Below are 227833 nucleotides of genomic sequence, written 5' to 3'. Positions count from 1 at the left end.
GCGCCGATCGGCCGGCGGCGGATCACCGGCACGGCGGCCATGATGCGCAGCTGCGTGCAGATCTGCCCGGCGACCGCCTCGTAGCCGTCATTGGTGGTGGCCACCGGCTTCTCGACCACCGACAGCGCGCCGGCCCTCAGCGCGTTCATCGAGATCTTGAGCGAGGAATCCTCGACCGAATCGGCGATCACCACGATCGGTGTCGGCCGGCTCGCCATGATCCGCCGCGTCGTCTCCAGCCCGTCGATACCGGGCAGGCGGATGTCCATGGAGATCACGTCGGGCCGTACGGTCTCGATCGCCGCCAGCGCCGCCTCGCCGGACTCGACCGCACCGGCCAGTTCCAGCCGCGGATCGCGGGCGATGATGTGGGTGAGGAGGATCCGCACCACGAGCGAATCCTCGACAACCAGCACGCGAACGCGCGGATTCTCAGTTCCTCCGTTCACAGCAGTTGACCGATGGTATCAAGGAGTTCGCGCTGATCGAATTTCTGCTTGGTGAGGTAGGCGTCGGCCCCGAGTTCCAACCCCCTCGCCACGTCCTCCTCGTCGCCGCGCGACGTCATCAGCACGATGGGCAGCCGCGCGAAATCCTCTTCGGCCCGCAGTGCCTCGACGAGACCGAAGCCGGTCAGGCGCGGCATCTCCACGTCGGCGACCACGAGGTCGACCGGTTCGATGCGCGCCCGAAGGCGATCGAGCGCCTCCTGCCCGTCGACGCAGACGATCACGCGGTAGCCCGCCGCTTCCAAGATGCTCTTCTCCAGGGTGCGGGTCGTGATCGAGTCGTCCACGACAAGAATCGTCGAACGTCGCTTTTCCGGGATCGTTCCGCTGCCGTCCTCCCCTGTTTTGGACTGGGGCCGAGCGGCGCGCGGACCGGCGCGTCCCAGGCGGTCGATGAGTCCGTCGGGATCGAGGACGAGGGCGGGCGTATCGGTGCCGAGGATCACCGTTCCGGTGACGAGGGCGGGATCGCTGCCGATCGGCGGGGCCGGCAGGACGAGCAGCGTGCGCACTTCCTCCAGATGGTCGACGGCGAGCAGGCAGCGCCCGCGCGTCCCGCGCAGACGCACGGTTGGGATCGTCGCCCCCTCGGCCCGGCCGGATCCGAGGCCGAGCAGGTCGCCGAGCTCGGCGACGGGCAGCGTCACCGCCTCGCCGCCTTCCGCCACCTGGGCAACCGGGCGGCCCGCGACCGTGGACAGAGATTTCGGGTCCAGCCGCGTGAGCGCCTCCGCCGCGCCGCTCGGCAAGGCGAAGCGGTTGCCGCCGGCCGTGACGATCAGCACCGGCCGCCGCGCCGCGGAGAGCGGCAGGGTGAAGATCAGCGAGGTGCCGTGCGGCTGACGGCGGGCGAGCTGCACCTGTCCGTGCAGGGAGCGAGCGACCTCGGCCGCCACCGACAGGCCCATGCCCCGGCCGGACAGCGCATCGACCGCTTCGGCGGTGGAGAAGCCCGGCTCGAAAGGAAGAGCGAGCAGCGCCTCGGCATCCAGGCTCTCGCCCGGCGCGATCAGCCCGCGCCCGCGGCCCGTCGCCTCGATCGCCGCCAGGTCCGGTCCCCGCCCGTCGTCGTGAATGCCGAGGACGAGCCGGCCGCCTTGGGCCTCGACGGTGAGCATGATCGAGAGGGAGGTCGGCTTGCCCTGTCGCTGGCGGGCCTCCGGGCTCTCGGCGCCGTGGCTGAGCGCGTTGCGCAGGGCGTGCAGCACCGGATCCTTGAGCGCCTGCAGCATCGCCCGGTCCACCGGCACGTCGAGCCCGCGGGTGGTGACGTCCACCTCCTGACCGTCGGCGCGCGCCATGTCGCGCACGGCGCGGGCAAGGCCGCCGAATACGGTCTCGGCGGGAACCAGCGCGAGGCGCTCGGTCTCCTCCCGCAGGCGCCGTGCGGCCGTCTCGACGGACAGGACGACGGCCTTGTGCCCCTGCGCGAGGTCGGCGGCTTCGCGGGACAGAGCCGCCAGACCGGTTTCGATTTCGGCGAGCGCCTGTCGCAGGGTGGCCGTCTCCGATGCGGCCGCTCCGACGGACGATGAATCCGTCACGCGGCGAGCGGTCTCGGTACGCCGCCGCAGCGCGGTCGCGTTCGCCGACAGCCGCGCGATGCGCTCGGCGACGCTCCCCTGCCCCGGCAGGACTGCCCAGAGTCCGTGGCTCGCCCGCGACAGCGATTCCACGGCCGAGGCGGGGATGCGCAGGACGGCCTGCGCCGGCTCGCTGGATGGCTCGGTCGTCGCCGGTGCGGCGGGCGGTGAGGCCGGAGCGGTCGCGGCGGCGGGGGCCGCGTCCGGCGAGGGTTCGGCCGGTGCCGAGACCGGCGGCGCGTCGGGATCGAGGCAGGCGTTCAGCGCCGCCAGCGCATCCTCGGGCATGCGGGCCTGCCCGCTCGCGCTCGCGGCCACGAAGGCCTCGATCCGGTCGAGGGCGAGATGGGTGGCGGCCCGCGCAGCGCGGTCGAGCGGGCGCTGCCCGGCGCTGATGCGCTCGAACAGGGTTTCGAGCTGGTGCGAGACCGCCTCCACCGGCGGCAGGTCCACGGCGCGGGCGGCGCCCTTCAGGCTATGGGCCCGGCGGAACACGTCGTGCCAATCGACCGGACCCTCCGCGGCAAGCGCGGCGCGGATCGCGTCGAGATGCTCGCGGTGCTCGATCTCGAAGGCGGCGAGGAGCTGCTGGCGGATGTCCATGCGGCGGGATGCTGATCCGAACCGCTAGAGCCGGTAGCGCTCGGCCAGCGCCATCAGTCCCTGCGCCAGTTCCGTGAGATTGGCCGAGGCGGTCTCGACTTCGCGGGTGCCGGCGGCGGTCTGCTGGCTCGCCTGCCGGATGTTCTGCAGCGCGCCCATCACCTGCTCGATGCCGAGCTGCTGCTGGTTGGTCGAGGCCACGATCTGCTGGAAGGTCTGCACGCCTTCCTCCACCCGCGCGGCCATCTCCTCGATGGTGCGAACGGTCGAGTCCGTGCGGTTCTTCCCGGCGGCGGCGCGCTTGACCGCCTCCTCGGTCAGCATCACCGAGGCGTTGATGCCGCGCTGGATCTCCCCGAGGATGCCGCGCACCTGCGCGGTCGCCCCCTTCGCCTGATCGGCGAGCAGCTTCATCTCGGAGGCGACGATGGCGAAGCTGCGCCCGCTCTCCCCCGCCGCGGCCGCCTCGATGGCGGCGTTGAGCGCGAGGAGGTGGGTGCGCTCTGAGATGTCGTTGACGGTGACGATGATCTCGCCGATCGCCTGGGTCTTCTCCGAGAGCGCGACGATGTTGCCGGCGACCGCCTCGCCCTGCTCGCGGATCGATTCCATCGCCTTGGCGGTGTCGGTGGCGGCGCGCAGTCCCGAGCGCGCGGTCTGCGCGGCGGCCTGGGCGGTGGCGATGACCTCCGTCGCCCGCTTCGAGATCTGAGCGCCCGAATGGGTAATCTCGTCGACGGTCGCGGCGGTCTCCTGAACGGCGGCGAACTGCTCCTCGACGCTCGCGGCCTGCTCCTGGGCCGAGGCGCGAATTTCGGCGGCGGCGGCGTTCAGGTCGGCGGTGGCGGCGCGGTTGGTGCGGGCGAGGTCGGACAGGCCGGCCACCATCCGGTTCAGCGTGTCGCCGAGCCGCCCGATCTCGTCGTTGCCGGTACGGTTCAGCCGTCCGGTCAGGTCGCCGTCGCCGATCTGCGCGACGAAGCGCATCACGTCCTCAAGGGGTCGCACCACCGCGCGGCTGATCAGCACCGTCACCAGGATGGAGAGCAGGATTGAGGCCGCCACGGTGATCGCAACGGAGAGGATGCTGTTGCGGTAGATCTCGCCGACGCTGCGCTGACCTGCGCCGATAACTCCGTCGAGGGCCGTGCGGGCATTGGCGATGCTGCGCAAAAGCCCGTCGTGGAGCCGGTTGACCTCGTCGTTCTTGCCCTCGACTGATGCGATGTCGCGCGCATCGACCGCGCGCAATTGCTGGTCGCTCGCGTTGCGGACCTGGCGGAAGGCTTCCGCGGTCTCGGACATGACGGCGCCGAGGCGGCCCCAGGCCGCGACGCGCTCCGCCGAGAGCGCTCCGCCTTGGTAATCCTTCACCTCTCCGGCGATGGTGTTGAGAAGCCGGTCCAACTCCGACACGTTCTGGCGCCAGCTTCCCAGAAAGTCGTCCGACCGGGCCGATGGCGACGTCGTGTTGCCCTGCGTCAGCAGGGCGATCACCGCGTTGCGCCGGACGAGCCCCATGTTGCGGGCGACGTTGCCGAGATCGTCGAGTTGGCGCAGCACGCCGACGTCGCGGGTCACGATCAGGTCGGTCATGTCGCGCACGCTGCCGATCTGGCGCAGGGCGTAGGCGCCCAGAGCCGCCACGATCAGGCTGGCCGCCACGAAGCCGAGGAGGATGCGTTTTCCGATCGAGAGCGACACGGGCGACATGGCTCCGGCAGGCGGTGCGGGGAGGGTTCGAGACCTGGACCGTCAGGTCGAGAAGCGGGCGAGCAGGGCCGGCAGATCGACGAGGGAGAAACCCTCGTGGATGTCGCCCGTCCTGTCCGAGCCGGGCGGTGCATAGCCCGAAAGCGGGCCGCGTCCCAGACTTTCCGGTTGGTTCATCGGTTGCGCCAGCGCCACGTCGATCCGGGCGATGCCGATCACGCGGTCGACCGAGAGGGCGATCGGCGGCTCCTGCGCGCGCAGGCGCACCACGTGGCCCCCATCCTCTTCGCCGGCGCGGTCAAGCCCGAGGCAGGCCGCGAGGTCGAGCACGCTAACGATTGCGCCCGCGACGGCCGTGATCCCCTTGAGTGCCGGCGGCGCGCCGGGCAGGCCGGTGCAGGGCCGCTCGGGCGCGACACCCGCCACCGCCGCGAGCGGCAGGCCGTACCGCTCCCGCCCGCAGGCGCAGACGAGATAGGCCACGGTCTCGACCGTCTTCTCCTGCTCCGCCCCGCGCGCGGCCAGCGCGACGGCGCGCGCGTCGAGCAGCGCGGCATGGCGCGCCTTCGGGTCAGCTCCGGCGGTCAGACCGATCTTCATGCGTCGCTGACCTTCAGACCGGCCAGGACGCGGCGTGCGCTCTCGGCCAAGCGTGCGGCGCTCACTCCGTCTCCCTCCGGCAGGATCGTCTCGGGCCGCAGTCCTTGCGCGAGGCGGAGCGCGTTGTCGAGGGCACGGGAGGCCTCGCCGCGGCGCCCGCCGCGGGAGAGCAGCAGACCGAGCTGGAAATGGGCCATGATGAAGCCGCGGTCGAGAAACAACGCACCCCGCAGAGCCCGCTCGGCCTCCCGCTCCCGCCCGAGATCGAGCGCGAGAAGTCCCTCGTAGTAGCGCAGAGCCGGATCGGTGGCGTAGCCGTCGATCTCCTCGTGCAGCCGGCGCCAGGCCCGCGCCGTCTCGCCGGCATCGGCCAGCACGCGGATCTCGGCCAGGAGATCGCCCGGCGAGAGCGGGTGATCGGTCGCGGGTGACGCGGGGAACGGAACCGGCTCCGGCGGGATGGCCGGCCGAGGATCCGGTATCGGCGCGGGCCATGGCACCGGAGGCGCGTCCGTCACCAAGTCGGGCGGCGGAGCGAGTGGGATCGGCGCCGCATCGAGTATCGCGGGGACGAGAACGGGCGGCGGCTCGATCGTCGGCGTATCGATCGGGCGATAGGCGACCGTTCCCGGCAGGGCGATCGGCTGCAGCCATTGGGAGAAGGTCGGGTTGGGCTCGGCATGGCCGATCAGGAGCCAGCCCCGCGGGTTGAGCCGCTCGCCCAGCGCCCGCACGATGCGGTTGACGTGATCGGGACTGAAATAGATCAGGACGTTGCGGCAGAGGATGAGATCGAAGCTCGCCGGCGCCCGATCACTGCCGTCGATCAGGCTCAGCAGGTTCTGTCGCTCGAAGCGCACCATGCGGCGAAAGGCGGGCCGCAGGGCGTAGCCGCCATGCGGCAGACCCGGCCGCGCCGGCGTGCGGCGAAACCAGCGGGCGCGCTCCTCCGTGTCCAGGGTGCGCAGGGCCCACGGTCCGAATTCCGCTTCGCGGGCGGTGGCAAGTGCCGCCGCGCTCAGATCGGTGCCGAGGATCGTCACGGTCCAGTCGGCGAGCGCCTCGCCGAGCAAATCATGGACGAGGATGGCGATCGAGTAGGGTTCCGCCCCCGTCGAGCAACCGGCGCTCCAGATCCGCAGGCGGCGCGTCTCGCGGCGCGCCTCGATCAGTTCAGGCAGGATCGTCCCGCGCAGGGCGGCGAACTGCTCCGCATAGCGAAAGAAGAAGGTCTCGCCGATGGTGATCTCGGCCTCGAGCGCGGCCCATTCCTCCCGGCCGGCGGCGCCGTCGAGCAGGCTCAGATAGGCGGCGCAATCCGACAGGCCGCGGATGCGCATGCGCTTGCGCAGACGGTCGTAGAGCAGGTCGTCCTTGTCTTCGTAGTAGTTGTGCCCCGTGCGGGCGATGATCCGCGCTTTCAGGGCGGGAAAGTCCGGATCGACCGTCGTTCCCGCAGCGCGTCGCGCCCGCTCCTTGGGGGCCGTCACGACGGGGGCCTCAGACGGGATGCGCCCCATCGGGCTCGAACCGGGCGAGGCGCGTCGTCGCCTGCCGGGTCAGCGCATCGAGCCGGGTCCGCTCCTCCAGGGTGAGGATCCGGTCGAGCGAGAGGAGATGCACGAGTCGATCCGCCCAAGCGAACTCACCGACCACGCAGCCGTTCAGGCTGCGGGCAGCTTCCACCGGACGCAGGGCATCCGTGTCGATCTGGATGAGATCGAGTGCCCGATCGACGAGGAAGGCGATGGCGCCCTGCCGTGCCAGCAGGACATGCCGGTAAGGATCGTCGCCGGCCGCCGAGCGCAGATCGAAGAGCGCCGCGAGATCGACGACGGGCAGCGGCTCGCCGGCCAGGTTCAGGAAGCCGGCGAGCGGACCGCCCGCGGCCGGCGGCGCGTGCAGGCGCGGCAACGGGAGGATCTCCCGAATCTCGCCCCGCGGCAGCGCGCAGATCGTGCCGGCAATATCCAGAAGAAGGGTGGGCAAACCCGCCATCGCATGTCCTCGGGGCGGCTCGCCGCCGGGAGCGGAGGGAAATCCGCTCGTCGTCTCGATCATGCGGTTGACGCTCGCCGAAGGCAAAGGTTTCACGACCGAACGATTTGCCCGGCCGTCGCGGCGGCGAGCGTCGAATCAGGCGACCTTCTGGCGCGAGCGCGACTTCGGCTCGGGCGCGGGAGCCTCGTCCTCGATACGCCCCCCCGGCCGGCCGAGGCCGATCGACTTCGCCAGGGCGGAGCGCTGCGCGGCGTAGTTCGGAGCGACCATCGGGTAGTCGTTCGGCAGGCCGTAGCGCTGACGATACGAGTAGGGGTCGAGGCCGTGGGTGCCGAGATGGCGCTTGAGCGTCTTGTAGGGCTTGCCGTCGATGAAGCTGATGATCGCGTCCGGGGTGACGGACTTGCGGATCTGCGCGGAGGACGGCTTCTCGATCACTTCCTCGGCGGGAGCGGCGGCGGCCTCGGGGCTGCTCAGGCCGGTCAGCGCGGCGTGAACGTTGATGATCAGGCCCGGAAGCTCGGACGCGGGCACTGAGTTGTTCGACACGTACGACGAGACGATGTCGCTCGCCAGCTCTACGAAGTCATTGAACGATTTTTGGTTTTCTTCTGTCATTCTGCCTGTCCGTTCCGGGGGCCCCCGGGCGCCAAGATCATACGCGATGCGCAACGATGCAAGAGAAGAATTGAAAAAACTACGTCAGGCTTGTGGGTATTGATGGGAGAGCACTCAAGTCCATCATTGCCGACAAAGCGTAGAAGGTTAAGTGGAGGACAAGCTCGGGTGGGCCAGAGGTGTATCTGAGCTAAACCTTTGCCCGGCCGTCTCGCGCGATTTGGAGGGAGTGGCCTCGCCTGGGTTGCGATCTAAGCGACGAGCAGACCTTGGAATTCTCGACCCTGATCGCCATCGGTGGCGATGCGCGGCCGCAGAGTTTGCGAGAAGGGTAGCCTCTGCCACGGTACGGGAGCGCCCCTCGTTCGCGGCTCTCTTTGCCCCTGTCTGTGCCCGAAGGTCCGTGATAGGTCTCGGCGTCGATGACGTCCGCCCGTCCCATAGCGCTTTGGCTGGTTGCAGCGATCGTGGCGATCGCCGCATCGCTCATTCCGTGCGGCGCCCAGGCGCATGGCGACCACCGGCCTGCGCCGCGCGCGCAGGCTGTGCCCGCCGCGGCACCCGACATCATGACCACCGGAGATCTCGTCGCGGCTGCGCGCTTCTCGATCTTCTTGACCGCCGTTCCGAAGGGCTCGGTGAGCGAGGCCGGTCCCGTCACGCGTGCCTCCCTAGACTGCTCGGCCGGCGGTGCGTGCGGACATCCCCCGTCGTCCTGCTGTGCGGCCGCACTCGTGCCTTCGCCGCTTCCGGGATTGCCCCCTTTGGCGGCGCGTGATCGCGCGCGTGCCGGCGATGCACCGCTCCTGTCGGGCATCGTGCCCGACACCCAGGTCGAACCTCCCCGACGCGGGGCCTGACCCGCCTCATCCGGTGCTGCGTGGCCGGCTGACGTCGCCTCGACGGCACGCGCCCAATCGACAGTCGGGTCGTTCCATGGCGGCGCTGGCAGCGCCCAAGCATCCGGACGTGCCATGCCTAAGCCGCGGCATCCAGCGGCGCCCTCGATGCGCGGATCGCGGCACGAAAGCCGCGGCCGCCCGACCGAGAGCATCAGACACTCATTCCATCATTCAGGGAGACGACCGTTGAACCGTGTCTTGCATTGCGCCGCCCTGGCGCTCGCCCTCCTCGCCGCGCCGGCGAGTGCGCAGCATTCCGGCAGCAACTCTCACGATCACGACCATCCGCCCGGCCCCAACGGCGGGCGCATCGAGGGTGCGGGCGCGTGGCACGCCGAACTCGTGACGCGGGCCGAGACCGTCTCGGTCTATCTGAGCGACGGCAACGGCAAGCCCGTGCCGGTCGACGGCTTCTCCGCGGTCGCGATCTTCAAATCCGGCGCCAAGACCGCGCGCATCGTCCTCAGCCCGGATGGCGGCCGGCTGACCGGCAAGGCCGAGACGGCTCTCGGGGAGCGGCCCACCGGCGCCGTCCGCATCTCCGCGCCCGGCGGCGTCGCCGCCAGTGCCCGCTTCGACTAATGCTCCGACTGATCCAAGGACGCACCCGATGATGAAAGCGTATCGCTCCGCCCTCCTTGCCGGCCTCCTCGTCGGCCTTCCGGCCGGTCCGGCCACGGCCGGCGACGGGCATCACCATCATCAGCACGGCGGGCCGGCGGCAAAAACCGAGCTGAACGACAGCCCTGCGACGCGGGCGTTTCGCGACGCCGACGCCCGCATGCATCGCGACATGGACATCCGCTACACCAACGATGTCGACGCCGATTTCGTGCGCGGGATGATCCCGCACCACCGCGGTGCGATCGCGATGGCGAAAATTGCCCTCGAACATTCGAAGGATCCTGAGATCCGCAAACTCGCCGAGGAGATCGTCAAAGCGCAGGATGCCGAGATTGCGCAGATGGACGCGATCCTGAAGCGCAAGCAAGACACGAAGGGCCGCTGAGGTCCGCGCGACGCCACGGGAGTCGGCCCAGCTCACCCCGCCGGGCCGACCGACCCTCGTCGCGCCGCCGCTTCGAAGCATCCTCCGGTCGAACCGGATGCCGGCTTGGCGAACATGCGCGCGTTGCCGCTGCGGCCAAGCCGATAAGACTTGGGCGCATCAGGTCGGATCCGGCTTCAGACTTTCTCGCGACAGATCCGCCCGGTCATCGTTCTGCTTTCGTCTGCGCCGCCGCCGCGGCAGATGCGTGCCGGACATCCCGGGCGGCCCGATCCGCCTCTGACACCGCCGAAGACGTTTCGCGCCTGCCGCCCGTTGCGCATCGTCGAGAGCGATCTTTGCCGGTGCCGCCCGGCCTCCTGGCGCCATCGACCGGAATAGTGCCGCGTTCGCTCGTTCTCTCACCTGCGGATCATCCAGCCATCTCTCGGCCGATCGCCGACGTGACCGCTGCCCACACCACATCCATCGGATCCCCTCGGGATGACGGATCTCGACTGCGCGCAAGCACCGCGCGGGCTCGTCGATGCCTTGTCCGCTCCGATCAGGCGGAACCCGTCGCATCCGGATCGATCCGCATCCGGCCATCACGGGTCACTTTGTCGATCGGCGGACGGATTAAATCCTGAAAGTTCTCATTCAAATTTCATCCTCATCTGAGGACTTTCTGAGCGATGTCGCGTGCTCCTGCGCACCAAGACGGCAGAAGCTCGGGATTAATTTTTTACAATAACTTGGTGATAAAACGCACTTTCAAAATATAAATCCCGGAATTACTCTCCTAATGCAGTCAGGTAACAAGAAAAAAACTTCGGTTCTCAGGGATTAAGAGAGGAATTCGACATGAAGCGCATGATGACTATCGGTATGCTGTCGGCGATGGCGCTTGCGTTGCCGATCTCGGCTCAGGCACAGGACGGTGGAAGCGGCAGCCGCCAGCAGGCCGGCGGCGGCTTCATGAGCAGCTACGTGGACGATCCCTACCACGACCCCCGCTCGCTCCACTCGCAGCGGATGGGCACCGGTCAGATCCTCGGCGCGCCGATGCTCAGTGAGAACGCGGGTGCCAAGGGCGGCGTGGCCCGCTCGGCCGTGCGTCGGGGTGCGGTCGAGCCGCACTGGGCCGCGGGCACCGCGCCGCGGCGCGCCCGGTAAGGGCCGGCTGCCTCGCGGCGTTTCACGCGCCGCAGGGCGGACCGCGGTCTTCCGCAAAGCCATGTCCGGTCGCCCGTTCGGGCCGACCGGGCTCTCCGGACGACATCGTACCGGCTCTCACGTCGCCGCAGATCTTGCCGCGGCGCGGGCGGCCTTGTGCCTGACGGAGGCGCCGGTCAGCCGGCGTCCCGTCTGGTGACCTTCGCGACTCGGCAGGCGGAGCCCCGCCTGTCATCCAGCCAGCACTCATGCGTCCCAACGCGGCTGCTCACGCGTGGTGACGGACAGCGAGGTTTGCCGTGGACGGCATTATTCAAGGTCTCTCGAACTTCCGCGGAACGATCTTCCCGGGCCAGCAGCAGATGTACCAGCAACTGGTGCGCGACGGTCAACAGCCGCAGGCGCTCATCATCGCCTGCGCCGATTCTCGTGTCTCGCCGGAGCATATCACGCAATCCGGTCCGGGCGATCTCTTCGTGTGCCGCAACGCCGGCAACATCGTCCCGCCCTTCTCGCAGCAGAACGGCGGCGTCTCCTCCGCCATCGAATATGCGGTCGTGGCGCTCGGCGTGCGCGACATCGTGATCTGCGGCCATTCCGATTGCGGGGCGATGAAGGGGCTGATGAACCCCGAGGCCCTGGGCAACATGCCCAACGTCGCGGCTTGGCTGCGCCACAGCCACGCGGCGAACCGGATCGTCTGCGAAGCCTATCCCGAGGGCATGGATCCGAAGGATCGACACCGCGCCCTCGCTCTCGAGAACGTGGTGGTCCAGCTCAACAATCTGCGCACGCATCCGAGCGTGGCGGCGGCGCTCGCCCGCGGCGGGCTGCGCCTGCACGGCTGGTTCTTCGAGATCGAGAGCGGGCAGGTGCTGGCCTATTGCGGCGACCGCGGCTGCTTCGTCCCGATCGACGAGGCCACGGACGTGCCGGTGGCTCAGGCTCCGGCCGCGCGGATCGCCACGCCGGAATTTGCCGGCCTCCACGCCGTCGCGGCCGAATAGGGACTTCCGCCATGCGCGCGTCCCTCTCCCGGCTGATGCCATCGACTCTCGGCCGGGACCTTCCGGCCTCCTTCGTCGTCTTCCTCGTGGCGATGCCCCTCTGCATGGGCATCGCCATGGCCTCCGGTGTGCCGGCCGAGCGCGGCCTCATCACCGGCATCATCGGCGGTATCGTGGTCGGCTTCCTCGCCGGCTCGCCGCTTCAGGTCAGCGGTCCGGCCGCAGGCCTCGCGGTCATCGTCTTCGAGTTCGTCCGCGAACACGGCATCGATGCCCTCGGACCCGTCCTCGTCGCTGCCGGTGCAATCCAGCTCCTGGCCGGTGCGCTGCGGATCGGCGGCTGGTTCCGGGCGATCTCGCCGGCGGTCGTGCACGGCATGCTCGCCGGCATCGGGATCCTGATCGTACTGGCGCAGCTCCATGTGCTGACGGACGCGCTGCCGAAAGCCAACGGCCTCGACAATCTCATCGCGATTCCGGCCGCGTTCTTCAACTTCGTCTCCAGTCCCGAGGGGAATCGCCCCGGCGCTGTCATCGTCGGACTCGCGACGATCGTGGCGATGCTGGGCTGGGAGAAGATCCGTCCGGCCAAGCTCAAGCTGCTCCCGGGTGCCCTGATGGGTGTTCTGGCGGGCACCTTCGTCGCCGTCGTCGGCAGCATGGACGTCAAGCGCGTCGAGGTGCCGGAGAACATCTTCTCCGCCGTCACCCTGCCGGGTTTGGGCGACTGGAGCCGCCTGGCCGAGCCGGCGATGATCCTGATGGCCGTCACGCTCGCGGTCATTGCCAGTGCGGAAAGCTTGCTCTCGGCGGCGGCGGTCGATCGGATGCATGACGGTCCTCGCACGCAGTACAACCGCGAGCTGGGCGCGCAGGGTGTCGGCAACATCCTCTGCGGCCTCGCCGGCGGCCTGCCGATGACCGGCGTGATCGTCCGCTCCTCGGCGAACGTTCAGGCGGGTGCGGTCACACGGGCCTCCACCATCCTGCACGGCAGCTGGATCCTCGCCTTCCTGCTGATGCTGCCGATGGTGCTGAAGATCGTGCCGACCGCCTCCCTCGCCGGCATCCTCGTGGTGACGGGTTGGCGCCTCGTGAGTCCGGCCCACGCCTTCCACCTGCACGAGCGCTACGGCCTGCCCACCGCCGCGATCTGGGCCGCGACCATGGTGATGGTCGTCGCCACCGATCTCCTGACCGGCGTCCTCACCGGTCTCGCGCTCAGCCTGCTCCAGGTGATCCCGCACTACCTGCGCGGCCCGCTCAAGATCGAGGGTGGCGCGGCGCAGACGGAGCGGGGTGGCGCGGTCCAGGCGGTGCCGGAACTTCGCCTCTCGGGCTCGGCGACCTTCCTCCAGCTGCCGCATCTCAACGAGGCGCTGGAGCGCACGCCGGAAGGCACCCCGGTCCGCCTCGCCGCGGATGGCCTGCGCCACGTCGACCACACCTGCCTGGAGATGATCCGGGAATGGGCGGCCCGGCGGGCGAAGACGGGGGCCCGCGTCGAGGTCATCGGCGGTGGCGCGAGCGGGCTGAACCACAGCCTCGCCATGGTCGCCCACGCTGCACCGAAAGACTGACCGCACCGAGGGCAAATCTGAAAAGGGCCGGCGCCGCAAATCGCGGTGCCGGCCCTTTTTCGTCGGTGGGGGCCGCCGCGTCGCGCGTCGGAGCCGATGCGAGGAGACGGCCCTAGCGCATCGTGCTGGATATCGGATCCAGCACGACGCACCAGGGATCTGTTTTTGCATCATCTTTTTCCGAAAGCCGCAAACCACCTTTCGGGATGATGCTTTAGGCCGCCGGCAGGTTCTGCGGACCGCCGATGCGCTGCGCCGCCTCGAACCGGTTGAGGAAGCGCGGCTCCTTCTCCGGTGCGATGCGGATCGTCAGCGCGATTGCGCCGCCGGTCTCGGCCTGCCGGTCGAGCACCTCGGCATTCTCGTAGAGCCAGTTCAAGGAGGCGCCGTCCTCCGGCGGAAGCGTGACGGCAAAGGTCGAGCGCGCCCGCGCCACCTGTGCCTCGATCCGCTCGGCCAGCGCCGGCAGCCCCTCCCCCGTCAGCGCCGAGACCAGGATGGGCGCCGCCCCGGCGCCGCGATGGGCGGCGCTGAGGTTGACCAGCCGGGTGCGCTCGCCCTCGTCGAGAAGGTCGGACTTGTTCCAGACCTCGATGATCCGCTCGGCATCCGGCTCGATCCCGAGTTCGCGCAGCACCCCTTCGACATCCTCGGCCTGGGCCTGGGTGTCACCGTGCGAGACGTCGCGCACGTGGAGCAGGATGTCGGCCTCGATCACGTCCTCGAGCGTCGCGCGGAAGGCGGCGATCAGCGATGTCGGGAGGTCGGAGATGAATCCGACCGTGTCCGACAGGATCACGGTCTCGCCGTGGGGCAGCTTGGTCGCCCGGGCCGTGGGATCGAGGGTCGCGAACAGCATGTCCTGCGCTCGCACCTCGGCCTTCGTCAGGGCGTTGAACAGGGTCGACTTGCCGGCATTGGTGTAGCCGACGAGCGCCACGATCGGATACGGCACCCGCGCGCGGCTCTTGCGGTGCAGGCCGCGGGTGCGGGTCACCGCGTCGAGGTCTCGCTCAATCCGGGTCATCCGCTCCTGGATCATCCGCCGGTCGGCCTCGATCTGAGTCTCGCCGGGGCCGCCGAGGAAGCCGAAGCCGCCGCGCTGCCGCTCAAGGTGGGTCCAGGAGCGCACGAGACGGGACTTCTGGTAGGCGAGATGGGCGTGCTCGACCTGAAGCGTGCCCTCGCGGGTCGAGGCGCGACGGCCGAAGATCTCGAGGATCAGGCCGGTCCGGTCGATGACCTTGGCGCCCCAGGCCTTCTCGAGGTTGCGTTGCTGCACCGGAGAAAGGGCGCAGTCCATCACAACGAGGCCGATCTCTTCCGCCTGGATGAGCCCGGCGACCTCTTCCACCCGGCCCTTGCCGAGATAGGTCGAGGGGCGCGGGCGCTGGATATGCACGGAGATCGCCCGGGCGACATCGAGATCGATGGCGACAGCCAATCCCACGGCCTCGTCGAGGCGCGCCTCGTCGGAGCGCACGGTCTCGGTCTGTCCGGGCGCGGAGCGCTGGGCGGCGCGCGTGAGATAGGGGCCGAGCACCAGCGTGCGGGTCGCGGCGGCAATCTCGCCCTCGGGGGCGGCCTTCGCCTGCAGGCGGGCTTCGCCGGGCGGAAGGAGTTCAGTCATGGCGTCTCCGTGTCATCGTTCTCTCATGTCGGAACGATGACGCCATTTTGCATCCGCCGACTCCCGCAAATGACGGAAATCGTCGGGAAGAGCACGGTGTCCGCGAAGCGGGGCAGGTCCGACGCGGGCGCGCCGGATGCGGTGGATCGCGCGGTCAGGCCTTCTCGGGGGCCGTCTCGTCCGGTTCGAACAGCTGCACCGGATGACCGGGCATGATCGTGGAGATCGCGTGCTTGTAAACGAGCTGCGAGTGCCCGTCCCGCCGGAGTAGGACGCAGAAGTTGTCGAACCAGGTCACAACACCTTGAAGCTTGACGCCATTGACGAGGAAGATCGTCAGCGGGATCTTGTTCTTGCGGACATGGTTCAGGAACGTATCCTGGAGGTTCTGAGCGCGCTCGCCCGCCATTTCTTGTTATCCTTATTTCGAGGCCGCAACCGCGGATCAGCAGGACCCCGTGCCTGGAGTCGCGGGCAGGCGACTCCCACATGCCGGGATCGCTCTGCCGCGCTCTTCCATTACAGGGCGAAGCTTGCCGCGATGCAAGAGGTACCCTGCCGGTCAAAGCGTCAATATCCACCTCTTGCAACCGTGCTCGCTGCCGATTCTCGTACGCGAATCGGCAGCATCGCGCCTTGCGGGCCGGTTACGGGCCGATGCCGAGAGACTTCAGTTTCCGGTGAAGGGCCGAGCGCTCCATGCCGATGAACTCGGCGGTGCGGGAGATGTTGCCGGAGAAGCGGGCGATCTGCGCGATGAGATATTCGCGCTCGAAGATCTCGCGCGCCTCGCGCAGCGCCAGGCTCATCAGCTTCTCGCCGCCGGCGCCGGTCGGCGTCGTCGGCACCAGCGCGCCGATCTCGGTCGGCAGCATCTCGGACGTCACCTCCTGCTCCGGATCGCTCTGGGTCAGGATCATCAGCCGCTCGACGTTGTTGCGCAGCTGCCGCACGTTGCCGGGCCAGTCGTGCGATTGCAGCACCGCCATGGCGTCCTCGGCGATGCGCCGCCGCGGCAGGCCGGTGGCCGCCGAGATCTGCTCCATGAAGAAGGTGATGAGTTCCGGCACGTCCTCGCGCCGCTCGGCGAGCGAGGGGATGCGGATCGGAACCACCGAGAGGCGGTGGAACAGATCCTCGCGGAAGCGCCCGGCGGCGATCTCCTCGGTGAGGTCACGGGAGGACGATGAGATGATGCGCACGTCCACGTGGACGCGGGCGGTGCCGCCGACGCGCTGGAAGTTCTGATCGACGAGGACGCGCAGGATCCGGCTCTGCGTTTCCTTGGGCATGTCGGCGACTTCGTCGATGTAGAGGGAGCCGCCATGGGCCTCCTCCAGGGCGCCGACGCGCCGCACCCGGCCCTCGCCACCCTCGACGCCGAACAGCTCGGCTTCCATCGTCTCCGGCGTGATCGTCGCCGCGTTGATGACGACGAAGGGCCCGCTCGCCCGCGAGGAGGCGGCGTGCAGGGTTCGCGCCGAGAGCTCCTTGCCGGCGCCAGGCGCGCCCGAAATCATCACCCGGGCATTGGTCGGCGCCACGCGCTCGATGGTCTGGCGCAGCTGGTTGACCGCCACGGACGCGCCGACGATGCGGCTCGCCTGTCCCGAACGCACCTTGAGGTCGCGCACCTCGCGCTTGAGGCGCGAGGCTTCGAGCGCCCGCTCGGCCACGAGGATCAGGCGGTCGGCCTTGAACGGCTTCTCGATGAAGTCGTAGGCGCCGGATTTGATCGCCGCCACCGCGGTCTCGATGTTGCCGTGGCCCGAGATCATCACCACCGGCAGGTCGGGGTGGCCCGCCTTGATCAGGTCGAGCACCTGCAGCCCGTCCAGGCGCGAGCCCTGGAGCCAGATGTCGAGGAAGACGAGGTGGGGCCGGCGCGATTCGATCGCCGCCAGCGCCTCGTCGGAGCCGGCGGCCGTGCGGGTTCGGTGCCCCTCGTCGTCCAGGATGCCCGCGACCAGATCGCGGATATCGGCCTCGTCGTCGACGATCAGGATGTCGGCGCTCATGGCTGCATCTCCGCGACGCGTCGCGCTTCCATGGCGCCCTCCGTATTCTTGTCCATCGTTGTCCCGTCACGCGCGCCCGGTGCCGCGGAGCGTGTCCGCTCCCCTCCGCCACCGGACTCGGAATTCTGTCCTTCGTCCCGCCCGACCTCCCGCGGCAGCCGCATGCGGACCTGTCCGCCGCGCCCCTCCGGGTTGTCGTTCAGCTCGATCCCCCCGCCATGCTCCTCCAGCACCTTGGAGACGATCGCCAGACCGAGGCCGGTCCCGCCCTCGCGGGTCGTCATATAGGGTTCGAGCAGGCGCTGGCGCCCCTCTGCCGGAAAGCCTTTTCCGTTGTCGGTGACTTCGATCACCACGAAGGCGTCCTCGACGATCAGCTTCAGCGCCACGCGGCCCTTGCCGCCGTCGGCCGTCAGCACGTCCTCGGGCACCGCCTGGACCGCCTCGACAGCGTTCTTGAGGATGTTGGTGAGCGCCTGGGAGAACAGCCGCACGTCGAAGGCGGCCACCACGCGGCCCTGCGCGTCGGCGCCGACGGTGTCGAACGGAAAGTCCAGATCGGGATGCGCCATGCGCAGCATGAACAGGTTCTGCCGGGCAATCTCGGCCAGATCCTGCTGCGTGATCGCGGGCTTCGGCATCCGGGCGAAGGAGGAGAACTCGTCTACCATCCGCTTGATCTCGTCCACCTGCCGCACGATCGTGGCGGTGCACTGCTCGAACACTTCCTTGTCGGCGGTGATCACTTTTCCGTATTTGCGACGAATGCGTTCGGCCGAGAGCTGAATCGGGGTCAGTGGGTTCTTGATCTCGTGGGCGATGCGGCGGGCGACATCGGCCCAGGCGGAGGTACGCTGCGCGGTGACGAGATCGGTGATGTCGTCGAGCGTCACCACGTAGCCGCGGGCCTCGCCCTGCGCCTGCTCGCTGGTCACCCGCACGGCGATGGTGCGCTCGCGCCCGCCGCGCACGAGCTGAATCTGCTGCTGGAGCGCGCGCTGGCGCCCCTCCGCCTCGGGGAACAGCGCGGCGATCTCCGGCACGACCGCCGTCAGAGGCTTGCCGACCAGTTCCCTTGCCGACAGGCCGAGCGTCCGTTCCGCGCCGGGATTGGCGATGGTGATGACGCCGTCGGCATCGACGCCGAGCACGCCCGGCGATACGCCCGAAAGCACGGCCTCGGTGAAGCGGCGGCGGCGGTCGATCAGGTCGTTGGCCGCCCGCAGCCCGTCGTGCTGGCGGCGCAGCTCCTGCGTCATCGTGTTGAAGCTCTCGCCGAGATGGGCGAGGTCGCCGTCGGACTTTCGCGCCGGAACGCGGGCGTAGAAGTTGCCGGCGGCGACCTCGTCGGCGGCGTTGATGAGCCGGCGAATCGGGGCGACGAAGCGGTTGGCGAAGTTCAGCCCGAACCACACCGCCGAGAGCAGGGTGATCAGCGCGATCAGGATGAAGACCGAGGCGAAGGCGATCTGCACGTAGCGGCGCAGTTCGTCGTAGGTCAGGTACTCGGCGGCCGCGGCGCGGGCGACGCCGGGGAAGTCGATGGCGAGCTGGCTCACCTCGCGCTGCACCAGCAGCACGGCGTTGTCGTAGGCCGGCATCCGCATCAGCGCGGCGAAGACCCGGCCCTCGTTCGGCAGCAGGCAGATCGGGTCGCTCGACTTCGCTGCATCCTCGAAGGCCGCGGCCGAGGGCAGGCGCGTCTGCTTGAGCACGTCGATGTTGGCGCGCGCCACCACCTCGTTCGGCCCACGCATGATCTTGACGATCGGCAGCCCGAGCGCCTGGGCCCGCGTTGTCATGAAGTTCTCGAACCACTCGCGGTTCACGTCAAAATTCGGCCGCGCGCGGGTCAGGTCGTCGGCGAAGATGCGGATCTCGCGGGCGAGCGACTGGCAGTGATTCTCCTGGTAGGCGTCCGCCACCTGCACCGATTTCAGCACCACGTCGCGAACCCGGTCGGTGAAACCCAGCGAGAGGCCGACATCGATCGTCACCGAGGCGACGATGGCGAGCAGGATCGTCGGCAGGATCGCGATCAGGCTGAACAGGCCGACGATGCGGGTGTGCAGCCGCGCCACGGAGGCGTGGGTGCGCCGGGCATGCAGGAAGACCCGCGCCTCCCAGGCGATGACCACCACGAGGGCGAGGACCAAGATTGCGTTGACCGAGAGGAGCGCGACGCCCGTGGTCGGCGTCCTCGTAATCTGGATGATGCCCGCCAGGATGAGGAAGGTGACGGAAGCCGAGATCAGCGCCGTGAGCACCACCGCCGCCCCGATCCAGCCGGGCCCCCGCGGCGGCGAGTCGAAACGGCGCGCGACCGCCTCCGCGCCGTCCTCCACGGACGGTGCATCGGACGGCGCGTTTTGAGAACGTCGCGACAGCAGCGGCATCGCTGATGCGGGGCCACAACAGTGTGGCGAAATTAATACGAATCAGCCACGCTTGGACCGCCGATCACGCCGCGAGACCGCCCCAGCGGCGCAGATCGCGGAACCGGCGCCCGTCGGAGAAGCGGACCGTGACGCTTTCCGAGAGTCGGCCCGCGGCATCGATCTTCAGGCTTTCCGGCCGCTCCAGCTCGTCGGCCCGCTCCAGGGCGGCGGCGACCGACATCGGCACCGGCTCGGCGCCCCCGAAGGCGCGCCACCACAGCACCGCCTTCTCGCGGGCATGGCCCGAATGTTCCAGGCAGACCTCGACCCGGCAACCACCGCCGCGCCAGCGCAGAGCGACTTCGAGCCGGTCCGGGCCGGATCCGCCGGGTCCGCGCTCGAGTCGCCATCCGGTGACTTCGCGCCAGGGCGCGATCGCTTCCGACAGGATCGGCAGCGCGTCCTCGGCGCTGGCGGCGTGGGGCGCGTCCTCGTCCTCCGCTTTGGGCTCGACCCAGCAGGCGTCGCAGGTGCTGGCATTCAGTGCGATCAGCGCGCCGCAGCCCGGGCAGGGTTTCGCCCGCACGATGCCGGGCGCCGCGGGGCCGAGGGCGACGCTGCGGGCGGTCACGGCATCGACGGGCCCGTGCATCCGCACCAGCCCGGCATAATCGAGCACGATCGCGTCCGCCTTGCCCGGTGCCCGGCGAAGGGCCCGTCCCACCTGCTGCACGTAGAGCCCGGCGGACTGGGTCGGGCGCAGCAGCGCAATGAGATCGACCTCCGGCACGTTGAAGCCGGTCGAGAGCACACCGACCGAGACGAGGCAGCGGATCCTCCCGGCGCGGAAATCCCGCACGATGCGGTCGCGCTCGCGCTTGCCCATCGTGCCGGTCACGGTCTCGCAGGTGATGCCTTCGGCCCGGATCGCGTCCCGCACGCAGGCCGCGTGGGCGAGCCCGGCACAGAAGGCAAGCCAGGCTCGCCGCTCGCGCCCGTAGGCCACCATCTCCTCGACCGCGGCGCGCGTGATCCACTCGCGATTGACCGCCGTCTCCAGGGCCGAGGGAATGTAGTCGCCGCCGCGCTTCGGAACGCCCGACACGTCCAGGCTGAGCGCGGTCGCCTTGCAGACGAGGGGCGCGAGGTAGCCCTGATGGATCATGTCGCCGACGAGCGATTCGTAGACGATCCGCTCGAACACCCGCCCCTCGCCCTCGTCGAGCCGGCCGGAATCGAGGCGGTAGGGCGTCGCGGTGAAGCCCGCGACCTTGAGATCCGGGTTGCCGGCCCGCGCCGCGGCGAGGAAGCGGCCGTAGCCGGTCTCGCTCGCGCGCGGCACGAGATGGGCCTCATCGATAACGATGAGGTCGATGGCGCCGAACAGATCGGCGCGGTCGCGCACCGATTGGATCGAGCAGAAGGCGACCTGCGCGTCGGCCTCGCGCCGCCCGATCCCGGCGGAGAAGATGCCGGCGGGCGCCTCCGGCCAGTAGGCGAGCATCTCGCCGTGGTTCTGCACCACGAGTTCGCGGACATGGGTGAGGACGCAGATCCGCGCCCCCGGCGCCCGCTCGAGCCATTCGCGGATGAGGGCGGCGATGACGAGCGCCTTGCCCGCGCCGGTCGGCAGCACGACGAGGCCGGGGCCGCCGCCCTGGTTCCAATGCCGGTCGAGCGCGCCGAGGGCGGCGCGCTGGTACTCGCGAAGGCGCAGCATGGCGCGCCTTTAGCTGAGTTGGCGACCCTGGAACAGAACCCGCCGCCGGTCGCGAAGCGAAGGAGCTGCGCCGCTTCGAGCGTCAGCACAATATGCCTATGGACAACCTAAGGTAAGGAATTCGGCGGTTTGATTTCATGTAGAGTGGTGTTCAGCTCGCTCCGGACTCATTCTTCGCCGAAATGTTGGAATCGTTTCCGGAGCGGCTGCAACAAGCTCTCGCGGCAAGAGGTATTCGCAAGCTATATGCCTTGGCAGACGAAATCGGCGTGAACAAAAGCGCTTTGACACGTTGGCGATCCGGTAAAAATATAAGTATCGATAACATCTGTCGATTGGCTGAGTGCCTTGACGTATCGGTCGACTGGCTTCTGCTTGGTCGTGGCTGTATGGACAGTCATAAGATTGTCAAGGGAAAATTGAGAGATGTGTTGGGGAGCCACTCTTTTGATCTTGGTGTAAATTTGGACCCGCAGTCACTTTTGCATCTCCGGTCATTCCTGAAAAGCTATCGCCAATGATCGTTCGCATGTGTTGCGGGAGGCGCAACTAATTATTTGCGGTTTACGCACGCATGCAACATTCGGCGTCTGCTCATATCTCAAGCATTCGGATAATCCAGAGTTGTCGATGCATGATCGACTTTCAGCCAGGAGACTCCAAATGTGCGGGAAAGCCAGCGGCAAATTGCTTATCGAATTTGATGAGGTGAAGGATTTTGAAATTTTCGGCCGTAATTATGCGCAGTGCTTCCTCCGGATGAAAGCAGTGGCTTCATTCGATAAGCCGCTTGTCAGCGGTCCCTTGGCGTATGATGTTAGTTTCCATTCGGAAGTTGGATGTTCGACATTTCTAAAGACATTGAAAATAGAAGTCGATAAACAAATCAGTAATAAAAAATCGGACGATTGGAATGCGTCATCATTTGGATCGGTAGCTGATATTCCACCGGTCATCACGCCGGAATACACGCTGAAGATTATCTCCTTTGTTCCCGATACGCTGGGATCGGCACTTAAACCGCTCGTCTTCGCGCCTTCTATCAAGCTCAGCGCGCCGCAGGCACTTCAGGCGACCGCCGTCGATTCGCAGTTGAACTACGCGGATCTGAATGTGCCGAAGGAAATGATCACGGCGAATGCATACGTGAATCTTTATGCTCAAGCTGCGGCGCGAGCCGTGCTCAAATCCAAGGGCGTGGATATCACCAAGACTGATTATCTGAGCACGAAGGATTGGTACGATCAGCTCACGACGCAGTTAATCGATCTTGGATTTGCTGCTAAAAGCGCAACGACCGGCGGCATAAGTCAAAATACCTACAGCGGATCGATCGATATTGGGCAAATCCTGAACTCTCTTCTGTCGGCCTATTTCGGACCTGCCGAAATGGCAGGATATGAGGCTCTCGCGCAACTGATGTCGAATGACTCGGACGATGACGGGACCAAGGACTTCCTGACATTCTGGTGGAGTGCGGCCTCATCGGACACCAAGCGGACCAACCTCGCTTTGGGTCCTCTCAAGGTTGATCAAGGCCAGGCGTCGGTGACGCTCGTTTATCTGAGTATGGACATCGCTTTCCAAGATTGGCGCTCGATGTTCGTCTCGTTTCATCACGAGGGTGTCAACATCGTCAGTTCCGCGATCACTCTGGATCTGGACATGAGTGTCTGGGAATCCGTGTCTCAGAACATCACCGATCAGATACAATCGCAGATCACGAAGCACATCGCGTCGACGACATTGAATTTCGGATGATGAGAGCATCGTCCGGAGAGCTGGCCACCGGCCTTCGGAAAAGACGATGCGAAACAAGAGCCGAGAGCATCCGCCCGGTCGTGTCGTGCCTTGACTGTCGGCTTGGCGGATGACGAGGCCGTTGCCATCGAGAGACGTGACCGATCGCGTAAGATCGGATCACGTCTCAGGAGCGCGATTGCGGCTGGCTCGACCCTGCAGCCAAACTGCATTCGATGATGGTCACCTCACCGCGAAGTGCGAAACACCTGGAGATCGAGATCCCGCACCTTCTTGCGCAGGGTGTTGCGGTTGACCCCCAAGAGCTCCGCGGCGCGAATCTGGTTGCCGCGGGTGGCGGCCAGCGCCGCGCCGATAAGCGGGCCTTCGATCTCCCGCAGGATGCGGTGATAGAGACCGGGCGGTGGAAGCGTGTCGCGATAACCCGAGAAATAGTCGGCGAGGTGCCGCTCGACCGCGCCGGACAGCGTCTCGCTGTCGGACGCCCCGTTCTTGCGGGCCGCGCCGCTGCCATTGACGGCGGCTGGCTGGGCCAGCGGCAGGGTGTCGAGCTCCGCCTCGATGACCGGGCCGGTGATGGTTTCCTGCGGGTACAGTGCGGCGAGGCGGCGAACGAGATTTTCCAATTCGCGCACATTGCCGGGCCAGCGGTAGCGCTTGAGCCGCTCCATGGCGTCGGCGTCGAGGGTCTTTCGTGTCAGCCCCTCGCGCTCGACCAGCACGAAGAAGTGTCGGATCAGGTCGGGCACATCCTCCGAGCGCTCGCGCAGGGCCGGCAGGCGCAGGGGCACCACGTTGAGCCGGAAGAACAGGTCTTCGCGGAAGATGCCCTGCTGGATCGAGACGCGCAGGTCCTTGTTGGTCGCGGCGATGATGCGCACGTTGGTCTTGATCGGCACGCGCCCGCCGACGGTGGTGTACTCGCCCTGCTGAAGCACGCGCAGCAGCCGGGTCTGCGCCTCCATCGGCATGTCGCCGATCTCGTCGAGGAACAGCGTGCCGCCCTCCGCCTGCTCGAAACGGCCGGCCGAGCGGGAGAGCGCGCCGGTGAAGGCGCCCTTCTCGTGGCCGAACAGCTCGGACTCGATCAGGTCGCGTGGAATCGCCGCCATGTTGACCGGCACGAACGGCCCGGTGCGGCGGCGGCCGTAATCGTGCAGCGCGCGGGCGACCAGCTCCTTGCCGGTGCCGGACTCGCCCGTGATCATCACGGTGAGGTCGGTCGGCATCAGCCGGGCGAGTGCCCGGTAGATTTCCTGCATCGCCGGCGAGCGGCCGACCAGGGGAATGTCCTCGTTCTCCGGCCCGGCGCCGGGCGCGGGCGCGCCCCGAGGACGGGAGAGCGCGCGGCCGACGATCGCCGTCAGCTCCTTCAGATCGAAGGGCTTGGGCAGGTACTCGTAGGCGCCGCGCTCCGAGGCGCGGATTGCGGTCATGAAGGTGTTCTGCGCGCTCATCACGATGATCGGCAGTTCCGGCCGCACCCGCTTGATGCGCGGCAGCAGGTCGAACACGTTCTCGTCCGGCATCACCACGTCGGTGATGACGAGATCGCCCTCGCCCTGGGCGACCCAGCGCCAGAGCGTCGAGCAGTTCGAGGTGGTGCGCACCTCGTAGCCGGCCCGGGACAAGGCCTGGTTCAGCACGGTGCGGATGGCGGCGTCGTCGTCCGCGACGATGATGTGGCCGTTGGGCATGGCTCTCGACTCAGCGCTCCGCAGCCGATTCACGCCCGTCGCGGGCGCTCGACATGGGCAGCAGGATTCGGAAGGCGGTGCGGCGGGGAACGGGATCGCATTCGACGATGCCCCCATGGTCGCCGACGATCTTGGCCACCAATGCAAGTCCGAGGCCGGATCCCTGCGCCTTGGTGGTGACGAAGGGGTCGAACAGGTCGGACAGCATGTCGGGCGGAATGCCCGGCCCGTTGTCGCGCACCGCCACCTCGATGGGCAGGCTGACGCGCTCGCGCGAGCCGGGGATCTGGAGGCGCAGGCCCGTGCGGAAGGCGGTGGAGAGGGTGATCTCGCCCTCGACCGTATCCGTACCGATCGCCTCGGCGGCGTTCTTCACGAGGTTGAGGATCACCTGAATCAACTGGTCCCGATTGCCGAGGACCGGCGGCAGGGAGGGATCGTAGTTCTCGATGAAGCGGATGTGGCGGGCAAAGCCCGACTGGGCCGAGCGCTTCACCTGATCGAGCACGCCGTGCACGTTGACGGGCCCGCGCTCCACCGGCCGCTCGTCGCCGAACAGCTCCATGCGCTCGACGATGCGCACGATCCGGTCCGACTCGTCGCAGATCAGGCGGGTGAGAAGGCGGTCCTCGTCGTCGCGCTCCTGTTCGAGCAGCTGCGCCGCGCCGCGGATGCCGGCGAGCGGGTTCTTGATCTCGTGGGCGAGCATGGCGCCGAGCGCGATCATCGAGCGCGCGGCACCGCGATGGGTGAGCTGCCGGTTCATCTTGTCGGCGATGGTGCGCTCCTGGAGCATCAGCACCACCGAATCGTCCTCGTCGCGCAGCGGCGTCGCGAAGACGTCGACGCTGCGCTCCTGGCCCGAACGGGGCTGCACCAGCTCGACGCGGTATTCCGAAACGCTGGAACGGCGGCGGCGCACTTCGGCGACGAGCGCGATGATCGGCGAGGAGAAGGGAATGATGTCGCGAAGCCGCCCGCGCAGCATCAACCGGGCGGAGGCGTCGAAGAACAATTCGGCGGCGTGGTTGACCCTGAGGATCCGCTCGTCCGGCCCGATGGTGAGCACCGGCAGCGGCAGCGAGTTCAGCACCGCCTCGGCCGGCGGCGGGGATCCGGGAGCGGGCTCTTCGGAGAAAGGCATCAGGCCGCCTCGCCGAGGGGCGTGGTCGCCCGCCCGGCCGGTTCGAGAAATGCGCGCCGCAGGAGGCGGAGTGCCTCCGCGGGATCGTGGGTGGTGACGAGGCGGCGCCGGTCGTCCGAGCTCAGTCCGCCGGCCTCGTCGGCGTAGGCCGCGAGATGCTTGCGGGCGTGGCGCACGCCCATCGCCGCTCCATAAAGGGCGATCAGCCCCTCGTAATGCTCGGCCGCGACCGCCGCGCGCTGCTCCGCCGTGAGCGGCAGAGCGGTACGGCCCGCGAGACCGGCGGCGATCTCGCCAACGAGCCAGGGGCGTCCGACCGCCGCACGCCCCACCATAACGCCCGCTGCACCCGATTGCGCGAGGCAGGCGCGGGCCTCGTCCAGGCTCGTCACGTCGCCGTTGGCGATGACGGGGATGCGGACCGCCTCGACCACAGACCGGATCGCCGACCAATCGGCCCGGCCTTTGTAGAATTGCTGGCGGGTGCGGCCATGAACCGTCACGCCGTTGAGCCCGATCGCCTCGGCGCGTCGGGCCAGCTCGGCGGCGTTGAGGCTGGCATGGTCCCAGCCGAGCCGCATCTTCACGGTGACCGGCCCGTCGACCGCGCCGCGCACTGCGGCCAGGAGACGCGCCGCGTGGTCGAGGTCGCGCATCAGCGCCGAGCCGGACTCGCCGCCGGTCACGGTCTTGGCGGGACAACCCATATTGATGTCGATGGCATCGGCGCCGTTCGCCACGGCGATGCGGGCCGCCTCCGCCATCGGTTCGGGCGCGCAGCCGGCGAGCTGCACCACGTGGGGGTTCACCCCCGCGCCCTCGGCCCGGACCTGCGATTCGGCATCGCCCTTCGCGAGCTCTGCCGCCGCGACCATCTCCGATACCACCGCGCTCGCGCCGAGGCGCTGCGCGATGCGCCGCATGTGGAGGTCGGTGACACCTGACAGGGGTGCCAGAAGGACCGGCGGGCTCTCCGCCTCCGGATCGTTCGCCCCGCGCAGTGCGCTCAAATAATGGTCACGTGTCATTGTGCACAAGGAATAGCCAAACGGCGGGCGGACGCAAGCGCTCGATGCGTTTGCCTTCGCGCTTCTTGACGCATAGAGACGCGGCGACCCGCATCCATCCCCAGAAGATTTCCATTCGAGGCCCCAGCATGTCCGACGAAGCCGCACCGTGGGGGCGTGGTCCTGGGGATGCCTTGGTGGCGGCGGTCGTCGTGGCGGCCGGCAAGGGCTTGCGCGTCGGCGGCGATCTGCCGAAGCAGTATCGCCGCGTCGGCGGCCGGGCCGTCCTGACGCGGACCCTGGCGGCGCTGGCGCAGTCTCCGCGCATCGCCCGCATCCAGCCGGTGATCGCGCCGGATGCGGAGGCGTTCTATCGCGAGTGCCTCGGCGAGCTCGAACCAGCCCATCGCCAGAAGCTCGCCGAGCCGGTGCCGGGCGGGGCCACGCGTCAGCAATCGGTGTCAGCCGGGCTCGAAGGACTCGCCCGCTCGGGCGCGCCGGATCTGGTGCTCGTCCACGATGCGGCGCGGCCGTTCGTGGACGAGGCACTGATCACCCGCGCGATTGCGGCGGGGAGCCAGCATGGGGCCTCGGTGCCGGGGATCGCGGTGTCCGACACGATCAAGCTCGTCGAGGAGATCGCGCCAGGGATCGGGCGCGTCCACGAGACGCCGGCCCGCGAGAATCTGCGGGCGGTCCAGACGCCGCAATGCTTCCAGTTCGGCCTGCTCCTCGACGCCCATCGCCGCGCGGTCGCCGAGGGCCGCGACGGCTTCACCGATGACGGTGCGCTTGCCGAATGGGCCGGATTGCCGGTCGTGGTGTTCGAGGGCGACGCGCGAAACCGTAAGATCACGCAGGCCGCGGACCTGATCGAGGCCGACCGGGCCTTCTCCGGCCGGGCTTTCTCTGACACCGCGGTCGCGATATCTGATGGCCCCATGACCACCTACGTGACCCGCCTCGGCACCGGCTTCGACGTTCACGCCTTCACGGAGGGCGACCATGTCTGGCTCGGCGGCGTGAAGATCCCCGCCGATCGGGGCGTGCTCGCCCATTCCGACGGCGACGTCGCCCTGCACGCGCTGACCGACGCGCTGCTCGGCGCCATCGCCGACGGCGATATCGGCACCCATTTCCCGCCCTCCGACGAGAAGTGGCGCGGCGCGGCCTCGGACCAGTTCCTGGCCCATGCCTGCGAGCTGGTGCGGGCCCGCGGCGGAAAGATCGACCATCTCGACGTGACGGTGCTGGCGGAAAGCCCGCGCATCGGCGCGCATCGCGAGGCGATCCGCCAGCGCATCGCCGAGGTTGCGGGCGTGCCGCTCTCGTCCGTCTCGATCAAGGCGACGACGACGGAGAAGCTCGGCTTCGTCGGCCGCGCGGAGGGTCTCGCCGCCCAGGCCGCCGCCACGGTGCGCCTGCCGGAGGTCTGCGCCGAGATCGAGACCGAAGCCGAGACCAACGAGCGCCGTTCGTGATCGGCGACGCCGCCCTGCTCGCCCGTGCCGAGGCGCTGGTGCGGGCCTATGCGGCGGTGGACCGAAAGATCGCGACGGCCGAGTCCTGCACCGGTGGGCTCGTGGCCGGCCTGCTGACGGCGGTACCCGGCTCCTCCGCGGTGGTGGAGCGCGGCTTCGTCACCTACTCCAACGAAGCGAAGGCCGAATCGATCGGCGTGCCGATGGATCTCATCGCGGCGCACGGCGCGGTAAGCGAGCCGGTGGCCCGCGCCATGGCGGAGGGGGCGCTCGAGGCGTCACGGGCCGATGTCGCGCTCTCGGTCACCGGCATTGCCGGGCCGGGGGGCGGCAGCGAGACGAAGCCCGTCGGTCTCGTGCATTTCGGGCTGGCCGTGAAGGGGGTGCCGACACGGCATGTCGAGCGCCGCTTCGGCGATCCCGGGCGGGCGGAGATCCGGCGTCTGTCGGTGGCGGAGGCGCTGAGTCTCCTGGAATCCATCGATCTGCGTCGCCCCGGCAGGCCGGCAGGCGAAACCGTCTGAGCCTGCTTCCCCCATCCGCGCCCTCATCCTGAGGTGCGCAGCGAAGCGGAGCCTCGAAGGATCGTCCAGGGATCGCGCGGGATCTGGAGGATCCTTCGAGGCCGCTTCGCGCCACCTCAGGATGAGGGTGCGGGGGAGACCACACGCAGTGGTGTCAGCCTAGCAGCCGGTCCAGCGTGATCGGCGTCCGGCGCACCCGGATCCCCGTCGCGTGATAGACCGCGTTGGCGATGGCGCCGGCCGTGCCGGTGATACCGATCTCGCCGACGCCCTTGATGCCGAGCGGGTTCACGTGCGGGTCGTGCTCCTCCACGAGGATCGCCTCGATCGAGGGCACGTCGGCGTTCACGGGCACGTGGTACTCGCCGAGATTGGCGTTCATCACGCGGCCCGAGCGGGGATCGACCACGGCGCTCTCGTGAAGCGCGAAGGAGACGCCCCAGATCATGCCGCCGTAATACTGGCTCGTGACGAGGCGCGGGTTGACCACTCGGCCGGCGGCGAACGCACCCACGAGGCGGGTGACGCGGATCTGGCCGAGATCGGGGTCGATGCTGACCTCGGCGAAGACGGCGCCGTGGGCGTGCATGGCGTAGGCTTCGCGGGACGCCGGATCGGCGGCGCCCTGCCCCTGCGCCGACACGGAGGCCCGGCCGGCCCGGTTCAGGACTTCGGAGAACGATTCGCTGCGCCCCTCATCGTCCCGGCGCACCAGACGGCCGCCGCGCGCGTAGACACCGGCATTGCCGGCCCCGAACAGGGGCGAGCGCTCGTCGCCGGTGGCGAGGTCCGCCAGCTGCGCCAGCACCACCGCGGCAGCGGAATGGATCGCCGAGCCGGCGGTCGCCGTATGCGCCGAGCCCCCGGCGATACCGGCATTCGGCAGGTCCGAGGTACCGCTCTGAAAGTCGAGACGGTCGAGATCGATCCCAAGCCCGTCGGCGGCGATCTGGGCCAGCGCGGTCCAGGCGCCCTGCCCCATATCGTGGGCGCCGAGCGCCACCGTGCCGGTGCCGTCGGCCCTGATCTCGGCCCGCGCCTCCGCCTGCATCATCAGGGCCGGAAACAGGGCCGTGCCCACGCCGTAGCCGATGAGACGCCCGGCGGCATCGCGCATCGAGCGGAGGCCCGGGAGGCGCTTGTCCCAGCCGAAGCGGGCTGCGCCCTGCGCGTAGCATTCGCGCAAGGCCTTGGACGAGAAGGGCCGGCCGGAGATCGGTTCCGCCTCGGCGTAATTCCGCAGACGAAATTCGAGCGGATCGAGGCCGCAGGCTTCCGCCATCTCATCGATGGCGCCCTCCAGCGCGACGCTGCCCGAGGCCTCACCTGGCGCGCGCATGAAGAGCGGCGTGCCGGTATCGACCCGCACGCCGGAATGTCGCGTCGAGACCGCGGGTGCGGCGTAGAGGTAGCGCGAGATGGCGCTCGACGGCTCGTAGAAGTCGTCGAAACGGCTCGTCGCGGTCAGCGTGTGATGGTCGAGGGCGGTCAGCGCTCCGGCGGCGTCGGCGCCGAGCCGCAGTGTCTGGCGGGTCTCGGCGCGGTGACCGACGGGGCCGAACATCTGTTCCCGGCGCAGCACCAGTTTCACCGGCCGGCCGACGAGCTTGGCCGCCATCACGCCGAGAACCTGCGGTCCGGACAGGAAGCCTTTGGAGCCGAAGCCGCCGCCGAGGAAGGGCGAGCGGACGAGGATGTTCTTCGGGTCGAGGCCGAACAGACTGGCGAGCCGCATCTTGGCCATGGCGAGCCCCTGGCTCGGCGTGTCGACGATCAGCCGGTCGCCCTGCCACTGCGCCACGACGGCGTGGGGTTCGAGCGCGTTGTGATACTGCGCCGCCGTTTCGTAGGTCGTCTCGACCCGGCGCTCGGCCTGTCCCAGCCCCGCCTCGACATCGCCGCGCGACGCGGTGGTCTTGTCGCCCGCGCCGACGCCCTCGGGCTCCTGCGGCTCGCCCGAATCGAGCCCGATGCGCGGTGGATCCACTTCGTAGCGCGGAGTTAGCAGTTCGGCGCCCTCGGTCGCGGCTTCCAGCGTCTCGGCAATCACCACGGCGATCGGCTGGTGCGCGTAGCGGACCCGGTCGTTCTGCAGGAGGTCGAGCCGGAACACGAAAGGGTTGTCCTTGGCGTCCGGATCCTGCGCGAGCCTCGGGGCGTTGGCGCCCGTCATCACCTCGACCACGCCCGGATGGGCCTTGGCCGCCGCGACATCGAGGCTGACCACCCGGCCGCGGGCGATGCGGCTCACCGCCATGACCGCGTGGAGCAGGCCCTCCGGCCGGTTGTCGGCGGCGTAGGTCGCTCCTCCGGTGACCTTGAGGAGGCCATCGCGGCGGGTGAGCGGCTGTCCGATGCTCGACCCGTGCCGGGCCTGCTCGTAGGCAATATCAGGCATAGAGCGCGTCTCCCGAGAAGGCGGAGGCTGGGAGCGCCGGCATGCGCTCCGGGGTGCCGGCAGCGGCCAGCGTCAGGGTCCGCACGATCAGGCGCCGGGCCAGCTCGATCTTGTAGGCGTTGTCGCCCGAGGGCTGCGCCGCGGCCAGGGCCGCGTCCGCCGCCTGCCCAAAGCTCCGCTCGGTCGGCTCCGCGCCGGCCAGCACTGCCTCGGCCGCACGGGCGCGCCAGGGTTTGAGGGCGACGCCGCCCAGTGCGAGCCGCGCCTCGCCGATCCGCCCGTCCTGGAGCCGCAGCGAAGCCGAGGCCGAGACCACGGCGAAGGCGTAGGAAGTGCGGTCGCGGACCTTGAGGTAGCGGGAATGGCCGGCAAAGCCCGCGGCCTCCGCGGGCAGGCGCAGGGCAACGATGAGGTCGCCCGGCTCGAGCACCGTTTCCCGGTCCGGCCTGTCCTCCGGCAGGCGGTGGAGAGCGTCGAGCGGCACCTCGCGGGCGCCCGACTTGCCCTCGACCTCGACGACGGCGTCGAGCGAGACCAGAGGCACGCAGAAGTCGGAGGGGTGGGTCGCGATGCAGTGCTCGCTCCAGCCGAGCACGGCGTGGAGCCGGGTCTCGCCGCCGCGCGCGTCGCAGCCGGCACCCGGATCGCGCTTGTTGCAGGCGCTGGCCGGGTCGTAGAAATATGGGCAGCGGGTCCGCTGCAGCAGGTTGCCGGCGACGGTCGCGGCATTGCGCAGCTGCGCCGACGCGCCGGACAGCAGCGCTTCGGCCACCGCCGGGTGCGACTTGGCGAAATCCGGCTCGTAGGCGAGGTCGCTGTTGCGCACCAGGGCGCCGATGCGGACCCCGCCGCCGGGGAGATGCTCGATCCGGTCGAGGCCCGGCAGATGCGTGACGTCCACGAGCCGTCCGGGGCGCGCGATGCTGCCCTTCATCAGGTCGAGCAGGTTGGTGCCGGCGGCGAGATAGGCCGCGCCCGGCTCGGCCGCCGCCGCGACGGCCTCCGCGACACTGCCCGCGCGGATATAGTCGAAGCGGTTCACGCGGCGTCTCCCTGGCTCGCCTGAGCCATGCGCGCCCGCGCCTCGAGGACGGCTTGGGTGATGCCGATATAGGCGCCGCACCGGCAGAGATTGCCGCTCATTCCCTCGCGAACCCGCTCGGGATCGTCGCCCGCATGCCCTTCTCGGATCAGCCCGACCGCGCTCATGATCTGGCCCGGCGTGCAGAAGCCACACTGGAACCCGTCATGCTCGATGAAGGCGGATTGGACCGGGTGGAGAACGTCGCCCCGCGCCAGGCCTTCGATGGTGAGGATGTCGGCGCCGTCGAGGCTGACGGCGAGGGCGAGGCAGGAATTGACCCGGCGCCCCTCCACCAGCACCGTGCAGGCACCGCACTGGCCCCGGTCGCAGCCCTTCTTCGAGCCCGTGAGACCGAGCCGTTCACGCAAGAGATCGAGAAGGGTGACGCGCGGATCGTCGAGTTCGATCGCGCGGGGCTCACCATTGACGGTCAGCGTCAGACGAAAAGTCATGCGGAGACGGCTCCCGGGCCCGCTTCCTGTCTGGAAGCGTTTCAATTAGCCCGGCCGTTTCCCGCGACCAGTGCGGTAAGACAAAACCGACTGTCGCATTTTCTCGCACGAAGGCGCTTCCTCGTGCACAATCACGGTGCAGCCACCGTCTTCGCCGATGGTGAACGCTGTACGAAGGGCGCGCTATACGGTCTCGCCCGGAGGGATGGCGCTCAAATGCAGCAGCGCCGCAATAAGCGGCTGTGCGCTCTCCACGACGGCCCGATCACGGGTCTCCAGCGTGAGGTCCGGTGCCTCCGGTACCTCGTAAGGATCGGATATACCTGTAAAATTTAGAATTTGGCCGGCGCGTGCGCGGCCGTAGAGCCCCTTCGGGTCGCGTGCCTCACACACGGCCAGCGGCGTGTCGATGAACACTTCGAGAAACGGGATATCGCCCGCGATCGCCCGAGCCGCCGCTCGCTCGGCACGAAACGGTGAGATCAGAGAAACGATCACCACAAGTCCGGCATCCGCCATCAGCCGAGCGGCCTCCCCGGCGCGCCGGATATTCTCGACCCGGTCCGCAGCCGTGAAGCCGAGATCTCGGCTGAGACCCTGACGCAGGTCGTCGCCGTCGAGCACCACGGTTTTGCGGCCGGCCTCCGTCAGCGCCCGATCGACCGCATCGGCGATGGTCGATTTTCCGGCGCCGGAGAGGCCGGTCAGCCAAGCGATCGCCGGGCGCTGTCCCATGCCCGACCAGCGTATCCTGCGGGGTTGCAGCGGCTGCCAGGTCAGGTCTGATCGCGAGCCCATGGCGCGTTTCATCGATTTGGAGCGGTTTCCTAGAATGCCGGCACTCGCCTTCGGCCGACGTGGTAACCGCCGCTGGGCCGGCTCGTTTTTCGCTATCGGCTTCCGGTTAGTATCCACTCGCCACGATCTACATAAATTGGGAATGAAACGAGCGATCAAAGATTGAGTTGTGCAGCAATGCCGACGTGAGGTTTTTGATTATGATTTCGGATGATTTATTGTGCTCCGGATGTCACGATCTGTATTGACGGATTGGGGGTCTAAATGACGACTTTTCGATCGATCAGCTGTCATGGGAGGAGAAGTTGCCTTCAATCGGTCTCTCAATTTTCGTTACATCCGGCAATGTCCGCCAACGAGATGATTGAGCGCATACCTGTTCCGCCGCAGTCGGTCGCTGTCGCGTTGCCGGCTCGAGCCGCGCTAAGATTGCGAATCGGGTCTGTGTCGAGTATTTGGTGTGCCGGTCGCGTTCGAACAGGGAGGCAGAGCATGATTGTCGGCACCGTCTCCCCTCGGGCAGGAATAGCTCTGTTTCCTGCCGGAAGCGCCTAGGCGCATTCCCTTGCCGCCCGGCCTCTTGGCCCTCGCGGTTCACGCACCGTCCCTAGTCTGATTTCGCCGCGCCGCGCCTCCGGGCGTCGGCCGCCGCTTCTCCCGGAGCCGACGCCTCGCCGTCGGGCGCTGCCATGTCCCTGTCTTCTCCCCGTCGCACGGACGTTGTCCGTCGCGTCCTCGGCTTCGTCGTCCGCGGCTGGCGCGAGCGCCTCGGCCTCGTCTCCGCCCTCGTGGCCGCGATCACGCTCGCGACATTGGCGGACGTGATGCTGCCGCTCTATGCCGGGCGCCTCGTCGATGCGCTCGCCGGTTCAGAGCGGCATGCCGCCCTCCAGGCCGCGCTTCCGGCGTTCGCCGTCATGACCGCGCTGAGTCTCGCCACGGTGCTGCTGCGCCACATCGCCTGGAGCCTCGTGGTGCCGCTGACGCTCGGAACGATGTCCGACATCGCGAGCCGCAGCTTCGCGCGGGTCCAGCGCTTCTCGACCGAATGGCACGCCAACACCTTCTCGGGCTCGACCGTGCGGAAGATCTCGCGGGGGATGTGGGCGCTCGACGGCCTCAACGACGTGCTCCTGCTGTCGCTCCTGCCCTCCGTCGTCGTGCTCGCTGGCACGACGGTGGTGCTCGGCCTGCACTGGCCCATCATGGGCGCGGTGATCGGGCTCGGCGCGCTCGCCTATGTCGGCACAGCGATCGTCCTCGCGACGCGGGTCATCGCCCCTGCGGCGACGCTTTCGAACGCCCTCGACACGCGGCTTGGCGGCGCGCTCAGCGACACGATCGGCAACAACGCGGTGGTGAAAGCCTTCGGCGCGGAGGCGCGGGAGGACGCGCGTCTCGCCCGCGTCCTGTCGAAGTGGCGGCGGCGCACCCGGCGCACCTGGATGATCGTGACCTGGAGCGGCACGGCTCAGCTCGGGTTGCTGCTCGCCTTCCGCACGGCGATCGTGGCCACGGCTCTGTGGTTGTGGTGGCAGGGCCAAGCCAGCCCCGGCGAAGTGGCCTACGTGCTCACGACCTACTTCGTCGTGCACGGCTATCTCCGCGACATCGGCGGCCACATCAACCACCTGCAGCGCTCGGTCAACGAGATGGAGGAACTCGTCGCGCTCGAATCCGAGCCCGTCGGCGTCGCCGATCGGCCGGGGGCGGTGCCGCTCGCGGTCGGCGGCGGTGCCATCCGCTTCGAGGATGTGCGCTTCCACTACGGCACGCACGGTACACCGCTCTACGATCGCCTGTCGGTGACGATTCCTGCGGGCCAGCGCGTCGGTCTCGTCGGCCGCTCGGGATCGGGCAAGACGACCTTCGTCAAGCTGATCCAGCGGCTCTACGACGTCGGCGGGGGGCGTGTGCTCATCGACGGGCAGGATGTGGCGGATGCGACCCAGGCGAGCCTGCGGGCACAGGTCGCCATCGTCCCTCAGGAACCGGTGCTGTTCCACCGCTCGCTCGCCGAGAACATCGCCTACGGCCGGCCCGGTGCCTCTGCCGAGGAGATCGAGCGGGCGGCCCGGCTCGCCAACGCCCACGACTTCATCGCGCGGCTTCCGAAGGGCTACGCCACGCCGGTGGGCGAACGCGGGGTGAAGCTCTCGGGCGGCGAGCGACAGCGGGTGGCGCTTGCCCGTGCCTTCCTCGCGGACGCACCGATCCTGATTCTCGACGAGGCCACCTCCAGCCTCGATTCGGAATCGGAGGCGCTGGTGCAGGAGGCGATGGAGCGGCTGATGCGCGGGCGCACCGCCATCGTGATCGCCCATCGCCTCTCGACGGTCCGCGCCCTCGACCGCATCCTCGTGTTCGAGCGTGGCCTTATCGTCGAGGACGGGCCGCACGCCGCCCTGATGCGGCGCCCGAAGGGGGCCTACCGCGCCCTGTTCGAGCGGCAATCGGTGCTGGCGGAGAGCGCGTGAGGATCCTGTTCGTCTGCGGCCGGGCCCGCGCCCGAAGTCCGACCGCGGAGCAGGTCTTCTCGCGCTGGTCCGGGCTCGAGACGGCGTCAGCGGGTGTCTCGGACGATGCGGATGAGCCGCTGGAGTCCGATCATGTTGCCTGGGCGGAGATCATCGTCGTGATGGAGCGCGCACATCGGCGCAAGCTGATGCGACGGTTCGGGCCGGCCCTGCGGCACGCCCGAATCGTCTGTCTCGACATACGCGACGATTACGGTTTCATGCAGCCGGAACTGGTGAGCCGGCTCGAGGCGCGGGCAAGCCGATTCCTGCCGTCAGGGTGTCAGCCCGATCAGGCCGCCCGCTCCAACGTCTGACCTCGCGAGAACACCGACCCGAATAGATCCTTGGGATCTTCCGTTTCGGGGACGAGATCGAGGCCCGGTCCGGAGCCGGCGATCTCCCACAAACAGCGGAGCGCCGAGAAATCCTCGAGTGCGAAGCCGACCGAGTCGAACAGGGTGATCTCGTCCCGGCTGACCCGGCCCGGCGCGTCTCCGCGCAGCACGCGCCACAGCTCGGTGACGGGATGATCCGTGGGCATCTGCTGAAGCTCGCCCTCGACGCGGGTTTGCGGCTCGTACTCCACGAACGTGCGGGCGCTGGCCACGATCTTCGGGTGCAACTCGGTCTTGCCGGGGCAGTCGCCGCCAATGGCGTTGAGGTGCTGACCGGGCTCGACGAGGCCGGGCGTGAGGATCGTGGCGCGGGCCTTGTCGGCCGTTGCCGTGGTGACGATGTCGGCGCCGGCCACCGCCTCGGCGATGGAGCCGGCGCAGATGAGGCGTAAGCCGCGGCCTTCGAGATTGGCCCGCGCCTTGGCGACCGCCGCCGGATCGATGTCGTAGAGCCGGATCTCGCCGATGCCGTGCGTCCGTTGGAAGGCGATGGCCTGAAACTCCGCCTGCGCGCCGGTGCCGATCAGCGCCATGGAGCGGCTGTCGGGGCGTGCGAGCACGGACGCCGCGAGGGCCGAGGTCGCCGCGGTGCGCAGGGCCGTCAGCACACTCATCTCGCAGATCAGCAGCGGATAGCCCGTCGCCACGTCGGCGAGCAGACCGAAGGCAACGACGGTCTGCTTGCCCAGACGGGTGTTGCCGGGATGGCCGTTAACGAACTTGAAGGCGTAGAGCTGCGCATCCGCGATCGGCATCAGCTCGATGACGCCGCCGGCCGAGTGGCTGGCAAGGCGCGGGGCGAGATCGAACTCCGGCCAGCGCAGGAAATCGGCGCGCAGACAGGCCATGATGCGGCGCAGGATCGGCTCCGGGCCCTCCCGACGCAGCAGATCCGCCATCTCGGCCGCACCGACGTAGCGTGTCATGTCCATCTCCCGCGATCGTCCCTGTCGCAAGCATGGCTGAGGGAAACGGACCATCGACAGAGGCATAAATGCTCGATCGGGACGGGGCAGCGCCCACTCTGCTATGCTCAGTTGCTCAGAGTGATGCGGCCATGCTCGACGCGACCGATCGCCAACTGCTCGCCCTCCTGCGGACCGATGCGCGGATGCCGGTGGCCAAGCTCGCCGCGGCGCTCGGTGTCACGCGAGCGACCGCGCGGGTGCGGCTCGACCGCATGGTGAAGGCCGGAATCATCACCGGCTTCACCGTCACCGTGCGGGATCTGGAGCCCGGGGGCGTGCGGGCGGTGACGCTGATCGAGGTCGATGGACGTCACGCCGAGAGCGTAATCCGCCGCCTGTCCGGCCTGCCGGAGATCCGGGCGCTCCATACCACCAACGGACGCTGGGACATCGTCGCCGAGATCGAGGTCCCCACGCTTGGCGATTTCGACGCTCTGCTGCGCATCATCCGCCAGTTCGAGGGAATCGCCAATTCCGAGACCAGCATCCTGCTTGCGGCTCGCAAGGGCGGATGAGTCAGGCGGGTGCGCCGTAGATCGCCGCGGCCCGGCCCTCGAACGCGTCGGTGAACTTGCGGAAGGCGCGGTCGAACATCGTCCCCATCAGGAGGCCGAGGGTGCGGCTCTTGAACTCGTAGGTGATGAAGAAGTCGACCTCGCAACCGCCGCCATCGATGTCGCGGAAGGACCAGCGGTTCTCGAGGTGCTTGAACGGCCCGTCGATGTACTCCGCGGTGATCTTGCGGTTGTCGCGGTCGAGACTCACGCGGGTGGTGAACCGTTCACGGATCGCCTTGTAGCCGACGCCCATCTCCGCGACCCGCACCTTCGTACCGTTCGGGCCCTCGGCGTCGCGCAGCACGCGCAGCGACTCGCAGAGCGGCAGAAACTCGGGATAGCGCTCGATATCGGCGACGAGATCGTACATCTGCGTCGCCGAGTGACGCACTTTCCTCGTGATGCGGAAGGAGGGCATTCGGGCTCAGGCGCTGACGGCGACGGGGGCGGGCCCGAGCTTGGCCAGACGGGCGGCCTTCAGGCGGGCGAAATCCTCGCCGGCGTGATGCGACGAGCGCGTGAGCGGCGTCGCCGAGACCAGCAGGAAGCCCTTGGCATAGGCCGTGGTCTCGTAGGCTTTGAACTCGTCCGGCGGCACGAAGCGCACGACCTCATGGTGCTTGCGGGTGGGCTGCAGATATTGGCCGATGGTGAGGAAGTCGACCTCCGCAGAGCGCAGATCGTCCATGAGCTGCAGGACTTCGTTCCGCTCCTCGCCGAGACCGACCATGATGCCGGATTTCGTGAAGATCGTCGGATCGAGTTCCTTGACCCGCTGCAGCAGGCGCACGGAGTGGAAGTAGCGGGCGCCGGGCCGCACGGTCACGTACTTGCCGGGCACGGTCTCGAGGTTGTGGTTGAACACGTCGGGCTTGGCCGCGACCACGACTTCGAGGGCGCCGGGCTTGCGCAGGAAGTCGGGCGTCAGGATCTCGACGGTGGTGCCGGAACTCGCCCTCCGGATCGCGGCGATGGTCCGCGAGAAATGCTCGGCGCCGCCATCCTTGAGGTCGTCGCGGTCCACCGAGGTGACGACGACGTGGTGGAGGCCGAGCTTGGCCACCGCGTCGGCGACCTTCTCCGGCTCGGCCGCGTCGAGCGCGTCCGGCAGGCCGGTGCGCACGTTGCAGAACGAGCAGGCCCGCGTGCAGGTGTCGCCCATGATCATGAAGGTGGCGTGCCGCTTCTCCCAGCACTCGCCGATATTGGGGCAGCCCGCCTCCTCGCAGACGGTCACCAGATTGTTGGCGCGAACGATGTCCTTGGTCTCGGCCCAGAGTTTCGAGCCCGGCGCCTTCACCCGGATCCAGTCCGGCTTGCGCTGGATGGCGGTGTCGGGCCGATGCGCCTTCTCGGGATGGCGCGGACGCGCGGGCACATCCAGCTTGGGCCGGGTGTCGTTGTTCAGTAGATCGAGGACGACGGCCATGGCGATGCGGGGGAGCCTCACGGGAGCCGGGCCGGTCCGCCCGGCCGCGTCCCTGACTTAAGGCCTCGCGCACTCTGCGCATAGGGCGGGGGCGACAACCCGCCCCGGCCGTAACCCTGCCCGGTGACAGTTTCTAGTGCTTGTCGCGTCCGGGGGCCGAGGCGTAGCGGGCCGGGCCGGGGATGCGCAGTTCGGGCGCCGTCGGCGCGGTGTACTCGGCGGTCAGCGTCGGCTGGACGCGGCCGGTGAGCGGCAGGCCGATCATGCCGGAATTCGCTGCGGCGACCTGGAGCGGCATCAGGCGGCCGGAAGCCATCTGCACAACGGCGCGGGGCTGCACCGCCGGCAGGTAACCCTCGCGATCGCTCTTCTCGTAGAAGACGTTGCCGCCGGCCGCGGCGACGTAGTGCATGTTGTTGTACGGGAACTTGTAGCCCGCGGTGTGGAAGTGCAGCGCCGGGCCAACGCCCTCGTGGCGCTTGCCAGCGAGCAGCGCGTCCGCGACCTTCTCAAGGCGCTGCCGGTCCTGCTCACGCACGGGTTTGGTCAGCACGCCGTTGGCGAACTGCCGCTTCTGGCCGACGACCTCGCAGATCCGGCCGGGATAGGCCGGCGCGTCGAGGCGGTTCATCACGACGGTCCCGACGGCGAGGAGCCCGTCATCGTCGCTGCGGATCGACTCGAAATACATCGCCCGGGCGAGGCATTCCTTGTCGGCGGCGGTCGGCGCCTGCACGACCTTGGCGTTCGTCGCGATCGAACCTGTCGTCAGCTCAGCCTGATGCGGAAGCAAGCCGCATCCCCCAAGACCCGAACCGGTCAGCGCTAGCCCAAAAAGGCAGAGAAGACGGAAGGTCCGGTCGGCTTGCATGCAGGCTCCTGAAGGCTGACGACGCTGGATGGCCAAGCTGGACCATTCCGCCCACAGGAGCAAAGAAACTGTTAAGCCTGGACGACGAATCCAGGGGGGTGTGTCCTTTGGCACACGCCCGACCTGCGCGATCCTGCGCCGCCGATTGAACAGAGTGGCGAGCTTGGGCGTTGATCGCGCTGGAGCGTCGTCATTGAAGGACCGGGCCATGGTGGAAGCGAGCGCGGAATCGCCGGTCGCCTTCGATGAGCGGATGCGCGAGGAGGCCGCTGTGGCGGGCCGCGCCGCGCTGGAGGCGTCCCTGCAGCGCTTCACTGTCGAGCAGCGCGACGCGTTCTGGAATGCGATTGGGCTCTACTATTCCACCCGCCGCCATCCCGGGGCGGACGAGGTTGCCGCGCAGGCCGCTGCGACACTCGCCTGACCCGCTTCGTCGAGGTTTCGATGCGTACCTCCGCCAAGATCGGCCTCGCCGCGCTCGCCGTCGTTCTGCTCGGTGGAGCGGCGTTCCTGCGTTTCGTCGTCTATCCGGAATCCGCCGCCCTCGACGTGGCGGCGAGCAGCGGCTCGAACCCGACCCTGCCGGCACCGAACCCGACGCTGATGCCCACCGTCAACATCGCCCGCGTGGCGGGCTGGAGCGAAGGCGCCAATCCGAAGGCGGCGCAGGGCTTGAGCGTCGCCCGCTTCGCCACCGGGCTCGACCATCCGCGCTGGCCCTACGTCCTGCCCAACGGCGACGTGCTCGTCGCCGAGAGCCAAGCGCCGAAATCCGGCGATCATTCCACCAGCATCACTGATTGGGTCGCCGACAAGGTGAAGAGCATGGCAGGGGCCGGCGGCGCCAGCGCCGACCGCATCGTGCTCCTGCGCGACCGGGACGGCGACGGCGTGGCCGAGGAACGCCACGTCTTCCTCAAGGGGCTGACCTCCCCCTTCGGGATGGCCCTCGTCGGCTCCGACCTCTACGTGGCGAATGCCGACGCGCTCGTCCGCATCCCCTATTCCGAGGGGCAGACCGAGATCACGGCAACCCCGGAAAAGGTCGTCGACCTGCCCTCCGGTATCAATCACCACTGGACCAAGAACGTCGTTGCGAGCCCGGACGGGAAGAAGCTCTTCATCACCGTCGGCTCGAACAGCAATGTCGGCGAGAACGGCCTCGATATCGAGAAGGGCCGTGCCGCGATCTGGGAATACACCCTCGCTACCAAGGCGATGCGCGAATACGCCACCGGCCTGCGCAACCCGAATGGCCTCGCCTTCGAGCCGGCGACGGGCGAGTTGTGGACCGCGGTGAACGAGCGCGACGAGATCGGCAGCGATCTGGTGCCCGACTACATCACCCGCGTGAAGGAAGGGGCCTTCTACGGCTGGCCCTGGAGCTACTGGGGTCAACACGTGGACGAACGGGTGCAGCCGCCGCAGCCGGAAAAGGTGAGATCGGCCATCGCGCCCGACTACGCCGTCGGCACGCACACGGCCTCCCTCGGTATCGCCTTCTCGATGAACTCGACTTTGCCGGAGGCCTGGAAGAGCGGTCTGTTCGTGGCCCAGCACGGCTCGTGGAACCGTCGCCCGAAGAGCGGCTACAAGGTGATCTACGTGCCGTTTCAGGCCGGCAAGCCCGTCGGCGCGCCCGTGGATGCGCTGACCAGCTTCCTCAACGCCGACGAGAAGGCGCAAGGACGGCCCGTCGGCGTGGCGATCGACAGAACCGGTGCGCTGCTGGTGACCGACGATGTCGGCAACACGGTCTGGCGGGTGACCGGCGCGACGGCGTCGAATTGATCCGACCGCGCCCCGTCAGGCGTCAGTACAGATCGCCGTAACCCACGCCGACGCCGTAGCCTTCGTCGAACACGTCCCGGGAGCGGCGGACGGGCGGGCCGTACGCCTCGTCCTCCCAGGCCCGGCCGCGGGACCGCACCGCCACCACACCCTCGTCGTTGCCACGCCGGGCGGAGCGGGTCCGCGTCGGCCTCTCGACGCCGGCCACCGGAGCGTCCCCGACGCTGCCGTCGATGACGACCCGGGTGTTGGCCATCTTCTGCTGCCTCACGAGGGCGAACAGCGTGGCGGCGTTGCGCTGCGAGAGGCGGACGCAGCCATGCGAGGCGGCGCGGCCGAGCCGGCGGGTGTGGGTCGTCCCGTGGATCGCGTGGCCGACCTGCGTGAAGAAGATCGCATGGGGCATCGGCGCATTGTCCCACTCGCGGGAGAAGTGACTCTTCTCCATGCGGAATGGCCGGTAGCTGCCGTTCGGCGTGTCATGGGCCGCGACCCCCGTCGAGACGGGCCAGTTGTAGCGGGTCGAGCCGTCGACCACGACACTCATGCGCTGAGCATCCTTATCGACGGCGATGACGAGATCAGCCCGGGCCGCGGGAGCCGCGGCCATCAGGGTGAGGCTCGCGAGAAATCTGAGGAGAGGCAGGCGCATGGCGATCGTCCCGACTTCGATGCCTGCAACATGCCCTCCTCGGGCCGCGCTTCAAGCGGTGCGTCTCAACGCCACGAAGGTGACGTCGTCTCCGGCGTTCATCGATCCCGCGACGCGCTGCGGACGAAGCCACGGGAAATGAGGCGGCTGTTCTCGCGGGCTCGGCGCTCGGCCTCCATCAGATCCGATAGCGCGTCGGTGATGGCGCAGCGCAGGGCGATCCCCGCATCGCCCTGCGTGCTGCTGAGATAGGCCTGGGCGATGTCTTCTACGGGGCAGGCAGCTGCCCTCTCCCGTCCCGAACCCGCGAAGCGGGCGTCGGTGCCGTGACTGCGCTCGACCGTCTGGGGCTTGGGCATGGTCTCTCTCCGACTCGGTGTGAGAACGAAGATAGAACATGCCGAAATGGTTAACGAGACCTTACGGAGACCGATCGAGGCTGTGGACATCCTCTCCCGCGATCGCAATCCATGTCGTCAGCGCATGCCGGAGCCGATGAGCGGGTCGAAATAAGCGTCGGTTGGCCGTCGGGAGAAGCCGGCGCCGCCGGAGATGCCGGCGCCCGCCGGCGCCCCGCCTCCGCCCGACCCGATACTGCCCGTCACGTCGTCCAGCGGCCGCCGTGCCGAGGTTGCGACCCCGCCGCCGCCGGACGCGAGGCCGGCGCCCCCGATTGCGGTGGATGCACCGCCGCTGCCGAGACTCAAGCCGCCGGCACTGGTGGCCATGCCCGGTCTCGACGCACCGAGGCCGGAAATCCCCGACCCACCGCCGAAGCTCAGGCCCCCGGGATTGGCGAGGGCCATGGTCGGGGTCGGTGCCGCGACCGTCGGGACCGTCGAGGTGGGGCCGAAGGGAAGGCCAGGCGCTGTGAAGCCGGAGGGCACCCCCGTACCGGCAGCGGTCTGCGCCGGGGCCGGGGCACCGCCGAGCCCGAGACTCAGGATGAAGAGGCCGAACCGAAGCGTCCCGATCGTCGCCATAGACACACCCTCCCGCGCGTCAGTCTTCTCGAGCACATCTGGCCAACGCCGCATCGGCGGCGCAGTTTCCGGCTGGCCGGAAAGGGATCGAAGCGCTTCCGAAGGGGTCGGCTGCCCGCAGAGGGGCGATCCATGATCACCTCCGGGCCTTCGCTCACGACGAGGGAAGAACGACGGTGACCAAGAGAGGTACGGCCATCAGAAGCATCAAACGGCCGAGAAAAAGCATCGACGCCTCGACGGCGCGAGACAATCGGACGGTTGGCCAGGTCACGTAAGGAATCTTGCGGTTACACTGGTCGCGACCCTGACTTTTCGATCGCTGGTTCCCGCCCATGCTCGTCCAGGAAGGCCAAAGCCGAACGCCAGGCATCGACCGGCGCCTTGCCGGGTCGTTCGCGGGGATCGCCGGTGCGCTGAACGCCGCCGGCTTCTGCGCCTTCGGGACGTTCTCCTCGAACATGACCGGCAACGTCTCGGCAGTGGCCGATCACCTCGGCCTCGGCGAGGTGGCGCGCGCACTGCCGATTCTGGCCCTCATCACCGCCTTCCTGGCGGGTGCCATGAGCGCCACGATGCTCATCAGCGCGGGCCGTCAGCACCGGCTCGGTGGCGTCTACGCCTACAGCGTGCTGACGGAGGCCCTGCTGCTCGTCAGTCTCGGCGTTCTCGGCCTCTCGCTGCCCGGGGTCTGGCAGGGGGCTGTTCTCGTGACGGGCCTCAGCTTCCTGCTCGGCCTGCAGAACGCGACGATCACGCAGATCACCGATGCCCGCGTGCGCACGACCCATGTGACCGGCATGGTGACGGATCTCGGGATCGGTCTGGCACGTCTGCTGTCGCGCGGTGGCGACGGGTCGAGCCCGGATCGGGAGAAGATGTATCTCTACGCAGTGACGGTGGCGGCCTTCCTGGCCGGCGGCATGATGGGGGTAATGGCGTGGCGCGTTCTCGGCAGCGCCCTTCTGTTCGTCGCCGCCGGATTGCTGGCTCTGTTGGCGCTCGCCGGTATTGCTTCAGCGCGTCGACTGAACGCGTCTTGAGTTCGTTCCAGGGCTGCCCCGCCGGGGGATCGATGTCCTCGACGGTGATGGCCAGCGGCGCTGGGGCCTAGGATTGCGCCAATCATGGAAGCGTCGTTCGACCGGCAGCGTCTACTCGTGCTCCTCACGGAAGACGACGTAGCTCAGCGGCCCGGCACAAAGGAACAGCAGCAGCAGCGTGACGTAGAGATGAACCTGCATCGCCGTCAGCGACGCGTAGATGCCCACGAGGCCGATGATGAGCAGGAGGACACGTAGGATCATGGATCGGCCGATCTTCGCAGCACGGGCGCTTGACGCCCGGTATACGCGAGGCCTTATCGGCGAAGATGCAACCAAAGCGTATTCAATCCGTACCGTTACCACCATCCACCGCTAAATTCGTACCGACCCGCGCGGGATGGGGCGAGGTCAGAGGCATTGCCGGAAAAACGAAGGGTGCGCCCGAGCGCGGCATCGAGCCCGCTCCGGCGCACCCTTCGAAGACATTCGGCCCTCGCCGATCCGTTCAGGTGTGGATCACCCGACCGTAGGCGTCGAGTACGCTCTCGTGCATCATCTCGGAGAGCGTCGGATGCGGGAAGACCGTGTGCATCAGCTCTTCCTCGGTCGTCTCGAGGGTCATCGCGACGACATAACCCTGGATCAGCTCGGTCACTTCGGCACCAATCATGTGGGCACCGAGCAGCTGGCCGGTCTTGGCATCGAAAATCGTCTTGATCAGACCATCCGGCTCACCCAGCGCGATCGCCTTGCCGTTGCCCGCGAAGGGGAAGCGGCCGACCTTGATCGAGAGACCGAGATCCTTGGCCTTCCCCTCGGTGATGCCGACACTGGCGATCTGCGGGTGGCAATAGGTGCAGCCCGGGATCTTGCCCTTGTCCATCGGGTGCGTGTGCAGGCCCTTGATGGTCTCGATGCAGATGACGCCCTCGTGCTCGGCCTTGTGGGCGAGCATCGGCGGACCGGCCACGTCGCCGATGGCGTAGATGCCCGGCACGTTGGTGCGACCGAGCCCGTCGGTGACGACGACGCCGCGCTCGATCTTCACCCCGAGCTTCTCGAGCCCGAGATTCTCGATATTGCCGACGACACCGACGGCCGAGATCAGCTTCTCGGCGGTGAGCTGCTGCGTCTTGCCCTTGTCGTCCTCCACCGTGGCGGTGACGGAGTTGGCGCCCTTTTCGACCTTCGTCACCTTGGCGCCGGTGAGAATCTTGATGCCCTGCTTCTCGAAGCGCTTGCGGGCGAGGCCGGCGATCTCCGCATCCTCGACGGGGAGGATCTGCGGCAGCAGCTCGATCACCGTCACCTCGGCGCCCATGGTCCGGTAGAACGAGGCGAACTCGATGCCGATGGCGCCGGAGCCCATCACCAGCAGGCTCTTGGGCATCGCCTCCGGCACCATGGCCTCGTAATATGTCCAGATCTGCTTCTTGTCGGGCTCGATGCCGGGCAGCACGCGGGGCCGCGCGCCGGTCGCGACGATGATGTGCTTGGCCGAATAGGTGCCGGCGCCCTTGGCGCCCTTCGGCGGCTCCGCCCGCTTGGTCTCCTTGACCGTCACCTTGCCGGGCTCGTTGCCCTTGGCGGCCGCATCGATCGAGGCCTCGCCCCAGATCACGTCGACCTTGTTCTTCTTCAGCAGCATGCCTACGCCGCCGTTGAGCCGGCCCGACACGCCGCGGGAGCGCTTCACGATCGCCGCCGCGTCGAAGCTGACCTCCTTGGCCGAGAGCCCGTAATCGGAGGCGTGCTGCATGTAGTGGTAGATCTCGGCCGAGCGCAGCAGCGCCTTGGTCGGGATGCAGCCCCAGTTCAGGCAGATGCCGCCGAGATGTTCACGATCGACCACGGCGGTCTTGAAGCCGAGCTGTGCAGCGCGGATCGCGGTCACGTAGCCGCCGGGCCCCGCGCCGATGATAAGGACGTCGTAGGTTTCGGACATCAAGGCCTCCTGCTCCCCTCCCTCTTCCGGGGCGGGGTCGAGAGTGGGGATGGCGCCGTTCGGGCCGCAGTCGCGGATGAGAGGATGGGGGCGGTCGGCACCGGACGGACGACGCTGGTGTGCTCCGTTGCGAACCGCCCGGCCCTCCAACACATCCCCGAGAGAACAGGTCGGAGGTTCGTGTCGGCTGACCTCAGACGAGCATTCCCATCGGGTTCTCGATCAGGCCCTTGAAGGCGGCGATCAGCTCGGCACCGAGCGCCCCATCGAGGACACGATGATCGCAGGAGAGCGTCGCGGTCATGGCCTGGATCACCGCCGGGGCACCGTCCTTGACGACGACCCGCTTCTCGCCGGCGCCGACCGCGAGGATTGTCGATTGCGGCGGGTTGATCACCGCCGTGAAGTGCTTGATGCCGAACATGCCGAGGTTCGAGACCGAGGTGACGCCGCCCTGGTACTCCTCCGGCTTCAGCTTCTTCGCCCGGGCGCGGCTCGCGAAATCCTTCATCTCGTTGGAGATGGCGGAGAGCGTCTTCTGGTCGGCCTTGCGGATCACCGGCGTGAACAGGCCGCCGTCAATCGCCACCGCGACGCCGACCTCGGCATGCTTGAAGCGCAGGATGCGGTCCTCGGCCCAGACGGCGTTGGCGGCGGGAACGCGGGTAAGGGCGAGACCCATCGCCTTGATAACGAAGTCGTTCACCGAGAGCTTGAACAGCGGCTTGCCGTCCTTGTCCTTGCCGGCCGAGCCGTTGAGCGTCTCGCGCAGCTTCATCAGCGCGTCGAGTTCGCAATCGACGGTGAGATAGAAGTGCGGGGCGACCTGCATCGCCTCGGTGAGACGCTTGGCGATGGTCTTGCGCATGCCGTCGAGGGGCACTTCCTCGAAGCTGCCCTTCTCGTAGAAGCCCTTGACCTGATCGAGGCTGAGACCGGCCGGGGCGCCGCCCGCCGGGGCCGCCTTCGGAGCGGGTTTCTCCGCCGCCGGAGCGGCGGCCTGGGTCTCGGGCTTGGCCGCGGCGCCGGCCTTGGCCGTGCCGCCCTCGATCGCCGCCTGCACGTCGCGCTGGATCACGCGGCCATGCGGACCCGAGCCCTTGACCGCGGAGAGTTCGACGCCCTCCTGCTTGGCGATGCGTCGGGCGAGCGGCGAGGCGAAGACGCGGCCGCCGGAACCCTGGCTGGTGGGCTGCGCGGCGCCGTTCGGCTTGGCGCCCTCGGGCGCCTGATCGACCCGGGCATAAGAGGCGTGGGCGCCGTCGGGCGCGGCGTTCTGGTCGGGGGTGCTCTTCGGCTCGACCGGGGCGGTCTTCGCTTCGGCGCCCCCCTTGGGCGCCTGCACGCTGCCCGGATCCTCGCCCTCCTCCGCAATCAGGGCGATCAGCTCGTTGACCGGCACATCGGCGGTGCCTTCGGCCACGAGGATCTTGGCGAGCACGCCCTCATCGACCGCCTCGACCTCCATGGTCGCCTTGTCGGTCTCGATCTCGGCGATCACGTCACCGGACTTGACGGCGTCGCCCTCCTTCTTGAGCCACTTGGCGAGGTTGCCCTTCTCCATGGTCGGGGAGAGCGCGGGCATCAGGACGTTGATCGGCATCGTGTCGTTCCCGAGCGGCCTTGAGAGGAAGGGTCAGTTGAGTGGGTTGTTGGGGGCGAGGCTCTCCGCCTCCCACCCGGCACGGATGCGCTCGAAGGCTTCCTCCTCCGAGATGTCCGCCTCCAGGGCGTAGGCGCGGGCGGCCTGCCGCGCGAGGTCGATGAGCAGGCGGCCCCAGGTGGCCGGGTCGTCGAAGGCCCGCCGGAGCGCCACGCTCACAGCTCCATCGACGATCGAGGCGCGCACGATCTCAATCCCGCCCTGTTCCAGAGCGTCGGGCGGGATCTCGAGTTCTTCGAATTTTTCCGACATTGACCTGTATTTACTTGTAGCAGACGCTTTTGACCGCCTCGACGACCTCCGCCACGCTCGGAAGAGCCAGCTTCTCGAGGTTGGCGGCGTAGGGCATCGGCACGTCCTTGCCGGTGACGCGCAGAACCGGAGCGTCGAGATAGTCGAAGGCATCGACCATCAGGCGGGCGACGATCTCGGCGCCGACGCCCGATTGCGGGAAGCCCTCTTCGACGCAGACGCAGCGGCCGGTCTTCTTGACCGATTCCACCACCGTGGCGCTGTCCATCGGACGGATCGTGCGCAGATCGATCACCTCAGCCTCGATGCCTTCTTCGGCGAGCGCCTGCGCCGCCTTGAGGGCGTAGGTCATGCCGATGGAGAAGGAGACGATGGTGACGTCCTTGCCGGGACGGTGGATGCGCGCCTTGCCGATCGGCAGCACGAGGTCGTCGATCTCCGGCACCGGGAAGGACTGGCCGTAGAGGATCTCGTTCTCGAGGAAGATCACCGGGTTGGGATCGCGGATCGCCGCCTTAAGCAGGCCCTTGGCGTCGGAGGCCGTGTAGGGCGCGATCACCTTGAGGCCCGGCACGTTGGAGTACCACGCGGCGTAGTCGTGGCTGTGCTGCGCGCCGACACGGGCGGCCGCGCCGTTGGGGCCGCGGAAGACGATCGGACAACCGAGCTGTCCGCCGGACATGTAGAGGGTCTTGGCCGCCGAGTTGATGATGTGGTCGATCGCCTGCATGGCGAAGTTGAACGTCATGAACTCGACGATCGGCTTCAGGCCCATGAAGGCCGCGCCGACGCCGATACCGGCGAAGCCGTGCTCGGTGATCGGCGTATCGACCACGCGCCGAGCCCCGAATTCCTGAAGCAGTCCCTGCGTGATCTTGTAGGCGCCCTGGTACTCGGCAACCTCCTCGCCCATCACGAGGACCTTCTCGTCCTTGCGCATCTCCTCGGCCATGGCGTCGCGCAGGGCCTCGCGCACGGTCATGGTCTTCATCGGGGAGTCGGCGGGGAACTCCTCCATCACCGGATCGGGCGCCTTGTTGGTGATGACGGCCGGTGCGGCCTGGGCCTTCGGCGCGTCATCCCCGGTCTTGGCGGACGCGGCCGAGGCGTCAGCCATGCCCTCGGCCTGCATGTCGGGGGTCGGGGCGGGCTCGCCGCCGGAGGCGCCGTTGGGCTTGCCCTTGCCGCCGCTCGCGGCCGCGGCCGAGACGTCCTCGCCCTCTTCGGCGATGATGGCGATCGGCGTGTTGACGGCGACGTTCTCGGTCCCGTCCGCGACGAGGATCTTGGCGAGGATGCCCTCGTCGATCGCCTCGACTTCCATGGTGGCCTTATCGGTCTCGATCTCGACCAGGACATCGCCCGCCTTGACCGGATCGCCCTCCTTCTTCAGCCATTTGGCGAGCTTTCCCTCCTCCATGGTCGGAGAGAGGGCGGGCATCAGGATGTCGGTCGCCATTTGCGCTGCTCTATCGATCCGGGTGCGTCGACGGTCGGGCGTGTTTTTGCGAAGGCCTCGCCAACCTCCGGCCCAACCGGCCGGAGGCGTGTCGGGGACACGTTCAGGCGCGGGCTTCGAGGAGGATGTCGGTCCAGAGCTCCGAGGGATCGGGCTCCGGATCGTGCGTCGCGAAGTCGGCGGATTCGTTGACGATCTCGCGGACCTTGGCGTCGATGCCCTTCAGGTCGGCCTCGGGTACGCCGTGCGCCTCGAGCAGGCGCTTGCGCACCATCTCGATCGGATCGTGTTCGTCGCGCATCTTCGAGACTTCGTCCTTCGACCGGTACTTGGCCGGATCGGACATCGAATGGCCGCGATAACGGTAGGTCTGCATCTCGAGGATGTAGGGGCCCTCGCCCGAGCGGGCGTGGTTGATCGCACGTGCCGCGGCCTCGCGGACCGTGCGCACGTCCATGCCGTCGACCTGCTCGCCGGGAATGCCGAAGGAGAGACCGCGCTTCGAGAAGTCCGTCTGCGCCGAGGCGCGGGCCACCGAGGTGCCCATGGCGTAGCGGTTGTTCTCGATCACGTAGACCACCGGCAGCTTCCACAGAGCCGCCATGTTGAAGCTCTCGTAGACCTGACCCTGGTTGGCCGCGCCGTCGCCCATATAGGTGAAGCTGACCTTGCCGTTCTTGAGGTAGGCGTCGGCGAAGGCGAGGCCGGTGCCGAGCGCGACCTGCGCACCGACGATGCCGTGGCCGCCGAAGAACTGCTTCTCGCGGCTGAACATGTGCATCGAGCCGCCCTTGCCGCGGGAATAGCCTCCGCGGCGCCCGGTCAGCTCGGCCATCACGCCCTTCGGATCCATGCCGCAGGCGAGCATGTGACCGTGATCGCGGTAGCCGGTGATGTTCTGGTCACCGTCCTCGCCGGCCATCTGCATGCCGACGACGACCGCTTCCTGGCCGATATAGAGATGGCAGAAGCCGCCGATCAGGCCCATGCCGTAGAGCTGTCCCGCCTTCTCCTCGAAGCGGCGGATCAACAGCATCTCGCGATAGGCGTGAAGATCTTCGTCCTTCGTGAACTGGGGAATATTCGGAGCCGGCTGATGTTGCGGCGCGTCCGTTCCCGCCGCAGGTTTCCCCGCCTCGCTGCCCGCAGCCATCGCGTCCTCCCAACATCACGCTCTGTTGGCAGGGGTTCTAGGGCAGCGATTTGCGGAAATCGAGGGGCGTGCTGACAGCCATCAAGTGCTGTTACCGCTACGATTGCAGCAAGGGTCTGGCTGCGAAGACAGTGCAAATGAAACTTTTACGAGTTGAACACCGCGGAAATAAAATTCACGGACCGATAATCACAAGGTCGTTTGCGTGAACCCGCCCGAGGACAACGCGCGCTCGTTCTTCCAAAAGGTCGCGGTCGATCTGCTCGCTTCGCAGCAGGGACACTCTGTGCTCCCAGGTGGCCCGCTCCGCTTTCGCCGCGTTCAACTCCTGGGTCAGTCCATAGGCTTCGACCTTCAGAACCCGCTTGGCCTCCAGGCCGCGGCTGCCGCTCTCGGCCTGATGCACGAAGTAGCCGACCACGAGGGCGGAGACCGTCCACAGGACGGCGGGAACGACGATGGCGCGGACGCGGCGACGGATGACCATGGCGGGTGAAAGCTTCGCCCGAACAGGGTGAAGAAAGGGTTTCCATCCGCCACCATCACGGCCGGGTCCGAGCTTGCGAAAAGGCGCGTCCGACCGGACCGGTCGGGCGCGCCCTCGATCTCATACCCGATTGCGGGACGGTTCAGCGTCCGGCGAGCTGACGGATCGCGCTGCGGCCGGCGTAGAGAGCCTGGGCACCGAGGCCTTCCTCGATGCGGATGAGCTGGTTGTACTTGGCCAGTCTGTCCGAGCGGGCGAGCGAGCCGGTCTTGATCTGCCCGCAATTCGTCGCGACGGCAAGGTCGGCGATCGTCGAATCCTCGGTCTCGCCGGAGCGGTGCGACATCACCGCGGTGTAGCCGGCACGTTGAGCCATATCGACGGCGGCGAGCGTCTCGGTGAGCGAGCCGATCTGATTGACCTTCACGAGGATCGAGTTGCCGGTGCCGGACTCGATGCCGCGGGCGAGACGCTCGACATTGGTGACGAACAGGTCGTCGCCGACGAGCTGCACCCGGTTGCCGATCCGGTCGGTGAGGAGCTTCCAGCCCTCCCAATCGTCCTCGGACATGCCGTCCTCGATGGAGAGGATCGGGTAGGCCGCGGTCAGCTTGGCGAGGTATTCGACCTGGGCCTCGATCGAGCGGGTCTGGCCCTCGCCCTCGTAGTGGTAGGCGCCGTCCTTGAAGAACTCGGTCGCGGCGCAGTCGAGCGCCAGCACCACGTCGCTGCCGGGCTTGAAGCCGGCGGCATTGATCGATTCCATGACGAAGTCGAGGGCGGCCTCGGCCGACGGCAGGTTCGGGGCGAAGCCGCCCTCGTCGCCGACATTGGTGTTGTGGCCGGCCTTCTTCAGGGCGCTCTTGAGGGTGTGGAAGATCTCCGCGCCCATCCGCACCGCGTCGGACAGCGAGGTGGCGCCGACCGGCATCACCATGAATTCCTGGAAGTCGATCGGGTTGTCGGCGTGCGCCCCGCCGTTGACGATGTTCATCATCGGCACCGGCAGCACCCGGCCCTGCACGCCGCCGACGTAGCGGTAGAGCGGCAGGCCGGCGGTCTCGGCCGCGGCCTTCGCCACGGCGAGCGAGACGCCGAGAATGGCGTTGGCGCCAAGGCGGGCCTTGTTCGGCGTACCGTCGAGGGCGATCATCGCCTCGTCGACCGCGACCTGATCCTCGGCATCCATTCCGCCGATCGCGTCGAGAATCTCGGTCTGCACCGCATCGACGGCCTTGAGCACGCCCTTGCCGTTGTAGCGACCCTTGTCGCCGTCGCGCAGCTCGACCGCCTCGTGCGCGCCGGTGGAGGCGCCGGAGGGGACCGCGGCGCGACCGAAGGACCCATCCTCCAACAGGACATCGACTTCGACGGTCGGGTTGCCGCGGCTGTCGAGAATCTCGCGGGCGGCGATATTGGTGATCGCGGTCATGGGCGCTCCTTGGCGGCGCGTCGCGGCGGGGCCGTCTCGCGGATTCCTTCGAGGCCCGCGCGTCCTGCGACGCTCTGCGTCGCGGGCTTATCCGCCAACCTCGGGACGTCGGCAAGCTCCCGGCGGGTGCTCGGGGCCGGGCTGTTTCGACAAAATCGGCGCGATGCAGCGAATTTTATCGGGCTCGCACCGCCGATCCGATGGAAACCCTGGCATTCACGGCCTGCCATAGGCGGGCGTGCGCGGGCCGCGTATAGGGCATCGATGGATTCGATCGAGACTCATGCCAAGCAACTCGGACGGCAGACGTCGCTCCCGACCTCGCCGGAAGACGCGCAACTCGACCGCGTGCCGAACCCGCATGCCGATACCGACTATCTCGCCCGCTTCACCGCACCGGAATTCACATCGCTCTGCCCGGTGACGGGTCAGCCGGATTTCGCAACACTCGTCATCGACTACGTGCCGGACCGCTGGCTCGTGGAGTCGAAGTCGCTGAAGCTCTACCTCGGGGCCTTCCGCAATCACGGCGCATTCCACGAGGATTGCACCGTCGGGATCGGGCGGCGGCTCGCCACCTTGCTCGAACCGCGCTGGCTGCGCATCGGCGGCTACTGGTATCCCCGCGGCGGCATTCCGATCGATGTGTTCTGGCAGACGGGCGAGCCGCCGAAAGCGGTCTGGCTCCCGGACCAGGGCGTCGCGCCCTATCGCGGCCGGGGCTGATCGCCGCGTCTGCCGTCACAGCGGCTCGGCCAGGACGCGCACGGTGCGGGCGATCAGCTTCTCCTGCGCGTCGATCGGGCCGCCATGGACGACGGCCACCGCCTCCAGCATCCGTTCGAGATCGTCGCGCTCGGACGCATCGAGCTTTTCGCGCAGGAGCGGGGCGAGATGGTCGACCGCGGTGTCGGCGTCGGAGGCCTGGGCGGCGGCGTGCCGGATATAGGCCATGCGCGTGCCGTGATCGTCATCGGGGGCGGTGACTTTGCGCATCTCCGCCTCGATGACCGCTTCCTGCTCCGGCGTCGGGGTGCCGCGAGCGAGCGCGACCAGGATCATCAGGACGCCGGCGGCATCGGCAGGGTCGCGAATCGCGCGCAGCGGCGCGGCGCGGAAGGCGGTTTCGCTGCGCGCCCTCAGCTTCGCATTGCGCCGGTCACCGAGGAAACGGTCGAGCTGTTCCATCCCGTTTCCGTAGATGAAGTAGTACATCAACCCCGTCATGACCGCTCCGACGACGGCTGCGATGACAGGCATGATTCCCCCGCGATTGCTGCGATGCGGCGGAACCTGTCTCATTGCCGCCCAGGTTGCAATCCTGGTCCGGTCTCGTCCGACGCGATGCCTGCTTCAAGCCTCGGCGACGGCGCGCACGGAAAAGGCGGCCGGTCGCCCGGCCGCCTTTTCCGCGCGTCAGAGGTTTAGAACTCAGTAGCCGTAATCGTAGTAGCCGTAGGCCGGGCGGCCGTAATAGCTGTCGCGGGCATAGGCGTCGCGCGCGGCGCCGGCGGCAATCGCGCCGGCCGCGAGGCCCGCAATACCGAGACCGACGGCGGCTCCGGTGCCGATGCCGCGGCGGCGACCGCCGTAATAGGCGCGCGGGCCGTAGCCGCCGTGATAATGGCCGTGGTGATGACCGTAGCCGCGGCCATAGGGGCGCGCGTCGGCGGAGGTTGCGGTCAGCGTGCCGACCGAGATCAGGGCGGCAGTCACAAGAGCGAGCTTACGCATAGCGTCCTTTCCGATCCAGAAGCGTCGTTGCGAGAGCATTCTGGCGTTCAAACATCCGAGCTTTGCCGGAAGTTCCCGCTGGTCCCGGAGGCGAGCGAATGCTTCACCGATGACCCACGGTTCACTCCGCTGTTCTCGATTGCCGGAAAATCTAGCGCGCAGCGCCTGAACGAGACCTGAAACGAACGCGACGGATTGGATCTTACCCCTTGGCGAGACGGTCGAAGGCCATCAGCCTTTCGACCAGGGCCGGCAGATCGGCGAGCGCCACCATGTTCGGCCCGTCGGAGGGCGCGCGGTCGGGATCGGGATGGGTCTCGATGAAGACACCCGCAACCCCGACCGCCACCGCCGCGCGGGCGAGCACCGCAACGAACTCCCGCTGCCCGCCGGAGGTGGCGCCCTGGCCGCCGGGTTGCTGCACCGAGTGCGTCGCGTCGAACACCACCGGCGCGCCCCCGGTGACACGCGCCATGATCGGCAGAGAGCGCATGTCCGAGACGAGCGTGTTGTAGCCGAATGAGGCGCCGCGCTCGGTGACGATGACGTTGGGATTGCCGGCCTCCGTCACCTTGGCGGCGACGTGCGCCATGTCCCAGGGCGCGAGAAACTGCCCCTTCTTGACGTTGACGGCCCGCCCGGTCGCCGCGGCGGCGAGCAGGAGGTCCGTCTGGCGGCAGAGAAAGGCCGGGATCTGCAGGATGTCGACGGCCTGTGCCGCGCGTTCGCATTGCTCGGCCTCGTGCACGTCGGTGAGGACGGGCAGGCCGAGACTCTCGCGAATCTCGGCGAAGACCGGCAGCGCCTCGTCGAGGCCGACGCCGCGGGCCGAGCGTCCGGAGGTGCGGTTGGCCTTGTCGAAGGACGACTTGAAGACGAGCCCGATTCCGAGTCGGCTCGCCATCTCCTTGAGGGCGGCGGCGACTTCGAGGGCGTGGTTTCGTCCTTCGAGCTGGCAAGGGCCGGCGATCAGAGCCAGCGGCAGATGGTTGGCGAAGGCGACGGCGCCGGTTCGGACGACGGGGCCGGAAGTCTGTGCGGTCTCGGGCATGACGCCCGCTCTAGCCCGGCCCTGCGGCGCGGGAAAGGCCGCGATGCGGGCGGTCCGCCGCGACACGGCACAGGCTGCCGGTGCTGAGGCCGTCCGGTCGGTCGCCGGGGTCGCAGCGCAGGACGGCACCGCCGACCCGGTCGAGTTGCGGTGCGCCGGTGAGCAGGCTCTCCTGGTGCAGGCGTTGGGCGAGAGCCTCGACTGATTCCGCGGGCGCACCGGTAAGCGTTCGTGCGGCGAGCCCGATCAGGACGAAGAAAGCTCGCGGCGGCTCGCGGCGGTCCGATCGGAACAGGAGCCGTCGCGGCGCCGTGCAATCGAGGCTCATCCGATCGGCGTCGGCGGCGCGGAACACGACGAGGGAGCCGCTGCGCCCGGCCAGGGAGACGCCGGTGCCGCGGATCAGCCGCACGGTCAGGCCGTCGCAGGATTCGGCCCGAGCGGCCGATCCCAGGGAGAGCAGTACGGCAATGGCGGCGAGAAGGGCGGGCAGGGTCATCCGGCCTTCCATAGCACGGCCGCGCTCAGGCCGCTTCGCCGAGCATGGCGCGGCGCTGCCGGTCCAGCTCCTCGCTGTAGCGCTTCAGCGTGTGGCTCTCCGTCAGCAATCCGATGACCCTGCGGCTCTGCGCGTCGTCGAGAACGGCAAGCGTCTCGCTCTCGGCCTGATCGAAGGCGGCCGCCGCCTGCTTGACGGTCATGTCGGCGAGAAGAAACGACGTCGGGTAGCGGACGACGTCGGCCAAGCGCGGCGCTTCTCCTCCGTTCTCCGCGGCACGGGCATGAGCCTCGGGCACGAGCACGATTCCCGCGTAGCGATCGTGCTCGTCGACCACGACGACCCGCGACGGCGAGCCCAGGGGATGGGCCCGCAGAAACGTCGCCATCGGCGTGTCGAGGGGAACCGGCCGGAGATCCTTGCGCATCATTCGCCCGACCGTGAGGTTGCGCATCCAGCCGACATCGTGGGCGCTGCGGATGGTCTCGCCGCGCAGATGGAAACGCCAGGTGGCGAAGGAGTAGCCGAAGGTCTTCCGCACCGTGAGCGACGAGGCGATCACCGAGGCGAGCACGAGCCCTGTGACGGGAAAGCTTCCGGTCATCTCAAGAGCGAGGAAGGTCATGGTGAGGGGGCCGCCGACGATGGCGACGGCGAAGGCGCTCATGCCGACCACCGCGTAACCGACCGGAGCGAGGCCGAACGCTTCGAAACCGGGCCAGACCATCGGTCCAAGGCCGGCGAACAGGCGACCCACCAGAGCACCGAGAAACAAAGACGCGAAGAACAGACCGCCGCGAAAACCCGAGCCGATCGACATCGCCGAGGCCGCGGCCTTGGCGACGACCAGCCCGGCAAGCGCACCGAGCCCGGCCGTCGCTTCGGGCGCGAGATAGATGTGGAGCGCGCCGTGTCCGGCGGAGAGCACCTGAGGCGTCGTCGCCAGCGCCAGACCACCGACGCACAGGCCGCCGAGGATCGGCCGCACCGGCGCGGGCAGCCGCGAGGCGCGAAAGCCGTTCTCCACAAGGGTGACGCCGCGCATCAGCAGCACCGCCAGTCCGGCACAGATCAGCCCAAGGGCGAGGCAGGGCAGCGTGTCGCCCGCATCCACGGCCGCGGACTTGGCGAGCGCCAGCGCGCCGACATCGACGAAGGCGGGCTGCGGCGCCAGCGCCCGCATCACCAGACTGCCGCACAGGGCCGCGACGACCACCGGGGCGAGCGTCGCGATCGTGTAGGTGCCGATGATGAGCTCGAACGCGTAGAAGGCGCCGGTGAGCGGCGATCCGAAGGCGGCGGCGATGGCGGCCGCCGAGCCGCAGCCGACCAGGGTCCGCAGGTCCGAGCGCCGCATCTCGAAGGCGATCCCGAGCCGCGAGGCGATCCCCGCCGCGATCTGGGTATAGCCGGCCTCCAGCCCGACCGAAGCGCCGCAGCCGTTCGAGACCACGTTCTGCGCTGCCACGTCGAGGGAGCCGCGCAGCGACATCCACCCGCCGTGCAGCGCGTTCGCCTCGATCGGATCGACCGCGGCGCGCTTGGTCCTGCCGCGCCCTCGCGTGGAGACCAGAAGCATCAAGCCGAGGACGGCACCGCCGAGTGCCGGGGCCAGAAAGGGAAGACCCATCAGGCCCTCGGTGGGAAGATCCGTGAGGCTGCTGAGGCGTTGGCCGGCGGGAAGACGATAGAGCCACTCGCGCAGGAGCTGGCTGGCGCCGCTCATGCCGGCAACGGCGAGGCCCCCGACGCAGCCCGTGACGGCTGCAAGCAGCACGAGGGCCACTTCGCTTCCTCGCACCCAGGCCCGAAGCCGTGCCGGCGCCAGGATGAGAGGAGCCTTGGCGGAGGAGATTGTGGACGGATTCATCGCATTCGTGGGGAGTGAAGCCGACTCGAGGCCATGGCGCCTATGCATTCGCCGTCTAGCACCCGTGGATCGAGGGCGCGAACCGCCGGGAGATGCCTTCAAGGTGCTTGAAATGCCGCGAGGCTCGGGATAAGTCCCCCCTCACGTGCCGCCGTAGCTCAGTTGGTTAGAGCACTAGATTGTGGATCTAGGGGTCCCCCGTTCGAGCCGGGGCGGTGGTACCAATCTTTTCAGCATCATAGCCGGGGTCTGGGCAGACGCTCAGGCTCCGGTTTGCTGTTGAGCGTGCTTAGATCGTCTTCCGGTGCCGCTCGCTGAGTGCCGTGACCGCCGACCGGCTCGATCCTTCGCGCCCGCTCCCGCACGCTCCAGGCTCGTTCCGTCACGCCGCATCCTCCGCGCGTCATTCGCTCGACCGAGCGGAGGGGTGCGGCTCCGGGGCGTCAGCCGGCCGGAACCGGCTTCGGGATCGGCGAGCGGTTGAGGCTCTGAATTTCGCGCGGCGCCCGTCCGGCCTTCTGCGCGATGTCCGCCTCCTGCTCGGCGATGAGCGTGCGGGCCGGCTCGTCGCCGTCGAGCCCGCCGAGGATTTCCATCGGCACGCGCCGGTTCGACGCCCGTGTGCCGTCGGCGAAGACGACGTCGAACAGCACGAAGCCGCGCTGCTGCGGAAGAGATTTGGTGCGCTTGGACATGCGCGCTGATAGGCGGCCTACGGTGAGTTGAGCAATGGCGGCGGATGCAGGTGGGGTCATACCCGTGCTCGGCCGGGAAGGGTTGCGATGAACGAGTGGGTCCACATCGAGACCGGCGACGTGCCCGGTGGCGGCAAGAGCCTCGCCCTGATGCAGCGAGGCAGCGAGTTCTCGATCGTCGTCGGCACCATCGAGTTGATGAACAGCACGCGCGGGCACTCGGAGGAGGCGCTCGCCTCGCTCACATGTGCCCGGCTGGCGGGCCGCAAGGCGCCCCGCGTGCTGATCGGCGGACTCGGCATGGGCTTCACGCTGCGGGCGGCGCTGCAAGGCCTCGGACCGGATGCGCGCATCGTCGTCGCCGAGCTCGTCCCCGCGGTGGCCGCCTGGGCGCGGGGGCCGCTGGCTTCGGTATTCGGCGACTGCCTCGACGACCCGCGCGTCGAGCTTCGCGAACTCGACGTGAACCGGCTGATCCAATCCGAAGCCGCCGGCTGGGACGCCGTGCTCTTGGATGTGGATAACGGCCCTGAGGGGCTGATGCGGCGCGCCAACGACCGCCTGTACGACGAGTGGGGGCTCAAGCGGGCGCAGTGGGCGCTCAAGCCCGGCGGCACGCTCGGCGTGTGGTCCGGCACGCCGGATCGGAAGTTCAAGGCACGGCTCCAGCGCCTCGGCTTCGCCGTGGAGGAGGTGCGCCTGCCGGCGAGTGGTTCGAGCGGCCCGCGCCACGTCATCTGGCTGGCGACGCGGCCCTGAGACTTTCCTCCGCGGATGCGATCGGGAATTGTCCCGCTGGGAGCCGATCGCCGAGCATTGTCCGCGTCTCGCACGACCCCCCGGCGACGCGTCCAAGCATCGCCGGGTTTCCTGAACGATCGGCGTTCAGCGATCGGCCTTCTCGCCCGCGACCGTCAGGTCGACGTAGCGCTTCGTCGTCGGGCCGATCAGCTCACGCACGCGCCGCGCCATCGCTTCCTCCTCCTGAAGCGATTGCCGGAAGCCCGTCAGGCTTCCCCCCTGCCCCGCCGCCTCGCCGATGGTGAGAAGGGATTCGTAGGCGGCGATCTCGAAATTCTCGAAGGCATGGTTGGCGTAGGTGTTCTTCAGAATCTCATCCTGCGCCGGCGTGTGGCCCAGCGCCATCATGTTTCCGACGAAACCCAGAATGCCTTCCTTGATCGTCGAGGGGCTGTCGCCCAGCGCCTGAAGCGCCTCCTCCAGACGGGTTCGCTGGCCGTGCGTCTCCTCGATGTGGCGGCGCAGAGCCTCCTCCATCTCGGGGTAGCGGGCGAGCCGCTCCACCTGACGCTCCATGATCTGCAGGGCCTGCATTTCCAGGGCGTGGGTATTCTTGAGAGCGGTGACGTAGATTTCACGCGTGTCGAGCGCCATCCTCGGCTTCTCCTGTTCGAACGGGAATGACTGAACCGGAAGGGGCGGCCCGGCCGTCGTCGGCCGGGCCCGTCATCGCTCAGCCGATCTGCTCGCTCTGGGCACCGCTGTCGGGGCGTGCCGGGCCGAGCACCGGCTCCTGGCCCATGGGCGCGTTCTGGACCACGCTGAAATCGCCCTTGCCGTCGAGCGAGCGGCCGCTCGTCCAGCGGCCTTCCGGCGGCGGCGTGCCGTCGCGGTTGGTCGCGAAGAAGCTGTAGTTGTACTTCTGGTTCTCTTCCGATTGCGGGAACGAGTTCGGGATCGGGAGCGCGCCCTCGTTGCCGCCGATCTCCTCGATCACCGAGAGCCATTGCTGCTGGTGCATCGTGTCGCGGGCGATGAGGAAGCTCCACATATCCTTCATGCCGGGATCGTTGGTGGCGTTGGACAGTCGCACCGCGAGCGTCCGGCCCGTCGCCTCCGCAGCGACGTTGCAATACATGTCGGCGGCAAGATTTCCGCTGGCGTAGATGTGGTTCATGTCGAAGGGCACGCCGTCCGAGTTCCCGGGGAAGGCGGCCATTCCCGAGGAGAGCAGGTGCTTGTGCAGCATCCCCTCGGCGATGTGGCGCGGGTTCTCACCGCCCATCACCGCCCCGACGATGGCATCGGCCGCGCCGGCTTCCTGGACCTTGGTCGGCGCATTCTCGAGGTTCATCGCGACGGCTGTCGCGAGCATCTCGATATGGCCGATCTCCTCCGTTGCCGTATGGAGCAGCATATCGCGATACTTGGTGTTGGGCGCGCGATTGCCCCAGGCCTGGAAGAAGTACTGCATACAGACGCGGATCTCGCCCTCGACGCCCCCGATCGCCTGCTGCAACATCCGAGCATAGACCGGATCCGGGCTGTCGACCCGCACGGGATACTGCAGTCGCTTGTCAAAATAATACATCGGCAGAATTCCTCGGATTCTCGAAGGATGCGCGCAGCCCGCATGGCAGGGCACGGCCAAGTCGTTCGACCCGGCTTCGCATCGGCTTTCGTGTTCGGGAAATCGCCTGATCCGCGCTTTGTTCAGCGGAAACTGAGCATAATCATGATGCAATCATATGTTATGCTGTTATAGCAAAGTGCATAAACTCATATGTATGATTATATAGCCTTGAGCATGTTGAGCGGCCGGCTCTCCTTGCCGGCCGACCTTCAGCCTCAGGCCGCGGTCCGGCCGAGATTCCCCACGAGCTCGCGGATAACGGCCGAGGGGACCGGGCGGCTGAACAGATAGCCCTGGCCTTCCTCGCATCCTTCGAGACGAAGCTGGTCGAGCTGCGCTTCGGTCTCGATGCCCTCGGCCGTGGTCGTGATGCCGAGACTGCGGCCGAGGCCGATCACCGACCGCACGATCAGCCGCGCGTTGCCGGTCGCGTCGAGATTGCGCACGAAGGACTGATCGATCTTGATCTTGTCGAACGGGAAGCTCTGCAGGTAGCTCAGGGACGAGTAGCCGGTGCCGAAATCGTCCATCGCGACGCGAACGCCGAGCCGCTTGAGCGTGTGAAGCGTCGCCAGGGTTGTCACACTGTCGTTCAGCAGGACCGATTCCGTGATCTCCAGCTCCAATCGGTGCGCCGGCAGGCCGCTGGCGGAGAGCGCCTCCATCACCGCCCTGACTACCGCGGCGTTCTTGAACTGCACGGCGGAGACGTTGACGGCAACGCTGATGCCACTGGGCCAGACGGCCGCCTCGCTGCAAGCCTTGCGCAGGACCCACTCGCCGATCTGAGTGATGGCCCCGGTCTCCTCCGCTAGCGGAATGAAGTCGGCGGGAGAGACGTATCCGCGCTCGCGATGGCGCCAGCGCAGCAGCGCTTCGCAGCTCGAAATCCGCTGCCGGTCAAGCTTGACGATGGGCTGAAACACGAGCTCGAATTCGCCGTTATCGACGGCGCTGCGCAGGTCGTTCTCCAGGGCGCGACGCTTGCGCAGTTCGAGATCCATCTCCTCTTCGAAGAACGACCAGCAGCCGCGGCCGCTGGCCTTCGCGCGGTAGAGAGCGAGATCGGCACTCTTGAGGAGCTTCTCCGGACTCGTCCCGTGCTCCGGCGCGAGCGAGATACCGATGCTGACCCCGACCATCACCGTATGGCCATCGAGCAGGAACGGCTGCTGGAATGCGGCGATGAGGCGCTTGGCCAGCGTGCTGGCGTCGCTCCGCACATGCGTGACCGCCTGGACGATTGCGAACTCGTCGCCGCCCAGACGCGCGACGAGATCGGTTTCGCGCAAGCAGCTCTGCAGCCGCTCCGCGACGCTGCGCAGCAGGCCGTCGCCGATCGGATGACCGAGCGTGTCGTTGACCTCCTTGAAGCGGTCGAGGTCCAGGCACAAGGTTGCGAAGCCCGGACCGGACCCCTCGGCCAGACGCGCGGCGGCCTCCTCCAGGCGCTCGCCGAACACCATGCGGTTGGCGAGCCCGGTCAGGGCGTCCCGGCGCGCCATGGTGATGATCCGCTCTTCCGCCTCGTAGCGCTGGGTCACGTCCTCATAGGTGGCGATCCAGCCGCCTTCGGCGGTCGGCTGCTGCCTGAGAGAGACGATGCAATTTTTTCGGATCGGGCAGCACAGCGACCCACTGACCCCGCGCTGGAGCAAGGCTTCCTGCTGTATCAGAAGATCGGCGGCTCGATCGTCTTCGGACGCGGCTTCGACCAGGCGGGCGATCTCTCGGATGCTCATGCCCGGATGCAGGGAGGCGGTGTCGATGCCGAGCATGTCGCAGAAGCGGCGGTTGTAGACCAGCAGGCCGCCCTCGCTGTCGTAGAGGCAGAGCCCCTGGAGCATGTTGCTGAGGGCCGCGTCGAGCTGCGAATTGCTGCGCTTGAGCTGCTCCTCCTGCTCCTTGAGCAGAGACATGTCGCTGCAGACGGCGACGAAGCCGCCCCCTTGCGTGGGGCTGCGGCTGATCCGCAGCCAGCGCCCGTCGGCGCTGCGGGTCTCGGCCGTGAGACTGCCGGCTCCGGGCATCGCGAGAAGCGTATCCGCGACCGCCGAGCCGCGGGCGTCGGCCAGGAAGCGGTGCTCTGTCTCGGCCGGATCGAGTCCGAGCAGGGCGGCCGCCCGATCGTTGGCGAGGACGATGCGGCCGGCGGCATCGACGACGACGATTCCCTCGATCGACCCTTGCACCGCGTCGGCCAGCAGGCTCTGGGCGGAGCGCCGCTGCGCCACCTCCTCCTGCATCATCGCCGCGATGTTGTCGCGCATCACCGCCATGGCGCGCAGAAGCGTGCCGAACTCGTCGGCTCCGCCTTCGGGCACCTTCACGGTCAACTCGCCCGCCGCGATCCGGCTGGCAACCGTCGAGGCGTCTGCGACCGGCCCGACGATCTGCCGTAGCAGGAGCAGGGCGACGATGCCGGCGAGGACGATGGCGAAAGACGTCACGAAGACGCTCAGTCTCACGTCGCGATCGACGATCGCCCGCGCGGTCTGACGGTAGGAAAAACCGTCGCCCGCGGTGAAGTTGATCAAGAGATCGATATGCTGCTCGGCCACCGCCGCATGGGCATCGAGCGCCTGCCAGACATCGGCCGTCTGCTGATCCGGGCCGAACTCCCGCCGGGCGGCGAGCCAGTGCGTGACGGCATCCTTCGCGGCGGCCGCTTCCCGCGTTGCACGCTCGGACTGGGCGCGGTCCGCCGCAATCTCGATATCCTCCTCGAACGACTGCGTCAGCGTCTCGATCCGAGCCTCCAGTTTGTGCCGCTCCTCGGCGTCGCTCGCGAGACGGGCACGGGAGACTGTGGCCTGCAGGGCTGCGAGGTCGGTCGCGGCGGCTCGGGCGTAATTGATCGACATCAGCGACTGGTCGTAGGTTTTGTCGACCAGCGCGCCCGTCGTCATGATGCCCTGGGCGGCATAGCCGCCCAGCATCGCCGTGATCGCGCTCAGCATCAGAAAAGCGAGAAAGATTCGGCCACGAATGGTGCGGACGCCGCGCAGCGCCGCATCAAGGGTCACACGCCACCGCGGAGAGCCTGTAGGTCGGCGTGAAAGGGTCATCGGAACATACGCTCGCTTCTCGCAGCGAGCATGTCCGACAATCGTTAAGGTAATCTACAGAGCGCTTTATCCCACGGGGGTTGCCCTGGAATTCGGCGGTTGCGTTAATGTGACTGCAACCTCACGAATGCTTACTCGCTGAAGCCGAGATTGCGGACGCGATCTCAATAAAATGGGGGTGGGCATGAGTGACGCGTGCCGGCACAGGGGTGCGGTCAACCGACGGCGCGCGGTCTCGGTCCTGCTCCTGACATCCCTCACCGCGTCTGGAGCGGCACTGGCTCTGGCGGGCGACACGGTGTCCTTGAAGGTGACCCAGAAGGGCCGCGCCTTCGCACCGGGTGCGATTTCGCTGCAAGCCGGCGAAGCGATCGCGATCGTCAACGACGACGGTGAACTGGTCCACCACGCCTATCTCGAAAGTCCGAGCTTCAGCTTCGACACCGGTGAGCAGCTGCCGGGCAGCAAGACCGTGGTCCGCTTCCCGAGTGCGGGCCAATTCACAATCTTGTGTGGGATTCATCCGAAGATGAAACTCGCAGTATCTGTGAAGTAGATCCTACAAAAAATCCCTTTCTTGTAATGAAACGAAGACATATATCGAGAATATCGATCGAGCATCAGCATTGAATTTGGCTGGCCGCCTACCGTTCGCGGTGACATTACGGCTCGCATTAAGAAAGCTTTAAGCCCAAGCCCTGAAGCTCGTTCCCACCGAGGTTGGAATGGCTTGGAAATTTTTGGGGGGTGCGGCAGCCCTCCTATCGATCCTGTTGGGGGGCTTGGCGGTCGCGACGGACGGCGCATCCGACCGATCGGCCGCGCTCGCCGATTACAGGCGACCTCTGGCTATCCCGTTTCCGGATGACAATCCGTTCCAAGCCGCCAAGGCGGAACTCGGTCGCGCCCTGTTCTTCGAGCCGGCACTTTCCCGCGACGGCGACCGGACCTGTGCGACCTGCCACATCCCGGGGAAGGATTGGACCGATTCCAGCCCCCGCGCGCCGCGCAGCGACGGCGGATTCATGGATTTTCGTACGCCGACGCTGCTCAACGTTGCCTGGATCGATACGATCTACGGTTGGGACGGCAAGTTCCTCGGTCTTGAGACTGTCGCCCGTACGCCGTTGACCGCTGCCGGCAACATGAACATGCCGCCTGAGGAGATGGTCCGACGCCTTTCGGCCGATCCGACCTACGTGGCGGCCTTCGCGAAAGCCTTCCCCGAACCTGCGCCGGATGATGGACCGGTCACGCAGGAGCGGATCGAACGGGCGCTCGCCACGTTTCAGCGCCTGATCGTTGCCGGTCCGGCACCGTTCGATCGCTGGGTCGAGGGCGACGCGCACGCGGTCGGCGCAGCGGCCAAGCGGGGGTTCGACCTGTTCAACGGCAAAGCCCATTGCGCGGCGTGCCATTCCGGGTGGAACTTCACCGACGGCTCGTTCCACGATGTCGGCGTCGCCAAGGACGGGGCGATCGGACGAGGGCGCTTCTTCCCCAACTCGACGAGTCTGCGCCACGCCTTCAAGACGCCGACCTTGCGCAATGTCGCGCGCCGTCCCCCCTACATGCATGACGGGTCTCTGACGACGCTGTCCGACGTGATCGATCTCTACGATCGCGGCGGCATTGAGAGGCCGAGCCGCTCCCGCGACATCCGCCCGCTTCGCCTCTCGGCGCGGGAGAAGGCCGACCTCATCGCCTTCATGGAATCCCTCAACGACAACGGTGCCGACGGGCCCGCATACCAGCCGATCGGGCCCGAAGCGCCGCGGCCGTAGGTGAGGCCGAGAGCGGTTCCTCCCGTGTCCGTCAGTAGTTGATGGTCGCGCGCAGGCCCACGACCGTGGCGTTGCGCAGCCGTCGGCCGCGATCGTCGGCGAGTCCGCCGCCGGGCCGCATGACGTATTGCAGGTCCGGCTGAAGGGTGAAGCCGGGTACGACCTCCGCCTGATAGGTCGCTTCGATCACGGTCTCACTGCTGCGCAGGGGACCCGATCCGACGCCGAAGAGGCGCGCGTCACGATCGAAGGCGCGCGCGGCCGGGCTGATGCGCGAGTGGATGATGCCGAACCCGAGCGTATCGTTGGGCCGGCCCGCGAGGAGCCCCCTGTAGGCCACGCCGGCATCGACGTAGAGGTCGATCAGATTGCGGTCGCTCGGCACCATCGAGACGCGCAGGAAGGCCGAAGCGCCGGCATTCTCCCGTCCCGGCTCGCGATAGATCGTCTGATCGAGCATGGCGTAGAGGCCCGCATCGCCGCGGAAGCGCCTGGCGATGCCGCTGGCCTCCGGATCGGCCAATCGCCGTCCTCTCACCTCGTCCAGGCGCGGGCTGTCGAACCGGCCGAAATGGTACCAGCCGCCCAGGGTCGCCGTGCCGGGCAGACGCTCGGTGCCGGGCAGGCTGTGATAGGCATAAGCGACTTCGCCGAGTAGCAGCGCCGGATCGTTGACGCGGAAATTGGTGCCGGTGCGGTTGCGCCGCTCCGGATCGGTGTCGTCGCCACGGATCGGCGTCCCGGCCGGATCGCCGTTGAACAGGCCGCCCTGAAACGAGAGCTCGTGCGTCGGCTCGTACTTCAGACGGATGGCCGGGGTGGCGAGCGGGTAGATCGGTCCGCCGCTCGGCATCACCACCGCACCGATGTTCGGCCAGCCGAAGCCGGCATTGACGAACACCACCGCCGACTGCGCAATGGCGAATTCGGTGTCCGCCGAGATCTGCCCGAGCTTCACGGAGAACCGATCACCAAGGAAGCGCTGCTCGATCCATAGTTCGAACAGACGGGTCGCTGGCAGTGCCTCGATGCCGCTGATCGTCGTGAGATTGTCGGCATAGCGCCGCGACATGCCGTGACCGTGGATCTGGAAGAAGTCGGTGTGGAAACGTGCACCGCTCCACCCGGCGAGCCGGTCGAGGTCGATATCGAGCGAGGTGTCGAGGCGGCCTCCGAACGTCGTCCCGCGCCGCAGCCCGCCGGAGGCGTTCGAAAATCCCTCGCCGATATAGGTGAGGACATAGGTAATGCCCCGCTCCGCGAGGAAGGCGCGCAGGCCGAACGGATCGCCGTAGGGTCCGAGCGCCTCCTGGATCGAGCCCTGGTTCGTCACCGAAACCTGGTCCGACGTCCGGGATTGCGCGATCGCCGTCTGCGGGTCGCCGCCAGCACCCGTCAGCGGAAGCGCCAGCGGCAGTGGAAAGGCCAGGGCCGGAGGAGACTGAGCCTCTGCCGTGCCGGACGCAGCGCAGAGCAGGACGGACAGGGCGAGAACCCGGCCACCTCTCTCGAGAGGTCGTGCCCGGGTCGCGGCGCGGCGTGTCGGTTCTGCTCTCAAGACATCGCTCAGCTCGTGACACGGGGGTGTTGCGCGGATCGCGATGCTCGGTCGAGGCGAGCGGCGCGGTCGCAACCTATCGAACGAGACAGAAGCAGGCGCAAATGACAGCCCTGCGAAGCGGGCCTGTTCGAGAGAGATCGCCGGCCGTCAGGATCGTGCGATCCCCAGCACCTTCATCCGCGAGCGGAGGGTGGTAGGCTTGAGGCCGAGCAGTTCGGCCGCGCCACCCGCACCGAAGATCCTCCCGCCGCTCATCTGGAGCGCCGCCTCGATCTCGCTGCGGGCTCGCGCCCGGCGCTCTTCCTCGGTGAGGGGCCGTCCCAGATCCACGGGGGGAGCATTCACCCGGGCGTCGGGCCCGGCGCCGCGGGCCTCCGGGAGGTCGAACCGCAAGCGCCCGCGTTCGGCGAGAATCGCCGCGCGCTCGATCACATTCTCCAGCTCACGCACGTTGCCCGGCCAGTCGTAGCGGGTCAGGCGGCGGGCATCGGCCTCGGTGAGACGGAGATCCGCCCGGTTGAGGCGCCGCGCGGCTGCCCTCAGGACGTGTTGCGCGATCAGCGGCACATCCTCGCGGCGCTCGCGCAGGGGCGCGGAAGCGATGGGGAAGACATTGAGGCGGAAATAGAGGTCCTCGCGGAAGCGCCCGCGGCGCGCCTCTTCCTTCAGGTCCCGATTGGTCGCGGCGATCAGCCGGACATCGACCGCGCGGGTGCGCTCCTCGCCGACCCGCTCGAATTGGCGTTCCTGAAGCACGCGCAGGAGCTTGCCCTGAAGATCGAGCGGGATCTCGCCGACCTCGTCGAGGAACAGCGTGCCGCCGTCGGCGAGCTCGAACCGCCCGATCCGATCGCGCAAGGCACCCGTGAACGCCCCCCTGGCGTGCCCGAAGAATTCGCTCTCGAACAGGTCGCGCGGGATCGCCGCGCAGTTCACGCGGATCAGCGGACGGTCGCGGCGTTGGCTCGCCTCGTGGATGGCCCGGGCGATCAGTTCCTTGCCCGTCCCGGATTCGCCCGTGACGAGGACCGTGGCGTCGGTGCCTGCCACCACGTCGATTTGGTGCCGCAACGCCTCGATCGCCGGACTGCGGCCGATGATGCCCCGATGGTGGCTCTCCGCGCGGATCTCCTCCTTGAGATAGGCATTCTCCTGTTCGAGGCGCTCACGCAGCCGATCCACCTCGGCGAGCGCCGCCCGCAACCGATCCTCCGCCTCCCGGCGCTGGCTCACATCGCGGAACACGATCACCGCGCCGAGCAATTGCCCGCCCTCCCGGATCGGTGTCGAAGTGTACTCGACGGGGAAGCAGGTGCCGTCCTTGCGCCAGAACACCTCGTCATCGACCTGATGCACGGCCCCATCGCGGAAGGCGGCGTAGATCGGGCAGTCGCGATGGGGATAGTGGGCTCCGCCCGCATGGGTGTGGTGGACGGTCGCGTGCATGTCCTTGCCGACGAGGTCGGCCGAGCGCCAGCCGAGCATCCGCTCGGCGGCGGGATTGACGAAGGTGGTGGCCCCCTCGGCGTTGACGCCGTAGATCCCCTCCCCCGCCGCCCCGAGGATCAGGCGGTTGCCGCGCTCGATGTCGCGGAAGATGCGCTCCATCCGCTGCCACTCGGGGAGACCGGCGCGCATATGCTCCTCGGCCTCCCGGTCGATGCGGCGGCGCTCGCGCTCGTCGAGATCGTACAGGGTGACGAGGAGGCGCACGGGCTCACCCGCCAGCCGACAGGCGGCATATTCCAGTCGCAGCGCCTTTCCGCCGGGGTGGTGCGGCATCAGGGCGTGCGTCCACCAACGCCCCTCCGCGAGGACCGCTTGCGTGAACACCACAAGTGCGGGCCGCTGATCGGGATGCAGGGCGCTGACCGGCATGGCCCGCAGCGCGGCACGGCTGCGGCCGAGCAGTCCGGCAGCGGCCGGGTTGGCGTCGGCAATGCGGTCGTCGAGCGGCTCGAACACCAGCATCGCCTCTCGATTCTCGTCGAAGGCGGGGCCGTACTCCGATGACGCTTCACCTGAGAGGGTCAGCACGACGAAATCTCGCATTCATCTTACGAGATCTCGCTATATACGAAATTTCGTAGATGAACGAAATCGGCTTAAGTCACTGCCGTGTCGAGCGTTTGATCCGAGGCAGGGTCTGGCACGCCGTTTGCGGTCCATCCTCGCAATGACGCGGCGCGGTTCGCGGCCCGTCATTCGAGTGCCGTTCGGTTCGCTTCGGCGGACAGAATGGTCAGGCCGTTCGGAGGTCACGCCCCCTGACATCCGAACGGCCACCCCGTTCACGGCCAGCCGATCGCCGGCAGGGAGACGAGCATGAAGCGCGAAGACCTCACCGAGAAGCTCCTCGACATCAAGCGCGAGAAGGGGTGGACTTGGAAGTACATCCAAGACGAGATCGGCGGGATCTCGCCGATCCTCATCACCGCCGCCTGCATGGGCCAGATGAAGCTCCCCAAGGCTCAGGCCAAGAAGGCCGCCGAGTTGTTCGGCCTTAGCCAGGCGGAGGAGCGGATGCTGAACGAGGCGCCCTACCGCGGCTCGATCCCGCAGATGCCGCCGACCGACCCGCTGATCTACCGCTTCTACGAACTGGTGATGGTCTACGGCACCACTTGGAAGGAGCTGATCCAGGAGGAGTTCGGCGACGGCATCATGTCGGCGATCGACTTCAACATGACGATGGAGCGCGAGCCCAACAACAAGGGCGACCGGGTGAAGCTCGCCATGTCGGGCAAGTTCCTGCCCTACAAGTATTACGGCAACGACGAGGGTGTGCCGGAATACGGCTTCAAGGAGCCGTAGGAGCGCGCACGATCAGCGGGGCCCGGCGCCAGTCTGCGCCGGGCGGCTTCTCTGTGGCGCTCCGATGGGGGCGATGCCGACATCCCGATTACCCCTACCGTGTGGGTGGGCGCGTGCCGTCGCGTATCGCGCGAAAAATCGGAAGGGCGTCGGGTAGTGCCTGCTTCGTCGTCGCGCACACGATGTCGATCCGACCGATCACACGATCCATGATCGCCATGTAGATGCGGACATTCCGGTGGTCCGGTCCTGAAGTCGGGACCGAGACCACTTCGAACCCCGCAAACTCGCTGCTCTTGATCGACTCGACGGTTTCCGTCTGCAGGCCTTGTCCGGCCAGGATCGTCCTGGCTTCGGCGACCCGCTCGCGAAGCGCCGGCAGGGCGTTCAACTCCGCCTGCGAAGAAATGGCCCCCGGTAGGTTCCGCCTGAATCCTGCAGCACACAGCGCTTCGCTTCGTCCCGCGACGGGCGGCTGTCCGGTCTGGCTGACGATATCGACGAGGATTTCGTGAGTGGGGTCCTTCCGCTGTGATCGGATGGCGAACCCGGCCGGTACGGTCACCGAGAAGCCGGTCGAGGGGTCCGTGAACGCCTCGCCGCGCACGGGCGCACTGGAGAGAAACAGAAACTGAGACAATCCGACGGCGTAGGTAAATCCCCGCCCCATGCCAGTCTCTCCGATCCGTTGCTTTGTCGGTATCGATCGTCCGGCTGAACCGCTCGCAGTCCGGTGCCCGCGGGCCCGCCTACCATTCCCACTCAGCGCCGACGCCGACCGAGGTGCGGCCGTCGCTGCCGGCCTCGCCGTTGAGCTTGATCCGCCGCGTCACGTCGTAATTGATTGTCGCGGCGGTGTCGGCGGGCTTGGCGCCGGCCTTCACGCCGACGCTGATGCGGTCGTTGATGTAGCGCGAGGCGCCGACGGCCGGACCGCCGCTCGCACCCGTAGAGACGTCGAGGCTGTCGAGGCCGAGACCCTTGCGGGCCGACTCGAAGACGTCCGGCCCGCCCGCCCCGCCGGAGAGCTGGGCCACGGCTTGGGCGAGCTGGAGCGCCTGGAAGGGCGAGAGCCCGGCCGCTGCCTTCTTGAACAGGATGCGGGAGAGGATCTCGTCCTGCGGCAGGCTCGGATCGGAGGAGAGGGCGAAGACCGGCTGCGACGCCGGCCCCGTGACCGCGATGCGGGCGGTGACGTCCGCGGCCTTGGTCTCGGCGGCGAAGTCGAGATCGGGCTGGGCGAGATCGCCCGCGAAGAACACCCGGCCGCGGGTGAAGTCGAGGCGCTGTCCGCCGAGGCTGAACACGCCGCGGCGCAGGGAGAAGTCGCCGTTGGCCCGTGGATCGCGCGACGAGCCGGTGACGCGCAACTCGCCGCCGAGCTCCGCATCGATGCCGCGCCCGCGCACGAAGATGCGGCTCGGCGCACTTACGGTCACGTCGAGGGCGGCGTCGAACGGCGGCGGGGCCTTCTTGCCGCGGCTCGCCGCCTCGATCTGCGCCTTGCGCTCGGCCCGCTTGGCGAGGCGCTCGCGCACTTCGGGAGTCACGTTGACCCGGCGAATACCCGGCAGTGGCTGTACCGTGGCGGGCAGACGGTCGGGCACCGAGACATCGATGGAGACGACGTCGATCCGGCCCTTGATGACCGGCTTGCGGGCGAGCGGTCCCGACAGGGCGAGGTTGAGGCTCGACACCGCCGTCATCAGCGGGCTCGACACCAGCTCGGCCCGGTCGGCGGTGATTCGGAGCGTTCCAGGGAAACCGGAGGCCGGCTCGACGGCGACGCGCCCATCGACGGAAAGACGACCGCCGTTGCGGGTCGCAGCAGTCAGCCGCTCGATGACGAGGGTGTCGCCGCGGCCGGTCACCCGGCCCTGGATGTCGGTGAGGCGAATGCCGTTGAGCGGATCGGTGAGGCTGCCGCCGGAGAGTGTCGCGGAGCCTTCCACCTTCGGCGCGGCGACGGTGCCGGTCACGCCCGCATCGAGCGCGATCCGGCCGGCGACCCGTTGCCCGCTCACGCTGAGCATCGAGTTGGCGAGCGCCGCGTCGAGGCTGCCGCGAGCGCGCAGATTCAATCCGCCGCCGGCCTCGACCGGCACGGCGCCGGTCACGGTGACGTCGACGCCCCGCCCGGCGGAGACCCGGCCGTCGATGCTGGCCTCGCCCTCGGCGAGCCGGCCGCTCGCGCGCGCGGTGATCGGCGGCAGGCCGGCCTTGCGGGTTTCGGGGGTGACGAGGCCGGCAACGGAGAGGGCGTAGCGTCCCTCCGGCCGCGCGGCGGTCCCGCGCAGATCGGCCTCGCCCTCCAGCGTGCCGGACAGCGCGAGACTCGGGTCGGCGATCCGCGCGAGCGAGAGCGGCAGGGCGCGAATGCCGAGCCTGAGGTCGAGATCGGACCCGGCCCGTCCCTGGACGCTGATCCGGCCCGGGCCGGCGGCGACGACGAGTCCCTCGATCAGCGCTGAAGCTCCGTCGAGGGTGATCGCGGCGGGATTGGCGAGTGCGAGGCGGTCGCCGCCCCGCTGGGCCGAGAACCGGGCGATCTCGATCCGGGTTCGCTCGGCCGGAATCAACCGCGCCGCGCCGTCGAGGGCGAAGCCCCGGGCCTGAGCGGTCAGCGCGATGTCGCTCGCCGTCGGCGTACCATTGGCGGTGAGCCGGACGGTATCCACGCTCTGGCCGGCGGCGACAAGACGGTCGATGGCGGCATGGCCGTCGAGGATGGGATGGGCGCGCAGGTCACGACCGGTGAGGTCGGCGTCGAGTTTTGCCAGTCCGAACGTGTCGTAGCGCAGGCTCGCGCCCGTGGCGCGGATCACCGCATCCTGACGTCCGCCCGCACGCGAGAGCCTCACCGCCGCGTCGAGGCTGCCGGCCATGGGCGCGAGCGCGAGCGGTGAGAGGTCGCCGAGATCGCCGGCGCGGATCGTCAGCGCTCCGTCAGCGAGGAGGCTGGCGGTGTCGATGACGGCTTGTCCGTCCGCCGCGACGGAGCCGAGGGCCAAGGCGAACCGGTCGAGGGCGTAGTCGGTCCGGCCCGGCCGGGACATATGGGCTTCGGCCCGGAGCGGCTTGCCGGCGATGTCTCCGGTCATCCGCAGCGTACCATCGAGGGCATCGCGCAGGTCGCTCAGCACGGCGTCGAGGCGCAGATCGCGGATCGGCCGGCCGTTGGCGCTCACGTCGGGTGCACGCAGCGCCGCGGTGAGGGCGGGCCTCAGGAGGGAGCCCGTCAGCCGGGCGTCCGCGCTGGCCGGGCCGGACAGGCGCTCATCGAGAGCCGACAGGTTCCTGAGGTCGATGCGGGCGGCGACGTCCGCCGTCTTGGCGTCGGCTTGGCCCTGGAGTGTCGCCACGAGTCCCGCGCCCTCGAAGCGCAGGCGCTCGAAACCGTAGCCGTCATAGGTCTGCGATACCCGTCCCGTCAGAGTCGGCGCGCGGCCGATGAGGCGGTCGGCGACCGGCTCTCCGAGGACGAGGCCGCCACCGCGCAGATCGAGATCGGCGGAGAGCGCCTTGCGGGCCGGATCGCCGCTCAAGCTCGCCTTGGCATCGAGGCGGCCGGCGAGCGTTCGGCCCGCAACGCCCGAGAAGGCCCCGACATCCGCCAGCGCCGCCTCAAGCGTGCCGGTGAGCGTGTTCTGCCCGATGCGACCGGTATAGGCAGCACGGGCGGTGTCGGAGTCGACGGTGAGCGTCGTGACGTCCAGGACGCCGTCCGCTCCGGCGGCAGCGCGCAAAACGAGCTTGGCGCGGCTGCCCACGGCCCGGCGCAAGGCCGGATCGGCAAGCCGCAGGCCCTCCATCGCCGCGTCGGCAGTGACGGTGAAGCGCTGCGCCTTCGGATCGGTGCCGCTCGGCTCGACGCTCAGCAGCGCCTCGACGCGCTCCAGGGACGACTCCTTCGTACGCAGGCCGGCTGCCTTGAGGTTGCCCTTCACCCGTGGCGACGAGAGCGGACCCTTCAGGCTGCCGTCGAAGACCAGGGTTTCCAGCTCCGCCTCGGCGGCCTTGGTCACCCCGCCCTCCGTCGGAAGGGCGCGCGCGGCGATCATGAAATCCGCGATGCGATCGGCGGAGAGCGTGCCACCGATGCCGAGCCGCGCGGTGCGGGAGGCAAGGTCGAGCCGGTCGATGCGGAAGGCGCCCGAATCGGAGAAAGCCATGCCGCCGTCGAGCTTGGTCTCGCCGGAGAAGACCGCTGCCGCCGGGCCCGGCACCAGCCCCTCGATGCGCGAGGTCAGGTCGAGACTCAGGCGGCGATCCGTGCCGATGCGCGAGAGGCGGGCACCGCCCTTCGCACCGATCTCCGGGCCGGCGTCGAAGTCCAGCCGGGCGTTGAAGGAATCGAGGGTGCCGCGTCCGTCGAGGTCGAAGTTGATCGGCGGGGTGCCGGGAAGGTTCGCCGCCTTCGAGAGCAGGCCGCCCTGGGGCTCGATCAGGTTCGCCTTGATCTCCAGGCGCTCACCCTTGGGCACGAACAGCAGTCGAGCGATGAAGCGCCCGGCCGCATCGAGCCGGCGGAAATCCGCGCTGACGTCGAGGCCTTCGGACGGGTTGCCGAGCTTTGCCTTCCCGTCACCGGCCAGACGCGCCGCCTGACCCGCGATGCTCTCTCCCAAGACCAGTTCGGCCAGCGTGAAACCCTTGATCTCGACTTTGACCGGGAGGTCGGGAAGCAATTTGCCGTCCGGCTCCGCCTCCGCCGGCGTCGGGCCGGGCACCGGCCTGCGCAGCACATCGAGTCGGCCGATCTCCAGGCTGTCGACTTCAAGCCGGCCGGACAGAAGCGCCAGACGCCGCCAGACGAGGCGGGCGCGATCGAGCTTCAACCATGGACCGTCAGAGTCACTGATGACGACATCGCGGATGGTGGCGTCCGACGAGAGCGCGCCGTCGACGGCGCCAATCGACACCTGCGACGAGGGTGTCGAGAGCGCCTTCGAAAGGAGGCCGCCGAGCACGGTCTTCTCGCCGTCGGCGGCGCGGGTGTCGTCGGTGGCGAACAGGGCGGCAAGGAGCAGAGTGACCGACAGGAACGCCGCTGCCAGGATCCAGCGCCCGCCCGCTCTGCGGGTCCCCTCCCCCGTGAGAGGGGAACGATTCAGACGATGCAGGCGGAGCGGAAAAACCATTCAGAACGCCTGTCCGAGACTGATGTACAGGGCAGCCGGCAGCTCGCGGTTTCCCTTGATCCGATCGAGCGGGAAGGCGAGGTCGGCGCGGATCGGACCGATGCCGGTGTAGTAGCGGACGCCGATGCCCGCCGCCTTGCGGATTCGCTCATCGAAATCCGGCAGCGTCGAGGCGAAGGCCGTGCCCGCATCGAAGAAGGGCACGATGCCGATGGTCTCGGTGATCTTGATGCGGGCCTCGATCGAGGCTTCCAGCAGGCTGCGTCCGCCGATTGGCAGGTTGAATGGTCCGCGCGGGCCGAGGGTGCGGAAGGCGAAGCCGCGCACCGAGCCGCCGCCGCCCGCGAAGAAGCGGAAGTTGTCGGGGATCTCGTCGAGCCGCGCCCCCGAGACCGAGCCGAAGCCGAGGCGGCCGGCCAATACGTATTTCCGCTCCTCGTCCAGCGCGTAGTAGGTCGAGCCCTGCGCCTTCGCGACGAAGATGCCCGGATCCGAGCCGAGGAAGCCGGGATAGGGCGCGGCGGACGCGATCACCCGGAAACCCTCGGTCGGGTCAAGCAGGCTGTCGGTGGAATCGTAGGTGACGGAGAGCGGCACGCCGATCAGCCGGTAATCGACGGTGCCGATGGCGTCCTTCGAGCGGCCGACCTGCCCGTCGAGGCCGATCTGGGCCGAGAAGGTGTCGGAGAAGCGGTGTCGGAGGGCGACCGAGGCGCCGGCTGCGTCGACGAAATAGCTCTGCTGCACCTCGCGGGTGATGAAGGCGTTCGCCAGGAGATCGTTGCGGGTGCCGCCGAGCGCCGGCTTCACGAAGGTGGCGGAGAGGCGCCCGCCCAGCCCCGTCGTGTCGATGCCGGCGAGCTTGCGCTGGGTCGCGAACGGATCGTAGCCGAGGCCGAGATAGTAGATGTCCGCATCGAGCCGCAGGGTCTCGCCGCCACCCCAGAGGTTGCGGTTGGCGTAGTAGGCGCGCACGCCCGGGCCATCGACCGTGGAGTAGCGCGCCGACACGCCGATGAGGTTCCGTTCGCGCTCGCTCACCTCAACGAAGATCGGCAGGTTGCCCTGGGCGTCGAGGCTCTCGCCCGCGCGCACGCGCACCGCGCCGAGGCCCTCGATGCGGGCGACCGAGCGGCGGATATCGGCGACGGCCTTCGGCGAGTAGGGATCGCCGGGCTCGGAATAGATGAAGGAGCGGATCACCGCCGGGTCGATGCCGTCGGTCGCCTTGACCGAGACCTCGCCGAGCCCGGCCATCGGTCCGGGATCGATGGTGAAGGTCACATCCATGACGTGGGCGGCGTCGTCGACGATGGGATCGCGGCTGACGGCCTTGGCGAAGGGATGGCCGAGGGTGCGGAAGCGGTCGACGATCTTCGCCTCGCGGGCGAGCACCGTGGCCGAGCGGGCCGGTACGTCGTCGTCGGTGCGGGTGAAGCGCTCGGGCAGCACCTCGTCCGAGAACGGTCGGCCGCGGGGATCGAGGACGCGCACGCTACGCAACGTGTAGACGGGGCCGAGATCGACCGCGATCTTCACCGGCACCAGCGCCCGGGCGCGCGAGGCTTCCGCGGCGCGGGCGGCGGCGGCCAGAGAGGTCTCGCCCGTGACGGGCACGCCGTCGATCCGGATCGAGACCGTGCCCTGATAGTAGCCGTAGCCCGAGAGCACGTCTGTCAGGCGCCGCAGATCCGCCTCGGCGCGCCGGACGAGCCCCTCGCCGTCCGGCGGCGCGTCCTGGCGCAGGCGATAGAGCGTTGAGGTATCTTGCAACGCCCGGAGAATGTCCGAGTCGTCGGTGCCGGTGATCCGCAGGTTGTAGGGCAGCGCCCCGGCGCTCGGCGCCGGCGGCTCTTCCTCGGATCCGAACAACCCGAACAGGTCGAAGGCATGCGCCCGCTCCGGCAGGGCGATCAGGGTCGCGAAACCGAGGAGAACGCCACCGATGGCCGGTGAACGCAGCAGGCAGTTCATCCGGACATGCATTCGTGCGGTGGGGTCCCTGGCTCGTGACGGGCGATGCCTCCAGAAAAGCATCCAGATGTTAAGTACCCGTCGATCTGCCGCGGGGCTACCCCGGCCACGCTTGGTACAGCGCTCGATCGTAAAATGGTGAGCGGACAACGACAGGCGTGACCGATCGACCGCAGGCCGGGAGATCGTGTCCCGATCCCGGGCTCTGTCGAGCAGTGGCGCTATTCCTCGTCGTCGATCGCCATGATCTGGGATCCGAGCGGCAGGCTGATCGTGCAGCGCAGACCGTGCGGGTCGAAATCGAGCGTTGTGTCGGCTTTCAGCTCGTAGCGCAGGCTGCGCTCGAGGACCTCGAAGCCGAAGCCGCGATGCGGCGGTGTCGGCGGGAGATCGTCGAGGCCGCTCTCCTCCCAGACAAAGGTCAAACGCGATTGAGAGCCTGCCTGCACCGCCGAAGGCGAGAGGCTCCAGGTTACGCGGATGCGCCCCAACGGCACGGTCAAGGCACCGTGCTCGACGGCGTTCACGGCCAGTTCGTGGACCGCAATGGCGAAGACCTCGGCGGCGCCGGGACGGAAACGAAGGTTCGGACCAGAAATTACAACCTGCTCGCCCTCGCGCGCGAGGTGCACGAGGAGCTCATCGGCGACGAGAGAGTGTAGACCGATTCCCTCGGGGACGCTCCGCATCAAGGCGTTGAGAACGCGGGCGAGAGCATCGAGCCGCCCGTCGAGATGGGCGACATAAGTTTCCAGGGAATCGCTCGTCTCGGCCGAGCGGCGGATGATCGCCCGCAGCATCGAGAGGGTGTTGCGCACCTTGTGGCGCAGCTCTGCCGGCAGGCCGGTCTCGTCGAGGAAGCGGCGCAGGCGCCGGTTCTCGGCCTCCAACTCCTCGATACGTGCATCCCGCGGATCCTGGTTCATGGCTGAGCCGTTCGCTGACCTCAACAGGATGAATCGGCTGAGAGCCGTTCATCAATCGTCGTCGATTGCCGATGGATCCCGTTCGTAATGCAAGTAAGACGGATCGAAGAGCGACGCTGACTGGAGAGCCGGAAAGTCCGGGATGGTCAATTGACGACCGCGCAGGCGGATCAGCCCGGCGGCCCGCAGCTCCTTGAGCGTGCGATTGATGTGGACGGTCGACAGACCCATCGCGTCACCGAGATCGGCCTGCGTGATGGGGAACTCGCAACTCGTTTCGCTCGTCATGCCGACGGCGCGCAGTCGCAGGAACAGCTCACAGAAAAGATGCCCGAGCCGCTCCGTCGCCAGGCGCTGGCCGAGGCTCACCGTCCATTCACGCTGGATGGCGGCCGTCACCAGCATTTCCCACCAGAGCGCTTCCGCGACCCTTGGGTATTGCAAGGCGATATCCCGAATGGCGGTCTCAGATACTTCAGCAAGAACGACTGGGGTCAGCGTTCCGAGCGAGTGATCCATCTTGCGCAGTACGAAGACGTGCGGATCACAAAGGTCGCCAGGAAGAAAAATTGAGATGACCTGTCGGCGACCATCTTCGAGTTGTTTGTAGCGGCAGGCCCAACCTTCGAGGACGACGTTGACATGGCGAGGCCGCTCGCCATCGCGGATTACATCTTCACGCGCGCCCAGTCTTCGTGTCGGCTGAGCAATCTTCTCCAAGGCCTGCTTCTCTTCGAGAGACAGGCGAACGAAGTTTTCCAGCTTACGGACGAGCGGGTTGGACACTGGGTTTCCTTGGCCTAGTCGCACCAACCTAGCGCCATGAACAGCGAGCTGAACTAACGCAGGTTAGTTTTACGCGCGAATGCCCAAACCTGTGAACAGATTCCTGTGTCGCACAATTATATGCGATTTCCCGTTCCAGAGCTATGCCACAGCGCGTATCGACCACGGCAATGCCGGCCCGCGGCGATGGCGCCGGGACCGCGCCCTGGATGAGCGATGTCGGATGGAGTTGATCACGTCTCGGGACCGATCGTCACGATCGGCCGTGATCTGGATCGTGTTTGGTGGGGGAAGTAGGACTCGAACCTACGAAGCTTACGCAGCGGATTTACAGTCCGCCCCCTTTGCCGCTCGGGACATTCCCCCAAACCGGGTCACCGCGTTTCGATCGCGGCGGGCGAGGTCCTTATGGTGAGGGTCGGATCGGGTGTCAACCGATCCGTTTCGCCAGGATTCTATCCACAGGCGGCTAGGTCGCAGATTCGAACCTGCGCGCGCTCCGCACCGCGCCAACGGTCGCACGAGAGCGTTCCGGCGATATGGAAAGTGCGGCCGATGCCGCCGAGCAGGGCAGCGCCCAGTGGACCCTGGGCCGCGCGGAAGGCGATGGCGCCGACGGCCTGCCCATCGCCGCTGACGAGGCGTGCGCGGACGTGCCCGTTGCCAACGACCCCCGCATCGACGAGGCGGTGGCGAGGGAGTGCCATCACCGGCTCGGGCGCCCCCTGGCCGAAAGGACCCGCCCGCTGAATCAGGCGAACCAGTTCAGCGGTCGTGCCGCCGGCGCTCACCGTCCCGTCGATCAGCAGGGCCTCGGCAGCCCGCGCCCGGCCGACCGCCTCGGTGAGGTCGCGCGACAGGCTTTCACCGAACGTTTTGAGGGCGCCGGGCGGCAGCGTCACCCCCGCGGCCATGGCGTGCCCGCCCCCTTTGACCGCGAGGCCAGCCTCGACCGCATTGCGCACGGCGCTTCCCAGATCCGCTCCGATGACGGAACGGCCGGAGCCGACGGCACTGCCATCCGGCTTGACCGCGAAGGCGAAGGCCGGCCGCCCGAACCGCTCCTTGAGCCGTGCGGCGACGAGGCCGACGATTCCGGGATGCCATTCGCGCGAGGCGGCGATGAGCACCGGACGGTCTGGATCGCGGGCGAGGCGTGCATCCATCTCCGCCTCGGCCTCGGCGACGGCTTGCGCCTCGATCGCCTGCCGCTCGCGGTTGAGCCGGTCGAGTTCATCGGCGATTCGGCGCGCCTCCAGCGGATCGGCTGTGGTGAGCAGGCGCGCGCCGAGGCCGGCCTCGCCGATGCGTCCGCCCGCGTTGATGCGCGGCCCGACGAGGAAGCCGAGATGCCATGCCTCCGGCGGCTCGCTCAGTCCGGCCGCGTCGAGCAAGGCCGCCAGCCCCGGCCGTCCGCGCCCGCGCATCACCGCGAGCCCCTGGACGACGAAGGCACGGTTGAGTCCGGTGAGCGGTACCACGTCCGCGACGGTGGCGAGCGCCACGAGATCGAGGAAGTCGGTGAGCCGCGGCTCGGCCGAGGCCCCGAAAGTACCCGCCCCCCGCAACCGGCGGGCGAGCCCGACCAGGGTCATGAAGACGACGCCCGCGGCGCAGAGATGTCCGAGGCCGGACAGGTCGTCGAGCCGGTTCGGATTCACCAGAGCGCGGGTCGTCGGCAATGTCTCCGGCGCGCCGTGATGGTCGAGCACGATCACGTCGAGGCCGAGTGCCGCGGCGGCGGCGAGCGGCTCGTGGCCGGCGGTGCCGCAATCGACGCAGACGAGCAGACCGGCTCCCTCCTCGCGCAAGGCCGTGACGGCGCCGACATTCGGGCCGTAGCCTTCCGTGATGCGGTCGGGGATGTGGATTCGCACCGGCACGCCGAGCGCCCGCAGGTACTCGGCGAGCAGGGCCGCGCTCGACGCGCCGTCGACGTCGTAATCGCCGAAGATCGCCACCGCTTCGCGAGTCCGCACGGCATGGGCGAGCCGATCGACCGCCGCCTCCATGTCCACGAGGACGGCGGGGTCGGGCATCAGGTCGCGCAGGCGCGGAGACAGGTAGGCTTCGGCCTCCGCCGGCCGAACGCCGCGGCCGACGAGCACCCGGGCCAGCAGGTCTGGCAGGCCGTAGGCCTGGGTCATGGTCGTCGCGAGGGCCTGCAGACCGGGTTCGCCGCAGCGCTCACGCCAGGGCCGCCCGAGGACCGAGGCGGCCACGTCGAGGAACGGGCGGGACGGGTCGAGGGGGGAAGCGAGGGACATGGCGGCGGACACGGGGGCGACCATAGCCGCTTCCGCCGGCAAAAACTGCGCCCCGTAAACGACAGCGGGGCGGACGATCGCTCGCCCGCCCCGCCGTGCCGACCGCCGATGAGTCGATCAGAGGTTCTTGAGGATGCTGTCGACGACCTTCTTGGCGTCGCCAAACAGCATCATGGTGTTGTCGCGGAAGAACACCTCGTTCTCGACGCCGGCATAGCCCGAGCCCATGCCGCGCTTGATGAAGAGGACCGTCTTGGCCTTCTCCACGTCGAGGATCGGCATGCCGTAGATCGGCGAGGCCTTGTCGGTCTTGGCGGCCGGGTTGGTGACGTCGTTGGCGCCGATCACGAAGGCCACGTCGGCCTGCGGGAACTCGCCGTTGATGTCCTCAAGCTCGAACACCTCGTCGTAGGGCACGTTGGCTTCCGCGAGGAGCACGTTCATGTGCCCCGGCATGCGGCCCGCCACCGGGTGGATGGCGTACTTCACGTCGACGCCTTCCTTCTTCAGCATGTCGGCCATCTCGCGCAGCGAGTGCTGCGCCTGGGCGACCGCCATGCCGTAGCCCGGCACGATGATGACCTTCTCGGCGTTCTTCATGATGTAGGCCGCGTCGTCCGGCGAGCCCTGCTTGACGGGGCGCGTCTCGACTTGGCCGCCGCCGGCCGCCGCGGCGGAGTCACCGCCGAAGCCGCCGAGGATCACCGAGATGAACGAGCGGTTCATCGCGTGGCACATGATGTAGGACAGGATCGCGCCCGACGAGCCGACCAGCGAGCCGGTGATGATGAGCGCGAGGTTGCCCAGGGTGAAGCCGATGCCGGCCGCCGCCCAGCCCGAGTAGGAGTTGAGCATCGACACGACGACGGGCATGTCGGCGCCGCCGATCGGGATGATGATCAGGCCGCCGAGCACCAGCGACACGATCACGATCAGCCAGAACACCGCCTTCGACTCGGTGCCGATGAAGATGGCGATCAGCACCACCAGACCGATCGCCATGGCGAGGTTGATGATGTGCCGGCCCGGCAGCATGATCGGCTTGCCGGACATGCGCCCGTCGAGCTTGGCGAAGGCGATGACCGAACCGGTGAAGGTGATCGCGCCGATGGCCACGCCGAGACCCATCTCGAACAGCGACTGCTTGTGGAAGTGGCCGTTCTCGAGGATGCCGAAGGCCTGGGGCGCGTAGAGCGCACCGGCCGCCACCGCGACCGCCGCGAGGCCGACCAGCGAGTGGAAGGCGGCGACGAGCTGCGGCATCGCCGTCATCGGCACCCGCTTGGCGATCACCGCACCCGCGCCGCCGCCGAGGCCCAAGCCGAGGAGAACGAGGATCCAGGCGCCGAAGCCGGATGGCGGATGGCCGACCAGCGTGGTGAGGATGGCGAGACCCATGCCCACCATGCCGTAGAGGTTGCCCTGACGAGCGGTCGTCGGGTGCGAGAGCCCCCGCAGCGCCATGATGAACAGGACGCCGGAGACGATGTAGAGAAGGGAAGAGACGTTTTCCGACATCGCCTCAGGCCTTCTTCTTGTACATGCCGAGCATGCGCTGTGTGACGAGGAAGCCGCCGAAGATGTTCACGGAGGCGAGAACGATACCGATGAAGCCGAAGAAGCGAGCCCAGCCGGTGCCCTTCTCGATCAGCGGGACACCGACGGCGAGCAGCGCGCCGACGATGATGACGGAGGAGATCGCGTTGGTGACGGACATCAGCGGCGTGTGCAGCGCGGGCGTCACCGACCAGACGACGTAGTAGCCGACGAAGATCGCGAGCACGAAGATCGCGAGGCGGAACACGGTCGGATCGACCGCGCCGTGGGTGGCGGCAGCGACGCCATGGCCGAGCGCGTCGGCGATCGACTGGGCGTGTGCGGCGTTCTGCTGGGCGATATCGGCCGCGGCGCGAGCGGCGGCCGCGGCGGCGTTGGCCTGATCAGCAGGCGAGACGGGCGGAAGGGGGGTTGCCATGGTGAGATCCTCCGCGACCGATCAGGCTTTGGGCTGAAAGTTGGGGTGGACCACCTGACCGTCGCGGGTGAGGTTGGTGGCCTTGACGAGCTCGTCGTCCCACTTCACCGCCAGCGCCTTCGCTTCCTTGTCGATCATCGTCTCGACGAAGGCGTAGAGGTTGCGGGCGTAGAGGCTCGAAGCGGTCGCCGCGAGGCGGCCCGGCACGTTGACGTGACCGACGATCTTCACGCCGTTGCCGACCGTGACGATCTCGCCAGCCTTGGCGCCGGCGACGTTGCCGCCGCGCTCGACCGCGAGGTCCACGAGCACCGAACCCGGCTTCATCGAGGCGACCATCTCCTCGGAGACGAGCTTCGGCGCGGGGCGGCCCGGGATCAGGGCCGTCGTGATGACGATGTCCTGCTTGGCGATGTGGCCCTTGACCAGCTCGGCCTGCTTCTTCTGGTACTCGGCCGACATCTCCTTGGCGTAGCCGCCGGAGGTCTCGGCCTGCTTGAACTCGTCGTCCTCGACGGCGACGAACTTGGCGCCGAGCGATTCGACCTGTTCCTTGGTGGCGGGGCGCACGTCGGTGGCGGTCACCACGGCCCCCATGCGGCGGGCGGTGGCGATGGCTTGGAGGCCGGCGACGCCGACGCCCATGATGAAGATGCGCGCGGCGGGCACGGTGCCGGCGGCGGTCATCATCATCGGCAGGGAGCGGCCGTACTCGGCGGCACCGTCGACCACGGCGCGGTAGCCGGCGAGGTTGGCCTGGGACGAGAGCACGTCCATCACCTGCGCGCGGGTGATGCGGGGCATCAGCTCCATGGCGAAGGTGTTGACGCCGGCCTCGGCCGCGGCCTTCAGCGCGTCCTCGTGACCGTAGGGGTCCATGATCGCGACGACCGTGGCGCCCTTCTGGATCTTGGCCAATTCGTCCGCGTTCGGGCGGCGGACCTTGAGGATGAGGTCGGCGCCGGAGAGCGCTTCCTCGGCGCTGCCGGCGATCTTGGCGCCGGCGGCCTCATACTCGGAATCGGGGACGCCGGCTTTGGCGCCCGCTCCCGATTGCACGACGACATCACTGCCCAGACCAATGAACTTCTTGACCGTTTCTGGGACGGCCGCGACCCGTGGTTCTATCGGGTCCGTCTCCGTCAAGACGGCAATACGCATCAGTTGCTCCCGTTCTTACAGCCGCCTTTCGGCGTGCCGGTATCCGAGCCTTCTTGGAAGTTCAGATCTGGAAAGGGCCGACCCGATGGGCCGGCCCGGAAGACTCGATCCTCAGCTCAGGAAGAGGATCGCGAGAAGGGCGGCGAGGACGAAGGCCTGGGCCTTCCAGCCGATGGCTGGGACGAAGGCACCGACCGCCGCGGCCGCCCAGGACACCAGCACGCCGATAATCGCGGTCACCCACGCCTCGTGCACGCCGCCGATGGCGAGGGCCGCGACCCAGCACAGAACCGTGACGGTGCCGATCTCGACGAAGCGGACGAAGCCCCGGTAGGTCTGCTCGTGGGTCTTCTCGTCCATCGCCGGGCTGTAGTTCAGGCCGGTGAGGGTCTTCGTGTCCGCCATTTGCGCGCCCGTTCCCTGATTTCGTTTTGCTTGTCACGCGCGGATTTAGCGCAAGGCTAACTCACTCGCAATCAGCTTGACGGTCAGGTGGGCGTGTCATGAGCCGGCTTTTTTCAGGCCGGGGCGGGCAAGCCAGCGTCCGCGAGCGCCGTTCCCTGTCGCTCGGACAGCGTCTCCAGGGAGAACCGCTCGATTTCGGCCTCGAACAGGCGATGGTAGTTCAGTTTAGAGCGCAAGTGCAGAAACACCGCACCGAGGCCCACCGCCGCCCGGTCCATGAAGACGAATTCCTGTGGGACCGTGACCGGTCCCCGCTCCTTCAGCGCCTGATGCACGGAGAAGGCTTCGCGCCGTCCGTAGGCCCCCGGCTCAATGCCGTCGGCGACGGTGCGCGTGCGGTCTTCCAGTAGCGGGCCATAGATGAAGCGGGCCCAGATGTTGAGGATGTCGACGGTCTCCTTGTCGAGCTTCTTGAAGCCCCAGACTTCGTAGGCGTGGACGACGCGGTCGCGGTCGTCCTCCAAGAGCCCACGATAGAGATCGACCACGCCACCGACGAAGCGGGGATGGAAGATCCGCACGCAGCCGTAATCGAGCAAATTAATTCCCTGCGCCTCCCCGCCCTCGGAAAAGACGGTGTAATTGCCCAGATGCGGATCGCCGTGAATGACGGCGGCGCGGCTGAACGGGTGCCACCACGCCCTGAACATCGCCTGGGCGATGCGGTTGCGAATCTCGATCGGTGCGTCGGCGAAGTTCAGAATTCGCTCGCCGTCGAGCCAGCCGAGGGTGAGCAGCCGCTTCGTCGAGAGGTCGGGATGCACCGTCGGCACCCGCACCGAGTCGATGTCCTTGAGCACGCTGCCGTAGAGCGCGGCATGCTTCGCCTCACGGCCGTAATCCAGCTCCTCGCGCACCCGGGCGCCGATCTCCTTGGCGATCTCCGAGGTGTCGAGCCAGGAATTCATCCGCCGGTGCAGGGCGAAGACGACCTGAAGCTGCTTGAGGTCGGCCTCAACGGCGGATTGCATATCGGGATACTGGAGCTTGCAGGCGAGCGGCGCGCCGTCGAGCGATTCGGCGCGGTGGACCTGCCCCAGCGAGGCGGCGGCGGCGGGCCTGAGGTCGAAGCTGCCGAAGCGCGTCTGCCAGTCGACGCCGAGTTCGGCCATCATCCGGCGCTTGACGAAGGCCGCGCCCATCGGCGGCGCGTCGGCCTGGAGCTTCTGAAGTTCCGCCGCGTATTCCGGCGGCAGCAGGTCGGGCACGGTGGCGAGGAGCTGCGCCACCTTCATGATCGGGCCCTTGAGGCCGCCCAGCGCCTGCGCGAGAGCCGCGGCGTTGTTCAGGCTGGCGCCATCCTTGCCGCCGAACAGGCGCGCCGCCGCCATTCGCGCGGCCACGCCCCCGACATTGGCGCCGACGCTGGCGTAACGGCTCGCGCGGGCGGTGAAGCGGTTGGCTTCGCGGTCGGTCTCGGCCATGGACGCGGATCGATTCCTATCGGGACTCGTGCCGAGATAGGCAGGCCGGTGCCCCACGCCCAGTGCGCTGGGACGGCGCGCCGCGGGCCACGCTACGTCTTCGGCCAGTTGTCGCGGATCCAGCGGGTCAGACCGGATTCGTCGATCTCACCCGCGGCGAGGCCGCGAATCATCACCACTGCTTCCGCTTCATCGACGACGAAGTCGACATCGTTCAGACCGAGGAAGGTGACGAGCGCCAGCAGGGCGGCGCGCTTGTTACCGTCGATGAAGGGATGGTTCTTGGCAATTCCGAAAGCGTAGGCGGCCGCCAGCTCTGCGAGATCAGGCTCACCGTAGCCGGCCCGGTTGATCGGGCGCCCCAATGCCGATTCTAGTGCCCCTTCATCGCGAATACCGGGTGGTCCGCCGAAAAGCTTGAGCTGATGAGCGTGAATGGCCTGGATGAGATCGCTCTTCAGCCAGACGACCTCGCTCACTTCGCCAATTCGGCCAGAGCATTCCGGTAGGTTTTCATAGCCCGCTCGGCGATTTTCATCCCCTTCTCAAAGGTCGGATCGTAGGGCGATAGGCGCACTGTGCCGTCTGCGTTCTCGGTCACATAGAGCCAATCGCCTTGCTCAAGCTTGAGCCGGCCGACGAGTTCCTTTGGCAGGATGAGGCCGGTCGAATTGCCGACGCGCTTGACTTCGAGCTTCATGGGCACCCCGTACGTGTTATACTGTATGTATAACACGTACGGGGCACTCTGCCTAATACGATGTGGATCAGGCAGCCTCCATCGCCTCCAGCTCGGCGATCATCCCCTCGATCATCCCGAGACCGATCTGCCAGAAGCCCGGATCGCTGGCATCGAGCCCGAACGGCTTGAGCAGTTCGCCATAGGGCTTCGAGCCGCCGGCGGAGAGCAGGGCGAAGTAGCGCTCGACGAAGCCGGGCTCGGCGCGGGCGTAGACGCCGTAGAGCGAGTTCACGAGGCAGTCGCCGAAGGCGTAGGCGTAGACGTAGAACGGCGAGTGGATGAAGTGCGGGATGTAGGCCCAGAACGGCTCGTAGCCCTTGTCGAGGGTGATGGCCGGGCCGAGGCTCTCCGCCTGCACCGACATCCAGAGTTCGTTGATCTGCTCCGCCGTCAGCTCGCCCTTCGCGCGGGCGAGATGGACCTTCCGCTCGAACGAGTAGAACGCGATCTGGCGCACGACCGTGTTGATCATGTCCTCGACCTTGGCCGCCAGCATCGCCCGGCGCTGGGTCGGGTCGGTGGTCTGGCTCAGCAACCGGCGGAAGGTCAGCATCTCGCCGAACACGCTGGCGGTCTCGGCGAGCGTGAGGGGCGTCGGCGCCATCAGCGCGCCGTTGGGTGCGGCGAGCACCTGATGCACGCCGTGGCCGAGTTCGTGCGCCAGCGTCATCACGTCCCGCGGCTTGCCCTGATAGTTCACCAGCACGTAGGGGTGAGCCGAGGGCACGGTCGGGTGCGCGAAAGCGCCGGGCGCCTTGCCAGGCCGGGTCGGCGCATCGATCCAGCCGCCGTCGAAGAACTTTTTGGCAATGCCGGCCATGTCCGGCGAAAAGGCATTGTAGGCCTCCAGCACCGTGTCGCGGGCCTGCGCCCAGGGAATCGTGCGCTGCTCGACTTTCGGCAGCGGCGCGTTGCGGTCCCAGTAGGGCAACGAATCAACGCCGAACCACTTGGCCTTGAGCCGGTAGTAGCGGTGCGAGAGGCGGGGATAGGCCGCGCGCACAGCCTCGACCATCGCGGCGACCACCTCCGGCTCCACACGGTTCGAGAGGTGGCGGGCGTCGGCCACGTCCTTGAAGCCGCGCCAACGGTCGGAGATCTCCTTGTCCTTGGCTAGGGTGTTGGTGATCAGCGTGAAGATGCGCAGGTTCGACCGCAGCGTGTCGCCGATGGCGAGCGCCGCCTCCTTGCGCACCGCGCCGTCCGGATCCTGAAGCTTGTTGAGGGTCGGCTCCAGGGTCAGGCGCTCGCCCTGCACGGGGAAGCGCAGAGCGGCGATGGTCTCATTGAAGAGCCGGTCCCAGGCGGCGCTCGACGTGACCGACTTGTCGAGGAACAGCTTCTCCGTGCGGTCGTCGAGCTGGTACGGTTTCTCGCGGCGCAGATCCTCGATCCAGGGACGGTAATGGGCGAGCGGGCCGTCGGCCATCGCCGCGTCGAGCACGCCGTCCTCGACGCGATTTAGTTCAAGGCCGAAGAACAGCAGGTCGCCCGACGCCGTGGTCAGGCGCTCGCGGGTGTCGCCGTAGAACTTGGCGCGGCTCTCGTCGGTGGTGTCGCCGGAATAGACGAGCCCGGCATAGGACATCAGCCGCCCCATCAGGTCCTCGATCCGCTCGTAGGCCTGCACCGCCGCGCCGAGCGCGGCAGAAGCGTCCGGTCCGGCGGCGATCTCGGCAATCCGTCCCGCGTAGCGCTCGCCGAAGACCCGGCTGTCCGACTCGGCCCGTTCGAGATCCGCACGGAAGGCGGGGTCGTCCATGCCGGAGTAAAGGTCGGTCAGGTCCCATTCCGGCAGTACGCCGAGATCGGCCGCCTGCAGCGCGCCTCGCACGGCCGCAAGTTCCTCAGCCCCCCTCAACAAGTCCGGAGTCAGGGCAGCGAAGACGGCTCGGCTCGACATGATGTGCTGGTTCCTCGACGCGTTAGCGCGGTCCGGCATGCTGAGCGCCGGCGCGGCCGAGGCCAGATATCGAGCGCAAGGCCCTTCCGATCAACCGCGCCCCGCAATCTCGGGTGCCGAACGGCCTCCGCATCGGGCGCAACGCCTTTCGAGAGGGCAGCGGGCTGAAATTCGAGCGTCGTTAAGCGGGGCTTTACGCTCTTGGGCGACCCTGTGCCTCGAAACGAAACAGCCGCCGCCATGCGCCCGCCGGTCTCTCCTCGGAGGTCGGGTCGGCCCGCGGCCGGCTCGAACGGAAAGCGAGGCGCCCCGCATGTCGACCACCGTTCTCATCATCGACGACGATCCCGTTCAGCGCCGCCTTGCCGAGGCGATGGTGCGCCGCCTCGGTTTCGAGGCACGGGTCGCGGAGAACGGTCACGACGGCCTGACCCTGCTGCGGGGCGGAGAGAGCGTTGACGTCGTCCTGCTCGATCTCGTCATGCCCGGCGGCATGGACGGATTGAGCGTGCTGGCGGAGATGCGCAAGAGTGGGATCGACACCCCGGTCATCGTGCAGACCTCGAACGGGTCCATCGACGCGGTGGTGAACGCCATGCGCGCGGGCGCCGTCGACTTCGTGGTCAAGCCGGCCGGCGCCGAACGGCTTCAGGTCTCGATCAAGAACGCCCTGCGGGTCGATCAACTGGAGGAGGAGGTGCGCCGCATGCGTCGCCGCGCCTCCGGCGCTCTGGGATTCAAGGATCTCGCCTCGAAGAGCCCGGATATGGAACGGGTGATTCGACTCGCGGAGCGCGCGGCGAAGTCGAACATTCCGGTTCTGATCGAGGGCGAGTCGGGCGTCGGCAAGGAGGTGCTGGCCCGGGCGATCCAGGGCTCGGGCGACCGGCGCGGCAAGCCCTTCGTCACCGTGAATTGCGGCGCGATTCCCGAAAACCTCGTCGAATCCACCCTGTTCGGCCACGAGAAGGGCGCCTTCACCGGTGCCACCGAACGGCATGTCGGCAAGTTCGTCGAGGCCTCGGGCGGCACGCTGTTCCTCGACGAGATCGGCGAACTTCCGCTCGACGCCCAGGTGAAGCTCCTGCGGGCGCTGCAGGAGGGTGAGGTCGATCCCGTGGGCGGCAAGCGCGCCGTGCGCGTCGATATCCGTCTGATCTCGGCGACGAACCGTTCGCTTCTCGACCTGGTGAAGCAGGGCAAGTTCCGCGAGGATCTCTACTATCGTCTCAACGTCTTCCCGATGACGCTGCCGCCGCTGCGGGCCCGGCGCGAGGACATCCCGGATCTGGTGCGCTCGTTCTGCGCGCGGTTCGCCGCGGAGGAAGGCAAACGCCTGCGCGGCATCACGGCGGAGGCGATGGCGCTGCTCTCCCGCTATCCCTGGCCCGGCAACGTGCGCCAGTTGGAGAACGCGCTGTTCCGCGCCGTCGTGCTCGCCGACGGTGACGAGCTGACGGTGGCGGAGTTTCCGCAGATCGCCGCGCAGGTCGAGGGCTTCGACGTGCGCATCCCGCCGCTGCCGTCGCAGGCGGCCCTGCCTGCGGGCGGCCTCGAGCCGGTGCGGGAGATCGTGCGCGTCGAGGTGCGCGATCCGCACGCCATGTCCCTCGTGGTCGAGGAGACCGGCGATATGAAAACGATGGAGGCGGTCGAGGCGGAGGTGATCCGCTTCGCCCTGCAATTCTACCGCGGCCGAATGTCCGAAGTCTCGCGCCGCCTCGGAATCGGCCGATCGACTCTCTACCGCAAGCTCAAGGAACTCGGCCTCGACGAGGACGAGCGGTCCGAGGACGCCGCCTGAATCCGGGAGGTTCAGGGAACAGCCGTCATGGCTCGGCTGTTCGATCTCAGGGTCAGGCTTGGCCTTAAAGCACGGCCGTGTGGTTGCGCACGGTCTTGCCGGGGTCGATGATCTTTAAGCGGAGCTGCGGCATTCTCGGCCGTATCCAGGGAGTTGCCGACATGCGCGCTGCATCGGGAGCCGGAACGGGCATCGCGCGGACCCTGTCCGTCGCTTTGGCCGCCCTCCTCGCCTTCGGCCACGCCGCCGCCCGTGCCGAGGAGCCCGCCGCCGAGAGCGGGATCGTTATCCGCAAGGCCGCGGTCGATCCCGCCGACGGGCCCGCCATATCCCCGGACACGAACGATACAGCGCCGTCGGCGGCGGAGGCCCCTGCCCCGTCCGAGACGCCCGGCTCGTCCGAGGCTCCCGCCCCAGCCCCCGCTGCCGAGGGCCCGCCGGCTCCGGTCGCACCGAGTGAACCGCTTCCGGCGGCCGTCTATGCGCGCCTGGCCGATTCTGCACCGCTGCTGCAGCGGTTGACCGGCAAGGATCGAGAGGCGATCCAGTCCTTCTACGCGCTCGGCAACTTCAAGCCGATCTGGATCGAGAAGGGCGCCTTCACCCCGGCCGCCGATGCGGCGATCGCGCGCTTGCGCGCGGCCGGCGAGGACGGACTCGATCCGAACGCCTACCCGGTGCCGGCGGTGGGCAAGCTCAGCCGACCGGACACGGATGCCGAGATCGCCGAGGCCGACCTCAAGCTCTCGGCCTCGCTCGCCCTCTATGCCCGCGACGCCCGCGGCGGGCGGGTGAACCCGGCCTCGATCTCGAAGCTGATCACGCCCACCCTCGATCTGCCATCGGCCGACGCAGTACTGACCCGCCTCGCCGCGGCGGGCGCGCAGGCCGGCGAGGTGCTGCAATCCTACAATCCGCGTCAGCCGGGCTACCTCGCCCTGAAGGAGCGGCTCGCCGGCCTGAGGGTCGGACGGACGCAAGGCACACCCAGCGTCAAGCTTCCCGACGGACCGGTCCTCAAGCTCGGGATGAGCGATCCGCGCGTGCCGCTGCTGCGCAGCCGCTTCGGCCTAGAGGCGCGCGCGGCAGGCACCCTCGACGCCGCGCCCGGCGAATCCGACGCCTACGACCGCTCCGTCGCCGATGCGGTGAAGGATTTCCAGCGCAGCCGCGGGTTGCCGGCGAGCGGCACCCTCACCCGCGCCACCGTGGCGGCGCTCGCCAACCCGAGCCTGCCGAAGGCGAGCGCGAGCGAGGCCGACATCCTCGTCAACATGGAGCGCTGGCGCTGGCTGCCGTCCGAACTCGGGCCAGACTACGTCCTCGTCAACGTGCCGGAATTCAAGCTGAAGGTTTTTCGCGACGGGCGCCTTCGCGACGAGACTCGGGTGATCGTCGGCAAGCCGACGAGCCCGACGCCAATCTTCTCGGGCATGATGGAGTACGCTGTCGTCAACCCGTCCTGGTACGTGCCGCCCTCAATCCTCAAGCAGATGCTGGCTTCGGGCAAGACGGCCGGATTCGAGGTCGTGCGGCGGGGTAACGTGATCTCCCTGCGCCAGCCGCCGGGGGAGCGCAACGCGCTCGGCTTCATCAAGTTCATGTTCCCCAATCAGCACGCGGTCTACCTTCACGACACGCCGAACCGCTCGCTGTTCTCGGCCTCGACCCGTGCCTTCAGCCATGGCTGCGTGCGCGTGGACGATCCGTTCCGTTTCGCCGATGCGGTCCTGCCGAACTGGACCCAGGAGCGTCTGAAGAAGCTGATCGGCAAGGGCGAGCGGACGCTGCGCCTGCCCGAGAAGCTGCCGGTGCATCTCGCCTACTTCACCGCCGAGGTGGACAGTCTCGGCTCCTACCGCACCCTGCCCGATCTGTACGGCTATGACGGGCCGATGAAGGTGGCGCTGGGCCTCGCCGCCCGCCCGGACGCGGTGGCGAAGGGACCCGCAGCCACGAAGCCCAAGTCCACCGAAGCCCGCCCCAGCGCGCGTCAGGCCACGACGCGCGAGGCGGTCCGCAGCGAGCGCCGCGCCGCGCCGCGCCGGGCGCCCGACATGTTCGGTGAGCCGGACGGCGGCCAAGTCTACGCCTATCCGCAGCGCAGCTTCTGGTAGGCGTACGCGCGCATCGTTTCCCGTTTAGATCGGAACCTGCGTTGTCTCGGGCGGGACAGCGGGCGGGATCGCCCTTGCGAGGCTCTTTTTTGCCACGGTTCGTCCGTAGCCGTCACAGAAGACGGCAAGCAGCACGGGCCCCGACGACCCGCCTTTCCGGTCCTCGGCCATCCTGGCGCCCCGTGACATCGCCGATGTCGCGGCCGTCCCGCGAGGTGAGGACCATGCTGCGCACGATCCGAGACCGCCTGCCCTCGAACCGGACGACGCCTTCCCCGCGCCTGAAGCGTCTGGCCTCCGCCGCCGGCGCCATGGCGGCTTTGCTGGTGGCCGGAACGGCCGAAACCCAGGATGCGGTCGCCAACGGCGACACGCGCACCCTCTCGATGGTTCATCAGCACACCGGTGAGACGCTGACCGTCACCTTCAAGCGCGACGGCCGCTACGACCGGGCCGCCCTCGATCAGATCAACTGGCTGATGCGCGATTGGCGCGAGAATGAATCGGTCAAGATGGACCCGCGCCTGTTCGACGTGGTGTGGGAGGCGCAACGCTCCGTCGGCTCGACCGCCCCTCTGCGCATCGTCTGCGGCTACCGCAGCCCGAAGACCAACACCATGCTGCGCCGTCGCTCCTCGGGCGTCGCCGACACCAGCCAGCACATGCTCGGCAAGGCCATGGATTTCTTCATGACCGATGCCTCGATCGACCAGATCCGCGCGGTCGGCATGCGGATGCAGCGCGGCGGCGTCGGGTGGTATCCCCGTTCCGGCTCGCCCTTCGTCCATCTCGATGTCGGGTCGGTACGGTCGTGGCCGCGCATGAGCCACGACCAGCTCGCGCGGCTGTTTCCGGACGGCAAGACGGTCCATCTGCCGGCCGATGGCAAGCCGCTGGCCCGCTACGAGGAGGCGCGCGCCGAGATCCTGTCGCGCGGCGGCACGGTGCTCGGCTACACGGCGGTCGCCAGCGCTGACGAGATCGACGACGGCCCTGGCCTGAAGGGCTTCTTCGCCTCGCTCTTCGGCGGGAGCAGCGGCACAGACGCGCCGCCGGCCGCGCTCGCCAATGCACCGGCGCCGTCCAAGGCGCGGGCCAAGCCGAGCATCGTTGTCGCGAGCGCCGACCCGGCCGACGGGGCCGCCGCCATGGCCTACGCCGCACCGGCCGCTTCCGAGGCCTTGCGCGCGACGAGCCTGCGTCGGGACGGTGCCTCGGCGAAGGAGTTGCTGACCGGGGAAGCCGACCAATCGATCGTCGCGCCGCTTCCGCCGCGGCGCCCCTCCGAGTTCGCCGTCGTCGCCACGGCTCTCACCATCCCCCTTCCGCCGCAGCGTCCGGTGCGCCTCGCCTCCCTCAACGGCGAGGGCTTGAGCGGCATGGTGCATGTGGCGGAAGCTGAGACCGACACTGCCGGGTCGTCCGAACCGGACGCGGCCGAGGCGCGTCTCGTGCCGGCGGATGCCGACCCGCGCGAGCAGGTGCGCGGCCTGCTCTTCGCCGCGGTTCAGGGCGTCTCCGAGCCCGCCTCCCGGACAGCTCCGATTCGCGTGGCGCTCGCCCGCCCACGCCCCGATGAAGTCCTCCCCGCGGAGGCGCTGCATACCCCGTCGGAGCCCCTCGCGAGCCGCTTCTCGACCGAGCCATGGCCGCTTTCCGCCGCCCGCTTCACCGGCTCCGTCACGAACGGACCCTCCCTCGCCCGCTGACGCGAGAGGCGCTCACGCCACCTCGAGGGCCCGTCAGTCGAGCCCTCGAGGTGGCGCGACGAGCATCCCCTTTCTTCCTACGCCCAGAAGATCAGGATCGCACCGCGCGAGAAAGGCGTGCGGTTGACGGCCGAGCTACCAAGGCTTCGGCTGGGGCCGCAGCGACGGCCCTTTCGCCGCTGCCAATCCCCGCACCGGGGTGCCGGTGCTGATCGAAGGGGATGTCACGATCTTCGATGCCACCGTGACCTCTTCCGCGCGATCCCGCCGCCCGTCGATGAGGCCGATTGATGGCAGTGACCGCTTCGGCTGGACCGACGCACGGCTGCGGCGCCGATGGTCGCGCGCTCGGTGCAGCACGGCCTGGGATCGGAATCCGATACGCCACTGGCCCGCTGGCCCGCGTGCCTGGGAGGGAGGCCTTCGGTCGCGGTGGCCTTCGCGGCGTTCGATACCGCCGCCGTGGACCACGACATGACGGTCGGGCGGCGCCGGGATTATCGCGACCACCGGCTCGAATGGATGATCAAGTCCGGTGGTGCCGAGGCGGTTACGGCCGGCCTGCGGCACCGAGATATCCGCTCGCCGTGGCCGGAGGCGTACCGTTTTTCCGTCGTTGCGAGGCTTGGCGTCAGCAATCCAGGGCACCCCATGTCCGGGACGGTTGCGTCCCTGGACCGCTTACGCCTCCCATCAACGGAGAGCTTTACGCCATCCCCAGGGCCTGAAGGTACAGTTCGAGGATCGCCTCCTCCTCCTGGCGCTCGTCGTGGTCGCGCTTGCGCAGGGAGATGATCTTGCGCAGCACCTTCACGTCGAACCCGTTGGCCTTGGCTTCGGCGTAGACGTCCTTGATGTCGCCCGCGATGCCGGCCTTCTCCTCTTCGAGACGCTCGATGCGCTCGATGATGCTCTTGAGCTGGTCGGCGGCGACCGAGGACGGATCGACGGCGGGGGCAGGCGAGGCGGCCATGGCGGCGCTCCTTCATGCGAGGGATGGCGTGCGTCCGAAGACCCACGCCGGATGCCCCGGGATTACGGCATCAACCTTACCCGCTCGTTGATGCCGGGCGTTTGCCTCAGTGACCGCCGCCCTGGCTCGACGCGAAGCGTGCCTGCTGGTCAGGGCTCGCCTCGCTCTGGTGCTTCCGCTTCCACTCCTCGTAGGGCATGCCGTAGACGTGCTCGCGGCTCTGGTCCTTGGTGACGTCGAGGCCGCGCTCGTCCGCCGCATCCTTGAGCCAGTTCGACAGGCAGTTGCGGCAGAAGCCGGCCAGATTCATCAGGTCGATGTTCTGGACGTCGCTGCGGTTGCGCAGATGCGAGACGAGGCGTCGGAACACGGCCGCCTCCAGCTCGGTCTGCGTCGCGGGCTCGATTCCGTTCATGGGATCGGACATCGTGGGATCGGACATGGTGCGGCTCTCTGTGTCGATCGGATGCCGCAGAGGTCGTCCCGCCAGGCGGTGGCGTCAAGCGGCCGGGCGCAGCATCGGCCCCAGGATGCGGGCGAAGCGTTGCGCCCACTCCTCCTGGCCTTCCGGCCCGCCGATGAGATCTTGGCGGATCTCGATCAGAGCGTTGGGCAGGCCTCGGGCGGTGGCGTGCCGATCAATCGTATCGCCCGGCAATCCGCCGCCATAGGGCTCGTTGTCTCCGACGCACAGGCCCGCAGGGTCGGCCTTCAGCGCCTCGATGATCAGGCGGCTCAAGCCCGCGTCCCGATCGTAGAGAACGCCGACCTGCCACGGGCGGGCGATCGTGCGCCAGAACGGCGTGAAGCTGTGCATCGTGACGATCATCGGGCGCATGCCGGCCGCTTCCGCCGCCGCGACCGCCTCGTCCACGGCGCGGTCGAAAGGCACGTAGAAGCGCCGGATCCGCTCGGCCACGCCGGCCGCGTCGATGCGGGCATTGCCCGGCACGATCGCGCCGTCGGACAGGCGCATCACCAGGGTCGGGTCGAGCCGCCCCCGGTTCGGATCGATGATCAGACGCGAGAATTGGGTCAGCACGGCCGGCACGCCGAGCCGGGCGGCGAGCCGGCGGGTCACTTCCGCGGCGCCGATGTCGTAGGCGATGTGGCGGGAAAATTCCGGTTCCGGAACCCCAAGGCGCGCGAGGTCGTCCGGCACCGCGTTCGAGGCATGCTCGCAGACGAGAAGGAGACCACGGGACGGATCGCCCTCGATACGCTCCACAGGATGTTCGGGGAGGGTTTGAATCTCGGGTTCGACGGACAGCATAGGCGGATATCTGGGCCGGCGCGGCCGGATCGGAAGGGGTCGGCCCGGTATGGCAGGCCCGCGAGGCGGATGGGCCGCGCCGCGGTCAAAAAGAATGCTCCGCGGCACGAAAGTTTTGTGAAACCGCGAAGGCTTGCCGACACGGCAGCGCTCGGGCAAGCAAACGCTCAAACAAGAACCGTGCGAGGACGCTCATGACTGCCCCTGTCCCGACCGATCCGGCCAATGCGGAGCGTCGCGCCCTCCTCTCGTCGATCCTCGACGAGGCGATCGCCGCCGCCCATCCGCGCAAGTGCCTCGTCGGGCATCTGCCGGCACCAACGCCCGGGCGGCTGATCATCCTCGGTGCGGGCAAGGCCGGCGGCAGCATGGCCGCGGTGGCGAGCCGGTTCTACCGCCAGGAACACGGCGTGCCGGAGGATCGTATCATCGGCCTCGCGGTGGCGCGGCACGGCTACGGCGAGGACGCGCCCGGCATCCGCATGGTCGAGGCGGGCCACCCTGTCCCCGACGCGGCCGGTATCGAAGCCACGAAGGAGGCCCTGTCCATCGCCGCGAGCGCCGGTCCGGAGGACGAGGTCCTCGTGCTGCTCTCCGGCGGCGGCTCCGCGAACTGGATCGCGCCGGCCGGCAACCTGACGCTCACGGAAAAGCAGGCGATTACCAAGGCGCTGCTGCGCTCGGGCGCGCCGATCAACGAGATCAACGCCGTGCGCAAGCACCTCTCGCGCATCAAGGGCGGCCGGCTCGCGGTTGCCGCGCGGAACGCGAAATCGATCCTGACGCTGGCGATCTCGGACGTGCCGCACGACGATCCGTCCGTGATCGCCTCCGGCCCGACCGTGCCGGATCCTTCGACGCTGGCGGACGCGCGGGCGATCTGCGAGCGGCGCGGCATCAGCCTGCCCGACTCGGCCTTGGCCCTTCTTAACGATCCGGCCAACGAGACGCCGAAGGCGGGCGATCCGGCTTTCGCCAGGGCCGAGTACCGCATCATCGCCCGCCCGATCGATGCCCTGGAAGCCGCGGCCGAAGCCGCGCGCCGCGCCGGCTACGAACCGGTGATGCTGGGCTCCGATCTCGAAGGCGAGGCCCGCGAGGTTGCCGCCGAACACGCGCGGCTGGCACTCGAGGCGAAGCAGGCCGGCCGGCGCGTGGCGCTGATCTCGGGCGGCGAACTTACCGTCACCATCCGCGGCGAGGGTGACGGTGGGCCGAACCAGGAATACGCGCTGGCGCTGGCCCTCGCTCTCGACGCGGCCGAGGGCATCGCCGGGATCGCTGCGGATACAGACGGCACCGATGGCGGGCGCGGCGCGGCGACCGATCCGGCAGGCGGCCTCGTCGATGAGACAACGCTGGCGCGGGCGCGCGCCGCCGGGCTCGATCCGCAGGCGATGCTGAAGGACAATGATTCGACGCGATTCTTCGCGACAATCGGCGATCTCGTTCAGCCGGGCCCCACCCGTACCAATGTCAACGATTGTCGCGTCATCCTCGTGGGCTGAAGCCCCACCCGAAGCTCGCCGCGCCCGGCGGGCCCTCCTGGGCTTCGGCCTCGCGGCGGGCCTCGCCGCCCTCCCCTTCCCGGCCCTCGCCGATCTGCGCCTGTGCAACCAGACCGCCAGCAAGGTCGGCGTGACGCTGGGCTACCGCGATGCGCAGGGCTGGGTGACGGAAGGCTGGTGGGAGTTGAAGCCGCGCAATTGCGAAACCCTGCTTCGGGGATCGCTGGCGGCGCAGTTCTACTACATCTATGCCGTCGACTATACGCGCGGCGGCGAGTGGAGCGGCCGGGCGATGATGTGCACCCGCGACACCGCCTTCACGATTCGTGGTGTCGAGGATTGTCTCGCCCGCGGCTTCGACCGCAACGGCTTCATCGAGGTCGATACCGGTCAGCAGCGGAACTGGACGATTCAGCTCTCCGATCCCGGGCAGCCGCTCGCCGGCGGACCGTGAGGCGGAGGCCAGCGGGCCAGATCTGAGCGGCTTCAATCGTCGCGGCTCTCCTCACGGATTGGTCAAGTCGCGCAGGAGCGAGCGTGGCCCGCGGTTTCCAGTCTCTTCTACTGTGCGCGAAGCCACCCAAGACCGCTTTCCAGTCAGGTCGCCCTGAGCCCGTCTCCCCGCCCGCGCCGGCTTGGCGGATCCATACGACCGAACGCGTTCGATCGATCACCGGGATGTTTGCCCCGCAAACGAAAACGGGCGCCCCTCGGGGCGCCCGCCATTTCCGATCAATGATCGAAACGAGGCTCAGAGACCGCCGAACTTGTAGTTGAAGCCGGCGCGGATCAGGCTGCCCTCGGTCGAGAAGCGCGAGGTATAGGAACCGCCCGGGCCGCCCGGAACCGAACCGACCAGAACGTTGCGGCTGCCGAGATCGTAGCGGATGTACTCCGCCTTGATGGTGACGTCGGACTTGATGCCGAGGTAGCGGCCGATGGAGAAATAGGTCAGGAAGCTGTCGGCCGGGATCGCGTACTCGATGCCGCCGCCGTAGTTGTAGCCGGTCTCGAAGATCTTGCGACCGCCGCCGGTGTACTGCAGCAGGGTGGCGCCCGGGTTGTAGAAATCCGCGCCGTAGCTGACGTGACCGAAGGCGAGACCGCCGGTGCCGTAGACCAGGAACCGGTCGAAGGCGTAGCCGAGCTTACCGTTGACGGTGCCGAGGAAGTCGAGGTTCTGCGTGTAGACGCTGGCATTGCCGACGACCGGGTTCGGCGTGCCGTAGAAGCCGGTCCGCTTGTCGAGGTCGAGCCAGGTGGCGTCGAAGGCGACGCCCGCCACGAAGCCGGAGCCGGGGGTGAACTGAACATTGTAGCCGAAGCCGCCGCCGATGCGGGAGAAGCCGTCGACCTCGCTCTTGATCGAGGCGGCCCGGCGGCCGAGCGCGACGTTGGCGGCCGTGAAGGGATCGTTGCCGCGGGTCTGGATATTCGGGTTGTCGGTGAAGGCGTAGCCGGTGTGCAGGCCGGCGTAGAAGCCGGTCCAGGTGAAGACCGGGACCGGGGTGAAGGCGACCGGCGGAGCCTCACGGCGGGGCAGGTCGGCGGCAAGGGCCGCGGTGGTCGCGAGCGCTGCGGCGCTACCCAGGAGGAGAGCTCTGATCACGGTGAGGATCGCCTTTTTGGATGTGCTGATTTCAATGCTCACGCTAGCAGCGTTGCGGCCAAGCTGCCTATGACTTTCCAGCAACACGCAGCCTGGATGCCGCACCAGTTGCGTTCACGAAATGTTAAACCTGCAAGTACCGTGAAGTTAAAAGGCCAAACGAACGAGCTTTCGAAGCAGAGGTTCCCGCCGTCCAAAAATTCATGACACAGGTTCGTGGTGCGGCCTTGACCTTCGGGGCCGGGCGATGCTTCTGGCCCGCAAGCCCCCGTCCGGCCAACGGCACCATCTCATAAGGTGCCGCGCATCCGCCGGGCCGTTCCCGCGCGCGATGTCCGCGACCTGCGGGTCCAGCGGGTGTTGGAGGCTCCATTGAAGCGCTCGCGCCGCACCAAGATCGTCGCCACTCTCGGCCCGGCATCCGACACGCCGGAGATGATCGAGAAGCTGTTTCACGCCGGAGCGGACGTGTTCCGGATCAATATGAGCCACTTGGCCCGCGAAAAGCTGCCCGAGCGGATCGAGGTGATTCGCACCATCGAGCGCGAGGCCAAGCGGCCGATCGGCATCCTCGTGGACCTTCAGGGGCCGAAGCTGCGGCTCGGCACCTTCGTCGGCGATGCGGCCGAGCTCGAGAACGGGCAGACTTTCGTGCTCGACTCCGATCCGACGCCGGGCAATGCCGATCGCGTCTATCTCCCTCACCCCGAGATCCTGACGGCGCTGGAACCCGATCACGGAATTCTGATCGACGACGGCAAGCTCCGCCTCGTCGTCACCGAGGTGAGCGAGGGACGTGCTGTCACCCGTGTCGAGGTCGGCGGGCGCATCTCGAATCGCAAGGGCGTGTCGCTGCCCCACACCGTATTGCCGCTGCCGGCGATGACCGAGAAGGATCGCGGCGATCTCGAAGCGGGTCTCGCCGCGGGGGCCGACTGGATCGCCGTCTCCTTCGTGCAGCGGCCGGAGGACGTGGCCGAGGTGAAGAAGGTCGCCGCCGGACGCGCCCAGGTGATGGCCAAGATCGAGAAGCCGCAGGCGCTCTCGCGCCTCGACGAGATCATCGAGATTTCCGACGGCATCATGGTCGCCCGCGGCGACCTCGGCGTCGAGATGCCCCTCGAACAGGTGCCGGGGGTGCAGAAGCGGATCACCCGCGGTGCGCGCCGGCTCGGCAAGCCGGTCGTCGTTGCGACGCAGATGCTCGAATCGATGATCACCGCGCCGGTGCCGACCCGCGCCGAGGTGTCGGACGTCGCCACCGCTGTCTACGAGGGCGCGGATGCGGTCATGCTCTCGGCCGAGAGCGCCGCCGGCCAGTTCCCGGTCGAGGCGATCGGCACCATGAGCCGGATTGCCGAGCAGGTGGAGCGTGACGCGCTGTACTGGTCGATTCTGATGGCGCAGCGCTCCGAGCCGGAGCCGACCGCCTCCGACGCCATCGCCGCCGCGGCGCATCAGATCGTCGAGGCGCTCGGCCTGCGCTCGATCATGGCGTGGACGCATTCCGGCTCGACGGTTCTGCGGCTGGCGCGCGCGCGGCCCAATGCCAGCGTCATCGCCCTGACGCCGAAGCGCGAGACGGCGCGGCGCCTCACCATGGCCTGGGGCGTGCACCCGATCGTCACCAAGGATGCCAGCGACGTGGACGACATGGCGTTCCGCGCGGCGAAGTTCGCGGTGCGCGAGCGCTTCGCCGAGATCGGCGATCGGGTCATCGTGGTGGCGGGCGTACCGTTCGGCATTCCGGGCGCGACGAACATGGTGCGCATCGCCTTCGTCACCCGCGAGCACGCCGAGCGGGCCTAACGCGACACCGCCTCCGCTAGGGCCTCGACCTCACGCACCAGCCGGTCGGGGGCGGTATAGGTCACCATGTGTCCGGCGCCCGGCAGCACGACCTGCCGGGCGTGCGGCATTGCCCGGCTCAAGGGATCCGCCTGCAGGCGCGTTTGGACGATCGGGTCGGCATCACCGGCGACGATCACGCTCGGGACGCCGATCGTTCCGTAGCGTGGCGCCTGCTCGGCGAGGGCGGCGGGAAGCCCGGCGAGATCCTGAATGTTGGCGAGCGCGGGTCCGGGCCGGAGGATCAGCGGCGCGCGGCTCGCCTCGATGTAACCGTCCACCGCAGGCTCCGGCCGAAAGACGCTGACCGCGACCGAGGGCAGGTAGTACAGGCCGAGCGGCACGGCGACGGTCCGCGTCAGCAGCCACGTCATCGGCGGTGTCAGGGCAATTCTCGCCCACCAGGGCAGCGGGCGGGACGGGAACGGCATCGCCACGGGTGCGACGAGGACGAGTCCCGCGACCCGTGCCGGCCGGTCGAGAGCCATCCGCAGGGCGAGTGCGCCCGACCACGAATGGCCCACGAGAATCACCGGCCCGATCCCGAGCCTGTCGAGGGCCTGTCCCAGCGCCCTGCCCTGGAAGGTCGGTGAGGCGGCCTCCGCGCCGGCGATTCGGTCGCTGTTGCCGTATCCCGGCCGATCGAAGGCGATGACGCGGAAGCCCGCCCGGGCGAGGTGGCGCCCGACGCCCTCCATCGGGTCGCAGGCGTTGGCCGAGGCGCCGTGGAGCAGAACGACCGTGGCCCGGGCGCCCTCGACAGGCCCGTCCTCGACATAGGCGATTCGGCCGCCCTCGATCTCGACCCTGCGGTCGGTCCCCGGAAAGCGGGCCTCGACGCGCCAAGCGATCAACCGCGTCGCGACCGCCGCGCAGACGAGAAGCAGCGCCACGAGGCCGATGGCCGCCGCGGCGAGGCCGGCGGCGAAGCGCAGGAGGTCGGCAAGGTTCACGACGCGCGCTTCAGAGGTCGCGTCCCTCGACCTCGGGCGTCAGCCGCTCGATCGCCTTCTTCAGCACGTCCCATTGCGGGTACAAGGCTTCCGCGCGGCGGAAGGCATCGAGGGCGCGTCGCTTGTCGTCCTGGGCGAGGTAGAGCTTCCCCAGCGCCGCCCACGCCTCGAAATGGCGCGGCTCCAGCACGAGGGCGCGCTGCAGGTCGGCGATGGCGGTAGACGAGTCGGAAAGGCGCCAGAACAGGGTCGCCCGCCGGCTCCAGCCCTCGGACCAGTTCGGCTCCAGGGCGACGGCGCGATCCATCAGTTCGACGGCGAGAGGCAGATCGTTGCCACCCATCGCCTGCCGGGCGCGGTCGGAGAGGAGATCGGCCGTCGCGCTGCCGGATCGGCCGAGACGGCGCTCGATCAGGGTGGCGATCGCCTTGGCCTCGGTCTCGTCCCCGGCCTGCTTCAGGCGGGTGTAGAGATCTTCCAGGCTGACAGGCGGGTGCGCCTTGCGCTCCTTCTCGGGGCGCGGCTTGTCGGCCGCCGGTGCCGGCTGGCCCGTGCTCGCGAGGGCAAGGCCGAGGCAGAGGGCAGTCAGGAGAGGCGTGCGGCGGGCATCCATGGGTCCGGAGCTTCCACCCCGAACCCGGCTCCCGTCAACGCGCTTCGGTGCCGCGTCTGCCGCGCGGCGAACCGATCAGCCCTGGCGGGCCTTGAAGCGCTTCTGGGTCTTGTTGATGACGTAGACGCGGCCCTTGCGGCGCACGAGCTGGTTGTCGCGGTGACGGGCGCGCAGCGACTTGAGCGAGTTGCGAATCTTCATCGGTCTCACATCGGCACGGATTCGAGACCGGCCGCCTGTTGTTCAAGGTGTCTCGAAGGGACGGAGCGCCGCGAGGACGCTCCGGCGATGACGTCAGCGACATCGCGGGGAGGCGGTCGCCTTATCAGACAACCCGCCTGCGAGGCAAGATTGTCAGCGCTCGCGCCACGCTTTGGCGATCTGATCGGTCAGCGGTTTGGTGAGATAGGACAGCACCGAGCGCTCGCCGATCTGAGTGTAGGACTCGACCGGCATGCCCGGCACCAGACGCAGACCCGCGAGCCGCTCCTTCTGATCCTCGCGGATGCGGATGCGCGCCGTGTAGTAGGTCTGGCCGGTCTTGGGGTCCTGAGTCACGTCGGCCGAGACCCGCACCACCTCGCCGTCGATCTCCGGCGTCGTGCGCGTGTTGAAGGCGGGGAAGCGCAGCACCGCCTTCTGCCCGACCCGGACGTTGTCGATGTCCTGCGGCTGAACCCGCACCTCGACGAGGAGCTGGTCCGAGGCCGGCACGATCAGCATCGCCGGCTCGCTCGGGACCACGAGACCGCCCACCGTGTGCACGCTCATCTGGTGCACGAACCCGTCCTGCGGCGCGCGCAGCTCGACCCGCTTGAGCTGGTCCTCGGCGGCCACGCGCTTCTCGCGAAGCTCTGACCACTTGCCGCGAATCTCGGCCAGATCCTTGCCGACCTCGGTGCGCATCTCCCCGTCGATCTGGATGATCTGCAGCTCGGTCTCGGCGATCTTGCCCCGGGCGGAGGCGGTGGAGGCGACGAGCTGGCCGCGCTCGCCTTCCAAACGAGCGGCATCGCGCTCGAGCGCCGTCACGCGCGAGAGCGGCACGAGGTTCTTGGCGTAGAGGTCGCGCACGCCGGTCAGCTCGTGGCCGATCAGGTTGATCTCGCGGTCCTTGGCCGCCGCCTGCTTGGTCAAGCCGGCAATCTCCTGGCGGAGCTGGTCGACCCGCTCGCGCAGCTGCGCCTTCTGGCCCTCGCGGCCGGCGACGCGGGAGGCGAACAGGCGCGATTCGCCGTCGATCAGCCGGGTGACGGTGGCGTCGCTGTCGATGCGGGCCACGAGTTCGGGCGGAAAGGCGATGGTCTTGAAGCCATCACGCTCGGCCTCGTCGCGGGCGCGGCGGGCAGCCAGCTCGTCCATCGCCTTGAGAACGATGTCGAGATTGGCCCGGGTCTGGGTCTCGTCGAGGCGGATCAGCACGTCGCCAGCGGCGACCCGCTGCCCCTCGCGCACCAGAAGTTCACCGACGACGCCGCCAGTGGGGTGCTGGACCTTTTTCACATCAGTCTCGACCACAAGTTGGCCCGGCGCGATCACCGCCGCCGAGATGTCGGTGAAGACGGCCCAGCCGCCGACGCCGAAGACGAGCGCGATCGAGAGGCCGATCGCGACGGCGAGGTGGCGCCGGATCGAGCCGTGGGCGACGGGCCGCGGCAGCGCCGGAGCGAGACCACTGAGGGGGGCAAGCGTCGAGGACATCAGGCACTCTCACGAATCGTGGGCGCGTCGGCCTGCGCGGCCGAGGACTCGGCGGCGACGGGCACCGGGGTCGGCGCGGGGCGCAGCACGCGCTTGAGGATCTCGTCCTTGGGCCCGAAGGCTTGGGCGCGGCCGTCGGCCATCATCAGGATCAGGTCGAGAGCGGCCAAAGCGCTCGGCCGGTGGGCGACGACGACGCAGATGCCGCCGCGCTGACGCACACCGAAGATCGCCTGGGTCAGCGCGTTCTCGCCCTCGTTGTCGAGGTTGGCGTTGGGCTCGTCGAGCACCACGAGGAACGGCTCGCGGTAGAGGGCGCGGGCGAGGCCGACGCGCTGGCGCTGCCCGGCGGAAAGCCCCGAGCCGCCCTCGCCGATGCGGGTATCATAGCCCTCGGGCAGCCGCAGGATCAGCTCGTGAACGCCGGCCGCCTTGGCCGCCGCGATGATCGCCTCGGCCGGAGCATCCGGCTCGAAGCGGGCGATGTTCTCGGCCACCGTGCCGGCGAACAGCTCGACCTCCTGCGGCAGGAAGCCGATATGCCGGCCGAGATCGCCGCTCGTCCACTGATCGAGGGCGGCACCGTCGAAGCGGACCTTTCCGCGTACCGGCGGCCAGACGCCGACGAGGGCGCGCACGAGGGAGGATTTGCCGGAGGCGGAGGGCCCGATGATGCCGAGCCCCTGCCCGGCCCGGAGGCCGAAGCTGACATCCTGAACCACGAGCCGCGGCGTGCCGGGCGGGGCGATGCTGGCGCCCTCGACGCTGATGGACTCGCTCGGGGCCGGCAGGGCATGCGGTCGCTCGTCCTGCGGCATCCGGGCCAGCAACTCGGACAGGCGGTGCCAGCTCTGGCGCGCGGCCACGAAGCCCTTCCAGTTGGCGATCGTGAGCTCCGCCGGCGCCAGCGCGCGGGAGACGAGGATCGAGCTCGCGATGATGATGCCGGCACTGGCCTCGTTGTGGATCACGAGCCAGGCGCCGAGAGCGAGCACGCCCGATTGCAGCGCCATGCGGAACACCTTGGAGCCGGCGCCGAAGCCGCTTCCGGCATCCGCCACGGCCTGGTGCGCGTTCATGTAGTCGCGGTTGGCCGAGGCCCAACGGGCGGCGAGGCGCTCCTGCATGCCCATGGCGGCCAGCACCTCGGCGTTGCGGCGGCCGGCCTCGGCGAGGCCGTTGCGCCGCATTCCGTGGCCGGTGGCCTCCCGCGTCGGGCCCTTGCTGGCGCGATCGGTCAGGAAGGTCAGGGCGATGAGGATGCCCATGCCGACGAGGGCGGCCACACCGATCAGCGGATGGAACAGGAAACAGATGGCGAGGTAGAACGGCATCCAGGGCAGGTCGAAGAAGGCCGACGGGCCCGAGCCGGACAGGAAGGCGCGGATCTGGTCGAGGTCGCGTAGCGGCAGAAGGCCGTCGCCCTGGGTCACGCCCTTGAGCGGAGCGCGCACCACGAGATCGAAGACGCGCCCGCTCAGGGATTCGTCCAGTGCGGCGCCGATGCGGGCGAGGATGCGCCCGCGAATGGCCTCGAGCACGCCCTGGAAGGCGTAGAGCGCGAGCGCCAGTGCGGCGAGACCGACCAGGGTCGGCACGGAGCGGCTCGGAATCACCCGGTCGTAGACTTCGAGCATGAAGAACGAGCCGGTGAGATAGAGGATGTTCACCAGGCCGCTCATGACGGCCACCCCCACGAAGGCCGTCTTGCACTGCCGGAGTGCGGCGGCAATCTCGTTCTTATCGCGCCTGTCGCTCACCGTCTTTTCCCCCAACTTCATCTCAGCCCGAACAAGCCGCCGGTCCCTGCCCCGCGCGGCTCCTGTCGGACGGCAGGTCATAGCGCGAAATGCGACGAAATTTCAGCACAATAGGCATAATCCTAATGACTTAAGCCATTGTAACTAGGGTTATATTGAAAGGTGAATTAAGATAAATTGTCTTTCTCAATAATCCGACTGGACGCTACCGCGGCGCACGGGTTCGGCAGCCGGCGGTCGTTCGCCCAGCTCAGATTAGCGGCTTAAAAAAAAGTTGCTGTGACATCGGATACAAAAAATGCCGCCGGCCTGGGGACCGGCGGCATAAGGCGACAAGTGTCACTCGCCCGATGGCAGTGGTGAGCGTTGTTTCACACCGAATGCGGTTGTCCCTTCCGGATCGCCGCTCCAGATCCCCCAATGGCGCTGCGCGAGCTTGCCAACCCGGCATCCGCTTGAACGGGCGGAGCCCGGATCAGGGCGGTGGTGCGGGGGCCTGCGGGGCCGGTTCGGACGGCGCGGTCGCCAATCCGGCAGTCGACTTCGCCAGCTCGGGATAGGTCTCGACCACGTGCGCGCCCGCCAGCGGCTTACTCTGACCGTTGTGGCAGGTGGCACAGTTCAGCTTCGGCGCGTCACCGGTCGGGCCGAGGCGATTGGGCGGAAAGGTCGATGTCAGCGGCTCGATGTAGTCGCCGTTGAGATCGCGCACCATGCGGATCGCGTGCCAGGCCAGGGTGCGTTGCGGCGTGCTCTGCGACCAGTTCGAAATCGCACGGGTGTTGTGGCAGTAGGTACAGTTGACCCCGAGCGACGACGACATGTGGATCATCAGGCCGTAGGTCCGTTCGGCCGCCTGTATCGGTTTACCCTTGCTCTCGGGGAGAGCGGTCGTCGCGTTCACGCGAATCAGGTTCTCATCGACGTCCTTCTTGCCGAAGAACTCGCTCAGCGTGTCGTAGGGCAGCGAGGCGAGACCGACGGACGGCGAGGCCATGTTCTGCCCGTTGTTGCGGGCAATGAAGCCGGTCTTGTAGTTCGGCCCCGGATTCTGGAACCAGATATTGGCCGGCACGGGCTGGCCGCGGTGACAGGTGTAGCAGGTCACCCCCGCCTCGCCGACATGCTTTTCCTTCCAAGAGGTGTTGATGTGCTGCACCATCTGGATCATCCGCCGGGCGACCTGCTTCTGATAGAGGCTGTCGTCGGCCATGTTCTCAGTGTTGTGGCAGTAGGTGCAGCCCTGTTCCGGACTGACCCACTCCGTCATCGAGGTCATCAGGCGGTTGAACTCCTCCACGCTGAGATCCTTGAGGACCTTCACGTTCTCGTAGACCGCGCCGGCCTTCTCGGTGCCGGCCTCGACCGGATCGGCCGGCGCTGGCGGCAGGTTGGCCGCCTTCAGCGCCGCCGCGCCGGCCTTGGTCTGGATCTGATCCATGCCCGTGCCGCGGAAGCCGTGCTGCTGGGCGAGGATCGGCGGTTTGGTCCACCCCGCCGTGCCGAACTGAGCGATGGTGAGGAACAGGGCGACGACGGCGCCCGCGACGACGAGCAGCGTCTTCATGGCGTCCCCCCTCCTGCGCCCGGCGCGGCCAGCGGGTCGGTGATCGGCCCGTAGATCTGCGGATAGGCCGGCGCGACGCCGTGCTTCACCGCCCAGAGATACCAATTGTCCACCACGGTGCCGGTCAGCAGGATGCCGATGCCGCCGGTCAGCGTCGTCAGCACCGCGAACCACCAAGCCCAGCGGTGAACCGACTCCATCGTGGCGTTGAAGCCCATGGTCCAGCGCCAGAACAGGGCGGCGCGCTCGGTCGCGGTGCCGCGGTCCACGATCTGATCGATCTCACGCTCGGCACCGTAGCGGCTGGTGGCGAGGATCGTCCCCCCGTGCATGGCAAACAGCAGCGTCGATCCATACAGGAAGACGATCGAGAGCATGTGGAACGGGTTGTAGAACAGGTTACCGTAGCGCAGCGAGAATGCGGCGGTCCAATCGAGGTGAGGGAACAGGCCGAAGGGCACAGCCTCGCTCCAGGAGCCCATCAGAAGCGGGCGGATGAAACCGAGCACGAGATAGAGCCAGATCGCCGAGGCGAATGCCCAAGGGACATGCGTGCCGAGGCCGAGCGCGCGGGCGCGACGATACATCCGAACCCACCACAGCAGGATCGAGGCGGTGAGGAAGAAGCCGGCGATCAGCCACCAGCCGCCCTCGTTGAGCGGCGGCAACACCTTGAGACCGTACTTGGGCAGCGGCGGCTCCAGGGCCAACCAGGGGAGCTGGCGCACGAACTGGATCGGGTCCCAGTTCACGCTGGCCCACATATTGAGGCCGATGATCTCGAAGGCGATCAGGCCGCAGGCGAAGGACAGGGCGCCGAGATAGCCGCCATAGATCGGCCCGACCTGGGAATTGCCGATCAGTCCGAACAGGTAGCTGTTGAACGGCCGGCCGACGCGGGCGTCCGCCGAGATCGGAATCCCGTGCTCCGGTTCGACCGGGCGCACCTGCACCTGGGTGAAGATGTTCTGATAGTAGGCCACGGCGTCTCCCTCCATGGACCTGCGGCCGTTCGAGGAGACTCACGCCGTCTGCGGAGATCCCCGCGTCCGAAGATCGGACCTGCGCCCTCAGGCCGGCCGGCGCGGACGCCGACCAGCGTTCCGTTTCACCGCCACACGGGCAGGTTGAGCCACCAGCCCCACCATTCCGGCCACCCCTGCGTCCAGAAGGGGCCCGAGATGACGATGCAGACCGCACTCCAGAATCCCGCGGACAGCGCGAGGAACAGGCCGAGCCGGTGAATGCCGAGCGTCCCGATCGAGTAGCCGATCGTGTCGCGGAAATAGGTGTCCTCGTGCTCCGGCGTCTTCACCGTCTCCCCCTTGGCGGGGTTGGTCGAGGACAGGATCAGCGAGCCGTGCAGTGCCAGCGCGAAGGTCGTCGTGAAGAAGAAGCTCACGGCGAGCATGTGCGCGGGATTGTAATGGAAGTGCAGATACTGGTAGCCGGTGTTCGACACCCAATCGAGGTGGGAAAGAATGCCGTAGGGGAAGCCGTAGCCCCAGGCACCCATCAGGAACGGGCGGATCACCACCAGCGTGACGTAGGCGAAGATCGCGACCGAGAAGGCGAACGGCACGTGGTAGCCGATGCCGAGCTTGCGGCAGATCTCGACTTCGCGCAGGGCCCAGGACGAGAACGCCCCGATCGCGCAGAAGGTGATGATCTGCCAGAGCCCTCCTTCCTTCAGGGGCGCCAGGGCCAGCCCGTATTTCAGGTCGGGTGGGGCGATGTTGATCTGCCAGATGTTCCAGGTCGGTCCGATCGCCGCCCCGTAGAGGATCAGCGCGGTCCCCAGCACCGAGAAGAAGATCGTCGTCACGCCGAAGAAGCCGACGTAGAACGGGCCGACCCAGAAGTCGAACAGGTCACCGCCCAGCAGGGTGCCGCCGCGGACCCGGTATTTGCGCTCGAAGCTCAACATTGCCATGGCGGAGATCCCCGGGGATGAGGATGGAGGGTGCCGGGGCAGGCGCGCCCGCCCGCGGCAGGACCGGATAAGGCCGGTCAGACCGGCATCGTCGGGAGGACGAGGCTGTGCGCGGCGGCGGCCTTGGCGGCCTTCGGGCCTTCCAGCCAATTGAACCGGTCGGTGCTGAGCAGGATGAAGTGGATCAGCAGCGCCAGGACGAACAGGAAGGTGAAGAGCGCGACGAGGGTCCGCCGCGGATCGAACAGAAGCCAGATCTTGTGCATCGTTCGTCTCCTCAGCCGATCATCGTCACGAGGCCGTGGGCGGCGTTCGTCACGCCGTCGAGGAGAGCGTAGCCCTTCTCTCCGGGGAGCCAGGGCCGCCACAGCCAGACGAGGATGTGGGCGACCACGGCGATCGCCGTGAAGATGATGAAGCTCGTCAGGAAGATCGCGTGAAATTCCTTGGCTTCGGGTTCCGTCAGCCCGGACAGGCTGCTCGGTCTTTCAGTGATACCGTTCGCCATCGATCGAACCTCCGCTGGTTGTGCCGCGCGTTGACAGGCGTGGCGGGTGTCGCCGTGACTCGATGACATCACGGCGCAGGGTCCCCCGTGTCACCGCACGGAAGTGTGTGGGGCGCGCTAGCCCATGAAGGCGAAGGGAATCGCCGAGACCGCCATGGCCTTGGCCTCGCCGAAGACGGAGCGACGCACCGGCAGCAGGCCACGCCGCGTCGCCTGACCCGGCAGGACGCGCTGCACGATCGCCGCGGCGAGGAAGAACGGATAGGTCGCAGCCAGGATGATCCGGAACTGGATCGCCTCGCTGTGCAGGCGCGACGATGCGGGCATCGATCGTTGCATGACGGCTCCCATGGCAGGTTGCTCCGCGAGCTTTCCGACCCCGCACGGAGCCGGAGGGTGAAGGGGGTGGAGGAGCGCGCTCATGCGGCAACTCCTGCGGTGAGATCGCTCTGCGCCCGCTCGACATGGTCGGTCGCCACGCGCTCGGCGGCGGCACGGCGCGCCGCCCGCTCGGCCGCGTCGCGCAGGCGCTTGGCGGCGGAGATGCGGGTGAGAACGGGGTGCCGCTCGACCAGCGCGTCGAGCCGGGCACGGGCCGCCTCGTCCCAGGGCAGTTCGCGGTGCGTCCGCGCCGGGGTGGCCTCCACCGCATCCATGTCGCGGGCGAGCGGCAGGATGTGGAAGAGCATGTCGAACAGGGCGTTGCAGACCTCCTGCACGAGGTAGGTCGCGCCGGCGTAGCCCATGAAGGGCGTTCCGGTGTGCCGCCGGATGATCGCGCCGGGGAACGAGGCGGGGACGTAGGCCGCTCGTCCGCCGCACTCGGCGAGGTACATGCGCTCGTTGAAGGAGCCGAACAGGACGAGCGGCGGATTGGCCTTGATCGCGTCGCGCACCGCGGCGTTGTCGGGCTTGGTGCCGGCGGAGCGCGCGAAGGCGAAGTGGCAGGGCAGCCCCATCTCCTCTTCGAGGAAATGGCGCACGCCGCGGGCATAGGTCTCGGTGGCGACGATGCCGAAGCTCGCCGTGCCGAAGAAGTCCTGCGTCACCGAGCGCCACAGGTCCCAGACCGGCTTGATCGTGGTGTGTCGCTCGCGCTCGATGAAGGGCTCCGGGTCGAGCCCCAGGATCTCGCCGAGCGAGCGCAGGAACTTGGTGGTCGAGAGCACCCCGATCGGCGCTTGGAGATAGGGCCGCTCCATGCTCTCGCAGAGCAGGCGGCCGAACTCGCGGTAGAGGCAGATATTGGCATCCGCATTGACAAGCTTGGGCACGTCGGCGAGGTGCGCGCCGAGCGGGAAGGTGAGGTTCACCTCGGCGCCGATGCCCTCCACCAGGCGGCGGATCTCGGCGAGATCGGACGGCATGTTGAAGGTGCCGTAGGCCGGACCGATGATGTTGACCCGCGGCCGCTCCCCGGGCTTGCGCTCGGGCCGGGCCGGAATGCCCTTCTTGGCGAAGCGCCGGGCGCCGTATTCCTGCCAGAGCCAGCTCATTGCCCGGTCGGCGGCCTGCCACTGGTCCTCGTCGATGGTGCGCGGCAGGAAGCGCTGCAGTCCGGTCCCTTCCGGCGTGACGCCGCCGCCGATCATCTCGGCGATCGAGCCCGTGACCACGACGCTCGGCTGGCCGGGATCGAGCGTGGCGTGCGCCCGCTTCATCGCCCCTTCCGTGCCGTGGCGCCCAAGCTCCTCTTCCGCCAAGCCGGTGACGACGATCGGCAACTCGTGCGGCGGCAGCGCGTCGGTGTAGTGCAGCACCGAGGTGACCGGCAGGTTCTCGCAGCCCACGGGGCCGTCGATGACGACCTGCAGGCCCTTGATCGCCGTGAAGACGTAGACCGCCCCCCAGTAGCCGCCGGCCCGGTCGTGATCGAGGATCAGCATCACGCCATCTCCCCGACTGGTTTCTCGGCGGCTCGCGCCTTCGGCGCGGCCTTGGCCTGCGGCACCTCCTGCCAGATGCCGGCGGCGTGGCCGGTGCCGACGCCCTCGAAGAAGGCGCGCATCGCGTCGAAACGCGGGCGGTTGGCGAGGGCAGCGTTCACCACCTTGGCGAGCGAGCCGGCCCCGGCCGCGCCCATCAGCGGACGCGCCGAGATCAGGTTGGTGAAGTAGAGCGCCGGTGTGCCGGCCTCCTTCGCCTTCTGCACCACCGGCGTCGTGCCGATGGCGAGATCCGGGCGGAATTCCGCGAAGGCCGCGAGATCGTCCTCCAGCGAGGCACGGTAGCGGACGCGGACGCCGCGCTCCTCGAGCCAGACCCGGTCGGGTTCGGACCAGGGCGTACGCGGGCAGGCCGTGCCGACATAGGGAACGTCGGCACCGCTCTCGACGAGGAGACGTGCGACCAGCAACTCCGACCCCTCGTAGCCCGACAGGGTGATCCGCCCGCGGATCGGTGCGGCGGAGAGCGCGCCGCGGATGATCGGCAGCAGCCGGTTCTGGGCGGCGGCGATTCTATCCCGCGGCACGTCGCAGGCCTTGCCGATGGCCGCCAGCCAGTCGGCGGTGCCGTCATGGCCGACGGGGGCGGAGCCCACCACGGGACGCCCGGCCGCCTCGAACTCGCGCACGCTCGCGGTGTAGAACGGGTGGATCGCCGCCACCGCCGCCGCATCGAGGGCGCCGTAGAGTTCGCGCCATTCTCGCGTCGGCACGACCGGGCCGGCGCTGAGGCCGAGGGGTTCGAGCAGCCCGCCGATCACCACCGGATCGGCCGGGAACATCTCGCCGAGCAGCGCCACCGCCGGGCGCTCAGAGCGGCCGCCGCGCGGCGCCTGGACCGGGCCGCTCTCCGCCTCGGTGCGGGCGAACTTCAGCATCGCGCCGGCCAGCACGTCCTTGGCTTCGGCATGCGTCGGAACGCCGAAGCCCGGTACGTCGATGCCGATGACCCGCACGCCGTCGATCTGTTTCGGCAGCAGCCGCAGCGGCACGCCGGAGGCGGTCGGAACGCAGAGGTTGATGACGACGATGGCGTCGTAAGCGTCTGGCCGGGCCGAGGCGTGGACCGCGTCGCGGATGTCCTCGAACAGCTTGCCGGTGACGAGCGTCTCGGAGTTGAACGGCACGTAGCCGACGCTGCGGCGCGCCCCGTAGAAATGCGAGGTGAAGGTGAGCCCGTAGACGCAGCAGGCCGAGCCCGACAGGATCGTCATCGTGCGCCGCATGCGCAGACCGACGCGCAGGGAGCCGAAGGCCGGGCACATGCTCTGCGGCTGGTCGTGCGGACCGGCCGGGTAGTCCCGCCGGTACTGCTCCAGCGTCTCGGACATCCCGGCGGCCTCGGCCGCCGCGCGCATCGCATCCTTGCCGGCATGGCAGCCGAGGCCGTCGCCCTGCGTCGCGGCGAGATCGATGCCCTCGGGGCGGCGGGCGCGGAGCGCGGTGATGTCGAGGCTGACCGCCATGGCTCAGACCTCGTCGTAGACGACTTCGAGGGACGGCTTGGCGAGCGTGGTCCGCCCGCACATGTCCTCGAGGGTGGCGGGCTCCAGCACCACGTCGCGGCCGGTGGCCTCGCTCGAAAACAGACCGAGCAGCGCGTCCTGACTCAGCGGCTTCGGCTGGTGCGGCGCCGCCGCCGCCACGTTCTGCGCGAGATCGGCGAAGAGCGGACCCCAGCGCCCCTCAGGCTTGCCGATGATTTCGTAATTCGCGCTCTTGCGGCGGATGTCCTCATGGGCCGGAATCGAGGCCAGGACCGGGATGCCGGCAGCTTCCGCAAAGGCCTGAGCCTCTCCGGTGCCGTCATCCTTGTTGATGACGAGGCCGCCGACGCCAACATTGCCGCCGAGCTTGCGGAAATACTCCACCGCCGAGCAGACGTTGTTGGCGACGTAGAGCGATTGCAGGTCGTTGGAGCCGACGACGATGACCTTCTGGCACATGTCGCGGGCGATCGGCAGGCCGAAGCCGCCGCAGACCACGTCGCCAAGGAAGTCGAGCAGGACGTAATCGAAGCCCCATTCATGGAAGCCAAGCTTCTCCAGCAGCTCGAAGCCGTGGATGATGCCGCGCCCGCCGCAGCCGCGGCCGACCTCCGGCCCGCCCAATTCCATCGCGTAGACGCCGTCGCGCTTGAAGCAGACATCGCCGATGGCGACCGCCTCGCCCGCGAGCTTCTTCCGGGTCGAGGTCTCGATGATGGTCGGGCAGGCGCGCCCGCCGAACAGAAGCGAGGTCGTGTCGCTCTTCGGGTCGCAGCCGATCAGCAGCACCTTACGTCCCTGCTGGGCCATCATGTAGCTGAGGTTGGCAAGGGTGAACGACTTGCCGATGCCGCCCTTGCCGTAGATCGCGATGATCTGCGTCTCGCGTTTCACCTCGCCGGTCGCGACCGGATCGGGCTCGATGGCGGCCTCGTCCCGCAGCGTCGCGGCGGCGGCGAGCGCCGCCTTGTTGAGCTGAAGGTTCATGAGCAGGTCCTCCAATCGAGGATCATTTTCAGGCAGGCCGGGTCGGCGAAGGCGGTACGGTAGGCGCCCTCCGCCTGCGTCGCCGGCACGCGGTGGGTGATCAGTCCGTCGAGCGACAGGCTTCCGCTTTCGATCAGCGCCCGAACGGCGGCGAGATCGCCCGGCCGCCACTCCGCCGAGACCCGGATTCGGGCCTCGCGCATGAAAGCGGGAGGGAAGGTGAAGGTAAGGGGCGCTTCGTAGAAGCCGGCGAGCACGATCTCGCCGCCGGGGGCGAGCCGGCCGATGAGCGTATCGAGCAGGCTCGCATCGCCGCTGACATCGGTGATGGTCGCGTAGTCGCGCGCGGGATCGTCGTCGGGCGACAGTACCGCGTAGCCGAAGGTTCCGTTCGCGCGAAGCGGCTCGCATTCCCACACCACCGGCGTGCCGCCCGCGAGCAGCGTCAGCCGCGCGAGCAGGCGGCCGAGCACGCCGTGGCCGACGATCAGGTTGCGCTCGCCGGGGACGATGCCGGAAAGGGCATGATAGGCGGTCGCCGCCAGGGCGATGAGGCAGGCACGGTCGCCGAGCGCGGCATCGACCGGAACGAGGCGGGCGGCCGGGGCGATCAGGTGCGAGGCCGCGCCGCCGAACAGGCCGTTGACCTCGCCGAAGCAGCGGGCGCCGGGGACGAATACGGTCTGCCCAACCTTGAGGCCGCTTCCGGCCGTAGCCTCGACCACGGTGCCGACCGCCTCGTAGCCGGGCACGAGCGGATAGCCCATTCCGGGGAAGGGCGGCATCCGGCCGGACCAGAGCAGACGCTCGGTTCCCGTGCTGATCCCGCTCCAGGATACGGCGACGACCGCATCGCCCTCGACGGCGGGTGTGAGCGCGAGGCGGCTCAGCGCCAGGTGCTCCGGTCGTTCAAGGACGACGGCCAATGCCTCCATGTCCCTGTCTCCGCCCTGCGATGGTTGCGACTCTGCGGCTGCAGCATCGCTTTGTGTCATCCTAGATAGACACTCAAGCGCGTCAAGTGATGTTTACGAGTTGATCAACGTGTCGCTGTGATCAATCGCGCGAGAAGCGGGCGGCGGGTCGATCGCTCGCGGATGCCGCTGAAGCCGGCGCAGGCCAGCATCTCGGACAATTCCCGCACAGTGCGGGGACGGCCGCTGCCCATGGCAAGGAGGTAGAAACCGAAATAGGCGTCGCCGACGGGCTCGGCCCCGGCCGTGCCGGCCATCGGTTCCGCGATCGCGAGAAGGCCGCCGGGCGGCAGCGCTGCGTGAACCGCGCGCAGGAGCGCCATGACCCTCGCGTCGTCGTGATCGTGAACCACCCGCACCAGGGTGATGGCGTCGGCCCCCCGCGGGAGGGGCGCGTCGAGAAAGGTTCGACCGAAGCAGACCACCCGGTCGCCGTGTCCCTCGGCGGCGAGTCGAGCGCCTGCCCGTTCGGCAACGGGCGGCAGATCGAGCAGGCGCAGCGCCAGACCCGGATGGCGTTGGGCGGCTTTGGCCAGGAAGACGCCCTCACCGCCTCCGACATCCATCAGGCAGGACCGGTCGGCGAGCGGTAGCGCGTCGAGGACATCCTCCGCGATCAGCGCCTGCGAGGCGGCCATCAGCCCGCTATAGGCCGCCACCGAGGCAGGGCCGACCGATGCGGTGCTCGCGGCATCGGCATAGGGCCAGTAGCCGGCGAGTCGGGTCGGGCCCGCCGTACCCCGCAGCAGCGCGACCGGATCGGCCAGATCAGCGTAGAGCATGGCGTGATGTTCGATCATCAGAGCGATCGAAGGATTGCCGATCAGCGCCGCACCGAGATCGGCGAGCGCGAAGCGCCCGTCGGGCAGTCGCCTGATCAGGTCGAGCGAGGCCGCGGCCCTCAGCAGGGTAAGGCTCCGCTCCGGGGGCAAGCCGAGCCGGTGGGCGATCGCTTCCGGAGGGAGGGGGCCGTCGCGCAGCGATCCGAACAGGTCGAGCCGGACGCAGGCGAACAGCACCTGCGCGTAGACGAAGCCGGCGCAGAGATCGAACAAGGCCCGCGTGTTGCGCCGCGCGATGCCGCGCGTGAACGGAAACCCGGCTGCCCACCGCTGGAAGCCGGGCGAGGCCACCAGCCGATTGCGCAGGGCGAGCCAGCGCTCGCGCCAGCCGGGCGAACGGGGCGCGGGTCCGGTTTCCGTCATCGCCCCGGGCGGCACGGCGGGCTCAAGCCGCTTCGCGCAGCGAGGCGGGAAGGAACAGGCGCGTCTGGGCCTCGATCTCAGCACGCATCGCGGCCTGTCCCGGACAGTCCGGGATCACCTCGATCGCCTCCCGTGTCAGCCGCCTGAGCCGCTCCAGCGCGCCGCCCATTCCGAGCAGGGCGGCGGCGTTCGGGCGCCCGAGGGTCGCGTCGCGGCCGGCGGGCTTGCCGATCTCCTCCTGGCGGCAGGCGACGTCGCGCAGGTCGTCGGCGACTTGGTAAGCCTCGCCGAGGCATTCGCCGAGCAGGCGCCACGGCAGGGGTGCCGCGCCCGCCGCCGCCGCGCCCGCGACGGTGGCGGCGGCGAACAGCGCGCCGGTCTTGGCCTGCTGGTACTCGACGAGATCGACATGCGGCTCGGATTCCCAGGCCTGTCCCGCGACGATGCCCGAGGGCGAGCCGACGGCGCGGGCGACGAGCCCGACCAGGGCGGCGAGTCGAGCGGGCGAGCGGGCGGCTCCCCGAGCCAGCGTCTCGAAGGCGGCGACGATCAGCGCGTCGCCCGTGAGAACGGCGAGCGGAACACCGAAGGCGGCGTGGACCGAGGGCTTCTGCCGGCGCATCGCCGCGTCGTCGAAGCACGGCAGGTCGTCGTGAATGAGAGAGGCGCAGTGCAACAGCTCGATCGCCGCCGCGGCCGAATCCGAGGCTGCGGGGTCGTCGTCACCGCAGGCCCGTGCCACGGCGAGGCAGAGGCGCGGACGGATGCGATGCCCGCCCGGGAACACGGCGTAGCGGATCGCCTCGGCCAGGAGCGGCGGCGCCCCCGGCGCCTCCGCGTGCGAAACCGCCACGTCGAGCACCGTCTCGATCCGCCTGCCGACGTCCATCGCGTCCTCCCGAGTCAATTCATGTTGTCTTGCTCATGTGTCAATTATGATTGACACTAATCGCGGTTGGGATCAACGCCGACGGTAGGGTAAAGCGAGCGTCTTTCGATGGAGAAGCGCGTCATCGTGATCGGCGCCGGGATCGGCGGTCTCACCGCGGCGCTCAGTCTCGCCGCGTCGGGTCTCGACGTGACGGTGCTGGAGCGGGCGCCGTCGGTCGGCGGTAAGATGCGGGCGGTCTCGGTGGGCGGCATCCCGGTCGAGGCGGGCCCGACCGTCTTCACCATGCGGTGGGTGTTCGACGCGCTCTTCGCCGAGGCCGGCACGAGCCTCGAGGCGGAGATCGGCCTGCGACCGGCCAGCTTGCTGGCCCGTCACGCCTGGAACGAGCGCGAGCGACTCGATCTGTTCGCTGACATCGACGCGTCGGCCGACGCGATCGGCGCCTTCGCGGGTGCCCGCGAGGCGGACGGCTACCGCCGCTTCTGCGCTCGCGCGGCGGAGGTCTACCGCACCCTCGAGGGACCGTTCATCCGTGCCGACCGGCCGAGCCCGGTCGATCTCGCCCAGCGCGTCGGCCTGTCCGGCATCGGCAGCCTCTGGCGCATCCAACCCTTCGCGACTCTGTGGTCGGCGCTCGGGGAGTATTTTCGCGACCCGCGCCTGCGCCAGCTCTTCGGGCGCTACGCCACCTATTGCGGCGCCTCGCCGTTCGAGGCGCCGGCGACCCTGATGCTGGTCGCCCATGTCGAGCAGGCCGGGATCTGGACCGTCGAAGGTGGCTTGAGCCGACTCGCCGCCGTCGTGGCCGGTCTGGCGGAGCGACAGGGTGCCAGGATCCGAACCGGCGCACATGTCGCGCGGATCATCGCCGAGGGCGGCCGTGTCGCAGGTGTCGAACTCGCCGGCGGCGAGCGGTTGGCGGCCGACGCGGTGATCGCGAACGCGGACGTCGCAGCCCTCGGCGCGGGCTTGCTCGGTGCCGACGCGGCCTCAGCCGGAGACCGGATTCCGCCCCGCGAGCGCTCGCTCTCGGCGGTGACCTTCTGTCGGACGGCGGAGGCGACGGGCTTCGACCTGGCCCACCACAACGTGTTCTTCTCCGCCGATTACCGGGCGGAGTTCGACGCGATCCTGCGCGGACGGCGCCTGCCGCCGGATCCGACCGTCTACGTCTGTGCCCAGGATCGGGACGGCGACGGCGGATCGCCGCCGAACGATCCCGAACGCCTGCTCCTCCTCGTCAACGCCCCGGCCGATGGCGGGGACCGTCCACTCGCCCCTCGGGAGATCGCCGCATGCGAGACGAACATCCTTCGCAAGCTCTCGGCCTGCGGCCTCACACTGGCCCCGACGGGACCGGCGACGGCCACGACGCCGGAGGACTTCGCACGGCTTTTTCCGGGAACGGGGGGCGCCCTCTACGGCCGGGCCTCTCACGGCTGGACGGCGACGTTCAAACGGCCGGGGGCGCGGACGCGGGTGCCGGGGCTCTATTTGGCCGGGGGGAGCGTGCATCCGGGGCCGGGGGTGCCGATGGCGGCGCAATCGGGCCGGCTCGCGGCGGCGGCACTGCGCGCGGACCTCGATTCGACGGCGCGGTCGCGCGCGGCGGCTATGTCTGGTGGTACGTCGATGCGGTGAGCGCGGACGGGCGCCAGGGGCTGACGATCATCGCCTTCATCGGCAGCGTGTTCTCGCCCTACTACGCCTGGGACGCGAAGCGCGATCCGTTCGCCCACTGCGCCGTCAACGTCGTGCTGTACGGCGAGCGCGCCAACCGCTTCGCCATGACCGAGCGCAACGCCCGCGCCCTCGCCCGTGAGGCGACGAGCTTCAGCCTGGGGCCGTCCTCGCTCGAATGGGATGGCAGCGTGCTCACCATCCGCCTCGACGAGCGGGGCGCGCCGATCCCGCAGGCGGTGCGGGGGACGGTGCGGGTGCGGCCGAAGGCGCTGACGGCGCAGCCCTTCACCCTCGACGCGCACGGCCTGCACCGCTGGTGGCCGATGGCGCCCGATTGCGACGTCGAGGCCGAGTTTACGGCGCCCGCGATCGCGTGGCGCGGCAGCGGCTACCACGACACCAACGACGGCGACGGCGCCCTGGAGGATGCCTTCACGGACTGGACATGGTGCCGGGCGCCGCTCGAGCGCGGCTCGACCATTCTCTACGACGTGCGCCGCACCGACGGCAGCGGCCAGAACCTGACGCTGCGCTTCGACGCTGACGGCACCCGGCGCGAGATGCGCCCGCCGCTCGCCGCGAGCCTGCCGCCGACCGGGCTGTGGCGCATGCCGCGCACGACCCGCAGCGACGATGCGCGGGCGCAGGTCGTCCGCACCCTCGAGGATACACCGTTCTACGCCCGCTCGCTCCTTGCCTCGACGCTGGACGGAAAGGCGGTCCGGCCGGTCCACGAGAGCCTGTCGCTCAAGCGCTTTCGTAACCCGCTGGTGCGCCTGATGCTGCCGTTCCGGATGCCGCGGCGGATCGGCTAGGGCCGATCAGCCGATCTTCGCGTCGGCCTCGTCCTTGCGCTCGTGGCGCAGCAGCAGCGGCGTCTGCGCCAGGGCGAAGGCGATGGTGAGCGGCATGATGCCGAACACCTTGAAGCTCACCCAGAAATCCTCGGTCTGCGTGCGCCAGACGATCTCGTTGAGGGCGGCGAGTGCGAGGAAGAACAGGCCCCAGCGGAAGGTCAGCTTGCGCCAGCCCTCATCCGTCAACGCGAACATGCTGTCGAGCACGACCGAGAGCAGCGACTTGTTGAAGGCGAGGCCGCCGAGCAGGACGAGGCCGAACAGCGTGTTCACGATAGTCGGCTTCATCATGATGAAGGTCTTGTCCTGAAGCGCCAGCGTCAGGCCGCCGAACACGAGGACCACGACGCCCGAGACGAGCGGCATGATCGGCAGCCGCCGCAGCAGGGCGAAATGCACGCCGAGCGCGATCATTGTGGCGACGACGAACACGCCGGTCGCCACGAACAGCTTGCTCTCCGCCGTCACGCCGAAGCGCTCGGCATAGGCGTTGCTCAGGAAGAATACCGCGAGCGGGCCCACCTCCAGCGCCAGCTTGAGAAGCGGCGGCAAGTGCCGGCGCGGCGGAACGCTCTCGACCTTCATGCTGAGGTTCTCACGAGACTCCGAGGGAACGGCGGGCAATCGGTTACTCCTTGGGAAGACCGGTGATCGCCCTGGCGAAATCCCGCGCGGCGAACGGCTCCAGATCCTCCACGCCCTCGCCGACGCCGATGAAATGCACGGGCAAGCCGAACTTCGCGGCGAGTGCCACTAGAATACCGCCCCGCGCGGTTCCGTCGAGCTTCGTCATCACGAGGCCCGACACGGGTGCGGCCTGAGAGAACAGCTCGACCTGGCTCAATGCATTCTGCCCAACGGTGGCGTCGAGCACCAGAAGGGTGGCGTGGGGTGCCTCCGGGTCGAGCTTGCGGATGACGCGGACGATCTTTTCCAGCTCTGCCATCAGCCCGGCCTTGTTCTGCAGGCGGCCGGCGGTATCGATCAGAAGCACGTCGGTGCCGTTCTCCCGCGCCTCCTTGAAGGCGTCGAAGGCGAGTCCCGCCGCGTCCGAGCCCTGTTCGCGGCTGATGACGGGGGTGTTGGTGCGCTCGCCCCAGACGCGCAGCTGCTCGATCGCCGCGGCGCGGAAGGTATCGCCCGCCGCCAGCATGACGCTGCGCCCTTCCGCCTTGAACTTGAGCGAGAGCTTGCCGATCGTCGTCGTCTTGCCGGCGCCGTTCACGCCGACCGTCAGGATGACGTAGGGCTTCTTGGCCGAATCAATCGCGATCGGCAGCGCCACCGGCTCCAGCGCCCGCTCGATCTCGGTCGCGAGGATGGCGCGCACCTCGTCGGGCGAGATGCCCTTCTCGTAGCGGCCCTTGCCGACCGCCTCCGACATCCGCATCGCCGTCTCCACGCCGAAATCGGCCTGGATCAGCGCGTCCTCCAGATCCTCGAGGGTGGTGGCGTCGAGCTTGCGCTTGGTGAACAGGCCCGTCACCCGGTCCGACAGGGCGGACGAGGTGCGGCGCATGCCCGCCGTGAGCCGCGACCACCAGCCCCGCTTCTCCATGCCTTCGACGGAGCCGGAGATCGCGTCGCTCGCGAGAGCGGCGGCTGAATCGACGGGCTGGATGTCGGCCTCGGCCGGCGGTTGCGCTTCCGTCGCGGGCGGGGCGTCCTCGCCGGTCAGGCGAGACCACCAGTTCCGCTTCTCCGCCGGCTCGGCGGGGACGGCCAGGGTCTCGCTCTCGAGCGGCGCCTCATCCGGCTGCGGCGCCTCGCCCGAAGGGGGCTGCGGCTCAGGCTGGAGGTCGGCGCCCTCCACCTCATCGGGGATCTGGTTCTTGTCCGGATCCTCCGGCGCGGGTTCGCTGGCCGGCGGCGGCACGTGGGACACGTCGTCGGCCGCAGTCGTGAAATCCGGCTGGCCCTCGGATTCGGAGGCCGGCGACAGCGGATCCGGCGTGGCCGGCTCCGGCGCAGGATGATCCGTGACCGACGCCTGTTCGGCGGGCATCTCGTCCGTCGGCACCTCTTCCGCGGGCTTGGCTTCCGCGGGCTTGGCCTCGGGCGTGCCCTTTCGTCCGAACAGCCGTCCGAACCAGCCGGGCTTCTCGTCGTCGCTCATCCCAGTCCCTTGCTCAAACCTTGCCCGCGACGATCCGGCGCTTTAGCCCGTGGGGCATGAACGCACGTGTTTCAGTGCCGGATCGCACCGACGAACCGGAGATAGGTCTTTCCCTGCTCTACCGCGATGCCCTGATGCTCGTCATCGACAAGCCGGCAGGTTTACCGGTGCATCCGGGCCCGAAGGGGGGGCCGACCTTGACCGACCATCTCGACGCCCTCCGCTTCGGCCTGCCGCGCCGGCCCGAGGCCGCGCACCGGCTCGACCGCGACACCTCGGGCTGCCTCGTGCTCGGCCGCCACGCCAAGGCGCTCACGCGTTTGAACCGCCTGTTCGCCGACGGCAAGGTGAACAAGACCTACTGGGCCCTTGTGGAGGGCGGCCCCGAGGCGATGGAGGGCCGCATCGACCTGCCGCTGGCCAAGCGCTCGGACGATCCGCGCAGCTGGTGGATGAAGACGGATCCGGCCGGCGCCCCTTCGCTCACGCTCTACCGGGTGCTCGGACGGGCCGACGGCCTGTCCTGGCTCGAACTGAAGCCGGTCACGGGGCGGACGCACCAACTCCGCGTCCACTGCGCGGCGATGGGCTGGCCGATCCGCGGCGACGCGATCTACGGCAGCGCCGGGCGGGACGGGCCGGGCCTGCAACTCCATGCGCGAGGCCTGAGCCTGCCGCTCTATCCGAAGCGGGAAGCGATCCTGGTCGAGGCTCCCGTCCCCTCGCATATGCGGGCGGGACTGGAGGCTTGCGGCATGTCGCTTGCCCCCGAGAGCTCTCTCCCCTCCGCGGGAGAGGAGGCCGGCACAACAGGCGAGTGAGGAGTCGGCGAGCTTTCCTTCAAGCCGCGAGCAGCGCCTGCCCGTCATGCCCGGCGACGGTGACGTCGCGGATCTCCCCCGCGGCCACGGGCGCTGCGAACCGCACCAGCGAGAACGCCTCGGTCCGTCCCGTATCGCCGCGCTCGGTCAGCACCCGCCGACGGGTTCCGACCTCGCCGTCGAGATGGCGGGCCAGCGCCGCCGCCCCGGCCGTGCGCAGCCTTGCGGCGCGGGCGCGGATCTCGTCGCCGGGCACCGCCGGCATCCGCGCGGCGGGCGTGCCGGGGCGCGGCGAGAAGGGGAAGACGTGCAGATGCGTCAGTCCGCACTCCTCGACGAGGTCGAGGGAGCGGGCGAACTGTGCCTCCGTCTCGGTGGGGAAGCCAGCGATCAGGTCGGCGCCGAAGACGAGGCCGGGGCGCAGATCGCGCAGGGTCCGACAGAGGCGGATCGCGTCAGCGCGCGAATGGCGGCGCTTCATCCGCTTGAGGATCAGGTCGTCCCCCGCCTGCAGCGAGAGATGCACATGCGGCATCAGCCGCGGCTCCTCGGCGAAGGCGGCGATCAACTCCGGATCGGCCTCGACCGAATCGATGGAGGAGAGGCGCAGCCGCGCGAGATCCGGCACCTCGGCGAGGATCGTCCGCACGAGGCGCCCGAGGCTCAGGCTCGCGTCGAGGTCGCGGCCATAGGCGGTGAGATCGACCCCCGTGAGCACCACCTCGCGGCCGCCATGCTCGACGATGCGGCGCACCTGCGCCACCGCCTCGGCGACGGGCACCGAGCGGGAATTGCCGCGGCCGAACGGGATGACGCAGAAGGTGCAGCGGTGGTCACAGCCGTTCTGCACCGGCACGAAGGCGCGGGTATGCCCGTTCATGCCGAGGATGCGGGTCGGCTCGGCCCGGCGCACCGCCATGATGTCCTCCGGCGGAGGCATGGTGCCGTCGCGCCAGCTCTCGGGCCTGAGCTTTGCCGCGTTGCCGACGAGGCGGGCCACCTCTGGCATGTCGGCATACTGCGCGCGCTCGACTTCGGCGCCGCAACCGGTCACGACGATCTCGGCCCCCGGCCGCTCGCGGGCGAGCCGGCGGATCGCCTTGCGGGCCTGCCGCCCGGCCTCCGCCGTCACCGCGCAGGTGTTGACGACGACAAGATCGCGCCCCTCGACGCCGGCCTCGGCGTGGCCGCGCACCACCTCCGACTCGACGGTGTTGAGCCGGCAGCCGAAGGTGAGCGTCTCGACACTCACCCGTCGAGCCCGGCGAAGAGGTCGGGCGAGAAGCTGCCTTCGCCTTCGAGGAAGACGGGGCCGGTCATCAGCACGTGGTCGTCGGCGCGCCACTCGATCGAGAGTTCGCCGCCGGGCAGGGAAACGCGGGCCGCCCGGCCGATCATGCGCAGGCGCGAGGCCGCCACCACCGTGGCGCAGGCGGCGGTGCCGCAGGCGAGCGTCAGTCCGGCGCCGCGCTCCCAGACGCGCAGCTTGATCGTGTCGCGGCCGGTCACCTGGGCGACGGAGATGTTGGCCCGCTCGGGGAAGATCGGATGCGCTTCGAGCAGCGGCCCGATCCGGCCGAGATCGAATGTGTCGGGATCGCGCTCGACGAAGAAGATCGCGTGCGGGTTGCCCATGCTCACGGCGGCCGGCGAGTGCAGGATCGGATCGTCGATCGGCCCGACCTGCAGCTCGATGCGGCGGGTATCAGGAAACGGCTCGGCCAGCGGGATCTCGTCCCAGCGCAGGCGCGGCTGGCCCATGTCCACGGTGAAGGAGCGGTCGGTGACGCGCTTGACCGCGACCAGCCCGGCCTTGGTTTCAAGGGTCAGGCAGCCGTTCTCGGCCGGCCGCGCCATGGCCGGGTCGTCGAGCAGGGCGTAGCCGACGCAGCGGGTGCCGTTGCCGCAGGCGCCGGATTCCGACCCGTCGGTGTTGTAGATGCGCATGAAGGCATCGGTGCCGGGCGTGACGGGGTCGTGCACCACCATGAGCTGGTCGAAGCGCGAATGCGCGTCGGCGGCGATGGCGCGGGCCTCTGCCGGGGCGACGCGGATCGAGGTGCCGCGCAGGTCGAGCACGACGATGGCGTTGCCGGCACCGTGCATCTTCAGGAAGCGGCGATTGGCGAGAGGGCTCATCGGACCTCTGACGACCTTGTCAGCGAGGATGTGGGGGTTTGGCGCGGCGTATATGGCAAAAGCCGACCGGCCGCGAGTCGGCAGCCCGAGACCTCAACGTCGCGCCGCGACGGTCTCGCCCGGGGCGCAATTCGGCCCTACCCTGTCCGCATCGGCCAATCGGAGCCCCACCACCTTGACCCGTCTCGCCTCCCTCGCCGCGGGCCTGTTCGCTCTCGCCCCGCTCCTCTCGAACGCGGCCGTCGCCCAGGGCGCGCCGCCGCCCACCAACGCCCCCTCCCCCGCCGAGTCGAATCCGCTGCCGACGACGACCGTGCCGGACACGTCGAAATCCGGTCCCGACCCGGCGTCACCCGCGCCGCAGCAGGTGCCGATCCCGCGCCCGGCGCAGTCCGGCGCGGCGCGATCGGTCACGCCCCCGCCCTCGACTCTGCCGACCCTGGTGCCGGCGCCGGGTGAGCCCAACGACGTCGACGAGGTGACGCTGCCGGCCAAGCCCGTGGCGATCCTCTCGGGCGAGACCAAGTGGGACGAGGCGCGGGCGAACCTGCGGAAGGCGTTCAAGACCATCGGCGACGCGCTGGCGAAGCAGAACCTCAAGCCGGCGGGCCGGCCGATCGCGCTCTTCACCAAGACGGAGGATGACGGCTTCCAGTACGAGGCGATGATCCCGATCGAAGCCGCTCCCGCATCGGGCACGGAGAGCGACGGCGTGAAGTTCGGATCGAGCCCGAGCGGCAAGGCGCTGCGGTTCAAGCACAGCGGCACCTACGAGGAGATCGACGGCACCTACGAGACGCTGATCGCCTATCTCGACGCGAAGGAGATCGCGGTCCAGGACCGTTTTCTCGAAGAATACGTCACGGATCTCGGCGAGGGCGCCGACGACAAGCTCGACATCAACATCTACGCGCTCGCAAAGTAGGGGTGTCGCAGGCCGGGAACCGCCGAATCCCTTCGCGGATTCGGCTCCCATGCCGCTTTTCCCCGACCCCGCCCTCCCCGTTGCTCCCCGCCAACGCCGCCGCGAGACGCCGACGACGGCCTCCGAGACCCTCAAGGACAAGGCGCTGGAGATCCATCGCCGGCTCTGCGGGGTCTACGGGTGCCCGATCCCCTACTTCCACAGCCTCGACCCGCTCTCGGAACTGATCTCCTCGCTGCTCTCGCACCGGACTCGCAACGCAGATTCCGGCCGCGCCTTCAAGGCGCTGCGGGCGCGCTGGCCCGACTGGGCGGCGGTCGAGGCAGCCTCCGTCGCCGAGATCGAAGAGACGATCCGCGGGGTGACGTGGCCGGAGCTGAAGGCGCCGCGCATCAAGGCGGTGCTCGCCGCCGTGCGCGAGCGGGTGGGAGGGCTCAGCCTCGATGTCCTCGAAGGCATGAGCGTCGATGAGGCGCGGGGCTGGCTCGAAGCCATTCTCGGCATCGGGCCGAAGACGAGTGCTGCGGTCCTGTCCTTCTCGACGCTGCGGATGCCGGCCCTGCCGGTGGACAGCCACCATCACCGCGTCGCCCAGCGCACGGGGCTGATCAGCCCGAGGGTCGATGTCGGGCCGAGCCACGCGGTGCTGCGGGCGCAATTGCCCGACGACTGGTCGGCTCAGAAGCTCTACGACAACCACGAGGTGCTGATGCTGCACGGGCAGCAGGTATGCTTCCACCGCTCCCCGGCCTGCGCGCGCTGCGTCCTGCTCGACATCTGCCCGACGGGACAGGCGCGCGGGGCGACCGCCTCCGACCGGATTTAAGTCCAGTAGAGGATCCGCGCCGCCGGCAAGCGAAGCGCGATCCGCTCCGTCAGATGTGCCCGCATCGCCTTCATCAGGTCGCTGGGAAACACGTACTTCACCGAGCCGAACTTGGTGAGCTTGCGGGTCCGCTCGGCCTCGCGCATCGGCAGGTCGGCGCCTGGATACCAGCCCTCCAGCACCCTCTTCGAACCCGGCGTGAAGCGGTGGGTGATGAGTTCGACCGTCAAATCGGGCGCGCTCACCTCGGCCGGAGCTTCGGCCGCATCGCGCAGGAGGGCGTCGTAGGCGTCCGGCCAGCCCTCGACCGGCAGGATCGGCGCGATGGTGAGACCGACCGGATAGCCGGCGCGGGCGACCGCACCGATAGCGGCGAGCCGGTCGGCCAGCGGGGCGGTGCCGCCCTCGTAACGCGCCGCCGCAGCGGCGTTGACCGAGAAGCGAATGCGGGTGCGGCCCCGATGCGGCAGGTCGAGAAGCGGTCCGACCGCGGCGAACTTCGTGGTGAAGCGCAGTTGCACTGAGGCATCCCAGGCGCCGAAATGGCGGATCGCCGCCGAGAGCGAGCCGGTGAGATGCTCGATTCCGAGCGGATCGGTGTAGCAGGAGGCCTCGAAGGTGGTGCCCTCCGCCGCCCGCGCCTCCGAGGCGCTGGTGACGCCGCCCTGGCCGAGATAGTCGCCGAGGTTGCCGAGGATCGCGTCGAGATTGGCGTAGGCGCGGGTAACCGGCGGGCCCGAGAGCGAGCCGGCGAGGTAGCAGTACTGGCAATGGGCCGGGCAGCCCTCGGCGAGATCGAAGCGCCAGTCGGCGCTCGGCGGGATCGGCTGCAGCTTCAGCTTCGTCGGCGGGGCCGTGACAACGGCAAGCGTCGCCTTGGCCTCCGCATAGGCGCGGCGCGGATTGTCGTCGCGCAGGCCGGTGAGCCGGTTGCTCTTCAGCCGCTCGACCGGGAGCCCGAGGCATTCGGCCCGCGCGACGATCTCCCGGCCATGCGCGTGTTCGAGGGCGGCGGGCGTCACCAGAACCCGGCGCGGGCGCCAGAGGCGAGCGGAACGGGGCTTCACTGCCGGCCGGATCTCGGCTTCCTCAGTCAGGACATGGGTCATGCCGCACCAACCCTCCGGCCCCGTTGAAGGTCCGGGGTGCGGCCCTGCGGAACCGTGGGCGCCTTCGGGCGCTGTCCCGGCGCGAAACCTTTGCGGGGCGTTCGATGTCGGAACTGGAGACGAAGCGCGCGGCGATCGCCGACCTGCTCGCGCGGATCGAAGGGCTCGATCCGCGGAACCGTGCGGTCATCGACCAGCGGGTTGAGACGGTCATGGAGGGCTTCGATCCCGGCGCGCCCGAGCCGTCCGAACCGGCGCGGGCCGATCTGCACCGCATGATCCGCGACTACCGCGACCTGCGGGATCTGCCGGCCGACCGGGCGAATGTCCGGCTCGCCGAGAAGGGCGAGGTGTTCGCGCCGGAGGACGACGCGTAAGCACGGCGCCGATACCGGCTTGGCAAAGCGGGGAGCCCGCGCCAAGCGTTGCCGATGAGCAAGACCCTTCTCGCCTATTCCGGCGCCGCGCTGGCGGAGATCGCCGGCTGCTTCGCCTTCTGGGCGTGGCTCCGCCTCGGCAGGTCGGTGTGGTGGGTCGCGCCGGGGATGGTCTCGCTGGCGCTGTTCGCGTGGCTGCTCACCCTGGTCGAGAGTGAGGCCGCGGGCCGCACCTACGCCGCCTATGGCGGCATCTACATCGTCGCCTCGATCCTCTGGCTTTGGAGCGTCGAGGGGCACCGGCCGGATCGTTGGGACGTGACCGGCGGGGCGATCTGCCTCGCCGGCATGGCGGTCATCCTGTTCGGTCCGCGGGGCGGCTGAGCCGCCCCGCCCCCGCGATCAGCCCTCGCGGATCAGGATCAGCGTCGCCAGCGGCGGCAGGGTCAGGCTCAGGGAATAGGGCTGGCCGTGGCTCTGCTCGGCCTGAGCCTGCACGCCGCCCATATTGCCGACATTCGAGCCGCCGTAACGCTCGGCGTCGGAGTTGATCGCCTCGCGATAGTAGCCGGCCGCCGGCACGCCGACGCGGTAGCCCTCACGCGGCACCGGCGTGAAGTTCGAGACGACGATGGCGACCTCGCCCTCCGCCTTGCCCTTTCGGGCCCAGGCGATGACCGAGTTGTCGGAATCGTCCGCTACCAGCCACTGGAAGCCGCCGGGCTCGACGTCGCGGGTATAGAGCGCCGGGGTCGAGGTGTAGATGTGGTTGAGGTCGCGGATCAGATCCTTGACGCCGCCATGCAGGGGATCGTCGAGGAGGTGCCAGTCGAGGGACTGGTTATGGTTCCACTCGCGCTCTTGGCCGAACTCGCCGCCCATGAAGAGCAGCTTCTTGCCGGGATGGCCCCACATGAAGCCGAAATAGGCGCGCAGGTTGGCGAACTTCTGCCACCGGTCGCCCGGCATCTTGCCGAGCAGCGAGCCCTTCCCGTGCACCACCTCGTCGTGGGAGAGCGGCAGCACGAAGTTTTCCGAGAAGGCGTAGAGTAGGCCGAAGGTCAGGTTGTGGTGGTGGTAACGCCGGTGGATCGGATCCTCCGACATGTATTTCAGGGTGTCGTGCATCCACCCCATGTTCCACTTGAAGCCGAAGCCGAGGCCGCCGGTATAGGTCGGGTGCGAAACGCCCGGCCATGAGGTCGATTCCTCGGCCACCGTGATGGTGCCCGGCGCGTGGCTGTAGGTCGCCTCGTTGGTCTTGCGCAGGAAGTTGATGGCGTCGAGATTCTCGTTGCCGCCGTACTGGTTCGGGATCCACTCGCCCGCGCGGCGCGAGTAGTCGAGGTAGAGCATCGAGGCCACCGCATCCACGCGCAGGCCGTCGAGGTGGTAGTGCTCCAGCCAGAACCGGGCATTGGCCGTGAGGAAGGCCGACACCTCCGTGCGGCCGAAATTATAGATGTAGGTGCCCCAATCCTGGTGGAAGCCCTGGCGCGGATCGGCATGCTCGTAGAGATGCGTGCCGTCGAACAGGCCGAGGCCGTGCGCGTCGAGGGGGAAGTGCCCCGGCACCCAGTCGAGCAGCACGCCGATGCCGGCCTCGTGCGCGGCGTTGACGAAGGCGACGAAGTCGTCGGGCGTGCCGAAGCGGCTGGTCGGCGCGAACAGCGAGACCGGCTGGTAGCCCCAGGAGCCGTCGAACGGATACTCGGTGATCGGCAGAAGCTCGATATGGGTGAAGCCGAGTTCCTTGACGTAGGGGATCAGCCGCTCGGACAGCTCCTTGTAGGTGAGGTAGCGGTTGCCCTCGCCCGGCACGCGGGCCCAGGAGCCGAGATGCACCTCGTAGACCGACATGGCGGCGTGGCGCGGGTCCTTCTCGCCGCGCGTGTCCATCCAGGCGTTGTCGTGCCATTCCGGCTCGTTCAGACCCTGGAGCACGGAGGCCGTCTGCGGCGGGTGCTGGCCGCGGAAGGCAACGGGATCGGCCTTGAGCGGCAGCAGCGCGCCGTCGGGGCCGCGGATCTCGAACTTGTAGTTCTGACCGGCCTTGAGACCCGGCACGAACAGCTCCCATACGCCGCCGTTCAGCCACAGCCGCATCGGGTGGCGCCGGCCATCCCAATCGTTGAAGTCGCCGACCACGCTGACCCGGCGCGCGTTCGGCGCCCAAACGGCGAAGCGGAAGCCGGCAATGCCGTCGAGTTCGCCGGCATGCGCCCCGAGCACGCGGTAGACGAGATTGCTGCCGATCTGGCGCAGACCCTCGATCTCGCTCTGTTCGAGGGAGGGGCCGAAGCCGTAGGGATCGTGGCGGCGGGTGCTGCTGCCGTCCCAGGCCTCGACCTCGATCTCGTAGAGGGGGCGGCCCTCGCTCTTCACGCTCGCGACGTAGAACCCATCCGGGTGGACACGCTCGAACGGAATCGTCTGCCCGCCGGTGAGCAGGCGGGCGGCCTTGGCCTCGGGCAGGACCGCGCGGACCTCCCAGGTACCGGGGGCGACCTGATGCGGTCCCAGAACGCCGAAGGCGTCGCCGTGGTCGGCCGCCATGACGGCGGCGACGGCATCGGGGTGGAGGTGGCCGTCGCGGGGTTGCGCGGCGGGGCGGCCCACGCGGGGCGCCCCCCCATCGCCGCCCAGCGAATCCGCCGACCGGGGCGCGCGGGGCGCCTCGGTCGATCCTGACCTGTTCGGGACGTTGGCGGCCGCCTGCCCCTCGTTTCGGGCCGCGGCCTTGTCGTCCAGAGCCGTCATCCAGTCACCTCTTCCAGGGATTCGCTCTCGGGCCGGGGCGGGGATTCAGCCCGGCGCGAGAGCGCGATCGTCACACCGAAGCGCGGTCGCGCTTGGCTTCATCCAGTATGTTGAGAACACCCCGTGCCGGGATTTCGATCCAGTCGGGGCGGTTGTTGACCTCGTAATCGACCTCGTAGAGCGCCTTGGTCAGCAGGCTCAGACGCAGCAGGCCGCGATGCGTCTCCGCATCCTCGACCGCCGCCCGGCTGCCGGCCACCGCCTGCCCGTAGCCGTCGAGGAACGCTGCATCGATCATGCCGCGCCACGCGATCGCCGCGTTGCGGGCCCGCTCCTCGCTGTCGCCGAAGCGGGCCGTGATCTCGCGCACCACCGTCTCGGCACCATAGGCGAAGGAGCGCAGCATGCCGGCCACGTCCCGCAGCGGCGTCGATTTCGACCGCCGCTGCTCCACCGGCCGCGAGGGCTCGCCCTCGAAATCGACGATGATGAGATCACCCTCGGAGGCGAGGACCTGGCCGAGGTGATAGTCGCCGTGAATGCGGGTCTTGGTGGCACCCCGCAGCGGGCCGGCGGCCAGTTCGCTGATGAGCGCCTCCACCTCGCCGCGGCGGGCGGCGAGTGCCTCGCTGGCGGAGCCCGGAGACCATGCGGTGATCGCGTCGAGCCCCTTGAAGGCGCGCGCCGCCTGATGGCGTGCGTCGTCCGCCAGGGCGGCGAGATCCGCCTCGCCGAACGGCTCGACCGCGAAGGCCGGATCGTCCGTGTCGATGGCGAAGGCCCGGTGCAGCTCGGCCGTGCGCTGGCCGAGCAGGATCGCCCAGCGCAGATGCGCGTTGAAGGCGTCCTCCGGCGTCGGCGCCTCGCTCTCGGGGGCGAGCACGACGGTCTCGAAGTCGCGCCGCAGGCCCTCCAGCATCAGCGTCCAGGCATCGCCCTGGTTGAGGACGAACTTCTGGAGCAGTGCCAGCGCCGTGCGGGTGCCGTCCTCGGCCACGTGCTCGACGACGCCGAGGAGCGCGGGCGTGTTGGCGAAATGCGCCTGCTCGGTGAGGAAGCGGCCGATCTCGATCTCCGGATGCGTGCCGGGCTGGAGGCGGCGCAGGAGCTTGAGCATCATCCGCGCGCCGATGGCGATGGAGGTGTTGCTCTGCTCGGCCGAGAGGCGGCGCACGTCGGCGGCCTCGAACGGCACTTCGGGGTCGTAGGCCGAGGTCGTCGAGAAGATGATGCTGCCGCGCTCGGACGGGATCGTCACGCCGTCGCGCATCGCCTCGATCAGGGCGACCGTGAAGGGCGCTGCGGCCGCGGCCTCGTAGAGCAGGCCGGTGCGCGGCCCTCGGCGCACGCGGGCGACCGCATGGTCCATCAGCGCCTCGTCCTCGCGGCCCTCCTCGACGGCGAGCGGGACGAAGTAATCCTGGCGTTCGCCGTTGGCGAGCGTCACCGCCACCCGCGGCAGCAGGAACTTGCCCTCGCCGGTGGCGTCCTTGACGATCGCGCTGTCATCGACCTGCACCGACTTGATGCGCGAGCCCTTGGCGCCGAACCAGCGGCGTGAGCCGATGAAGGGCGGTGCCACGGTGCGCTCGAAGGCGGTGCGCTCGCGGCCCTTGATCAGGGTCTCGACGCCGCCGGTCAGCACCAGGGTGAACAATTCGGGGCTCTGGGGCTGCGGGCCGATCTCACCGGTATTCGCGACCGAAAGCGAGAACCAATAGAAGCCGTAGGCTGGGAGCGTGAGCAGGTAGGGCAGCTCGCCGATCGCCGGGAAGGCGGTGCCGCCGGTCAGCTCGATCGGGATCGCGCCGCGCAGGTCGGACAGGTCGAGCTGCACCGCCTGCGGCGCTCGCGACAGGTTGGCGACGCAGAGGATGCGCTCGTTGTCGTGCTCGCGGATCCAGGCGAGCACCTTGCGGTTCGACGGATAGAGGAACTGGATCGCGCCGCGCCCCAGGGCGACCGAATTGTTGCGGATCGCGATCATGCGCCGCGTCCAGTTCAGCAGGGAGGTCTGCGCCTGGATCTGCGCCTCGACGTTGATCGCGTCATAGCCGTAGATCGGGTCCTGGATCGAGGGCAGGAACAGCTTCTGCGGGTTGGCCCGCGAGAATCCGCCGTTGCGGTCCGGCGACCATTGCATCGGCGTGCGCACGCCGTCGCGGTCACCGAGATAGATGTTGTCGCCCATGCCGATCTCGTCGCCGTAATAGAGCACCGGCGTGCCGGGCATCGACAGGACGAGGGACTTCATCAGCTCGATCTTGCGCCGGTCGTTCTCCAGCAGCGGCGCGAGGCGGCGGCGGATGCCGAGATTGATGCGGGCACGCCGCTCGGCGGCGTAGAACGACCAGAGGTAATCGCGCTCCTCCGCGGTCACCATCTCAAGCGTCAGCTCGTCATGGTTGCGCAGGAAGATCGCCCACTGACAGCCCTCCGGGATCTCCGGGGTCTGGCGCATGATGTCGGTGATCGGGTGCCGGTCCTCGCGCGCGATCGCCATGTACATCCGCGGCATCAGCGGGAAGTGGAAGGCCATGTGGCATTCGTCACCGTCGCCGAAATACTGCGCCGTTTCCTCGGGCCACTGATTGGCCTCGGCCAGCAGCATCCGGTCCGGGTAGCTCGCATCGAGCGCGGCGCGGATCGCCTTGATGACGTCGTGGGTCTCGGAGAGGTTTTCGCAGTTCGTGCCGTCGCGCTCGATCAGGTAGGGGATCGCGTCGAGGCGCAGCCCGTCCACGCCCATGTCGAGCCAGTAGCGCATCACCTCGATGACCGCTTCCAGCACGGCCGGGTTGTCGAAGTTCAGGTCGGGCTGGTGCGAGTAGAAGCGGTGCCAGAAATACTGCTTGGCGACTGGATCCCAGGTCCAGTTCGAGACCTCGGTGTCGAGGAAGATGATGCGCGTGTCGCTATATTTGTCGTCGGTGTCCGACCAGACGTAGAAATCGCGCTCGGGTGACCCGGCCGGCGCCTCGCGGGCGCGCTGGAACCAGGGGTGCTGGTCCGAGGTGTGATTGATGACGAGCTCGGTGATGACGCGCAGGCCCCGCTCGTGAGCGGCATCCACGAAGCGGCGGAAATCCTCCATCGTCCCGTAGGACGGGTTGATGTCCCGGTAGTCGGCGATGTCGTAGCCGTCGTCGCGCAGCGGCGAGGGATAGAACGGCATCAGCCAGATCGCCGTGACCCCAAGGTCGCGGACGTAGTCCAGCTTCTGCGTCAGGCCCTCGAAGTCCCCGATCCCATCGTTCGACGAGTCGAAGAACGACTTGACGTGGATCTGGTAGATGATGGCGTCACGGTACCACTGCGGATCGCTGCGATCGATCATCCCGTCGCTGCCTCACGTCACTTTCGAGAGCGGAACCGGGCCCTGCGGCGCCGGACTGCGAGCTTCCTCGGCTCGCTTCTTGGCGAGAACACGACGGTGACCGCCGCATCCCGCCCGATCTAGAGCGCCCCGCGCCGAAAGTGGAGGCCGCTTCGGCACGGGACGAGCCGTCAGGTGCGCCGGGGCCGAATCCGCCAGACGATGGCCGAGCGGTCGGCGGGATCCAGCGCGATCCGGTGGTTCTTGCCGTAGAGCTCGAACTTGTAGCCCAGCAGCAGATCCTCGACCTCGACCGCCCCGTCGTCGGGCAGGCCGAGCAGCCAGAGCGGCACCTCGTAGGTGCATTCCTGGCGGTTCTTCGGGTCGAGGTTGACCATCACGAACACGCAGTTGTCGCGCTCCGGCGTCACCTTCGCGTAGGCGATGATGTTGTCGTTGCCCGCCCCCGTGAAGTGAATGTTCCGGAAGTCCCACAGGGCCGGGTTGTCCCGGCGCGCCTGATTGAGCTTGATGATGTGATCGCGGATGTTGCCGGGGCGGTGATAGTCCCAGGCCTTCAGCTCGTACTTCTCAGAGTCGAGATACTCTTCCTTGCCCGGATAGGGGGCGGCCTCGCACAGCTCGAAGCCGTTATAGATGCCGTAGATCGAGGAGAGCGTCGCGGCCAGCGTCGCGCGCACGATGAAGCCAGGCCGGCCGCTGGTCTGGAGATAGTACGGATTGATATCCGGCGTATTCGCGAAGAAGTTGGGGCGATAATACTCGCCCATCTCGCCGGCCAGCTCCAACGCGTACTCGGTCAGCTCAGCCTTCGTGTTGCGCCACGTGAAGTAGGTGTAGCTCTGCTGATAGCCGGCCTTGGCGAGCTTCTTCATCATCTTCGGCCGGGTGAAGGCCTCGGCCAGGAAGATCGCGTCAGGGTACTGCGCGTTCACCTCGCGCAGCATCCACTCCCAGAACGGGATCGGCTTGGTGTGCGGGTTGTCGACCCGGAAAATGCGGGCGCCGTGGGCGCACCAGCCGAGGACGATGTCGCGCAGCTCGATCCAGAGCGAGGGCAGCGCACCGCCGTAGAAGTGGACGTTGGAGATGTCCTCGTACTTCTTCGGCGGGTTCTCGGCGAATTTCAGCGTGCCGTCGGGGCGCCACTCGAACCATTCGGGATGGTTCTTGATCCAGGGGTGATCGGGCGAGCACTGGATCGCGAAGTCGATGGCGACTTCCATGCCGTGGGCGTGGCTCGCGGCGACGAGCCAGCGGAAATCCTCCAGCGTGCCGAGTTCGGGATGCACGGCCTCGTGGCCACCCTCCTCCGAGCCCACCGCGTAGACCGAGCCGACATCGCCCGGCTGGGCCTTGAGCGTGTTGTTCTTGCCCTTGCGGTTGGTCTTCCCGATCGGGTGGATCGGCGTGAAGTAGAGCACGTCGAAGCCGAGTTCGCGGATCTCCGGCAGGCGCCGGATCACGTCTTGGAAGGTGCCGTGGCGGTTCGGATCGCCCGATTGCGAGCGCGGGAAGATCTCGTACCAGGCCGAGAACCGGGCTGCGAGGCGATCGGCGATCACCGGGATGTTCACGGGATAGCGCGAGAGGTTCACCCGCTCGGCGTTCCGCCGGATCAGCGACATCGCCTCGGGTGCTAGGATTTTTTCGAGAATCACGGACGAGCCTTCGGGCTCGGCGGCGAGCGAGCGGATCAGCGCGTCGAGCCGCTGCTTGTCGGCGCCGCTCGCCAGATCCTCGGCGATCTGTATCAGCTCGACGCCCTCGATCGTCTCTAGGCGCACATCCACGCCGGCATCGCGCTTCTTGAGCGTGTCGCGGACCCAGGAGGAGAAGCCGTCGCGCCACGCCTCGATCGTGAACTCGTAGCGGGCGTTCTTCTCCAGCGGGAAATGGCCGGCCCAGCGGTCGTTGTCCACGAACACCATTGGGTCGCGCCGCCACGTCTCCTCGCCGACGACGCGCGACAGGATCGCCGCGTTGATGATCTCATGCCCGTCGGAGAAGATGTCGGCCTCGACCCGCACCTGCTCGCCGACGACGCGCTTCACCGCTGAGCGGCCGCCATCGATCTCCGGCGTCACGGCCTCGATGACGACGCGGCCCTTGCCCTCCGGCACCGTCGGGGGCGGCGGAGCGGCGACCTTGGCGCGCTCGGCCACGAGGATGCGCAGCTCGCCCGGCTGAAGATCGATGCTGGCTCCGGGATGGAAGGCGATCGGCTCGGCGTCGGGCGTGCGGTCGTTGAAGGTGCCGAGCTGGCCGCCGGTGCGCTCGATGAGGCGCCCGGCATCGACCGGCGCCGGCGTGTCGCCCGGATTGAACAGGATCAGCGTCGCCGAATGCGCCGAGGCCGGATGGCCGGTATCCGTGCGGAACAGGGCGGTGAAGGGCGCGTCCGGCGCCGAGAGACGCATCTGCGCCCCCTCCACATTCGCCGCCGGGATCTCGGCCTTGAGCGCGTTGATCGCCGCCACGTAGCCGGAGATGTCGATGCCGGTGTCGTGCTCGCGCGAGCCCGGCGTGGTCTCGACTACGTGCAGCGCGCGGCGATAGCCCCACTCGTAGCCGATCGGCATCAGCACGCCGGCGGAGAAGAAGGCCGAGAGGGCGTAGCGCGTCCTCAGCTGCCGGGCGACCGCCTCCGCGCCGCCGGGGATGTCGGCGGCCAGCCGCGCCATGTCGTGGTTCTCGGGGAAGGCGATGGAGGGCGCGACCACCCGTAGCCGGTCATACTGCTCCAGGGCCCATGGCGCCTTGAGATTCCACCACGCGAAGGAGTTGAACAGGTAGTCGAAGCCGGCGCCGGCGGTCGCCTGCGCCTCCTCGAAGGTGCAGCCCAACGTCTCCGCCGCGAACAGCGTGTCCGGCTCGCGCCCCTTGGCCGCCTGGATCAGGGCGCGCCAGACCTCCGGAGGCACCTTGTAGGCGGCGTCACACCGGAAGCCGCGCACGCCCAGGCGCTGGAGCCGGCCGATATAGCCGTCGAAGATGCGGACCAATTCGTCCCGGGCATGCCCGGAATGATAGTCGAGCTCGATCAGGTCGCCCCAGACCGTGCGCTTTGAGGGATCGTCCGGGTCGATCGCCGCCGGGCTCACCGGCTTGCCCTCGGCGTCGCGCACGAACAGGTCCGGCCGCTCGTGGAACAGGCGGGCGTTGTCGGCGGTGTGGTTGATGACGAGATCGCTCATCACCGAGACGCCGTGCGAGTCCGCCGCCCGGCAGAAGCGGGCGATCTGCTCGTCGTCCGAGGTGCCGTCGCCGTCGCGGAAACGCTCGTCCAGGCGGTCGAGATCGGCCACGGCGTAGAGGCTGCGCGAGCCGCCGGTCTGGTGGAAGGGGTTGAGATAAACCCAGTTGAAGCCGAGTTCGGCAATCCGCGGCAGCTCCGCCGTCCAGGCCGAGACCGTCCCGACCAGAAGCGGGAACAGGTTGTAGATGCGCGGCCCCTCCGCGCGCGGGGCGAAGGCGGCGGGCAGGGCCACGGTCTCCGCGCCGGTCCGGGTCGCGGGCGCCATCGCGGTGTTCGGTGCGTTCATGGATCGCCTCCGTCTTATCGCTTCTCGCCGAGCGCGTTCTGATAGATCGAGGCCGCGGGGCGCCTCTCGCGAAACCCCCGCCGACCCGGGATGGTCACGGCCTGGACGGCCGATGAGCGGGCCTCTCGTGCGGCCGCCTCAGGCGGCCCGCCGCAGCACCACATAGGGCAGCGCCGCGAAGAGCCGACCGAGATCGAGCCGATCGCTCTCCGCGGCGAGTTCGCCGCCGCCGATCACGTCCACCCATCGGCTGCCCTCCGGCACCTTCAGGACCGTTCCGGCGAAGGCCTCGCCCGACCAGCCTGATTCGGGCGTCAGCCGTGCGACAAGGCGGGGCACCGCCACCAACAGGTCGTCCTCGCCGGAGGTCGCCGCAGAGCGGGTGAAGGCGATGATGTGGTCGGAGCGCGCGCCCTCCGCGGCGAGCGGCCGGTAGTCGGCATCGGCGTAGAAGGCCGGGCGCGCCGCACGGTCGGCGAGCAGGCGCGCCAGGGTCGCCTGCTTCACCCGCCCGTCCGGCCAGGAGCCGATCAGCTCCGACGGCGTGCCGCCGGCCTCCAGAGCCTGGGCCCGCTCCTCGTAATCCACCGGCCGGCGATTGTCGGGATCGACGAAGGAGAAGTCCCAGAATTCGGTGCCCTGGTAGGTGTCGGGGATCCCCGGCAGGGTGCATTTGAGGACGGTGCGCCCGAGCCCGGCGATCATGCCGAGGAAAGCGAGGCGCCGCACCAGCGGCCGAAACCGGTTCAGGCAGTCCGAGCCGGGGGTGACGAGCGCCGCGAAGAGCGCGTGGACCGCGCCCTCGTAGCCTTCGTCGACATTCACCCAGCTCGACCGACGCTTGCTCTCGCGCAGAGCCTTCTCGGCGTAGGCATCGAGACGCTTGCGAAAATCCTCGATCTCCTCCGCGTCGTCGCCTTCCAGCAGCTCGAGCGGCCATGCGCCGAGGATGGCCTGGAGGAACATCCACTGATCGTTCGGGTCCGGCGCCGGCTCGCCCTCGACCTGCTTGATGTGCGGCTCGGAGGCGCGGCGCCACGTATCCCAGGCCCGCGCCCACTCTTCCGGCAACTCGGACAGGGCGAGTTGGCGCGAGCGGGCATCCTCGCCGCGCTTGGTGTCGTGGGTCGCGGTGGTGATCATCGCGTTCGGCCAGTCGCGGGCTCGGGCGGCCTGAAGCGCGTGGAAATGCTCGGCGTCGATGCCGTACTCGCCGGGATCGCCGCCGACCTCGTTGAGAGCAAGCAGCTCGACGAAGCGGTAGAACAGCGTGTCTTCCAGGCTCTTGGCCATCACCGGACCGGTGAGCTGCTGGAAGCGGCGACGGAAGCGCAACACCACCTGCTGGTCCGGATGCCCGGCCCCACCGAGATCGAGGCGGCCGAGCAGGGCATCGGCGGCGAAATCGTGCACCGAGCGGTCCGGCAGGGCGCTCCAGCGCTTCGCCTTGCGAACGGCCCCCTCGATCAGCCGCACGTCCTCGGCCTCGATCTCGGTCTCGTCGAGATCGCCCGGCAGGTAGGAGCGGTAGACGGGAAACCGCGCCACGATCTCGATCAGCGCCCGGCGGATGGCGTTGGTGGAGAAGTCGCGGGTGCGCCGGTCGGAATCGGCGATCTGCTTGAGGTCGCCGGTCATCACCTCGAGTTCCGAGGCGAAGCTGATCTCCAGAATCTCCGCCTTGGCCGCCCGGAACTGGAAGCCGTAGGGCTCGTCCATATCGGTGGCCCACCGATAGAACTTTTCGATGCGCGGCTTCAGCGCCTGATCGACGAGGATGCCGTCGAGCTGGTTCAGCACGTCGTAGCCGGTGGTGCCGGCGACCGGCCAGTCGCGCAGCTTCTCGCCGGGCTCCAGAATCTTTTCGACCACGATGTAGAAGCCGGGTCCGACGGCCGCCTGGAGCGCGCGGGCATAGCCGAGCGGGTCGGCCAAACCGTCGATGTGGTCGATGCGCAGTCCGTCGATCCGACCCTCGCCGATCAGGCGGAACAGCAGGTCGTGCGAGCGGACGAACACGTCCGACAGCTCGACGCGCAGGCCCGCAAGCGAGTTCACGTCGAAGAAGCGGCGGTAGTTGATGTCGCTCGAGGCGATCCGCCAGTGAGCGAGGCGGTAGGATTGCTGTTCGAGCAGCCGGTGCAGCGGGCCGAAGCTGTCGGGATAGTCGCGGTTGCCGTTGAGGAGATGCAGCGCCCGGTAGATCGAGGCGGCGATCTGCGGCGAAGCGCGCACGGCGCCCGCGAGCTGGCGCTTCAGCTGCTCGGCGGCCTCGGGCATGGCCCGGCGGCGCTCGAGATTGGTCTCCTCGCCCATGGTCCGAAGGCGCTCGGTGATCGAGAGCACCTCCGCCGACATGTCGTCGCCGATCTCGCCCAGAGCCGCGAGCGCCCGGTTGAGGATCGTCGGGTATTGCAGCGGGCAGATCGGGAACTGGTGCTCGTAGTGCCAGACGCTGAAGGCGCCGGCCGCCTCATCGAACTTCAGCTCCAGCGTGCCCTTCTCCAGCGCCTCGCCGTAGCGCTCGCCGAGGAAGGGGATGACGAGCTTGCCGTTGGCGCCGAGCCGCTCCCAATCGATATCGAAGGCGTTGGCCGCGGGCGACAGCCCACCCCATTCGAGCACCGAGAGCCACCACGGATTGTCGGCCCCGCCGACGCCCATGTGGTTGGGGACGATGTCGAGAAGCAGCTTCAGCCCGTGCGCGTGGAGCGCGTCGGTGAAACGGCGGAAGCCTTCCTCGCCGCCGATCTCCGGGTTGATCTGCGAGTGATCGACGATGTCGTAGCCGTGGGTCGAGCCCGGCCGCGCCCGCTGCAGCGGCGAGGCGTAGACGTGGCTGATCCCGAGCTTGGCGAGATACGGGACGATTTTTTCCGCATCCGCGAAGGTGAAGCCCTCGTGGAATTGCAGGCGGTAGGTCGCCCGCGGCGGGGCCGAGGCGAGCCGCGCGGCACCCGAGCGAGGCCCGCGCTCCTCCGCCGAGAGGGCGGCGGCGAGCTTCGCCAGCGGGCCGCCCGGGGCAGCGATGGCCTCCAGATTTCGGTCGAGCTTGCGCCGCCAGTTCGGGTAGCCCTCGGTTGAGCCCGGCACGTTGGCCTGGGAGAGTTCACCGACCACGTCCTCGTACTGCACTGCGGTCAGGATCGAGGGCGCGCGGGCGAGATAGCGGGCAGCGGCCTCGAACGGCGCGTGCTCCGGCGGCTCGGAACTCGGCAGGAGCTGCTGCGCAGCCAGAGCCTCCGACAGGCGCCAGCGCTCGGCGACGCGCTCAGTGCGCTCGGCCTCGGCCCGGTCGGCATCGTAGAGGCCCAGCGACTGCCGGGTGTCGGTATCGACCCCGCGCCACCAGCCGACGAAGGTCGGCAGATCGTGTGTGGTGATCGCGGTCAGCGCGTCCTTCGGGTAGGCTTCGGGGGCCTTGAAGGCGCCGCCGTGCTCGCGCTCGAAGGCGAGGATACGGTAGCTGAGGATGCCCGACTGCATCAGCGCGTCGGAGAAGCCCTCCGGCGCGGTGCCGAGATCCTCGGCAATGACGAGGCATTTGGCGCGGTGGCTCTCCAGCCGCAGCACCGCCAGCATCGGCTCGAACGGCATCGCCACATAGGCGCCCTCGCGGGCGGACTTGCCCAGCGGGATCAGGAACAGGCGCGCGAGCTGGAAGGCGTGGTCGATGCGGATCGCGCCGGCATGGCGCATGTTCGCCTTCACCAGCGCCCGGAAGGCCTTGAGACCGTCGCGCTCCGTTTCGAGCGGATCGAAGGCCGGCAGGCCCCAATCCTGGCCCTTGGGGGCGAGGAGGTCCGGCGGCGCGCCGATGGAGACGCCGTTGGCGAAGCGCTCGGGGTGAGACCAGATCTCCGAACCGCCCCGGTCGGCGCCGACCGCGAGGTCGCGGTAGAGCCCGAGCCGCATGCCGGCCTTGAGCGCCATCTCAGAGGACGCCTTGAGCTGGCGATCGGCGAGGTATTGCAGGAAGATATGGTAGGCAATGCGCTCGGCATGTTCGCTGGCAAAGGCCCGCACCGCGTCGGTTCCGGCGCGGCGGTACTCCTCCGGCCAGTCGCCGAGCCAGTGCGCGCCCTGCTTCCGGAAATGCTCCGAGAGCGCGTCGAAGGTGGCGTGCGATTCGAGGTTCTCGCCCCCCTCTTCGCGGAACGCGGCGAAGCCGGCATCCTTGCCGGCCCGCGCAGCCGATCCCTGCCAATAGGCTTCGAGGATGGGGGACAGCACCTCCCACACGCCGGCATGATCGACGAGGGAGGTGTCGCGCAGAGCCTCGATCCGGATTCGGTGCTGCTCCAAGAGCGCGGCGGCGGGGCTGTCGGTAAAGCCCGGTAGCGCGCCAGGCTCGATGTAGAGGGTTTCGAGGAACAGCCGCGAGGACGGCGAGTAGGGCGAGATTTTCGCCCTGTCGGTCGGGAACAGGGCATGGGCCGGGCTGAGGCCAAGGAACGAGGCGCCGCGTAGGGCCGCGTCGCGGGCGGCGCGGCCGGCATCGGCGTAGGTGCCGATGCCGAGATTGCTCGGCGAGCGAAGGCCGTAGAGCTGGGCGGCGAGGCCCCAGTCGCGGGCGCCGTCCTCGGCATAGGCGCGGGGACGCCAGCATTTCTGCGGGGCGGCGACGATCCAGGCCTGGGCCCGCCGGTCGCCGACGGTGATGGTGAGCTGGTGATAGCCCGGCGTCAGCGGCGGCAGATCGAAACCGGCGCCGTCCTCGGAAGCGGTCAGCGTGGCGCGGCCCTCGCGGGAACGGTCGTGCTCGTCGACGAGCCGCCATGCCACGGCGCCGGAGGTCACGCCCATCCGCACCGGCACGCGCACGCCGCGGCGTGCTTCGGCCGCCAGCAGCGGCGGGATCACGTTGGCGCGCACCGCCTCGACGGCGGCGAGGCTGCGCCGGATCGCGTCGTCGTCGCCCGCGGCGAAGCCGAGGGCCTCGAGCATGCCGCGGCGGACATCGAGGGGGGTATCGACCCGCTGCCCGAAGGCATCGGTGAATCCGTCGGCGATGCCGACGAGGTCGGCAAGGCGTTCGAGGGCAGTCACGTCGGAATCACTCACGGCGGAAGAATTCGGGTTCGAAGAACTCACTTGGCGCCCCCGATCAGGAACACGCCGGTCCAGGTCGGCAGCTGCAGGGCCTGCCGCGAGCCGCTGTTCGACCAGATCACCTGACCGCCGTCCGCAACCGCCGAGAACTCGTCGTCTCCGACATTGACGACGAAGCGCAGCCAGCCGTCCTCGTAGCGCCAGGTGCAATCCACCACGCCCGGCGCCGGGATCTCGGCCTTGGCGCCGAGGAATCGGCTCTTGCTGAGCGGCACGACGCTCTGCCGGCGGATCTGGAGCAGGTTACGGGTATCGGCCCAGATGGCCCGGTGCGGTTCGGTCTCGGCCTCGTCCCAATCGATCTTCGAATCCTCGAAGGTCTTGGCCTCGGTTGGATCGGGGATCACCGATGTGTCGTCGGCGAACGCCGCGAAGCTCTTGAACTCGCGGCGGCGCCCCTCGCGCACCGCCTTGTTCAGTTCCTCGTCCGGCGCGAAGTCGACGAAGAACAGGAACGGCGCGGTGGCCGACCATTCCTCACCCATCCACAGCATCGGGATCTGCGGCGCGAGCAGCAGCCCGGCGCGCGCGAGCGCGAGCTTCTTCGGGTCGGCGAGGTGGCTCAGCCGCTCGCCGAGCGCCCGGTTGCCGACCTGATCGTGGTTCTGGAGGAAGGTGACGAAGGCCGAGGGCGGCAGATGGGCCGAGGGCTCGCCGCGAGGATGGTTGTCGAGGGTCGGGAACGGCTCGCCCTGATAGGCAAAGCCCTCCGCGAGGCAGCGGGCGAGATGCTCCACGGGCTTGTCGGCGAAGCTCTCGTAATAGCCGGCATCCTCGCCGGTCATCAGCACGTGCCAGCAATGGTGCAGGTCGTCCGCCCACTGCGCGCTGTGGAGGACCGGCAGACCCTTCTCGTCGCGCTCCAGCCAGCGGGCCTGGTTCGCCTCGTTCTCCAGGATCAGGTGAACGTGCCGATCCGGAAAGGTCTTGCGGATCGTCTCACCGAGTTCAGCCAGGAAGTGTTTTTCGGAGTCGTCGAGGATCGCGTGCACCGCGTCGAAGCGGATGCCGTCGAAATGGTATTCCTTGAGCCAGTACAGCGCGTTCTCGATGAAGTAGTCGCGCACGACCGGGCCCGATTCCGTCCCGTCGAAGTTGATGCCGGCGCCCCAGGGCGTCTGATGGCGCTCGGTGAAGAAGGTCTTGGCGTAGGCGTGAAGATAGTTTCCGGCCGGGCCGAAATGGTTGTAGACGCAATCGATCAGCACCATCAGGCCCTTGGCATGGGCGGTGTCGATCAGGTGCTTGAGCTCGTCCGGGCGGCCATAGGCGGCATCCGGCGCGTAGGGGAGCACGCCGTCATAGCCCCAGTTGCGGGTGCCCTTGAAGTCGGCGAGCGGCAGAAGCTCGATGGCGGTGACGCCGAGATCGACCAGATCGTCGAGCCGCTTCTCGAGGGCGGCATAGGTGCCCTCGGACGTCGCGGTGCCGACATGCAGCTCGTAAACGACGGCTTCTTCCCAGGGCCGCCCCGTCCACTCGCCGTCCGACCACGCGTAGGCGTTGGGGTCGATCACCTCGGACGGCGCCGACACATCGTCGGGCTGGAAGCGCGAGGCGGGATCCGGCACCACCAGATCGCCGTCGATTCGGAAGCCGTAGCGCGCGCCGGCCTTCACGCCCGGGATCACGGTGCGGCGCCAACCCTCCCCGGCATCGGGAATGGGATGATCGGTCCCGTCCACGACCAAGGTCACATCCGCGGCGGTCGGAGCCCAGAGGGCAAACCGCACACCGTCCTCGGCAAACTCGCTGCCGAACCGCATCGCATGGGCGCGCCGCATCAGGCCACCGGTCTCCGCTGGAGAAAAGGAATCGATCGTCGTTCTGGCTGGCGGGCGTTTCCTGTGTCTCACAAGGCGCCCGGGCTTCGCTTGTTCCCGGTGGCGGCAGTTATGGCGGCTTGGACCGGCGACAACCGCCCAGTGTGACGGAATCGCTGCACCGCACGCTCTTTGTTCTCCAACGCACAAAGGGCCCCCCGCCTGCCGGCGGGGAGCCCTTCTTCCGATCAGATCTCAGTCGGGATTCGGACGATCAGGCGTTGATCGTCGGACCACCGCCCTCCGAGCGGCGCTTGGCCATGAAGGCGTCGAACTGCTCGCGGTCCTTGGCCCGCTTCAGCTCCTCGACGAACTCGGCGAAGGCGCGGCTCTCCTCCTGGAGGGCGCGGCGGCGCGCCTCGAGGCGTTCCAGCTCGGCCCGGCGATACTCCTCGAAGGCCCAGTTGCCGGAGGTGGCACCTGTGCCGGAAGAGCCCGTGGCCGCCTCGAAGGCGCGGGCGAAGCGCGACCGGCCGGAGCCGCCCGCGAAGCTGAAGCTGCCGTTGTTGGCGAACTCCTTCATCCGGCTGAGCGCGGGATAGCCCGCGATCTTCCAGGCGACGTAGGCGACCGCCACCGGCCACCAGTAGATGAAGGCGACGACGATGGCGCCGATTTCGAGCGAACGCTTGGGGAAGGGACCGCTGCGGTGAGACGCGCCGCAGGACCAGGGAGAGGTGGAGGACGTGTTCACGGCTGAGGACTCCGGGGTGTGAATGTGAACAACATTCACATGCGGGTCCGCCTCGGCCGTTTCAAGGGCCGGGACTCAGGGCTTTTCCGTCCCCCGGCCGCCGGCCCCATGGACGAGGGCCAGGACGCCCGCACGCAGCAACTCGTACTTGTCCGGACCGGGCTTTGGCAGCTGGCCCGCGGCCGAGAGCGTGGCGATGCCGTGGGAGAGCGCCCAGACCTCCAGCGCGAGGAAGCGCGGATCGACGCCGTCGAATCCGTCGGGGAAGGTCGAGCGCAGAGCCTCGACGAGGAGGTCGAACGGGTTCGGCCTGTCCGAGGCCGGCGCGGGGACGGCGTGGCCGCGCACCTCGAAGATCGCCGCGTAATAGCCCGGCTCCTCCTCGGCGAAGGCGAGATAGGCTTCGCCCATGCGGGTGAAACGCTCCAGCGGTGTGCCGCGGCCGGCCAGAGCCCGCGCCAGCCGGTCGGCGAGATCGGCAAAGCCCCGCCCCGCCACCTCCTCCAGCAACGCCTCGCGGCCGCGGAAATGACGGTAGAGAGCGGCCGGCGTCACACCGACCAAGCGCGCCGCGTCGACGAGGGTGAAGCCGCCAATGCCGCGCTCGGCGATGAAGCGGCGCGCGGCCTCGATCAGCGCCTCCTTGAGGTTGCCGTGATGGTAGCTGCGCCGGTCGCCCGGTCCCTCCCGCCAGGGTCGCACCCGTCCCCTCCTCCTCGCTGGCCGCACGCCTGCAGTGACAACCGGCGAAGCCTCGCATCGGTCACGTGCCGCAGCGGCCCTTCGTTCAGGCTGATCTCGCTCCCGGCCTTTTCTCCCGAGTCGGTCTACGAGTCGACCATCTTTTCTGCCGGCACGGCTTGACGACAGGCCACAGATGCAACGTTATAAAATAACATCTCACCCGCTGCCCGACGGACGCCCATGTCTCAGACCGATGCCCGCCTTCCCGTCACCGTCCTTTCCGGCTTCCTCGGCGCCGGCAAGACGACGCTCCTCAACCATGTCCTCAACAACCGCGAGGGCCGGCGCGTTGCGGTGATCGTCAACGACATGAGCGAGGTGAATATCGACGCCGACCTCGTGCGCGAGGGCGGCGCGGGCCTGTCGCGCACCGACGAGCGGTTGGTGGAGATGACCAACGGCTGCATCTGCTGCACCCTGCGGGACGACTTGCTCGCCGAGGTGCGCCGCCTCGCCGCCGAGGGCCGCTTCGACTACCTGCTGATCGAGGGCACCGGCATCGCCGAGCCGCTGCCGGTGGCCAGCACCTTCTCGTTCCGTGACGAGGCTGGCAAAGCGCTCAGCGACGTGGCGCGGCTCGACACCATGGTGACCGTGGTCGATGCAGTGAACCTCCTGAAGGATTACGGCTCGAACGACTTCCTGCGCCAGCGCGGCGAGACGGCAGGCGCCGACGACGCCCGGACCCTCGTCGATCTCCTCGTGGAGCAGATCGAGTTCGCCGACGTGGTGGTGATCAACAAGGCCCGCGACGTCGCGCCGGCCCAACTCGACCTCGTGCGCTCGGTGGTCCGCGGGCTCAACGCAGATGCGCGCATCGTCGAGGCGTCACACGGCAAGGTGCCGCCGGAGGCCATCCTCGATACCGGCCTGTTCGACGAGGAGAAGGCGCAGGAGCACCCGCTCTGGTTCAAAGAACTCTACGGCGCGCACGAGCACGTGCCGGAGACCGAGGAATACGGCATCGGGTCCTTCGTCTACCGGGCGCGGCGCCCGTTCGATCCCGAGAAATTCCAGGCCTTCGCCAACACGACCTGGCCGGGCCTGATCCGGGCGAAGGGCCATTTCTGGCTCGCGACCCGGCCGGACTGGGTCGGCGCGTTCTCGCTCGCCGGCGCCGTCGCGCATATCGGCGCGATGGGCTTCTGGTGGGCGGCGGTGCCGCGTCAGCGCTGGCCCGAGGAGGCTGTGTTCCGCGAGCGGCTTCACACGGTGTGGAGCGAGGTGTGGGGCGACCGGCGCCAGGAACTCGTCTTCATCGGCCGCGGGATGGACCGCGAGGCGATCACCACCGCGCTGGATGCCTGCCTCGTCGGCTCGGCGGAGATCCGGCACTTCGATCCGTCCGCCTACTGCGACCTGCCCGATCCCCTTCCGGTCTGGCGCCGGGCGGTCGCCTGATTCCCATGGGCCTCATCAGCCTGAAGGATTGGCGCACCCGGTCGGCCGGACTGGCGCGGGCGGCAGCAGAGGCGAAATCCGTGCTGCGGCCGGCACTGGCTCTGACGGAGGCGGACGCTCTCTCCGTCAATGAAATCGTCTGCGCTGACCCCGGCTGTCCCGACCGGGAAACGGTGGTGCTGGTGATGCGGGTCGGTGAGCCGACGCGGGCCCTGCGCTTCCACGGCCCGCTCGACGAGCTCGACGCCGCCGCCGCCCGCAGGTTGGCGGAGGAGGAGACCTGCCTTCGCGCGGTTTGAAGCCGGCTTTCATCATTCCGTCTTGGTCGGCATGGGAGTAGGCCGGAGGCCAACCCCATCCGAACCGGCCCCGAGTGCGGAAATGAGTATCAAACTGCGACCGCTGGAGCGCGAAGACCTCCTCTTCGTGCATCAGCTCAACAACAACGACAGCATCATGCGCTATTGGTTCGAGGAGGCTTACGAATCTTTCGCCGAACTGGCGCAGCTCTACGAGCGCAACATTCATAACCAGACCGAGCGGCGCTTCATCATCGCCACGGAGCGCGGCGAGCCGGCGGGCATGGTCGAGCTGGTGGAGATCAACCACCTGCATCGGCGCTGCGAGTTCCAGATCGCGATCCACCCCGATCATCAGGGCAAGGGCTACGCCAAGCGAGCCACCCGCATCGCCATCGATTACGCCTTCAAGGTGCTCAACATCCACAAGCTCTATCTGCACGTGGACAAGGACAACAAGCGCGCGGCCGGCATCTACGAGAGCTGCGGCTTCCGCCCCGAGGGGATCTTGCGAGACGAGTTCTTCGTCAACGGCCGCTACCGCGACGCGGTGCGCATGTGCCTGTTCCAGCCCCACTACCTCGCCGAGCGCGGTGCGGGCGACGTGGCCGAGCCGGTGCTCAAGACCTAAGCGGCCCCGTCGAACGAAAACGGGCCCCAAAGGGCCCGTATCCATCCGCCGATCGGACAGAGATCCTACCGGTACGGGTTGCCGTAGCGGGCGACGTAGGAGGTCGGGTCGATCGCGTCGACGGCCGAGAAGTCGACGTTGCGGATCGCCGTCGAGCGGGCGCCGATGAACGGGCCGTTGGTGATCGGATCGGGCAGGATGCCGGCGCCGAAGCGGTCGTTGCGGCCGTAGACCGGGTTGAGCTGGTTCGAGGCGGCGATGAAGGCCGGATTGGTGGCCGGGTTCGAAACGGAGCCGTTGCCCGGCTCGACCACGTTGCCGGCATCGAGCCAGGAGCGCGGGCGAATGCGGATCGGCAGCGGCTGGCTCACGCGCACGTAACCGGGATTGCCGTAGGGGCCCTGCGCCTCCGCACTGGTTCCGAAGCCGATCGCGGTGAGGGTCATGGCGCCCAACAGGGCGAGCTTGGAAAAGCGCATGGCGTACCTTGTCGTGTGAGAGGCGACTGTACGGGCCGTTCGTTAAGAATCCCGCTTGTTGCAGAGTAGACGTTCTGGCGTGGCCGTTGTTCCCGAAATATGGCCGCGCTTCGTCATTTTCGCCGCGTTTTTGCCGCATTGTTTCTAGGCGGCTCCGCGGCCGCCGCGACGGCGATCGAGCCGGTGCTGTCACCCGGCGGCGCCATCGCCGCTTCCTCGGCTCGGCACGCGCTCGCCTCGGGGAAGGCATCGGCGCCGAGCGTCGCCGTCACGCGGCCCGCAAGCGCGATCCGATCGATGGCGCAGGCGACGGAGCGCGGTTCCGGCGCCTGGCCGAGGATGCCGCAGAGCCAGCCGTCGAGGCTCACCGCCTTCAGATCGAGACTGCGAAAGCCGGTGCAGCCGCGCTTTCCCGCCGCCGCCAGCGTGGTCTCGACGGTCTCGAAGCTGCCGAGGCGGGTCGCCACGATGCCGCGCTCGCCAGTACGCAGGATCGACAGGCCGCGCCCGTCCGCCGCCCGGCGCACCAGCGTCACGAACAGACTCGGGCCGGGATCACCTGGGCCGCCCGCATCGGTGGCGGTGACGAGGAGATAGGGCGCCTCGATGGTATCGAACGCGCCCTGGCTAACGCTGTCCTCGCGCTGCCCGTTGCCGGAATTCCAACGCGTTGGCTCGGGCTGCGGCCGCAGCTCGGCCGCGTCCTCGCGCAGGGTGAGGAGCGGCTCGGTGGCGGCGATGGCCCGCCGCGCGCCCTCGGCCGCCCGCGGCGGCTCGCTCCAGGCGCTGGACGGCTCGGGGGCATTCATGCGGTCGCGTGCCACGAGGGAGAGGCTGGCGATCAGCGCGGCGCTCGCCGCGAGCTTGGCCGCGACCGGCAGCAGCCGGACCGGCGGGGAGCGCGGCGGATCCTCGAAACGATCGTCGAAGCGATTTTGAGCGTCGTCCGGGTAGGGGAGCATGCGCAGGCCTTCATCGGGTCCGCGGGGCTGCGGGAGCCCTCGCCGTTGCCCGATCTCTGCCGCGCCGCCGGCCACCAGAGGGTTGCGCGGGCGCCGTCTGTCCTCGGCTTTCTCGCGCGATGGTGAATCGCCGGTTGTGTTTCGCGCGTCCTGTCAGGCCGGCGGTGCGAGCATCCGCGCACGCCTCTTGACAGGCCGGCGCCCGAGGCATCTTGCTCCCGGCGCCTGGCGAGCCCACCTCGACGACGAATCGGGGCGGGTTCTTCAGCCTATGGAATCTTCCCGAATGACGGTCTCGCGCGGTGCGTCCGCCGGCCATGGGAAGAGGCGGGCCGGTGTCATTCCGCCCGCGCAGCGGAGTTTGGTGAGATGGGTTACAAGGTCGCCGTCGTCGGAGCCACGGGCAATGTGGGCCGCGAGATGCTCGACATTCTGGCCGAGCGCGCCTTCCCGGCCGACGAGGTCGTGGCGCTGGCCTCCAGCCGCAGCCTGGGCCAGGAAGTCTCCTTCGGCGACAAGATTCTCAAGGTCAAAGCGCTCGACACCTACGACTTCTCCGACACCGACATCTGCCTGATGTCGGCGGGCGGCGACGCGTCCAAGGAGTGGAGCCCGCGCATCGGCCAGCAGGGCTGCGTGGTGATCGATAACTCGTCCGCGTTCCGCTACGACGCCGACGTGCCGCTGATCGTGCCCGAGGTGAACGCCGACGCGGTCGTGGGCTTCACCAAGCGCAACATCATCGCCAACCCGAACTGCTCGACCGCGCAGCTCGTCGTCGCGCTCAAGCCGCTGCACGAGGCGGCCACCATCAAGCGCGTCGTGGTCTCGACCTACCAGTCCGTCTCCGGCGCCGGCAAGGACGCCATGGACGAGCTGTTCAGCCAGACCCGCGCCGTTTTCACGGCCGGCGAGGTGGTCACGAAGAAGTTCACCAAGCGCATCGCCTTCAACGTCATCCCGCACATCGATGTGTTCATGGAGGACGGCTACACGAAGGAAGAGTGGAAGATGGTCGCCGAGACCAAGAAGATGCTCGATCCCAAGATCAAGCTCACGGCGACCGCGGTTCGCGTCCCGGTCTTCATCGGCCATGCCGAGGCGGTGAACGTCGAGTTTGAGCGTCCGATCACGCCGGAGCAGGCGACCGAGATCCTGCGCTCGGCCCCCGGCGTGCTGGTGATCGATAAGCGCGAGAACGGCGGCTACATGACCCCGCACGAGGCGGCGGGCGAGGACGCCACCTACATCTCCCGCATCCGCGAGGACGCCACGGTCGAGAACGGCCTGAACTTCTGGTGCGTCTCGGACAACCTGCGCAAGGGCGCGGCACTGAACGCGGTGCAGATCGCCGAGGTGCTGGTGAACCGCAAGCTCCTCAACAAGGCCAAGCAGGCGGCCTGACGCCTCCATCCTCGCAGGACTGCAATCAAGCGCCGCCCTTATCAGGGCGGCGTTTTCTTTTCGCTCGAGGACATCTCTTCGGTGCTGCCGAACAGGCAGTATCGAGACATTCCCCTCGATCAACGTCCGTGGGTATAATTCCCACACAAATCGGAAACAATCGGGCTTCAGAACGGCACGATGTGCCGACCGGACATCCTGCTCATGGCCCGACGCCGCGAAGAAACACAGCCGCGGCCGACCCTCCGCGAAGGTCTGCTGGTGGGGCTCCTCCTGTTCTGGATCGCCGCGGTGCTGGCCACTGAGCACGGGCCGATGAAGCTGACGCCACCCCTGATCCCCTACGGCACCGGCGATCAGCCCTCCCGCGCCGCCATCTCCAGCGCGGCGATGTCGCCGCCGCCGATCAGGGGCAGGTGAGCGGTGATCCGCTCGATCGGCCAGTTCCACCACGCCACCGCCTGCAGCCGCGCGGCGTCCTCGTCCGAGAAGCGGCGGCGGACAACCTTCGCGGGGTTGCCGGCCACGATCGTGTAGGGCGGGACATCCGCCGCGACGACCGAATGCGCCGAGATCACCGCCCCGTCGCCGACCGTGACGCCCGGCATCACGGTGCTCCGGTAGCCGAGCCAGACATCGTTGCCGATGCGCGTGTCGCCCCGATTCGGGAAGTCCAGCTCGCCCGCGACGCGGCCGATCCAGTCGCCGCCGAAGATCGGGAAGGGATAGGTCGAGAGCCCGTCGAGGCGGTGATTGCCGCCGTTCATCAGGAAGCGCGTGCCCGCGGCGATGGCGCAGAACTTTCCGATGACCAAGCGGTCGCCGATGAAGGGAAAGTGGTAGAGGATCGCGTCGAGGAACGCCTGCGGGCCGGCCGGATCGTCGTAGTACCTGTAGGCGCCGACTTCGACATTCTCCGGCAGGTCGAGGTTGCGGATGAAGGTGACGCGCCGGTGCCCGGGCATCGGATGCAGGGCGTCCGGATCCGGTCCGGTCGTGGTGGCCGGCATGCTCCCCTCCCCTCTCGCGTGCGATTGAGGCGGTGTTTACAGCCGGAGATGGCCGGATCGCGGCACCGGAGGCTGCGGATCGCGCGTCGAAGCGCTTGAATTCGCGTCCCGCCGGGGTTAAGTCACGGCTCAACATTTCTGGTGCAGTCGATAGGCTGCTTGCGGGAGTGGGCCCCCCGGGGTCCGCTCTTTTTTATTTCCGCAAGCACCTCCTGCACCCGAATTGCCAAGCTCAAACCCCGATCGAGACTTGCCGGAAAACCACAGCATGGCGGAGCCCACCGAGAAACGTCTTGTCAGCGAGACCGGCGTCGCCGCGCGCGTCGCCCAGATCGTCGAGGGACCGATCGAGGGCCTCGGCTTCCGGCTGGTGCGGGTGAAGATCTCGAACACCAACGGCTGCACCGTGCAGATCATGGCCGAGCGGCCCGACGGGACGATGGGCGTCGACGAGTGCGAGACGGTGAGCCGCGCGATCTCGCCGATCCTCGACCTCGAGGATCCGGTCGGCGGCGCCTACTATCTCGAGATCTCCTCGCCCGGCATCGACCGGCCGCTGGTGCGCGTCTCCGATTTCGAGCGCTGGGCCGGCTACGAGGCCAAGGTGGAGCTTGCGGTGCCGATGGACGGGCGCAAGCGCTTCCGCGGCATCCTCGGTGTGCCGAGCGCCGACGGCGCCACGGTGCCGATCGACCTGCCCGACGTGAAGCCCGGCCTGCCGAGCCGCATCGACCTGCCGCTGCGCGATCTCGGCGAGGCGCATCTCGTCCTCACCGACGACCTGATTCGCGAATCGCTGCGCCGCGGCTCCGCTCCGCCGCAGGACGGCGAGGAGGTGGACGACGAGGAGGGCGAGGAGCCGGAGGACGAGGCGCCGCAGGTGCGCTTCATCCCGCAGCCGAAGCGGCCCAAGCCCAAGGCTGACAAGAAGTCGGACAAGCCGGTGAAGGCCAAGAAGCCCAGGCCCGGCGGCGGCATCGTCACCAAGGCGGCCCGCCTCAAGAACCGCGACACGTTGCACTGACTTTCCCGCGCCCTCGTCCCGTAGGGCCGGCGCGCGACCTGAAAACAAGCTCTGCAAGTACGACTGCAAAAGTACGACTGAAGGAAGGACCAGGAACCATGGCCGTCGTCAGCGCCAACCGGCTCGAACTCCTGCAGATCGCCGACGCGGTGGCCCGCGAGAAGGTGATCGACCGCCAGATCGTCATCGAGGCGATGGAAGAGGCGATCGCCAAGGCGGCCCGCTCGCGCTACGGCGCCGAGACCGACGTTCACGCCGAGATCGATCCGAAGAGCGGCGCGCTGCGCCTGTCGCGTCACCTGCTCGTTGTCGATCAGGTCGAGAACGATGCCCGCGAGATCACCCTCGATCAGGCCCGCCGCTACAATCCCGGCGCGCTCGTCGGCGACGTGATCTCCGACACCCTGCCGCCCTTCGATTTCGGCCGCGTCGCCGCGCAATCGGCCAAGCAGGTCATCGTGCAGAAGGTGCGCGATGCCGAGCGCGCCCGCCAGTACGACGAGTACAAGGACCGAATCGGCGAGATCCTCAACGGTGTCGTCAAGCGCGTGGAATACGGCAACGTCATCGTCGATCTCGGCCGTGGCGAAGGCATCGTGCGCCGTGACGAGATGATCCCGCGCGAAACCTTCCGCCCCGGCGACCGCATCCGCGCCTACCTGTTCGATGTTCGCTCGGAAGTGCGCGGGCCGCAGATCTTCCTCTCGCGCTCGCACCCGCAATTCATGGCCAAGCTCTTCGGCCAGGAAGTGCCGGAGATCTACGACGGCATCGTCGAAGTGAAGGCGGTGGCCCGCGATCCGGGCTCGCGCGCCAAGATCGCGGTGATCTCCCGCGATTCCTCGATCGACCCCGTCGGCGCCTGCGTCGGCATGCGCGGCTCCCGCGTCCAGGCGGTGGTCGGCGAATTGCAGGGCGAGAAGATCGACATCATCCCGTGGTCGGAGGATCAGGCGACCTTCATCGTCAACGCGCTCCAGCCGGCCGAGGTCGTGAAGGTGGTGCTCGACGAGGAGGCCGACCGCATCGAGGTGGTCGTGCCGGACGACCAGCTCTCGCTCGCCATCGGCCGTCGCGGCCAGAACGTGCGGCTGGCCTCGCAGCTCACCGGCTGGGACATCGACATCCTGACCGAGGCCGAGGAGTCGGAGCGCCGCCAGAAGGAATTCGCCGAGCGCACGCAAGTGTTCATGGAGGCCCTCGACGTCGACGAGACCGTCGGCCAGCTTCTCGCGGCGGAAGGGTTCCGCAACGTCGAGGAGATTGCCTATGTCGATGTGGCGGAACTCTCCAACATCCAGGGTCTCGACGAAGAGACCGGTGCCGAGATCCAGGCCCGCGCCCAGGATTACCTCGCCCGCATCGAGCAAGAGCAGGACGACCGCCGCCGCGAGCTCGGCGTCGAGGACGAACTGCGCGAGATCGACGGCATCACCACGGCGATGATGGTGGCGCTCGGCGAGAACGAGGTGAAGACCGTCGAGGATCTCGCCGGCTGCGCCACCGACGACCTCGTCGGCTACACCGAGGGCCGCGGCCCCGAGGCCGTGCGCCATGCCGGCTACCTCGACGGCTTCGAACTGTCGCGGGCCGAGGCCGAGGCGCTGATCATGGCCGCCCGTCTGAAGGCCGGCTGGATCGAATCGCTGCCGGAGCCGGAAGGCGAGACGGCCGAGGGTGAAGCGGAAGAGGGCGAGGCCGCCGATGGCGAGTCGACCGAGGCGGCTGCGGCCGAGCCGCAGCAGGCCTGAGCCGGGAGCGACACGGGACGGTGCAGGACATGATCGCGCGAGGCGAAGCGGACGGCGAAGCGGACGCGGCCGGCCCGGAACTCGACCGCGGCCCCGGCCGCGGCCGGGAGCCCGTGCGCACCTGCATCGTCACCCGCATCGCACAACCGCCCGCGGCGATGATCCGCTTCGTCCTGGGACCGGACGGCGCGGTGGTGCCGGACCTGCGCAGCCGTCTGCCGGGCCGCGGCGCGTGGCTCACGGCCACCCGTGCCACGGTCGAGGCGGCGGTGAAGCGCCGCGCCTTCCATCGCGCCTTCAAGACCAGCGATGTGAAGGCTCCGCCGAACCTCGCCGATCAGGTTGCGGAGGGCTTGCGCACGGATTTGCGGCAGGCGCTGGCGCTCGCCAATAAGGCCGGCTGCGTGGTGACCGGTTTCGGTAAAGTTGAGTCGGCGATCCTCGGTGCCGCGGGGGTCGCGGGCCTGATTCATGCCAGCGATGCCGCTGCGGACGGGCGCCGCAAGCTCGCTGCCGCCTTGCGGCGCCGCTACGGCGATGCCATATCGGTTATTCCCGTTGTCGATGACCTGTCCAACACCGAATTGGACATGGCATTGGGCCGGGATCATGTGATACACGCTGCCCTCATCGCGGGAGCCGGCACCACCGGCTATCTCGCGCGTTGGCGTCGGTTCCGCACCTTCGAGGGTATGGCGTCGGCGTCCGAGGAGGACGCCCCGCTCTCTGCTGGCGCGACCGCCTTCGATTCGCACGACGACGAAATGAAATGACACTCGGCCGGGCATGCCCGCCGCCGGCCGATGGGACGATGGAAGCCCTCAGGGTTCAGACTGAATGAGCGATACGAACAATCCGGGTGACAAGACGCAGACCAGAGCTCCCGCGAAGCCGTTGACGCTGAAGCGCCCGGTCGAGCAGGGAACGGTGCGTCAGAGCTTCTCCCACGGGCGGTCGAAATCCGTCGTGGTCGAGACGGTGAAGCGGCGCACGATCGGCGCCGCGCCCGGAACGGTCGCGCCCCGTGAGCCCGCCGCAGCGCCCCCGCCGCGTCCTGCCTCCGTCGCGCCCGCTCCCGCTGCGGCGGCACGTCCCGCCGGCCGCAGCGCCTCGGGCGTGGTGCTGCGCACCCTGAGTGAGCAGGAGCGGGATGCCCGCGCCGCCGCCCTGGCCGACGCGCAGCGCCGCGAGGCTGAGGCCCGTGCGCGGGCCGAGGCCGAGGTGAAGGCCCGCCGCGATCGCGAGGAAGCCGAGCGCCGTGAGCGCGAGGCCGCCGAGGCCCGCCGCCGCGAGGAGGAGGAGCGTCGCCGCCAGGAGGACGAACTCCGCCGCAAGGCCGCCGAGGACTCCCGCCGCCGCGCGGCCGAGGAAGAGGCAGCCCGCGCCGCAGCAGCACCGGCCGTCGAAGCTCCGACGGAAGCGCCGGCTGCGGCTCCTCCGGTTCAGGCTTCGGACGCTGCGCCGGCCGCCGCGCCGACGCCTGCCCCGGCTGCCCGCCCGGCCCCTGCCCCTGCCCGCCCCGCGGCAGCTTCGCCGACGGCTCGTCCGGGCGCGGCGCCGCAACGTCCGGCCGCATCCGCTGCGCGTTCGGGGGCGACCGGCGCGCGCCCGGCGCCGACGGCCGCCCGTCCCGCGGCACCTCAGCCGCTTGCCGAGCCGCGCCGTACCATTACCGCGGACGTGAAGAAGCCGCGCGACCTGAACTTCATGGCCCGGCCGGCCCCCGCGCCGGAGCCGGAGAAGGCGCCGAGCCCGACCACCGCCGCCCGTCCTGCGGGTACCGCGGCGCGTCCCGCCGCCCGTCCCGGTGCGGCTGCGGCCGAGGACGAGTCGGACACCAAGAGGGTGATCCGCCGCCCCGGCATGCCGCTGAAGATCATCACGCCGCCCAAGACGCCGAAGTCGCCGGGCGGCGATCGTAACCGCGGCCGCCTCACCATCGCCAACGCTACGGCGGGCGAGGATGAGCGCACCCGCTCCGTCGCCTCCTTCCGTCGCCGCCAGCAGCGCATGAGCGGCCACCGGCACGAGGAGCCCAAGGAGAAGATCGCCCGCGACGTGACAATTCCTGAGACGATCACCATCCAAGAACTCGCCAACCGCATGTCCGAACGTGCGGTCGACGTGATCCGTCTGCTAATGAAGCAGGGCCAGATCCACAAGATCACCGACGTGATCGACTCGGACACCGCCCAACTCATCGCCGAGGAGATGGGCCACACCGTCCGCCGCGTCGCCGAGTCGGACGTCGAGGAGGGTCTGACCTCCGATGAGCCGGATCTGGAGGAGGATCTGGAGCCGCGTCCGCCGGTCGTGACGATCATGGGTCACGTCGACCACGGGAAGACCTCGCTGCTCGATGCGATCCGTGCGGCGAACGTGGTCGAGGGCGAGGCCGGAGGCATCACCCAGCACATCGGCGCCTATCAGGTGGCAGCGCCTTCGGGCGACCTCATCACCTTCATCGACACTCCCGGCCACGCGGCCTTCACCTCTATGCGCGCCCGCGGCGCCAAGGTGACGGACATCGTCGTGATCGTGGTGGCGGCCGATGACGGCGTGATGCCCCAGACCGTCGAGGCGATTCAGCACGCCAAGGCGGCCGGCGTCCCGATGATCATTGCCATCAACAAGATCGACAAGGCGGACGCGAACCCGCAACGGGTCCGCACCGAGCTGCTGCAGCACGACATCCAAGTGGAGTCGATGGGCGGCGAGACCCTCGAATTCGAGGTCTCGGCCAAGACCGGCGACGGTCTGCCCGAGCTTCTCGAGGGTCTGCAGCTCCAGGCCGAGATCATGAACCTGCGCGCCAACGAGAAGCGCGACGGCGAGGGCACCGTGATCGAGGCGCAGCTCGACCGCGGCCGCGGCCCCGTCGCCACGGTTCTGGTCCAGCGCGGCACGCTGTTCACCGGCGACATCATCGTCGCCGGCGCCGAGTGGGGCCGCATCCGCGCCCTCATCGACGACACCGGCAAGCACATCCCCTATGCCGGCCCGTCGGTGCCGGTGGAGGTGCTGGGCTTCAACGGCACGCCGGATGCCGGCGACCGCGTGATCGTGGTGCCGAATGAGGCCCGCGCCCGCGAGGTCACCGAGTACCGTGCCCGGATCAAGCGCGAGCGCCTGAACGCCCGCACGGGTGGTGCCAACCGCTCGCTCGTCGACATGATGCGCGAGGCCAAGGAAGGCGCCAACCGCAAGGAGCTGCCGATCATCATCAAGGGTGATGTGCAGGGTTCGGTCGAGGCCATCGTCGGTGCACTGACCGCGCTCGGCAACGACGAGGTCGGCGTGCGCATCCTGCTCTCGGGTGTCGGCGGCATCACCGAGTCGGACATCACGCTCGCCAACGCCTCGAAGGCGGTGGTGATCGGCTTCAACGTCCGCGCCCACAAGGAAGCGCGCAACGCGGCCGAGCGGGACGGGACCGAGATCCGCTACTACAGCATCATCTACGACCTCGTGGACGACATCAAAGCCACGCTGTCGGGCATGCTGCCGCCGACGCTGCGCGAGGAGCGTCTCGGCGAGGCGCAGATCCTGCAGATCTTCGACGTGTCGAAGGTCGGCAAGATCGCCGGTTGCCGCGTCATGGAAGGCGTGGTCCAGCGCGGCGCCCATGTCCGCCTGCTGCGCAACGACGTGGTGATTCACGAGGGCAAGCTGGCTCAGCTCAAGCGCCTCAAGGACGACGCCAAGGAAGTCACGGCCGGCTACGAGTGCGGCATGTCCTTCCAGAACTACCAGGACATGCGCGTGGGCGATTTCATCGAGTGCTTCAACGTCGAGGAAATCAAGCGCACGCTCTGAGCGGCCTTCCCCTACCGCTCTTCCTAGCGGGGCCGCGGCGAAAGCTGCGGCCCCCTTTGTTTCCAGGCACCAGCCTGACGGTTCAGCGACGTCGATCAGCCGATGGCCCAAAAGCAGACTCCTTCCGGTCCCTCGCAGCGCCAGCAGCGCGTGGCCGAACTCGTGCGCCACGCGCTCGCCGAAGTGCTCCAGCGCGGCGACATCCAGGACCCGGTGCTCGGCTCGCACGTCGTCACCGTGCCCGAGGTGCGCATGTCGCCGGACCTCAAGCTCGCCACTGCCTACATCATGCCGCTCGGCGGTCAGGACGAGGCGCCGGTGATCGCCGCGCTCGACCGGCACAAGAAGATCCTTCGCCAGGAGGTGGCGCGGCGGGTGAATCTGAAATACGCCCCCGAGCTGCGCTTCCGCCGCGACGAGACATTCGACGAGGCGGCGCGCATCGACCAGCTCCTGCGGAGCGAGAAGGTCCAGCGGGATCTGGAAAGCGCCCCCCGCGAGGACGACGAGGCCGAACCGGATTCGCCCTCGCGCGATTGATGTTGATCCGGGCGGCCCGTTTCATGCCGCCTGTTCACCACCGACGGGCCGCCTGGCGGCCCCGTGACAGCCCCCATGACGGGACGACTCCCTCCAAAAAGCCCGTCGATCGAGGACAGGATGCAGGACGAAATTTCTTCCGAACGCGCGAGCGAGGCGCCCCAGGCACCGCGCGGCGACATGCGCCGGGACGGGCCGCCGCGGGGCGGTCGCCGTCCCCAGCGCGGCCGGCCGCGGCACGACCGGCCGAAGAAGAATGACGTGAGCGGCTGGGTGGTGCTCGACAAGGGCGTCGGCATCACCTCGACCCAGGCCGTGGCGGTGGTGAAGCGCCTGTTCAACGCCAAGAAGGCGGGCCATGCCGGCACCCTCGACCCCCTGGCTTCCGGCATCCTGCCGATCGCGCTGGGCGAGGCGACCAAGACCGTTCCGTTCGTGATGGATGGCCGCAAGGCCTACCGCTTCGAGGTCACCTGGGGCATCGAGACCGATACGGACGATGCGGAAGGTCGCCCGGTCGAGACGTCCGAGAACCGGCCGACCCGCGAGGCGATCGAGGCGGCACTGCCGTCCTTCGTCGGCGAGATCGAACAGGTGCCGCCGCGCTACTCCGCCATCAAGATCCAGGGCGAACGAGCCTACGATCTCGCCCGCGACGGCGAGGTGGTGGAACTGGTGGCCCGCGCGGTGCGTATCGACCATCTCTCCGTCATCGAGCATCACGGCGACCGCACCGTCATCGCCGCCGAATGCGGCAAGGGCACCTACGTTCGCGCGCTCGCCCGCGACCTCGGGCGCGTACTCGGCTGCTACGGCCACGTCTCGGCCCTGCGGCGTACCCGTGTCGGCCCGTTCGAGGAGGCGACGGCCTGCAGCGTCGCTGCGCTCGAGGAAAGCACGGAGATGCACCTCCACCCCGTCGAGACGGCTCTGGAAGAGATTCCCTCGGTAGCGGTCAGCCGCGACATGGGGCTTCGTCTCATGCGCGGCCAGCCGGTGATCCTGCGCGGGCACGACGCCCCGGTCGGCGGCAAAGCCTACGCGACCTGCGGCGGTGTTCTCGTCGCCGTCGGCGACGTCGAGCGCGGCGAACTGGTTCCTCACCGCGTGTTCCACCTTGGCGGGACGGCGCCTCAGAGGAATTGAGCGTAAACTGATCCGATGCGCTCGATCGTACAATCCGCGATCTCGAAAGATGATGCGGCGCATTCCTTGGAAAATCGAGAGTAGCCGGCTCCATTTAACCTGAGCTCAAGCACCGTCTTCCTAGAAGCCCGTCGACTCTACGGATCGGCGGGCTTTTTCATGCGCGTGTCTCTCGGCTTAAAGCTGGCCACGGTCGTCGGTCTTCTCGGTCTCGTCGGAGCCGGCATCTCGGCTTTCGCCCTGCGGCAAGCGTCGCAGGAGCAGGCTCGGTCCGCGCTCACCGAGTCGTTCTGGGAGGCCGGGCTCGAAGCGCGGGGTCTTGCCCAGGCGATCGAGCACGCAGTCGTGCAAGCAACCGCCGTCTACACCGCCTCCGACACGCAGGAGGCGCGGCAGCGGCTCTCGGCGCTTCAGACCGCACTCGGCGATGTCGATGCGGCACGCGGACCGTTTCTCTCCGCCATGGAAGGGCATCTTCCGCCGGAGAAGCGGCGTCGGCTCGATCTCGCGGTGAAGGAGTTCATCGCCTACCAGACCGAGACCGCCGATCTCGGCCTCTCGGTCTCGCCCCGCGCCGCCCTGATCCAGGCCAGCGACGAAGCGACGGTGAAGAACCGCGAGCGCATGGTCGCGGAGATCGGCGTGCTCGGCCACGACGTGCTCGGGCGCTTCGACGGCCAGCGCGTGGCGGCAGCGCAGGCACGGCATTTGGGCTTCGTTACCCTGATTGCGGTGCCCGCCGCGGCGCTGATCATCGCACTCGTTGCCGCGTTCTGGATCATCCGCACGCAGATCCAGCGCCCGCTGCACCGGCTGAAGGGGACGATGCAGGCGCTCGCCGACGACCAAAGCGAGGTGGCCGTGCCGTTTACGAACCGCCGCGACGAGGTCGGCGAGATGGCCCAAACCATCGCGAAGTTCCGGGCGGCGTTGATCGACAAGCGGGAGCTCGACCGCGCCGCCCGCGAGCGGCTGGCGGACGATGGCGCCCGCGCTACGCGGCTCGCGGCCGCGACACGGGACTTCGAGGACGAGACCCGGCGTGCGGTGGCCGATCTTGCGGGCTCGGCACAGGCGATGCGCGCCGCCGCCGACAGGCTGCGGGAGACGGCGGGCGATACCACCCTGCGCGCGGGAGAGGTGGCTGGAGCGTCCGAGCAATCCGCCGGCGTCGTCGACAGTATTGCGGGCGCCGCCGAGGAGTTGTCGGGCTCGGCTCGGAGCATCGGTGAACGGGTCCGCCACGCGAGCCGCATCGCCGAGACCGCACTGACCGATGCAAGCGGACTGGAGTCGACGGTGTGCGCTCTCTCGCGTGCAGCCGAAGAGGTCGGCGCCGTGGTGACACTGATCCGCGATGTCGCCGAGCAGACCAACCTTCTGGCCCTGAACGCGACCATCGAGGCCGCTCGGGCGGGCGAATCCGGGCGCGGCTTCGCCGTGGTGGCGGGCGAAGTGAAGGCGCTCGCCGGTCAGACCGCGGCGGCGACCGACCGGATCGCGGCCCAGGTCGCGGCGATCCAGCAGGCCGCCGGCAGCACCAGCAGCGCCATCGGCGAGATCGGGCAGACGATCGCGCAGCTCAGCCTCATCGCCGCCGAGGTCGCGGCGGCGGCCGAGCAGCAGGGCCGAGCCAGCCATGAGATCGCCCGCTCGATCGCGGGCGCAGCGGCGGATGCCCGCACGATCTCGGAGAACATCGCTGGCGTTCGCGCCGCCGCGGCATCCAGCGAGGCGCGCTCGGACGACGTCCGCTCCGGCGCTGAGCGCGTGGGAGAGGGCAGCGCGGCGGTGCAAGCAGCGATCGGGACGTTCCTGGCGCGGGTGCAGGCGGGCTGAACCGCGGCTGCCATCCCGGCTAGAGCATCATCCCGAAAGGTGGTTTGCGGCTTTCGGAAAAAGATGATGCAGAAACAAAAGCCTAGCGCACCCTCACCGGCGCCCACTCATCGCCGGACACGTCCGCCGATCAGGTTTTCGCAACGGAAATACAACCTATCATTGGAATATTTTTAATAGAGGCATTCTATATCTCATAATCTCGTCGCGCAGGTGCGATATGTTTCGATATCGATAAGCACCATCCGGTTTTTTACACGACAACGCTTTCACGCAAACATCACGGGGAGCTTTGCGCTTAGTCCTCTCCAAGCGGCCTGGAAGAGTGCCGATGTTAATCATTTGTTGACCATAGAGCCCCTACTTTTCTGCCTTCTCAGGGAGCGTCGGGTATGCGTGAACCTCGCAGGTTGCGGACGATCGAGCACGCTCATGCCGTGAATTCGATCGAGCGCACGCTCGCCAAGGCCATCGCCCACCGTACCGCCGGACGTTATGAGAAGGCCCGTCGCAACCTTCAGCGCGTGCTCGAAGAGGTGCCGCATCACGCGGGCACGCACCACGAGCTCGGCCTCCTGACCAGCAAAGTAGACGGACCCGGTCCGGCGGTCCCACACTTCGTAGCCGCCCTGCGAGCTGAACCCGAGAAGCCACGCTATTGGCTGGCACTGGCCGTAACGCTCCTCGTGCTGAATCGGCTCGACGAGGCGCATGCCCTGATGGATCGGTTTCGGAGTCGGGAGGTCGCCGACGATGAAACGCGTGCGGTCCTCAAGGATTTCGCCGACCATGCCTTCGCGCGCGGACAGGAGCGCTACAACGCAGGCGATCTCGCCACGGCGGAAACGCTGGCTGACCTCGTTATCAGCCTGGACGACACCCATGCCAACGCAACGCATCTCGCGGGCGCCGTCGCCGCGGGCAAGGGGCGGCACCAGCAAGCCTTCGACCTGTTCAGCATCGCGATCTATCGCGAGCCCGACAACGCCGCGTATTTCAGCAGTCTCGGTGCCGTCCTCATCACGCTGGGCGACAATGTCGGCGCCATCTCGGCTCTGGAGCGGGCGATCACTCTCGACCCCGACCTGGCGATTGCACACGCCAACCTGTCCGGCGTCTATCAGCGCATCAGCCGCCACGGCGCGGCCGTGACTCACGCGCGGCGTGCCGTCGCGCTCGATCCGGGCCTCGCCAACGCGCACAACAATCTCGGGTGCGGCCTGAAGAGCCTCGGCTATCTGCACGAGGCGATCGCGAGCTTCGATCGGGCGCTCACGGCAGATCCCGATCATGTTACAGCCCATTCCAACCGACTCTTCGCCAAGCTCTATACCGAGGGCGTTACGCACGCCGATTACGCCGCCGATGCACGCAGCTTCGGCGCACGCTTCGCCGATCCGCTGCTGCGGCGGCGTCCCTTCGCCAACGATCGCGATGCGGATCGGCCCCTGCGGATCGGGTTCGTCTCCGGTGACCTGTGCACTCACGCCGTCGCCCGCTTCATCGAGCCGTTGCTGCGCCACCTGGATCAGGCGCAATTCGAGGCGCGAGCCTACATGACGCAGGCGGCGGAAGATGCAGTTTCAGCGCATTTGCGGACCTTGTTCAGCGGCTGGCACAACATCGCCGGGCTCAGCGACGACGAGGCGGCCGATCTGATCGAGGCGGATGCGATCGACATCCTCGTCGACCTCTCGGGCCACAGTGCCGGTCACCGCTTGCTTGTCTTCGCTCGGAAGCCGGCGCCGGTTCAGGTCACGTGGATGGGCCACCCGGCGACCACGGGCTTGCGCGCCATCGATTACCGCCTGACCGATACCCGTCTCGACGTGCCCGGCCAGACGGAGAGCCTGCACACGGAGACGGTGTGGTGGCTGCCGGGTGTATCCGCCACCTACGAGGCGCATCGCGAAATCCCGCCCGTACGGGAGCGCCCGCCCTTCGAAGACAACGGCTTCATCACCTTCGGTGTCATGAACCGCTTCGAGAAAATCAGCGATTGCGCTTTCAAGACCTGGGCCGCCATCCTAGAGGCGCTTCCCGACGCGCGTCTGTTCATGGTCGTGGCCGATGTGGAGACGGCTGCCATTCGGGAACAGGTCTGTGCACGCCTATCGACGGCGGGAATACCGCTTGACCGGGTGCGGCTGCATCCCCGCGTCACGACGACATACTTCAATCTTTACCACGAGTTCGACATCGCCCTCGATTCATTCCCCTACAACGGTGGGACAACAAGCTGCGACACGCTCTGTATGGGTGTCCCGATCATCGCGCTGCGGGGGAGCTACGCGGTCTCGCGTGTCGGCTCATCGCTGCTGGATGCGATCGGACTGGGAGAACTTGTGGGCGACACGCCTGAGGATTATGCGACCCGCGCGCTGGAACTCGCACGCGATCCGGATCGCCTCCGCGCCATCCGTACGAACCTGCGTGAACGCATGTTCGCCGGTCCGGTCATGGACCATGAGCGCTTCGCACGGGATATGGGCGACGCTTTCCGCTCTATGTGGAAGGGTTGGATCGCGGCGCACCATCCCAAGTGAGCCAAGTGAAAATTTGGCGGTGGTGGCGTGGATGAGCTGATCTCTCGCAGAGCTCCAATACAGCACCACTCCGCGCGTGCATTGAGCAGCGCGACAATATGGATTTTTACAGGAGAATTAATGCCGGAAATTCGAAATTGTTCGTATAATAATATATTTAAAGCGTGATTCAATTAGAAATATTTAATATATAATTTTAGCCGCCGATTATTTTTTGGGATTCATTGAGAGTTGCTTGGCGGGAGCGGCGAACACCGTCGTGTTTGTTTTGACCGAGCGGACAACGATCGAGCCTGCCCCAATCGTCGCACCGTCGCCGATTGTCACCTTGGGCAACAGCCGTGCTCCCGAACCGATCATCACATCCTTGCCGATCCGCACATAGCCCGTGACATCGACCATCGAACTCAGCGTCGTGAACTCGCCACACACGCTGTCATGGCCGAAGCCCGAATAATTGTTCAGCGTCGCGAAACGCTCGATACGCGTATCGGGCAGCGCCATGGTATAGGGGCACATGATGACTCCCTCACCAATCGACGCCGTGCGCACGACCGTCGCGGTCGGATGGCGCAATGTCGCGAAGCGGGCGCCGCGTGTTTGAAGCAATTCGACGACGCGGCGTTTCTTGGCCGGTGCGCCCAACGCGACCACGAACAGATCGCCCGGTGTCGGCGTATAATTCTGCACGCTTGCAAGTCGGGGCAGTTCGTAGCCTGGCAGCTCCTGGACCACGTCATCAATATACCCGGCAAGGCGAGGCAGCGTTCCTGCTGCATGACAATCGCCCGCCCAAAAGTAGACTTCCCTTCCGAACCCACCGGCCCCGACCAGAATAAGGCGTTCGCGCGCTGCCATTTTGCCGGCCCTTCCTTGTCACTATGCGCCGCCCCGTAACGCGAGGGGCGAACGTCCGCATGCTCAGCTACGTTGATATGTCAGTATTGAATTTTACATCTTTGAGGGGAAATCTCTCAAATTGTTGACACGACGCGACTGAATGCGCTATCTTCTATGAAATATTGATCATCCTGAACCAGCTCACTGCTCCCTTCCCCTCGAGGTCGCGCGATGCGGGGTAGAAAAACTCCTTCGTCCTGGTCGCGGTCCAGCCTCGAAAGGGGGACGAGGATGTTGAGGGAGGTGTGAGAAGACGGGTTCGAAAACGAAACGCCGATGCTGCCTTGCGCAAATTACTACCGTCCCGAGACCCTCGCCGAGGAATTGGACGCTCTGTTCGATCCGCTCTGGCAATTCGGAGCCCTGGCAGGAGAACTCGCCTCGGATCGCGATTTCGTTTGTGTCGATTACAAAAACACGGCCGCCGTCCTGCAGAATTTCCGCGGTGAGATCCGGGCATTCGCCAATGTGTGCAGCCATCGGTTCAACCGTATCCAGCCGGGCGAGCGCGGCAACCGGCCGCTCACATGTAGCTATCACGGCTGGAGCTTCGACAGCACCGGTTTTCCGCACGGCATGCCACGCCGCGACGGATTTGTGCTCGATGATCGCGAGCGGTTATGCCTGACCGGTTACGAAGTTGAGACGTGTGGGATTTTCGTATTTTTTCGCAAGCGGAGCGGTGGGCCGTCTTTGCGGGAATATCTGGGAGCATTCTATCCATTACTCGAGCAGATCGGATCCTATTTCGGACCTGAAATCGATGCTGGAACTTCTCCGCACGCCGCAAATTGGAAGCTGCTCGTCGAGAATGTTCTCGAATGCTACCATTGCTCTGTCGTCCATCAGGACACCTTCGTGAAGACTCTAGGTATCGGAAGGGCAGGCATCGAGCAGGAACGTTTTGACGGACCGCATTCCAGTAGCCACTTCCCGCGCACAGCGACGGCCGGAGAGGCCCGGCGGCAGAAGGCGCTCGCCTACCTCGACACACGCGCCTTCACCCACGACTCCTTCTTTCACATTCACATCTTTCCCAACCTGTTCATCTCATCGACGCAAGGGCTATCATTCTATGTCGGCAACGCTCTGCCTGTGTCGGCGACCGAGACCCGGCTGCGCTTTCGGCTGTTCGAACCGAAGCTCGACCTGACTCGGGCGCAGCGAGCGGCACAGGATATGATCAACCAATCGGGTAAAGCGCTCGGGCGCGCGGTGATCGAGGAGGACCGCGCGATCCTGGAGAATGTCCAGCGGGGCGTCGAGTTATCGGAGAAGCCCGGTGTGATCGGCCGCGACGAAATCCGGATCGCCGCGTTCATGCGCGCCTACACGCACCTCATGGGTGGCGGCTCACTTGGCAGTATACCCCCCGTCGACGACCATGTTGCTGCCTGTGATCCAACGCGAAGCATCGCTGAGTAGAAACATCGCAGCATGGGCGATATCGTCGGGCCGTCCAAAGCCGAGCATGTGCAGCGCCTCGTAGTTCCTCACCATTTCGCTGCCGACCGATTCGGTGAAATCACGGTGCATGGCCGTGTCGATCCCGCCAGCAACGATTGAATTCACCCGGATGCGACGATCAGCCATCTCCGCAGCCAGCACCCGCACCATGCCGTCCACGGCGGCCTTGGCGGCCGAATAAGCGCTCATGCCGGGACGCCCACGCATCGACGACACCGACGACATGAACACGAGGGATCCGCCGTCTCCCACGACGGCCTTCTTGGAGGCCGCCCGAGCGACTCCGAAAGCGCCGCGTACACCCGCCGCGAAGACGTCGTCGATATGGCGGTTCTTGGTGGCCCGGGCCGGAAGGATCAACGCCGTGCCCGCCGAATGAAAAATGCCGTCGAAACGGCCGTGCCGCTTGGCGATCTCCTGAACGAGGTCTGCCGTCGCCTCGGCGTCGCTAAGGTCGGCGGGATGGCAGGAGTGGTCGCTGCCAATGAGCAGGGCAGCCGTCGCGGCAAGTCGTTCGGTGCTGCGGCCGATCAGCGCCACCCGCGCCCCGGCCTCCGCCAGCCGCACCGCCGTATGCTGACCAATTCCCGATGAGGCTCCGGTGATGAGGACGTGACGTCCCTCGAACGCTTCGCGGGAGAAAATCACAGCGAAATCGTCTCACAGCAGCGGAGCGGACCGATCCGCATCGAGGCCGCAGCCCACGAGTAGCCGACCCCGAAGCCGAACAGGGCGACGTGGCGGTCACCCGTCGTCAGTTCGTCCCTCCGATCGGTCGTCATGAGCAGCGGCAAGGTTGCGCTGCTGGTGTTGCCGTAGCGGTCGATGTTGATCGGCACTTTCTCCGGCGGCAGCTTCGCCTTCTTTGCGAGGTGACGGATCATGAACGCGTTTGCCTGATGGAGGAGGAACATATCGTAATCCTCGACGCCTTGGCCCGCGGCAGCCATGGTGTCCCTGACCAGCAACGGCACGGCCTTGAGCGTGAAGTTGAACACCTCACCGCCATCCATGAACAGCTTATCGAGTTGATGGCCCTCCCATCGGCCGGTGGCCTCGCGCTTGCGGAAAGCACCCTGGGCGACGATGAGGTTGTCGGCCCCCTGGCCGTCGGTGCCCAGGATGAACCAAGAGGGATCAGCCTCGGGAACGGTCGCCTCGATCGCGGTCACGGTTCCGGCATCGCCGAATAAAAGGGCGGTGCCGCGATCGTCGGGATCGTTCATGATGCTGCTGGTGTCGCCGACCGCGAGGAGGATCCGCTTGGCCGCGCCGGTCTGCACCATCATCATCGCCATCCACAGACCGTAGGGGTAACCCGAGCAGCCGAGAGACACGTCGAAGGCGAGAATGCCGGTGCGTAGGCCGAGTCGATGCTGCAGCACGCAGGATGTCGCCGGCAGCCGGTAATCCGGCGTCTGCGTGACGAAGATGATGCCGTCTACGCTACCGCGCTCCCAGTCGAGACGATCAAGCAAGCATTCGGCGGCGGCGGCACACAGGTCGGAGGTTGTGACGTTGTCCTCGACCCAATAGCGGGTCCTGACACCGGTCATCTTGACCACTTCGTGGACCTTGTCGCCGAACCGATCGAGAAAATACTCGTTCTCGATCCGACGCGGTGGCAGACAGGAGACGATCCCGGCGATCCGGGATCCTGACGTGCGCGCCGTCTGGCCGCTCGATGCCATTTACGCCCCGCTCTCGGTCTGGCGCGCTGCAATCAAGCGGTCAATGTCGCCGACCGTCTCGCACGCAGCAAGGGCAGTAGCGTTGACCGCCTTGTCATACTGTTCATCGATCAGGGCAATGGTGGAGACTACAGCCAACGAGTCCCACGACGTGTTCTCAAGGCGTAAGTCGGGCGTCACTTGGTCCGGTTCGATCTCCAGGATCTCAGCCAGTTCTTCGTAAAAGCTGCTCATTGTCATTCCTTCATGAAGCTCAGCAGACGAAAGAAGCCCCCGCCCACGATAGGCCAACACCGAACCCGATCACGATGAAGCGGCGACCGGGTGCCATCTGCCCTTTATCCCGCATGTCTGCCAGAACGAAGGGGATGGTCGACGACACGGTGTTGCCGATGTCCTCGTAGTGGCGCGGCACCTTTGCGGCGGGAAGGTTCATCTTGCGCTGCAGAGCGTCCAACATGAGCTTATTCGCTTGGTGCAGGACAACGTAATCCACATCCGCCTGGGCAATACCGCTTGTTTCCAGCAGGCGAGTGAAAGCGCGCGGCACCTCTTGCAACGAGAAACTCATCACGCTGGCACCATTCATGTACAGATGCTCGCGCGAGCGAACATTGCCGTGCGAATCCTCTTCTGCCAGCCCGGTTTCCGGCCCACGAGGCATGCGAAAGCCGCCAGCTTCAACGATCAGATCCTTGCCACCGGCACCATCCGTGCCGAACACGAAGGGGCCGATCACGGACTCGCTGCTCGCCGTGATCAGTGTTGCTGCGGCTCCATCGCCAAATAAGGTTCGGACGCTTCTGTCGCGCTCATGGATGAACTTGGAATAGGTGTCGGCCGTCAGCAGGAGCACATTGCGCGCTGCGCCCGCCGCAATCAGCCCAGTTGCCAAGGCGAGACCGTAGACGAAGCCGGAACACCCGAGATTCACGTCGAGCGCACCGACGTGCCGACCTAAGCCGAGCCGGTCTTGGAGGAGGCAGGCCGTGGTTGGCAGCAGGTAGTCAGCCGCCTGGGTGCAGAGAATGAGGAAGTCGATGTCCTCACGCACGCAATCGCCCGCCGCAAATAGCCTCTCGGCGGCATGAAAGGCCAAATCGCCTGCCGTCTCGTGCTCTGCAGCCACGCGACGCTCGCGGATGCCGGTCTTGTCGAAAATCTTCTCGGAGGGCCAAGCCGGATAGAGTTCGGCGAGATGTTCGTTCGAGAGAACGCGCTCAGGGAGATGCGTCGCGATTCCGGCAATACGCGCGCCGACGGTCTGACCTCTGGATTGAATGGCAGGAATCATCAGCCTACGACAAAAGGTATGCCATCCTCATTCCGAGAATTTTTGGCTTATTCGCATGACAGCGAATTATTCTCCGAAGGAGGTTTCATAAGGAATTACGTGGCTTGTGCCGAGCTTGCGCGCGGGTGCTCGCCCTACGCAACCTGATCCGCCCGATTTCTCCGAAAGCGACTGTTGCCTCGGTTTCGCGAGGGGCTTCAGATTTCTCCCACGCGGCACACGCGCTGCCTATGCAGCTGAGTTCTATCGCCAACATGCCGAACTGGAAGACGCTGGTCGTGCCGACGAACTTCCGGCCACGGTCATGCAGCGCTGGGTTGCCCAAGCAGACCGGAACAAGGAATGTCGGGCGGCTGAGAGCGTCTGACGAAACCACAACGGGCACGCTCGTTGGGCGCCACGAGGGATAGTCGAGCCGCCGGGCGGTCGTCATTCCGAAGGGATCGCCGTCGCTTCGACCGATGCGCTCAGTCCCGCGCCGGTAGCCCTGTTTCAATGATCCGTGCCCAGAGCGAGGCGCCGTAGGGGATCGCGGCATCGTTGAAGTCGTATTCCGGATGGTGGAGACCGGCGGACGGGCCGTTGCCCATGAAGATGTAGGCGCCGGGCCGGTGGGCGAGCATGTAGGAGAAGTCTTCCGCCGCCATCATCGGTGCCACGGCCCGATCGACCTGCGCCTCGCCGACGACCTGCGCGGCGACATCCGCCATGAAGTCGGTCTCGGCCGGGTGGTTCTCGGTCGCCGGGTAGCCGCTGGCGAAATCGATGCTCGCCCGCGCTCCGAAGGCCGCAGCGACGTTCTCGGCGATCGCGGCAAGTCGCTCACGCATCAGACCGCGCACGGCCGGAGTCAAAGCCCGCATCGTGCCGCGCAGCTCCGCGGTCTGTGGGAGCACGTTGAACGCCTCGCCTGCCTCCACGGCGCAGACGGAGATGACGGCCGAATCGAGCGGGTCGATGTTGCGGGCGACGATGGATTGCAGGGCGACGACGATGTGGCTCGCCACCAGAACCGTATCGACCGCCGCCTGCGGCAGGGCGGCATGCCCGCCCCTGCCCTCGATGAGGATCGTGAAGCGGTCGGTCGAGGCCATGATCGGGCCGGGCCGGATGGCGAAGGTGCCGAGCGGCTGGCCGGGGATGTTGTGCAGACCGTAGACCGCCTCGACCCCGAAGCGCTCCATCATCCCGTCCTGCACCATGGCCTCGCCACCCCCGCCGCCTTCTTCCGCCGGTTGGAAGATCAGCACCGCGCGCCCGTCGAAGTCCCGCGTCTCGGCGAGGTACTTGGCGGCTCCGAGCAGCATCGCCGTATGCCCGTCATGGCCGCAGGCGTGCATCTTGCCCGGCACCGTCGAGCGGTAGGGAAGATCGCGGATTTCCCGGATCGGCAGGGCGTCCATATCGGCCCGTAGGCCGATCGCCCGGTTCGAGCCGTGGGCCCGCCCACGGATCACCCCGACGACGCCGGTACGGCCGATGCCCGTGACGACCTCGTCGCAGCCGAAGCCGCGCAGCTTGTCCGCCACGAAATCCGCCGTGCGATGCACGTCGTACTGAAGCTCCGGATGGGCGTGGAGATCGTGCCGCCAAGCGGTGATCTCCTCCGAGAGATCGGCAATGCGGTCGATGACGGGCATGGATCCAACCTTTCCGGAGAGTTCCAGCAAGCAGAAGGCCAACCGTGGGTCAACGGCCAAGCCTCGGCACGAAGGCTGGAATGCGCCCCCCTCCCCTCTTTCCCGGCTTGAGCGCGAGCATACACCATCGGAGGCGCCCGCCTCCGCTCCGATGCGTGCTCTCCGCGGCGCATAACTCCGAACGGACGCCACCGCGCCAAGTCTCACGGCGTCTTCGGTCCTCCCGCCAAGTCGTCGAGGATCGGACAGTCGGGGCGAGCGTCACCGCAGCAGCGCTCGGCCAGATGTTCGAGGGTGCGGGCCATGGCCTCTAACTCGCCGATGCGGCGACGCAGATCCGCCACGTGGTCGAGCGCCACCGCCTTGACCGCTGCGCTGGTACGGGAGCGATCGTGCCAGAGGGCAAGAAGGTCGGCGATTTCCCGCATCGAGAAGCCGAGATCGCGCGCCCGGCGCACGAAACGCAGAGCGTGCAGGTCGCTCTCACCGTAGACGCGATAGCCGGAAGCCGTCCGCTCGGCGGGGCCGAGCAGGCCCGTCTCCTCGTAGTAGCGGATCATCTTGGCCGAGACGCCGGTGGCGCCGGCCGCCTCACCGATGGTGACGAACCGTCCGCTCATGCAACGGCACCCGCTCGCCTGAGGCGCAGCGCGTTGCCGACGACGAAGACGCTCGAAAGCGCCATCGCCCCGGCGGCGAGCACCGGCGAGAGGGGCGGTCCGCCGAAGGCGACGAGGAGCCCGGCGGCGACCGGGATCAGCGCGGCGTTGTAGGCGAAGGCCCAGAACAGGTTCTGGCGGATGTTGGCGAGCGTGGCCCGCGACAGCACCACGGCCTCGACCAGACCACCGAGCGCGCCGGACATCAGGACCACGTCGGCACTCTCCACGGCAATGTCGGTGCCGGTGCCGATGGCGATCCCGATATCGGCCTCGGCCAGGGCCGGCGCGTCGTTGATCCCGTCGCCGACGAAGGCCACCGGTCCATGCGCCTCGCGCAGGCGACGAAGCGCCGCGACCTTGCCCTCGGGCAGCACCTCGGCCTCGACCTCGGCGATGTCGAGCGCGCGGGCCACTGCCTCGGCCGTGGCGCGGGCGTCGCCGGTCAGCATCGCCACGGTGAGACCGCGGGCGCGCAGGGACGCCAGCGCCTCTCGCGCCTCCGGTTTGATCGGATCGGCTACCGCGACGAGGGCGGCGAGCCGACCGTCGATGGCGGCGAAGATCGGGCTTTTTCCCTCGCTGGCCAGCCGGGCCGCCTCGCTCTCGAGAGCGCCGGTCGCGATCCCGAGCCGCTGCATGTAGCGCCGGTTGCCGAGCGCCACCGTCCGCTCCTCAACCCGGGCCGAGGCACCGTGGCCGGGCACCGCCTCGAACGCCTCAGCCTCGGGCAAGGCTCCGGCGTCGCGCGCCGCCGCGGTGATGGCGCGAGCGACCGGATGCTCGGAGCGCGCCTCCACCGCGCCTGCAAAGGCCAGCACCTTCCCCCGGTCGAAGCCGGGCGCGGTGACGAGATCGGTCAACCGGGGGCGGCCCTCCGTGAGAGTGCCGGTCTTGTCGAGGGCGATGACGCGGGCGTCCCGCAAAGCCTGGAGCGCGGCGCCCTGGCGGAACAGCACGCCGCGCTCCGCGGCCCGGCCGGTGCCGACCATGATCGAGACCGGCGTCGCCAGCCCCATGGCGCAGGGGCAGGCGATGATCAGCACGGAGATCGCTGCGACCAGGGCGTGGCCGAGCGCCGGCGCCGGCCCGAGGACGATCCATGCGAGAAAGGTCAGCACGGCGATGGTGATGACGGCGGGCACGAACCAGAGGGTGACCCGGTCGACCAGCGCCTGGATCGGCAGCTTGCCGCCCTGCGCCTCCTCCACCATGCGCACGATCCGCGCCAGTGCGGTGTCGGCGCCGACGCGGTCCACGGTCAGATCGAAGCTGCCGGTGGTGTTGAGAGTGCCGCCGACGACGTGGCCGCCCCTTCCCTTCTCCACGGGCACCGGCTCGCCGGTGATCATGCTCTCATCGACGAAGGACGAGCCCGACACCACGGTGCCGTCCGCCGGCACGCGTTCACCGGGGCGCACCCGCACCCGGTCGCCGATGCGCAGCTCGGAGGCCGGCACCTCGCGCTCGCGGACATCCTCGACCAACCGCGCCGTTTTGGGCGAGAGGTCGATTAGCCGGGCGATCGCCGCCCCGGCCCGGCCCCTCGCGCGGGCCTCGAGGGTGCGCCCGAGGAGGATCAGCGTGACGATGAGGACGCTCGCCTCGAAATAGAGGTGCGCCGACCCTTCCGGCAGCCAGGACGGGGCGGCGGTCGAAACGAGCGAGAAGAGGTAGGCCGCACCGGCGCCGAGGGCGACGAGGGCGTTCATGTCCGGATGACCGCGCAGCAGGTTCGGCACGCCGATCCGGAAGAAGCGGCGGCCGGGCCCGGCCAGAACCAGCGTCGCGAGCATGGCCTGCAGCCACGCATAGCCGGCGCCGAGCGCGTCCGTCGCTGCGTGGTGGAAGCCCGGCAGCAGGTGGCCGCCCATGTCGAGCACGACGACGGGGCTCGACAGCAAGGCGGCGAGGATGAGGTCGCGGCGGAGAGCGGCGGCCTCCCGCTCCTGCCTGTCCTCGGGAGGGAGAACTTGCGCCGTATCGATCCGGTGCGGCTCGTAGCCAGCCCGCCGCACGGCCTCCTCGACATCGCCCACCGTAACGGCACCGGCGGCGTGGCGCAGCTCGGCCCGACCGGTCGCGAGATTGACGCTGGCCGAGGTCGCACCGGGCAGCGCCAGAAGGGCGCGCTCGACCCGGCCGACGCAGGAGGCGCAGCTCATCCCCTCGACGGAGACAGCCGTGACGGCCTCCGGCACGTCGTAGCCGGCCTCACGGATCGCCGCGACGGCTCGAGACGGCGGCGTGCCCTCCGGCATGTCCAGGCTGGCGCGGCCGGTGGCGAGATTGACGGAGACGTCCGCCGCGCCGGGCAGAGCGGCGAGCGCCCGCTCGACCCGGCCGACGCAGGAGGCGCAGCTCATCCCCTCGACGGGCAGGGTGAGGCGGGACGTAGCGGTGGCGGCGGAGATCGGCGGCATGGCGGCATTCCGGAAAACTGGTTCCATGCCGGCTCAGATGGACCTTCCCATCATGGGAAGGTCAAGGGTCCGACCGTCATGCCGCCATGTCACGGCACGCTTCCTCGCAGGCGCGGCAGGCGGCGACACACGCATCCATGTCACCGACTCCTTCGCAGGAGCGGGCACAGGCCGCACAGATTTCCGCGCAGGCGCCGCACTGGTGGCGATGGACCGCGCTGCCGATCAGCATCAACTCGGCGGAGGCCCGACAGGCCTCGGCACAGGAGAGCATCAGGCGGAAATGCTCCGGCTCGACATGCCGGCCACCCGCTTCGAGGCAGTGGCGCGAGGCCATGCCGAGGCAAGTGCGGTAGCAGGTCAGACAGGCATCGATGCAGTGCTGCATCTCGGGCGACAGGCCGTGCATGGGCGATGCTCTCGATGACCGGACGATCCGCTGGGCGCCTCATCCTGCAACCGAGCCGGGAGAACGCCGTTCCCTCCCTCATCGGACGCAGGAAACGCTATTCCCCCACCGGAGGCTCCGGAAGCGCGGCTTCCGCCTTCTCCGGCCGGTGTTCCGGCAGACTGACCCGCACGAGGGTTCCACGGCCCGGTTCGCTCTCGATGAGGAGCTTGCCGCGGTGGCGGTTGAGCGTGTGCTTGACGATGGCGAGCCCAAGGCCCGTCCCGCCCTGCTGCCGGCTCGACGCCGTATCGACCCGGTAGAAGCGCTCGGTGAGCCGCGGGATGTGCTCGGCGGAGATGCCCGGTCCCTCGTCGCGCACCCTCAGCTCGATCCGTGACCCGCGCCCGTCCTCCCCACCGACACGATGGAGCGAGACCGCGACCACGCCGCCGCTGCCGCCGTACTTCACCGCGTTCTCGACGAGGTTCTCGACGACGCGCAACAGCTCGTCCCGATCCCCGAGCACGGGAAGCGGACCGTCGGGCCGCTCGACGCTCAGCGCGACCCCGCGCTCCAGGGCGAGTGGCGCCTGCATGTCGACCATCTGGCGCGCAATGCGGCCGAGATCGACGATGCGGGTCGGCACGACGTGCTCGTGCAATTCGATGCGCGAGAGCGAGAGCAGATCGTCGATGAGGCCGGTCATGCGCTGGGCCTGGGTGCGCATGATTCCGAGAAACTGCTCCCGGGCGCGGGAATCGTCCCGGGCCGGCCCCTGAAGAGTTTCGATGAAGCCGAGCAGCGCCGCGAGCGGCGTGCGCAGCTCGTGGCTGGCATTGGCGACGAAATCGACCCGCATCGCCTCAAGGCGGCGTGCCGCGGTGAGGTCGCGCAGGAACAGCACCACGTTGGCCTCGCCACCTCCGGGCATATCGGGGAGCGGCAGGGCACCGATCTGCACCTCGAAGGCGCGCTCGGTCGGCACGCGAGTGGCGTACTCAGTCCGCACGGGGGCGCCCGTCCGAAGGACCTCCTCGATGCCGTCGAGGACGTCGGGCGCGCGCAGGGAGAAGGAGAGCGGGTGACGCAGCTTTAATCCCGGCAGGAGTCGTCGGGCAGCCGGGTTGGCCTCGATCACCACGACCCGGCGGTCGACCAGGATCACAGGATCCGGGATATGCGCGAGCAGCGCCTCGGCGATGGCATGGCGCCGCGGCGTAGCGGTCTCGGCCGGCGGGAGGATCGCCACCTGCCCGCCGCGCCCGAGCAGTGCGCCGATCAGAAGTGCGAGGCTCGCCGACACCATCAGGGCGACATCGACGGTGCCGCCGACCGCCTCCGAGAAGACGATCACGGCCACGGCGATCGTCACGCCGAGCCACATCGGACGGGCGGAGTTCGTCGGCACGGCGCGTCAGACGGTCGGACGGGTCACGGGTCGTTCGCCGCCCTGTGCCGCCGCAGCCGCTGAAAGGCCTCGTACACACCGAGCATCAGCAGGGCGAGAACGAACGGGACGAGGTAGTAGCAGACCCGGAACAGCAGCAGCGATCCCAGCACCGACTCGCGGGGCAGGTACGACAGAGCGAGCAGGATGGTGGCCTCGAACACGCCGATGCCGCCCGGCGCGTTGGAGGCGATGCCGAGCATGGCCGCGAGCACGTAGATCGCAAGGAAGGTGGTGAAGGCGAGGTTCATGCCCTCGGGCATCAGCATGTAGAGCACGGCCGCCGCGGCGCAGACATCACCGATGCCGACCACCATCTGACTGAACGAGACCGTCGCGCCCGGCAGTTCGAGCTGCCAGTGACGAACCTTGATGTAGCGCCGCTTCACCGAGACCCAGGCCAGATAGCCGAGCACGAGGCCGAGGGTGCCGAAGCCGAGGATCTGGTTGAGGCGCGCGGTCGTGTTGACGCCGATGCTCTGGAAAGTGAGGCTCGCGAGCTGGCCCGCCTCGATGATGAGGCTGAAGCCCAGCACCACCCCCATGCCGAGCCAGAAGGTAAAGCCGGCGATCACCGTCAGCGCGGCGATCTTGGCCGCGGACAATCCGCGCTTCGAGTAGATCCAGTAGCGGATCGTCGCCGCGGTGATGAGCGGGAAGCCGAGGGTGAAGCTCACCGCGTAGCTCGTGAACGAGGCGAGCGCCGTGATGCGGTAGGGCATCTTGAGGCGGAGCTGGCGCAGGGCGAGCGCGTCGTAGCAGGTCAGGAACAGGTAGCTGACCGCCACGAACAGGAAGGCCTCGCTGAGCCGGCCCGTCGCGACGGCGGTGAAGGCCGTCTGCAGTTCGGCCCAGCTGATTTCCCCCGACAGCTTCCACAGAACGCCGAGGGAGGCGAGGATGAGAACGAGACTCGCGGCCGTGCCGATCCAGGCAAAGCGGCCGCGCTTCGAAGCCGGCTTCGATCCGGCGTCAGCCTCGCGGCCTGCATCGGCCGGATCGGCCTGCGCGACCGTCCTGTGCTTCCCGGCAGGTATCATGTGAGAACGGCGTCCGCCTCCGCTGGTCGACCGCAGAATGCATTCGGCACGGGTCGTCCCGGGCGGCGTCGGGTCCGAACCGCCCACGGGCATTTAGGAGCTTCGGTCGCTAAAGGCCAGCGAAGGACGCCGGCCACGGAGTTTCCCTGCACCGGAATGCGGCCGACATCACGCGATGCCGGCCTCTACGATGCGCGGCCCAGATGGGTGGCCGCCCGCGTCAGCCCCGCCAGGATGCGCTCGCGCACGGAGGGTGAGGTGCAGACGTAGGTCGGGCTCGGATGCGGGATCGGCACCAGCGGCAGGTCCGGCCGCAGCTCGGCGAGCGGTGACGCCGCCGCCTGCGCGAAGCGCCCGGCCGGAACGACCACGGCCAGCCGCGGCAGCAGCGCGAGCAGCGGCGCGAAGTAAGGAGCGGCGGCGACGGCTTCCGAACGGCGCGGGGCGCGGTTGAGGGCGCCCGGCGCGTGGATCACCCAGGGCACGGCGTTCCAGATCAGCGTGTCCCGCCGCGCGATACCGGCCTCGTTGAGGAAACGGAACAGGTTGGCGGCGGTGCCGGTGGCATTGTCGCGCGAGACGAAACCGGTGCGGCCGATCGAGGGGCCGGGCGTTTCGAGCAGAAGGAGCAAGCGCGCGTCCACGCCGCCGTCGAGGGGATCGGGGTCGGGCACGTCGGCGTTGCGTTCCGCGGCGATTCTTCGGGCGAATGCGCGCAGGGGCCGGACGTGGGCCGCATCGGCCATCGCCCGGCGCGCTTCCAGGAGCACGGGGTCGCGCAGGCTCTTGGGTGCTTCAGGCGAATCCGGCATCGCGCAGATCGGGCGGGAGCCGTCCCTGGAGACGGAAGCGCTCGACGCCGTCCTCCGCTGCGAGCCGCGCCCGCAGCCCCTCGGGGCCGCCGAACTGGAAACCGATCTGCGAGGCGTAGGCGGCGCAGGCTTCCGCCTTGCAACGCCCGGCCTCGGCATCGAGCCGCACGACCTGTTCGGGGAAGGTCGCGAAGAGCGGCCGCAGCGGCTCCCTCGGCTCGGCGGTGCGAACGGTGTAGGGGAAATCACGCCACCAGAGCACCGGCAGCGGCGGCTGCGCGCCGCGAAAAGCGCGGACGACCTGCACGTGATCGACGTGCCCGCCGACCGCCTGCGGAGCGAGAATCAGATCCGGTCCCGTATCGGCGACCAGCCGCTCGAAGGCGTCGGCGAGATTGGCTCCGATCCGGTCGTCGGGGCGCAGTTCGGCGAAGAGTTCGGGGGCCGAGGCGTATCCGCGGTGCGGCGCCTCGCGGAACGGCAGGTGGAGCGGCTCTTCGATACCGAGCGCACGGCCCGCGGCGCGATCTTCGTCGCGGCGCAGGGCCATGTAGTCGATCTCCGGCGCCAGTCCCTTGTCGAGCTGGCAGGCGAGTGCAAAGCCGCCCGGATTGGCAACCGAGGCGGTGAAGACCGTCGCCATCACGACCTGCCAATCCTGCGCGGCGAGCCGCGCCAGCGTGCCGCCGGCCGAGAAGACCGCGTCGTCGAGATGCGGCGAGATCGCCAGTGCGGTGCGCGTCACAGCAGGTGCGGCTCCTTGCGGAAGCGGCAATTCGGATCGAGGGGCAGCCTCTCTGGGACGCCGACCGGCGGCGGCGCGGCGGCGACCCGCTCGTAGATCTCCGTGATTTGGCGGCCGACGGCCTTCCACGAATAGACCCGGCGGCACTCTTCAAGCCCGCTCTCGGCGAGGCGCTGGCGCAGATCGTCGTCCTCGATCACACGCCGCAGCGCCTGGGTAAGCCCACGCACGTCGCCGGGATTGACCAGGAGGCCGTTCTCGCCGTCGCGCAGGCAGTCCGAGACGCCGACCGAATGGGTGGACACCACCGCGAGCCCGGCGGCCATCGCCTCCAGGATCGTGTTGGAAAACCCCTCCGCATAGGTCGGCGAGACGAACACGTCCGCCGCACGGTAGAGGTCGGGAACGGTGTCGTAATCGGCGTAGCCGGTGAAGCGGACCTGGGCCGAGGTGAAGCCGATGGCATCGGCCCGCTCGCGGGCAGCCTCGACATCCGGCCCGATCCCGGAGATCACGGCATCGAACGGCACGCCGGCTTCCCACAGCCGCTCCAGGGCATCCAGGAAATCGAGCACGCCTTTCCGGCGGTCGACACGGCCGTGATAGAGCAGACGCACCGGCTCCTCATCCTCCCGCTCGGCCCCGTAGCGCTCGCCGGGCGTGAAGCGGGCCGTATCGACCGCACCCGGAACGATGGTGAAGCGGTCGGGATCGGAGCCGAGCCGGTCGCAGACTTCCCGAACGAAGGACTGCCCGCCAATCAGCAGGGCATTGGCACGGGCCACCACCTCGACCATCGCGCGGCGATGAGTCTCGCAGCAGGAGCCGACCCAGTGACCGTCGCCGCCCTGGATCGAGACGACGGTCGGCAGCCCGAGGCGTTGACCGGCCAAAAGCGCCGCCCAGCCGGTCGGATAGCCGTACTGCGCGTGGAGCACGTCGAACGGCTTCCTGGCGTGCTCGGCGCCGATCGTCGCGACCATCTCGTCGATGTCGCGCTCGAAGTCGCCGTTCTCCTGCTCGCCGCGCTGTTCGAGACCGATGACATGAACGCCCGGTACGGGTGGAGGCGGGCCGCCGCCATAGACCCGCGTGCCGAATTCGTCGCCACGATATTGTGAGATCATCGTCACGTCGTGGCCGGCCGCCGCGACCTCGCGCAGGAGGTTCTGCGCATAGACGCTCATGCCGGAGATCGCCGGGAAGTAGCGGCGGCTGACGAAACAGATTCTCATGGATGGGGCAGCCCCGGAATCGCGGTTTCGCGCAAGGCGGTGTCGGGTGACGGCAGACCGGGGCCCGGACGGCGGCAGGTACGAAGGTATTCGAGGGCTTGGCCCACCATCATGTCGGCCCGGTGGGAATCGCGCGACAGCTCCACGCAGACGAGCTTCCCGAAGCCGACCGCATCAAGCGCGTCGAGCACCGCGGGCACATCCATGTCGCCCTCGCCGAAGGGCAGGTGGATGTGCTCCCCCCGCCTCATGTCCTCGATCGCCACCGTGCCGAGGCGTGGTGCGAATTCATGGACGGCCGCCGCCGGCTCGCGCTCCTGCGTGACGAGGCAATGGCCGGTGTCGAGGGCGAGCGACAGGCCGGGCACGTCGAGACCGGCAAAATCGTCGAGCGTCTCGATCAGCATGCCGGGCTCGGGTTCGAGAGCCGCGACGACGCCCTTCTCGGCGGCGAAGTCGGCGACCTCGCGCAAGCCCTCTACAAGCCAGCCGCGGGCCTCGTCCCGGTCGACGCCCGGCTTCGGCACGCCGGCCCAGAACGAGACGGCCTCGGAATTCAGGATCCTGCCGATCTCGATCGCCCGCTTGAGGAAGCCGACCCGCCGCGCGCGGCCGGCCGCGTCGGCGGTGACCAGCGTCGGCTCGTGCTTGGCGGTCGGATCGAGCAGGAAGCGCGCACCCGTCTCGATCACAGAGCCGAGTTCGAGCCGGTTCAGGATGCTGGCGATGCGGTCGGCCTCGACCACCCAGTTCTCGGCGAAGGGGTCAAGATGGTGGATATCGAGGGTGAGCGCCACGCCGTCGTAGCCCGCATCCTTGATCAGGCGGATCGCGTCCTCGATGCGGTGATTGGCGGTGCCGTTGGTATTGTAGGCGAAGCGCAGGGTCATGCCGGCCTCCGCTCGGCCCGGCGGCCCTGGCGCTCGTAGCGGAACGGCGCGTGGTGCGATTCGGGCTCGCGATAGAGCGGATAGTGCGAGCCGACGATCTGCTCCGCGAGCGCCACGTCGAACAGGGGCTGGCCGCCGAAGCGCTCGACCGCCTCCGGGGTCAGGCGCACGGGCAACAGCGTGTCGCTCGGCGTGCCGAAGCGGATCAGCGGATGCTCGCGCTCGATCAGCTTGCACGTGTTGCGCTCGCCGATGCGATAGTAGCTCATGGTCTCGACCTCGAGCCCCGGTACGATCGCCTTGACCACGCCAATCCCTCCGCCGGGGGGCGAGCAATCGACGTAGAGCACATCGAAGCCCGCCGCCTCCAGCCGCTCCTGAGCGATCCGGCCGCGGGCATGCCCGTCGGGCGCCTCGGTCGTCGGCAGCTCGGAAAACGCCTTAGTGCTGCGCTCGGAATAGACCGTGTTGCTCAGAACCTTGCGCAGCTCGGCCGAGGAGAGGTCGAGCCAGGCGAGCATGGCCTGGAGCGCGCGGCTCTCCTCAAGGTCGAGGCTCGGCAGCGCCTTCTGGATGAAGGCCTCGACATAGCCGGGGGGCGCCACCGTGTCGGCTAGGGCCAGCGGTCCGTGCCCGAAGGTCTTTCGGACACGGGCGGCCTGGAATTCCAGGAGGGCCTTGCGGAGCGCCCGCTCGCGATCCGGATCGCAGGCCTCGCCGCAGGCCGAGAGGGCAATCGGCGCGGGCGTGCGGGCCGGATCCTCGTCGTAGCCGACGACGTAGAGGTTGGTGAGGCCGAACTGGTCGGTGGCGAATTTTGGAAGCGCCCGGATGCCGAGGCTTTCCAGCCGATCGAGCATGCCGCGGGTCTCGGGGCCGATCCCGTCGAGGTCGAGCATGACGCCCTGATCGAGTGCGCGGAACAGCAATCCGTTGCCGTCGCGCTGGAGCAGTTCGAGCAGGCCGTGGCCGAGGGCGAAGGCCACGTCGGGACCGGCGCCGAGGCCGTTGGTGATGAGGTTGGTGAAGGGCTGGTAGCCCTGGCGCAGTTCGAAGTAATCGGTCGCGGCGATGTCGAGCGGCATCCAGACGGATTCGCCGGTTCGCGCCCGGACGGCCTTGGTCCAGTCGAGGGGCGTGTCGCGGCCGACGGGGGAGCCGGCCGGAAGGCAGAGCGTCAGCGGGTCGGCGACGGAGCCGGCGCCGTAGACGCGCACGAGATCGGCGTAGGAGACGGCCGCCTGGTTGTCGCCCTTGCGCGGCAGCAGGGCGACGGAGGGCATCAGGTTCTCGGCGATCTCGGCCACGGCGCCGATCAGCGCCTCGTCATCGGTGGCGCCGTAGCCGATGCCCGACGGCATGGCGCCGACATAGAACGGATCGTCGAGGAAAAGCGCCACGAACCAGACCGGGATGCCGGTGCGGTCGAGCCCCGCAAGGTTGAAGCCGACGACGCGGCCCTCGGGCAGCACGTCGAGATAGGCGCGCACCGCGTCCGGCAGCCGCTCGGGCAGGCCCTCGATCCGTCGCGGCGCGCCGCGGCGATAGGGGCGCGGCGCCGCGAGGCTCGGGTGGTGGGCGCGGTCGTCCCGGTCGAGGGCGTCGGTCGCTGTCATCGTCCTATCCATCAGCAGCGGCTGACCGGTTCCCCGCTCCAACCCTGCACCTCATCCTGAGGTGCCGCGAAGCGGCCTCGAAGGATCCTCCAGCCGATCGCGCGGGATCTGGAGCATCCTTCGAGGCTGCGCTGCGCTTCGCACCCCAGGATGAGGGCGCGGGTGGGATCGTCCGGTCTCCTCCCAAGTTTCGTCAAGCCGCGTCGCGGCCGGCCGGTTTGCCCGCTGCCGCGTAGGCGCGAGCGATCAGGCGCATGGTGTGCAGGTCGCGCTCCGCGTCCCAGGCGACGCGGGCGGCAGGGTCGCGCAGGGCGCGGCCGAAGGCGCGGACCTGTTCGAGGAAGGGCGAGGCGGTCGTGTCGAAGGCAACGTCTTCGGTTCGGCCATCCGCTCCGCTCGTGAAGGTGACGGAGCCTCCCGCGGTCTGTCCCATCGTATCGGTCGCGCTCAGCATGCCCTTCGTGCCGACGACTTCGAGCCGGCGACGGGGCAACGCATCGGGGCAATTGTAGGCGACGTTGAGCTGTGCGAGCGCGCCCGATCCCGTGCGGCCGATCAGGAGGGCGCCGTCATCGACGGCATAGTCCTGAGCCCGGGCCTGGGTCATGGCGGCGATCTCGGCGATGGGCTCGCCGAGCAGGAAATCGACGAGGTCGAGGCCGTGGGGCGCGAGATCGATCAGCGCGCCGCCGCCGGCCTGGGCCGGGTCAATGCGCCAGTTGTCCTGGCCGCGAAACGAGGTCCAGGCGCGGTCGAGCCAGCAGGCATAGACGATGCGAACTGCCGTCACCGTGCCGAGCCGGCCCGCGCGGATGAGGTCGCGCATGGCGCGGTGGCCGGGATGGTGACGCTGGTCGAAGGCTGTGCCGTAGAAGGCGCCGGTCTTCCGGACCGCCGCCGCCATCGCCTCGGCATCGGCGAGGGCGGCCGCCATCGGCTTCTCGCAGAGCACCGCCTTGCCGGCGGCACAGAGCGCCTCCACGGCGCCGCGATGCAGATGATTCGGCGTCGCGACGTAGACCGCCTCAACCGCCGGCTCGGCGATGAGGCCGGCGAGATCGGCATGCGCCCGCGCGCCTTCTGCTTCCGCCGCCGCGCGGGAGGTCTCGCCCGGATCGGCGACGGCGACGAGATGGTGACCGGCGGCGCGGATGCCCGGCGCCATGTAGTCGCGGGCGACCCAGCCGTAGCCGACGATGCCCCAGCCGACGCTCGCATCCATCACCAGCGCTCCGGCAGGTCGACATATTCGCGGCGGCGCACTCGGTCCGCCTCGGGTGCATCCGGCTTGCCCGCCCAATCGATCGCCTCCGGGCCCTGGGAGTGCAGGGGGTAGGTGGCGTGCGGCGCGTATTCCGCCTCGTAGCGCTCCGACGGCCAGCGGATGGCAAATCCTCCGTCGTCCGGCGCGTAGAGTGGGTTAAGCTGCAGGGCCGCGTCGGCGGGCGGCAGAGTGATCCCGTCGACCAGGGCCCGCGGCGCCGGGCGCATGCCGGGGCCGGCCACGACGGAGAAAGCCTCGCAGGTGTTCAGATCCCGCGGCTCGCGCGGCTGCGGAGCGCGGGCCTCGACGAGGGCACGGGTCAGTTCGGCGTCGTCGTAGACGAGTCCGTCGGGAAACAGCTCCTCGATTTCGGCCGAGGAGATCGCCTTCCCGGCCGAGAAGCCCGGCCGGCCACTGTTGTGGATGTGGCTGAATGCGAGCCAGCCCTCTTCCCCAGCCGTCTGGCGCAGGCAGGAGAGGATGCCGGGCTTGTCGTCGAGGAAGTAGAAGGCGTCGTTGCAGATCACGAGATCGACCGGCGCCTCGGGGATCGGCCATTTCGGTGACGCGGCGTCGAAGCAGACGAGCTGCGCCTTCTCGCCCACCACCCAATGCCGCGCGACCCAGAGCTTGGCGAAGACCACGTCGGCGCCCGCGACCTTGACGCCGCGGCGCTTCAGCTCACGCAGGTAATGTCCGATGCCGCAGGCGAGCTCGAACGCGCAGACGGGATTGTTCCAATGCGCCTCCAGCAGGCTCAGGCCTGCCAGGAAGGTCGGATCAGTCCAGCGGTTGACGAAATAATCGCCGACGCGGCCCCAGCCGAGCCATCCCACCGCCTGCCGCAGCGAGGCACTCCCGCGCTCGCGCACCAGCCGGCGCAAGGCGTCGGGATCGGCCGGGGGCCCGGTCCACCAATCGTCCTGGTCCGCGAGCAGCAGGACGAGGGCATCCTCCGCCCGGTCATGATCGAGATGATCGAGGGCGGCCGCGACGAGGCTGTCGCGCCCAGTGCGGAGATAGGGGATGCCGTCGATGACAGGCCAGCGCGCGCCGGTCTCGACGTCGCGCAAGGCGTGCGCGCCGTCGGCCTTGAGCCGATGACCGGTCTCCGGCGAGAGGAGATCGAAGGGGATCATGATCCTGGAATCTGCCGGATAGCGCGGAACGTCACGGGATGCGCATATCGGTCAGAACGCGATCCTGGAAAGCCTTGACCGGTCCGGCATGGACCAGTTCCATCTCGCCGAGCACCGTGTCCATGGTCAGCGAGGCCGCCCTCAGGTGCTGGGCGATCTGGAGCACACGGTCGATGGAATCGGCGGCGTGGAAGGCACGCCCCTCCGCGGTCGCGTCGTCCGGCAGGACGAGGCGGGCGGCGCGGACACTCTCCCGCAGCGGCGGTTCGAGTTCGTCGAGCGCCCATTGCGAGCAGCGCCCGACGATCGGCCAGAGATGATCGCCGAGCAGCATCTCTCCGGTGAAGCCGGCGTCGGGCATCGCCGCATTGTGGAAGTGATGCGCCATCGCCGCGAGGAACACCGTGGTCGGATCGGCCCGATAGAACGGGCTCAGCAGTACGCCGTAGACGGCCACGACGAGGCAGTGCTCGGCGTGGTTCTCCGGCGGCTCCAGAAGGATGCGCGGCTTGCCCGGACAGGTCACGCCCGCCCGGGGCTGCTGCGCCAGGGCGGCGACGAAGGCTGGCACCGGCCCCGCCGGCAGGGCGGCCGGGGCGCGCAGGTAAGCCCGCAGCCGGTCGCGCAGACCGGCGTCGACCGGGCCGGCCACGGCATCGAGCCCCGCCGCCAGCACGTCGGCGGCCTGCGCCTCATCGAGCCCGGCAGCCGCGAGGAACGCCGCATCGAGGTCGCAGAGCCGCGCGGCAGCGAGTGCCTTGGCGGTGATGTCGAGGGCGACCGTCTCCGGCGCCGCACCACCGGTGAGCGCCGACCAGCCCTGCGCGAACAGGCGTTCGGCAATCGAGCCGACGCGACCGGCCGAGCGGACGCGCTTGAGGTCGCCGAGTTCGACCAGCAGTTCCCGCATCGCGGCGGGGGCTGCCGGACCGTCTTCAGGAAAACCCGTCACGGGCGGGCGCCCTTACTGCTGCACGCCCAGCCAGTCGAACAGCATCCGCTGCTGCTTGCCGAAATCGTGCTCCGGCCCGTGGCCGTTCTTCACCATCGGCGCCTTGAAGAAGGTCGAGAGCTGTTCCTGCACGCCGCCGTCGCCGCGCGACTTGGCGAGGTCGAGCACGCGGGCGATCTCGATGACGAGCGGGGCGGCCAGGATCGAGTCCTTGCAGAGGAAGTTCACCTTGATCTGCATCCGCTGGCCCATGAAGCCGGTGACGTCGATGTTGTCCCAGGCTTCCTTGTCGTCGCCGCGCGGACGGTAATAGTGAATGTGGACCAAGTGATCCTCGACCGGGTAGCCGAGAATCGAATCCAGCACTGTGCCCTTGGTGTTGAGCTTCGACTGGAGCGAGTTCGGGTCGTTCAGGGCGAGGCCGTCGCGGTTGCCGAGGATGTTGGTCGAGAACCAGCCGTCGACGTGGAGCTGGCGCGCCTTGAGGGCGGGGGCCAGCACGGTCTTCATCATGGTCTGGCCGGTCTTGCCGTCCTTGCCGGCCACCGGCACGTTGAGTTCGCGGGCGAGTTCCATCAGCGCCGGCACGTCGGCGGCGACCGAGGGGGTGAAGTTCGCGTAAGGAACGCCGCTCTTGATGGCGGCATAGGCGTAGAGCATCGCGGGCGAGATCGACTCGTCACTCGCATCCAGCCCCTTCTCGAAGGCTTCCGACGAGTTCAGCACCGGATCGGCGAGGTCGGGCCAGCGCTCGGTCGAGGCGAGGTTGATCACCACGACGTCGTCGAGGTTGCTCTCCTTGCGGAAGCGGTTGAGGTCGTTGGCGATGACCGAGACGGTCTCGCGATGGTCCTTGGCGACGATGCGGTTGGCGCCGTCGATGTTCTTGCAGAACTTGGCCGAGCCGACCGCCGGCCAGGGGGTGATCCCCTTCAGGGCCTGGGCACCATTCTCGATGTCCTCGCGGGTGAGCACGCCGTGACCGGTCGCGGCGGAGGCGAGGTCGTCGCCGTTCAGATCCCAGCCGCCGAAAACGAGATCCTTGTAGTCGGCCATTCCAGTGACGGGCACACCAGCGAGCGGCAGACCATCCAGACGGTTCGAACCCGATTTGATGGTTTCGATGCCGGCGATAGCTGTCGTCGCGACCGCACCGCCCATGCCAACGAACGCCACTCCGACGCGTCGACCGGTCTGAATGCCCATGGGAACTCGATCTTTCTGCTGTGGTGGCGCTGACGCCTTAGGATGAGCCCTAACTGGCCGCCGCGCGGCCCATGACAACTGTGACCGACCTAGAGCGTTCCAGTGCAAACCCTGCCATCTTTGCCGCAGGCCGGCTTTCGCCGCGACGTCACCGTTTGGTTAAAATATCGTAAACACAATGGCTTAACGCTGGATTAACGGGATCACGTTTGGATCACGCGGTGGTCCCATTGTGGTCACACCCGGCGGCGAAACCTCCGCCGGTCAAAACGAAGCCCGGCACACAAGAACGCCGGAGCATCAACAAGGAAGACCGATGGGGGTTTACCCGGAGCCGGCGCGTCGCGCCGACGACGTGAGCCGATTCGTGCCTTGCGGGTCGGATGCCAGCAGCGAGGCTGCCGCCAGTTCTTCGCGCGGTCCTTCGCCGCTCGTTCGCCGCTTGGCCGCGATGACCGCCAGCCTCGCCCTGCTGCTGGCCGCACCGCAGGCCGTGTCGGCCTACGAGAACGCGAACGCCTCGGTATCGATCCCGATGATGGTGCGTGCCGATCTTCGACCGGCCGGTGCGGAAGCGGAATGGGGCGGCACCGCCCTGCTTGGCCAGGACGGCGGATTTACCGCTCCCATTGAGCGTCTGCAGGCGTCGTTCACGAATTCGCGCTCCGACAACGACGACGAGATCCTGCGCTTCGGCGACATGAGCGTGCCACGCCCCCTCGTGGAGACGATCCTGAAGGCCTCCGAGGTCACCGGCGTCGACCCCGTCTACATGATGGCGCTCGCCGACAAGGAATCGAGCTTCGACACGAGTGTGAAGTCCTCCGCCTCCTCGGCACAGGGGCTTTTCCAGTTCGTCACCGGCACGTGGCTGGAAATGATTCGCCAGTACGGCGCCAAGCATGGGCTCGCCGGCGAGGCGGCCGCCGTGAAGGGACACGGCGCCGGCATCACCATCGCCGACGCGGCGACGCGCAAGCGGGTCCTCGACCTGCGCAACGACCCCTACCTGTCCGGCCTGATGGCGGGTGAGCTGATCAAGCGCGACCGCAGCCGGATCGAGGCCCGGATCGGACGCGAGTTGAAGACGACCGAACTCTACCTCGCGCACTTTCTCGGCACCGCGAGCGCCGGCAAATTCCTCTCGCTGAGCGCCGATGACCCGGACAAGGTCGCCAAGATCGCCTTCGGCCGCGCCGCGCGGGCCAACCGCGCCATCTTCACCGCGAAGGATGGCGGAAAGCGACGCAGCCTGACCGTGGCGGAAGTTCACGAGAAGCTCGACGGCATGATCGACCGGCGGCTGAGCCAGTATCAGGCGATCGCCGACCTCGCGCAGCAGCAAGCCGACGAGCCGGCGGCGCCGATCCTCGATGCCCGCCTGCGGATCAACGAGGCCGTGGCACCGTCCCTCGCGCTCCACTCGGTGCAGTAGAGGCGGGGCTCACCCCCACAGTTCGGGCAACGGCGGATGGACCGTACTGCCCTCGTAACGCAGGGCCGGCTCCCGGTCCTGCGCGAGCAGCAGCGGCCCGTCGAGATCGACATAGGCCGCGTGGTGCGCGATCAGCATCGCCGGCGCCATGGCGAGCGACGACCCGACCATGCAGCCGACCATGATCTCGAAGCCGCACGCCCGCGCCTCGTGGGCGAGCTTCAGCGCCTCGGTCAGGCCGCCAGCCTTGTCGAGCTTGATGTTGATCGCATCGTAGCGCTCGGCCAGGGCGTCGAGCCCGGCACGGTCGTGCAGGCTCTCATCGGCGCAGATCGGGATGGTGCGGTCGATCTCGGCCAGCAGGCCGTCCTCGCCCGCCGGCAGCGGCTGCTCGATCAGGCTGACCCCGGCCGCCGCGCAGGCCATCAAGTTGTCGCGAAGCGTCTCCGCGCACCACGCCTCGTTGGCATCGACGATGAGACGGGATTCGGGCGCACCGCGGCGCACCGCGGCGATCCGCTCGGGATCCCCCTCGCCACCGAGCTTCACCTTCAAGAGCGGCCGATGCGCCGCTGCGCGGGCCGCCGCCTCCATCGCTTCGGGATCGCCGAGGCTCAGGGTATAGGCGGTGGTGACCGGCACCGGTGCGGCGACACCGGCGAGTTCGTAAGCGGGTCTGCCGGTGCGCTTCGCCTCGAGATCCCACAGCGCGCAATCGAGGGCATTGCGGGCGGCGCCCGGCTTCATCCGTTCGGCCAGATCGAAGCGCCCTCCGCGGTCGGCGATCCATCCGGCCTGCTCTTCGAGGGCGGCGGTGACGCTCTCGACCGTCTCGCCGTATCGGGCATACGGCACGCACTCGCCCCGGCCCCGAAACGCGCCGTCCTCGACGGTCGCGACGACGACGACCGCCTCAGTGCGGCTTCCGCGGGAGATCGTGAACGATCCGGCGATGGGAAAGCGCTCGACGGCAACGGTCAGACGCGGCATCGGCAGTTCTCCCTCAGGCCGGGAACTCGGCGGCGATCCGATCCACGATCGCCTCGACGCCGAAGCGCACGGGATCAGTGGCAGGAAAGCCGTAAACGGCTTCCGCCTCGCTCAGCACGGCGCGCGCCTCGGGCTCCGCCAGCGCCTGCGTGTTGACGGCGATGCCAACGGGGCGGATGCCGGGATTCGTCAGCGAGCCGCAGCGGATCGTCAGGTCGATGACCTCCTTGATTGTTGGAAGGCTCGCCTCGACGCCGCGCATTCGTAAGCGTGTCGGCTCGTGGCAGACGACGAAGGCGTCTGCCTGCGCACCGTGCAGAAGCCCGAGGCTGACGCCGGCGAAGGAGGGGTGGAACAGCGAGCCCTGCCCCTCGATCAGGTCCCAGTGATTCGGATCGGCGGCCGGCGCGACCCACTCGACGGCGCCGGAGATGAAGTCGGCCACCACCGCGTCGATGGCGACGCCGCGACCGGAGATGAACACGCCGGTCTGGCCGGTGGCGCGGAAGTCGGCATCGAAGCCGCGCTCGCGCATGCCGCGCTCCAGCGCGAGCGCGGTGTACTTCTTGCCGACCGAGCAATCGGTGCCGACGGTGAGCAGGCGCCGGCCGGGGCGCTTCGTGCCCTTGCCCGTGGGGAAGGTCTCGGTGGTGTGCCGCACATCGTGCAGGGCGCGGCCGTTGCGCTCCGCCGCTGCGTCGATCTCGCGGATCGAGCCGAGGCGCACGTGCAGGCCGCTCGCCACATCGAGCCCGGCATTCAGGGCCGCGACGATCTCCTTCACCCAGTGCTCGGGCAGCACGCCGCCGGCATTGACGACGCCGACCACCATGGTCTTGCAGCCCTTGGCGACGGCCTCGTCCAGGGTCAGGTCGGGAATGCCGAGATCGGCGGCGCAGCCCTCCATCCGAAGCTGGCCGACGCACCATTCCGGGCGCCAGTCGTTGATGCCGTAGGCCGTCTTGGCGGCGAGCCGGTCCGGCACGTCGCCGAGGAACATCAGGTAGGGCGTGGCGATCTGCATGGGTCCGACGTCTCTCCCATCCGGAGCGAAGCTCCGCCTGAGAACGCGTCTATGCGTGATCCGTGCCCGATGCGCGAGGGATGACGTGTGTCCTGCTGCAACCCGCTTCGATCCCCCGTAGCGAGGTGCCGGGCGCATATCTCGGCCGCGAAGCACGCCGCGGCGGCTCCGCCTTCGCTCGGAGCAGCGCGCCGGGCCTGGATCGACCTTGCGCCGTCATCCTCCGACGCCTGTTACGCGGGCGCCAGAGCATGAGGTGCCGAGTGGGATCCAGAACCGGCGCGATACGAGAATGCCCTACGGCTCGATTCGTCTCACCGCCCCCTTGGCGGCGCTGGTAGCGAGCATCGCGTAGGCGCGGAGCGCCGTGCTGACCTTGCGCTTGCGCGGTTCGGCCGGGCGCCATCCTTTCGCGTCGCGGGCGGCGCGGCGCTCGGCCAGCACCGCCTCGTCCACGGCGAGGTGAATGCGCCGGTTCGGGATGTCGATCTCGATGGGGTCACCCTGCTCCACGAGACCGATCAGCCCGCCCTCGGCCGCCTCCGGCGAGACGTGGCCGATGGAGAGGCCCGAGGAGCCGCCGGAGAAGCGGCCGTCGGTGACGAGGGCGCAGGCTTTGCCGAGGCCCTTCGATTTCAGGTAGCTCGTCGGATAGAGCATCTCCTGCATGCCGGGGCCGCCGCGGGGACCCTCGTAGCGGATCAGTACGACCTCGCCCGCCTTCACCCGGCCGTTGAGGATGCCGTCCACCGCTGCGTCCTGGCTCTCGAACACGTGGGCCGTGCCGGTGAAAGTCAGGATCGAAGAATCGACGCCCGCCGTCTTCACGATGCAGCCGTCCTCGGCGAGGTTGCCGTAGAGCACGGCCAGGCCGCCATCCTTCGAGTAGGCGTGCTCGGCGTCGCGGATGACGCCTGCCTCGCGGTCGAGGTCGAGCTCGTCCCAGCGCGAGGCTTGGCTGAAGGCGACCTGGGTCGGCACGCCGCCGGGTGCGGCGCGGAAGAACTCCTGCACGGACGGGCTCTGGGTCTTCTTCACGTCCCAGCGGTCGAGCGCCGCGCCGAGCGTGCCCGAGCCGACATTGCCCACCGCGCGGTCGATCAGGCCGGCGCGGTCGAGTTCGCCGAGGATGCCCATGATGCCGCCGGCCCGGTGCACGTCCTCCATGTGGATGTTCGCGACCGCCGGGGCGACCTTGCACAGCACCGGGACTCGGCGCGAGAGCCGGTCGATATCGGCCATGGTGAAGGGCACCTCGCCCTCATGCGCGGCAGCGAGCAGGTGCAGCACCGTGTTGGTCGAGCCGCCCATTGCGATGTCCAGGGTCATCGCGTTCTCGAAAGCGGCCATGGTCGCGATCGCGCGGGGCAGCACGCTGGCATCGTCCTGCTCGTAGTGGCGCCGCGCCAGATCGACGATGAGGTGGCCGGCCTCGACGAACAGGCGCTTGCGGTCGGCGTGGGTCGCCAGCGTCGAGCCGTTGCCGGGCAGCGACAGGCCGAGCGCCTCGGTCAGGCAGTTCATCGAATTGGCGGTGAACATGCCCGAGCACGAGCCGCAGGTCGGGCAGGCCGAGCGCTCGATCACCGCGACGTCCTCGTCCGAGACCCGGTCGTCGGCCGCCGCCACCATCGCATCGACGAGGTCGAACTTGCGGGTGACGCCGTTCATCACGACCTTGCCGGCCTCCATCGGGCCGCCGGAGACGAAGACCGCCGGGATGTTGAGGCGCAGCGCCGCCATCAGCATGCCGGGGGTGATCTTGTCGCAGTTCGAGATGCAGACCATGGCGTCGGCGCAGTGCGCGTTGACCATGTACTCGACCGAGTCGGCGATGAGTTCGCGGGACGGGAGCGAGTAGAGCATCCCGTCATGGCCCATGGCGATGCCGTCATCGACGGCGATGGTGTTGAACTCCTTGGCGACGCCGCCGGCCTGCTCGATCTCCCGCGCGACGAGCTGGCCGAGATCCTTCAGGTGGACGTGGCCCGGCACGAACTGCGTGAACGAGTTCACCACCGCGATAATCGGCTTGCCGAAATCCGAATCCTTCATGCCGGTGGCGCGCCAGAGGCCGCGGGCGCCGGCCATGTTGCGGCCGTGGGTGGTGGTGCGGGAGCGGTAAGCGGGCATTTCTTGGCTTTATCGATGTGAAGCGGACATCCGGCAGCGGACCGTTCGTCCAAACCTGTCCCTCATCCTGAGGTGCCCGCGAAGCGGGCCTCGAAGGATCCTCCCGAGACCGCGCGCGAACTGGAAGATCCTTCGAGGCTTGCGCTGCCGCGCAAGCACCTCAGGATGAGATCGAGAGTGGGACGAGCGACGGCTAAACCACCGCGGCGTGCTGCGCGTGCAGCCGCACGGAGGCGGCCGAGAGCTTGTTCAAGGCCGAGAGATAAGCCTTGGCGGAGGCCACCAGCGTATCCGGATCGGCGCCGCGTGCCGTCACCGAGCGCTCGCCGGCCTTGAGGCGAACTGAGACCTCCGCCTGCGCGTCGGTCCCCTCGGTCACGGCGTGGACCTGATAGAGTTCGAGCACCGCATCGTGCGGCACGATCTCGTGGATGGCGTTGAACACCGCGTCCACGGGCCCGTTGCCGTCCGCCTCCTCGGTGAAGGTGCGGCCGTCCATCTCGATCTTCATCGTCGCGCGCTGCGGCCCGCGGGTGCCGGCGATCACCGAGAGCGAGAGCAGCTTGATGCGGTCGTGGGCGGTGGCGAGCTTCTCGTCCACCAGCGCCTCGATGTCCTCGTCGTAGACGTGCTTCTTGCGGTCGGCCAGATCCTTGAAGCGCTCGAACACGTCCTGGAACTGGTTGTCGGACAGCGAGATGCCGAGTTCGGTCAGCTTCGACTTGAAGGCGGCCCGGCCCGAATGCTTGCCCATTACCAGCGAGGTCTTGGCGAGGCCAACGGAGGCCGGGGTCATGATCTCGTAGGTCTCGGAATGCTTGAGCATGCCGTCCTGATGGATGCCGCTCTCGTGGGCGAAGGCGTTCCGGCCGACGATGGCCTTGTTGTACTGCACGGGGAAGTTCGCCGCGTGGCTGACGAGCTTCGAGGCGCGGGTCAGCATCGTCGTGTCGATGCCGGTGTCGTAGGGCATCACGTCGGCCCGCGTCCGGATCGCCATGACAATCTCTTCGAGCGCGGCGTTGCCGGCCCGCTCGCCGATGCCGTTGATGGTGCACTCGATCTGCCGGGCGCCGCCCTCCAGGCCGGCGAGCGAGTTCGCCACCGCCAGGCCGAGATCGTTGTGGCAATGGACGGAGAAGATCGCCTTGTCGGCGTTCGGTACGCGCTCGCGCACGGCCCGGAACATCGCGCCGTATTCCTGCGGCGTGGCGTAGCCCACCGTGTCGGGCAGGTTGATGGTGGTGGCGCCGGAGCGGATCGCGGCTTCGACGCAGCGGCAGAGATAGTCGATGTCGGTGCGGGTCGCGTCCATGGCCGACCATTCCACGTCCTCGACGAGGTCGCGGGCCTGGGTCACGGTCTTCAGGATGATCTCGATCACCTCGTCCTGCGTCTTGCGCATCTGGTGGGCGAGGTGGATCGCCGAGGTCGAGACGAAGGTGTGGATGCGGCCGCGCTGGGCGTGGCGCACCGCCTCGCCGGCGCGGGCGATGTCGGCGGGGATGGCGCGGGCGAGGCCGGCGACGGTGGCGCGCTTGGTGCGCCGGGCGATCTCGGAGACGGCCTCGAAATCGCCGTTGGAGGCGATCGGGAAGCCCGCCTCGATGATGTCGACGCCCATCCCGTCGAGCAGTTCGGCCACCGCCAGCTTTTCGTCGAGGGTCATGGTGGCGCCGGGGCATTGCTCGCCGTCGCGCAACGTCGTGTCGAAGATGACGACGCGGTCCTTCGCGCTCTCAGTGGTGTTCGCCATGGGTCTTCATTCCTCGCAGCCGGCGCGCTCGACTCCTCGGGAGCGGCGCCGGAAAACCTGTCTTCCGGTGGACGAGCGGCACCCCCTGAGAGCCCAGGCGGTCGCGCCCGGACGGCCCTCAGGGGCGGCTAAGAAGCAGGCCTACGAGAATGAGCGCGCAGGACGACGCGGCCGCGAAAGCGGCACCGTCATTCGTCTGCACGGGGCGGCCAGGGGCCACGCTCGATTCTCCTGAGAGGCTGACTCGCCGGCAAACCGCCTGCGACCAGGGTGGCGTTCTGTACCGATTGGCGGGGATCGTGACAAGCGCGGGGCAGACCTGCGATTGACCGTTTCATCCCACCCGGCGCACAACCCTGCGGCCAAGCTTGGCTGCACCGAACTTAGCCCTCTCATGACCGGAGAGACCTGTCGTGCCCGCGCCGCTTTCCCGAGCCGTCCTGATCGCCGCCTTCGGCTGCACCCTGAGCGCCTGCCAGTCGAGCGCGCCGCCCCCGGTCGCACCTGTCGCTACCGCGCCCGCCGCTGCCGTCGCGCCCCTGCCGACCGGCACCGGCTGCGGCCCGAGCGTCGCGCGCACCCAGGCCATCGTCGCGACCGACGTGAAGACGGGCGATCTCTCCGCGCCGGTCGGCACGCGCTTCAGCGCCGACCTGTCCAAGGCGGAGGCGGCCTGCTCCGCCGGCCGCGAGGGCGAGGCGATGAGCCTGCTCGCGGCGGCCAAGGCCCGCTACGGCTACCGCTGAGGTCCGGCCTCACGCCGGAAAGACGCTCGCAAGATAGGCCTGGACGAAGCCCGGCATCCGGGCGGCGTCGATCTCGGCCCGCGAGCGGACGATCACGCTGCGGGCGAGCTCCGGCTCGTCCTCGTGGCCGCGATGCGCCTCGATGCGGGCCTTCAGCGACTCGGCGTCGCTGTCGAAGCGGACGGGGCGCAGGAAGGCGAGCTGGCCGTCGCCGCGCAGGAGCACCCATTCCTCCTCCGCCCCCTCGGGCAGGGTCAGGCCGGTCTCCTCCAGAAACTCGCGTTCCGCGCTGCCGGCGAGATCGACGGTGCCGTCCTCGCGCAGGTCGCCCGGATCGGGCGTGCCGCAGGGGAAGTAGATCTGGCCGGCATTGGCGGTGTGGGGGCCCATCATGCCGAGCAGCACCGCCCCGTCGCGGCTATGCGGGACGATCGCCGCGAAGGCGTTGGCCACCAGGGCATCCGGCACGCCCGCGTCGCGGAAGGCGATGAAGCGCGAGTAGCGCACCTCGAACAGACTCGCCTCGCAGGCATCCTCCGCGATGGCGCAGCCGCTGGCGAGATAGACCGGCCCGTCGAACAGGCTCGGCGTCTTCGCCTTGCGCTGCTCCCAGTTGCGGTCGATCGCCTCCGCATTGTCCCGCATCCAGGACCAGTCGTGCTCGACACGCCGGGCGGAGACGCGCCGGAGCGGCGTGATGCTGAAGCCGGGGGCGGCGTCGCCCGCGATCTCAACCGACACGCAGCACGCCCTCGCTCACCACCACCGCCTGCCCGCCGATCTCGACGGAACGCAGCGCGCCCTCACCGATGACGAGCTGGAGGTCGATTGTGCTCGGCCGGCCCATGGCGGCGCCCTGGCGGATCACCACGTCGTGGGTGCCCTCCCCCAATGGCTCGAACTGCATCAGCACGCCCGCGAAGGCCGCGGCGGCGCTGCCCGTCGCCGGGTCTTCGGCGACCCCGAGATGCGGCGCGAACATCCGCGCCTGGTAGCGATGCCCGAGCCCTACCGGGTCGAGGGCGTAGAGGTAGAGCGCGTCTGCCTGCGCCTGCGGGAACAGGCGCTCGAACCGGGCGGCATCGAGCCGGGCCCGCGTCAGCGCCTCGGTGGACGCCAGAGGCACGAAGGTGAAGAGGGGGCCGGCGCCGTGGCGGCTCGGCTGATGGCGATTGAAGCCGATCTCGTTCGGCTTCACACCCAGGGCCGCGGCGAGAGCGTCGTTCGGCCGGGCTTCGCCGAGATAGGTCGGCAGGACGGGTAGCTTGAAACGGGCGCGGGCGCTGCGGCCGTCCTCGGCCGCCTCGACGACGCAGGAGACGATGCCGATCCCCTCCTCGAGCCCGAAGGCGGCGGCATCGGCCAGACCCACCGCCTGCCGCTCGGCCCGGTCGCGCAGGGCGAGAAGCACCGCCGTGCCGACGGTCGGATGGCCGGCGAAGGGGAGTTCGCGGGCGGGCGTGAAGATGCGCAGGCGCGCCCGGTGGCGCGGCTCCTCCGGCGGCAGGACGAAGACCGTCTCCGACAGGTTGAACTCGCGGGCGACGGCCTGCATCGCCGCATCGTCGAGCCCTTCGGCGTCGAGCACCACCGCGAGCGGGTTTCCGGCGAGCGGCGTGTCGGTGAACACGTCGAGGGTGGCGAAGCGGCGTTCCAGCATCACGGCTCCTTTACAGCGTCAGACGCTCTCGACCGGAAACGCCGTGCTCGGCGTGACGAACTCGTCCTGGGCGGCGACGGTCACTAGTTCCTCCGAGCCGGCCTCGGCGGTCCGCCGCAGCAGGCCGTGGATCGAGGCCGCCGCCATGCCGAGCGCCAGGGCCGCCGAGCGAGTGCGCAGGTAATGAACGAGATAGAGCGCGGCGACCGCATCGCCCGCCCCCGACACCGCTTTCAGGTCGAGCCGGGGCGTGCGCACCCGCCAGAACGCCCCGCCCTCCGCCGCCATCATGTCGATTGCGTCCGGCGGCGTCTCGGCGGTGGTGAGCGAGGTGACGAGCAGCACCCGCGGCCCCAGCGCCTGCACCGAGGCGGCGGCGCGCTTGGCCGCCTCCAGCGTGTCGCTCGGGGCGTCCGAGATCAGGTCGAGTTCGAACTGGTTCGGCGTGAGGATGTCGGCCGCCGGCACCGCCTGAGATCGCATGAAGTCGGCGATGCCGGGGCGGACATAGACGCCGGAATAGGTGTCGCCGATCACTGGATCGCAGCAATACAGCGCCTCGCGATTGGCCGCCCGCACGGCGGCCACCGCCCGAAGTATCGCGGTGCCGATATCGGCCGAGCCCATATAGCCGGAGAGCACCGCGTCGCAGTCCTTCAACGCACCGCGCTCGGCCACGCCCTGCACCACCTCCTCCACCGCCGGCCCGTCGAAGACGCGCCCGCGCCACTCTCCGTAGCCGGTGTGGTTGGAGAACTGCACCGTGTGGACCGGCCAGACCTCGACGCCGAGACGCTGCATCGGGAAGACGGCGGACGAATTCCCGACATGACCGTAGGCGACGTGCGACTGGATCGACAGAACCTTCATGGTGCTCCGGTATCCGCATTTCCGCGCCGTGATAGCGCGGCCCGCGACCGCGCGCATCCGATCGATGCGGCGATGCGTTACGGCTCAGCCCGACACGACCCGCCTCCGGAGTGAGTATGGATTTCGACGCCGCACGCCAGTCCATCCTCACCTTCGTCGAGACCTACAAGGCCTGGGCGCCTGTCGTGACCGGCGTAATCGCCTTCTGCGAGTCGCTCGCGGTGCTGTCGCTGCTGGTGCCGGCTACCGCGATCCTGCTCGGCATCGGCGCGCTGATCGGCGGCAGCGACCTGCCGTTCTGGCCGATGGTGATCGGCGCCGGGATCGGCGCCGGGCTCGGGGACTGGGTCTCCTACGAGGTCGGCTTCTACTACAAGGACGGCGTGAAGCGCCTCTGGCCGATGAGCCGGCACCCGGAGATGACGACCAAGGCGGAAGCCTTCCTGCGGCGCTGGGGGGCGGGGGCCATCGTCATCGGCCGCTTCATCGGGCCGGCGCGGGCGGTGGTGCCGCTGGTCGCCGGGAGCTTCGGCCTGCGCCGCATCCCGTTCCAACTCGCGAACTGGAGTTCGGCCTTCGTCTGGGCCTTCGTGCTGCTCGCCCCCGGCGCGGGCTTGTTGAGCTGGCTGCACTACTGACACGCCATGCGCCGCTTCCCGCCCGAACGCATCGTCTGCCTCACCGAGGAGACCGTCGAGACGCTCTATCTGCTGGGCGAGGATCGCCGGATCGTCGGCGTCTCGGGCTACGCCGTGCGCCCGCCGCAGGTGCGGCGGGAGAAGCCGCGGGTCTCGGCCTTCACCAGCGCGGACCTGCCCAAGATCCTCGCCCTCGACCCCGACCTCGTCCTCGCCTTCTCCGATCTCCAGGCGGAGATCGTCGCCAATCTCGCCCGGGCGGGCGTGGCGGTCCACCTGTTCAACCAGCGCGACATGGCCGGGTGCCTCGCGATGATCCGCACGCTCGGCGCACTGGTCGGCGCGGCGGATCGGGCTGAGGCGCTGGCGCGCTCCTACGAGGATCGCCTCGCCCAGGTCGCCGCCGAGAGCGCGGGCAGGCCGCGGCTCAAGGTCTATTTCGAGGAATGGGACGAGCCGATGATCTCCGGGATCGGCTGGGTCTCCGACCTGATCGGCCATGCCGGCGGTCAGGACGTCTTTCCGCATCTGAGCCGGCAACAGGCGGCAAAGGACCGGATCGTCACCGCCGAGCAGGTGATCGCAGCGGCACCCGACGTGATCCTCGCCTCCTGGTGCGGCAAGCGCGTCAATGTCGAGCGCATCCGCGCCCGCCCCGGCTGGGCGCGCATCCCGGCAGTGGCGGCGGGGCGCATCCACGAGATCAAGTCGCCGCTGATCCTCCAGCCGGGGCCGGCGGCGCTGACGGATGGTTTCGACGCGATCCGGGCGGCTCTCGCGCTGTGACAAAGCGGCCAGTGACACTGGCGTGATCCCGCTGGCAGGATGCGCGGACTCGATTCGGCCGCATCCACAAGCCACCAGCCCGGCATGTCCACAGCCCTTGCCAACATCATCCTGCCGCCCGATCGCCGCCAGTCGCCGACCGCACTCAACATCCAGCGCGGGGTGCGGCGTCTGCTCGCCGAGATGGGCTGCGTGAGCCTTCCCGAATTCTCCCTCGCCAACGGACGCCGGGCCGACGTGATCGCCCTGTGCGGGGCGGGCCGGCTGACCATCATCGAGATCAAGTCGAGCGTGGCCGACTTCCGCGCCGACCGGAAATGGCCGGATTACCGCGACTATTGCGATCGCTTCTTCTTCGCGATCCCCGAGACCGTGCCGGAGTCGCTGATCCCGGAGGAATGCGGCCTCATCGTCGCCGATTCCTTCGGCGCGGCGATCCTGCGCGAGCCGCCGGACCATCCGCTCAGCCCGGCGCGGCGCAAGGCGGTGACCCTACGCTTCGCCCATTCCGCCGCTGGGCTCCTGCACGCCCTGGCCGATCCCGGCGCAATCCGCGAGGGGGCTCTTTGAGGGCTCAGAGGCGCCGCGAAAGGCGCCGAGTACGAACACACGGATCGCTGAGGAGAGGTTGCGCTCCCCGCGGGCGGAATCGATTGCGCCGATCAGCGCCTGCACCGACTGTCCGCGGGCTCGCGCGATGTCCTGCAGCGCGCTCCAGAACTCCGTCTCGAGCGACACGCTGGTGCGATGGCCGGCGATCATGACCGAGCGTTTCGCGTGTTCCCGCGCGGGCGCCCGCGTCATTCCCAGCGTCAGTCCTTGTCAGGTTCGGCGAGGCGGTGCGCCTCGTGGCGGGCCTGCTCGATCGCCTTGCGCGTCTCGGCCAGCGTCTTCGCTTTCTTCGGTCGGCCGAACAGAACGCGGTTCTCCGCGGCCTTGGCCTGTTTCGCCGCCTTCTCACGGTCCTTGCGCACCTGGCGCAGGTTGATGATCTCGGCCATCGCGTCAGCCCTCTCGACGACCCGGCGCGGTGAGCCCGCGCCGGGAAGCGAGACTAGCGCTTATTCCGCGCTCGGCGCCAGCATGGTTTCGGGGCGCACGACCCGCTCGAACTCCTCTTCCGTGACGTAGCCGAGCCGCAGCGCCTCCTCCTTCAAGGTGGTGCCGTTCTTGTGGGCGGTCTTGGCGATCTCGGCGGCCTTGTCGTAGCCGATCGAGGGCGCCAGCGCCGTCACCAGCATGAGCGAGCGGCTCATCAGGTCGCTGATCCGGTCGGTGTTGGCCTTGATGCCGACGACGCAGTTGTCGGTGAAGCTGACCGAGGCGTCGGCGAGCAGCCGCACCGATTGCAGCACCGCGTTGGCGATCACCGGCTTGAACACGTTGAGCTCGAAATGGCCTTGGCTGCCGGCAAAGCTCACCGTGGTGCCGTTGCCGACGACCTGCGCGCAGACCATGGTCAGCGCCTCGCACTGGGTCGGATTGACCTTGCCCGGCATGATCGAGGAGCCGGGCTCGTTCTCCGGAAGCGACAGTTCGCCGAGGCCCGAACGCGGGCCGGAGCCCAGCAGGCGGATGTCGTTGGCGATCTTGAACAGACCCGAGGCGAGCGCCGTGAGCGCGCCCTGAAGGAAGACGAGAGCGTCGTGGGTCGCGAGCGCCTCGAACTTGTTCTCGGCCGAGGTGAAGGGCAGCCCGGTCAGTTCGGCGACCTTGGCCGCGAACCGCTCCGCGAATTCCGGATGCGCGTTGAGGCCGGTACCGACGGCGGTGCCGCCCTGCGCCAGCGCCAGCACGCCGGGAAGCGTCGCGGCGATGCGGGCGCCGCCGAGGGCGACCTGCGCGGCGTAGCCCGAGAATTCCTGGCCCAGCGAGACCGGGGTCGCATCCTGCAGGTGGGTGCGGCCGATCTTGACGATGCTGTCGAATTCCTTGGCCTTGGCATCAAGCGCCGCGTGCAGGTGGGAGAGCGCCGGCAGCAGCCGCTCCTGCACCTCGCGGGCGGCCGCGATATGCATCGCCGTGGGGAAGGTGTCGTTCGAGGACTGGCCGCGGTTGCAATGATCGTTCGGATGAACCGGCGACTTGCCGCCGCGCTTGCCCCCGAGCCGCTCGTTGGCGAGGCTCGCGATCACCTCGTTGGCGTTCATGTTGGACTGCGTGCCCGAACCGGTCTGCCAGACCACAAGCGGGAACTCGTCGTCGTGCTTGCCGGCGACAACCTCAGCCGCCGATTCGGCGATGGCATCGGCGATCTTGGGATCGAGGCCGCCGAGATCCTTGTTCACCAGGGCCGCGGCCTGCTTGACGATGCCGAGTGCGTGCACGAGCGGCGCCGGCTGGTGCTCGGTGCCGATCTTGAAATTCTGGATCGAGCGCTGCGTCTGGGCCCCCCAATAGCGGTGGGCGGGCACCTCGATCGGGCCGAAAGTGTCGGACTCGGTGCGCGTCTCGACGGCGGCAGTCTCTTGCGGCGACATCGTGGCCTCTTCGTTGGCTCGGATGCGGCCCTACTTAACGAAGCATGATGCCGAGCGCGATGCCGACCCGGAACGGGGAATGACGCATTGCACACTCCGTTACCGCCGAGGTTTTTCCGTCTCCATGCTGGATCTGACGTCCCGCCCGGCCACCACCACGGAGGCCGGTCCGTTCCGCCCCAAGGTGCCGCCGCCGCTGACCCAGCCGCTCGGCTTGTTCGCCTTCCTGAAAAAGGTGCGCGAGAATCCGATCGCCACCTGGATGGACGCCCATTTCGAGGAATTCGTTGTCGCTGGCGAGACGGCGATGGGCCGCGTCACCGTCGTCAGCGATCCGGCCCTCGTGCGTTACCTGCTGGTCGAACGGGCCGCAAACTACCGCAAGGACGACCTGCAGAAGCGGGTTCTGGCGCCGGGACTCGGTAACGGCCTGCTGACCGCGGAGGGCGACGAGTGGCGCCTGCAGCGGCGCACGCTCGCGCCGATCTTTTCCGCACGCCATGTGGCGGGCTTCGTTTCACAGATGGATGCGGCCGGGGCGCGGCTCGGCCGGCGGCTGGCGCGGCGCGACGGCGCTACCGTCGATATCGCCCTCGAGATGACCCGCGCCACCCTCGACGTGCTGGAGCGGACGATCTTCACCCAAGGGCTGCCCGGCGATCCCGACGCGCTCGGACGCGCCATCACGCGGCTGCTCGAATCGATCGGGCCGATCGATCCGCTGGACGTGTTCGGCTTTCCCGCCTTCGTGCCGCGGCTCGGCCGCCTGCGCGCGCGGCCGGCGCTGCGCTTCTTCGCCGAAGTGGTGGACACGCTGCTGGAGCAGCGTAAGGCGGCGCTCGCCCGCGGCGAGGCGCCCCACGATCTGATGACCCTGCTGCTGGCCGCCCAGGATCCGGAGACGGGCCGCGGCCTCTCCGACATCGAGGTGAAGGCCAACATCGTCACCTTCATCGCCGCCGGCCACGAGACCACGGCCAACGCGCTGACCTGGGCGCTCTACTGCCTGTCGCAGGACGAGGCGGCCCGCGCCCGTGTCGAGGCGGAAGCCGATGCCGCCGCGGGATTGGAGGGCGCGCTGAGCCTCGACCGGTTGCCCTTCACCAAGGCGGTGATGGAGGAGACGATGCGGCTCTTCCCGCCGGTGCCGTTCCTGAGCCGCCAAGCGCTGCGCGAGGACCGGGTCGGGCGCGTGAAGATCCCCCGCAACTCGACCGTCATCATCGCACCCTGGGTGATGCACCGGCACCGCAAGCTGTGGGACGAACCGGACGCCTTCATGCCCGAACGCTTCTTCGGCAGCGCCCGGGATTCGATCGAGCGCTTCGCCTACCTGCCGTTCGGGGCGGGCCCGCGGATCTGCATCGGTCAGAGCTTCTCGGTGCAGGAGGCGACGCTGCTGCTCGCCCAGGTCGCGCGGGCGGTGCGGCTCACCCTGCCCGCGGACCACCCGCCGGTGACGCCGCTCCACCGCGTGACGCTGCGGCCGAAGGACGGGTTGCGCATGGTGGCACAGCGCCGCGCCTGACGCCCCTTCGGACGATGCGCGGGCCGAGCGGAATGAAGAATCAGTTCTTCTTGCGGAAGGCGTCGAGGCTCACGACCTCGGCAGTGCCGTCGCGTTCAGTCTTCTCGGCGGCCTCCGGCTTGGCCTCGCTGCCGTCCTCGGACTTGTCGTCCGGCTTGCCGTCCGCCTTGGCCTTGCCGCCGACCGGAAGGGTCGGAACGATCTTCGGCCCGCTCTGAACGGTCGCGAGACCCGTTCCCTTCGGCTTGATCTCGGCGGGCTCGGAGGCCGCGCCGCGGGGGCCGGCCTTGGCCGGCGCGCTCGGCTGGCTCTCCTCGGACTGTTCGCCTTCGGCGCCCTCGTTGAGATCGAACTTGAGGCCGAACTGCACGGACGGGTCGAAGAAGCCCGAAAGCGCGTCGAACGGGATCAGCAGCCGCTCGGGCACGCCGGAGAAGGACAGGCCGACCTCGAAGCTGTGCTCGGTGACGCCGAGATCCCAGAACTGGTGCTGCAGGACGATCGTCATGTCCTGCGGGTACTTCTCGCGCAGGCGCTGCGACATGCGCACGCCCGGCGCCTCGGTGCGGAACGAGATGTAGAAGTGATGCTCGCCCGACAGCCCGTCGCGGGCGGCATCGGTCAGCACCTTGCGCACAACGCCGCGCAGGGCGTCCTGAACCAGGAGATCGTAACGGATCAGATCTTCGGCCATCGGCGCTCGCTTGACCGGTCACGGCCGGGATTGGGCTGCGCCGGGTCGTGGAAATGAGTGGAGGTTTCTGTTGCCAGGTACCTCCGAACCCCGCCTATGCGGTGCTACCCGCTAGGACTTTAGGTCGGTTTTTGGCACCGCTTACGCGGCGACAGCCACCGGAGCAAAGTTGTCGTTGGCAACTATTGCAAAGGCCCGATAACGGCGGAACCATGCCGAGCGAAAGCTCTACCTTTACGCCCTCGTCGATCCTATTTCGCCCCCGCCCGAACCCAACACGCTGAGGCCGTGCGGCCATCGGTCCTGGGTTCGGGTGGAGGCGCCGGGTACCGCCCCCGGGTCCGATAGGTTTATTTCGAAGAACGTTTATCGCCATAGCCGGCCTCGCGACCGGCAAGGCGAATATAGAGAGGCCGTCGGCGGTTTTGAAGAGCGATCTGCGCTCAGACCCGCTCCGCGTTGCGAGCGTGGCTGATATGCCGCCCGCCCCCGCCGACGCGGGTCCGTCGAAGTGGCCCCTGGCTCCGGCCAAAACCGGGCTGGCGTGGCTCGGCCGGGTGCTTCTGATCATCGCGGTTCCGCTCACGATCCTTCTCCTGGCGAGCGCGCTCGCCATCGCCATGGTCCGGGTCGGTGGCGACCTGCGTCTCGGCATCGACCCGTTCACCAGTAGCGCGGCCCGCCCGCGCCTGCCGCTCTCTGAAGTTGCCGGCCGCGCCGTCGCAATGGATGCCCTCCGGCAGGTGCTGATGGCACTTCTCGTCGTCGCGCTGGCTGTCCTGGCCTCCGGCGGTGCGTGGCGCCGGCGGCTCGGATTGGCGCGGCCGCTCGAAGCGCGGACGCCGATGCGGCGGCTCTGGCTGCTGCTGCCGCTCTGGCCGCTGATTCACATCGCCTGGGTGACGACCACCGCGGCGGCGCTCCACATGAATTTCGGCAACGGGGTGCGTCTTTCGCCCTTCCTGAGCCCAGTGATGCTCGGCCTGTGGTTCGCCTTCGTCGTTGTGCTAGCCCCGATCGCGGAGGAATTGCTGCTGCGGGGCGAGACCTTCGCCCGGGCCAGCGCCTTCCTCGGGCCGGCGGGAACGATCGTGGCGACGGCGCTGCTCTTCTGCCTCGCCCACGTCTCTCTCGATCCCGGTGCCAAGGGTGCGCTTGCCCGGCCGCTGACCCTGCTGCCGCTGGCGCTCACGCTCGGCTGGCTGCGCTGGCGAACCGGCCGGCTCTGGCCCTGCATCCTGCTCCACGGCTGGAGCAACTTCTGTCTCGTCGCCTACCAACTCGGACCGGGCCTCCTGCGATAGCCGTGCCGTTGCGTAACCAAGCCGTCGGGAAAGGCGGGACGGCGAGGGCACTCGACTCGACATCGGCCCGGGCGACCGCCAGATCTGAGGGGCCATGCGCGCCTATCACGATCTGCTCACCCGCATCCTCTCCGAGGGCGTCCGCAAGGAGGACCGCACCGGCACGGGCACGCTCTCGGTGTTCGGCCACCAGATGCGGTTCGATCTTGCGGACGGCTTTCCCCTGGTGACGACGAAGCAGCTTCACCTGCGCTCGATCATCCACGAGTTGCTGTGGTTCCTGAAGGGCGACACCAACATCGCCTACCTCAAGGAGAATGGCGTCACGATCTGGGACGAGTGGGCCGACGCCAGCGGCGATCTCGGCCCCGTCTACGGCAAGCAGTGGCGCAGCTGGGCCAAGCCGGACGGCGGCACGGTCGATCAGATCGCCTGGGTTCTCGACGAGATTACCCGCAATCCGGATTCGCGCCGGCTGATCGTCTCGGCCTGGAACCCGGCCGACCTCGACCGGATGGCGCTTGCCCCCTGCCACTGCCTGTTCCAGTTCTACGTCGCCGAGGGGCGGCTCTCCTGCCAACTCTACCAGCGCTCGGCCGATGCCTTCCTCGGGGTGCCGTTCAACATCGCGAGCTACGCGCTGCTCACGGCGATGATGGCGCAGGTGACGGGGCTGCAGGCCGGCGATTTCGTCCACACCTTCGGTGACGCGCATCTCTACGCCAACCACCTGGAACAGACCCGGCTCCAGCTCTCGCGCGAGCCCCGCGCCCTGCCCCGGCTGCGCCTGAACCCGGAAGTGCGTTCGCTGTTCGACTTCCGCTTCGAGGACATCGTGATCGAGGGCTACGAACCGCATCCCGCCATCAGGGCGCCGGTGGCCGTCTGATGAAAATCCCCCGCATCTCCCTCGTCGTCGCGCTTGCCCGCAACGGCGTGATCGGCCGCGACAACGATCTCGCGTGGCGAATCTCCAGCGACCTGAAGCGCTTCAAGGCGCTCACCATGGGCAAGCCGATCCTGATGGGCCGCAAGACCTGGGATTCGATCGGCCGTCCCCTGCCCGGCCGGCGCAGCCTCGTCCTGACGCGCGAGCGCGGCCGCACCATCCCCGGCGCGGACGTGGTGCACGATTGGGACGCGGCTCTGGCCGCGGCCGGAGGCGCCGAGCTGATGGTGGTGGGCGGCGCCGAAATCTACAGGCTTGCCCTTCCCCATGCGGACCGGCTGCATCTCACCGAGGTCGATGCCGCACCCGAGGGCGATGCGTACTTTCCGCCCTTCGACCGGAGCGCCTTTCGCGAGACCTTCAGCGAGGCGCACGCCGCCGGTGAGCGCGATGAATTCGCGTTTCGTTTCGTGGATTTGGATCGCATCGCCGATCGCTGATCGCGTCAGCGGCGCTTTGGCCGCAGGGGCCGCAAGAGATTCGTGGCACGGACAGCCGTTGCGGTTGACGGGGTGCGGGCCCACCTGCCAGCCTTGACAGGACCGCGCGGCGCCACTCAGGTGCGCGGCGCCCTTGCGGCACCGCAAACGCCTTCTGGCGCTTAGCGAAACCGGCTCCTCCTGTCCCGTGGCAGGGCGATGACCGGGCGGCGGATCGAGTTTTAGGCAAAAGCCCGCCGCATCCGCGGGGGGCCGGCTTCAGCAGGAGTTCACGTCGAGAATGCCTTGGAGCAATCAGAGCGGCGGCGGAGGTGGCCCCTGGGGCCGTCCCGGCGGCGGCAATGGCGGCGGCCCCTGGGGTGGCGGGGGTGGCGGCAAGACGCCCCCCGATCTCGAGGATCTGCTCCGGCGCGGCCAGGATCGGCTCCGCGGCGTCATGCCGGGCGGAGGCTTCGGCGGTGGCAAGGGAATCCTCGTGGCGGCGGGCCTCGTGCTCAGCGCGTGGCTGCTGACCGGCTTCTACATCGTGAAGCCCAACGAGGTCGGCATCAACACGGTCTTCGGGCGCTACACGAGCCAGTCCGGCGAGGGCCTGCGCTACAACTTCCCCTACCCGATCGGGTCCGTGCAGAAGCCCAACGTCGGCATCGTGAACTCGATTCCGATCGGCTACATCACGACCGGCAGCACCACGCGCCAGCGCGACGTACCGGAAGAGAGCCTGATGCTCACCGGTGACGAGAACATCGTCGATATCGATTTCGAGGTGCAGTGGCGCGTCAATCCGCTCAAGGCGGAAGATTACGTCTTCAACCTCGCCAATCCGGAGGGGACCATCAAGGCCATCTCCGAGAGCGCGATGCGCGAGGTGATCGGCCGCCGCAACATCCAGGCGATCCTGACCAACGAGCAATCCAGCATCTCTCAGGAGGTCAAGGAGATCGTCCAGAGCGCGCTCGACGAGTACGGCGCCGGTGTTCGCATCGAGGTCGTGCAGCTCACCAGCGTCACCCCGCCGCCGGAGGTGCGTCCCGCCTTCATCGACGTGAACGCAGCGCAGCAATACGCCCAGCAGGTGCGCAACGAAGCCGAAACCTATGCCAGCCGCGTCGTTCCCGACGCCCGAGGCAATGCGAGCAAGATCATCCAGGGCGCCGAGGCCTACCGTTCCCAGGCCACGGCCGAGGCGACCGGTCAGGCGTCCCGCTTCCGTCAGGTCTACGATTCCTACAAGGTCGCGCCCGAGGTCATCCGCGAGCGGATCTTCCTGGAGACGATGGAGAGAGTGCTCGGCTCCGTGAACAAGGTCATCATCGATCAGAACGGCGGCGTGGCGGGCGGCGCCAGCGCCGCGGGCGTGCTCCCCGTGCTGCCGTTGCTCGACAGCGGTCGGACGCAGACGAACGGAGCGACCAGCCGATGAACAATCCAGCAATCCGGACCGGCCTGCTTCTCATCGCCGCCGTCGTGGGGATCGGGCTCTACGCCTCGGTCTTCACCGTGGGACAGATGCAGCAGGCGCTCGTGCTTCAGCTCGGCCGCGTGCGCGACGTGCTGAACCCGGTCGGCCAGAACAAGCCCGGCCTCTACTTCAAGGTGCCGTTCACCGACAGCGTCGTCCTGTTCGACAAACGCGTGCTCGATCTCGATCTGCCGGTACAGACCCTGCTCACCGCGGACCGGCAGAACCTCGAAGTGGACGCCTTCGCCCGCTACCGCATCGTCGATCCGCTGAAGTTCTATCAGTCGGTCGGCACGATCGCGCTGGCGAACCAGCGTCTGGCGAGCTTCACCAACTCGGCGCTGCGCAACGTGCTGGCCCGGACCAGCCGCGACGCCATCGTGCGGACCGAGCGCTCCGACCTCATGAACACGATCCAGGAGGACGTGAATCGGCAGGCCAAGGGGCTCGGCATCGAGATCGTCGATCTGCGCATGACCCGCGTCGACCTGCCCGCCAAGAACAGTCAGGCGGTGTATGACCGCATGACCTCCGAGCGGAAGAAGGAGGCGACCGACATCCGCGCCAACGGCGATCAGGCGGCGACGCTGATCCGCGCCAAGGCCGATCGCGACGTCGTCGTGATCCTGGCCGAGGCCAACCAGCAGCAGGAAGAGCTGCGCGGTCAGGGCGACGCGGAAAAGAACCGCATCCTGGCGGAAGCCTTCGGGCAGGACGCGGACTTCTTCGCCTTCTACCGTTCGATGCAGGCCTACGAGCAGTCGCTGAAGGGGCAGGACACGCGACTCGTGGTGAGCCCGAACTCGGACTTCTTCCGCTACTTCAACGATCCGCAGGGCCGCCGCCCGCAGGGCGCCCGCAACGGCGCCGCCCAGCCCACGGCTGCGGGTGCTTCGGCCGGCGATGCGACCACCGGCGCGGTGCGCTGAGCGGCCTGCGACCGATCCGACCGATCCGGCCGGCGCTCTTGATCGAGGGTGCCGGCCGCCGAATTTATATGCCGGCCTGAAACCGGGCACTCTCGGAGCTTGAGGAAACGTCCATGAGACTCGCCGCGAACGCCGTCCGGGGCCGAACGCCGTCGCTTGCCCGGCGCGCCTCATCGGCCCTGGCCGCCGCGGTGCTCGGCCTCACCGTCACGGTCACCGCGCTGCCAATCCCGGCCTTCGCGCGCGGTCCGGAATCGCTCGCCGACCTTGCCGAGAAGGTGACGGACGCCGTGGTGAACATCTCGGCCTCGACGACGGTCGAGGCGAATAGCCGCGGCGGCCGGACCATGCCGCAGCTGCCGCAAGGCACGCCCTTCGAGGATCTCTTCGAGGAATTCTTCAAGCGGCGCGGTCAGGGCGCCCCGAAGGGTGATGACGACAGCTCGCGCGGGCCGACGCGCAAGTCGAACTCGCTGGGCTCGGGCTTCATCATCGACGCGTCGGGCATCGTGGTGACGAACAACCACGTCATCGGCGACGCCAACGACATTCAGGTCATCCTGTCCGACGGCACCAAGCTGAAGGCGGAGATCATCGGCAAGGATTCGAAGATCGATCTCGCCCTGCTGCGGGTGAAGCCGACGGCCGAGCGCCCGCTCAAGGCCGTGCCCTTCGGTGATTCCGACAAGATGCGCCCGGGCGACTGGGTCATGGCGATCGGCAACCCGTTCGGCCTCGGCGGCTCGGTCTCCGCCGGCATCGTCTCGGCCCGCGGCCGCAACATCGAGTCCGGACCCTACGACAACTACATCCAGACGGATGCGGCCATCAACAAGGGCAATTCGGGCGGTCCGCTGTTCAACATGGACGGCGAGGTGATCGGCATCAACACGGCGATTCTTTCGCCCTCGGGCGGCTCGGTCGGCATCGGCTTCGCGGTGCCCTCGGGGACGGCGAGCCAAGTGGTCGATCAGCTCCGGCAGTTCGGCGAGGTGCGCCGCGGCTGGCTCGGCGTGCGCATCCAGAACGTCGACGAGGCCACCGCCGAGGCGCTCGGCCTGAAGGGCGGCGCCAAGGGCGCGCTGGTGGCCGGCGTCGATGAGAAGGGCCCGGCCAAGACCGCGGGCCTCGAAGTCGGGGACGTCATCGTCAAGTTCAACGGCGTGCCGGTGAAGTCGTCGAGCGAGCTGCCCCGCATCGTCGCCGCGACCCCGGTCGGCAAGACCGTGGACGTCCAGATCGTGCGCAAGGGCGAGGAGCAGACGAAGTCGGTCCTCCTCGGCCGCCTGGAGGACGGCGAGAAGACCCAGGTCGCCAACGTCAAGCAGCCGGAGGCGGAATCGGCCAATCGCCAGATCCTCGGCCTCAGCCTGTCCGGTCTCACCGACGAGGCCCGCCGCCGCTACAACATCAAGGAGAGCGTGAAGAGCGGCGTGGTCGTCACCAAGGTCGATCCGAACTCGACCGCCGCCGACAAGCGCATCCAGCCCGGCGAAGTCATCGTCGAGGTCGGCCAGGAGGCGGTGGCGAACCCGACCGACGTGACCAAGCGCGTGGACGCCCTCAAGAAGGAAGGCCGCAAGTCGGTGCTGCTGCTGGTTGCCAGCGCGAGCGGCGACGTGCGCTTCGTTGCCATCGGCCTGGAGTGATCGGGCCTCAACCCCAAAGCTGATCCGTTCGTTGTACTCCTCTCTCCGCCCGCGGAGAGAGGAGTCGATCCGATCAGTTTTGCGTTTACGGCAGCGCCGAAAACCTAAGCGGCGAACTCCGCCGCCGAGTAGCCCTGCAGGTAGAGAAGCGCGGTCAGGTCGCCGTGCTCGATCCGCACGTGGGCGGCCTCGGCCACTTTGGGCTTGGCCCGAAACGCGACACCGAGGCCGGCTTCTGCGAGCATCGGCAGGTCGTTGGCGCCGTCACCGACCGCCATCGTCTCCGCAGCGCCCAGGCCAAGCCGCTCGCGCAGCTCGATGAGGCTCGCCCGCTTGGCTTCCGCGCCGACGATGGGCTCGACCACCTGCCCCGTCAGATGCCCGTCCGCCACGTCGAGTTGGTTGGCACGGGTCTCATCGAAGCCCAGACGGCTGCCGATGGGACCGGTGAACAGGGTGAAGCCGCCGGAGACGAGACAGGCGAAGGCGCCGTGCGCCCGCATCGTCGCGACGAGGGTATGGCCGCCCGGCGTCAGGCGGATCGCGTCGCGGATCAGGCCGTCGATCACGCCGACGGACAGGCCCTTCAGCAGAGCGACCCGCTCCCGCAGGGCCGGCTCGAACGCGATCTCACCGCGCATCGCCCGCTCGGTGATCGCCGCCACCCGATCCTTGATGCCGACGACGTCGGCGAGTTCGTCGATGCATTCCTGTTCGATCATGGTCGAGTCCATGTCGGCCAGGAACAGCCGCTTGCGGCGGTGCTGGTCGTGGGGAAGCACGGCGAGATCGATCGGCTCGGACCCCAGCGCCTCGCGCAGAAGCTCGGTGACAGCGGAAGCCTCGCTCGGCGTCCCCGGGACCAGCAGTTCGGCGGCCACCTCGCCGTGGAGTATCCGTGGCTGGTGCTCGGTTTTCGTCACCCTCCGCGCTTCCGCGAGCACCGCGTCGGTGATGGCGGGCCGGGCCGGGTTTGCTATCAGCGTCGCGACGAGGGTCATGGAGAGCAGCCGTGCGAAGTTCGGACGGGCAGGAAGCAGGGCGCCCGGCCGCCATCCTCATTGCAGGGCCCACCGCCTCGGGCAAGTCGGCGCTGGGGCTGCGCATCGCCCGCGCCTTCGGCGGGACCGTGATCAATACGGATTCGATGCAGGTCTATGCCGACCTGCGCGTGCTCTCTGCCCGACCGACCCCGGAGGAAGAGGCGTCTGCCCCCCACCGCCTCTACGGCAGCGTGGACGGTGCGGTGAATTTCTCCGTCGGTCACTTCCAGCGGCAGGCCGCCACGATCCTCGCAGAATGCGAGGCCGCAAGCCTACCGATCTTCGTCGGCGGCACCGGCTTGTACTTCCGCTCCCTCGACGAGGGCATCTCGGACCTGCCCACGGTGCCGGAGGCGATTCGCGCACAAATCCGGGCGGAGGCGGAGGGGCAGCCGACCGAGTCGCTCCACGCCTCGCTCGCCCTGCGCGACCCTGAGAGCGCGCAGCGTCTGCGCTCCTCGGACCGGATGCGGGTGATGCGGGCCCTCGAGATCTTCGCGGCGACCGGCCGCTCCATCGGCTCGTTCCACGAAGCCCGCTTGCCGGGGCCGCTCGCCGGGCGGCCGCTCCTGAAGATCTTCCTCGCACCGGAGCGCGAGACGCTGCGCCGGCGCATCGATGCGCGCTTCGCGACGATGATGGAACAGGGCGCCCTCGACGAGGTCGCCGCGCTGCGGGAGCGGCGCCTCGACCCGCTGCTGCCGGTGATGCGCGCCCACGGCGTGCCGGGGCTGATCGCTCATCTCGACGGGTCGCTCTCACGCGAGGAGGCGATCCAGCGCGGCCAGGGCGACACCCGCCGCTACGCCAAGCGCCAGTTCACGTGGTTCCGCCACCAGATGGGCGAGGACTGGCACTGGACCACGCCGGAGGCGGCGTGGTCCCTGGCGGAGGCCCGGCTCAGCGCTCCAGCCGGGCGATGAGGGAAGAGGTGTCCCAGCGCTTGCCGCCCATGGCCTCGACCTCGGCGTAGAACTGATCGACCAGCGCCGTGACCGGCAGGCGGGCGCCGTTGCGACGGGACTCGGCGAGCAGGATGCCGAGATCCTTGCGCATCCACTCCACGGCAAAGCCGAAATCGAACTTGTCCGCATTCATGGTGCGGCCGCGATTCTCCATCTGCCAGGAGCCGGCCGCGCCCTTCGAGATCACGTCGAGCACGGTCTCCACATCCAGACCGGCGCGCTTGGCGAAGTGGATCGCCTCGGACAGGCCCTGCACCAGCCCGGCAATGGCGATCTGATTGACCATCTTGGTGAGCTGGCCCGAGCCCGACGGCCCTAGCAGACGGCAGGACTTGGCGTAGGCCATGATGACGGGTTCGACCTCGGCATAGGCCCCCTCGTCGCCGCCGCACATCACGGTGAGCACACCGTTCTCCGCGCCCGCCTGACCGCCGGAGACGGGTGCATCGACGAAGCGCAAGCCGGCCGCATCGGCGGCGGCAGAGAGTTCGCGGGCGACCTCGGCCGAGGCGGTCGTGTGATCGACGAAGACCGCACCCTTCTCCATCCCGGCAAAGGCGCCGTCGTCACCGAGCACCACCGAGCGCAGGTCGTCGTCGTTGCCGACGCAGGCGAAGACGATGGCGCATCCGGCTGCCGCCTCGCGCGGCGTCGCGGCGGCCCGGCCACCATTGGCCGCGACCCAGGCCTCCGCCTTGGCGCCGGTGCGGTTGAAGACGGTAACGTCGTGGCCCTTCTTCGCGAGGTGCCCCGCCATCGGCGAGCCCATTACGCCGAGGCCCAGGAACGCGACTTTCGCCATGGGATTGGTGTCTCCGGTATCGGATCGTCTCGTTCCGTGCTCTAGCCCCGAGCGCGCGACATTCAAAATACCAAGATGGTCAGCGCTGGGGATGGCCGTTGCCGCTGGGTAGCCGGTCGGCTAGGCTCCGCCGAGCGATGCAGGACCGCACCCGAAATCCCTATTCCGGTCTTGCCGACCACGCCTTCTGGGATCGCTCCGTCGGCTCACTACCCCTGTTCGCCCTCGATCCGATGACGGGCCCGTCGGTGCCGGAGGGTTTCCGGCTGACGCGGCAGACCCGGATCGCGACGGCGGGAAGCTGCTTCGCCCAGCACATCGCCGACCGACTCCAGGCCAGCGGCTACCATTATCTGGTCACCGAAGACGCACCCGCGGGCGTGCCGCCGGACGAGGCCCGCAGCCGCGGCTACCGCCTGTTCTCGGCGCGCTACGGCAATGTCTACACCGCGCGCCAACTCCTGCAGCTGATTGAACGCGCGTACGGCCGCTTCACGCCTGCTGATACGGCGTGGGAGCGGCGGGACGGACGCTTCGCCGACCCGTTCCGGCCGCGCATCGAGCCGGCGGGCTTCGCGAGCCCGGACGACGTCGAGGCGGAGCGGCAAGAGCATTTCGCCCGCGTGCGTCAACTTTTCGAAAGCCTCGACGTCTTCGTCTTCACTCTCGGACTGACCGAGGGATGGCAGGCGGAGGCCGACGGTGCGGCATTCCCGCTCTGTCCGGGTGTGGCCGCCGGCACCTTCGATCCGGGGGCTTACGCCTTCCGAAATCAGCCGGTCGAGGAGGTGATCGCGGATCTCGCCGCCTTCGCCGATGCCTTGAAGGCGGTCAATCCGCGGGCGCGCCTGATCCTGACCGTCTCGCCGGTGCCGCTGGTGGCGACCTATGAGGGACGCCACGTTCTGCAATCGACCGTCCACAGCAAGGCGGTGCTCCGGGTCGCCGCGCAGCGTCTGGCCGACACACGCGACGACACGCTCTACTTCCCCTCCTACGAGATCATCACCTCGCCCGAGGGAGCCTTCCGCTATCTCGAGAGCGATCTCAGGTCCGTCAGCAAGGACGGTGTCGATCATGTCATGCGGGTCTTCTTCCGCCATCTCACCGAGGGCGGGGACCGGGACGGCCTCCCCGCCTCCAGCCGCAGCCTGCACGAGGCGCGCCGGGAGTTCGCCCAGCAGGCGGCCGTGGTCTGCGACGAGGAATTGCTGGCAGCCGGAGGCACGCGTCCGTGGCTAGGCGAATCGTCGTCCTCGGCAACAACTGCCAAGTCGCCGTCCTCGCGGGGTGTGTGGGGTTCCTTGCGCAGGATGCTGAGATCGCGTCGGTAGAGCCGGCTACCTTCTCGCAGTTCGACTCGAGCCCCCGGCGGTTGCTCGACGCGGTGAGAAACGCCGACCTGACCGTGTGCTTTCCGTTCGAGGCCGGCCCGTTCGGAGATGTGACGCCCGCACGGGTCCTCGAGACTGCCCGGTTCGTCGTGCCCGTCCCGTCGATCGTCTTCCCGGCCTTCCACCCGGACATCGTCTATATCAGCCACAAGACCGGCCTGTTCGGTTCGCCGATGGGCGATTACCACTCGGCGCTGGTCGTCTACGGTTTCGCCCGCGGCTTCTCGGTCGACGAGATCGTCTCGCTGTTCCGAGCCGAGGTGTTTTCGCGGGTCGGCTACCTCGAGGGCTGGTTCGCGAATCGCGACGCCCTGCTGGCGATGAGCCACGCTCACGGCTGCAATCTCGACCGCCTGTTCGCCGGCTGGATGCGTCGCGGCTGCTTCATGCACACGATCAATCATCCGAAGCTTTTCGTGCTCGCGGATCTCGCCCGCGACGCGCTCCACCGCGCCGGGATTCCCGCCCGGACGGCGGCATGCGAAGATTACCTGCCCGATCCGCTCGGCGGATGCGTCTGGCCGGTCTATCCGGAGATCGCAGCGCGGCTGGGCGTCGCCGGCAGCACGACCTTCAAGCTGCCGCTCGGTGGGCTGAACTTCCTGGTAGATGCCGGCCGCTGCATCGAGCTGCGGGCGATGGTGGAGGGGTCGCTGGCGATCTACGCGCACACGCCGAAAATCCCCGGGCACTGCGATCGCGTCCAGAACTGGCTCGCCGATCCGGACATCCGGGACACGCTGGTCCCGGTCGCGGGGTGAGACCGGTCAGCCGCCGGTCACGCTCATGTGCCGCGGCACGGCCGCCGGGCGGGCGCGTTCGATGACGAAGTCGTGGCCCTTGGGCTTGCGCGAGATCGCCTCGACGACGGCCTGCGTCACCAGGGCGTCGTCGGGCGAGGCGCGCAGGGCGGCGCGCAGATCGGCCGCATCCTCCTGTCCAAGGCACATGTAGAGCTTGCCGGTGCAGGTCAGCCGCACGCGGTTGCAGCTCTCGCAGAAATTATGCGTCAGCGGCGTGATGAAGCCGAGTCGGCCGCCAGTCTCCTCGATCCGCACGTAGCGGGCCGGGCCGCCGGTGCGGTCCGGCAGCGGGGTCAGTGTGTAACGTTGCTCCAGGCGCTCGCGCGCGACCGAGAGCGGCAGAAACTGGTCAGTACGGTCGCCCTCGATCTCACCGAGCGGCATCACCTCGATCAGCGTCATGTCCATGCCGAGGCCGTGGGCCCAGGCGATCATGTCGGCGATCTCGTCCTCGTTGACGCCCTTCAGCGCCACCGCGTTGATCTTGACCTTGATCCCGGCAGCCCGCGCCGCCTCGATGCCGGCGAGCACGACCGACAGGTCGCCGCGCCGGGTGATCTCGCGGAACTTTTGCGGGTCGAGCGTGTCGAGCGAGACGTTGATCCGGCGCACGCCGAGATCGGCCAACTCGGGCGCGAAGCGGGCGAGTTGCGAGCCGTTGGTCGTCAGCGTCAATTCGTCGAGCGCGCCGCTCTTGAGGTGGCGCGACAGCCGGCGGAACAGATGCATGATGTCGCGGCGGACCAGCGGCTCGCCACCGGTGATCCGAAGCTTGCGCACGCCGCGATCGATGAAGACGCCGCAGAGCCGGTCGAGCTCTTCAAGGGTCAACAGATCGCGCTTGGGCAGGAACTGCATGTCCTCCGCCATGCAATAGGCACAGCGGAAATCGCAGCGATCCGTCACCGAGATGCGCAGATAGGTGATCGCCCGCTGGAACGGGTCGATCAGCGGCGCAGGGCGCACAGGCGCAGGCGCGTCTTCAGCGGGACCCCACATGCGCGCCTCTGAACTCGACTCGTGACCGGCCTTGGCGGTTTTGTCGGCTGACAGATCCAACATCGCCATCCATATGAGGGCGGTGGCATTTTCCGGCAAGCACATGCATGCAACGCCGGCATGAGAGCGTGGAACGGATCGTCATGAGTGAGCGCTGGCCCACTGAAATCCGCTTGTCCGGCGACAAGCGCATCCTGACCGTGGCTTTCGACGGGGGCGGTCGCTTCGAACTGCCCGCCGAATACTTGCGCGTTTCGAGTCCTTCCGCGGAGGTTCAAGGCCATTCTCCGGCGGAACGCAAGGTCCTGGGCGGCAAGCGCGACGTCGCAATCCTCTCGGTGGAGCCGGTCGGCAACTATGCCGTGAAGCTGTTCTTCGACGACATGCACGACACCGGCATCTACGGCTGGGACTATCTGTTCGACCTCGGCCGGGAGTACCGGAACCGCTGGTCGACCTATCTGCGCGAGTTGGAGGAGCGCGGTCTCTCGCGCGACCGCGCCGCAAGCGCTCCGGCCAAAGGCAGCCATGGCGGCGGCTGCGGCAGCGGAAGCTGCGGCTGCCACTGAGCGCCGCGAACCGGCGCGGGTCGTCCTCGCGACGACCCGCGGGCCGTTCTAGCTCGGCTGCTCCTCGACTTGGTCGAGGTCCTCGTCGGGAATCGCATCCGGCTGGGGCACCGGAGGATTTCCGGCCGGCGGCTGAGGCGGAGAGGGCGAATCCTCTTTCGGCTTCGGTTCGGCCTCGGATTGCGGCCGCTCACTCTGTCCCGTCACGGCGTTCTCCCACGATGACTCTTCGGCCTGCGCATCCATGCGCCTGCCCGACGTTGCAAAATCCGAGATGAGGTGTTTTCCGAGCGGTTCGGAGGACGGCGGATCTTCGCGTCACGCGGCGCCAGACGTGCTCCACTCCCGCTTCACCTCGTCGGCGCTCCGGTTGAGCCGGACCTGATCGCCCTCGACGGCGATGACGAAATCGAGCGGGATGTAGTGGTGAAGGCCGCCGGCGTCGGAATCGCTCTTCGTCAGCTTGATCTCGCCCTTCGCGACGTGATCGACCGTTCCGACATGTCCGCCGTCCGAACCGAGGACGGTGGCGTGCTCGCGGATCTGGCTGGCATCGACCATGGCTGCTCTCCCTGTTGAGCGGAGCCAACCGGTTGCTCGGATGCAGGTTCCGCAGCCCGGTCCGCCCGCTCCGGGAGGACGACCTGCGACCGTTCGGCATTGAACCATCCGCTCGCACCGCCGTTGCCGTGCGAGATCAACGGAACGAGCGGAAAGCAGCGCATGGCGGCCACCGACACCCAGCACCGCATCGGCCAGGACGTGAACACGGTCGATCAACTCAGCAGCGTCGTCATCCTGGGCCTCGCCGTTGCCGGCGGTGCCGCCGCCATCGTGCTCAGCCTGCTTCTGATCGGCTGACGCAAGCCTCCTTCAACCCGAGCAAAACGAGAAGGGCCGGCATTCCTGCCGGCCCTTCTCGTTGCGCGTCGTCGAAACGATCAGCGCTGGACGACGACCCGGGCGCCGACCTTCACGCGGCTGTAGAGGTCCGTCACGTCCTCGTTGGTCATGCGGATGCAGCCCGAGGAGACGGCAGTCCCGATCGTTTCCGGCTCGTTGGAGCCGTGGATGCGGTAGATCGTGTTGCCGAGATACATGGCGCGGGCGCCGAGCGGATTCTCGATGCCGCCCTTCATGTAGCGCGGCAGATCGGGGCGGCGGCGCAGCATTTCGGCCGGCGGGCGCCAATCCGGCCATTCACGCTTCATCGTAACGGTCTGGCTGCCGCCCCAGGTAAAACCGGGCCGGCCGACGCCGACGCCGTAACGGAGGGCCTCGCCACCGGGCTGGATGAGGTAGAGCCGACGCTCGGTGGTCGAGACCACGATGGTGCCGGGCGTGTAGGGGCCGGAATAGGGCACCGTCTGGCGCGGGATCGCCGTCATCTGCGGTACCGCGGAGGCGAGCGGATCTGCCGCCGCGCCCGGCGTGCCGGGGACGTCGGCCGGCAGGGCCGCATTGGCCGTCGGCAGCGCGTTCTGCGGGCGAACGCGCACCGTCAGGACGTCGCTCAGAGGCTGACGGGTAAGCGGGTCGATCTCATAGGCAGCAGCGGGGCTTGCCAGCGCGACCGTCGCGCAGGCAAGCCCGCCCAGGGCAACGACGAAACGGCGCATCAGGGCCTCTCGGGGCAGGCGAAGAACAGGGGACGCGGTGGAAGAACCGCCGCACGATGCCGTGCGGACCCTCGCCAACGCGTAAACGCTCGCCGTCCAAAGCCAAGCTTGATTTGCGGTGCGGTACCGCTTCGGCCGTGTTCGTGACTACGTGGCCACACTGTGGCAGCTTGGCCGTGAGCACAAGGATCATCGTCGTCGGATGGACCCCCCCCTCAGCCGTGGGCAGGACCGGGTGAAGCGACCTGATGGGGACGCAGGTGCCTACGGCGACGATCTCGGACGGCGTGGACGCCCCGCAGACCACGGGCCAGACGGGTCTCGACAGGCGCCGACGCCCATTCCGCGAGGCATCCTCGCACGGCCGTTGTAACGGACCGAAGCGAGCGGGACCGCCCGAATGCGCTTCGCAGCGGCCGACCTTTCCGTCGCCGAGGAGGAAGCGGTGATGGGATGGGCAGGCGCTCCGGCACCACCGGAGGCGGACGCACTCGACGCCCGACAGCCGCTAAGCCGCGTCGAGACCCAGATCGATAATCGCCGAACTATGGGTGATCCAGCCGACCGAGATCAGATCGACGCCCGATGCCGCGACCGCGCCGACGGTCTCCCGATTGATCCGGCCCGAGGCCTCGGTGACGGCGCGACCATCGACCATCGCTACGGCCTGACGCAGGGTATCAGGGCTCATATTGTCGAGCAGCACCGCGTCGGCACCGACCGAAAGCGCCTCTTCCAGCTGCGCCAGCGTATCGACCTCGACTTCGATCTTTACGAGGTGACCGGTTCTCGCCCGCGCCCGCTCGATGGCCGGGATGATGCCGCCCGCCACCGCGACGTGGTTGTCCTTGATCAGCACCGCGTCGTCGAGGCCGAAACGGTGATTCGAACCGCCGCCCGCGCGCACGGCGTGCTTCTCCAGCGCCCGCAGGCCCGGGGTGGTCTTGCGGGTGCAGACGATCCGCGCCTTGCCGTGCGGCCGCGCCGCCTCGACCAGGGAGGCCGTCGCCGTGGCCACGCCGCTCAGGCGGCAGAGCAGGTTGAGGGCGACGCGCTCGGCGGTCAGCACGGCGCGAGCCGGGCCGGACAGGCGGATCACCGTGTCGCCCGGCGCGACCCGGGTTCCATCGGGCCGCTCGACCGCGACCGACAGACTCGGGTCGATCAGCGCGAACGCGATGGCGGCGGCATCCGTGCCGGCGATCACCCCATCCTGCCTGGAGGCGATGACAGCCTCCATGCGCTCGCCCGCCGGGACGATGGCGTCCGTGGTGATATCGCCGGCCCGTCCGAGATCTTCGAGGAGGGCTGCCCGCACCACCGGCTCCACGAGGAGGCGCGGCAGCGGCAGCAGGACGTCGTCAGGCATCGGTGAGTTCCTGAAGCGCGGGAGCGTCCGCCGCCGCGGGCGTGACTACGGAGTGCCGGGCCGGAAGCTGGCCAGGGAAATCGCTTCGCCAATGTGCGCCGCGGCTCTCGCATCGGGCGCGTGCGGCGCGGGCGATCATCAGGCCGGTGGCGGCCGAATCGGAGCCGCTCTCGGACAGATCGGTGAGCCGCGCTACGGCCCGTGACAGGCTCGCCTCGTCGCGCACCACGCCGACGCAGCGTTCCATGATGCCGCGGATCCCGCTCAGCACCGCGGCGTCCTCCGTCCGGATCTCCGGCAGCGGCACCGGACGGTCGGCACCGGCAGAAGCGGGTGCGTCTCCGATCGACTCGGCGATGCGGGGCGCGAAGGCCAGGGCTTCGAGGAGCGAATTGCTGGCGAGACGGTTGGCGCCGTGCAGCCCGGTCGAGGAGACCTCGCCGCAGGCCCAGAGACCGGGGACGGTGCTGCGGCCGGCCTCGTCCACGAGGATGCCGCCCATGTGGTAGTGTGCCGCCGGTCGAACCGGGATCGGCTGCAGCGCAGGATCGATGCCGGCCTCGGCGCAGAGCGCGGCGACCGTGGGGAAGCGCCGGGACATGCTCTCGCCGAGAGCACCGCGGGCATCGAGATAGACGGTGCGGCCGCGGGCGAGCGCCTGGAAGATGCCGCGTGCCACGACGTCGCGCGGGGCGAGGTCGCCGCCTTCGATGCCGGCCATCACGGGCGCGCCGGACTCGTCGATCAGCGTCGCACCCTCACCGCGCAGGGCCTCGGTGGCGAGCGGCATCGGATCGCGGCCCGCAGCGATGGCGGTGGGGTGGAACTGCACAAATTCGAGATCGCGCAAGGCGGCGCCAGCCCGTGCGCCGGCAAGCAGGCCGCGCCCGAGGGCGCCGCGCGGATTGGTGGTCGAGGCGTAGAGCGCCCCGACGCCGCCGGTCGCCAGCACGACCGCGCGGGCGGGCAGGCGGAAGGCGACGCCGTCCCGCTCGCACACGACGCCGCGCACGCGGCCATCGGCATCCTGCATCAATCCGTGAAGGCCGGCGACGAGGGTCTCGATCGACGGGGTCGCCTGGGCGGCGCGCACGAGCGCGTCGAGCATGGTCCGACCGGTCGAGTCGCCTCGCGCCCGGACGATGCGGCGGCGGCTGTGGGCAGCCTCCAGCCCGAGCGCCAGCGCGCCGTCCGGCTCGCGATCGAAACCGGTGCCGAGGGCGACGAGCCAATCGATGAGAGCAGGCCCAGCTTCCGCGACGCGAAGCGCCACGTCCCGTTCGGTCAGCCCGGCGCCCGCGGCGAGCGTATCCTCCGCGTGCAGCGACGGCGCATCGTCCAAGCCCATCGCGGCGGCGATGCCGCCCTGGGCCCAGCCCGTGGCCGTACCCGTCCCGAGTGGCGCGGCGGTGATGAGGGTGACCGGTCGCGGCGCGAGCCGCAGGGCGGTGGCGAGCCCCGCCACCCCGGCGCCGACCACGATCACCCGGTCGGCAGGGCTCCGGGCGACGATGCTCATCAGGCGGCCTGTCGGGGCGAGACGGTCTGGGTCGGCTTGACCGCGAGCATCCGCTCGACGGCACGGCTCGCCCGTTCGGCCAGTTCCTCCTCGACAACGATCTCGTGCGTCATCGTCTCCAGCGACTGGCGGATGTTGCGCAGGCTGATCCGCTTCATGTGCGGGCAGAGGTTGCAGGGCTTGATGAACTCGATGTCGGGATTGGCCACCGCGATGTTGTCGGCCATCGAGCACTCCGTCACGAGCACGACCTGGGACGGCCGCTTCTCGGTGACGTAGTTCATCATCATCGCCGTCGAACCGGAAAAGTCCGACGCTTCGACCACCTCCGGCGGGCATTCGGGATGGGCGATGACGGTGATGCCGGGATAGCTTTCACGCACGTCAGCGATGTCGGCCGGCGTGAAGCGCTCGTGCACCTCGCAGTGCCCGGCCCAGGTCAGCAGTTCGACTTCCGGCACCTGCTGCTGGACGTTGCGGGCGAGGAACTCGTCGGGGATCATCAGAACCCGCGGCACGCCGAGCGCGCGCACCACGTCGGCGGCGTTGCCGGAGGTGCAGCACACGTCCGACTCCGCCTTCACCGCCGCCGAGGTGTTGACGTAGGTCACGACCGGCACGCCGGGATACCGAGCCCGCAGCGCCCGCACGTCGGCGGCGGTGATCGAGTCGGCCAGCGAGCAGCCGGCGGCCATATCGGGCATCAGCACGGTCTTGCCGGGATTCAGGAGCTTGGCGGTCTCGGCCATGAAGTGGACACCGGCCAGCACGATCACGTCCGCATCCACGCGCGCCGCTTCACGAGCAAGCGCGAGGCTGTCGCCGACGATATCCGCCACGGTGTGGAAGATCTCGGGCGCCTGATAATTGTGGGCCAGAACCACCGCGTTCCGCTCGCGTTTCAGGCGCAGGATCGCCTCGACGTCGGGCGCGAGCGCCGGCCACTCGATGGCAGGCACGTGACGGCTCACGCGCTCGTAGAGCTCGGGCAACGGGAAAGCCCGTCCGGCCGGCTCGCGAAGGGCGGATCCTGCCTCGGACATCGCGGTCTCCTTTATGCTCAAAGTGAGCATTGTGCCGCCTAACTTAGGGGGCGCGACCCGCCTTGTCCAGATATGCTGAGAGTGAGCATAACATTTTTGCGACGCAAACCTTTTGCTGCGGTTGCACACGCCGCCCGAGGGGCGGCACGGAGCTGGCGGTTTCGCCTACTCCAACGACTATTCGAGTTATCAATTGTTATTCAGTCGAAGCACGCAAAGCATCGAGACAATGACCTAAAGCTAATTTTAACTCGCACATGCCTATCATCTTAGACGCCGACGTAGAGAGTTTCCGCCCAATCACCGGTCAACCAGAAGGCGAGCACAGGGGCTCGATCGTGACTGTTCTGGGCATGGCTCTCTAGAAAAAGCGGCAGAGAAGGATCGGGGGCCCCTAGAACCATGCTTTCGCTCAAGCTCGGCCGCAGTGCCGGATCGTCCGCACCTGTCACGTCCGATCTTCCGGCAACCCACCCTTCCGACGAGATCCGTCTGATCGGCGCGCTCAAGCGCTTGGCCGATCGTGCCGCGCTCGACGCCTCCGCCATGCCCGACAACGCCGTGGGCGCGGCTCTGGGCGATCTTGAGCGTGCCCAGCATCACGGGCTGAGGACCGAGCGCAGCAACATCGCCGCCATCGCCAAGGAAGCCTCGGAAGGCGCGATCAACATCGGCTGGACAACCTACGATGTTGGCGAGGTGGCGCAGGCCACGCAGACGATCGCGAGCGCCATCGAAGAAATGGGCGCATCCATCGCCGAAGTCGCCGAGACCTCGGAGGCTGCCGGCTCCAGCGCCGCGCAGGCACGCGAGGCGATGACCGCCTGCATGTCCGATGTCGGCAATGCCCGCTCGGCCATGGATTCGATCCGTGACCGCACTCACCAGATCGACGAGCGGCTTCAGCTTCTCCAGAACGCGATCGCCGAGATCGGCACGATGGCGGGTACCATCGCCACGATCTCGAGCCAGACGAACCTCCTCGCGCTCAACGCCACGATCGAAGCCGCCCGCGCTGGCGAGGCGGGCCGCGGCTTCTCCGTCGTTGCGGCCGAGGTGAAATCGCTCTCCGGGCAGACCGCCCGCTCGACCGAGCAGATCCGCACCTGGCTCCACACGCTTCAGGGTGAAATGAGCCAGATCGCTCGCGCCGTCGAAGAGAGCCGGGCCGCCGTCTCGACCGGCAGCTCCGTCGTCGACAGCCTCGGGACCCGCGTCGAGGGGGCAGCCGAGCGGATCGCGCGCACGAGCGAAATGAACGCGGCTCTGGCTGCGGCCATCACGCAGCAGAGCAGTGCAACGGCGGAGATTTCCAGCAGCGTCCAGAACATCGCCACCAAGGCGGCCAAGACCCGCACCGAAATCGACAGCATCACGAAGCGCCTCGTCAAAGCGGAAACCCTGGCGCAGGCCGCGCTCGCCGAAGCCGGCGGTCTCGACCTCTACGAGTTGGTGCGTCTGCCCGCCGATCTCGGCCTGTGGAAGCGGGGGCTCGCGACGATTCTGCTCGGCGCCGCGCCCGCCGATCCGGCCACTGCGGTGCTTCGCAACCGCGCCGCCCGTCAGACCGTACAGGTGCTGGCCGCGGACCCCGCGCGCCGGTTCGCAGCGGAGGCCTTCCTGAAGGCCGATGCGACGGCTCACGAGGAGGCCGAGCGCATGGTCAAGGCGATCGCCCAGAACAACTGGGACGTCGGAACGCCGGCCTATCAGGCTGCGAACGCGGCGATGAAGGACATGGCCAAGGCCGCCGCCCAGCTCATCGAGGCGAAGTGAGCCGCGAGCCGCTGGCGAGGCGATCGTCGTGAGGCCGCTCCTGCCGCAGGGCAGGCGCGGCCCCGGCCGCGCTCAGGCGGCCTCGTCGTCATCAAGCGTCGGATCACCGGTCCAGGCGGTGGCGAAGGCGGCCAGGTGGCGCGCGTCGGAGAAGGCGAGCACCGTCACGGTGCGCTCCACCGGAGGGGCACCGGGATAGGGCGCGAGCATCACCGTCTCCTGCGACAGGCGGGCATCGGGTGCATTGGCATCGAGCCACGCCTTCGCCTCCAGCGTCAGCGTCACCGGATCGGCGAGCGCCCGTGAATCCGAGCGGAGCACGATGATCGTCGTGCCGAGCGCCGGATTGGCGTCCTGGATCTGCTTGATGATGTCGATCATCAGCCTCTCACTTCCGATGCCGCGAAATCGCTGAGCTGCACCGTCGGCTGCGTGTCGGTGAAGTTCGGAATATCCCCGAAGATCTCCGAACCGTCCGCGGTCGCCGCCGCCTTGAAGGCGTCGGCGGATTCGAAGCGCAACAGCGCCACCACCTGATAGGGCGGCGCACCGCCATCCGGCGTGCCGATGCCCTTCACGACCGTGTAGTCGTGCAGGCCCTTGGAGGTCCAGCGTTCGCTGACCAGCGGCATGTGCTTCTTGAGATAGTAGTCCATGTCGAAGCGGGTGCCGGCGCCGCTCGGATACATAACGCTGACGAGGATCATGGCGTCTCCTTCCGCCGGCTTCTCCTTGGGCCGGCGGAACGGGAACATGACGCACCGGACCGCCGGATCAAGCCGGAGCGTTCGTCAGTGCAGCTTCACGCGCGGCTCGGTGCGCCGGGTCAGGGCGCGGGCCAGGGCATCGAGGCTGGTCTTCCACCAGCCGTTCACCGCCGTCTCGTGCATCTTGTAGAGCGAGCGGTACATCAGCCGGGCGAAGAGTCCGGCGATGAACATGTTCCTGCCCTGGATGAACCCCATCAGGTTGCCGACCGCCGTGTACTCGCCGAGCGAGACGAGCGAGCCGAAGTCGCGATACTTGAACGGCTTCAGCGGCCGGCCCGCGAGGCGGTTGGCCATCTGCCCGTAGAGATGCGAGGCCTGCTGGTGCGCCGCCTGGGCCCGCGGCGGGATCGGCGTCTGCGAGCCCTCCTCCACGAGGTAGGCGCAGTCGCCGATGGCGAAGACGTCCGGATCGCGGGTGGTCTGCAAGGTCGGAGTAATGACCAGCTGGTTGTTGCGGGTGCTCTCGAGGCCGCCGAGATCCTTGAGGAAGGACGGCCCCTTCACGCCCGCTGCCCAAACCACGAGCTCGGAGGGGATGAAGCCGCCGTCGGCGAGTTGAACCCCGTCGGCCCGCACCTCGGTGACGCGGGCCTGCACCCGAACCTCG

General features: G+C 68.4%; 201 protein-coding genes, 2 tRNA genes and 1 other RNA gene (2 of these 204 running past the window's edge). 65 read left to right on the top strand and 139 right to left on the bottom strand.

The window, feature by feature from the left end:
- The 7 genes from cheB to MPPM_RS15460 form a co-directional block, all read right to left on the bottom strand.
- A protein-coding gene (gene cheB / locus MPPM_RS15490) for a chemotaxis-specific protein-glutamate methyltransferase CheB (protein WP_096485807.1) crosses the window boundary here: on the bottom strand, positions 1–449 show its start. Its footprint begins 637 nt before the window's first position; only the first 449 of its 1086 coding nucleotides appear in the window; it begins with the start codon at positions 447–449; its stop codon lies beyond the left edge, outside the window.
- Entirely contained in the window at positions 446–2695 is a 2250-nt protein-coding gene (locus MPPM_RS15485) for a hybrid sensor histidine kinase/response regulator (protein ID WP_096485806.1), read from the bottom strand. The genes cheB and MPPM_RS15485 overlap by 4 nt, the downstream gene beginning before the upstream one ends.
- Before the next feature lie 24 nt (positions 2696–2719).
- Entirely contained in the window at positions 2720–4408 is a 1689-nt protein-coding gene (locus tag MPPM_RS15480; protein WP_096485805.1) for a methyl-accepting chemotaxis protein, read from the bottom strand.
- A 42-nt stretch (positions 4409–4450) separates the two neighbouring features.
- Positions 4451–5008, bottom strand: coding sequence for a chemotaxis protein CheW (locus MPPM_RS15475; RefSeq protein ID WP_096485804.1), 558 nt, complete (start codon positions 5006–5008; stop codon positions 4451–4453).
- Positions 5005–6498 (bottom strand): CheR family methyltransferase, encoded by a 1494-nt coding sequence (locus MPPM_RS15470; protein ID WP_096487874.1) that lies wholly within the window; start codon positions 6496–6498, stop codon positions 5005–5007. The genes MPPM_RS15475 and MPPM_RS15470 overlap by 4 nt, the downstream gene beginning before the upstream one ends.
- Before the next feature lie 10 nt (positions 6499–6508).
- A complete protein-coding gene (locus MPPM_RS15465; protein ID WP_096485803.1) occupies positions 6509–7006 on the bottom strand; it encodes a chemotaxis protein CheW in 498 nt (165 codons plus the stop codon).
- A 138-nt stretch (positions 7007–7144) separates the two neighbouring features.
- On the bottom strand, positions 7145–7627 hold the full coding sequence (locus MPPM_RS15460) for a Ros/MucR family transcriptional regulator (RefSeq protein ID WP_096485802.1): 483 nt from the start codon (positions 7625–7627) through the stop codon (positions 7145–7147).
- Positions 7628–8715: 1088 nt separating this feature from the next.
- Here MPPM_RS15460 and MPPM_RS15450 point away from each other — a divergent pair.
- The 5 genes from MPPM_RS15450 to MPPM_RS15430 all read left to right on the top strand — a co-directional run bounded on the left by MPPM_RS15450 (position 8716) and on the right by MPPM_RS15430 (position 13280).
- Complete coding sequence (locus tag MPPM_RS15450) at positions 8716–9111, top strand: hypothetical protein (RefSeq protein WP_096485800.1); 396 nt, start codon at positions 8716–8718, stop codon at positions 9109–9111.
- A 31-nt stretch (positions 9112–9142) separates the two neighbouring features.
- On the top strand, positions 9143–9538 hold the full coding sequence (gene copM / locus MPPM_RS15445) for a CopM family metallochaperone (RefSeq protein ID WP_432419858.1): 396 nt from the start codon (positions 9143–9145) through the stop codon (positions 9536–9538).
- Positions 9539–10381: 843 nt separating this feature from the next.
- Positions 10382–10693 carry a hypothetical protein gene (locus MPPM_RS15440; RefSeq protein WP_096485798.1) on the top strand — a complete coding sequence of 104 codons (312 nt, stop codon included), beginning with the start codon at positions 10382–10384 and terminating at the stop codon, positions 10691–10693.
- A gap of 299 nt (positions 10694–10992) precedes the next feature.
- Positions 10993–11700, top strand: coding sequence for a carbonic anhydrase (locus MPPM_RS15435; protein ID WP_096485797.1), 708 nt, complete (start codon positions 10993–10995; stop codon positions 11698–11700).
- A gap of 11 nt (positions 11701–11711) precedes the next feature.
- The gene (locus MPPM_RS15430) at positions 11712–13280 is read left to right on the top strand and encodes a SulP family inorganic anion transporter (RefSeq protein WP_096485796.1); all 1569 of its coding nucleotides are present in this window, start codon (positions 11712–11714) and stop codon (positions 13278–13280) included.
- Positions 13281–13494: 214 nt separating this feature from the next.
- On the opposite strand, the gene hflX is transcribed toward MPPM_RS15430, so the two are convergent.
- From hflX to MPPM_RS15405, 5 genes are all read right to left on the bottom strand, one after another.
- Positions 13495–14910, bottom strand: a complete 1416-nt coding sequence (hflX, locus tag MPPM_RS15425) for a GTPase HflX (protein WP_096485795.1) — start codon at positions 14908–14910, stop codon at positions 13495–13497.
- Positions 14911–15064: 154 nt separating this feature from the next.
- Entirely contained in the window at positions 15065–15319 is a 255-nt protein-coding gene (gene hfq, locus MPPM_RS15420) for an RNA chaperone Hfq (RefSeq protein ID WP_003600267.1), read from the bottom strand.
- A 238-nt stretch (positions 15320–15557) separates the two neighbouring features.
- Positions 15558–16928 (bottom strand): nitrogen assimilation response regulator NtrX, encoded by a 1371-nt coding sequence (ntrX, locus tag MPPM_RS15415; RefSeq protein ID WP_017486084.1) that lies wholly within the window; start codon positions 16926–16928, stop codon positions 15558–15560.
- Complete coding sequence (locus MPPM_RS15410; protein ID WP_096485794.1) at positions 16925–19324, bottom strand: sensor histidine kinase; 2400 nt, start codon at positions 19322–19324, stop codon at positions 16925–16927. Before MPPM_RS15410 ends, ntrX begins: the two co-directional genes overlap by 4 nt.
- Before the next feature lie 64 nt (positions 19325–19388).
- A complete protein-coding gene (locus tag MPPM_RS15405) occupies positions 19389–21026 on the bottom strand; it encodes a DEAD/DEAH box helicase (RefSeq protein WP_096485793.1) in 1638 nt (545 codons plus the stop codon).
- Positions 21027–21208: 182 nt separating this feature from the next.
- Between MPPM_RS15405 and MPPM_RS29360 the strand changes: the two genes are divergently transcribed.
- Positions 21209–21547: a helix-turn-helix domain-containing protein gene (locus MPPM_RS29360; protein WP_096485792.1), complete on the top strand. Its 339-nt coding sequence runs from the start codon at positions 21209–21211 to the stop codon at positions 21545–21547.
- A gap of 142 nt (positions 21548–21689) precedes the next feature.
- Entirely contained in the window at positions 21690–22787 is a 1098-nt protein-coding gene (locus MPPM_RS28035; RefSeq protein WP_157914197.1) for a hypothetical protein, read from the top strand.
- A 227-nt stretch (positions 22788–23014) separates the two neighbouring features.
- On the opposite strand, the gene ntrC is transcribed toward MPPM_RS28035, so the two are convergent.
- Genes ntrC through dusB form a run of 3 tightly spaced genes read right to left on the bottom strand, consistent with a single transcriptional unit; the run spans position 23015 to position 26656 of the window.
- The gene (gene ntrC / locus MPPM_RS15390; RefSeq protein WP_096485790.1) at positions 23015–24484 is read right to left on the bottom strand and encodes a nitrogen regulation protein NR(I); all 1470 of its coding nucleotides are present in this window, start codon (positions 24482–24484) and stop codon (positions 23015–23017) included.
- A 10-nt stretch (positions 24485–24494) separates the two neighbouring features.
- Complete coding sequence (locus MPPM_RS15385) at positions 24495–25628, bottom strand: two-component system sensor histidine kinase NtrB (RefSeq protein WP_096485789.1); 1134 nt, start codon at positions 25626–25628, stop codon at positions 24495–24497.
- A complete protein-coding gene (gene dusB / locus MPPM_RS15380) occupies positions 25628–26656 on the bottom strand; it encodes a tRNA dihydrouridine synthase DusB (RefSeq protein WP_096485788.1) in 1029 nt (342 codons plus the stop codon). Before dusB ends, MPPM_RS15385 begins: the two co-directional genes overlap by 1 nt.
- A gap of 128 nt (positions 26657–26784) precedes the next feature.
- Between dusB and MPPM_RS15375 the strand changes: the two genes are divergently transcribed.
- Both MPPM_RS15375 and MPPM_RS15370 read left to right on the top strand, forming a co-directional pair.
- The gene (locus tag MPPM_RS15375) at positions 26785–28116 is read left to right on the top strand and encodes a bifunctional 2-C-methyl-D-erythritol 4-phosphate cytidylyltransferase/2-C-methyl-D-erythritol 2,4-cyclodiphosphate synthase (protein ID WP_096485787.1); all 1332 of its coding nucleotides are present in this window, start codon (positions 26785–26787) and stop codon (positions 28114–28116) included.
- Positions 28113–28640 carry a CinA family protein gene (locus MPPM_RS15370; RefSeq protein WP_096485786.1) on the top strand — a complete coding sequence of 176 codons (528 nt, stop codon included), beginning with the start codon at positions 28113–28115 and terminating at the stop codon, positions 28638–28640. Before MPPM_RS15375 ends, MPPM_RS15370 begins: the two co-directional genes overlap by 4 nt.
- Before the next feature lie 154 nt (positions 28641–28794).
- On the opposite strand, the gene MPPM_RS15365 is transcribed toward MPPM_RS15370, so the two are convergent.
- The 4 genes from MPPM_RS15365 to cysC all read right to left on the bottom strand — a co-directional run bounded on the left by MPPM_RS15365 (position 28795) and on the right by cysC (position 33384).
- Positions 28795–31038 carry a xanthine dehydrogenase family protein molybdopterin-binding subunit gene (locus MPPM_RS15365; RefSeq protein WP_096485785.1) on the bottom strand — a complete coding sequence of 748 codons (2244 nt, stop codon included), beginning with the start codon at positions 31036–31038 and terminating at the stop codon, positions 28795–28797.
- Entirely contained in the window at positions 31031–32080 is a 1050-nt protein-coding gene (locus MPPM_RS15360; protein WP_096485784.1) for an FAD binding domain-containing protein, read from the bottom strand. Before MPPM_RS15360 ends, MPPM_RS15365 begins: the two co-directional genes overlap by 8 nt.
- Positions 32077–32574, bottom strand: a complete 498-nt coding sequence (locus MPPM_RS15355; protein ID WP_096485783.1) for a (2Fe-2S)-binding protein — start codon at positions 32572–32574, stop codon at positions 32077–32079. Before MPPM_RS15355 ends, MPPM_RS15360 begins: the two co-directional genes overlap by 4 nt.
- 183 nt (positions 32575–32757) lie before the next feature.
- Positions 32758–33384: an adenylyl-sulfate kinase gene (cysC, locus tag MPPM_RS15350; RefSeq protein WP_096485782.1), complete on the bottom strand. Its 627-nt coding sequence runs from the start codon at positions 33382–33384 to the stop codon at positions 32758–32760.
- 677 nt (positions 33385–34061) lie between these two features.
- On the opposite strand from cysC, the gene MPPM_RS15345 reads away from it, so the two are divergent.
- Positions 34062–35849, top strand: a complete 1788-nt coding sequence (locus MPPM_RS15345) for an ABC transporter ATP-binding protein (RefSeq protein WP_096485781.1) — start codon at positions 34062–34064, stop codon at positions 35847–35849.
- On the top strand, positions 35846–36205 hold the full coding sequence (locus MPPM_RS15340; RefSeq protein ID WP_096485780.1) for a low molecular weight protein tyrosine phosphatase family protein: 360 nt from the start codon (positions 35846–35848) through the stop codon (positions 36203–36205). The genes MPPM_RS15345 and MPPM_RS15340 overlap by 4 nt, the downstream gene beginning before the upstream one ends.
- Here MPPM_RS15340 and ocd read toward each other — a convergent pair.
- Positions 36181–37212: an ornithine cyclodeaminase gene (ocd, locus tag MPPM_RS15335; RefSeq protein WP_096487873.1), complete on the bottom strand. Its 1032-nt coding sequence runs from the start codon at positions 37210–37212 to the stop codon at positions 36181–36183. The genes MPPM_RS15340 and ocd overlap by 25 nt on opposite strands.
- A gap of 131 nt (positions 37213–37343) precedes the next feature.
- Between ocd and MPPM_RS15330 the strand changes: the two genes are divergently transcribed.
- On the top strand, positions 37344–37769 hold the full coding sequence (locus MPPM_RS15330; RefSeq protein WP_096485779.1) for an Lrp/AsnC family transcriptional regulator: 426 nt from the start codon (positions 37344–37346) through the stop codon (positions 37767–37769).
- Between the two features lies 1 nt (position 37770).
- Here MPPM_RS15330 and MPPM_RS15325 read toward each other — a convergent pair whose 3' ends face one another.
- The 3 genes from MPPM_RS15325 to MPPM_RS15315 all read right to left on the bottom strand — a co-directional run bounded on the left by MPPM_RS15325 (position 37771) and on the right by MPPM_RS15315 (position 40111).
- On the bottom strand, positions 37771–38229 hold the full coding sequence (locus MPPM_RS15325; protein ID WP_096485778.1) for a type II toxin-antitoxin system RatA family toxin: 459 nt from the start codon (positions 38227–38229) through the stop codon (positions 37771–37773).
- A gap of 6 nt (positions 38230–38235) precedes the next feature.
- Positions 38236–39240 carry a lipoyl synthase gene (gene lipA / locus MPPM_RS15320; RefSeq protein WP_096485777.1) on the bottom strand — a complete coding sequence of 335 codons (1005 nt, stop codon included), beginning with the start codon at positions 39238–39240 and terminating at the stop codon, positions 38236–38238.
- Between the two features lie 133 nt (positions 39241–39373).
- Positions 39374–40111, bottom strand: coding sequence for a cell wall hydrolase (locus MPPM_RS15315; protein ID WP_096485776.1), 738 nt, complete (start codon positions 40109–40111; stop codon positions 39374–39376).
- Positions 40112–40319: 208 nt separating this feature from the next.
- Here MPPM_RS15315 and MPPM_RS15310 point away from each other — a divergent pair, with 208 nt between their 5' ends.
- Positions 40320–40535: a hypothetical protein gene (locus MPPM_RS15310; RefSeq protein WP_096485775.1), complete on the top strand. Its 216-nt coding sequence runs from the start codon at positions 40320–40322 to the stop codon at positions 40533–40535.
- Between the two features lie 20 nt (positions 40536–40555).
- Positions 40556–41902 (top strand): PQQ-dependent sugar dehydrogenase, encoded by a 1347-nt coding sequence (locus tag MPPM_RS15305; protein ID WP_096485774.1) that lies wholly within the window; start codon positions 40556–40558, stop codon positions 41900–41902.
- Between the two features lie 22 nt (positions 41903–41924).
- Here MPPM_RS15305 and MPPM_RS15300 read toward each other — a convergent pair whose 3' ends face one another.
- From MPPM_RS15300 to MPPM_RS15290, 3 genes are all read right to left on the bottom strand, one after another.
- Entirely contained in the window at positions 41925–42554 is a 630-nt protein-coding gene (locus MPPM_RS15300; protein WP_096485773.1) for a L,D-transpeptidase, read from the bottom strand.
- 98 nt (positions 42555–42652) lie between these two features.
- The gene (locus tag MPPM_RS15295) at positions 42653–42913 is read right to left on the bottom strand and encodes a hypothetical protein (protein WP_096485772.1); all 261 of its coding nucleotides are present in this window, start codon (positions 42911–42913) and stop codon (positions 42653–42655) included.
- Between the two features lie 117 nt (positions 42914–43030).
- Positions 43031–43537, bottom strand: a complete 507-nt coding sequence (locus tag MPPM_RS15290; protein ID WP_096485771.1) for a 1,3-beta-glucanase — start codon at positions 43535–43537, stop codon at positions 43031–43033.
- A gap of 335 nt (positions 43538–43872) precedes the next feature.
- Here MPPM_RS15290 and MPPM_RS15285 point away from each other — a divergent pair, with 335 nt between their 5' ends.
- A complete protein-coding gene (locus MPPM_RS15285) occupies positions 43873–44580 on the top strand; it encodes a YoaK family protein (RefSeq protein ID WP_096485770.1) in 708 nt (235 codons plus the stop codon).
- A gap of 111 nt (positions 44581–44691) precedes the next feature.
- Here the strand turns inward: MPPM_RS15285 and MPPM_RS28540 are convergent, their stop codons facing one another.
- From MPPM_RS28540 to eno, 8 genes are all read right to left on the bottom strand, one after another.
- Positions 44692–44844: a hypothetical protein gene (locus tag MPPM_RS28540; RefSeq protein ID WP_173807917.1), complete on the bottom strand. Its 153-nt coding sequence runs from the start codon at positions 44842–44844 to the stop codon at positions 44692–44694.
- Positions 44845–45088: 244 nt separating this feature from the next.
- Positions 45089–46528 (bottom strand): dihydrolipoyl dehydrogenase, encoded by a 1440-nt coding sequence (lpdA, locus tag MPPM_RS15280; RefSeq protein ID WP_096485769.1) that lies wholly within the window; start codon positions 46526–46528, stop codon positions 45089–45091.
- 193 nt (positions 46529–46721) lie between these two features.
- Complete coding sequence (locus tag MPPM_RS15275) at positions 46722–48131, bottom strand: pyruvate dehydrogenase complex dihydrolipoamide acetyltransferase (protein ID WP_096485768.1); 1410 nt, start codon at positions 48129–48131, stop codon at positions 46722–46724.
- Between the two features lie 33 nt (positions 48132–48164).
- Positions 48165–48443: a DUF5076 domain-containing protein gene (locus MPPM_RS15270; protein ID WP_096485767.1), complete on the bottom strand. Its 279-nt coding sequence runs from the start codon at positions 48441–48443 to the stop codon at positions 48165–48167.
- 10 nt (positions 48444–48453) lie between these two features.
- Positions 48454–49902 carry a pyruvate dehydrogenase complex E1 component subunit beta gene (locus MPPM_RS15265; protein WP_096485766.1) on the bottom strand — a complete coding sequence of 483 codons (1449 nt, stop codon included), beginning with the start codon at positions 49900–49902 and terminating at the stop codon, positions 48454–48456.
- A gap of 103 nt (positions 49903–50005) precedes the next feature.
- Positions 50006–51055, bottom strand: a complete 1050-nt coding sequence (gene pdhA, locus MPPM_RS15260) for a pyruvate dehydrogenase (acetyl-transferring) E1 component subunit alpha (RefSeq protein ID WP_096485765.1) — start codon at positions 51053–51055, stop codon at positions 50006–50008.
- Positions 51056–51230: 175 nt separating this feature from the next.
- Positions 51231–51542, bottom strand: a complete 312-nt coding sequence (locus tag MPPM_RS15255; protein WP_003597459.1) for an FtsB family cell division protein — start codon at positions 51540–51542, stop codon at positions 51231–51233.
- Between the two features lie 142 nt (positions 51543–51684).
- Entirely contained in the window at positions 51685–52974 is a 1290-nt protein-coding gene (gene eno / locus MPPM_RS15250) for a phosphopyruvate hydratase (protein ID WP_096485764.1), read from the bottom strand.
- A gap of 264 nt (positions 52975–53238) precedes the next feature.
- Between eno and queF the strand changes: the two genes are divergently transcribed.
- The gene (gene queF, locus MPPM_RS15245; protein WP_096485763.1) at positions 53239–53700 is read left to right on the top strand and encodes a preQ(1) synthase; all 462 of its coding nucleotides are present in this window, start codon (positions 53239–53241) and stop codon (positions 53698–53700) included.
- A gap of 15 nt (positions 53701–53715) precedes the next feature.
- On the opposite strand, the gene MPPM_RS15240 is transcribed toward queF, so the two are convergent.
- From MPPM_RS15240 to MPPM_RS15220, 5 genes are all read right to left on the bottom strand, one after another.
- Positions 53716–54234 carry a hypothetical protein gene (locus MPPM_RS15240; RefSeq protein WP_096487872.1) on the bottom strand — a complete coding sequence of 173 codons (519 nt, stop codon included), beginning with the start codon at positions 54232–54234 and terminating at the stop codon, positions 53716–53718.
- A 171-nt stretch (positions 54235–54405) separates the two neighbouring features.
- Positions 54406–54708 (bottom strand): hypothetical protein, encoded by a 303-nt coding sequence (locus MPPM_RS15235; protein WP_096485762.1) that lies wholly within the window; start codon positions 54706–54708, stop codon positions 54406–54408.
- 202 nt (positions 54709–54910) lie between these two features.
- Complete coding sequence (gene kdsA, locus MPPM_RS15230) at positions 54911–55759, bottom strand: 3-deoxy-8-phosphooctulonate synthase (RefSeq protein WP_096487871.1); 849 nt, start codon at positions 55757–55759, stop codon at positions 54911–54913.
- A 10-nt stretch (positions 55760–55769) separates the two neighbouring features.
- Complete coding sequence (locus MPPM_RS15225; RefSeq protein WP_096487870.1) at positions 55770–56258, bottom strand: hypothetical protein; 489 nt, start codon at positions 56256–56258, stop codon at positions 55770–55772.
- Positions 56259–56283: 25 nt separating this feature from the next.
- Entirely contained in the window at positions 56284–58128 is a 1845-nt protein-coding gene (locus tag MPPM_RS15220; protein ID WP_096485761.1) for a chloride channel protein, read from the bottom strand.
- Between the two features lie 147 nt (positions 58129–58275).
- Here MPPM_RS15220 and MPPM_RS15215 point away from each other — a divergent pair.
- Positions 58276–58352: transfer RNA gene (locus MPPM_RS15215), tRNA-His, on the top strand.
- 219 nt (positions 58353–58571) lie between these two features.
- On the opposite strand, the gene MPPM_RS15210 is transcribed toward MPPM_RS15215, so the two are convergent.
- On the bottom strand, positions 58572–58823 hold the full coding sequence (locus MPPM_RS15210) for a hypothetical protein (RefSeq protein WP_096485760.1): 252 nt from the start codon (positions 58821–58823) through the stop codon (positions 58572–58574).
- An 87-nt stretch (positions 58824–58910) separates the two neighbouring features.
- Here MPPM_RS15210 and MPPM_RS15205 point away from each other — a divergent pair, with 87 nt between their 5' ends.
- Positions 58911–59582, top strand: a complete 672-nt coding sequence (locus MPPM_RS15205; protein ID WP_096485759.1) for a polyamine aminopropyltransferase — start codon at positions 58911–58913, stop codon at positions 59580–59582.
- Between the two features lie 126 nt (positions 59583–59708).
- Here the strand turns inward: MPPM_RS15205 and MPPM_RS15200 are convergent, their stop codons facing one another.
- The 3 genes from MPPM_RS15200 to MPPM_RS15190 form a co-directional block, all read right to left on the bottom strand.
- The gene (locus MPPM_RS15200) at positions 59709–60218 is read right to left on the bottom strand and encodes a ferritin-like domain-containing protein (protein WP_096485758.1); all 510 of its coding nucleotides are present in this window, start codon (positions 60216–60218) and stop codon (positions 59709–59711) included.
- A gap of 79 nt (positions 60219–60297) precedes the next feature.
- Positions 60298–61155 (bottom strand): manganese catalase family protein, encoded by an 858-nt coding sequence (locus tag MPPM_RS15195; RefSeq protein ID WP_096485757.1) that lies wholly within the window; start codon positions 61153–61155, stop codon positions 60298–60300.
- 257 nt (positions 61156–61412) lie between these two features.
- Positions 61413–64265: an EAL domain-containing protein gene (locus tag MPPM_RS15190; RefSeq protein WP_096485756.1), complete on the bottom strand. Its 2853-nt coding sequence runs from the start codon at positions 64263–64265 to the stop codon at positions 61413–61415.
- Between the two features lie 184 nt (positions 64266–64449).
- Between MPPM_RS15190 and MPPM_RS15185 the strand changes: the two genes are divergently transcribed.
- Positions 64450–64821 (top strand): cupredoxin domain-containing protein, encoded by a 372-nt coding sequence (locus MPPM_RS15185; protein WP_096487869.1) that lies wholly within the window; start codon positions 64450–64452, stop codon positions 64819–64821.
- Between the two features lie 169 nt (positions 64822–64990).
- On the top strand, positions 64991–66049 hold the full coding sequence (locus MPPM_RS15180; RefSeq protein ID WP_096485755.1) for a cytochrome-c peroxidase: 1059 nt from the start codon (positions 64991–64993) through the stop codon (positions 66047–66049).
- A 31-nt stretch (positions 66050–66080) separates the two neighbouring features.
- On the opposite strand, the gene MPPM_RS15175 is transcribed toward MPPM_RS15180, so the two are convergent.
- Together MPPM_RS15175 and MPPM_RS15170 are read right to left on the bottom strand one after the other, a co-directional pair.
- Positions 66081–67607, bottom strand: coding sequence for a carbohydrate porin (locus tag MPPM_RS15175; protein ID WP_096485754.1), 1527 nt, complete (start codon positions 67605–67607; stop codon positions 66081–66083).
- A 150-nt stretch (positions 67608–67757) separates the two neighbouring features.
- Complete coding sequence (locus MPPM_RS15170) at positions 67758–69581, bottom strand: sigma-54 interaction domain-containing protein (RefSeq protein ID WP_432419857.1); 1824 nt, start codon at positions 69579–69581, stop codon at positions 67758–67760.
- A gap of 354 nt (positions 69582–69935) precedes the next feature.
- Between MPPM_RS15170 and cynS the strand changes: the two genes are divergently transcribed.
- Positions 69936–70424 (top strand): cyanase, encoded by a 489-nt coding sequence (gene cynS, locus MPPM_RS15165; RefSeq protein ID WP_096485753.1) that lies wholly within the window; start codon positions 69936–69938, stop codon positions 70422–70424.
- 94 nt (positions 70425–70518) lie between these two features.
- Here cynS and MPPM_RS15160 read toward each other — a convergent pair whose 3' ends face one another.
- The 15 genes from MPPM_RS15160 to MPPM_RS15090 all read right to left on the bottom strand — a co-directional run bounded on the left by MPPM_RS15160 (position 70519) and on the right by MPPM_RS15090 (position 89188).
- Positions 70519–71094 carry a hypothetical protein gene (locus tag MPPM_RS15160; RefSeq protein ID WP_096485752.1) on the bottom strand — a complete coding sequence of 192 codons (576 nt, stop codon included), beginning with the start codon at positions 71092–71094 and terminating at the stop codon, positions 70519–70521.
- A 79-nt stretch (positions 71095–71173) separates the two neighbouring features.
- Positions 71174–75565 carry a translocation/assembly module TamB domain-containing protein gene (locus MPPM_RS15155; RefSeq protein ID WP_096485751.1) on the bottom strand — a complete coding sequence of 1464 codons (4392 nt, stop codon included), beginning with the start codon at positions 75563–75565 and terminating at the stop codon, positions 71174–71176.
- Positions 75566–77551 carry an autotransporter assembly complex protein TamA gene (locus MPPM_RS15150; RefSeq protein WP_096485750.1) on the bottom strand — a complete coding sequence of 662 codons (1986 nt, stop codon included), beginning with the start codon at positions 77549–77551 and terminating at the stop codon, positions 75566–75568.
- 209 nt (positions 77552–77760) lie between these two features.
- The gene (locus tag MPPM_RS15145) at positions 77761–78465 is read right to left on the bottom strand and encodes a sensor histidine kinase (RefSeq protein ID WP_096485749.1); all 705 of its coding nucleotides are present in this window, start codon (positions 78463–78465) and stop codon (positions 77761–77763) included.
- Positions 78466–78516: 51 nt separating this feature from the next.
- A complete protein-coding gene (locus tag MPPM_RS15140) occupies positions 78517–79251 on the bottom strand; it encodes a Crp/Fnr family transcriptional regulator (protein WP_096485748.1) in 735 nt (244 codons plus the stop codon).
- Between the two features lie 282 nt (positions 79252–79533).
- A tRNA-Tyr gene (locus MPPM_RS15135) sits at positions 79534–79617 on the bottom strand.
- An 89-nt stretch (positions 79618–79706) separates the two neighbouring features.
- Entirely contained in the window at positions 79707–81542 is a 1836-nt protein-coding gene (gene recJ, locus MPPM_RS15130; protein ID WP_096485747.1) for a single-stranded-DNA-specific exonuclease RecJ, read from the bottom strand.
- Between the two features lie 93 nt (positions 81543–81635).
- Positions 81636–83036: an NAD(P)(+) transhydrogenase (Re/Si-specific) subunit beta gene (locus MPPM_RS15125; RefSeq protein WP_096485746.1), complete on the bottom strand. Its 1401-nt coding sequence runs from the start codon at positions 83034–83036 to the stop codon at positions 81636–81638.
- Between the two features lie 4 nt (positions 83037–83040).
- On the bottom strand, positions 83041–83493 hold the full coding sequence (locus MPPM_RS15120; protein ID WP_012454758.1) for a proton-translocating transhydrogenase family protein: 453 nt from the start codon (positions 83491–83493) through the stop codon (positions 83041–83043).
- Between the two features lie 21 nt (positions 83494–83514).
- Positions 83515–84654 carry a Re/Si-specific NAD(P)(+) transhydrogenase subunit alpha gene (locus MPPM_RS15115; RefSeq protein WP_096485745.1) on the bottom strand — a complete coding sequence of 380 codons (1140 nt, stop codon included), beginning with the start codon at positions 84652–84654 and terminating at the stop codon, positions 83515–83517.
- 111 nt (positions 84655–84765) lie between these two features.
- Complete coding sequence (locus MPPM_RS15110) at positions 84766–85059, bottom strand: aa3-type cytochrome c oxidase subunit IV (protein ID WP_096485744.1); 294 nt, start codon at positions 85057–85059, stop codon at positions 84766–84768.
- A 113-nt stretch (positions 85060–85172) separates the two neighbouring features.
- Complete coding sequence (locus tag MPPM_RS15105; RefSeq protein WP_096485743.1) at positions 85173–86543, bottom strand: ABC1 kinase family protein; 1371 nt, start codon at positions 86541–86543, stop codon at positions 85173–85175.
- A 92-nt stretch (positions 86544–86635) separates the two neighbouring features.
- Positions 86636–87022 (bottom strand): type II toxin-antitoxin system death-on-curing family toxin, encoded by a 387-nt coding sequence (locus tag MPPM_RS15100; RefSeq protein WP_096485742.1) that lies wholly within the window; start codon positions 87020–87022, stop codon positions 86636–86638.
- The gene (locus tag MPPM_RS15095; RefSeq protein ID WP_004446449.1) at positions 87019–87243 is read right to left on the bottom strand and encodes an AbrB/MazE/SpoVT family DNA-binding domain-containing protein; all 225 of its coding nucleotides are present in this window, start codon (positions 87241–87243) and stop codon (positions 87019–87021) included. The genes MPPM_RS15100 and MPPM_RS15095 overlap by 4 nt, the downstream gene beginning before the upstream one ends.
- A gap of 67 nt (positions 87244–87310) precedes the next feature.
- Positions 87311–89188, bottom strand: a complete 1878-nt coding sequence (locus tag MPPM_RS15090; RefSeq protein WP_096485741.1) for a M3 family oligoendopeptidase — start codon at positions 89186–89188, stop codon at positions 87311–87313.
- Positions 89189–89501: 313 nt separating this feature from the next.
- On the opposite strand from MPPM_RS15090, the gene MPPM_RS15085 reads away from it, so the two are divergent.
- From MPPM_RS15085 to mepK, 3 genes are all read left to right on the top strand, one after another.
- Positions 89502–90992: a sigma-54-dependent transcriptional regulator gene (locus tag MPPM_RS15085; RefSeq protein WP_096485740.1), complete on the top strand. Its 1491-nt coding sequence runs from the start codon at positions 89502–89504 to the stop codon at positions 90990–90992.
- A 161-nt stretch (positions 90993–91153) separates the two neighbouring features.
- Positions 91154–93109 (top strand): L,D-transpeptidase family protein, encoded by a 1956-nt coding sequence (locus MPPM_RS15080; RefSeq protein WP_096485739.1) that lies wholly within the window; start codon positions 91154–91156, stop codon positions 93107–93109.
- Between the two features lie 224 nt (positions 93110–93333).
- Positions 93334–94818 (top strand): peptidoglycan L,D-endopeptidase MepK, encoded by a 1485-nt coding sequence (gene mepK / locus MPPM_RS15075; RefSeq protein WP_096485738.1) that lies wholly within the window; start codon positions 93334–93336, stop codon positions 94816–94818.
- Between the two features lie 706 nt (positions 94819–95524).
- Here the strand turns inward: mepK and MPPM_RS15065 are convergent.
- The 3 genes from MPPM_RS15065 to MPPM_RS15055 all read right to left on the bottom strand — a co-directional run bounded on the left by MPPM_RS15065 (position 95525) and on the right by MPPM_RS15055 (position 97064).
- Positions 95525–95791 carry a DUF2312 domain-containing protein gene (locus MPPM_RS15065; protein WP_003601858.1) on the bottom strand — a complete coding sequence of 89 codons (267 nt, stop codon included), beginning with the start codon at positions 95789–95791 and terminating at the stop codon, positions 95525–95527.
- A gap of 106 nt (positions 95792–95897) precedes the next feature.
- Positions 95898–96218, bottom strand: coding sequence for a DUF1244 domain-containing protein (locus tag MPPM_RS15060; protein WP_096487867.1), 321 nt, complete (start codon positions 96216–96218; stop codon positions 95898–95900).
- Between the two features lie 72 nt (positions 96219–96290).
- Positions 96291–97064, bottom strand: a complete 774-nt coding sequence (locus MPPM_RS15055) for an N-formylglutamate amidohydrolase (RefSeq protein ID WP_096485737.1) — start codon at positions 97062–97064, stop codon at positions 96291–96293.
- 194 nt (positions 97065–97258) lie between these two features.
- Here MPPM_RS15055 and MPPM_RS15050 point away from each other — a divergent pair, with 194 nt between their 5' ends.
- On the top strand, positions 97259–98572 hold the full coding sequence (locus tag MPPM_RS15050; protein WP_096485736.1) for a glycerate kinase type-2 family protein: 1314 nt from the start codon (positions 97259–97261) through the stop codon (positions 98570–98572).
- Positions 98538–99026, top strand: a complete 489-nt coding sequence (locus MPPM_RS15045; protein WP_096485735.1) for a DUF1036 domain-containing protein — start codon at positions 98538–98540, stop codon at positions 99024–99026. The genes MPPM_RS15050 and MPPM_RS15045 overlap by 35 nt, the downstream gene beginning before the upstream one ends.
- A gap of 297 nt (positions 99027–99323) precedes the next feature.
- Here MPPM_RS15045 and MPPM_RS15040 read toward each other — a convergent pair whose 3' ends face one another.
- A complete protein-coding gene (locus MPPM_RS15040; RefSeq protein WP_096487866.1) occupies positions 99324–100181 on the bottom strand; it encodes an outer membrane protein in 858 nt (285 codons plus the stop codon).
- A gap of 372 nt (positions 100182–100553) precedes the next feature.
- On the opposite strand from MPPM_RS15040, the gene pyk reads away from it, so the two are divergent.
- Positions 100554–101990: a pyruvate kinase gene (gene pyk / locus MPPM_RS15035; RefSeq protein ID WP_096485734.1), complete on the top strand. Its 1437-nt coding sequence runs from the start codon at positions 100554–100556 to the stop codon at positions 101988–101990.
- Here pyk and MPPM_RS15030 read toward each other — a convergent pair.
- The 17 genes from MPPM_RS15030 to MPPM_RS14950 form a co-directional block, all read right to left on the bottom strand.
- Positions 101987–102982 (bottom strand): alpha/beta fold hydrolase, encoded by a 996-nt coding sequence (locus MPPM_RS15030; protein ID WP_096485733.1) that lies wholly within the window; start codon positions 102980–102982, stop codon positions 101987–101989. The genes pyk and MPPM_RS15030 overlap by 4 nt on opposite strands.
- Before the next feature lie 10 nt (positions 102983–102992).
- Complete coding sequence (locus MPPM_RS15025; protein WP_096485732.1) at positions 102993–103595, bottom strand: tetratricopeptide repeat protein; 603 nt, start codon at positions 103593–103595, stop codon at positions 102993–102995.
- Between the two features lie 75 nt (positions 103596–103670).
- Positions 103671–103796 carry a type B 50S ribosomal protein L36 gene (gene ykgO, locus MPPM_RS15020; RefSeq protein ID WP_017486015.1) on the bottom strand — a complete coding sequence of 42 codons (126 nt, stop codon included), beginning with the start codon at positions 103794–103796 and terminating at the stop codon, positions 103671–103673.
- A gap of 153 nt (positions 103797–103949) precedes the next feature.
- Positions 103950–105296 (bottom strand): HlyD family type I secretion periplasmic adaptor subunit, encoded by a 1347-nt coding sequence (locus tag MPPM_RS15015; protein ID WP_096485731.1) that lies wholly within the window; start codon positions 105294–105296, stop codon positions 103950–103952.
- Complete coding sequence (locus MPPM_RS15010; RefSeq protein WP_096485730.1) at positions 105296–107077, bottom strand: type I secretion system permease/ATPase; 1782 nt, start codon at positions 107075–107077, stop codon at positions 105296–105298. Before MPPM_RS15010 ends, MPPM_RS15015 begins: the two co-directional genes overlap by 1 nt.
- Before the next feature lie 454 nt (positions 107078–107531).
- Positions 107532–108623: a photosynthetic reaction center cytochrome PufC gene (pufC, locus tag MPPM_RS15005; protein WP_096485729.1), complete on the bottom strand. Its 1092-nt coding sequence runs from the start codon at positions 108621–108623 to the stop codon at positions 107532–107534.
- Positions 108620–109606 (bottom strand): photosynthetic reaction center subunit M, encoded by a 987-nt coding sequence (gene pufM / locus MPPM_RS15000; RefSeq protein ID WP_096487865.1) that lies wholly within the window; start codon positions 109604–109606, stop codon positions 108620–108622. The genes pufC and pufM overlap by 4 nt, the downstream gene beginning before the upstream one ends.
- 125 nt (positions 109607–109731) lie before the next feature.
- Positions 109732–110556 (bottom strand): photosynthetic reaction center subunit L, encoded by an 825-nt coding sequence (pufL, locus tag MPPM_RS14995; protein WP_096485728.1) that lies wholly within the window; start codon positions 110554–110556, stop codon positions 109732–109734.
- A 77-nt stretch (positions 110557–110633) separates the two neighbouring features.
- Positions 110634–110822 carry a light-harvesting antenna LH1, alpha subunit gene (gene pufA / locus MPPM_RS14990; RefSeq protein WP_096485727.1) on the bottom strand — a complete coding sequence of 63 codons (189 nt, stop codon included), beginning with the start codon at positions 110820–110822 and terminating at the stop codon, positions 110634–110636.
- A gap of 11 nt (positions 110823–110833) precedes the next feature.
- The gene (gene pufB / locus MPPM_RS14985; RefSeq protein WP_096485726.1) at positions 110834–111064 is read right to left on the bottom strand and encodes a light-harvesting antenna LH1, beta subunit; all 231 of its coding nucleotides are present in this window, start codon (positions 111062–111064) and stop codon (positions 110834–110836) included.
- 117 nt (positions 111065–111181) lie between these two features.
- The gene (locus MPPM_RS14980) at positions 111182–111415 is read right to left on the bottom strand and encodes a hypothetical protein (RefSeq protein WP_096485725.1); all 234 of its coding nucleotides are present in this window, start codon (positions 111413–111415) and stop codon (positions 111182–111184) included.
- Between the two features lie 68 nt (positions 111416–111483).
- The gene (gene bchZ, locus MPPM_RS14975) at positions 111484–112950 is read right to left on the bottom strand and encodes a chlorophyllide a reductase subunit Z (RefSeq protein ID WP_096485724.1); all 1467 of its coding nucleotides are present in this window, start codon (positions 112948–112950) and stop codon (positions 111484–111486) included.
- Positions 112950–114476, bottom strand: a complete 1527-nt coding sequence (gene bchY, locus MPPM_RS14970) for a chlorophyllide a reductase subunit Y (RefSeq protein WP_096485723.1) — start codon at positions 114474–114476, stop codon at positions 112950–112952. The genes bchZ and bchY overlap by 1 nt, the downstream gene beginning before the upstream one ends.
- Before the next feature lie 3 nt (positions 114477–114479).
- Positions 114480–115484, bottom strand: coding sequence for a chlorophyllide a reductase iron protein subunit X (locus tag MPPM_RS14965; protein ID WP_096487864.1), 1005 nt, complete (start codon positions 115482–115484; stop codon positions 114480–114482).
- Complete coding sequence (bchC, locus tag MPPM_RS14960) at positions 115481–116419, bottom strand: chlorophyll synthesis pathway protein BchC (RefSeq protein ID WP_096485722.1); 939 nt, start codon at positions 116417–116419, stop codon at positions 115481–115483. The genes MPPM_RS14965 and bchC overlap by 4 nt, the downstream gene beginning before the upstream one ends.
- A 104-nt stretch (positions 116420–116523) precedes the next feature.
- The gene (locus tag MPPM_RS14955) at positions 116524–117663 is read right to left on the bottom strand and encodes a methyltransferase (RefSeq protein ID WP_096485721.1); all 1140 of its coding nucleotides are present in this window, start codon (positions 117661–117663) and stop codon (positions 116524–116526) included.
- Between the two features lie 22 nt (positions 117664–117685).
- Positions 117686–118552, bottom strand: coding sequence for a polyprenyl synthetase family protein (locus tag MPPM_RS14950; RefSeq protein ID WP_096485720.1), 867 nt, complete (start codon positions 118550–118552; stop codon positions 117686–117688).
- Between the two features lie 108 nt (positions 118553–118660).
- Between MPPM_RS14950 and crtD the strand changes: the two genes are divergently transcribed.
- Positions 118661–120196 (top strand): 1-hydroxycarotenoid 3,4-desaturase CrtD, encoded by a 1536-nt coding sequence (crtD, locus tag MPPM_RS14945; RefSeq protein WP_096485719.1) that lies wholly within the window; start codon positions 118661–118663, stop codon positions 120194–120196.
- Complete coding sequence (locus MPPM_RS14940) at positions 120193–121053, top strand: carotenoid 1,2-hydratase family protein (protein WP_096485718.1); 861 nt, start codon at positions 120193–120195, stop codon at positions 121051–121053. Before crtD ends, MPPM_RS14940 begins: the two co-directional genes overlap by 4 nt.
- A 6-nt stretch (positions 121054–121059) precedes the next feature.
- On the opposite strand, the gene MPPM_RS14935 is transcribed toward MPPM_RS14940, so the two are convergent.
- The gene (locus tag MPPM_RS14935) at positions 121060–121680 is read right to left on the bottom strand and encodes a septation protein A (protein ID WP_096485717.1); all 621 of its coding nucleotides are present in this window, start codon (positions 121678–121680) and stop codon (positions 121060–121062) included.
- Between the two features lie 43 nt (positions 121681–121723).
- On the bottom strand, positions 121724–123211 hold the full coding sequence (ftsY, locus tag MPPM_RS14930) for a signal recognition particle-docking protein FtsY (RefSeq protein WP_096485716.1): 1488 nt from the start codon (positions 123209–123211) through the stop codon (positions 121724–121726).
- 56 nt (positions 123212–123267) lie between these two features.
- Here ftsY and MPPM_RS14925 point away from each other — a divergent pair, with 56 nt between their 5' ends.
- Positions 123268–124032: an RluA family pseudouridine synthase gene (locus tag MPPM_RS14925; RefSeq protein ID WP_096485715.1), complete on the top strand. Its 765-nt coding sequence runs from the start codon at positions 123268–123270 to the stop codon at positions 124030–124032.
- 19 nt (positions 124033–124051) lie between these two features.
- Here MPPM_RS14925 and mtaB read toward each other — a convergent pair whose 3' ends face one another.
- On the bottom strand, positions 124052–125284 hold the full coding sequence (gene mtaB, locus MPPM_RS14920) for a tRNA (N(6)-L-threonylcarbamoyladenosine(37)-C(2))-methylthiotransferase MtaB (protein ID WP_096485714.1): 1233 nt from the start codon (positions 125282–125284) through the stop codon (positions 124052–124054).
- A complete protein-coding gene (gene dapF, locus MPPM_RS14915; protein WP_096485713.1) occupies positions 125281–126171 on the bottom strand; it encodes a diaminopimelate epimerase in 891 nt (296 codons plus the stop codon). The genes mtaB and dapF overlap by 4 nt, the downstream gene beginning before the upstream one ends.
- A 175-nt stretch (positions 126172–126346) precedes the next feature.
- Here dapF and MPPM_RS14910 point away from each other — a divergent pair, with 175 nt between their 5' ends.
- Both MPPM_RS14910 and MPPM_RS14905 read left to right on the top strand, forming a co-directional pair.
- Positions 126347–127096 (top strand): GyrI-like domain-containing protein, encoded by a 750-nt coding sequence (locus MPPM_RS14910; protein WP_096485712.1) that lies wholly within the window; start codon positions 126347–126349, stop codon positions 127094–127096.
- A 49-nt stretch (positions 127097–127145) separates the two neighbouring features.
- Positions 127146–127922, top strand: a complete 777-nt coding sequence (locus tag MPPM_RS14905) for an endonuclease III domain-containing protein (protein ID WP_096485711.1) — start codon at positions 127146–127148, stop codon at positions 127920–127922.
- On the opposite strand, the gene MPPM_RS14900 is transcribed toward MPPM_RS14905, so the two are convergent.
- The gene (locus MPPM_RS14900) at positions 127919–129031 is read right to left on the bottom strand and encodes an SPL family radical SAM protein (protein WP_096485710.1); all 1113 of its coding nucleotides are present in this window, start codon (positions 129029–129031) and stop codon (positions 127919–127921) included. The two genes, MPPM_RS14905 and MPPM_RS14900, sit on opposite strands and share 4 nt — an antisense overlap.
- A gap of 104 nt (positions 129032–129135) precedes the next feature.
- On the opposite strand from MPPM_RS14900, the gene MPPM_RS14895 reads away from it, so the two are divergent.
- Positions 129136–129408 carry a hypothetical protein gene (locus MPPM_RS14895; RefSeq protein WP_096485709.1) on the top strand — a complete coding sequence of 91 codons (273 nt, stop codon included), beginning with the start codon at positions 129136–129138 and terminating at the stop codon, positions 129406–129408.
- Between the two features lie 54 nt (positions 129409–129462).
- Positions 129463–129792, top strand: coding sequence for a YnfA family protein (locus MPPM_RS14890; RefSeq protein WP_096485708.1), 330 nt, complete (start codon positions 129463–129465; stop codon positions 129790–129792).
- An 18-nt stretch (positions 129793–129810) separates the two neighbouring features.
- Here MPPM_RS14890 and glgB read toward each other — a convergent pair whose 3' ends face one another.
- From glgB to MPPM_RS14855, 7 genes are all read right to left on the bottom strand, one after another.
- The gene (gene glgB, locus MPPM_RS14885; RefSeq protein ID WP_096485707.1) at positions 129811–132168 is read right to left on the bottom strand and encodes a 1,4-alpha-glucan branching protein GlgB; all 2358 of its coding nucleotides are present in this window, start codon (positions 132166–132168) and stop codon (positions 129811–129813) included.
- A gap of 70 nt (positions 132169–132238) precedes the next feature.
- Positions 132239–135505, bottom strand: coding sequence for a maltose alpha-D-glucosyltransferase (gene treS, locus MPPM_RS14880; RefSeq protein WP_096485706.1), 3267 nt, complete (start codon positions 135503–135505; stop codon positions 132239–132241).
- Between the two features lie 170 nt (positions 135506–135675).
- Positions 135676–139050 (bottom strand): maltotransferase domain-containing protein, encoded by a 3375-nt coding sequence (locus MPPM_RS14875; RefSeq protein ID WP_096485705.1) that lies wholly within the window; start codon positions 139048–139050, stop codon positions 135676–135678.
- Positions 139051–139188: 138 nt separating this feature from the next.
- Positions 139189–144114, bottom strand: a complete 4926-nt coding sequence (locus MPPM_RS14870) for a malto-oligosyltrehalose synthase (RefSeq protein ID WP_096485704.1) — start codon at positions 144112–144114, stop codon at positions 139189–139191.
- 26 nt (positions 144115–144140) lie between these two features.
- Positions 144141–145946: a malto-oligosyltrehalose trehalohydrolase gene (gene treZ, locus MPPM_RS14865; RefSeq protein ID WP_096485703.1), complete on the bottom strand. Its 1806-nt coding sequence runs from the start codon at positions 145944–145946 to the stop codon at positions 144141–144143.
- 253 nt (positions 145947–146199) lie between these two features.
- Positions 146200–146679 (bottom strand): DUF2852 domain-containing protein, encoded by a 480-nt coding sequence (locus MPPM_RS14860; protein WP_096485702.1) that lies wholly within the window; start codon positions 146677–146679, stop codon positions 146200–146202.
- 75 nt (positions 146680–146754) lie between these two features.
- Positions 146755–147381: a TetR/AcrR family transcriptional regulator gene (locus MPPM_RS14855; RefSeq protein ID WP_096485701.1), complete on the bottom strand. Its 627-nt coding sequence runs from the start codon at positions 147379–147381 to the stop codon at positions 146755–146757.
- A 222-nt stretch (positions 147382–147603) separates the two neighbouring features.
- On the opposite strand from MPPM_RS14855, the gene zigA reads away from it, so the two are divergent.
- The 3 genes from zigA to speG all read left to right on the top strand — a co-directional run bounded on the left by zigA (position 147604) and on the right by speG (position 149754).
- Positions 147604–148824, top strand: a complete 1221-nt coding sequence (zigA, locus tag MPPM_RS14850) for a zinc metallochaperone GTPase ZigA (RefSeq protein ID WP_096485700.1) — start codon at positions 147604–147606, stop codon at positions 148822–148824.
- 5 nt (positions 148825–148829) lie between these two features.
- A complete protein-coding gene (locus MPPM_RS14845) occupies positions 148830–149123 on the top strand; it encodes a hypothetical protein (RefSeq protein ID WP_096485699.1) in 294 nt (97 codons plus the stop codon).
- Between the two features lie 82 nt (positions 149124–149205).
- The gene (gene speG / locus MPPM_RS14840; RefSeq protein WP_003598947.1) at positions 149206–149754 is read left to right on the top strand and encodes a spermidine N1-acetyltransferase; all 549 of its coding nucleotides are present in this window, start codon (positions 149206–149208) and stop codon (positions 149752–149754) included.
- A 65-nt stretch (positions 149755–149819) separates the two neighbouring features.
- On the opposite strand, the gene MPPM_RS14835 is transcribed toward speG, so the two are convergent.
- Both MPPM_RS14835 and MPPM_RS14830 read right to left on the bottom strand, forming a co-directional pair.
- Positions 149820–150233 carry a hypothetical protein gene (locus MPPM_RS14835; protein WP_096485698.1) on the bottom strand — a complete coding sequence of 138 codons (414 nt, stop codon included), beginning with the start codon at positions 150231–150233 and terminating at the stop codon, positions 149820–149822.
- Between the two features lie 113 nt (positions 150234–150346).
- Positions 150347–151195 (bottom strand): hypothetical protein, encoded by an 849-nt coding sequence (locus MPPM_RS14830; protein WP_096485697.1) that lies wholly within the window; start codon positions 151193–151195, stop codon positions 150347–150349.
- Between the two features lie 369 nt (positions 151196–151564).
- Here MPPM_RS14830 and MPPM_RS14825 point away from each other — a divergent pair, with 369 nt between their 5' ends.
- Positions 151565–152599: an aspartate-semialdehyde dehydrogenase gene (locus tag MPPM_RS14825; RefSeq protein ID WP_096485696.1), complete on the top strand. Its 1035-nt coding sequence runs from the start codon at positions 151565–151567 to the stop codon at positions 152597–152599.
- Between the two features lie 356 nt (positions 152600–152955).
- Here MPPM_RS14825 and MPPM_RS14815 read toward each other — a convergent pair whose 3' ends face one another.
- Positions 152956–153609 (bottom strand): CatB-related O-acetyltransferase, encoded by a 654-nt coding sequence (locus MPPM_RS14815; RefSeq protein WP_096485695.1) that lies wholly within the window; start codon positions 153607–153609, stop codon positions 152956–152958.
- A gap of 268 nt (positions 153610–153877) precedes the next feature.
- On the opposite strand from MPPM_RS14815, the gene rimP reads away from it, so the two are divergent.
- The 8 genes from rimP (at position 153878) to MPPM_RS14775 (ending at position 166271) form a co-directional block, all read left to right on the top strand.
- The gene (rimP, locus tag MPPM_RS14810; protein ID WP_096485694.1) at positions 153878–154633 is read left to right on the top strand and encodes a ribosome maturation factor RimP; all 756 of its coding nucleotides are present in this window, start codon (positions 153878–153880) and stop codon (positions 154631–154633) included.
- A 98-nt stretch (positions 154634–154731) separates the two neighbouring features.
- Positions 154732–156384 carry a transcription termination factor NusA gene (nusA, locus tag MPPM_RS14805; RefSeq protein WP_096485693.1) on the top strand — a complete coding sequence of 551 codons (1653 nt, stop codon included), beginning with the start codon at positions 154732–154734 and terminating at the stop codon, positions 156382–156384.
- A 29-nt stretch (positions 156385–156413) separates the two neighbouring features.
- The gene (locus tag MPPM_RS14800) at positions 156414–157157 is read left to right on the top strand and encodes an RNA-binding protein (protein WP_096487862.1); all 744 of its coding nucleotides are present in this window, start codon (positions 156414–156416) and stop codon (positions 157155–157157) included.
- Positions 157158–157221: 64 nt separating this feature from the next.
- Positions 157222–160200 carry a translation initiation factor IF-2 gene (infB, locus tag MPPM_RS14795; RefSeq protein ID WP_096485692.1) on the top strand — a complete coding sequence of 993 codons (2979 nt, stop codon included), beginning with the start codon at positions 157222–157224 and terminating at the stop codon, positions 160198–160200.
- A gap of 102 nt (positions 160201–160302) precedes the next feature.
- The gene (gene rbfA, locus MPPM_RS14790) at positions 160303–160740 is read left to right on the top strand and encodes a 30S ribosome-binding factor RbfA (protein WP_096485691.1); all 438 of its coding nucleotides are present in this window, start codon (positions 160303–160305) and stop codon (positions 160738–160740) included.
- Positions 160741–160860: 120 nt separating this feature from the next.
- Positions 160861–161886, top strand: a complete 1026-nt coding sequence (gene truB, locus MPPM_RS14785) for a tRNA pseudouridine(55) synthase TruB (protein ID WP_096485690.1) — start codon at positions 160861–160863, stop codon at positions 161884–161886.
- A 159-nt stretch (positions 161887–162045) separates the two neighbouring features.
- Positions 162046–163725 (top strand): methyl-accepting chemotaxis protein, encoded by a 1680-nt coding sequence (locus tag MPPM_RS14780; protein WP_096485689.1) that lies wholly within the window; start codon positions 162046–162048, stop codon positions 163723–163725.
- A 392-nt stretch (positions 163726–164117) separates the two neighbouring features.
- Positions 164118–166271 carry a tetratricopeptide repeat protein gene (locus MPPM_RS14775; protein ID WP_096485688.1) on the top strand — a complete coding sequence of 718 codons (2154 nt, stop codon included), beginning with the start codon at positions 164118–164120 and terminating at the stop codon, positions 166269–166271.
- A 207-nt stretch (positions 166272–166478) separates the two neighbouring features.
- On the opposite strand, the gene MPPM_RS14770 is transcribed toward MPPM_RS14775, so the two are convergent.
- On the bottom strand, positions 166479–167129 hold the full coding sequence (locus tag MPPM_RS14770) for an acetyltransferase (RefSeq protein ID WP_096485687.1): 651 nt from the start codon (positions 167127–167129) through the stop codon (positions 166479–166481).
- A gap of 318 nt (positions 167130–167447) precedes the next feature.
- Between MPPM_RS14770 and MPPM_RS14765 the strand changes: the two genes are divergently transcribed.
- Entirely contained in the window at positions 167448–168596 is a 1149-nt protein-coding gene (locus MPPM_RS14765; protein ID WP_096485686.1) for an aromatic ring-hydroxylating oxygenase subunit alpha, read from the top strand.
- Here the strand turns inward: MPPM_RS14765 and MPPM_RS14760 are convergent.
- The 19 genes from MPPM_RS14760 to MPPM_RS14670 all read right to left on the bottom strand — a co-directional run bounded on the left by MPPM_RS14760 (position 168525) and on the right by MPPM_RS14670 (position 189082).
- Positions 168525–169286 carry an SDR family NAD(P)-dependent oxidoreductase gene (locus MPPM_RS14760; RefSeq protein WP_096485685.1) on the bottom strand — a complete coding sequence of 254 codons (762 nt, stop codon included), beginning with the start codon at positions 169284–169286 and terminating at the stop codon, positions 168525–168527. The two genes, MPPM_RS14765 and MPPM_RS14760, sit on opposite strands and share 72 nt — an antisense overlap.
- Positions 169283–170329: a 3-oxoacyl-ACP synthase III family protein gene (locus tag MPPM_RS14755; protein ID WP_096485684.1), complete on the bottom strand. Its 1047-nt coding sequence runs from the start codon at positions 170327–170329 to the stop codon at positions 169283–169285. Before MPPM_RS14755 ends, MPPM_RS14760 begins: the two co-directional genes overlap by 4 nt.
- Positions 170330–170563, bottom strand: coding sequence for an acyl carrier protein (locus MPPM_RS14750; protein WP_096487861.1), 234 nt, complete (start codon positions 170561–170563; stop codon positions 170330–170332). It lies immediately after the preceding gene.
- Between the two features lie 19 nt (positions 170564–170582).
- The gene (locus tag MPPM_RS14745) at positions 170583–171623 is read right to left on the bottom strand and encodes a ketoacyl-ACP synthase III (protein WP_096485683.1); all 1041 of its coding nucleotides are present in this window, start codon (positions 171621–171623) and stop codon (positions 170583–170585) included.
- A gap of 467 nt (positions 171624–172090) precedes the next feature.
- On the bottom strand, positions 172091–173263 hold the full coding sequence (locus tag MPPM_RS14740) for a M20 aminoacylase family protein (RefSeq protein WP_096485682.1): 1173 nt from the start codon (positions 173261–173263) through the stop codon (positions 172091–172093).
- Positions 173264–173466: 203 nt separating this feature from the next.
- Positions 173467–173883 (bottom strand): Cu(I)-responsive transcriptional regulator, encoded by a 417-nt coding sequence (gene cueR, locus MPPM_RS14735; RefSeq protein WP_096485681.1) that lies wholly within the window; start codon positions 173881–173883, stop codon positions 173467–173469.
- A complete protein-coding gene (locus tag MPPM_RS14730; protein ID WP_173807916.1) occupies positions 173880–176345 on the bottom strand; it encodes a heavy metal translocating P-type ATPase in 2466 nt (821 codons plus the stop codon). The genes cueR and MPPM_RS14730 overlap by 4 nt, the downstream gene beginning before the upstream one ends.
- Positions 176346–176421: 76 nt before the next feature.
- Positions 176422–176754 carry a four-helix bundle copper-binding protein gene (locus MPPM_RS14725; RefSeq protein ID WP_096485677.1) on the bottom strand — a complete coding sequence of 111 codons (333 nt, stop codon included), beginning with the start codon at positions 176752–176754 and terminating at the stop codon, positions 176422–176424.
- 97 nt (positions 176755–176851) lie between these two features.
- A complete protein-coding gene (locus tag MPPM_RS14720) occupies positions 176852–178144 on the bottom strand; it encodes an ATP-binding protein (RefSeq protein ID WP_096485676.1) in 1293 nt (430 codons plus the stop codon).
- A gap of 23 nt (positions 178145–178167) precedes the next feature.
- Entirely contained in the window at positions 178168–179223 is a 1056-nt protein-coding gene (locus MPPM_RS14715; RefSeq protein ID WP_096485675.1) for a lysylphosphatidylglycerol synthase domain-containing protein, read from the bottom strand.
- 185 nt (positions 179224–179408) lie between these two features.
- A complete protein-coding gene (locus tag MPPM_RS14710) occupies positions 179409–180035 on the bottom strand; it encodes a uracil-DNA glycosylase (protein WP_096485673.1) in 627 nt (208 codons plus the stop codon).
- Positions 180019–180780: a PIG-L deacetylase family protein gene (locus tag MPPM_RS14705; RefSeq protein WP_096485672.1), complete on the bottom strand. Its 762-nt coding sequence runs from the start codon at positions 180778–180780 to the stop codon at positions 180019–180021. The genes MPPM_RS14710 and MPPM_RS14705 overlap by 17 nt, the downstream gene beginning before the upstream one ends.
- The gene (locus MPPM_RS14700; protein WP_096485670.1) at positions 180777–182015 is read right to left on the bottom strand and encodes a glycosyltransferase family 4 protein; all 1239 of its coding nucleotides are present in this window, start codon (positions 182013–182015) and stop codon (positions 180777–180779) included. The genes MPPM_RS14705 and MPPM_RS14700 overlap by 4 nt, the downstream gene beginning before the upstream one ends.
- Entirely contained in the window at positions 182012–182905 is an 894-nt protein-coding gene (locus MPPM_RS14695; protein WP_096485669.1) for a sugar phosphate isomerase/epimerase family protein, read from the bottom strand. Before MPPM_RS14695 ends, MPPM_RS14700 begins: the two co-directional genes overlap by 4 nt.
- The gene (locus MPPM_RS14690; RefSeq protein WP_096485668.1) at positions 182902–184521 is read right to left on the bottom strand and encodes a YcaO-like family protein; all 1620 of its coding nucleotides are present in this window, start codon (positions 184519–184521) and stop codon (positions 182902–182904) included. The genes MPPM_RS14695 and MPPM_RS14690 overlap by 4 nt, the downstream gene beginning before the upstream one ends.
- Positions 184522–184714: 193 nt before the next feature.
- Positions 184715–185743: a Gfo/Idh/MocA family protein gene (locus tag MPPM_RS14685; RefSeq protein WP_096485667.1), complete on the bottom strand. Its 1029-nt coding sequence runs from the start codon at positions 185741–185743 to the stop codon at positions 184715–184717.
- Positions 185743–186924 (bottom strand): class I SAM-dependent methyltransferase, encoded by a 1182-nt coding sequence (locus tag MPPM_RS14680; RefSeq protein WP_096485665.1) that lies wholly within the window; start codon positions 186922–186924, stop codon positions 185743–185745. Before MPPM_RS14680 ends, MPPM_RS14685 begins: the two co-directional genes overlap by 1 nt.
- A 31-nt stretch (positions 186925–186955) precedes the next feature.
- Positions 186956–187834 (bottom strand): HD domain-containing protein, encoded by an 879-nt coding sequence (locus MPPM_RS14675; protein WP_096485663.1) that lies wholly within the window; start codon positions 187832–187834, stop codon positions 186956–186958.
- Between the two features lie 54 nt (positions 187835–187888).
- Positions 187889–189082 (bottom strand): inositol-3-phosphate synthase, encoded by a 1194-nt coding sequence (locus MPPM_RS14670; protein ID WP_096485661.1) that lies wholly within the window; start codon positions 189080–189082, stop codon positions 187889–187891.
- A gap of 316 nt (positions 189083–189398) precedes the next feature.
- On the opposite strand from MPPM_RS14670, the gene MPPM_RS14665 reads away from it, so the two are divergent.
- Entirely contained in the window at positions 189399–190517 is a 1119-nt protein-coding gene (locus MPPM_RS14665; RefSeq protein ID WP_096485660.1) for a transglycosylase SLT domain-containing protein, read from the top strand.
- A gap of 9 nt (positions 190518–190526) precedes the next feature.
- Here the strand turns inward: MPPM_RS14665 and dgcA are convergent, their stop codons facing one another.
- The 4 genes from dgcA to MPPM_RS14645 all read right to left on the bottom strand — a co-directional run bounded on the left by dgcA (position 190527) and on the right by MPPM_RS14645 (position 196420).
- Entirely contained in the window at positions 190527–191507 is a 981-nt protein-coding gene (dgcA, locus tag MPPM_RS14660) for an N-acetyl-D-Glu racemase DgcA (protein WP_096485659.1), read from the bottom strand.
- A gap of 13 nt (positions 191508–191520) precedes the next feature.
- Positions 191521–192531, bottom strand: coding sequence for an N-acetyltransferase DgcN (gene dgcN, locus MPPM_RS14655; protein WP_096485658.1), 1011 nt, complete (start codon positions 192529–192531; stop codon positions 191521–191523).
- A 297-nt stretch (positions 192532–192828) separates the two neighbouring features.
- Positions 192829–194664 carry a dihydroxy-acid dehydratase gene (gene ilvD, locus MPPM_RS14650; RefSeq protein WP_096485657.1) on the bottom strand — a complete coding sequence of 612 codons (1836 nt, stop codon included), beginning with the start codon at positions 194662–194664 and terminating at the stop codon, positions 192829–192831.
- A gap of 193 nt (positions 194665–194857) precedes the next feature.
- Positions 194858–196420: a 2-isopropylmalate synthase gene (locus MPPM_RS14645; protein WP_096485656.1), complete on the bottom strand. Its 1563-nt coding sequence runs from the start codon at positions 196418–196420 to the stop codon at positions 194858–194860.
- A gap of 413 nt (positions 196421–196833) precedes the next feature.
- On the opposite strand from MPPM_RS14645, the gene MPPM_RS14640 reads away from it, so the two are divergent.
- Positions 196834–197166 carry a hypothetical protein gene (locus MPPM_RS14640; RefSeq protein WP_096485655.1) on the top strand — a complete coding sequence of 111 codons (333 nt, stop codon included), beginning with the start codon at positions 196834–196836 and terminating at the stop codon, positions 197164–197166.
- Between the two features lie 9 nt (positions 197167–197175).
- Here MPPM_RS14640 and MPPM_RS14635 read toward each other — a convergent pair whose 3' ends face one another.
- From MPPM_RS14635 to pdxY, 3 genes are read right to left on the bottom strand one after another with little or no spacing between them, the layout of a single operon-like run.
- Positions 197176–197907: an NUDIX hydrolase gene (locus tag MPPM_RS14635; protein ID WP_096485654.1), complete on the bottom strand. Its 732-nt coding sequence runs from the start codon at positions 197905–197907 to the stop codon at positions 197176–197178.
- Positions 197897–198826, bottom strand: coding sequence for a PhzF family phenazine biosynthesis protein (locus MPPM_RS14630; RefSeq protein ID WP_096485653.1), 930 nt, complete (start codon positions 198824–198826; stop codon positions 197897–197899). The genes MPPM_RS14635 and MPPM_RS14630 overlap by 11 nt, the downstream gene beginning before the upstream one ends.
- Before the next feature lie 18 nt (positions 198827–198844).
- A complete protein-coding gene (gene pdxY, locus MPPM_RS14625) occupies positions 198845–199696 on the bottom strand; it encodes a pyridoxal kinase PdxY (RefSeq protein WP_096485652.1) in 852 nt (283 codons plus the stop codon).
- A 116-nt stretch (positions 199697–199812) separates the two neighbouring features.
- Here pdxY and MPPM_RS14620 point away from each other — a divergent pair, with 116 nt between their 5' ends.
- From MPPM_RS14620 to MPPM_RS14610, 3 genes are all read left to right on the top strand, one after another.
- Positions 199813–200334, top strand: coding sequence for a DedA family protein (locus tag MPPM_RS14620; protein WP_096485651.1), 522 nt, complete (start codon positions 199813–199815; stop codon positions 200332–200334).
- Positions 200335–200340: 6 nt separating this feature from the next.
- Positions 200341–201120: a cobalamin-binding protein gene (locus tag MPPM_RS14615; protein ID WP_096485650.1), complete on the top strand. Its 780-nt coding sequence runs from the start codon at positions 200341–200343 to the stop codon at positions 201118–201120.
- Between the two features lie 84 nt (positions 201121–201204).
- Complete coding sequence (locus MPPM_RS14610; RefSeq protein ID WP_096487860.1) at positions 201205–201690, top strand: MmcB family DNA repair protein; 486 nt, start codon at positions 201205–201207, stop codon at positions 201688–201690.
- Here the strand turns inward: MPPM_RS14610 and MPPM_RS14605 are convergent.
- Genes MPPM_RS14605 through fumC form a run of 3 tightly spaced genes read right to left on the bottom strand, consistent with a single transcriptional unit; the run spans position 201613 to position 203600 of the window.
- Entirely contained in the window at positions 201613–201882 is a 270-nt protein-coding gene (locus MPPM_RS14605) for a ribbon-helix-helix domain-containing protein (RefSeq protein ID WP_432419856.1), read from the bottom strand. The genes MPPM_RS14610 and MPPM_RS14605 overlap by 78 nt on opposite strands.
- 50 nt (positions 201883–201932) lie before the next feature.
- Positions 201933–202121, bottom strand: a complete 189-nt coding sequence (locus MPPM_RS14600; RefSeq protein ID WP_096485648.1) for a DUF4169 family protein — start codon at positions 202119–202121, stop codon at positions 201933–201935.
- A gap of 60 nt (positions 202122–202181) precedes the next feature.
- Positions 202182–203600, bottom strand: a complete 1419-nt coding sequence (gene fumC / locus MPPM_RS14595; protein ID WP_096485647.1) for a class II fumarate hydratase — start codon at positions 203598–203600, stop codon at positions 202182–202184.
- 124 nt (positions 203601–203724) lie between these two features.
- Between fumC and MPPM_RS14590 the strand changes: the two genes are divergently transcribed.
- A complete protein-coding gene (locus MPPM_RS14590; protein ID WP_096485646.1) occupies positions 203725–205128 on the top strand; it encodes a cytochrome P450 in 1404 nt (467 codons plus the stop codon).
- A gap of 40 nt (positions 205129–205168) precedes the next feature.
- Here the strand turns inward: MPPM_RS14590 and MPPM_RS14585 are convergent, their stop codons facing one another.
- Together MPPM_RS14585 and ssrA are read right to left on the bottom strand one after the other, a co-directional pair.
- A complete protein-coding gene (locus MPPM_RS14585) occupies positions 205169–205822 on the bottom strand; it encodes an SspB family protein (protein WP_096485645.1) in 654 nt (217 codons plus the stop codon).
- A 56-nt stretch (positions 205823–205878) separates the two neighbouring features.
- Positions 205879–206256, bottom strand: a transfer-messenger RNA (tmRNA) gene (gene ssrA, locus MPPM_RS14580).
- Positions 206257–206298: 42 nt separating this feature from the next.
- On the opposite strand from ssrA, the gene MPPM_RS14575 reads away from it, so the two are divergent.
- The 6 genes from MPPM_RS14575 to MPPM_RS14550 all read left to right on the top strand — a co-directional run bounded on the left by MPPM_RS14575 (position 206299) and on the right by MPPM_RS14550 (position 212555).
- Positions 206299–207126, top strand: a complete 828-nt coding sequence (locus MPPM_RS14575) for a CPBP family intramembrane glutamic endopeptidase (RefSeq protein WP_096485644.1) — start codon at positions 206299–206301, stop codon at positions 207124–207126.
- A gap of 94 nt (positions 207127–207220) precedes the next feature.
- A complete protein-coding gene (locus tag MPPM_RS14570) occupies positions 207221–208015 on the top strand; it encodes a thymidylate synthase (RefSeq protein WP_096485643.1) in 795 nt (264 codons plus the stop codon).
- Positions 208015–208515, top strand: coding sequence for a dihydrofolate reductase (locus tag MPPM_RS14565; protein WP_096485642.1), 501 nt, complete (start codon positions 208015–208017; stop codon positions 208513–208515). The genes MPPM_RS14570 and MPPM_RS14565 overlap by 1 nt, the downstream gene beginning before the upstream one ends.
- A gap of 280 nt (positions 208516–208795) precedes the next feature.
- Complete coding sequence (gene hflK / locus MPPM_RS14560; protein WP_096485641.1) at positions 208796–209938, top strand: FtsH protease activity modulator HflK; 1143 nt, start codon at positions 208796–208798, stop codon at positions 209936–209938.
- Positions 209935–210906, top strand: coding sequence for a protease modulator HflC (gene hflC, locus MPPM_RS14555; protein ID WP_096485640.1), 972 nt, complete (start codon positions 209935–209937; stop codon positions 210904–210906). The genes hflK and hflC overlap by 4 nt, the downstream gene beginning before the upstream one ends.
- A 113-nt stretch (positions 210907–211019) precedes the next feature.
- Positions 211020–212555 carry a DegQ family serine endoprotease gene (locus MPPM_RS14550; RefSeq protein ID WP_096485639.1) on the top strand — a complete coding sequence of 512 codons (1536 nt, stop codon included), beginning with the start codon at positions 211020–211022 and terminating at the stop codon, positions 212553–212555.
- Between the two features lie 104 nt (positions 212556–212659).
- Here MPPM_RS14550 and serB read toward each other — a convergent pair whose 3' ends face one another.
- Entirely contained in the window at positions 212660–213556 is an 897-nt protein-coding gene (gene serB / locus MPPM_RS14545; RefSeq protein ID WP_096485638.1) for a phosphoserine phosphatase SerB, read from the bottom strand.
- Positions 213557–213567: 11 nt separating this feature from the next.
- On the opposite strand from serB, the gene miaA reads away from it, so the two are divergent.
- Complete coding sequence (miaA, locus tag MPPM_RS14540) at positions 213568–214521, top strand: tRNA (adenosine(37)-N6)-dimethylallyltransferase MiaA (RefSeq protein WP_096485637.1); 954 nt, start codon at positions 213568–213570, stop codon at positions 214519–214521.
- Here the strand turns inward: miaA and MPPM_RS14535 are convergent.
- Positions 214499–215365 (bottom strand): NAD(P)-dependent oxidoreductase, encoded by an 867-nt coding sequence (locus MPPM_RS14535; protein WP_096485636.1) that lies wholly within the window; start codon positions 215363–215365, stop codon positions 214499–214501. The two genes, miaA and MPPM_RS14535, sit on opposite strands and share 23 nt — an antisense overlap.
- Before the next feature lie 137 nt (positions 215366–215502).
- Between MPPM_RS14535 and MPPM_RS14530 the strand changes: the two genes are divergently transcribed.
- Together MPPM_RS14530 and MPPM_RS14525 are read left to right on the top strand one after the other, a co-directional pair.
- The gene (locus MPPM_RS14530) at positions 215503–216699 is read left to right on the top strand and encodes a GSCFA domain-containing protein (RefSeq protein WP_096485635.1); all 1197 of its coding nucleotides are present in this window, start codon (positions 215503–215505) and stop codon (positions 216697–216699) included.
- Complete coding sequence (locus MPPM_RS14525; RefSeq protein WP_096485634.1) at positions 216600–217520, top strand: WcbI family polysaccharide biosynthesis putative acetyltransferase; 921 nt, start codon at positions 216600–216602, stop codon at positions 217518–217520. The genes MPPM_RS14530 and MPPM_RS14525 overlap by 100 nt, the downstream gene beginning before the upstream one ends.
- A 6-nt stretch (positions 217521–217526) precedes the next feature.
- Here MPPM_RS14525 and moaA read toward each other — a convergent pair whose 3' ends face one another.
- Positions 217527–218561, bottom strand: a complete 1035-nt coding sequence (gene moaA / locus MPPM_RS14520) for a GTP 3',8-cyclase MoaA (RefSeq protein ID WP_096487859.1) — start codon at positions 218559–218561, stop codon at positions 217527–217529.
- Positions 218562–218704: 143 nt separating this feature from the next.
- Here moaA and MPPM_RS14515 point away from each other — a divergent pair, with 143 nt between their 5' ends.
- Positions 218705–219130 carry a gamma-butyrobetaine hydroxylase family protein gene (locus MPPM_RS14515; protein ID WP_096487858.1) on the top strand — a complete coding sequence of 142 codons (426 nt, stop codon included), beginning with the start codon at positions 218705–218707 and terminating at the stop codon, positions 219128–219130.
- 318 nt (positions 219131–219448) lie between these two features.
- Here MPPM_RS14515 and MPPM_RS14505 read toward each other — a convergent pair whose 3' ends face one another.
- Entirely contained in the window at positions 219449–219691 is a 243-nt protein-coding gene (locus MPPM_RS14505) for a DUF2171 domain-containing protein (protein ID WP_096485632.1), read from the bottom strand.
- A 162-nt stretch (positions 219692–219853) separates the two neighbouring features.
- Here MPPM_RS14505 and MPPM_RS28535 point away from each other — a divergent pair, with 162 nt between their 5' ends.
- On the top strand, positions 219854–219991 hold the full coding sequence (locus MPPM_RS28535) for a hypothetical protein (RefSeq protein WP_017485919.1): 138 nt from the start codon (positions 219854–219856) through the stop codon (positions 219989–219991).
- Positions 219992–220071: 80 nt separating this feature from the next.
- Here MPPM_RS28535 and MPPM_RS14500 read toward each other — a convergent pair whose 3' ends face one another.
- The 4 genes from MPPM_RS14500 to nadA form a co-directional block, all read right to left on the bottom strand.
- Positions 220072–220749, bottom strand: coding sequence for a L,D-transpeptidase (locus MPPM_RS14500; protein WP_096485631.1), 678 nt, complete (start codon positions 220747–220749; stop codon positions 220072–220074).
- Between the two features lie 508 nt (positions 220750–221257).
- Positions 221258–222118, bottom strand: a complete 861-nt coding sequence (nadC, locus tag MPPM_RS14495) for a carboxylating nicotinate-nucleotide diphosphorylase (protein ID WP_096485630.1) — start codon at positions 222116–222118, stop codon at positions 221258–221260.
- Positions 222111–223637, bottom strand: coding sequence for an L-aspartate oxidase (locus MPPM_RS14490; RefSeq protein WP_096485629.1), 1527 nt, complete (start codon positions 223635–223637; stop codon positions 222111–222113). Before MPPM_RS14490 ends, nadC begins: the two co-directional genes overlap by 8 nt.
- Complete coding sequence (gene nadA, locus MPPM_RS14485; protein WP_096485628.1) at positions 223637–224680, bottom strand: quinolinate synthase NadA; 1044 nt, start codon at positions 224678–224680, stop codon at positions 223637–223639. Before nadA ends, MPPM_RS14490 begins: the two co-directional genes overlap by 1 nt.
- Before the next feature lie 402 nt (positions 224681–225082).
- Here nadA and MPPM_RS14480 point away from each other — a divergent pair, with 402 nt between their 5' ends.
- Positions 225083–226456, top strand: coding sequence for a methyl-accepting chemotaxis protein (locus tag MPPM_RS14480; protein WP_096485627.1), 1374 nt, complete (start codon positions 225083–225085; stop codon positions 226454–226456).
- A 72-nt stretch (positions 226457–226528) separates the two neighbouring features.
- Here the strand turns inward: MPPM_RS14480 and MPPM_RS14475 are convergent, their stop codons facing one another.
- From MPPM_RS14475 to MPPM_RS14465, 3 genes are all read right to left on the bottom strand, one after another.
- Positions 226529–226837 (bottom strand): hypothetical protein, encoded by a 309-nt coding sequence (locus MPPM_RS14475; RefSeq protein WP_096485626.1) that lies wholly within the window; start codon positions 226835–226837, stop codon positions 226529–226531.
- Positions 226837–227163, bottom strand: a complete 327-nt coding sequence (locus MPPM_RS14470; RefSeq protein WP_096487857.1) for an EthD family reductase — start codon at positions 227161–227163, stop codon at positions 226837–226839. Before MPPM_RS14470 ends, MPPM_RS14475 begins: the two co-directional genes overlap by 1 nt.
- Positions 227164–227247: 84 nt before the next feature.
- A protein-coding gene (locus tag MPPM_RS14465) for an NAD(P)/FAD-dependent oxidoreductase (protein WP_096485625.1) crosses the window boundary here: on the bottom strand, positions 227248–227833 show its 3' end. Its footprint extends 746 nt past the window's final position; only the last 586 of its 1332 coding nucleotides appear in the window; its start codon lies beyond the right edge, outside the window; its stop codon occupies positions 227248–227250.

The sequence above is a fragment of the Methylorubrum populi genome (assembly GCF_002355515.1).
GTDB lineage: Bacteria > Pseudomonadota > Alphaproteobacteria > Rhizobiales > Beijerinckiaceae > Methylobacterium > Methylobacterium populi_A.
The sequence above is the reverse complement of the archived record's forward strand: the minus strand, read 5'-3'. Positions and strand labels throughout refer to the sequence as shown.

Bases quoted from the DNA above. Each gene is read 5' to 3' on its own strand.
- MPPM_RS15485 (WP_096485806.1), bottom strand. From the start codon at position 2,695: ATGGACATCCGCCAGCAGCTCCTCGCCGCCTTCGAGATCGAGCACCGC.
- MPPM_RS15480 (WP_096485805.1), bottom strand. From the start codon at position 4,408: ATGTCGCCCGTGTCGCTCTCGATCGGAAAACGCATCCTCCTCGGCTTC.
- MPPM_RS15475 (WP_096485804.1), bottom strand. From the start codon at position 5,008: ATGAAGATCGGTCTGACCGCCGGAGCTGACCCGAAGGCGCGCCATGCC.
- MPPM_RS15465 (WP_096485803.1), bottom strand. From the start codon at position 7,006: ATGGCGGGTTTGCCCACCCTTCTTCTGGATATTGCCGGCACGATCTGC.
- MPPM_RS15460 (WP_096485802.1), bottom strand. From the start codon at position 7,627: ATGACAGAAGAAAACCAAAAATCGTTCAATGACTTCGTAGAGCTGGCG.
- copM (WP_432419858.1), top strand. From the start codon at position 9,143: ATGAAAGCGTATCGCTCCGCCCTCCTTGCCGGCCTCCTCGTCGGCCTT.
- MPPM_RS15440 (WP_096485798.1), top strand. From the start codon at position 10,382: ATGAAGCGCATGATGACTATCGGTATGCTGTCGGCGATGGCGCTTGCG.
- MPPM_RS15430 (WP_096485796.1), top strand. From the start codon at position 11,712: ATGCGCGCGTCCCTCTCCCGGCTGATGCCATCGACTCTCGGCCGGGAC.
- hflX (WP_096485795.1), bottom strand. From the start codon at position 14,910: ATGACTGAACTCCTTCCGCCCGGCGAAGCCCGCCTGCAGGCGAAGGCC.
- hfq (WP_003600267.1), bottom strand. From the start codon at position 15,319: ATGGCGGGCGAGCGCGCTCAGAACCTCCAGGATACGTTCCTGAACCAT.
- ntrX (WP_017486084.1), bottom strand. From the start codon at position 16,928: ATGAGCGCCGACATCCTGATCGTCGACGACGAGGCCGATATCCGCGAT.
- MPPM_RS15410 (WP_096485794.1), bottom strand. From the start codon at position 19,324: ATGCCGCTGCTGTCGCGACGTTCTCAAAACGCGCCGTCCGATGCACCG.
- MPPM_RS15405 (WP_096485793.1), bottom strand. From the start codon at position 21,026: ATGCTGCGCCTTCGCGAGTACCAGCGCGCCGCCCTCGGCGCGCTCGAC.
- MPPM_RS29360 (WP_096485792.1), top strand. From the start codon at position 21,209: ATGTTGGAATCGTTTCCGGAGCGGCTGCAACAAGCTCTCGCGGCAAGA.
- MPPM_RS28035 (WP_157914197.1), top strand. From the start codon at position 21,690: ATGTGCGGGAAAGCCAGCGGCAAATTGCTTATCGAATTTGATGAGGTG.
- ntrC (WP_096485790.1), bottom strand. From the start codon at position 24,484: ATGCCCAACGGCCACATCATCGTCGCGGACGACGACGCCGCCATCCGC.
- MPPM_RS15385 (WP_096485789.1), bottom strand. From the start codon at position 25,628: ATGCCTTTCTCCGAAGAGCCCGCTCCCGGATCCCCGCCGCCGGCCGAG.
- dusB (WP_096485788.1), bottom strand. From the start codon at position 26,656: ATGACACGTGACCATTATTTGAGCGCACTGCGCGGGGCGAACGATCCG.
- MPPM_RS15375 (WP_096485787.1), top strand. From the start codon at position 26,785: ATGTCCGACGAAGCCGCACCGTGGGGGCGTGGTCCTGGGGATGCCTTG.
- MPPM_RS15365 (WP_096485785.1), bottom strand. From the start codon at position 31,038: ATGCCTGATATTGCCTACGAGCAGGCCCGGCACGGGTCGAGCATCGGA.
- MPPM_RS15355 (WP_096485783.1), bottom strand. From the start codon at position 32,574: ATGACTTTTCGTCTGACGCTGACCGTCAATGGTGAGCCCCGCGCGATC.
- cysC (WP_096485782.1), bottom strand. From the start codon at position 33,384: ATGAAACGCGCCATGGGCTCGCGATCAGACCTGACCTGGCAGCCGCTG.
- MPPM_RS15345 (WP_096485781.1), top strand. From the start codon at position 34,062: ATGTCCCTGTCTTCTCCCCGTCGCACGGACGTTGTCCGTCGCGTCCTC.
- ocd (WP_096487873.1), bottom strand. From the start codon at position 37,212: ATGACACGCTACGTCGGTGCGGCCGAGATGGCGGATCTGCTGCGTCGG.
- MPPM_RS15330 (WP_096485779.1), top strand. From the start codon at position 37,344: ATGCTCGACGCGACCGATCGCCAACTGCTCGCCCTCCTGCGGACCGAT.
- MPPM_RS15325 (WP_096485778.1), bottom strand. From the start codon at position 38,229: ATGCCCTCCTTCCGCATCACGAGGAAAGTGCGTCACTCGGCGACGCAG.
- lipA (WP_096485777.1), bottom strand. From the start codon at position 39,240: ATGGCCGTCGTCCTCGATCTACTGAACAACGACACCCGGCCCAAGCTG.
- MPPM_RS15315 (WP_096485776.1), bottom strand. From the start codon at position 40,111: ATGCAAGCCGACCGGACCTTCCGTCTTCTCTGCCTTTTTGGGCTAGCG.
- MPPM_RS15310 (WP_096485775.1), top strand. From the start codon at position 40,320: ATGGTGGAAGCGAGCGCGGAATCGCCGGTCGCCTTCGATGAGCGGATG.
- MPPM_RS15305 (WP_096485774.1), top strand. From the start codon at position 40,556: ATGCGTACCTCCGCCAAGATCGGCCTCGCCGCGCTCGCCGTCGTTCTG.
- MPPM_RS15300 (WP_096485773.1), bottom strand. From the start codon at position 42,554: ATGCGCCTGCCTCTCCTCAGATTTCTCGCGAGCCTCACCCTGATGGCC.
- MPPM_RS15295 (WP_096485772.1), bottom strand. From the start codon at position 42,913: ATGCCCAAGCCCCAGACGGTCGAGCGCAGTCACGGCACCGACGCCCGC.
- MPPM_RS15290 (WP_096485771.1), bottom strand. From the start codon at position 43,537: ATGGCGACGATCGGGACGCTTCGGTTCGGCCTCTTCATCCTGAGTCTC.
- MPPM_RS15285 (WP_096485770.1), top strand. From the start codon at position 43,873: ATGCTCGTCCAGGAAGGCCAAAGCCGAACGCCAGGCATCGACCGGCGC.
- MPPM_RS28540 (WP_173807917.1), bottom strand. From the start codon at position 44,844: ATGATCCTACGTGTCCTCCTGCTCATCATCGGCCTCGTGGGCATCTAC.
- lpdA (WP_096485769.1), bottom strand. From the start codon at position 46,528: ATGTCCGAAACCTACGACGTCCTTATCATCGGCGCGGGGCCCGGCGGC.
- MPPM_RS15275 (WP_096485768.1), bottom strand. From the start codon at position 48,131: ATGCCGATCAACGTCCTGATGCCCGCGCTCTCCCCGACCATGGAGAAG.
- MPPM_RS15270 (WP_096485767.1), bottom strand. From the start codon at position 48,443: ATGTCGGAAAAATTCGAAGAACTCGAGATCCCGCCCGACGCTCTGGAA.
- MPPM_RS15265 (WP_096485766.1), bottom strand. From the start codon at position 49,902: ATGGCGACCGACATCCTGATGCCCGCCCTCTCTCCGACCATGGAGGAG.
- pdhA (WP_096485765.1), bottom strand. From the start codon at position 51,055: ATGGCTGCGGGCAGCGAGGCGGGGAAACCTGCGGCGGGAACGGACGCG.
- MPPM_RS15255 (WP_003597459.1), bottom strand. From the start codon at position 51,542: ATGGTCATCCGTCGCCGCGTCCGCGCCATCGTCGTTCCCGCCGTCCTG.
- eno (WP_096485764.1), bottom strand. From the start codon at position 52,974: ATGACCGCGATCACCAATATCGCCGCCCGCGAGATTCTCGACAGCCGC.
- queF (WP_096485763.1), top strand. From the start codon at position 53,239: ATGGATTCGATCGAGACTCATGCCAAGCAACTCGGACGGCAGACGTCG.
- MPPM_RS15240 (WP_096487872.1), bottom strand. From the start codon at position 54,234: ATGCCTGTCATCGCAGCCGTCGTCGGAGCGGTCATGACGGGGTTGATG.
- MPPM_RS15235 (WP_096485762.1), bottom strand. From the start codon at position 54,708: ATGCGTAAGCTCGCTCTTGTGACTGCCGCCCTGATCTCGGTCGGCACG.
- kdsA (WP_096487871.1), bottom strand. From the start codon at position 55,759: ATGCCCGAGACCGCACAGACTTCCGGCCCCGTCGTCCGAACCGGCGCC.
- MPPM_RS15225 (WP_096487870.1), bottom strand. From the start codon at position 56,258: ATGACCCTGCCCGCCCTTCTCGCCGCCATTGCCGTACTGCTCTCCCTG.
- MPPM_RS15220 (WP_096485761.1), bottom strand. From the start codon at position 58,128: ATGAATCCGTCCACAATCTCCTCCGCCAAGGCTCCTCTCATCCTGGCG.
- MPPM_RS15210 (WP_096485760.1), bottom strand. From the start codon at position 58,823: ATGTCCAAGCGCACCAAATCTCTTCCGCAGCAGCGCGGCTTCGTGCTG.
- MPPM_RS15205 (WP_096485759.1), top strand. From the start codon at position 58,911: ATGAACGAGTGGGTCCACATCGAGACCGGCGACGTGCCCGGTGGCGGC.
- MPPM_RS15200 (WP_096485758.1), bottom strand. From the start codon at position 60,218: ATGGCGCTCGACACGCGTGAAATCTACGTCACCGCTCTCAAGAATACC.
- MPPM_RS15195 (WP_096485757.1), bottom strand. From the start codon at position 61,155: ATGTATTATTTTGACAAGCGACTGCAGTATCCCGTGCGGGTCGACAGC.
- MPPM_RS15190 (WP_096485756.1), bottom strand. From the start codon at position 64,265: ATGACCCTTTCACGCCGACCTACAGGCTCTCCGCGGTGGCGTGTGACC.
- MPPM_RS15185 (WP_096487869.1), top strand. From the start codon at position 64,450: ATGAGTGACGCGTGCCGGCACAGGGGTGCGGTCAACCGACGGCGCGCG.
- MPPM_RS15180 (WP_096485755.1), top strand. From the start codon at position 64,991: ATGGCTTGGAAATTTTTGGGGGGTGCGGCAGCCCTCCTATCGATCCTG.
- MPPM_RS15170 (WP_432419857.1), bottom strand. From the start codon at position 69,581: ATGCTGGTGTTCGAGCCGCTCGACGACCGCATTGCCGACGCCAACCCG.
- cynS (WP_096485753.1), top strand. From the start codon at position 69,936: ATGAAGCGCGAAGACCTCACCGAGAAGCTCCTCGACATCAAGCGCGAG.
- MPPM_RS15160 (WP_096485752.1), bottom strand. From the start codon at position 71,094: ATGGGGCGGGGATTTACCTACGCCGTCGGATTGTCTCAGTTTCTGTTT.
- MPPM_RS15155 (WP_096485751.1), bottom strand. From the start codon at position 75,565: ATGGTTTTTCCGCTCCGCCTGCATCGTCTGAATCGTTCCCCTCTCACG.
- MPPM_RS15150 (WP_096485750.1), bottom strand. From the start codon at position 77,551: ATGCATGTCCGGATGAACTGCCTGCTGCGTTCACCGGCCATCGGTGGC.
- MPPM_RS15145 (WP_096485749.1), bottom strand. From the start codon at position 78,465: ATGAACCAGGATCCGCGGGATGCACGTATCGAGGAGTTGGAGGCCGAG.
- recJ (WP_096485747.1), bottom strand. From the start codon at position 81,542: ATGGTCGCCCCCGTGTCCGCCGCCATGTCCCTCGCTTCCCCCCTCGAC.
- MPPM_RS15125 (WP_096485746.1), bottom strand. From the start codon at position 83,036: ATGTCGGAAAACGTCTCTTCCCTTCTCTACATCGTCTCCGGCGTCCTG.
- MPPM_RS15120 (WP_012454758.1), bottom strand. From the start codon at position 83,493: ATGGCAACCCCCCTTCCGCCCGTCTCGCCTGCTGATCAGGCCAACGCC.
- MPPM_RS15115 (WP_096485745.1), bottom strand. From the start codon at position 84,654: ATGCGTATTGCCGTCTTGACGGAGACGGACCCGATAGAACCACGGGTC.
- MPPM_RS15110 (WP_096485744.1), bottom strand. From the start codon at position 85,059: ATGGCGGACACGAAGACCCTCACCGGCCTGAACTACAGCCCGGCGATG.
- MPPM_RS15105 (WP_096485743.1), bottom strand. From the start codon at position 86,543: ATGGCCGAGACCGACCGCGAAGCCAACCGCTTCACCGCCCGCGCGAGC.
- MPPM_RS15095 (WP_004446449.1), bottom strand. From the start codon at position 87,243: ATGAAGCTCGAAGTCAAGCGCGTCGGCAATTCGACCGGCCTCATCCTG.
- MPPM_RS15090 (WP_096485741.1), bottom strand. From the start codon at position 89,188: ATGTCGAGCCGAGCCGTCTTCGCTGCCCTGACTCCGGACTTGTTGAGG.
- MPPM_RS15085 (WP_096485740.1), top strand. From the start codon at position 89,502: ATGTCGACCACCGTTCTCATCATCGACGACGATCCCGTTCAGCGCCGC.
- MPPM_RS15080 (WP_096485739.1), top strand. From the start codon at position 91,154: ATGCGCGCTGCATCGGGAGCCGGAACGGGCATCGCGCGGACCCTGTCC.
- mepK (WP_096485738.1), top strand. From the start codon at position 93,334: ATGCTGCGCACGATCCGAGACCGCCTGCCCTCGAACCGGACGACGCCT.
- MPPM_RS15065 (WP_003601858.1), bottom strand. From the start codon at position 95,791: ATGGCCGCCTCGCCTGCCCCCGCCGTCGATCCGTCCTCGGTCGCCGCC.
- MPPM_RS15060 (WP_096487867.1), bottom strand. From the start codon at position 96,218: ATGTCCGATCCCATGAACGGAATCGAGCCCGCGACGCAGACCGAGCTG.
- MPPM_RS15055 (WP_096485737.1), bottom strand. From the start codon at position 97,064: ATGCTGTCCGTCGAACCCGAGATTCAAACCCTCCCCGAACATCCTGTG.
- MPPM_RS15050 (WP_096485736.1), top strand. From the start codon at position 97,259: ATGACTGCCCCTGTCCCGACCGATCCGGCCAATGCGGAGCGTCGCGCC.
- MPPM_RS15045 (WP_096485735.1), top strand. From the start codon at position 98,538: ATGTCAACGATTGTCGCGTCATCCTCGTGGGCTGAAGCCCCACCCGAA.
- MPPM_RS15025 (WP_096485732.1), bottom strand. From the start codon at position 103,595: ATGGATGCCCGCCGCACGCCTCTCCTGACTGCCCTCTGCCTCGGCCTT.
- ykgO (WP_017486015.1), bottom strand. From the start codon at position 103,796: ATGAAGATTCGCAACTCGCTCAAGTCGCTGCGCGCCCGTCACCGCGAC.
- MPPM_RS15015 (WP_096485731.1), bottom strand. From the start codon at position 105,296: ATGTCCTCGACGCTTGCCCCCCTCAGTGGTCTCGCTCCGGCGCTGCCG.
- MPPM_RS15010 (WP_096485730.1), bottom strand. From the start codon at position 107,077: ATGAAGTTGGGGGAAAAGACGGTGAGCGACAGGCGCGATAAGAACGAG.
- pufC (WP_096485729.1), bottom strand. From the start codon at position 108,623: ATGAAGACGCTGCTCGTCGTCGCGGGCGCCGTCGTCGCCCTGTTCCTC.
- pufL (WP_096485728.1), bottom strand. From the start codon at position 110,556: ATGGCAATGTTGAGCTTCGAGCGCAAATACCGGGTCCGCGGCGGCACC.
- pufA (WP_096485727.1), bottom strand. From the start codon at position 110,822: ATGCACAAGATCTGGCTTCTGTTCGATCCGCGGCGGACCCTCGTCGCG.
- pufB (WP_096485726.1), bottom strand. From the start codon at position 111,064: ATGGCGAACGGTATCACTGAAAGACCGAGCAGCCTGTCCGGGCTGACG.
- MPPM_RS14980 (WP_096485725.1), bottom strand. From the start codon at position 111,415: ATGGGAGCCGTCATGCAACGATCGATGCCCGCATCGTCGCGCCTGCAC.
- bchZ (WP_096485724.1), bottom strand. From the start codon at position 112,950: ATGCTGATCCTCGATCACGACCGGGCCGGCGGCTACTGGGGGGCGGTC.
- bchY (WP_096485723.1), bottom strand. From the start codon at position 114,476: ATGGCGGTCAGCCTCGACATCACCGCGCTCCGCGCCCGCCGCCCCGAG.
- MPPM_RS14965 (WP_096487864.1), bottom strand. From the start codon at position 115,484: ATGAACCTTCAGCTCAACAAGGCGGCGCTCGCCGCCGCCGCGACGCTG.
- bchC (WP_096485722.1), bottom strand. From the start codon at position 116,419: ATGGAGGCATTGGCCGTCGTCCTTGAACGACCGGAGCACCTGGCGCTG.
- MPPM_RS14955 (WP_096485721.1), bottom strand. From the start codon at position 117,663: ATGACGGAAACCGGACCCGCGCCCCGTTCGCCCGGCTGGCGCGAGCGC.
- MPPM_RS14950 (WP_096485720.1), bottom strand. From the start codon at position 118,552: ATGGACGTCGGCAGGCGGATCGAGACGGTGCTCGACGTGGCGGTTTCG.
- crtD (WP_096485719.1), top strand. From the start codon at position 118,661: ATGGAGAAGCGCGTCATCGTGATCGGCGCCGGGATCGGCGGTCTCACC.
- MPPM_RS14935 (WP_096485717.1), bottom strand. From the start codon at position 121,680: ATGAAGGTCGAGAGCGTTCCGCCGCGCCGGCACTTGCCGCCGCTTCTC.
- ftsY (WP_096485716.1), bottom strand. From the start codon at position 123,211: ATGAGCGACGACGAGAAGCCCGGCTGGTTCGGACGGCTGTTCGGACGA.
- MPPM_RS14925 (WP_096485715.1), top strand. From the start codon at position 123,268: ATGAACGCACGTGTTTCAGTGCCGGATCGCACCGACGAACCGGAGATA.
- dapF (WP_096485713.1), bottom strand. From the start codon at position 126,171: ATGAGCCCTCTCGCCAATCGCCGCTTCCTGAAGATGCACGGTGCCGGC.
- MPPM_RS14905 (WP_096485711.1), top strand. From the start codon at position 127,146: ATGCCGCTTTTCCCCGACCCCGCCCTCCCCGTTGCTCCCCGCCAACGC.
- MPPM_RS14900 (WP_096485710.1), bottom strand. From the start codon at position 129,031: ATGACCCATGTCCTGACTGAGGAAGCCGAGATCCGGCCGGCAGTGAAG.
- MPPM_RS14895 (WP_096485709.1), top strand. From the start codon at position 129,136: ATGTCGGAACTGGAGACGAAGCGCGCGGCGATCGCCGACCTGCTCGCG.
- MPPM_RS14890 (WP_096485708.1), top strand. From the start codon at position 129,463: ATGAGCAAGACCCTTCTCGCCTATTCCGGCGCCGCGCTGGCGGAGATC.
- glgB (WP_096485707.1), bottom strand. From the start codon at position 132,168: ATGACGGCTCTGGACGACAAGGCCGCGGCCCGAAACGAGGGGCAGGCG.
- treS (WP_096485706.1), bottom strand. From the start codon at position 135,505: ATGATCGATCGCAGCGATCCGCAGTGGTACCGTGACGCCATCATCTAC.
- MPPM_RS14875 (WP_096485705.1), bottom strand. From the start codon at position 139,050: ATGAACGCACCGAACACCGCGATGGCGCCCGCGACCCGGACCGGCGCG.
- treZ (WP_096485703.1), bottom strand. From the start codon at position 145,946: ATGCGGCGCGCCCATGCGATGCGGTTCGGCAGCGAGTTTGCCGAGGAC.
- zigA (WP_096485700.1), top strand. From the start codon at position 147,604: ATGTCTCAGACCGATGCCCGCCTTCCCGTCACCGTCCTTTCCGGCTTC.
- MPPM_RS14845 (WP_096485699.1), top strand. From the start codon at position 148,830: ATGGGCCTCATCAGCCTGAAGGATTGGCGCACCCGGTCGGCCGGACTG.
- speG (WP_003598947.1), top strand. From the start codon at position 149,206: ATGAGTATCAAACTGCGACCGCTGGAGCGCGAAGACCTCCTCTTCGTG.
- MPPM_RS14835 (WP_096485698.1), bottom strand. From the start codon at position 150,233: ATGCGCTTTTCCAAGCTCGCCCTGTTGGGCGCCATGACCCTCACCGCG.
- MPPM_RS14830 (WP_096485697.1), bottom strand. From the start codon at position 151,195: ATGCTCCCCTACCCGGACGACGCTCAAAATCGCTTCGACGATCGTTTC.
- MPPM_RS14825 (WP_096485696.1), top strand. From the start codon at position 151,565: ATGGGTTACAAGGTCGCCGTCGTCGGAGCCACGGGCAATGTGGGCCGC.
- MPPM_RS14815 (WP_096485695.1), bottom strand. From the start codon at position 153,609: ATGCCGGCCACCACGACCGGACCGGATCCGGACGCCCTGCATCCGATG.
- rimP (WP_096485694.1), top strand. From the start codon at position 153,878: ATGGCGGAGCCCACCGAGAAACGTCTTGTCAGCGAGACCGGCGTCGCC.
- nusA (WP_096485693.1), top strand. From the start codon at position 154,732: ATGGCCGTCGTCAGCGCCAACCGGCTCGAACTCCTGCAGATCGCCGAC.
- MPPM_RS14800 (WP_096487862.1), top strand. From the start codon at position 156,414: ATGATCGCGCGAGGCGAAGCGGACGGCGAAGCGGACGCGGCCGGCCCG.
- infB (WP_096485692.1), top strand. From the start codon at position 157,222: ATGAGCGATACGAACAATCCGGGTGACAAGACGCAGACCAGAGCTCCC.
- rbfA (WP_096485691.1), top strand. From the start codon at position 160,303: ATGGCCCAAAAGCAGACTCCTTCCGGTCCCTCGCAGCGCCAGCAGCGC.
- truB (WP_096485690.1), top strand. From the start codon at position 160,861: ATGCAGGACGAAATTTCTTCCGAACGCGCGAGCGAGGCGCCCCAGGCA.
- MPPM_RS14780 (WP_096485689.1), top strand. From the start codon at position 162,046: ATGCGCGTGTCTCTCGGCTTAAAGCTGGCCACGGTCGTCGGTCTTCTC.
- MPPM_RS14775 (WP_096485688.1), top strand. From the start codon at position 164,118: ATGCGTGAACCTCGCAGGTTGCGGACGATCGAGCACGCTCATGCCGTG.
- MPPM_RS14770 (WP_096485687.1), bottom strand. From the start codon at position 167,129: ATGGCAGCGCGCGAACGCCTTATTCTGGTCGGGGCCGGTGGGTTCGGA.
- MPPM_RS14765 (WP_096485686.1), top strand. From the start codon at position 167,448: ATGCTGCCTTGCGCAAATTACTACCGTCCCGAGACCCTCGCCGAGGAA.
- MPPM_RS14755 (WP_096485684.1), bottom strand. From the start codon at position 170,329: ATGGCATCGAGCGGCCAGACGGCGCGCACGTCAGGATCCCGGATCGCC.
- MPPM_RS14750 (WP_096487861.1), bottom strand. From the start codon at position 170,563: ATGAGCAGCTTTTACGAAGAACTGGCTGAGATCCTGGAGATCGAACCG.
- MPPM_RS14745 (WP_096485683.1), bottom strand. From the start codon at position 171,623: ATGATTCCTGCCATTCAATCCAGAGGTCAGACCGTCGGCGCGCGTATT.
- MPPM_RS14740 (WP_096485682.1), bottom strand. From the start codon at position 173,263: ATGCCCGTCATCGACCGCATTGCCGATCTCTCGGAGGAGATCACCGCT.
- cueR (WP_096485681.1), bottom strand. From the start codon at position 173,883: ATGAGCGGACGGTTCGTCACCATCGGTGAGGCGGCCGGCGCCACCGGC.
- MPPM_RS14730 (WP_173807916.1), bottom strand. From the start codon at position 176,345: ATGCCGCCGATCTCCGCCGCCACCGCTACGTCCCGCCTCACCCTGCCC.
- MPPM_RS14725 (WP_096485677.1), bottom strand. From the start codon at position 176,754: ATGCACGGCCTGTCGCCCGAGATGCAGCACTGCATCGATGCCTGTCTG.
- MPPM_RS14715 (WP_096485675.1), bottom strand. From the start codon at position 179,223: ATGATACCTGCCGGGAAGCACAGGACGGTCGCGCAGGCCGATCCGGCC.
- MPPM_RS14710 (WP_096485673.1), bottom strand. From the start codon at position 180,035: ATGCCGGATTCGCCTGAAGCACCCAAGAGCCTGCGCGACCCCGTGCTC.
- MPPM_RS14700 (WP_096485670.1), bottom strand. From the start codon at position 182,015: ATGAGAATCTGTTTCGTCAGCCGCCGCTACTTCCCGGCGATCTCCGGC.
- MPPM_RS14695 (WP_096485669.1), bottom strand. From the start codon at position 182,905: ATGACCCTGCGCTTCGCCTACAATACCAACGGCACCGCCAATCACCGC.
- MPPM_RS14690 (WP_096485668.1), bottom strand. From the start codon at position 184,521: ATGACAGCGACCGACGCCCTCGACCGGGACGACCGCGCCCACCACCCG.
- MPPM_RS14685 (WP_096485667.1), bottom strand. From the start codon at position 185,743: ATGGATGCGAGCGTCGGCTGGGGCATCGTCGGCTACGGCTGGGTCGCC.
- MPPM_RS14680 (WP_096485665.1), bottom strand. From the start codon at position 186,924: ATGATCCCCTTCGATCTCCTCTCGCCGGAGACCGGTCATCGGCTCAAG.
- MPPM_RS14675 (WP_096485663.1), bottom strand. From the start codon at position 187,834: ATGCGGGAACTGCTGGTCGAACTCGGCGACCTCAAGCGCGTCCGCTCG.
- MPPM_RS14670 (WP_096485661.1), bottom strand. From the start codon at position 189,082: ATGGGCATTCAGACCGGTCGACGCGTCGGAGTGGCGTTCGTTGGCATG.
- MPPM_RS14665 (WP_096485660.1), top strand. From the start codon at position 189,399: ATGGGGGTTTACCCGGAGCCGGCGCGTCGCGCCGACGACGTGAGCCGA.
- dgcA (WP_096485659.1), bottom strand. From the start codon at position 191,507: ATGCCGCGTCTGACCGTTGCCGTCGAGCGCTTTCCCATCGCCGGATCG.
- dgcN (WP_096485658.1), bottom strand. From the start codon at position 192,531: ATGCAGATCGCCACGCCCTACCTGATGTTCCTCGGCGACGTGCCGGAC.
- ilvD (WP_096485657.1), bottom strand. From the start codon at position 194,664: ATGCCCGCTTACCGCTCCCGCACCACCACCCACGGCCGCAACATGGCC.
- MPPM_RS14645 (WP_096485656.1), bottom strand. From the start codon at position 196,420: ATGGCGAACACCACTGAGAGCGCGAAGGACCGCGTCGTCATCTTCGAC.
- MPPM_RS14630 (WP_096485653.1), bottom strand. From the start codon at position 198,826: ATGCTGGAACGCCGCTTCGCCACCCTCGACGTGTTCACCGACACGCCG.
- pdxY (WP_096485652.1), bottom strand. From the start codon at position 199,696: ATGAAGGTTCTGTCGATCCAGTCGCACGTCGCCTACGGTCATGTCGGG.
- MPPM_RS14620 (WP_096485651.1), top strand. From the start codon at position 199,813: ATGGATTTCGACGCCGCACGCCAGTCCATCCTCACCTTCGTCGAGACC.
- MPPM_RS14615 (WP_096485650.1), top strand. From the start codon at position 200,341: ATGCGCCGCTTCCCGCCCGAACGCATCGTCTGCCTCACCGAGGAGACC.
- MPPM_RS14610 (WP_096487860.1), top strand. From the start codon at position 201,205: ATGTCCACAGCCCTTGCCAACATCATCCTGCCGCCCGATCGCCGCCAG.
- MPPM_RS14605 (WP_432419856.1), bottom strand. From the start codon at position 201,882: ATGATCGCCGGCCATCGCACCAGCGTGTCGCTCGAGACGGAGTTCTGG.
- MPPM_RS14600 (WP_096485648.1), bottom strand. From the start codon at position 202,121: ATGGCCGAGATCATCAACCTGCGCCAGGTGCGCAAGGACCGTGAGAAG.
- fumC (WP_096485647.1), bottom strand. From the start codon at position 203,600: ATGTCGCCGCAAGAGACTGCCGCCGTCGAGACGCGCACCGAGTCCGAC.
- MPPM_RS14590 (WP_096485646.1), top strand. From the start codon at position 203,725: ATGCTGGATCTGACGTCCCGCCCGGCCACCACCACGGAGGCCGGTCCG.
- MPPM_RS14585 (WP_096485645.1), bottom strand. From the start codon at position 205,822: ATGGCCGAAGATCTGATCCGTTACGATCTCCTGGTTCAGGACGCCCTG.
- MPPM_RS14575 (WP_096485644.1), top strand. From the start codon at position 206,299: ATGCCGCCCGCCCCCGCCGACGCGGGTCCGTCGAAGTGGCCCCTGGCT.
- MPPM_RS14570 (WP_096485643.1), top strand. From the start codon at position 207,221: ATGCGCGCCTATCACGATCTGCTCACCCGCATCCTCTCCGAGGGCGTC.
- MPPM_RS14565 (WP_096485642.1), top strand. From the start codon at position 208,015: ATGAAAATCCCCCGCATCTCCCTCGTCGTCGCGCTTGCCCGCAACGGC.
- hflK (WP_096485641.1), top strand. From the start codon at position 208,796: ATGCCTTGGAGCAATCAGAGCGGCGGCGGAGGTGGCCCCTGGGGCCGT.
- hflC (WP_096485640.1), top strand. From the start codon at position 209,935: ATGAACAATCCAGCAATCCGGACCGGCCTGCTTCTCATCGCCGCCGTC.
- MPPM_RS14550 (WP_096485639.1), top strand. From the start codon at position 211,020: ATGAGACTCGCCGCGAACGCCGTCCGGGGCCGAACGCCGTCGCTTGCC.
- serB (WP_096485638.1), bottom strand. From the start codon at position 213,556: ATGACCCTCGTCGCGACGCTGATAGCAAACCCGGCCCGGCCCGCCATC.
- MPPM_RS14535 (WP_096485636.1), bottom strand. From the start codon at position 215,365: ATGGCGAAAGTCGCGTTCCTGGGCCTCGGCGTAATGGGCTCGCCGATG.
- MPPM_RS14530 (WP_096485635.1), top strand. From the start codon at position 215,503: ATGCAGGACCGCACCCGAAATCCCTATTCCGGTCTTGCCGACCACGCC.
- moaA (WP_096487859.1), bottom strand. From the start codon at position 218,561: ATGTGGGGTCCCGCTGAAGACGCGCCTGCGCCTGTGCGCCCTGCGCCG.
- MPPM_RS14515 (WP_096487858.1), top strand. From the start codon at position 218,705: ATGAGTGAGCGCTGGCCCACTGAAATCCGCTTGTCCGGCGACAAGCGC.
- MPPM_RS14505 (WP_096485632.1), bottom strand. From the start codon at position 219,691: ATGGTCGATGCCAGCCAGATCCGCGAGCACGCCACCGTCCTCGGTTCG.
- MPPM_RS28535 (WP_017485919.1), top strand. From the start codon at position 219,854: ATGGCGGCCACCGACACCCAGCACCGCATCGGCCAGGACGTGAACACG.
- MPPM_RS14500 (WP_096485631.1), bottom strand. From the start codon at position 220,749: ATGCGCCGTTTCGTCGTTGCCCTGGGCGGGCTTGCCTGCGCGACGGTC.
- nadC (WP_096485630.1), bottom strand. From the start codon at position 222,118: ATGCCTGACGACGTCCTGCTGCCGCTGCCGCGCCTCCTCGTGGAGCCG.
- MPPM_RS14490 (WP_096485629.1), bottom strand. From the start codon at position 223,637: ATGAGCATCGTCGCCCGGAGCCCTGCCGACCGGGTGATCGTGGTCGGC.
- nadA (WP_096485628.1), bottom strand. From the start codon at position 224,680: ATGTCCGAGGCAGGATCCGCCCTTCGCGAGCCGGCCGGACGGGCTTTC.
- MPPM_RS14480 (WP_096485627.1), top strand. From the start codon at position 225,083: ATGCTTTCGCTCAAGCTCGGCCGCAGTGCCGGATCGTCCGCACCTGTC.
- MPPM_RS14475 (WP_096485626.1), bottom strand. From the start codon at position 226,837: ATGATCGACATCATCAAGCAGATCCAGGACGCCAATCCGGCGCTCGGC.
- MPPM_RS14470 (WP_096487857.1), bottom strand. From the start codon at position 227,163: ATGATCCTCGTCAGCGTTATGTATCCGAGCGGCGCCGGCACCCGCTTC.